The sequence below is a fragment of the Sorangium sp. So ce1153 genome (assembly GCF_051521595.1).
Taxonomy (GTDB): Bacteria; Myxococcota_A; Polyangia; order Polyangiales; family Polyangiaceae; genus Sorangium.
In genome coordinates this window covers 1,326,447-1,557,132 of sequence record NZ_CP150361.1, presented here as the reverse complement: position 1 = coordinate 1,557,132, position 230,686 = coordinate 1,326,447, and the positions used below count along the sequence as shown (strand labels likewise).

Here is a 230,686-nt window from a genome sequence, read left to right as displayed (position 1 = left end):
CCCGCGGCGAGGACGCCCCTGTCCGAGGAGCCGGCAGCGAGACGCACTGTATTTATGCGATGATCCGTGACCTGTTACGATTGGTAACGAGCTCATCCCTTCGCGAGAGCTCTTCGTCCTTGACGCAACGGACAGTCGCAGCATCAGGACCTTGTGGGCGAGCACCTCGGCGTCGGCCCCCCGCGCGCGAGGACGCGCTCTTTCAGCACCGCGATCGGAGCGTTCACGAAGTGCAGCTCGGCAGATGCGCCCGCTCCCGCGGCGATCTCCCGTTATCCTCGCGGCGCCTCGAACGGGCGACGCCGGCTCACAGCCCGCCCGCCCCCGCCTTCGAGGTGACCTCGGCCTTCACCTCGGCCGCGGGCTGCTTCGTGTATTCATAGCTGCTCCCGGGCGTCCACAGGGCATCGGTCGCGGTGAGCTCCGGCTTGTTCGCCGCCAGGGCGGCCGCTTGCGCCGCGGCGAAGAGGTCCACCGCTTCGCCGTTCAGCGTGCTCTCGGCGTCGAAGAAGTACGTCTTTTCACCGGCGAAGTCGCCGCTGCCGGCCTTGTGGTAGACCGAGATGACGTTGGTCGCCGTGGCCGGCGGGCCGACCGGATCGGCTGCGATCTCGAAGACGTTCGCCTCGGAGTAGAGCTTCGCGAGCTGGCCGATGCCCAGCGCGTAGAGGAACGGGTAGTCCGGCGCGGGCTTCGCTCCGTCCGAGGGCGCGAGCGTCCCCTTGTAGTAGTTGTTGTAGACGTGGACCTTGCCGAAGCGCACGCGCGGCAGGCGTTGCGTCGCGTCCTCGTAGAGGTTGTGGTGGAGCGTCACGCTCAGGAGCCCCCAGCCGTTCTGCGGGGTCACGGTGTCCGTGCCGCCCAGGAGGTTCGTCTTGTCGTGGTCGTGGAACTTGTTGTACGAGATGGTCACGAGGTCGGACTGCAGCGTGACGTCCACGGCGCCGTCGTGGTGCTGCACCGAGTAGTCGTGGCCTGTTCGCGGCGCCTCGAACACGGAGGGGAACAGCTTGTCCGGCCGGTCGCCGTCGCTGAACGTGTTGTGATCGATCCACACGTGGGTGGCGCCGATGACCTGGATCAGATCGTACTCCGAGTTCCAGCGGCCGCCTGGGCAGGTGAGCGGGGTCTCGGCCGTGCACCCGGGCACGCTGGTGTCGAGCCGGAACGAGTCGCCCGGATCCCAGGCCGGGAAGAAATCGAACGCGTCCTCGAAGGCGACGTTGCGTATCACCACGTTGTCGATGCCGGCGCCGAGGTACAGCGTGCCGTGGATGATCTTCGCGTCCGCGCCGAGCCCGAGGATCGACGTGTTGGAGCCGACCTGGATCAACGTCGTCGCCTTCTGCCTGTCCGCGGAGCGCGCCCTCGCCTCCTCCAGGGGGCCGGTGAGCGGCGGCGGCTTGCCGTTGACCAGCGTGGTGTTCCAGACGCTCGGCTTGTACGCGTCGACGTAGGCCTGGAAGTCGAACGCCGGGTCGGCGTAATCTTTCTCCGTCAGGGGTCTGTTGTCGTCGTCCGTGCTGAGGTCGATCGTCCCCTTGATGTAGATGATCTTCGGCGTGCTGCTCGGCGCGGCCGGCGTGCCGTCAGGGCCCGTGGTTCCGTTCGGGAACAGCGCGGCGACGAGCTCTCTGCGGGTCGTGACGGTGAAGATGTTGTCCTCGGTCGCGCCGTCTCCGCCGGTGGTGCCGCTGGTCGTCGCCGCCGCCGCTGCCGTTGCTAACGCCGGAGCCGCCAGAGCCGCCGCTGCCGCCGCTGCCGCCAGAACCGCCGCTGCCGCCAGAGCCGCCAGAGCCGCCAGAGCCGCCGCTGCCAGCTTCGGGCGTTGGGTCATCCAGTCTGGAGGAGTCTCCGCCGCAAGCAGAAAGCGCAGTGAGTATCGCCCATCCGAGCGTGATGGGTAGAACGGAACATTTCATGGACCGGGGGTAGTGCAAGCGGCGAGCCATCAGCGGTTGGCCCGAAGAGTCGCGGCGAGCCACGGGGGCATGCGGCGCATGTGTTAACCGGTTGCGTCAACCGGCGGTTGACAGCGGAGGGCTCCCGGGCGTCCGCGTCGCGCGGGTCATATCGAAGAATTATCCATGCATTGAAGGGGCGCCCGTCGCGACGATATTTGTCTGTTCTCAGGCTGAGTATCCGAAGGAGGCGCGGGGCCACCGCCAGCAAGATCGCATTGACGTGCCGTATCGGGAGATGTAGCCGAGGACATGGCTGACCACCGCGTGAGATCCCCTGTCGCCGCGTGTCGCTCCCTCGCGTGCTGCCTGCCGTTGCTCGCGCTCATCGCCTGCGGCGGAGACGATGACGGCACGCCGCCTCCGCCGGCGACAGGCGGCAGCGGCGGCGCGGCGACAGGTGCGACCGGCGGGAGCGTCACCACGACGGGCAGCGGCGGCGGTGGGGCATCGACCAGCGGCGGAGGAGCATCCGCCGAAGTGGCCAGCGGCAGCGCGACCAGCGGGACAGGGGGAGGCGGCGACGCCACGGGCTGCACACGCGATCTTCTGAAGAGCACGATCGACGCCTATTTCGAAGCGCTCGCGGCGCACGATCCGTCGACGTTGCCCCTCGCCGACGACGTGAAATTCACCGAGAACAGCGAAGCCCTCGAGCTCGGTCAGGGAGGGCTCTGGAAGACCGCCGGCGCGCTCAAGTATGCTCACAGCGCGCTCGACACGGAGACCTGCAGCTCCGCGAGCCAGGCGGTGGTGCCGGACGGCGGCATGGATATCCCGCTCGCCCTTCGCCTCAAGCTCGAGAGCCAGAAGATCAACGAGATCGAGACCATCGCCGTGCGGCCAGGGGACTACAAGGTGTCCGGGCAAGACTTCGCCTCGAACACCGCCGCCCTCATCGCGAGCGGGGACACCGTCACGTGGGAGGAGCCCGTCGCGGCGGGAGACCGCAGCTCGCGGGACGAGCTCATGGGCTGGATGGAGAAGTACTTCTGGCTGTTCCCGCGCGGCGTCTGCGACACGGTCAGCGGCTGCAAGCGCATCGAGAACGGCGGCGGCTCGTTCAATTGCAGCGCCGGCGCGAGCTGCGATCCTGGCCAGCCGGGCTCAGGGACACCGGCGTTGACCCCTCGTCTCATCTTCGCCGACGTCGAGACGGGCATCGGGGTCGGGTTCACCATGTTCATGGGGAACACCGACATGCACATGTTCAAGATGTACGGCGGCCAGGTCTACGGCGTGAGCGCGATCCTGGGCGCCGCCAGCAGCTCTGGCTGGGAGTGAACCAGCGTCGTTTGTCCACCTTCACGCGGTCCTAGGCAGAAGGCTCGCGAGAGAACGAAGGTCGCGCCGTCATTCAGCGAGTCCTGCGAGCCCTGCCGGCTGCTCGACCCATCGCCGGGCCTTCGACGACGGGCCAGCGCTTGGCGTGGTAGGGGTGAGCGGTCCCGTCGATACCTCGGGCATGATCGACCATGACGAGCTCGACGCCATCGCTGAAGCCGCTTTTGTTGCGTCGTTGCCCGTTGCGCCCGGCCTCTGGAGCTGGCCTACGACGACTGGGGACGGTCTTCCGCGACCTGACAGCTCGGGTCGAGGTGGCGAGGGGCCGAGATCGGAGAGGCGTGATGCCTTGCCTCGCGGCAGGCCTGTATCGCGTGCCTGCGGCAGGCTGAATCCCGGCTACGTACAACCACAACGGAACGACCCACGAGCCGCTCGCCGAGAACACGGCCGGCCGGGCGCGCTCCCCTGCGGGAGCAGCTCCCCTGCGGGAGCACCGGAGGCAGGCTCGTCTTGACACGGGACGGCATCTCCGCTGGTCTCGCAGATTGGGATGGCGATGGGGGTAGCTGGAACGGCGACGAGGATCAGAGAGGTACCTCCGAGCGCCTACGCAGCGCGTCGGTCAACTCGCTCCGGTGCGTTCAGTACCGCGACCAACTATGGTGGAACCGACGAAGCCTTCTATGTCCACATGGGTCCGTATGCCGGTTCAGGCTCTGCACCGCGACCATCGCGTCAGCTAGGACCTTCACCGGTTGCTATATCACGATGCGCACTCTGGCTGAGTGGTTAGTCTCGCTCTCCGCACCGTGGCAAGCAAGCCGGTGCGCGCGCGAGTGCGCGCTTCGTCGCGGGCGGGTTCAATCCCGGAGGACTTGGGGCATATCAATAACGAAACAACTCAGGTATCAACGAATGATATAAGACATAGTATTACCCATGCGATTATTCATAAGCTATTCACATAGGGACGATCACCTTCGAGAGCAACTTGAAACTCATCTGGCGATGCTCCAGCGCCAGGGATTCATACACGTATGGCACAATCGACGCATCTCACCGGGAGCAGATTGGCATGACGAAACATCTAAAGAGATTAATAGGGCAGATATAATTCTGCTTCTTATTAGCTCTGACTTTCTAGCGTCTGACTATTGCTACGGCACCGAGGTGGAAAAAGCGCTCGATAAGCACATCAGTGGTGAGGCTAGAGTAATTCCCATTATTCTGCGCGCATGTGACTGGCGCACCGCCCCGTTTGGACGACTTCAGGCGCTCCCGCGAGAGGCTCGACCTGTAACATCTTGGGCCAACCTCGACGAAGCATGGCACGATGTGGCACTTGGTGCTCGGCGCGTTATTGAAGAGATCGTCGCTCAGCGTCGACCGACTCCGACCGAGTCCACCTCGCCGCAAGAACCACTAAAAATACAGCGGGTCTACGACGTATTCAAAACGTCGGGAGTTCCTACCGTCACATTTGTTGAAACGGAGAGCTTCAATAGGCTTCGGCTATCAATTGCACAGCCGGGTCGCGGCGTGGTCGTCGAGGGTCCCTCTGGCATAGGGAAGACGTCTTCCATCCGGCAGGCAATCAACTCGTTGACCAGCAGTGAGGAGGGACAGCTTGGAGGCCCGCCAACTATGCTAAGCGCACGCAATCCGAAGGAGGCAGATCAAATATTGGCTCTGCCGACGTGGCATAGGGGGACCGTCGTGATAGACGACGTGCATCGACTTAGCGATGAGGCGTTCTCCGTAGCCATTAACCAGCTAAAATATCTCGCGGACGTCGACGATCAACGCAGAAAGCTCATACTCGTTGGAATACCCCTCACAGGTCAAAGCTTGGTCAACACGTCATTTGACCTTGCGACAAGAATCGATATATTTAAGCTAGGTCGGGTCACAGACGATCTCGTAATAGAAATGATAACAAAGGGTGAGCTGGCGCTAAACATCCTCTTCGACCGCAAGACGGACGTGGCACGCGCAGTCGCGGGGAGCTTAAACGTGGCGCAGGCACTATGCTTTAGAATCTGCGTCAGGAACAATCTTCTTCAGACACAAACAAGCCCCGCCCAACTGCGCTGCGACATTGAGAAGGCCATCGCCGAGGTCATGGAGATGCTTGCCCTGAAATTCGACCCGGCACTCAAGTCATTTGCGCGCCTAGGCGAACCCAACGATCGAACATGTATACACATAATTGAGCATCTCTCAAGATCTAGAGAAGGCTATCTGTCGATTAACGATCCGCAGGCTCTGCCCACCGAGCTACGACGCAAGGTGAAGGATCTGTTGACGCCAGAATCCATTACTAGAATAGCAGAAGACTGCCCTGAATGGCACAGGCATTTTTACTTTGATCATCGATCCAGAGCCCTCGTAATCGACGATCCCCAGCTGGGGTTCTATATTCAGCAGATATCCGTGCCACGTCTGATGCGACAAGCAGGAAAGATGGGGGTACCTGCTCGTCGTGTAATATTCATCAGCTATGCACACCTTGACGAAGCCCACCTGGAAAGGCTCCGCGTCCATCTCGATCCGCTAAGTCATCGAATTGGTGTGGAACTCTGGGATGACACAAGAATTGAACCGGGCCGCCGATGGCGAGACGAGTTGGATGAAGCAGTCGACTCCGCAGTGGCAGCGATTTTGTTGGTAAGCGCGGACTTTCTTGCGTCCGAATTCATACAGCAAGAAGAGCTTCCTCGTCTTCTCGCCGCATCAACTTATGGCACATTGAGAATCATACCTGTTCTAATTGAACCTTGTGTGCTGACTGGCACTCCGCTTGACAATCTGCAATTCGCAAACTCCACATCGAAGCCAATCGGCACACTGAGTAGATCGAAGCAAGATCTCGTGTGGACTGATATCACAAAAACAATTGCGGCGCTTCTTGCGTGAGTCTCGTCTTGAGTCGCCGGGTCATCTGGTCAGGAAGGTGGGATCTGCCGCAAGGGACGCCACCGCTTGCGCATGGCAGCGAGGCGCCTCCGTGCCTGGCGGTTTGGTGAGAATGCCGTACCGATGCACCCCGAAGTTCCGGTCGACCTCGCTGACCTGCTCGCCCGCGCGGACGAGGATCAGCACCTTCCGCTCCCGAGGCTCGACCAGTCAGAGCAGTTCCAGGATGGCGTGCGCCTCGACCTCGCCCTGTGGGACGGCACTCGTTCCCGGCCAGCGACGTGGCCCAGCGGATCGGCGAGGGTGCGATCCGGGTTCACATCTCGCAGAAAAATCGGTACATGCGACAGATCGCGACGGTCCGCCACCGCCGAATCGTCACGCCAGTGTAGGCTTCGGACAATCTGGCATCTACGGTGCGCCCGGCTGGAGTATCAACGAGACTGGGCGGCAATAATGGGGAACACCGACATGCACATGTTCAAGATGTACGGCGGCCAGGTCTACGGCGTTGTTGACGCTCACGGTAGATGATGGATGGAGGCCACCTTTCGCTCAGGCAGGATGATGGCGCGCTCACGCGCGCGATGGCCATCGCCCATCCGGTGCCCGGAGCCCCCGACGGAGGCTCCGTCCGCCCATCGCCCGCGCGACGCGGCCGCCGGGGCGCGGAAGGGCGCGTCAAGGGCGGCGCAGCCGCCGAGCCCTGCGAGGGAACCCTTGACGCGTCCGAGCACCCCGGCACGCTCAGGACGCGATGGGCCGACCATCACGCCCCTGACCGACGCTCGCTCACCAGCGCGATGGCCATCAGCCAGCCCGAGCGGGAGAGCATCAACCAGCCTGACTCTCAACAGGCGTGAGCGCGATCCTGGGCGCCGCCAGCAGCTCCGGCTGGGAGTGAACCAGCGTCGTCTGGCCACCTTTCACGCGGCCCTGGCCAGCGAGCTCGCGGGAGGGGCGCCCGATCTCCGGCTGGACCTCGCCCGGTCGCCCCCTGCATGTGAGGGAGCGTGTCACGGGCAAAACACGATGTCGTAGTCCTCGCCAGCGCAGGCGGCCATCGACTCCTGGTCGTCCCCTGACCAGGAATACGCGTCCTTGCATTGCTCCTCGAAGTACACGGCCACGGGATTGGCGGGGTCGTCGCGGTCGGGGCTCACACAGGAGACCGTCGCGCCGCTCGCGTCCTTGTAGCGACCCACGTCCGGGCACCGCGCGAGCAGGCTCTCGGGACACGAGAGCGTCCGGCAGTCCGGCACGCCGACGGGCACGATCGCCAGGGGGAGGTTGTGCGCGTCCACGTGGCTGATGTTGTACCAGTCGAAGTCGTTGAAATCGGTGTTGAGGGTCATCTCGGCGAGCGTGTGTCGGCCGCCGCCAGGGTCCGACCCGGCGTACGCCCAGTAGCGCAGCGACGACAGCGGCGCCTCGCTGGTGCCCACGTCGCGGCACGCGAACTGGCCCGGGCCGAGCTCACCGCCGTCGATGAGGCTGCCCAGGAACTGGAGCGGCTCGTCGCACTTGTTGACGAAGGCCAGGGTGGACTTCCCGTCGCCGGCGGTGCGGCAGTCGACCTCGACCGGACCGCCGGGCGGCTGCCCTGTCGACGAGCTGCTGGCCTCACCCGACGTGGCTCCGCCGGTCGAGCTGGACGCGGAGCTCACCGAGGTGGATGCGCCGCTCGCCGCGCCGGAGGAGGCGTCCTGCTCGGGGTCGGCGCAGGCGGCGTCGAGCAGCGAAAAGGCGAGCAGCGCGGCTGCGATCGTCCAGTGTTGCGACATGGCGTTCTTCCTTGCTGCCTCGATGGCGGGAGGAGGATCGAGGGTACCGAATGCCTCGTCCGCCGAGAAGCGATGAATCGTGGTCTGCGTGTAGGTGTGGCGCGAGCGATGGCCGACAGAGGCCCTGATAGAAGCAAACTGTGGGGTTATAAATTTGACGCCCCACTGCGCCGGGACCATGCTCCGGCGCTGGTATGAATTATTATAATCGATACTCCAGATGGCTGCTGCTCGCAGCCCTGATCATCCCTGTTCCCGCCTGTGGGGACGACTCCACAGATCCCCCAGGTGACCCGACAGGGTCGGGCGGGTCGGGCGGCTCCGGCGCGGGCACCACCACCGGCACCGGCGGCTCCGGCGGCTCCGGCGGCGAAGGCGGCTCCGGCGCGGCCACCACCACCGGCACCGGCGGCTCCGGCGGCGAGGGCGGCGACGGCGGCTCCGGCGCGGGCACCACCACCGGCACCGGCGGCTCCGGCGGCTCCGGCGGCGAAGGCGGCTCCGGCGCGGCCACCACCGGCACCGGCGGCTCCGGCGGCGAAGGCGGCTCCGGCGCGGCCACCACCGGCACCGGCGGCTCCGGCGGCGAAGGCGGCTCCGGCGCGGCCACCACCGGCACCGGCGGCTCCGGCGGCGAAGGCGGCTCTGGCGCGGCCACCACCGGCACCGGCGGCGACGGCGGCGAAGGCGGCTCCGGCGCGGCCACCACCACCGGCACCGGCGGCGACGGCGGCTCCGGCGGCGACGGCGGCTCCGGCGCGGGCACCACCACCGGCACCGCCGGTGGCGGCGGCGCGGGCGGCGAGGCCGGGTCGGTCGAATGGCCAACGGTGACGAGCGAGATCCCGCTCGACGCGGAGATCGAGGACGCCATCGCCGAGCTGCTCGCGCGGATGAGCGTGGCGCAGAAGGTCGGCCAGATGGTCCAGCCCGAGATCCTGGCGATCACGCCGGACCAGGTCCGGGAGTACCACATCGGTTCGGTGCTGAACGGCGGCGGCTCGTGGCCGGGGCGCTCCAAGCACGCGACTGTGGCCGACTGGGTCGCCCTCGCGGACGCCTATTACACGGCCTCCACCGACACGAGCGGCGCGCCCGGCGAGCACCTCGGCATCCCCGTCATCTGGGGCGTGGACGCGGTGCACGGCCACAACAACGTGATCGGCGCGACGCTGTTCCCGCAGAACATCGGGCTCGGCGCCATGAACGAGCCCGCTCTCATCGAGGAGATCGGCGCCATCACCGCCGCCGAGGTCGCCGTCACCGGGCTCGACTGGGCCTTCGCCCCCACGCTCGCCGTGGTGCGGGACGACCGGTGGGGCCGCTCCTACGAGGGCTACTCCGAGGATCCGGAGATCGTGAGGAGCTACGCGGGCCGGATGATCCGGGGCCTGCAGGGCCGGCCGGCGGACGGCGAGGACCTGTTCAACGGCGCGCACGTCGTCGCGACCGCCAAGCACTTCATGGGCGACGGCGGGACCGAGCAGGGCAAGGACCAGGGCAACACCGTTTGCTCCGAGGAGGCTCTGCGCGACATCCACGCCCAGGGCTACTTCTCCGCGCTCGCGGCGGGCGCGCAGACCGTGATGGCGTCGTTCAGCAGCTGGAACGGCGACAAGATGCACGGCAATCAGTACCTGCTCACCGACATCCTCAAGGGCCAGCTCGGCTTCACCGGCTTCGTCGTCGGCGACTGGAACGGGCACGGCCAGCTCCCGGGCTGCAACAACTCGCGGTGCGCCGCGGCGATCAACGCCGGGGTGGACATGATCATGGTGCCCAACGACTGGATGGCGTTCATCGAGAACACCATCGCAGAGGTGGAGAGCGGCGAGATCCCGATCGCCCGCATCGACGACGCGGTGACCCGGATCCTGCGCGTGAAGATGCGGGCCGGCCTCCTCGGCCCCAGGGCGAACAAGGGCGCCCCCTCGACCCGGCCGGTCGCCGGCGACGCCGCGCTCCTCGCCGCGCCGGGGCACCGGGCCGTGGCGCGCGAGGCCGTGCGCAAGTCGCTCGTCCTGCTCAAGAACAAGGGCGACGTCCTGCCGCTCAGCAAGTCGATGAACGTCCTCGTGGCCGGCAAGACCGCGGACAACATCCAGAACCAGTCCGGCGGCTGGACGCTAACCTGGCAGGGCACCGGGAACACCAACGCCGATTTCCCGAACGCGCAGTCCATCTACGCCGGCATCAACGAGACGATCACGGCCGCCGGGATGAGCGGCACCGCGACCCTGAGCCCCGACGGCACCGCCGCGGCCGACACCTTCGACGCCGCGATCGTGGTCATCGGCGAGACGCCCTACGCTGAGGGCCAGGGCGACATAGGCAAGTTCGAGACGCTCGAGCACGCGAACCTCTACCCCGAGGACCTCGCCGTCATCGAGACCATCCGCGCCCAGGCGCCGAGCGTGCCCATCGTCACGGTGTTCGTGTCGGGCCGCCCGCTCCACACCAACAAGGAGCTCAACCGCTCGGACGCGTTCGTGGCGGCCTGGCTGCCGGGCAGCGAGGGCGGCGGTGTCGCCGACGTGCTCTTCGGCGATCACGAGTTCCAGGGCAAGCTGTCGTTCTCGTGGCCCTCGGCCGACTGCCAGACTTCCATCAACAGGGGAGACGGCGAGGAGCCGCTCTTCTCGTATGGCTATGGCCTCATGACCACCGACGCCGACGCGCTCGGCGACGATCTGCCCGAGGTCTCCACGGGCCACGGCTGCGCGGCCCCGGACCCGGGGGCGGCCGGCACCACGAGCGAGCCGCTCGAGATCTTCGTGGATGGCGAGGACAAGGGCGACTACGTGCTGCGCATCGGCGGCCCCTCGAACTGGGGCGGAATCGACGTGGGCATGGGGGCCACCCTGCCCGGCGGCGAGGTCAGCGTGAGCACGATCGACGGCGAGATCCAGGGCAGCGCCAAGCAGGTGACCTGGAGCGCGACGGGCCAGATCTACGCGCAGGTCTCGGCGGGCGCGCCCGGGGTCGACCTGTCGCCCTACTACAACTCGGAGACCTCGATCGTCTTCCGGGCGCGCGTCGACGCTCCGCCCGAGGGCACGCTGGTCACGCTGTCGGCCCACTGCGTGTATCCCTGCCTCGGCGACATCAACATCGCCAATAAGCTGACCTCCATCGCGGACGGGGAGTGGCACGAGGTCTCCGTCCCGCTGAAGTGCCTGACGGACAGAGGGCTCGACATCACCAACGTCAACACGCCCTTCCTCCTCTACTCGGAGTCGCCGATGGACGTGGCGATCGAGGACGTCCGCTGGGAGCCCTTCACCGCCGGCCCCACCCCGACCTGCACGTTCTGAGCCTCACAGCATCGAGCTGAAGCCCATCGCACGCAGGCATGGCGCGCCGGGGCGCGAGCCCCGGCGCGTCAGAGCGTCTCGAGGTACGCGACGAGATCGTCGATCTGGGCCGGCGTGAGCGCCGATGTGACGCCGTGCCGGTCCCCTCCCCCGCACGGCCCGAAGCGGTCGTGGAGCGTCGCGGCGCAGCCGTCGTGCATGTACGGGGCGCGCGCCGCGAGGCCGCGCAGCGACGGCACCTGGTAGGGCTTGCCCGTGCCCACGTCCATGGTCTCACCGTTCGTCAGTTTCTCGCCCGAATGGCACGTGCCGCACGCCAGGGTCGGGTCGTTGAAGAGCACCTCGCCGCGCGCAGCAGCGGCCTCGTCCTCCGGCTTCGACCGGGGCAAGTCCTTGATCGTGTCGATCCACGCCGCGATCGCCGCGACGTCCTCGGGGCGCTGATACGAGCCGCCCATCCGGCGCTGGAACACTTCCTCGATGAGGGCGCCGACGTCCGCCAGCTCCCCCTCCCAGTGCAGCGGCGCCGTCGCGAGCACGCCGCCCGCGACCGACTGCGTGCGGCGCGGTCCGATAGACTCGAAGTACCATGTCCGGCCATCCTCGTGCCCCTCCGGGTGGCAGGAAGCGCACGCAATGGTCATGGTCAGGGACGTCTCGCCCCGATGAAAGAAGATGTGGGCGTCGTCGAGCCTGCTCTCGCCAGGAATCTCGATCAGGTCGATCCGCTTGCCGCTCAGGGCCGCGAAGCGCGCGATGCCCGGCGGCTCGCGCAGCTGCACGAGCAGGTTTCCCTCTGCGTCGTAGCCGACGGCGATGGGATCGCCGCTCATGCCCACGTCGAGCTCACGCTGGTCAGCGGAGGCTGAGCAGGTCTCGAGCGCGTCGCGCTGCTCGAGCGTCACGAGCGGCGTCTCGAGCACGCTCTTGCTGCCCGCGTGCAGGATCGCGGCGCTGAGCCCATCCGGCGATACAGCGATGTCGACCGGGAGCACGCCCGTCCCGATGCCCCCCACGTAGGGCACGGCCGGAGCGAACGGCGATCCGGCCTCGCCGGGACGCGGGCGCATCACGGTCACCGCCGAGTGGAGGATGCTCTGTTGACAATTCTTCCCGTAATAGCTGCCCGGCTGCGTATCGTCGATGGGATCCATGACGCCGCGCTGGTGCACCATGGCCACGCCGCCCCCGGGCAGCGAGAGCGTCCTCCACGCCACCCCCGGCATGAACCCGAGCTCGACGCCGCTGTCCCCCCTGGGGACGCTCGCAAAGTAGACCGGCGGCTTGATGCGCTCGGCCACCGTCCCGTCCTTCGCCACCACAAGCAGCTCGGCGGACCGGAAACGGCTCACGAGGAGCGAGTCCCCCTGGACGATGACGTCGCGCAGGTCGCGGTCGAGGCGAAGCTCGCGGACCGGCGGGGCGGCGACGTCGGAGGAGAGCGTCACGAGCTCGCCGCCCGCGCAGGCCACGTGGAGCAGGCCTGTCGAGGCGTCGTGGGCGAGCCCGCGCGGCGCGGGGCAGACGGGCCTGCGTCGCATTTGCCTGGTCGCCAGATCGATCGTGACCACCGCGCCCCCCCGGCGGAGCGCCACATGAGCGACGCCAGCGGTCCCCTCGGTCACGCGCCCTGGCTCGTCGCCCTCCTCCAGAGGGAGGATGGTGACCTGGGAGCTGAAGAGATTGAGGATGGCTATCCTGTCGCGATCCGGATCCGCAGCGACTGCCAGCTTCTTGTCGGCGGTCACGAGGAGCGTTCCGCCGCTCACCGGGGGCGGCGGCACCGCGGAGACACGGGGGGGCGGACCTGACCACGAGGGGCCGTCGTCCCGCGGCAACGGTGAGTCCCACGATAGGTCTTCTTTTTCGTACAGCGCGCACCCAGCGACGGTCGCAGCGATGGCGGAGAGCGCGGCGAGCCGCGCCCTGGTTCGAGCTTTCATTGTGTACCTCCTCCAGCCGGCGCGGCCTTGCAAAGACGCTGCCCGGGCCGTGCTCCGCGCCCCGGGCGGCGGCTCTCGTGGACAGGAGCGCGGGACTTCTGCGCTCGCCGGCCCCTCCGGCGGCGCGTCCGCAGGAATTCGACGTCTCCGTCCGAGGTGTCTTATCCAGGTGTCGGCTCGCGCCGGAAGACGCAAATTCTATACGCCCGGAGAACCAGTGTTGCTGCCGCTTCACACTCGGCGTCGACCACGCGGCGGGAGACGCGCAGCCCCGATCGGCGGCGCGAGCGGCGTGGTGGAGCAGGACGCGGGGCCGGAAGGCACGTTCGAGCTTGAGCGCGCTCGAGGTCAACGGCGCCACCGGCCTCGTTCTGCTTCGTCGGCCAGCCCTTGACTTCGAGCGCGCTCGAAGGCTCATGCCTACGGAACACGCAAGGGAGAGTGGACCATGCGATACGAGCTCCTCGGGAAGACAGGCCTCTACGTGTCCGAGCTCTGCCTCGGCGCCATGACGTTCGGCGGGAAGGGCTTCTACGAAGTGATCGGCGCGCTCGGCACGAGCGAGGTCGAGGCCATCGTCGGCACGTCGCTCGACAGCGGCGTCAATTTCATCGACACGGCGGACGTCTACTCCGAAGGCGAGTCGGAGAAGCTCGTCGGCGCGGCGCTCAAGGCGCTCGGCCGCCCGCGCGAGCAGGTCGTCGTGGCCACCAAGGTGCGCGGGCGCGTGGGCCCGGGCGTGAACCAGGTGGGCCTCTCGCGGGCGCACATCCTCGCGAGCATCGACGCGAGCCTCCAGCGGCTCGGGCTCGATCACGTCGACCTCTATCAGATCCACGGCTTCGATCCCGTGACACCCATCGAGGAGACCGTGCGCGCCCTCGACCACGTGGTGCGCTCGGGCAAAGCCCGCTACGTCGGCTTCAGCAACCTGCCCGCGTGGCTGGCCATGAAGGCGATCGGCTTCGCGCAGGCGAACGGGCTCGCGCGGTTCGAGAGCGCACAGGTCTACTACTCGCTCGCGGGGCGCGACATCGAGCGCGAGATCGTGCCCATGGCGCAGTCGGAGGGCATCGCGATCCTCCCCTGGAGCCCGCTGGCGGGCGGCATGCTGTCGGGCAAGTACGATCCGGAGAAGCCGGGCGGCCCCGAGGGCGCGCGGCGCTCGAGCTTCGACTTCCCGCCCGTCGACCGCGCCCGCCTGCCGCGCGTGCTCGCCGCGCTGCGGGACGTCGCGGGCGCCACGGGCCTCTCGGTCGCGCGCGTCGCGCTCGCGTGGCACTTGACTCGCCCCTTCGTCACCAGCGTCATCATCGGCGCGAAGACGCGGGAGCAGCTCGCCGACAACCTCGCCGCCGCGGAGGTCACGCTCTCGCCCGAGCACATCCAGCAGCTCGACGAGGCGAGCGCGCTCTCGCCCGAATACCCTGGCTGGATACTGGAGTGGCAAAACCGCGACGTGCGGGGCGTCGTCGGCGGCAGATGGTCATGGACCGCGCCCGCCAGCACCTGACGAGGAAGTAGCGGCCCACGGGCATCGGTCCGCCAGCGCAGCCATGCAGTTGCGGAACTGGAACGAGGACGATTCCCTGGCCGCCTGCCTCCCGGCCGCCGAGTTCTGGGCCAACCTCTCGACCACGGGCAGACAGCTCGGGAAGCCCTCGTCCTTGCCCCGGCTGCGCTGGTCTCAGGCGGCTGTCCCGCGTGGCCGAGGAGCATTCCGGCCGCGCTCACGAGGAGCGGGCGTGCGTCACACGCTCCCGTGGGTCGTCCCGAAGGAGACGCGATCCGGATCCGCCGGGTCGATGAGGACGAGCCTCACGAGGGCTCGATTGTCTTCCTCATGCACAGGCTGGTGGTCTGGTAGCCGAGGGTCTCATAGAGCCTGCGCGCCCGCGTGTTGTGCGCGAAGACGTGAAGCTCCAGGTCCCGGGCGCCCAGGCCGCGAGCGACGTCCTCGGCGAGATCCATGACCCGGCGCCCGACGCCCCGGCCGCGGGCGTCCTCTCGTAGCTGGATGTCGTAGACGACGACGCTGCGGAAGCCGTCGACGTCCGTCACCGCGAGCCACAGGTGTCCGACCGCGGCGTCCCCCTCCACGACGGTATAGAGGTGGTGGTCGGGTGTGGCGAGCCCCTGTGGCAGGAGCGCTTCCACCTGGTTGCGCGCATTGCGCTGTGTGTCCTCCGCTCGTGCGTTCACGGCCGCCGCGCGATCGTCCGCGTATCCCGCGATCGTGAGGCGGATGAACGCTTCGAGCTCGGTCGCTTCCAGCGGGCGTAGGGAGATGGGCTGACGAGACATGGTGCGAGCCTACCACCGCGCCACGCAGCCCGCAGCGGATGCTGGGGGCGGACTCCGCTCGTGGCGCCCTCACCCCGAATCGCTCGCGAGCGCCGCCGCCCCAGGGCGGCACGCGGCTCTGCGAACGCCTCCCTCTCCAAAGCTCCGGTGTCAGCCGTCCGGCGGCGCCCTGGAGGACTGGATGGCGAGGACGTCGACGTCCGCGGTTAGTAGAACGACGTGCTCGCCGCGCCGGATTTCAACGCAAGGGCGCAAGGCGCAGAGGCGAAGAAAGCAAGGCGCTTGGGGCGCAGCTCCGCGCGCTCATTGCGGCGGCGACGCTGAACGGTTCCGGCCTCGCGTCCGCGAACTCAACATGGCTGCCTGACCTCACGCATGGTTCGGCGACACCAATGATCTAAACTTGACCTATGTGTCGCAATATGACAGAAAGGTTCCATGTCCCATTCCCCCTCAAGCCCTGCTATCGATCCGAAGCAACTCCCCGATGCACCCCCCATGCTTCGAGAATACTGGTACACCGCCTGCGCTACCTCGCAGCTTGCAAAAGAGCCTCGTGGGGTGCGCGTGCTCGACCAGGATCTTGTCGTCTTCCGCGATGGTGCGGGTCAAGCCCGCGCGTTGCTCGACCGCTGTTGTCATCGCGGTGTGCGGCTCTCGCTCGGCTCCGTCACCAAGGGAAACATCGCCTGTCGCTATCACGGATGGTGCTTCGACGGCGAGGGCCGGTGCGTTCACATTCCGTCGCTCACCAAGGACCGCCGGATCCCCGAGAAGGTCGGAGTACCATCCTTTCCTTGCGAGGAACGCGACGGCTATGTTTGGGTTTTCCTTGGCGAAGGCGCGCCTCCACCGCTTGAGGGCATCCCGCGCTTCGCATCACGCCGGTGGATGCAGGGCGCGATGGATATGCGCTGCGACTACCTGAAGATGATCGAGAACAACGTCGACGTGTGCCACCCCTACTTCGCCCATCCCTGGACGCATCTCCAGTTCTTCACGATCCTGTTCCGGGGTTTCCAGGAGTACGAGTACGAGATGCGCGTCACCGAGCGGGGGATTGTGGTCTTCACGCCGGCGACCTCGGATCCCGAGGCTCCGATCCCACCGGACGCCATGATGACGACCTACGAGCTTCCCAACCGGGTGACAGTGGAGACCAGCAAATTCCATGCGCCCATCATAATCTTGCACTTCGTTCCCACCGGGGAGAACAGTTGCCGGCTGGAATGGATGGTCACGAACCCGATGCCGTTCGGCCGCAAGGTCGGGTGGTCGAAGCAGGAACCGAAAATCTTCGCTCAGGATCGTATCCTTCTTGAGAGCGCGCAACCCTGGTATGACCGCGGCGGCGGGACCTTTGAGAGGAGCGTGGAGGCTGACGCTTCGTCCCTGCTTGTGCGGCGGATCGTCGAGCTGGCCGCGCGTGGCGCCTGGGAGAGCACGCGGGCTTCGCTGCCAAAGCGCCGGCTGGTCGGCGTCCGCGGCTAGCCCATAGGTTGCCGTCTTTGCAGGCCCGCCCGCCGGCGCCGATGCCCTCTCGCGGGCAAAAATCACCCTTGTGCGGCTTGTCGTACGCGAGCGCGCTCGGAGAGGACGGCGACAGCCCGCGGAGCCATCGCGGGGCGACGACGTGTGGCGCGGCTCTCGTCCCGAGACGGCGGAGGCACAGAGCGCTGCCTCGGGTTCGTCGTCCTCCTCGACGTCGTGCTCGATCTCGAGATGCCCGTGCCGCCGGAGGCAACGGAGCATCCGCCCGACGGCGTGCTCTGGGACCCGACCGACCGCGCGAGTTGGAAGATGACCGAGCTCGTTCCACACGAGCTCGGTGCCGTCTTCGTGATCAGCCTCGTCGAGGAAGACCACGTGCAGATGCGGATTGAGCCGCATGTCGCCGGACGTGCGTTGCACGACGGTCACCGCGCCGCTCTTGACCGCGCCGCACGCGCCTCGGCGCGCGGCGCGCTCTTCGTAGAACCGCTCCACGCTCTCGACGAAGATGCGGGTCAGCACGCCGAACAACGCCCCGTCCTGGGCGAGCCTGCGCCGCCACGGAAACGGAAACGTCAACACCCACGGACGGTGCGCCACCTCGGGCAGGACGTCCTCGATCAGGTTCGCCGCCGTGGCACACATGCGTCGGCCCAGACACGACGGCTCTCCAGGACCAGTCGCCCTGTCGCTTCCGCTGGTATAATGTTCCTGCCATGCGGGACCGATCGGCGAACCAGCTCGCGCGAGGACTCTTCAACAACAGCCACGGCGCTCGCGCGCTCTTGCTCGCCGTGGCGGCCGCGGCGGCGGCGTGTGCGCCCGATCTCCGCGTGGGGGACGAGGTCGTGTCCCTCGAGCCGTGCACGCCGCGGCAGACGCGGGCGTGTTACTCCGGCCCCGAGGGGACCGAGGGCGAGGGGGCGTGCGCCGCAGGGGTGCAGGCGTGCAACGACGCAGGGACGGGCTGGGGTGCGTGTGAAGGCGAGGTGCTGCCCGCGGAGGAGGCCTGCAACCTCGCGGACGACGACTGCGACGGGGCGGTCGACGACGGGAACCCGGAGGGCGGCGCGCCCTGCGAGACCGGCGAGCCCGGGGTCTGCAGCGCCGGGACGGCCACCTGCACCGCCGGCGAAATCACGTGTCCGCCGGCGACCCCGGCGTCCGTCGAGCAGTGCGGGACGGCGGCGGACGAGAGCTGCGACGGGCGGGCGTCCTGCGAAGGCGCACACGTCTGGAGCCGCGCATTCGGGGATCTGGACCTCGACCGGAGCCACGGGGTCGCCGTGGACGGCGCGGGCAACGTGCTGATCGCCGGCTCGTTCGTGGGGACGATCGGCGGCGACGGGCAGTCGATCACGAGCGGCGGCCTGCGCGACGCCTTCGTCGCCAAGCTCGATCCGATCGGGGCCCTCCTCTGGATCAAGCGGTTCGGCGGCCGCGACGAGGACGCCGCGACAGCGATCGCCGTGGACGGCGCGGGCGACGTGCTCGTCCTCTTCCAGACGACGGGCGCCATCACCCTGGGTGGTGAGCCGATCGCGGGCCCCTACATCGCGGCGAAGCTCGCCGCGGACGGGAAACACCGCTGGATCAAGCCGTTCGCCGGAGGGAGCCTCGCGGTCGACGCCGGCGGCAACATCCTGGTCGCGGGCAGCTTCTCGGGTACCGTCGATTACGGCAAGGGACCGCTCGTGAGCACGGACGGGCTCGACGCCTTCGTCGCGAAGTACGACCCGGAGGGGAACATCCTCTGGAACCGCGCGTTCGGGGGCCGCAACGAGCAGCAAGCGCGGGACGTCGCCGCCGACAGCCGCGGCAACGTGCTGGTCGCGGGGGACTTCAACGTCGAGATCGATTTCGGTGACGGCCTGAACGAGACGGTCTTCCTCACGAATTTCGTCGTGAAGCTAGACCCCGAGGGGGGCAATCTGTGGGAGCATGAGTGTCCGTGTCCAGGAGGAGACGGCGCGAGCTGGAAGAGCGTCGCCGTGGACGCGAACGACCACATCGCCCTGACGGGCTACAGCGACAACGCGAACAACAACGACGTGCTCGTGGCCAAGCTCGACGCCGAGGGCAACGAGCTGTGGAGCCGCTACATCGACGGCATCGTCGACGAGCCCGGCGATTCGGCGGGTCCGCAGGAGGGGGAGCAGATCGCCGTCGATCCAGTGGGCAACCTGCTGCTCACGGGCTGGTCGTCCTCGAAGATCAACCTCGGCGATGAGCCCGTTCCGCGCGGCACGTTCGTGGGCAAGCTCGATCCGGACGGCAACGCGATCTGGACCAAGAACCTCGGCTCGGTGACGAACATCGCGGTCGCCGTCGCGAGCGACAGGCTGGGCAACGTCCTGCTCTCGGGGCATTTCGGCGAGAGCGTCGACCTCGGGGGCAACAGGCTGACGAGCGCTGGTTCCCTCGACGCCTTCGTCGCGAAGCTCACGCCCTAGCGGCGGCGCCCCCCTGCCCGGCGCGGGCGCCGGCGGCGCGCTCGCGGGTGCTCAGGGCGCGAGCTTCACGAGGAAGATGTCCGTCTCGCCGCGGCTCGCGACGGGGCCGTTGCCGAGGTCGAACGGCTCGCCGAAGGCGCCCGAGAGGACGATGTTGCCGGTGCTGTCGACCGCGAGGTGCGGCACCGCGGTGAGCGCCCGGCTCCAGATGTGCTCGCCCGCGAAGTTCAGCTTGCCGACGAACGCGCCGCCCGTCGTGAGCGGCGCGCCTCCGAGCTCGATCGATCCGCTGAAGCTGCCGGAGAGCACCACCTGGCTCGCCCCGTCCGTGACCACGTGCTCGACCACCCCCGACGCCGACGCACGCGTGAACTCGCGATCCCAGAGCGGCCCCCCTGCTGGCGTGAACGCACGCAGCTTCGACTTGTAGAACAAATCGTCGGAGCTCTCCGACTCCAGTGCGCCACCGGCGATGATGTTGTGATCGCGGTCCACTGCGATCGTCTCGCCGCGAGCAGGGTTGAAGCCGGACGGATTGATGACCCTCCGGCCCCATGCAACGTCGCCGCCCGGATCGAGCTTCACCGCGAACACCGTATCCGCGCGCTCGTTGCCGAGAGGTCCGTCGCCGAAGTCGAGACCCATGTAGACCTCTCCAATGGCGACGAGGCTTCCATCGCTGTCGACCGCGACCTGGGCGATAGACGCGCTGCCCGGCACGCAGCGCTCCCAGACCTCATGACCAGAAGGATCCAGCTTCGAAAAGACGACGCCATCGCTGGTCGTTTCGCCGCAGAGCGCGGGGTCGTTGCGCCCCTCTCCGGTATAGATGCCGCCGGCGGCGTCCACGGCGAACTTCGCGAGCGCGCCGAGCGGCTGGCTCCACAGCAGCTGGCCGTCGCGATCCAGCTTCATGAGGAAGCCCCCCTCGAGGGGGATGGCGCCCTGTCCGAAGTCGACCGATCCGCTGCCCGTCCCGGCGACGACGATGTTCCCCGCGGCGTCGATCCCGACCGCGGTGGCCTCTTCCTCGCCTGCCGCGCTCCCGAACCGCTTGCTCCAGAGGTGGTCGCCGTCGCGATCCAGCTTCGCGACGAAGATGTCGCCCAGGCCGGCGGTCACGAGCTCGACGCCGCCGAGGTCGAGCGTCGCGTTGAACCCGCCGACGAGCACGATGTTGTCGTCCGGATCGACCGCGGCCACGGCCCGCTCGCGGGCGGAGCTGCCGAACCGCTTGCTCCAGAGCACCGCGCCCTGGCAGAGCGTGAGCCCGTCGCAGCTCTCGTCCTCGGGCGTGCCGCACACCTCGACGGCGGGCGTCTGGACCGGGCTGCACACCTCGCGGGCGCCCACGCACGCGGTGACGCCGGCGGCGCACGCGCCCAGCAGGCCCGAGCTGCACGGCTCGCCGGATCCGGGGGTGTCCTCGTCGAGCTCACCGTCGCAGTCGTCGTCCTCGTCGTTGCACGTCTCGACGACGGGGCCGATCTCCCCCTCGCACGCGCCCCACGCCCGGGTCGACGCGTCGCAGCGCTGGACACCGGCGCGGCACCGGCCGACGCCCTCGGTCTCCGGAGGCCCCGAGTAACACCGCCTCGTCGGCGCGGTGCAGGCATCGCCCGGGACGTCGCCGCCGCCAGCGCCGCCGCCGCCCCCGCCGCCTCCGCCGGCGCCATCGAGCACGCCGGCGCGGAGATCGGGAGCGCACCCGGACCCGCTCGCCCACGCCGCGCAGAGCAGCGCCGCGCGCCACCGCAGGCCGGCGATCCATGCTGTCCGCCTCATGACATGTGCTCTCCGTCCGCGGCCGGCGTTCAGAAGGTCCCCTGCACCGCCCCGCCCAGCGTGCCCCCGATCCACGGGACGACGGCGATGTTCCGGTGAGCGCCGGACGCGGCGCTCGCCTTCTCCTCCGGCGTGAACGCGAACCCGACCACCGCGATGGACGCGGCGGCGGCGCCCACGGCGCCGAGCCCGATCATCAACCCGGCGTCCCGGTTCCAGCGCGCCTCGAGGTCGTCGGCGCCCTCCTCGTCGTAACGCCGCGGATTGCACACGTTTCCGGGGCAATCGCGCGACGCGGTGCGGCGCACGTTCGCGTAGTCGACGGCGAAGGCGACCGCCGCGCCGAGCGACACGACGCCGACGCCGCCCGCGGTCCAGACCCAGGTGGGGACCGGGCGCCCGGCGTCGTCCTTCGTGGCCCCCGGTCCTTGGCCGGCGCCTGCGGCGGCGTGGGCGTCCGCGCCTTGCCCTGCTCCTGCCGCGCTGGATCCGCCGGGCAGCGCCGCGGGTTTCATCTGGATCTCGACCGCGAGGTTCTCCTTCTCCTCGAGCTCGACGGTGCGCTGCTCGGTCGTGTACCCGGGCGCGTCGACCTCGATCCTGTGCGGCCCGGGGTTGGTCTTCCGGGGGAACCCGAGCGCCTGCGGCGGGATCGCGACCCCGTCGACCGTCACCTTCGGCGGCGTGCCCGCCGGGAGGCCGGTCACGCGGAGGAAGAGCGACGGGATGCGCGCGGCCAGCTCCTCGGCGAGCTTCTCGGCCTCGTCGCGCGCGTACACGAACGCCTCGGGCTCGTTCGGCGCGGCCGCCCTGGAAGCGACGCCGAGCGCCGTCGCACGAGCGCCCACGAGGTCGCCGAGCGCCGCCTGCGCCCGCGCGAGATCGAGGCCGGTCGTGGGGACGTCCATGATCGCGTGCGCCGCCTGAAATGACTCGAAGGCGCCCTTCGCGTCCCCGGCGCTCAGCTTCTTCCTGCCGTCGATCAGGAGCGTCCGCGCCGTTTCCCGGTCGGCGGCGGTGGGCTCCGCGGCGAGCGCCGTGCGCTCTGCCTGCACGCTCGCCAGGACGACGAGCAACGCGACCGCGCGCCTCAGCTGCTTACTCATCGTGCATCTCCTCAAAACCCGATCGTGTCTTTCGGCTTCTTGACCGGCGCTGGCGCGCTCGACGCCGCCGGCGCCGCGGTGGCAGGCGGCGAGATCCCGTGAGGTCCCGCGCTCTTGCCGTTCCCCGCGGCGCGCGGAGCGCCCGCGGCGGCCGGCCTCATGGTCGCCGCGGCGCCCGACCCCGGCGCCCCCGGCGCGGCTGCGGGTGGCGCGGCGGGCGCGGGGTTCGCGGTGGCCGGCGCCTCGGCCGGCGCCGCCGCCTCGGCCGTCGCCGCCGCTTCGGCCGGCGGCGGCGCGGCGGTCGCCTCGGCCGGCGGCGGCGCGGCGGTCGCTCCCTCCCGCGGCTCGTCGCCGCGCGCCGCGCCGCTTTCGGCGGGGTTCGCCGCGTGCGCCTCGGCCGCAGCGCCGGCGTCGGCCGCCGCGCCTTCCTGCGTGCGGGCGCGCAGCGCGGCGGCGGCGCCCACGCCCATCCCGAGCAGCACCATCAGCGTCGCGCCGAGCAGCAACGCGCCGCGCCTCGGCTTCCCGCGGCCGTGCGGGGCGGCGTGCCCGTCGAGCGTCGACGCGCTCGCGCCGCTGCCGCCGAGGCCCGCCCCGCTGCTCCGGCTGTCGCGCGCCGGCGGCGCGCTGCCCTCCGCCTCGGCGCTGCGCGGCGGCGGCTCCGGGCTCGCCGGCCTCCACGCGGGGCTCGACGCCGCCGGCGCGCGGCCCACGCCGGCGGCGGCCTCCAGCGCCTCGGCCATCTCCTTCGCCGAGCGGAACCGCGCGCTCGGGTCTCGCTGGAGCGCCCTGGCCATCCATGCGTCCACGGCGGGCGGGAGGTCCGGTCGGAGCGCGCTGGGCGGCTGGAAGACGCCCGCGTACACGGCGACGGAGAGGGCCCCCAGCGTGTCGCCGACGAACGGGAGCGCCCCCGTGAGCGCCCGGTACGCCACCACGGCGAGGGCCCAGAGGTCCGCCTGGCGGTCCACGTGCTTCGCGCTGAGGAGCTGCTCCGGGCTCATGTAGAGCGGCGTCCCGAGCATGCTGCCCGTGGCGGTCGCGCTCATCGCCTGGCTCTGATCGAGCTTGGCGACGCCGAAGTCGAGGATCTTGATGAACGGATCGCCGTCGAGATCGAGCACGAACAGGTTGTCCGGCTTGATGTCGCGGTGAACGATGCCGAGCTGGTGCGCGCGGCCGAGCGCCTTCGCCGTCTGCGCGACGATGCGCGCGACCTCCGCGAGCGGGAGCGGGCCGAGCCGCTGGAGCCTGCTCTTCAGGGTCTCGCCGTCGAGGAGCTCCATCGCGATGTAGAGCGCGCCGTCGCTCGAGACGCCGTAATCGAGGACCTGCGCGACGTGGGGGTGCTTGATCTGCGCTGCCGCCACGGCCTCGCGCCGGAAGCGCTCGGCGAACCCGGGTTCCTGCGCGACGGCGGGCGCCATGAACTTCACCGCGACCTGGATACCGAGCGCCAGGTGGTCCGCGACCCACACGCTTCCCATCGCGCCCTGCCCGAGCGGCCGTACCAACCTGAGGGTCGCGGTGAGCTGTTGACCTGCGAACATGGCGAGCTCCGGGCCTCGCCGGCCCCTCGTCCGGGCGCTGCAGCACGGCCTACCCCGTGGGGATGCGAGACGCTCGAAGCTACCACGAGTCCGCCGAAGTTCTCCGGGGCAAGGTTCCTGGTCGGAGCCGCGCTGCAGGGCGGACGTTGCGGCGTAACGGGTCGTGCCGCCGTGTGTTCCGGGGGGCGTTTTCGGGTTGGCCGCGCGGATCGTCACAAATTAAGCTGGAATGGAATTCCAGCGTCCACGCGGCGGCCGCCGTACTGGAAGAGCACCGTTCTGCGCCGCAAGGCGCCCGGTGACGCCGCATAGCGTCTCGCGACGCGCCTCCCGGGCCAGACCAACGCCTGGACGGACACGAGTGCCCACGGCACGCCGATGCGCCCCGTAGCGGACGCGCTGGGACGAGCTCGGCAAGGCGCTCCTCGGGCGGCGGTAGTGCTGTCATTTGAACATGAAGGCGGTAAGGCGGGAAGAAAATCTCAATGATCTTCCCGCCTTACCGCCTTCATGTGAACCCTCTCTGGGCAAATGACAGCACCACCCGGGCGGCTGCAGGCGCGGTTCGGCGAGGGTCCTCAGCGCCTCGGGATGGTCGCCAACCTGGGCGGCGGAACGCGCTAGCTCCACCCACCAGGAGTCCGGCCAGGGATCCGGAGAGCGAGAGAGTTCAACGCAAAGGCGCAAAGGCGCGCTCCCCGACACGAGCTCATTGTGGCCGCGCGACCACGGCGAGAAGGGTGTCGAGATCGAGCGGCTTCTTGAGCAGCGCGCACGCGTCCAGGGTGGCCGCTTTGGCTTCCAGAGAGTCGACGCCCGACAGAATCGCCACCGGGATGTTCGCCAGCGCGGGCTCCTGTCGCTTGAGCGCGAGAAACTCCCAGCCATTGATCTCCGGCATCATGAGGTCGAGCAGGATGATGCTCGGGCGGAGGCCGCGGCGGAGGAGATCCAGCGCCACCGAGCCATTCTCCGCGCAGACGACCTCGTAGCCGAATGCCTGCAAGAGCTCCTCCACGACAGAGCGAAACCCACTGTCATCATCGACGATCAAGACACCGTCGCGCTGATCATCCAGCGGGCTCATCGGGACCTCCGGCCGGCGGGGACACCTCGGTCGGCAGAGCGTGGGGGCGCCGGCGCAGGGGGAGGTCCACGATGAAGGCCGCCCCCGCGCCGAGCTCGCTCTCGACACGAATCGAGCCACCATGGGCGATCACGATTCGGTGGCTGATATACAGCCCCAGGCCGAGACCGCCGTAGTGCTGCGCCGAGACGCCTCGCTCGAAGCGTTCGAAGATATACGGCACCCTGCTCGCATCGATCCCGATGCCGCGATCGGCGACGACCAGCTTGGCCATCTCGCCCTCGGCCGCGACGCTGATCTCGATCGGCGTGCCCCTCCCATACTTGATGGCGTTCAGCACCAGGTTCGTCACCACCTGCTCCAGACGGGTCCTGTCCCACATGCCCACCACGGGAGCGTCGGCCCGCCATATCACTGTACTTCCGGCCTGCCTCAGCTCCACGTCGAAGTCCTCCACGACCTCTTGCGAAAGCGCCCGGAGATCGACGTCTCCCAACTTCAGCTCGATTTTGCCTGCCTGGATCCGAGCCACGTCGAGCAGATCTTCAATGAGCCTGACGAGCCGCCGGCACTGCCGCTCGGCCATCCCGGCCAGCCTCTCCGCGCCGGCGGGGAGCGCCGTCGCCTCGCGCATCAGGCCTTGCACGGCGAGCTTCAGGCCCGCGATCGGGGTATAGAGCTCATGAGAGGCGATCGACACGAAGTCGTCGCGCATCCGCACCGCTGCTTCGGCGGCGGCCCGGGCCCTCTGCTCGTCCTCCAGGAGCAGGGCGCGCTCCGCCTCGATCTTCTTCCGCTCCGTGATGTCCGTGGAGATGCCGCCCACCGCGTACGGGACGCCGGCAGCGTCTCGCAGAGGGAACTTGATGGCGAGATAGGTGTGCACGCCGTCGTCCTGAGGCATCACCTCCTCGTCTTCCAGCGCCGTCCCGGCGAGGAGCGCCCGCTGGTCGAAGGCGCGAAGCGCCTCCGCGTGCTCCCGGGAGAACACGTCATGGTCGCTCTTGCCCACGATGGCCTCGCGACTGACGCCGAACAGCTCCTCGAAGCGGCGGTTGACGAGGATGTAGCGCCCCTCGATGTCCTTGACGGAGACGATGGCCGTGGAGCTGTCGATGATGGCGCGCAGGAGCTCCTGGCTCGTGCGCAACGCCTCCTCCGCGCGCCTGCGCTCCTCCGCGACCTTCCGCAGCGCCGCCTCCGTCTGCTCGTGCTCCGCGATCTTGCGCCTGAGCTGGGCGTTGGCACGGCTGAGCTCGGCGGTGCGCTCGGCGACCTGCTGTTCCAGCCGCTCTTTTGCCCGGGCTTCTTCTGTCAGGCGAGCATCGAAGACGAAGATGGATTTCAAGTCCACCTCGATCACATCGCGACACTGCGCCACGAGCGCCTGGTAGGTCTTGCTGTATTGGTTCGCGCGGTCATCCAGCACGCAGATGGTTCCGAAGATGTCCCCCGTGGGCCACGCGATCGGGAAGCCGAGATAGGATATCATCCCGAGCTTGACATCCGGATTCGACTTCCACTGCTCGTCTTTCAGGGCGTCAGGGACCAGCAGCGGCATTCGGGTCTTCATCACGGTCTCGCAGTAGAGCCCGGTGTCGAGACGCGCGCGTTCGTCGGGCTCATACGGGTTCGCCTTCGACTCGCTGGAGATGCAGACGACGATCTCGGGCGGCTCGACTCTCATGATCAGAGCGGCCGGGACGCGCAGGATCTCCGCAAGGAGATCGGTCATCTCCTGCCACTTGCGAGCAATGTCCGTCGGAATGTCGATCGCGACCGCGCTCGATCGGCTCCTTCGGCCGCTCCCGGGCGAAGAGGTCTTCGTCCCGAGGTCGTCCGTACGCCGCTCCGGCGGGCAGCCGGAGGCGGCCCCGTGCGGCCCGAGGCCCGCGCTCTCAGCGCGCTCCGAGGGCGCAGGCTCGCCCAGCCCCGGGCGGCGGGCATGGTCGACAACGAGCGCGCCTGGCTCTGGGTGTTCGTCGGTCCCGGTACGCATGAGCCCCCACGATGACGAATCGTGCGAAGGGCCATCAGGTTGTCAAGGTGGGCGCGACCGCGCCGCTCCTGAGGACACAGCGCGACGAGCCGGCCGGCGGTCGAGCCCTACCCTGGTTCGCCGCCCAGGGCGCGCGGCCCGGGCGCCGAGCGCCGCGAGCCGCTCGAGGCACACCGCCATGTCGCCCGCCTGACAGGGTCGAGGAATGTTGTTTCGAGACACGCTATCGACGTACCTTCGGCGCGCGGCCTGACACCCGCACCGGTCGCCCGGACGCAGACGAGCTGGCCCCGGGCGACCGAACGCGGCCATCCCCATGGCCGCCGAGACTCGCGGGCCGGCGACGCATGGAGCTTCGGATGAGGATCATCGACGCATGGCGGGCGGCGGGCACCAGCGTGCACGTCGCGGGACGCGCCGCCTGACCCGCGCCACGACCCGCGGGCTCAGCCGGCGCCTCTGCCCCCTCCCTTTCGGCTCGGCGCGCCTAGTTACTGCCAATCCGAGATCAGCTGGATCGGCATCGGTCCCGACGAGGAGCTCGCCGATGCCGACGCGATGATGGCCAACGTGTCCGCGGGGGCGTCGTACCAAGTGACGACGCCGCAATGACCGCTATTTACGTCATAGCTGCCAAGCTTCGGTATCGCACTAGCGAGATACCAGCAGCCGGATGCGCCCTTCTTCCAGATCTTCAGCTGGCCGGTCGCGGTCGTGCATTCCGAGGGAGACATGGCTTTTATGCTCCTGAGGACGACTCTGAAGGTGTGGTGGCAGTTCACAGGCTCGCTGCTGGGGCTGGGAACGAGCTTCACTGTGTAGCTGGTAGCGCCGGCCGGCGCTGACAGCCAATCACTGAGGTCACAATATGGACCGGACTCGGTGATGACGGTGGTATCCGGGGTGGGTACCCCCATCGCGATACAAACGGGAAAACCGCCGCCGTCCGCCGATACTCCTCCGGCGGCTTGCTCCAGCAGCACAGGCTCGGGATCTGTATCGCTCCCCTCGGTACCCGCTTGCTCGATGGGCTCGATCGCACAGGCAGCTGAAGAAAGAGCACAGCTCATGAGGCACAACAGCAAACAATGACCTCGGTACATGGTAATCCTCACCGGGTGGCGGGTTCTGGGTGCCAGCATGCCGCGTTCGCCGCCCCGTCCAGACAGGACAGCGAGGGCTCTGCGGCTCGCTGCGGGTCTGTCCTGAGGTAAGCAAACGGCGTGCCCGAGAGCGCACGTCGTTGCGCAAGGATGCTTTCGGCTGCGCGGCGTTCGGAGCGCTCGCCGTGGAGGGCCGCTGGTGAACGTGGAGGCTGCAGCCACCAGCGAATGGCGTCCGCAGCCTCCAGACAGCGCCCGAAAACGGCGGAAGAGGGCGCCGCGTTGGGCCACACCGGAGCCGCCCTCGGCGGCGACGCAGGCGGAAGCTACGAAAGTCGCTGCTGTTTCCAGCGACCACTCGCTATCGACCGGTTTCTCTGGCGGGACTCTTCCGCGGGGGCGAACCGGTGCGATCCGTCGCATCCCCGAGGATTTGGGGAGGGTGTGACGACGGATCGCACCCCCTCAGGAGGCATGGGCCCAACCCGGGCCCAAGGGCCAAGCCCCGGGCTTGGGGAGCTCGCCGTGACCGGACCGTCGCCTCGGGCGGCCGTGGTCGCCTCGCTCGCCGGCACCCTGAGCCGCGCCGTCGCCCTCGGGGACGAGGCGGCGGCCCGGGTCGTTCACGAGGCGATCGGTCGGTTGCTCGGGCAGCCGGTGGCACCGAAGGAGTGAGTAAGCTCGCGCCGACGGCAGCAGATAGCATTGACGAAGCAGCCGGATAGGACAGATGCGGAGCGCCGCAGATGCCGGGCCACGCCGGCGCGATCCGCTGACGACTTGGCCTTCCGCCGCGAGGATGCGCGCGTCGTGCACGTCCCCGTCGGTCTGCAAGGCCAGGTTGGGCAGCGCGTCCGAAGGAAGCGTGCCACCGAGCGCGGAGGTTCTTCGTCAATCATAACCAGTGACTTCACCGTTTTCGTACCCGACGAAGCACGGATCCATGCAGACTCGAATCGGGCGGCGCAGATTCCCCACGAATCGCTCTATATGCAGCCATCGCCTCTGGCCGAAATTTAGATGCGCGAGCTGGCAACGGAACTTTGGCGAACCTGGGCTTTACTCGAAGCCAGTCAAGTGCCAGCAACATTTTGGGCCTCTCCGACCACGTACGAACAAATTCTCGGGTTCCAGATTGGTCAATGAGTCGCTCCGCACGCACCATCGAGGACAGCGGAAATCGCTTTGAGTTCTGCGACAGCTTCTCGAGCCCCTCGCGAGTCCGAGGGTCGCCGTCGAAGTAGAGATTACGCTCTGCGAGTACCAATTGAATAAAGTTCAGCGCCTTGATCTGCGCCTCATCCCGAATCCGGATCGTCCCATTTGACGATCCGCTTACATGGTAAACGTCCGGATCGAATTTCATTAGTAAATGCCGCGGGGATAGCGGAAGAAGGAGTATCTGGCCACTGCACGCTAGACCGTCCGTTCCCATGCCTGTTACGCCGGCAGCCCATTGGTTGTGGGTGAACACACCCAGATCACTGGTGGCGAACCCGAAGCGGGTTTCGTTGATGAGCAGCAGATCGTCGAGGTCCCATAGTACCGGCGCCAACGCGGCCGTCATCCGAAGATGTGCCGCCGGGGGGTGACTTCGAGCTACGGAACGAGCGATCTCGCTGATTGTATCGCTATCGCCGGCGTTGCGCGCAAACTTGCGAGCTTCTTCGATCATCGCAAACAATCGCTGATTTGACACATTGACAGCGCTCGGCGTTCGACCATGCTGCACGACCACAAATGTAATGAGATCTGACCACTCCCTTGTCCCGACCGCGGGCATCGATTCTGACCTGAGAATCGATTCGATGATTAGACCGGCTGCCCCCTCCAGGTGTCCAAGGGACCTCTCAACTATGCCGTCCTCCCCATAGAAGAATGGTCGCGCGCATTGTCCGGCGATGGACACGATGGGAATCGTCTTGTTGGCTTCAAGGTCGAGCGTGGCCACCGCACGCTGACGAGTGTTCGGAACTGCGAATCGCCTCAGCAACATCTGCGGAACGAAGTGCTGGTTCTTGGTGGGCTTGGCTTCTGCCATGAGCGTGAGGCGGGGCTAACGATCAGTGGATCGTAGCAAGCGTTCCGGCAGCGCACAAGCACGTCATTGCACCGCTCGTGGCCCGACAGCCATTCGCCGGACGTCGACGCTCCTCAGAAACCGCGTGAATTTGGACGGGCCGACCCCTGACCCCCTGGGGTCGAGGTAGCGCGTGCCGGTGAGACATGGCCGGTCACGGGGGCGTAGGTCAGCGCCGCGACCGGCGAGAAGTGGCCAGCCGCCGTCGTCGCCGACGATCTGCCGGCCGGTGGTCCAAAGAGCAAAGGCCCGGAGAACCACCTCCGAGCCTTCAAGGTCGTTCACCGTGACGTGAGCCGACACGCGGGTGTCGCACGTCGGCAGGGTAGAGGTCCACTTTTCGGCGCCCGCCAGCGCCGGGACAGGGGCGCCGTTCGCTTCGCCATCTGCGCGGGGGTGCGGTGCCGCCAGCTCTTTTTGCTCTGCTCGCAGTGCGACCACTGCGACCGGTATTGCAGCCCGGCGTGCCGCGCCGGTCGTGGAACGGCAGCGCGGTACGCCAGCAGCTTCCAGGGCCGCCGTGTGCCCGCACGGCGGCAAGCCCGCTTCCGAGAGCATCGCCGAAAAAAGTAACGCATGCAGGCGGCGGAGAAGTTCGCACTTGGCTGACGCTCTGCTCAGCGCCCGCGTCGAACTTCACGACGGCGCCAATGCCGGGGGGCGAGGAAACTCGAGATGGACTCGATCTGGATGGCAATCGCCCGGGGCTCGCGGGCAACACCGGTGCACATGGAGTGACCGAGGTCGCGCCGGTCACGACGGAGCCGATCGAGAGTGCGCTGCCCAACGAGCGGGTGGTTCGCGTCCGGCCGGGCCGTCCCGGGAGGCCAGTTCGTGTCGAATTCCTGCGGATCTGCGTGGCCGCTTACAGGCGCCAACATCCCCGTGCAGCCGCGCCCGCCGATCTGGCTCCGGGCTGCGCCGGCATGTAGGGCTCGGCAGCGCAAAGACCCCCCGCGGCTCGGGGTCGTCATGGATCTCGGACTACACGGTCAACTGTGACGGGGCGCCCGCTGCACTCGCGTAGACGGTGGGGACTGCGGGCTAAGCGGGCTTGCGGCGGCCGCGCCAGCACGTAGAGTTCGGCTCCGTGTTGGTGGGTCCTGTCATCCCCGTTCTGGAGTCCATCGCCTAAACGTCCCGATGCTCGGGGGCGAAGTCCTCCATGCCTTCCCGAAGTCTGATGATGTCGCGCAGCGCGCCGATGGCCTTGATCCGTTGCTTGTAAACCACGGAGAGAGGAAGCCCCGCGTCGTTGGCGATCTGGGCCATTGGGACTCCTTTCAGATCGTGTGCAACGAGAACAAATCGCAGCTTCGGTTCGAGCGCGTTCACCGCGTCGATAGTGTTCGTCCTGATGCTGTCGGCTTCCATCGTAGCAGCGGCATCCGGCGCTGGGTCGGCCACGTCGATCAAATCGACGAGCTCCTCCCTGCGGTGCTGCATACGCTGGTGATAGTGGGAGGCAACGTGTACGGTGATCGCGTTCAACCAGCGTTCCGGCCTGCCGCGCTTCGGATCGAATTTGGGCCAGCTCACCCAGGCATTGAGCCAGACTTGGCCTGCGACGTCGGTACGATGGTACCGTGGGACCCCCAACCTCCTCAGCCAGCCCAGCACGGCACGAACCAGCGCCGGGCAAAACAAGCGCGCGTGCGCGGCGGAGCGCTCTTCTTCATTCGACAGACGACCCATGATTTTACCCTCCACCGCGGGCAATCGCTCGTAAGCGGATGCCGCGTGTCCGCTCATGCCGCACCGGTTCGCAGTCTTTGCTGTCCGCTACCGAAGGAAGACGTCAGCCGTAGCTGCTCAGTTCCCGTAGCGCCGGCATGCCCGCAAGCAGGCGCCTGATGGCGTGTCGCTGCGAGGGAAGGCGGCGCTCACCCATGGCTTCCTACTCCCGGAAGGGTCGTGTCCAGCGGCGAGCGCTCTGCTTCCTCCCAATCGGGCTCGTTGGCAGAGCTCGCCCCCCCTTCGTCACGCTGTAGCGGGAAGCTCGTCAGTGTGGCAGCGCGACGGGTGAGCTCTTCCCCCGCGACGGCACGGACAGGGCGCGGCGACCGAAGCCGCGGCAGTGGAGGCGGCGGGAGCTTCGCCCGCGGGCTCCTGGCCACAAGCTCGGGAGCCGGCACCACCGGCGGAGGAACGTCGAGCGCGCGGGGAGGTACCGTCGGCGGAGTCGGCGGCGCCGAACTCGGGGGCGGCGACGACGCCGGACGCGCCGAGCTCTCGCGTCTGGTGACGGGCTCGCCCGCATGGATCACCACGGTCTCCTCCGCGTCCGCTCGGTGGTCGTCGTGTAGCCGCCAGAGGCGGTCCCAGTACCGCGCCGGCGTACCGGTGAAGGCCTCCAGCTGCCGCGCGAGGCCGGGCGTCATGGGGAGATCGCTCCTCAGCAACCGCTCCACCTCCCTTGGCTCCAACCCCGTGCTCTCGCCCAGCTTTCTCCTCCACGAGGGCGTCGTCGCACAGAACGACTCCAGGACCCTCCCCGGCCGGGGAGCGGGGCGCGCTCGGGCGTCTGTCAGCTCTGCAAGCGCCGCGTCGACGTGACAGTCCAGAAGGCGCCGATATCGGTCGCGCTCCCCCGCGGCCTGCTCCTTCGCATCGGTGAGGGCGGCCTCCTCGTCATCATGCGCCTGCTCGCGCGCCTCGCGAAGCCCGCGCTCTCGTCCCAGCGCTTCGCGCGCGGTGACCGCGAAGCCGATCGCGACGCACGCGATCATCGCGAGCCCGAGCGGCGACACCAGCCACATCGCCCCCAACATGTCTTCCATGAACTATCGCCTCCTGGACCTGAGCGTTGTTGTCCGACGCAAGGCGGATCTCGGCGTTGCGCTGCGCGAAAGCAGCACCGCTATCCCCGCCTGCCTAGCTGTTGATAGGTAGCCGACGATTCAGCGAAGCTGCCTGAGCAGCGCTTCGCGCTCCGCGGCGAGCCGCCCTCGCGGGAACTGCCGCGCGTGGGCCTCGAGCAGCCGGCGAGCCTCGACGTCGGCCATGACGTCGTTGGCCTCGATGGCCCTCCGCGCCTGGTTGACCAGGCTCCTCTCGACCTCGCCGGCGGTCGGTCGAACGGCGCTCGCCGGAGGCGCGGCCCGGTGACTTCTCGTCTGCGCGTTCGAGGGAGCGGGCGTGCCGGTCGCCATCGCTTCGCCGCGCGCGCTTCCGTGCTCCGTCCGCGACGAGATCTCGTGCGCGGTCGCCGCGGCGGGCACCGCTGCGTCGGGGGCCCCATCTCCGCTGGCGGGCCCCGCGGCGCTCTGGGCGCCATCTTGCGCGGGGGGCGCCACGGCGTCTTGCTCCGCGGGCGCGGTGGCAGGGGCGCGGAGCGCCGCCGCCCTGATCCACGGTTCCACGTCGGGCAAGGGCGGCACGGCGGAGACGAGCGCGCCGGTCAGCAGGACGAGCGCGGCCTGAACGACGATCCTCAGGCCCAGCCGGCGCAGCGAGGCCACCCACCACGCACGACGGCCGAACCCCAGTGCAAGCGGCACGCAGATGCTCCCGTCCCTTCCCTGAGAGCGCTCCTGCGCCTGCCACCGTCCCGCCTGCACCTCGAGCTCCTTGTGGGCCCGCCGGTATCGCGTCTTCACCGTGTCCAGCGGGAGCCCCTGCTCGGCGGCGATCTCGGCGAGCGGGATCTCCTCGAGGTCGTGCTTGATCACGAGATCCCGGTACTTGGGCTCGAGTTGGTCGATCAGCTGCCGGGTGAGCTTTTCCCGCTGCCGTCTGCGGAGCAGCTCTTCTGGCGTGGGGAGCTCATCTCGGATCTCGCGCTCATCGAACGACGTGAGCACCTCGCCGCGGCAGCGCGCGTCCCGGACGTGATTGCGCGCCTGGTTGACGGCGATCGTGACGCGGTAGGGCCCCGGGTCGCCGCCCGGCTCGAGCCGTTGGTCGGCGTCGAGCCCCCGCAGCAGCGCTTCCTGGGCGATATCCTCGGCGTTTCGCGCCGGTACACCGTGGCGCCTGGCCAGGCGCCGGAAGAGCTCGAAGCCGGGGGAGGCGGTCGCTGGCTTGGCCACGGTAAGCAGCACACGCGAGGCGGCCCCAAAGGTTCAGAGAAATGAGTCGAGGAGCAACTTCGGTCGGACAATGTGCCGCCATGTAGTTGTTTCGACTGCGCTTGGTCATGTCTGACAGATGGCTGAACGCATTCCCGCATCCGACCGCAAATTCCCACCGAAGACGCCGAGACGTGGCGGTTTCTGCCGGTTGACGCCTAGCAGCCGGCGTCGGTACCGTCGCGGCATGCGTTGCATTGCGCATTCGCTCTCGATTTTTCTTGCGCTCGGGGCCGCAACAGGCTTCCCGAACTCGGCCAGCGCGGACAATATCCATCCAAAGGCGGGACCGATCGACCGATCGACGGTGAAGGAGCATGTTCGCCGTGGTCAGAAAGCGCGCAAGGCCGGGCTGTGGACCGAGGCAACCGCTGAATACAAGGCAGCTTTGGAGGCCGCGGACGCGGCGACCAGCACTGAGGTGGAGCGCGCGGAGCTCGCCGGCGAGCTCGGCCTTTGCGAGCTCACGCTGCACAAGTACCGCGACGCGGCCGAGCACCTGGCCAGGAGCCTAGAACAGCGCGAAGCGTTGCCAGAAGCGCTCCAGCAGCGATTCGAGGCAGGGCAGCGGAACGCAGCGCCGCACGTCGCTCGGCTCGTGCTCGGCGTCGATCCGCCCGACGCCGAGGTGCTCATCGACGGCAAGCGCATCGGCCGGACCGCGCGGACCTACACGCTGTTCTTCGAGCCAGGCCAACACATGGTGCGGGGCCGTGCACCGGGCTGTAAGGACGCTCTTCATTCCTTGCGCGCCGTGGCAGGCGCGGAGCACGAGTTCACGATGCCGTTGCTGTGTGCGGCGGCGAGCGGCACCAAGGAGGCGAGCAGCGCCAAGGGGACCACGACCGCGACGCCGACTCCGGTGCGCGCTTTGCCCCCTCCGCGCGCGCAGGCCCCCAGCCCGTGGGCCTCGTGGCCGGGCACGCTGCGCGTCGTGGGAATCTCGCTCGCGACGGGCACCGTATCGGCAGGCGCCATCCTCATGATCAACGCCAGCAAGCTCGATCAGGACATGAGCGCGCGGCGTGACCAGCTCGAGAGCGACCCGAGATCGAGTTCGTCCATGTGCTGGCAAGCGCCGGAGCGCTCGCCGTGCGGCGAGCTGCGGCGCCTGCGCGACGCGCGCAACCTGTCCGACCGGGTGGGCACGGCCCTCGTCATCACGGGCGGTGTGATCGGCGCGGCCACCGCCGCGTCCTTCTTCACGGACTTCTCCTTCCTGGGACGCACGCCAGCGCAGGCTCGGGTCCAGATATCGCCCGTCGTGACCGGGCACGAGACGGGCGTGAGCATCGAGGGGGTGTGGTGACCATGCCGGGTACCGAGGGGATGCGGCCACGGGAAGACCAAAGAGCGTTGGCCGCCGCCGTTGCTGTCGTGGTCTGTGCGTGGGGAGCGAGCAGCACGCTGCTAGCTTGCACTTCGTACCGTGACGATTGCTGGGAAGTGATGGAGTGCGCCCCTGCACCTGAGCCGACTTTGTGTGACGGCGATCCAGCGACGACAATGGCGCTCGATGAGTGCGGGGTGTTCGTCAGCGAGCAGGGCGACGACAACGGCCCCGGAACGAAGGACGCTCCGGTGAAGACCCTGCAACACGCGATTGGGCTCGCCGCGCATGGGCGAAGCCACGACGAGGAGCCGACCCGGCGCGTGTACGCCTGCGGCGGGGAGTTCACGGAGACGATCTCGCTGCCCTCGGGCGTCGACCTCTGGGGAGGGCGTCGGTGTGACGGCGGGGATTGGTCGTACGAGGGCTCATTCGAAGGGCCGGATCACCCGACGATCATCGCGCCGCCGGGGGGGATCCCGCTGCGGATCCTCGGGGAGGAGGGTGCGGCGCTCGCGGGGAACGACGCGACGTCGGTGATCGCCGGCGTGCGCGTCGTGGCGGCGGACGCCTCGGCGCGCGATGGCAAGTCGTCGATCGGGATGATTCTGAGCACGGGGGCCAGGGCGAGCGTGCGGGAGAGCGTCATTCTCGCGGGCGACGGCAAAGATGGAGAGCCGGGCAAGGACGCGCCGAGCTATCGAGCGACGGATGGCGTGGAGGGGAACGATGGCGCGTCTGCCTGCACGGACGACGCCGCCGTGGGCGCCCTTCCGGTGGCCAACATGTGCGACGACGGCATCGAGTCGACGGGCGGATACGGCGGCGACGGCGGGCTTAACGGCGGTGGCGATGGCACGCGAGGACAGCCCGAGCCCGCGGAAAATCCCGAGGGCAAAGGCCTTGGAGGAACCGGGGCCAACAGCATGAGGTGCGAAGACGGGAGAGACGGCGCGGAGGGCGCCGACCGTGGTCGCGGCGGCGGCGCGACGGGTGAAGGGTACCTCAACATCGATGGATGGATTGGCGTCCGGGGTGAAGACGGAAAGAAGGGCGGCGCCGGCCAAGGAGGGGGCGGCGGAGGTGGCAGCAAGTCGCGCGGGCCCATGTATGCGTGTCCTACAACCCGCCCTCAACGTGGTGCGGCCGGCGGCTCGGGGGGAAGCGGGGGCTGCGGCGGCGACGGCGGCAGGGGTGGCGGCTATGGCGGCGCGAGCATCGGGATCGTCGCACTGGAGGACACCAAGCTGGAACTCGCGGCGACGCTGGTTGTCGCGGGCAACGGCGGTAGGGGCGGGGTGGGCGGAACGGGCCAACTAGGCGGTATGGGTCAACCGGGAGGCCAAGGGGGCTTGGGTTATGGTACTACTGGCATGTGGAAAGCGTGCGACGGAGGCGACGGAGGCACCGGCGGCCGCGGTGGTGATGCCGGTGGTGGGCTCGGCGGCGCTTCCGTCGGCATCGCGTACGTGGTCCCCAATCTGGCCCTCCTGCCCGGCACGACCATCGAGATCGGGAACGCCGGAGAAGGTGGTCCCGCAGGAAACGCCAGCCTAGACGACGAGGTGGGCAAAGGCCGGTTCGGCCCGTTGGGTCCAATCTATCGTTTCGGCGCGGCAAACGAGCTGCCCCGTTGAGTCGCTCACGGTGGCGCTGTCGTCGAGGAGTGCCGATGATGTCAAGTTCCACGATCTTCCTGCTCCTTGTTTTTCCGCTCGTCGCTGCCGGTTGCGGCACCGCGCCAGCGGTGAACACGCCCAGCGAGCCGGTCCCAGAGCCGGTATGTATCGAGCAGCTTGCCGCGGGTCAGGTGATCGATGGCTGCGGTGTGTTCGTCAATGGGCCATTTTTCGGCGGTGACGACGCGAACCCCGGCACGAAGGACAGGCCCGTTCGTTCGGTGCAGCGCGGGATCGAGCTCGCACGCACCGGACGTGGTCGCGTATTCGTAACCAACGACGGCTTTGACGAGTCCGTTACGCTGCCCTCCGGCGTGGATATCTATGGAGGCTTCCAAACCCTCGGATGGGCACGCCTGCCGGACGATACGACCAAGATCGTTCCCCGCTCCGGCAGGCGCATCGTGATGATCGTCGAGCCAGCGGGCGCGGGCGACAACGGGACCGCGGATGGGGTCTCGACGATCGACCACGTGACCCTCCTCAGCGGAACCCATGTCGGGGTGCTCGTTCGGTCAGGCGCGGTGGTGGAGTTCGTCCGGAGCGAGCTTCGCGCTTCCTCTGGGTGGCGGGGCAGCGATGGGGAAGAGTGGGAGTACCCGAACCGAGCAGCGACTGGCCCCGACGGCCTATACGGTGGGGACGCGTGCTCTGCCGCCACCGTCGCCGGGGGTGTGGCGGTGACGAGCCCTTGTGAGGACGGAGCTCCAAGCATTGGCGGCAAAGGCGGCGACGGGCTCCCGAACGGCGCCGAGGACGGCGGCGCTGGCGCGCCGGTCCCGACGCCGAACCCCACCAACTCAGGGCGCGGTGGCCACGCGGGCAGCGACGAGTCCGGCTGCCAAACCGGAGCCCCTGGGAGTTCTGGAGCCCTGGGAATGGCGGGTGCGGCCGGCGAGGGCATCGGGCAAATCAGTGAGACAGGATGGGAGGGCGACAAGGGAGGTGACGGCAGCAGGGGCATGCCGGGCCAAGGGGGAGGTGGCGGCGGCGGCCGTCGAGGCGGCCTCTCCGCCTGCGGCGTTGCCACGAAGGGTGGGGCGGGCGGCGGCTCCGGAGGCGCGGGAGGCTGCGGCGGCCGAGGGGGGCGAGGGGGCGGGAACGGCTACCCCTCGATCGGCATCATTGCGCTCCATGCGAAGGTCACCGTGCGAGACAGCGCGATCGTGACCCAAGATGCCGGATCTGGCGGCGACGGAGGGCCACCCGAGCGAGGCGGCAAAGGCGGCCGAGGTGCGCCGGGCGGCGCCCTGGACGACGGCGCATGGTCCTGTCAAGGGGGCAACGGCGGCCTAGGGGGCGACGGAGGTTACGGCGGCCCCGGACGTGGCGGCGACTCGATCGGCATCGCCTACCTCGACGAGGACCAGCTTACGCTGGAGGGCGTGACCTACGAGCTGGGACCGCCGGGGAAGGGCGGCGTGAGCTGGGATTGGTCCGGCGACGAGATCACGGGGGAGGACGGCATCCAGGTCGAGACGCTACGTTTCCCTGAATAGGATCACGACACTTCAGGCGAACCCTGTAGTGACAGGGCGCCGACGGTGGCACGCTCGGAGCTCCACGAGGGCGCCCGCGGACCTGCTGGTGGCGACGTGGACAGCCGCGCAGCGCCCCAGGAGCACGACGCCGAGTCCTCGCTCGCGGAGCTCGCCGGCGAGGGTCACGAGCTCAGCGGCGTCCGCCTCGACCCCGCGGCCGCTCCGCAGGCCGTGGCGCCACGCACCCCCAAGCACACCTCTGCGGTTCCGCGACTGTCCGCGCATTGAAGACGGACAACCTGGCGCTCGGGGCGCGATCCACGGCCGAGCAATGTCCTAGCGCTTTGGTGGGGACGCTTGCTTCTGGAAAACGTGCGGGCGAGCGTGCGTGAGCGAGAAAAATCGCGGGGTGGAGGGAATGATCATGGGCGAAAGATCCAGACCGATGCGATCGAGGACGATCCTTGCGGTCGCTGTGGCCGCCCTGGCGCTCGGCGCGGCAGGGGCCGGGTGCTTGTGGAAGTTCGGGGACGACACGTTCGGGAGCTTCTGCGCGGCCTCGGTGGGCGGCGAGGAGCACTGCGTGGGCGAGAATCAGGGTCCGGGCGCCGCGTGGGCCCAGGCCGAGAAAGACGGCGCTCTGCCCATCGAGGTGTGGGCCACCTGGCCGAACAACAAGACGCCAGAGGAGATCGTCGCGAGCGATTACTCGCTCGGTGTCTGGTTCGGCCACATCGACGAGGCGATCGCGTACGTGCGCGACGACGCGAGGAACGCCGAGTCCTTGCGGGCGACGCTCGCGGGCAAGCTCGCGCGGCTGCTCGACGAGGCGAGAGACCGCCAGAGGGTGCTGCTCGCGGAGGCGCCTGTCGACGCGGCCGGCAACTTCACGGCGGCGATGATCGACAAGGCCAGCGCGGAGAGAGAGCCGCTCGCCGCCACGCTCGCGGCCGACAGGCAGGCGATGGCGGCCGTGCAGGTGATCTTCGACCAGGCCCGGGACGAGGCCGCCCCGCTGCGATCGAAATACGCGGGCGTCGCGGCGCGCTTCGCCGCGTACCGCGCGACCGAGGCGGCGGAGACGGCGGCGTACGCGGCGCTCTCGACGCAGGCGTCGCGGTCGGACATCGACGGCCTCGACGGCTTGGAGCAGGCCGTGCTCGCGACGGCGCGTGAGGCGAGCCGCTCGCCCGGCGAGCTCACCGCGGAGATCCTGAGGTCGTCGGCGACGCTCCAGGTCTTCGCGGCCTCCTTCGATGAGGCGATGGCGCCGCACAGGGAGCTGCTCGCGACGCACGGCGCGGTGCTGCCGGACATGACGTCGGGCGCGCTGCGCTCGCTGAACGCGATGCTGGGTTACGTGAAGGGTCGCGTCGCCCGGAGCGACGCGAGCGCGGCGGCGCTGCTCGGCGGCATCGCGCTGCGCCGGCAGGCGCTCCGCGTGCTGCAGATGGACGAGGGGGCGCGCGAGGCCGTCGCAGGGGCGCGGACGCGCAAGGCGTCGGACGCCTTCGAGCAGCGTGCGCGCGCGCAGGTCGCGGCGCTGTCGGCGGCACCGCCGGTGAGCGAGAAGCTCGGGCTGCCGCTCTTGGCCGAGCGGTGCGGGGAGCTCCTGGCGCTGGCGCAGCTGCGACCGCTCTGCGAGGCGGCGGGGTCGTCCTGGCGCGAGGCCGGGTGCGCGGAGCTTCGAGGAAGGTTCGACGCCGCGGAGGCCGAGCTCAGGACGGGGGTGCCGCAGAAGATCGCGGCGGGTCTCGCGGCGCTGCGGGAGAAGGGCATGGCCGCGGCGGAGCTCGACGCGGCTCAGGCGAGGCTCGACGCGGGGGACGTGAAGGGCGCCGCGATCGCGTATGACGCCGCCGTGCGCGGCGCGGAGGGGACATGAGAGGCTCGAAGGACGTTGCGCTGCGCGGCCCGAGCGCCGCGGTGTTCCAGAGGCTCGTCGCGCTGGTCACGGCGCTGGCGGTGCTGGCGCCGTCGTTCGCGTGGGCCGGTACGCCGTACAGGCTGGACTGGGAGCGCACGGAGCTCAGCTCCTCGTGCGAAGGGGCGTTCCTCGTCGGACACAACTTCTTCAGCGTCAACGACACGCCGCTGACCACGTACGAGGTCCCCGGCGCGCTGCTCGAGCTCCCCGACGGAACGCAGACGAACAGGGCGGAGACGGAGTTCGACTCGGTGCTGCTCCAGATGGGAGCGAACGACTTCCACTTCCATGTCACGAACTCCGCCGACGAGGACTGGTGTACCGAGTCGCACGAGGTGGTGCACCTCGTCTCGGAGCCGCTCGGGCTGAACAAGCCGCTCTTCGACGTCCAGCGTCGCGGGGAGAAGTTCTCCGGCGACACGACGCTCGACCTGAGCCTCGCGGAGATCAACCCTGCGCTGGCGCGCGACATCGAGATCCTGCTGGCCGAGATCGCCAAGGAGCGCGCGGCGCTCGTGGCGAACGCGCGGGCGGTGGGCCTGCTCGCGGAGAAGATGGACCTGCTCCAGCAGCTCGACACCGAGCTCAAGGACCTCGTCGGCCGGCCGCTGGACGAGATCTCGCGGACCGACCTCGAGGCGATCCTGGACCGGTATGAGGACGCGGTCGCGCCGGAGACGCGCGCGGCGATGGAGCAGCTCGTCGACGACCTGAAGAAGAGCGTCAGCGATCTCGAGGACGAGGTCGCGCGGCTGATGGACGAGTTCGGCGCGCAGGCCGACGAGGTGGCGGACCTGGCGACAGAAGACGCGCGCGCCGAGGGGTGGGACCCGGACGACCCGCAAGCGTACGCGCTCGGGGACAGCGTGGTGCCGTGGGTCGAGGTGCCGGACGTCGCAGAGGTGGACGGCGCGTTCGAGGAGGGGAGGGATCCCTACGCGGCGTACGCGGACGCGGTGCTCGCGGCGCTAGAAGCGGACGTGAGCGGCCGGGTGGTGATCTTTCGCGCGGACTTCGTGGCGAACGTGCGGGCGTGGCGGGCGAACAGCGCGGCGCTCGAGATCGCACTGCGCGACCGGATGGGGGTGTCGCTGGCGGAGACCAACGCGTTCCTGAACGCGCAGAACCGGATCACCGGGTTCGTGCGGCAATTCATGGATGCGTCGGACTGGTTCATCGAGACGCCGATCCCGCCGGATCTGCGGGTGCAGGTGGACACGGTGCTGAAGCCGCGGTTCGATGCGCTCGCGAACCAGATGAAGGACAACCTCAACCTGTGGGCGGGGGGCGGGCTCGACCTGGAGCAGACGCAGCTCTACCAGACGATCAGCGCGTTCGCGGGGGCGATGTCGACGGTCGCCGAGGGGTTCGAGGCGTACGCGGAGGTGATGCAGACGCTGGTGCACGCCACGACGCGCATCGGGGTGGGGTTCGTGCCCGTGGTCGGGCCGACGCTCGACCTGTGCGAGGCGGTAACGGGCAAGGAGTGGTGTGTGCCGTCGGGGCGAGAGCTCAGCGATGAGGAGCGGATCTTCTCGGGGCTAGGCTTCGGGCTCGGGGCGGTCGGGCACATCTGGCACGGCGTTGCTGCCGCCGGCGCGCTACCGCCGCGTGGGATCCGGATCGCTGGGGAGATCGCGAAGGTCGATAAGGTCGTCGTCAAGGGGTTCGAGGTATGGAGGCTCCGCGGGTTCAAGACGTTGAAAGGGCACGTCACGGAAGCCGGGTTCAACACCTTCGAGAAAACGGCGATCAGCTTCATGACCCGCGACGAGCGGGCGCTCCTCGGCGTCGGCGACGGCGGCGTGCGTAAGATGCTCGACCTTCCAGACGAGTCGCTCCCCGGCATGTCCGGTGGGAAGGCTCCTGACTTCGTGACGGTGTCCCGCGGGCAGAAGCTGATCGTGAGCGAAGTGAAAGGGGGCAACCCGGTTGAGCTAGACGATGTGTTCAAGCAGTTGTCGAACGGGATGGAGGGGCTACGGAACAAGGGGATCGCGGGGGATGTCGAGCAGGTCGAGCTCATCATGACGCGCGGTGCGAAATTCAAGCCGAAAGATACCTATGCCGTCAAGGATGGATACCTCTTCAACACGAAGACGCGCAAGCAGGTGACCCTGAAAGGATTCAATCACCCCATCAAGGTGACCCAGCTATGAGCGAATCAGGACCGTCGTTCTTCGCCTGGTGTGACGCGGCAGAGACGCTCGACGCGTTCCTGGCGGCGCTGCCGGCGCTCATGCATCCAGGGACTCGTATCAGCATGATGACGGACGATGGTCTATTCTACACGACCTCCATGGACGAGGCGGTTGCGATGATCCGCGCCGAGTTTGCTGCAGGTCCTTCCGCTGGCGCAGGCCTCGACGTCATGCTGACCGGCTCCAAACGTATCTTCGGCTGCAGCTGCCACTGTTACACCGAAGAGGCCGGCCGTGACATTTCGGCCGGCCACATCCACATGACCACGTGCGACCAGCGTAGGTTTCTCTGCTCTTACCTCGAGCTCGCCTGGGGCAGGGGCCCGCGCTCGATCGAGGCCGAGGCCGCGGTCGCGTGGCAGCTGCTCCGGGACGACCTCGAGGACCTCCTGCTCCGCCTCTGCGCGCCGGACGCGAGCGGCCGCGTCCGTACCGGCGCGTGCACGAACGGGGGAGACTGGATCGCACCCGTCCGCATGTGCGCGACGTACAACGCGGACGCGCGGGACATCGCGCGCGATCTCGCTCTGTCGTGGCTACAGCGCCACGACAAAGAGATGGTATCGCGCAACGCGGGTCTGTCGCTGGAAGCGCTCCACGCGCGCGTCGACGCCGCGCCGGCTGGAGCGCGCGTCCCGCTCAAGGGCGGCAGCGAGCGCGCGCACGCGCTTTCCCGCGAGACCGTCCTCAAGGCGCTGGCAACGCCGCCCGCCAGCCTGCTGGAGGCGCTCGAGGCCGCGGCGGCGCCCGACGACGCGTGGCGCGCCGCCGAGCCGCGCGCGAGAGAGATCCTGGCGCTGACGAGCCAGATCGCGGAGACGGGCGAAGGCCCGCCCACGTGGGCGGTGCACACGGACACGCGTGCCCACGTCCGCTTCCTCCGAAAGCACGCGCCTTTTCACGTGCGCCGCCTCGCGGGCGGCGGCGTGATCCTGGCGACCCACCCGTTCCGCTCGCTCTGGCCGCTCTGGGTCGACGCGCTCTTCTCGCTCGGCCTGATCCCTGACCCAGCAACCTCATGAGGGTGATCCAAGGATGAAACCAGGGCCGTATTTCTTCGCCTGGTGTGACGAGGCAGAGCGGGGCGATGCGTTCGCGGCGGCGTTGCCGGCTCTCGTTGCACGAGGGAGTTATATCAGCGTGAGGATGGGCTCCGACGTGGATCGCTCGGTGAACTTCGTGGACGAGGCGGTCGCGATGATCCGCGCCCACTTCGGACGCACCGACGCCGAGACCTACTTCGCCGTGGAGCTCGACGACCGACGCACGTTCTATGGCCACTATCGCTGCTTCACGGGCAAGAGCGAACGTCTCAAGTCACGGGGCCCCATCCACATGGTCCCTGCCAGCGCGGCGGACATTCTCCCGCTGGAATTGTACCCCGCCCTGGGCAGCGGCCCGCGCTCCGTGGAGGCGGAAGCCGAGCTCGCGTGGCACATCGTGCTGGATGACCTCGAGGACCTGCTGCTCCGCGTCTGCGCGTCGGACGCGACCGGGCGCGTCTCGACCGGCGGCTGCACGAGCGCGTGGACCTGGCTCGCGCCGGTCTCGATGTGCGCGACGTACCACGCGAACGCCGGCGACATCGCGCGCGATCTCGCCCTGTCGTGGGTCAGCCTCCACGACGGCGAAAGCGTCTCGCGGATCGCGGGCCTACCGGCGGAGGCGCTCCGCGCGCGGGTGGAAGCCGCGCCGGCCGGGGCGCGCGTGGTTCCGACGGACAAGAGCGGGCGCTCGATCCCGCTCTCCCGCGAGACCGTCCTCAAGGCGCTGGCCATGCCGGGCTCCGCCCTGATCGAGGCGCTCATCGCCGCGGCGGACGTGCCCGACGAGGCGTGGCGCGCCGCGGAGCCGCGCGCCGAGGAGATCCACAACCTGACGGTGCAGGCCAGGGCGCGCGGTGAGGGGTTCACCCGCGGCTGCGGGTCCCTCGCCTGGGTGGAATTGACGGGCGAGCACGTCTACTTCCTGGTGGATCACGCCCGGTTCCACGTCCGGCGCCTCCCGAACGGTGGCATCTTGCTGGCGACCCACCCCTACCGCACGCTCTGGCCGCTCTGGTCGGACGCCCTCTTCGCGCTCGGCCTGATGCCCTAACGATCCCGCTCAGCCGCCGCGGCGTGCCCGCCTCGCTCGTGCGCATCCGATATGCTCCCTCGGGCGTGGCCGCGGCGACGGACGGCAGCATTTACGTCGCCGATACGTTCCACCACCGGGCGCGCCGCGTGGGCACAGAAGGCGTGATTGAGGCCCGTGGCCGGCACAGGCAATGAGGGCGATCGCGGCGACGGCGGGCCTGCGGTCGCCGCCAAGCTCGACGCGCCGCGCGGGCTCGCGCTCGGGCCTGATGGCCGCCTGCGCATTGCCGAGCAGGGCGGCCCTCGCGTGCGGCGGGGTACACCCGACGGGACGATCGCGACCGTGGCCGGTACCGGCGCGGTCGGCTACAGCGGGGACGGTGGCCCCGCCACGCTGGCCACATTGACGAGCCCGTTCAGCATCGCGGTGGGGTTCGACGGCAGCGTCTACATCGCCGATAGGGGCAATCACAGCGTCCGTCGTGTGGCGCCCGACGGCATCATTGACACGGTGGCCGGCACGGGGGGCGTGGGGCTTCGGAGGCGACGGCGGACCGGCCGAACCCGCTGCCCGGTGCGCGTGAGTCGCGTTCTGCGCGGTGAGCCTAACTTGGGCCCCCCTCGGTGTCACCTCCGCGCGCGTCGCTGAGGGGGCGCGCAGAACTACCAAATCGAGCCCTTCATTTTCCCCGTTTTTCGGCCCCTCAGCGACGCTTCCCAGAACACCTAACCCCGCGATACAGCTCGATGTTCTTTCCGGGCGCGTACACCGGTAGTTCGCGTCGAACTACCGGGAGCGCAGAACTACCGTTTCGGGCACCTTCCGGCGGCGTCGGTCACGGTTGCGAACGAACCCAACACGGATGGAGGTACATCATGACACGAGCGGCTCTCGCCCGTGTATCGGCACCGCTTGCGCTTCGTCAGGTGGAACACGGCACACGCGGGGTCGAGAGGACATTCCCGGACGTGCCTGCCCGAGGATCGTGCCCCCCGAGGGGGCTTGCCCATCCCGTCACAGCAACGGCGACGCTCGCGATCCCGCTGGAGGGGCTCACACTCACAGCGCCGCAGCCGGAGATGCTCTCGCAGAAGAATGTCGAGTCGGTCACCGGGATCCCGGCACGCGTCTTCCTCGACACGATCCGCGGGCCGGGCTTCCCGCTGCCGGTCACGAGGCTTGGCAAGCTGCGCCTCGTCCAGCGCGAAGCGTTCGTCGCCTACCTCCAGGCGCTGGCTGGTGACCCAGCATCGCGCCGTGACGCAGAGGTGGATGAGCGCACGCGGGTTGCTGCCTTGCTGGCCTCTGCCGGCCTCGAATCTGTCCTATGTCCGCGCACCGACCGGGCGAGCGCTCCTCCCGCAGGAACAAGCCGTGCTAGGCTGCCGCCGAAGTAGAGCGGGCCCGCTCGGCGGTGGAACGCCGGACAGGCCCTTGATCGACCCCCGCGTTCACCGGAGACCGATCCATGACCGACGTACCCCAGCGACGGGCGCGCGCCAAGCGCTCGGCTTCGTTCCCCACCGCATCCCATCCTGCACCGGCGTCGACTGACCGGCGTCCGCGTTCGGGCCGCTCTGGCGGGCGCCCCTCTCCGGCCGCGGAGGCAACTGGGCCCGTCGCAGACTCGCCGGGCTCGGCGAGCACGACGGATCGCCCGAAGCGGACCGCCCGCGCCCCGTGCAGTCCAGCAGGAGGCAAGCGCGCCAACGGCTCCGGGTCCGTCCGGCTGCGCGGGAAAACGTGGACCGCGCGCCTCAGCCTCGGCGAGGCCGGTCGATCCACGTTCAGCTTGCCGACGTGCCGGACCGAGCAGGAAGCCAACGCGCGCTTGGAGGTGCTGGCCGACCTCGCCGGGCGCCTGCTCGCAGCCGGCCAGATCGTTCTCGGCTTGCCGCTGCTGGAGCGGGCTGCTGCGCGCGAGGGCAGCGCGCTCCGCGACGTCCGGCTTGCCATCGAGCAGCTCTGCAGGGGCGAAGCGCGTGCTCGCGCGTCCGGGGAAACAACCTTCGCTGAGTTCGCCGAGTTGGTTGTTTCTGGAAGGCTCGCCGAGCAATACCCACTGCATGTGAAAGCGCTTCGCCATCCGGAGCAATACCGGCATAAACTCAATCATGTTCTAGGGGTACTCGGCCCCGTCCCTCTCCCTCGTTTGACGCTCGATCATGCGGATCGTGCGATCTCCGTGCTGCCAGGACATCTTGAGGACTCCTCGCGTCAAGGAGTTGCAAAGGTCATTCATCGGATCCTCGCGCTCGCCACTTATCCGGCGCGCATCATCGCCAGCAATCCGCTGCCGCGTGGATGGATCCCCAAGGCGGAGGACAACAAGGCCAAAGGCTCCCTCTATCCCGACGAGGATAGACGCCTCATGGCGGCGGTGAATATTCCGCTGTCCTATCGGATCTATTATGGCTTCCTGATTCGCGAGGGGATGCGGGCAGACGAGGCCGGAAGGCTGGAGCCGTCCGACCTCGATCTCGAGCGCGGCGCCGTGATGCTCGACGAGAACAAGACGGATGACCCACGCGCCTGGGCACTCTCACCCGACGTTGTGCGCGCGCTTCGGACCTATTTTGCTATATGTCCCCCGAAGGAGCGTGTCTTCGTTGGGCCGAGCGGGCACCTGCCGGGGCGCAGTGGGGCGCACAACTTTCGAAATCACCTGCGCCGTGCTGGCATCGATCGGCCCGAGTTGTTCGAGACCACGCAGTCACGGCTGAATATACGCTTGCACGACACCCGCGCGACCTTCATCACGATCAAGCTCGCGAACGGCCGCACGGAGACGTGGATCTCCGATCGGACCGGGCATAAGTCGAGCCGTCAGATTCACCACTACAAGCGCGCGGCGCGCAAGGTCGCTGAGCTCGGCTTGGGTGATTTCGCGCCTCTCGACGAGGCGATCCCCGAGCTGAACGGCAGGGGCGGCCGTTTGGGTGGGAGTGATCCCATGTCCGCGGGACCGGAGGCGAGCCCGTCGTCGCCGAGCGACGACGCATCCCTTGTCCGCGCACTGCACCACCGAGCGCCGGGCACGATCGTTGACCACGCCGGGCAGCCCGCAGCGGGCGCCCCGGTGGCTGGAGGCGGCCCTTAGGGCCCGCGTTGGGCCGCGCCGGCGAGCGACCCGGCCGCTAATCGGACAGAACAGATTGAAATTATTGATATTTCGTCCGGGTCCGCCGCGTCGTCTCAGGAATCCTGGCGGGATTCCTTCAGCGCGAGGCTAGGGCGTCGGCCGGCCCGCCGCCGCGCGTGCCGGGCGCCTCCCGCGGCCGCCGTCGCTGCCGCGCGCCGCCGCCGATCGGGTGGAGTGCCGGGCGATGCGCGCGTACTGGCCCGGGGTGAGCCCGACGATGCGCTTGAAGTGCCGGTTGAGCTGGCTCTGATCGCAGAGCCCGACGCGCGCTGCGACCTCGGACGGCGGCACCCCCTGGGCGAGCAGGCCCTGCGCGCGCGCGACGCGGAGGTGGGTTACGTAGGCGTGCGGCGGCAGGCCGACATGGTCGCTGAACGCGCGGCACAGGTGGAACTTGTCGAGGCGCGCGTGCGCGGCGAGGTCGTCGAGGGACAGAGGGTCGGTGAAGCGGGCCCGGACGAGCTCCAGCGCGCGGCGCACGGGCGCCCCCCAGGCCCGCCGGCTGTCCGGCTCGGCGGGGCCGCCGGTGAGCTCGACCAGCGCGCGCAGCGCCTCGGCGAGGGCGGTCTGGAGGGCGAGCGGGTCGGCGCCCGGCTCCCGCAGGAGCGCGTGCAGGCGCGCGAGCGGCGCGCCGGCCGGCTCGCGCTCGTCCAGCGCGAGCCGCGGCGGCGGCGCGAAAGGGCGGCGACCGAGCGCGAGGCGCGCCTCGTCGAGCAGCGCGTCGTCGAAGAGCACGATCTGGAAGTGCGAAGGGCCGTCGCGCCGTACGTCGCGGTGGACCTCGCCCTGGAGCTTGATCTGCAAGGTGCCCGGCCGGCTCGTCCACGTCTTGCCGCGCGCCCACCACTCGCAGCTCCCTGTCTGGATGGAGACGGTGGCGAGGCGATCCTTCACCGACCGGTGGAGCCGCGCGGCGCTGCGGAAGCGGGCCACGCAGAGGCCGGGGAGCGCCTCGGGGGAGGAGATCTCGACACGGAAGGGGTCGTCGGGCTCGATGGCAGGCAGCACGCCTCAAGGATAGCGGGTCCGCGCGCGGCGCGGCTTGGGCATTCTTGGCGCGGCGCATTCCGCCAAGCTCGCCCAAGCCGGGCGGGAGGCGGGGGCGCATCGTCGGGGTGGAGCTTCGCGGAAGGGCTCCGCCGGAGGATCGCATGCACGACAGGAAGGTGGCGCTCGTCACGGGCGCGAACAAAGGGATCGGATTCGAGGTGGCGCGGCAGCTCGGCCAGCGCGGGATGACGGCGCTCCTCGGGGCGCGCGACGCGGAGCGCGGGAAGGCGGCCGCGCTGCGGCTGCGCGAGGAGGGGGTCGACGCGCGGTTCGTGCGGCTCGACGTGACGGACGGGGCGACCATCGACGCGGCGGCCAGGTGGATCGAGGCCGAGCTGGGGCGGCTCGACGTGCTGGTGAACAACGCCGGCATCGCGCTCGACATGAACAAGCCGAGCGAGTGCAACCTGGACGAGGTGCGGCAGATCTACGAGGTGAACGTGCTCGGCGTCGTCGCGGTCACGAAGGCCATGCTGCCGCTGCTCCGCCGCGCGGCGCCGCACGCGCGGATCGTGAACGTGACGAGCGGCCTCGGGTCGCTCGCGCTCAACACGGATCCGTCGTGGGAGCACGGGGGGGTCAACGTGATCGGCTACACCTCGTCGAAGGCGGCGCTCAACATGGTGACTGTGCAGCTCGCGAAGGAGCTGCGCGCCTCCGGGATCAAGGTGAACGCCGCGGATCCGGGGTACACGGCCACCGATCTCAACAACAACACCGGGCCGCAGACGGTGGCGGAGGGCGCGGAGTCGACGGTCACCCTCGCGACGCTCGGCGACGACGGGCCAACGGGCGGGTATTTCGATCGGCGGGGGCGGGTGCCGTGGTGAGCGCCCGCGCGCCCCTGCCGCGGGCCCTTCAGGGGGCTCGCCGCGGGCGCGCCTTGATGCGCTTCACGTCGCTGGCCTCGCTCGCGCCGCGCGGCGCGGCGCTCGCCGGGGCGGCTCCGGGCCCGGCCGGGCCCTGCATGCGGGCGATCTCCTCGGCCATCAGCGCGATCGCCTGCTCGAAGAAGCCGCAGATGAGCTGCAGCTCGGCGAGCGAGTAGCGCGCGCAGAGCACCGCCCACCGCTCGCGGAACGGCGCGAAGAGCGCGCCGATCTCGGCGTAGCGCTCGACCACCGGCTCGACCACCAGCTGCCGCCGATCGCTCGGGTGCTTCACGCGCCGCACGAACCCCGCCGTCTCCAGCCGGTCGAGCACCCCCGTCACGCCCCCGGAGGTCAGCCCCGTCAGCTGCACCAGGTCGCCCGGCGTGACCGGCCCCGCCTCCGCCGCCCGCCGGATGACGTCGAGGTACTTGTGGTCGGTGCCCTTCAGCCCCAGCCGCTCGGCGATCGCCTGGTGAAAGAGCACCGACTGGGTGCTCAGCTCGCGGCCCAGCCGGTCGCCCAGGCTGTCGACCAGCTCGCTCACCGCCTTCGCGCTCGTCCGTCTCGCGGCCATCGATCGCCTGTCGCCTCGATCCGCCCGCACTCTACCCGATCCGCCGCTCGCTTGACAAGCCTTGGTAATTATCTTACTTACTAACAGACTTACCTGGCAGGAGGTTTTCGATGGATCGTTCGAGCGACGAGGCGGCCATCCGGCGCATGTTCGAGGCCCTGAGCGAGGCGTGGGCGCGCGAGGGCGCGAGCGCCGTCGAGAGGTTCTACACGCCCGACTCCGACTACGTGACGTTCGACGGCTCGTGGCTGCGCGGCCGCGAGGCGAACCGCCGGGTGCACGAGGAGCTCTTCGCCGGCGTGCTCGCCGGCACCCGGCTGGTCGGCGAGATCGAGGGCGTGCGCTTCCTCGGCCCCGACACGGCGGTGGTCGTCAGCACCGGCGCGGTGCTGTGGCCGTGGCAGAGGGTGGCGCCGGCGAGCCGGCGGTCGCGCCAGACGCTGGTCGTGGTGCGCGGCGACGACGGGCGCTGGCGGGTGGCGTCGTTCCAGAACACCCGCGTTCAGCGGCTGCCCCCGTCCGACAGCCTGTTCATGCGCTTCTTCGTGGCCGTGTTGCGCTTTCGCCTCGCCCTGTGGCGGCGGCGCCACCCCGAGGCCCTCGCGTCCTGAGCGCCCGCGCGGCCGATGCCCGTCTCCTCGACGAGCGCGCCCGCGACCATCACGCCTCGCCCGTGAAGCCGGGAGCCTTCATGGCCCAAGGACGGCCTCCGGCGCGCTTGTCGGCAACGGGCACCGATGGTAGGCCGGTTTCCAGGGATGCAAAGCGCCGGCTCTCCGCTCTGGGACGATCTCCGCGTGCTCCTCGCGCTGCACCGCCATCGCAGCTTCCTCGCCGCGGGCAAGGCGCTCGGGGTCTCGACCTCCACGGCGGCGCGGCGCATCGACGCGCTGGAGGCGTCGCTCGGGAGGCCGCTCGTGCACCGGAGCAACGGGGGGACGTCCGTCGAGCCCGACGCGCTCGACCTCGTGGCGCTCGCCGAGCAGATCGAGAGCGGGCTCCACGCGATCCGCCGTGATGAGGGCGAAGAAGCGCTCTCCGGGACGGTGCGCGTGTCGCTGGCCGACACCATCGTTCAGCCCGTGACGCAGCTCCTCTGCGAGCTCCGGCGGCTGCACCCGGGGCTCCTGCTCGAGATCCTCTCGGAGACGCGGCTCGTCGATCTCGCGCGGCGCGAGGCGGACATCGCGATGCGCTCGATCAAGTCGTCGTCGCCCGCGGTCGTCCATCGCGCGGTCGGGCGCGCCTCGTTCGGGCTCTACGCCGCGCCGAGCTACGTCGAGCGGCGGCTCCGGGGCGGGCGCCTGAAGACCGCCGATTTCGGGCGCCACGATTTCGTCGGCTACGAGGGGACGCTGGCGCAAGGGCCGAAGATGACGTGGCTCATGACCCACGGGGCGAAGCGCTTCGTCCTGCGGTCGAACTCGCACTTCGCGCTCCTCGAGGCGGCGCTGCAGGGTCAGGGCATCGTGCTCATGTCCGACCCCTCGGCGCGCGCGACAGCGGGGCTCGTGCGGCTCGAGGTCGACGCGGAGCTGCCGTCGGCGCCCATCTTCCTCGCGTACCATCGGGAGCTGCGGAACGTGCCGCGCGTGCGTCTGGTGCTCGACGCGCTCGACGCGGCGGTGCGCACCGCCCTTCGTTAGCCGCAGCGCAGGGCGCGCCAGACCGGCTGACGCCGCGCGCTGCGGCTAACGAAGGGCGGTGGCCGCTGTCCTCGTCAAGGTGCCAGTCGAGTTCCTGCGGCGCCTGACAGCGTCGTTGGACGCGCCGTGGGAACGCGCGGTGGGAACGCGCGCGCGGACGGCCACGACGGTCTTGACTTCCCAGAAGTCGTTTGTTCTTCCTGGTAAGTTCCCCTGATCGATGCGTCGCGAGTTCCGACCCGCCGGCTGACACCTCGGACGACCGTGCTGAAGCCCATCGACGTCTTCATCTCCTACGTGCGCAGGGACGAGCCCGCCCTCCGGGAGCTCGTGGCCCACCTCGCGGTCCTGCAGCACCAGGGGATCCTCCGCGCGTGGCACGACCGGGAGATCGAGGCGGGCGCCCGCTGGGAGGCGGAGGTGCGCGAGCACCTCGAGGCGGCGCAGCTCATTCTGCTCCTCGTCAGCGCCGATTTCATCGCCTCGTCTTCCTGCTGGGACGCCGAGATGGAGCGGGCGATGGCGCGCCACGCGGCCGGCTCGACGCGCGTGATCCCGATCCTGGTCAGGGCGTGCGACTGGAAGGGCGCGCCCTTCGGGCACCTCTCGGCCCTGCCGGACAACGACCGCCCCATCCAGGCTCGGCCCGATCGTGACGAGGCCTGGACGGACGTGGTGCTCGGCATCCGCGCGGCCCTGGACTGGAAGGCTCCGCGCCCGCACAGCTACAGGCCGAGCTACCCGGACATGGAGACCCGCCGGCTCGCCCAGGAGCTGGAGCGGGCGCGCGGGCGGCTCAGGGCGCTGCAGCTGGCCGGCGCCGACACGGCGGATGCGCAGCGCGACGTCCTGGACCTCCGGCGGCAGCTGCGCGAAGGGGGACAGCTCCGCGCCGGGGACAGGCTGGGGCCGGGCGGCAGGTACCTGCTCCTCGAACGCATCGGGCGGGGCGGGTTCGCGAACGTGTGGCGCGCGCGCGACGACGAGCAGGGGCAGGTGGTCGCCATCAAGGTGCTGCACTCGAGCCTCGCGGAGGACGCGACCCGGCGCGAGCGCTTCTTCCGGGGCGCCCAGCGCATGGCGGGGATCGAGCACCCCGGCGTGGTGCGGGTGGTCGAGCCGCACGGCGAGGACGGCGGCTTTCACTTCTTCGTCATGGAGTTCGTCGGCGGCGGCGACCTGCACCAGGCGGTCCTCCAGCAGCGCTTCCCGGCGGCCCAGGTGATCCCGCTCGTCCTGCGCGTCGGCGAGGCCCTCCGCGCGGCGCACGCGAAGGGCCTCGTGCACCGCGACGTGAAGCCGGCGAACATCCTGCTCGAAGCGTCGGGCGAGCCGCGGTTGACGGACTTCGACCTCGTCGCGGCCGCGGACACGACGGGCGGGACGCGGACAGGCGCGCTCGGCACGTACGTGTACAGCGCGCCCGAGGCGATGGACCGGCCCCAGGACGCCGACGCGCGGGCCGACGTGTACGGCCTCGGGATGACCGCGCTCTTCTGCCTCCACGGCGCCCAGCTGCCGGCCGAGGCGGTGCACGACCGGCCGGCGTTCCTGCGGGAGCTCTCGTGTGACAGCACGGTCAAGGCCGTCCTGGAGCAGGCGATCACCTGGAAGCGCGAGAAGCGGTACGGCAGCGTCGAGGACTTCTGCGCGGCGCTGCGCATCGCGATCCGGCCGCGCGGCGCGGCGTGGGCGCAGCGCGGCGGGTCCGAGTTCCCTCCGGCGTCGGCCGGGACGGCCACGGCCACGCCGGCGACCGGGATCCCGGCCCTGGGCGCCGCGGCGCTCGGCGCGCTGGCGGGCGGCCTGGCCCATGCGGTGGACGCCGCTCAGCTCGATCTGAGCGCGCTGAAGCTCGAGATGGGCGTGATCGTGAGCGGGCGCTTCTGGATGGGCAGCCGCAACGAGGACACCTCAGCGAAGGCCGACGAGCGACCGCGGCGGCAGGTGATGGTCGCGGCGTTCAGGATGGGCGTCCACCCGGTGACCCAGCGGGCTTACCGCGAGGTGATGGGCGCGAGCCGCGCCTCCCCCCTGGGGGACGAGCTCCCGGTGAACAACGTCAGCTGGTGGGACGCCATCGAGTTCTGCAATCGCCTCTCCGCGCTCCGGGGGTTCGAGCCCGCCTACCAGCTCGACGGGAAGGACGTGACCTGGAACCGCGAGGCGAACGGCTACCGGCTCCCCACCGAGGCAGAGTGGGAGTACGCGGCGCGGGGCACCGATGCACGGATGTACCCCTGGGGTGATGACCCGCCGTCGGACCAGCTCGCCTGGAGCGACACGCGCATCAAGAGCCCGGTGCTCGCGAAGCGGGCCGGCCCGAGCCCCGTGGGGTACTATCCGAGGGGAGCGTCGCCGTTCGGGATCCTCGATATGGCCGGCAACGTCTGGGAGTGGTGCTGGGACTGGTACGGTGATTACCCCGCCACGGATGGCCCGGTGAGCAATCCGATCGGGCCTTCGTCGGGCTCCGGGCGCGTGCTCCGCGGCGGCTCGTGGCGCGTCATCGCGAAGCACCGGCTGCGGGCCGCGTCGCGCCACTTCCTGTTCGCCGGCACCCGGGACGTCGACGTGGGCTTCCGCTGCGTCCGCGGCTCGCTCCAGGCCCACGCCGCGCCATCGCCGCGCCGCCTGGTGCGCTGACGGGGCTGCTGCGCAGCGCGGCGCGGCGCGAGCCGGTCGCCGCGCTCCTCCGCGGCGAGCTCGAGCTCGCGATCGTGAGCTCGCCGGTGCGCGATCGCGCGCTCGTCGTCGAGCCGTGGCTGACGCGCGGCCCTCGCCCCCGGGCGCTCGTCATCCCTTCACGCCGGGGGCCCCCTCTTTCAACAGCGCTGCCGCGCACCGCTCCGCGTAGGCAGCCGGCGTGAAGCCGACCTGAGCCTTGAAGTCGCGGATCAGGTGCGCCTGATCGTGATACCCGAGCTCCTGCGCGAGCGCCGCCCACGCGACGGGCGCGCCCGAGGCCACGCGCTCCGCGGCCTCCTGCACGCGCGACCGCCGGATGATCCACTTGGGCCCGACGCCGATGTACCGCTCGAACGCGCGGTGCAGCGTGCGGACCGAGACCCCCGCGACCCGGGCGAGATCCTCGGCGCGGTGGATGTCGCGGTCGCCCTGCGCGCGGGAGGCGAGCGCCATGGCCTCGTCGAGCCCGGCGTCCTCCGGGCCCTTGCGCGCGCGCAGGGCCTCCTCGACGGCGCGGATCGCGACGGCGTCGTCCGGCTGGTCGAGCACGGCGCGCTCGAGCGGCCCGGCCACGCCGCCGAAGATCTCGACCAGGGGGACGACGCTGTCGACCAGCCGGCGCATGGGGAGCGGCGCGAAGGGGAAGAAGCCGCCCGGCTTGAACTTCGTCGCGACGACGCGCCCCGTCCCCTCGAGCCGGGCGACCTCGCGCCGGGTCCCGATGCCGTGCACCGCCGAGCCCGGCGCCTCGATGGCCAGGTTCACGCAGGGGTGCGGCAGGATCTCCTGCTCGAACGGCGCGGCGAGCGACCAGCGGACGACCCAGTGCCAGTCGATGAGCCTGGCCAGGTCGGGCGCGGGCGCGTGGCGGCGCAGCTCGAAGCGCTGGAGGCCCGCGGCGGGGTTCAGGATGCCGCGGGTAGGGTCCTCCGGGGTGATGCTCAGGCTCATGATCGCGCGTGGCGCTCTTTTACAATACCACGCCTGGCCGTGGCTTTAGCGTCCGTCCCCGGAGGCAGCAACATGGCTGATTCGACCACGACCCCGCGGGGCAACCTCGTCTTGTTCCACTCACCGAACTCGCGCTCGGCTGGCACGCGCATCCTGCTCGAGGAGCTGGGCGCGCCGTACGAGCTGCGCGTCCTCAACATGAAGGCCGGGGAGCAACGGAAGTCCCCTTACCTCGCCGTGAACCCGCTCGGGAAGGTGCCCGCGATTCTGCACGACGGCGCGCTCGTCACCGAGCAGGTCGCGATCGTCATCTACCTCGCCGATCTGTTCCCGGAGGCGGGCCTGGCCCCTGCCCTCGGGGATCCGCGGCGCGGGCCGTATCTCCGGTGGATCGCGTACTACGGGTCGTGCTTCGAGCCGGCCGTCGTCGATCGGGCGATGAAGCGCGAACCGGCGCCAGCCTCGACGTCGCCGTACGGAGACTTCGATACGATGTTCGGGGTCGTGGCGGAGGCGCTCCGGAAGGGGCCGTATCTGCTCGGCGACCGGCTCTCCGCGGCCGACGTCCTCTGGGGCGGGGCGCTCGACTGGATGCTGAAGTTCAAGCTCGTGCCCGAGCTGCCGGAGGTGAAGGGCTACGTCGCGCGGGTGTGCAGCCGGCCGGCGTTCGCGCGGATCGCGGCGAAGGACGCAGAGCTCGCCGCGGCGCACGAGGCAGCGCTCGCGGCGGAGGCACGCGCGAGCTGATCCTGCTCCACCCCGCTGACGCGGTGCTCCGAAGGAGCCTCGTCAGCCCTGTCCTCCCCCGGGTTCGACGACGCCCGCGGGCCGGTCAATTGGAATTGACGCCCGTCGTGTGATCGTTCACATTGCGACCCGGGGGCATCCTTTTGCCTTGCTTCGGACGGGGCGTCCCGCGCCCCGAGACCATCCCCCGAGCGCATCGCGGAGTCGCCACGTGGCGATTACCGAAAGACGAACCTCGCAATCACCAGAGGGTCCAGACCATGCCCAGCTCAGGTGTTCGTTCCTCTTTGCCCGCCATCGCCTTGATGGTTCTCGCTTGCTCGTCCGAGACAGGCTCGTCCGGCACGGGAGGTGGCGGAAGCGGTCAGGTCACGGGCGGCGGCGCCCCCTCCACGGGCGGGGCAGACGCTGCCACGAGCGGCGAGGGTGGCGCGACAGCTGCATCGACCGGAGGCGAAACGTCGACAGGGGGCGGCTCGTCGACCGGGAGCGAAACGTCGACAGGGGGCGGCGGCACGGGAACCGGCGGCGCCGAACCGACCGTGGGCAACCCGAGCCCGGGCTGTGGCAAGTCGGGGCGGCCGGCGAACGGAAAGGTGACGGTCGACAACGATCACATCTACACGTTCCCGGAAAGCTACGACGGCAGCACCCCTCTCCCCCTCCTGGTGGGCTTTCACGCCTGCGGCAACCCGATCGACCAGTTCCTCAACCTCACCCGGGGGTCGGCGTTCGAGACGGAGTACGTGCGCGCCGTGGGAAGGTCGTCGGACGGGGGTGGCTGCTGGAACTACAACAGCGACATCGCCAAGGTCCTTCGAATCTACGACGACCTCATGGACAACTACTGCGTCGACATGGACCGTGTGTTCGCCACCGGCCACAGCTCCGGCGCCCAGATGATCGTGCAGATCCTGGCGCACAAGTCCGATGCCGAGCACCTGAACTTCAGGGCGGTCGCGCCCGTCGCGGCCTCCGATTACGGCGCCCTGCAGGTGTCCGTGCCCGTGATGTACATCCAGGGCAAGAACGACACGGTGCGCGGGGGGGACGGCGCGAGCACGGTCGCGAGGTTCCGCGCCGCCAACATGTGCGAGATGAGCTCGACGCCGTACTCCGAGGTCATGGGCTGCCAGAGCAGCGGCAAGGCGGTGAACCCCGGCTGCATCTCCTACAGCGGCTGTTCGGAGCCGACGATCTGGTGCTCACACGACGATCCCTCGTACAGCAACACGAGCCACGGCGTTCCGTGCTTCGCCATCCAGGCGATGCTCGACTTCTTCGCGGACGTGCCGTAAGGGCGCTCCGGGCGCGCTCTCTCGCCTCCCGGAGGCCAGAGCACAATCAGACTGAAACGCCCGGGAAGGACGTGCCGTAAGGGCGCTCCGGGCGCGCTCTCTCGCCTCCCGGAGGCCAGAGCACAATCAGACTGAAACGCCCGGGAATGAAGAGATTTGAACCACAGAGGCACAGAGGACACAGAGGAACAACCCAAGAAGAACTCTGTGTCCCCCGTGCCTCTGTGGTTCAATTTCTCGCGGTTTGAACCTGTCAGGTGTCCTGGAAGCGATCGAGCCCGCGGTGACTTCGCGTCGCCACGGGCTCGATGCGCGGCTCCTGGCGGAGCTACTCCTGGAGCGTCAGCAGGCCGAGCTTGTAGGGCAAGCGGCCGTATTCCCCCCCGACGCTGGGATCCCGCCCCTGGTAGAGGAACCGCATGTTGCACGCGCTGATGGTCATTTTCTCGTCGTGCCCGGAGCGGACCAGCTCGCCGTGGCTGATGTCGTCGGACCAGTCCCCGCCCTCGTAGGTCACGTTTGCGGGACCGGCGAAGGGATTGTTCTTGGTGTCAGCCAGGGGAGCCCAGGGGCCGTCGAGGCTCTCGGAGGTCCACGACCTGAAGAAGCGAGGGCTGTTGTCGAACGCCTCCACGAGGAGCAGGTACTTGTTCGAGCCATCCACCTTGTAGACGTTGCTCGCCTCGAACAGGAGCCCCGCGCTGGGAGCCGTCATGACGACCTCGTAGCCGTCGAACTTCGGGAAGTCCTCGATGCTGACCTTGGAGCGGTAGAGCTTTCCGTCGTCCCGCGAGAAGAAGAGGTAGCAATAGTCGTCGTCGCAGATGTTCCAGAAGTCCAGCGCGCCGAGCGTGCTCCCCATGGCGCCAGGCTCGCCTCGGAGCAGCGACTGGGGCCGGCTCCAGCCGTTCATGTTGTTGATGTCGTCGTTGGTCGAGTACCTGCCGTTCCACTGGTAGATGAGGTACCACTTGTTGTGCGGCCGGAAATAGAAGACCTGAGGCGCGACGGTGCTGCCGGTGGGCCAGCTCCCCATGTAGTGCTGCTCGGCGGCAGGCGCCTGAGGGAAGTCCGTGAAGTTCAAGTACACCGACTGCCACCCGCCGTTGCCCGACGTGGTGTCGAACACGGTGGCAAAGACGTGGTACTTGTCCTCGAAGAACACGATCGTCGGGTCCTTGACGGAGGCGAAGGTACGGCCGGCAGGCGGCTTGGGGCTGATCACGGGCTGCCCCGACTTCCACTTGAACGTGGTGGGCAGCTCGCAGAACGTCTCCGAGCCGCCTGTGCCGGCACCCCCGGTCCCCGGAGCGCCACCGGTCCCCACGGTCGCCGCGTCGCCGCCCGCGCCCGTCGTGCTCCCCACGCTCGCGGCGGTGGTCGACACGCCTGAGCCCGCCCCCCCTACGCCCGTCGTGCCGCTGGCGCTCGTCGAACCGCTGGCGCTCGTCGTCGGATTCGCCGAGCCGCCCGTCCCACCAGCGGGCTCTTGCTCGTCCGCCGGGTCGCTGCCGCAAGCGGCGAGCGCCGCGAGCACACAACCGAGCGCAGAGAGACGACGAAGGGAACGGCACGGGGTCAGAGCTTGGCGGGGCAAATCGAAGTGAGTGATCATGCTAGTCTCCAGAGGGATGCCCGATCGGGCCAGCGAGCTCCTCAGAGCCCGGCGTCGAGGTTGATGCGCAGGAGGACGGAGGCCCTGGGGCACACGACGTGCCTGTACAGGACAATACGGAAGAATACCTGGGACACAGATTGTGAGCGTTCACATAGCCGGCGTCAATCAAAACCCGCCGCGCGACCCTCCTCGATCCCGACCGTCGCGCAGGGGCGGCCGGCGGCGGTACCCGCGTGAGCTACCCTACGAGGAAGAAGGCATCCTGGGAGCGTGGCGTCCCGGGCTGGAGGATCGCCGCGGGCTGATCGATCGGGGTCGATACCGCATATGTGAACGTTCACAGATTGATTGGACGGTATCTTCTGCTTTGCCCTGCCCCGAGGCGGCGCGAGCTCTCGCGGCGTCGCTCGGGCGCGAGCTCACGAGCCCCCGACTCAGGGCTCCGGCGAGTCGATGCGCATGAACGCCGAGGTGCGGAAGGTGCGCTTGCTGAGCTTCCAGCCGGAGGGCGTCCAGACCGCCTCGTTCTCGTACGTGCCGTGCGCCACCTGGACGCTGCTCAGCGGGTCATAGATGTGCGTCGCGATCAGGTACGAGGTGATCTTCGCCCGGTGGCCGCCAGGGAGGATGTCGACACGAACGTTGCTGATCAGGTGCTGCGTGGCGACATAGCCGGACGCCGCGAACAGCTCGTCGATGAAGTCGGCCCAGGCCTCGGCGCTCGGCACCGAGACGACCGGCGGATCATCCGGCGCGGCCCCGGCTTCCCAGATGAGGACCGGAGCGTTCGGCGTGAAGCACCTCGAATAGATCTGCTTGCCCTTCTCCAGGTCACCGCGGCCGATCGCGTCGGTTCCGGCCGCATAGCAGTACTCGAGCTGCTCGATCTCGTGCAGCGCCTTGAGCTCCATCACGCCGTTCGGAGGCGTGCCCTCCGCCGGCGTCGCGACAAGGACGGTGACGGCGCCCGCCAGCGCGACGGCGGAGGCGACCGGCAGGACACGACGCAGAAAGCTGCTGACACGACCGCTGTTCGTGCTCATGGATCTCACCCCTTTCGCTGGGTGCTCACAAATTGAAAAGGATCAAAGGAACAATATAAATATCCTTTCAAATCGAGTCAAGCGATCTCCGCGGACGGAACCCGGGATCTGCCGCCTGTTCGATGCTCGATTTCCCCTTGGCTTGATGTCGTACTCCCGGCGTTCTAGCTGCACAGGCCGAAGCGCAGGTATGGAGTCATCGCCTTGGCGGCGCTCCCCGACGACGTCGGCGCACTCTGTCTCTTTGGTCACGTCAGAGGTCACGTCAGAGGTCACGTCAGAGGTCACGTCAGAGGCCGCGTCAGGCGGCGCGGCGCGCTCGAGCCGCGCTCCACCGCCGCGGCGCCGGGGCTGGTCCCCGCCTGGCGGCGCCGGCGGGGGAGCTCGCGCAGGGCGGCCCGTCAGCCCCGGGCGCGCCGCCTCGTCTCGCCGCCCATCCTTCGAATGCAGTGCTCGAGCCCCTGCCGCAGCGTCGAGCGCGTCTCGATCGACGCGAGGTCCACGCCGAGCCCGACGAGGGTCTGCGCGATCGCCGGGTGGATCCCCGTGATGATCCCCTCGGCGCCGAGGAGCTTGATGGCTCCGGAGAGCCTCATGAGGTGGTTCGCCGTCTCGGTGTCCATCGCCTCGATGCCGGTCAGATCGAGGATCGCATAGCGCGCCTGCGTCCGGACGACCTCGCGGAGGACCCCATCCATCACGTCGGCGGCCCGCGTGCTGTCGAAGATGCCCACCAGGGGCAGCGTGAGCACGCGGTCCCACACCTGGATGATCGGCGTCGACAGCGAGCGGATCACCTGCTGCTGCCGCTGGATGAGCTCCAGCTTGGCCCGGAGCTCCTGCTCGGTGCGCTTCGCGGCCGTGACGTCGAGGGTGACGCCCGCGACGTGGGTGACCTCGCCACCCTCGTTATGGATGGGCAGGTACCAGGCCTCCCAGTGGACGCCTTCCAGCTCGTTCACGAAGTAAGACATCGTGCCCGCGAGCGCCTTGCGCAGCTCCGCCGTGCCGTCCTCCGGGTAGATGTCGAAGATGTTGAGCCCGAGGAACTGCCCCGGCTTGAGCCCGGCGGCCGCGAGCCCCTTTCCGTCATGATGAACGAAGACCCCCCGCTCGTCGATCGCCCACAGACAGATGGGGAGTTGATCGTTGATCGCCCTGAGGAGCTTGAGCCGTATCTCCTGCTCGATCCGCTCCTCCGCGTCGCGGAGCGACCCATAGACCTCTTCCCGCTCGGGCACCCACCGCGCGGCGCACTCGAAGAACTTGAACGATCCATCCGCGGTCTTCAGCCGCAGATCGAGGACCATGGGCTCCGCCGCGCCGCGGAGGCGCGCCCACGCCTCGTCGAACGAGCGCCGATCGTCAGGGTGAACCAGCGGGGCGAGACCAGCTTGCGAGGCCGCGTGGAGCTCCGGGCTCATCGCCCGCGCGAGCGCGCCGCTCGTGCGGAGGACCGCGCCGCCCTCGGTAGCGATGAAGACCAGATCCATACAGTGCTGCAGATAATCGTCGATCGTGCTGGTCGTGCGATCAGGCTGGGCCATCCGACCCGGCAGAGTACATCGGTCAAGCAGCCAGTGTCGAGGTGTGGAGCGCCTCGCATCCCGAGGATTTTCTACCGGTCTGCCGGCTCACAATGGCCACGAATCGTATCGAGCATTTCCGCCTCGCGCCCGAGTGGGCGTCTGTAGGTGATCACGCAAGACATCGTGGATGAGTGCGCGTCTGTAGGTGGCCGCGCAAGACATCGCTGAACCCGGCTGCCGGTCTGCGCGCGCCCATCGCGGCGGCGCGCTCACTTCCCCTTCACCGGCTCGAACACCACCTTGCGCTGCCAGGCCCTCATGTGGAGGGTCCTCTTCCCGTCCGCCTCGCTGGGCACGAACTCGGGCCAGCCGATCCACGGAGGGCTCGTGAGCACCAGCTTGGCGGTCCCGTCCTCCTCCTTCTTTCGCCCGACGCCGCTCTGCCACTCTCCCGCGTCGAAGACGCCCCGGTTCCCCTCCACCCGGATGCTCACCTCGCCGAACCACGGGTGCTCGTACGTCCCGGCGAGGTGGTCGAGCCAGGCCCGGTCGGGCTCGAGGTCGACCTTGCTCATCTCCTGGCGGAAGTCCGCTTCCTGGGTCTGCGCGGCGTAGGCGAGGTCCTCCCGCGCCTCGTCGCGGCCGTCGAAGAGCACCTCGAAGAGCTTGCGGCGGAAGACGCCGCCGTTGAACGGCAAGAGCGATGTCAGCGGCTTGGTCGTCGACGCGATCCGGAACAGCGTCCTCGGGGTGACCGGGGCCTTCTTCCCGAGCTCCCTCACGCCGAAGCCTCGCTCGAAGACGACCTTGCCGCCCTGGAGGATGGCCACCGCCAGCCCCGGGATGCTCGCCGCCTTGCGACCCTCCTCGATGAAGGACTCGAGCTCGCGCAGGCGCCTCTCGTCGAGCACGTGCGCCGTCTTGCCCTGAAACGACTCCTCCTCGACGCCCTCGGGCTTGAGGCTGAAGAAAGCGATCTTGGCGCCTGCCCAGCGCCTCCCCCACCCCTCCTCCGTCCCGTCGAACAGCGCCACGTACCAGGTGTCGCGCTTGCGACGGGCGCTGGCGAAGACGTCGCGCGCCTCCTCCGTGGTCGTCTCGTACTCCACGTCCGTGAACCTGTCCCAGCCGCGCCGCCCGGGCGGCGTGGTGACGCGCTTGATCTTGCGGGCGAAGTCGCGCTTCACCTGCCGCCAGGCCGCGGCGATCGCGGCGTCCGCCTCGAGCTCCTTGCGCTCGATGAACGTGACGGACACCTCACGATTCACATCCTCCAGGACCATGACGTCGCCGCGGGTCGTCACCTTCCAGCCCTTGGGGGCGGTGAACGCGGCCCCCGAGGGCGTCTTCATCGGCGAATCGGCGTCGACCTGGACGACGCTCTCCGCGGCCGGCGCGGCGACGGCGGACGGCGGGGCCGCGGGCGCGGGCGCGGGCCGACCAGCAGCGGTGATGGAGGCCGCCGGCTGGACGGGCCGCGGCTCGCCGCCTCGGGTGCCGGAGATCGCTTGTGCGAGCCGCCCACCCTCCTGGAGCTATGATGAGCTGTCCTCGTCGAGTCATCGACGCATCGGGAGGCCCGCGCTGGCGACGCGGCTTCATGCCTCGAGCGCGGGCCCGCGGCCGCGTGAGCCCGCAGCTCAGCGGACGAGCGCCGCTTTGCCCGCGTGCTCGACGTCCCGCGCGGCCGACGAACGACGCGCGAAGAAGCGGCGCGCGAGCAGCGCGTCGAGCGAGAGCTGCCCCGGTCCCGCGCCGAGGAGGAGGACCGCGATGGCCGTGAACAGCGAGGCGAGCTCCGAAGAGCCAGAGCCGCCGGGGCTCCGGCCGCCCGCGCGCACGAACCAGGCGGGCAGCCCGCCGAAAGGGACGCCGGGCCCCGCGTCGACGCCCTGCACTGTCAAGCGGATGAACGGGTCGCTCATCGGAATGTGAACGATCACAATACCCACGATCATGGTCGCGGCGATCCCGACAGAGGCTAGCGGCGTGGCAAGGCCCAGGATCCAGGCGATGCCGCCGCCGAACTCGGCGAAGGCAGCGAGCGCCTGGAGCCACCCCGGCACAGGGCCGGGGCCCATCCAGCTCGTGGCGGCCATCATCTTCGGCGCTCCGTGGAGGGCCATGGCGGTGCCGCCCACGAGTCGAACGAAGAGCAGGCCCGCCGCCGTGGAGCGGTCGAGCGCGCGAGGGAGGAGAAAGCTCAGCATCCGGTCCATGTTCATGATCCCTCCGCCGCCGGTGCAGGCCGGAATCGGCGCGCCACCGCGGCTCACGGGACATGGATGCGGCCGACCCGGGCGCGTGATAACCAGCCTGGAGCGTGAAGGACCTTTCCGCGTTCGTGAAAGATGCGGGTGCCGGATGGACCGCTTGACCAGCATGGCGGTGTTCACGAAGGTGGTCGCGACAGGGAGCTTCTCGAAGGCCGGGCGCGAGCTCGGGCTCTCCCCCGCGGGCGTGAGCAACCACATCCGCGCGCTCGAGGAATGGCTGGGCGCGCAGCTCATCCACCGCACGACGCGGCGGCTCAGCCTGACCGAGGCGGGCGAGGCCCTCCACGAGCGCTGCGCGCGCATCCTCGAGGAGGTGGAGGGCGCCGAGGCCGCCACCGGCGCGCTGCAGGAGGCGCCGCGGGGCCGGCTCAAGATCTCCGCGCCCATCACCTTCGGGATGCGCCACCTCGCGCCGGTGATCGCCGACTATCTCCTCGCGTATCCGGGCGTGGCCGTCGATGTGGCGCTGAACGACCGCAAGGTCGACCTGCTCGAGGAGGGGTTCGATGTCGCCGTCCGCATCGGCGAGCTCCCGGACTCGAGCCTGGCCGCGCGTCGCGTCGCGACGAGCCGATCCGTGCTCTGCGCGTCCCCAGCCTACGTCGAGCGTCACGGCGCGCCAGGGGAGCCGGCCGAGCTCGAGCGCCATGAGTGCCTCGAGTACGCGTACCGGGCGACGCCGGGCCAGTGGCGGTTCAGCGGGCCCGACGGCGAGGAGGTGTCCGTGCGCATCCGGGGGCGGCTGACGTCGACGAACGGCGAGCTGCTGCGCGTCGCCGCGCTCCGCGGGCTGGGCATCAGCGTCGCGCCGACGTTCATCGTGGGCGAGGACCTCGTCGCAGGCCGCCTGGTCCCGCTCATGCCGCGCTATGCTCCGGCGGAGCTCGGCGTTCACGCCGTCTACCCGCAAGGGCGACACCTCCCGGCGAAGGTCCGGAGCTTCATCGACTTCCTCGTGAGTCACTTCGGGCAGGAGCCCGCGTGGGACGCCTGGGCGCGCGGCGGGGCGGCCGCGCCGGCGCACGCGGCACGGGCGGGACGGGCGGGACGGGCGGGACGGCAGAAGGAGCGGCGGCGATGACGCCGCGGCTCGGCGGCGCCCTGGGCTCGATATGCTTGCTTGTCGGGGGCGAGCATCGGCGCGACAATACGTCATCACGCCCGGACGCCTCGGATGAGCGCGACGCTCGCGGCCGTCGGCGTGTCCGGCGCTTTCTGATCGCGTCGCGCGAACGGGCGTGAGCCGCTCTGCCAGGCTCACCCCTGCTGCGAGGGGCCGTGTCGCCATCCCGCATGTCGCTCCTGGCTTGACGACGCGCTCGCTCCTCTCGAGAGGCCCGTCGGCGCGCCGACCTGGCCCGTACGTGATGAACCAGCTGCTGAAGAAGCACGGAATCGACGCGGGCAGCACGGCGCCGGCGCCGGCGGAGCGCGCAGCTCAAACGCTCCTCTCCGCGGGGGGATGTGCGCGCACGGAGCGCGCCCGGTGCGACCCTACCGGCCAGCGCTCGCCCGTGTAGCGCCGCGGGCGCGGCGTCGCGCGGCTCTCCGGCCAACGGTCGTCGGACACAGGCTCTCGCCCCTGGCGCACGGCTTGCACAACAACGCTGTGTCCGAGACCAACTCGATATAGCCCGCGGCGCCAGAGCTCCATCAAGCCACATCGGACGGCGCCCGCTGGCAGGCGCGAGCGGGCGCCGTCCATTCCCTGAAACCAAGCCATCCTACCTGGAGACACGTCAATGCGATTCCCCCCCGTGCCGATCCTCGCCGCGCTCCTCGCGCTCGCCGCTGGCGGTTCCTGGCTCGCTCACGAGATCTCGGAGGGACCTCCTCGGTCAGCCTCCGCCGGGACCTGGCCGCGTATCAGAGCGCCGGCGCGTTCACGAGGCGGGCCGCACACCGGCCTTCCTTGCAGAGGCAGCCGCCGCCGCAATCCATCGTCCCTGGGCGGCACTCTTGCGTGCACACCCGCCCCTCCTCGCACGCGGGCGCGCTCGCCTTCGCGACGCAGGCGGCCGGGTGGCACCCGCAGACGGGCACGCAGTCCGCGTCGGTCTGGCACGGGTCGCTGCCCACGACGATGTCATCGCCCGCCGCGGAGGCTGTCGGCGGCGTGGCGGGCCCCTGCCCCGGAGGCGCGCTCGCTCCGGGGGGCTCGCGCGACGAGCTCCCGCACGCGGCGCCGCCGAGCACGGCGGCCAGGAGGATCCCCATCGAGCGCTGGAAGGTGTGTCTCATGCACGTGCTCTCTCATGAGTCACCGCGAGGTTCAAACGGTTCACGAGGTCGACCGTGGAAGGGTCAGCGCGTCTGCCGTGAGACGAGGGCCCCGCGGGCGCGCCTCGGGCGATGCGCGGAACATCGCGCCTCGGGCCCGCTATAGTGCCTCGCGTGCTCTCCCGCTCCAGGCCACCGGACGCCGCGGTCCGCGCCTTCCTCGCCCGCCAGGCGGGGCGGCCGCTCTCGTACGCGGAGGTCGGCTGCACCGGCGCCGGCGGCGGCCCCGCGCGGCCTCCCGCCGGCTTCAACGTCGACCACCACCGCGCCGCGCTCGGCCAGGGCGCCGAGCGCTTCGACCGCGCCGTCGAGGCGATGCGGCGCTGGGCGCAGTTCCGGCTCGGCTGGGTCGAGCTCTGCTACCCCGACGCGCCCCTCGAGCCCGGCGTCACCGTGGGGATCCTCGTCCATGTGCTCGGGATCCACTGGCTCAACGCGTGCCGGGTCGTCTACACCGTCGACGAGACGAGCGGCCCTGTTCGCAGGTTCGGCTTCGCCTACGGCACGTTCGAGGAGCACGGCGAGCGCGGCGAGGAGCGCTTCCTCGTCGAGCACGACGAGCGCTCCGGCGAGGTCGCCTACGAGATCTTCGCCGTCTCCAGGCCGAACCACATCCTCGCCAGGCTGGGCGCTCCCTACGCGCGCACCGTCCAGCGGCGCTTCGCCCGCGACTCGATGAGCGCCATGCGCCGCGCCGTGGCCCCCTCGCCGCACGGCGAGCCGGGCCCCGCGCGCTCCCCGTGACCCGGCCCGCGCCCTGACGCGAGCGCCCGGCCCTGACGCGAGCGCCCGGCCCTCACGCGAGCGCCCGGCCCTCACGCGAGCGCCCGGCCCTCACGCGAGCGCCCGGACAGCGCGCAGCACCGCCTCCACGTCCGCCTCCGAGCTGAGCAGGCTCGGCGCGACGCGGGCGTAGGAGGTCGCGTACGGCGAGGTCGACGCGATGATCTTCCGCTCCCGGAGCCTCGTCACGACGGCCGCGGGCGTCAGCCCCGCGACCTCGAAGCAGACGAGCCCCGCGGAGACCGCCTCGTCGAGCGGCGTGTGCAGCGTGACGTGCCCCATCCCCTTGAGCCCTTCCTTGCACTGCCGGTTCAGCGCATGGATGCGGGCCGCGACCCTGGCCTTGCCGATGCGCCGGTGGAACGCGAACGCCGCGGGCAGCGCCCAGCGGTGCTCGAAGGAGTGGAACCCCCCGGGAGACATCATGTTCGCCGTGGTGGGCGGCGCCGGCCGCCCCGCGAGCCAGGCCCCGTATCCCTCCCGGCCGAAGTGCGGAACGCTCGGGCGCAGCAGCGGCCAGAGCTCGGCCCTGCCCCAGAGCACGCCCGTGCCCCGCGGCCCGAAGATCCATTTGTGACAGCCCGCCGAGAAGAAGTCGCAGCCGAGGTCGGCCATCGTGACGTCGTCGACCCCGAAGCCGTGCACGCCGTCGACGCAGCACAGGACGCGGTCGCCAGGCGCCCGCCCCTGGTTGGCCCGGGCGACAGCCTCCGCGATGGCGCGCACCGGCGTCTTCACCCCCGAGCCCGAGTGGACCCACGTGATCGCCACGACCCGCGTGGCCGGGGTGATCGCCCTCTCGATCGCGCCCGCCATCTCCGCCGCCGTCGCGGCGCTGCTCCGCTCGTACAGCGCGATCTTCCGCACCGTCGCGCCCGTCCGCTCCGCCGCGAGCCGGAGCGACTCGTGCGTGGCGTAATGGTCGTGCGCCGTCGTGAGGACCTCGTCGCCGGCCCTGAGCGGCAAGCCGAGGTACAGCGAGGCGAGCCCCATGGTGGTGCTGTCCGTCAGCGCGATCTCGTCGGCCCTGACGCCCATGTACGCCGCGGCGGCCTCCCGCACCGGCGCCGGGTCGTCGTGGTCGTGCAGCGCGTCCACCGGATTGTCGTCGAGCTCCCTCCGCAGCGCCTCGATCGCCTCGCGCACAGGCCGCGGGTGCGACGCGAGCAGGAAGCTCGCCATGTGGATCCACGCCGGCGACGCATCGAACTCGTCCCGGACGCGCTGCCACTCGTCGGCGGGCGCCCGTGGCCGGTCGCTCGCGGCGATCGCCGGCCCCGGGGCCGCGCAGCCCGCGGCGCCGAGCGCCAGCAGGCCTTCGAGCAGGCTTCGCCTGGGTAGCTTCGTCATCCTCGTCTCCTCCTTCGATGCCCGGCGCAGCCGCTCCGGAGCCGCACGCGCGCGAGCGCTCGCCTGGAGCGACAAACGGGTTGAAACCACGAAAAGAAGCAGAATTTCACAGGGAGGCGGGGAGGCGGGGAGCGAGAGACGGCAAGAGGGAGAAATTCATTTTTTTCTTCCTCCCCGCCTCCCCGCCTCCCTGTGAAAATTCTCCGGGTTTCAACGTGATCGATGTTCCAGGAGCGCCGCGCCTCCGCGAGCAGGGGAGTCTCCCCTCCCCGCTCCGCGCATGCCACGGAGTATGCACGGGCGCCGCGAACAATGTAAGCATTCGAAAAGAATGATGTTTTCGCGACAACAGCAGCCGGCGACGGTCCGCCGTTTCAGCGCTGTCCCTTCACGCGGCGTGAGCTCGAACTTCCCGGCTCACCGCAGATCCCTTGTATGCGGCGTGCATCGCGAGGACACGCCGCCACCGCCGGATCCTGGATGGGCTCTTCCGCTCGCCGCGGCCGCGTCAGATGGGCTCAGCGGATGAGGTACCTGCCGAGGAACGCCTCGACGTCGCCGGCGAGCGTCCCGACCTCGACGGGGATGCCGGCGGCGCGCAGCAGCGCGACCCCGCGGCCGAGGTTCCTGGGATCGCTGTCGATCACCGCGACGAACACGGCGCCGATGCGCCGGTGGATCAGCGCCCTGGCGCACGACGGCGTGCGGCCGAAGAACGAGCAAGGCTCCAGCGTCACGAACGCGGCGCAGTCCGAGACGTCGCCGGGCAGCGCCGAGAGCGCCATCGCCTCGGCGTGGTGGCAGCCGGGCGCCTGCGTGAACCCCTCCGCGACGATGCTCCCGCCGCGCACCACGACGCAGCCCACGGGCGGGTTGGGGCGGCAGCGCGGCAGCGCCCCGCGCGACACCTCCAGCGCCCTCGCCATGAAGCGCCGCTTCTCGGCCTCGCTGTACGAGAAGCGAGCGCCCCGCGGGATCCGCGCCTCGACGGCCAGCGCGCTCACGGCGCCGGGCTCGGGTACCGGGCGTGGATCTGGTCGATCTCGGCGAGCACGTCCTTGTCGAGCACCACGCCCGCGCTCTTCACGTTCTCCTCGAGCTGCTCGAGCGTCGTCGCCCCGACGATGGTGCTCGCCACGAACCAGCGGCTCCGCACGAAGGCGAGCGCGAGCGTCGCCGGGGTCGCGCCGAACTGCGGCACGTACCGATCGGGCCAGTGGATCTGGTAGAGATCGATGTAATCGGTCCTGAGGCGACGCAGGCTGTCCTCGACCGCCCGCCGGACGTTCGCGCGGTTGACCGCGAGCGAGCCCTCGCGGATCCACGAGAAGGGCCGGCCCGGCCCGGCGATCTTCGTCGCGAGGACCACCTTGTCGCGCGGCCTCTGGCTCAGCCACTCGCCCACGTAGCTCTCCGTGCGCCCCTGCGTCTCGGCGCGGGTCGGCACGGGGTACATCTCGGCGGCGTCGACGAAGTTGATCCCGGCGTCGAACGCGTGGTCGAGCTGCGCTTTCGCTTCCTCGAGCGTGTTCTGCTCGCCGAACGTCATCGTCCCAAGGCAGAGCTCCGAGACCCGGAGCTCGCTGTCACCCAGCTGTCGGTAGTTCATCGCTGTTCCGTCCGTTCCCGGCCCCGTACCACGGCCCGGCGCCACTGTCCACCATAACGGACGAAACTTCTCTTATAACGGACACGCGCGCCGCGCCACCGACGCGCCACGGACCGGGCCAGCTCGAACATCGCGGTCGCGCCGCGCTCAGCATGTCCGCGGAGACGCGCTCTTCCCCGCCGCGGGTGCCCGCGGCGCCGGCCATCGTGGAGCGGATCAACATCACTCCAGAGCAGGTCATCCCCTTGCGGCGGAGTTCATTGCAGCCCATGAAGCCGACGATGACGCCCAGTCGCGGGCGGATGGCGCCGTCGCGCACGGACCGACGCCCGACCACGACGTCATTGTCTCCGTTGCAGCGAGATGCGTTTAAGCATTGCGAGCGTGCTCGACAGGGCTTATCATTCTTCCGCTTTCGGTAATCTTTAGAAACTCGCCCAGAGGACCTCCGCACAGAACAGACGCGGACGCCGCTGCCGCCGTTCCCGCAGCGGCGTCGATGGCGAGGTCTGCGATCCACCGTGACCCGACGTCATGGCTGAACGGCTCGGGGTGAAGAGATCTCGGACGGTGCTGGGCGCTCTTCGAGCGCAACGCCGATGATCCCCGGCGCGACGCACGACGCCGGCGCCCCGGGACGTTCACGAGCGTTCGCGCGTTCGTTCGTGACGTTCGACATCCTCCATATTGAGCCAGGAGCTGGACATGAACAGCGCTCTATCCCTGTTGACGTTCATCGCAGTCGCTCTGATCCATGGGCCGGCGGCAGCGACGACATTTTATGTCGACGACACCGGCGACGACGCGAATGACGGATTGACCCCTCGAACGGCGTGGGCGACGCTCCAGCACGCCGTCGACACCATCGGTCCTGGCGACACCGCCCTCGTGCTGGAGGGGCTCTACGAGGGGTGTCGTATCGAGAGCTCAGGCGAGGCCGGCCGGCCCAAGACCCTGCGGGCAGCGCCACCCTGGGGAGCCGTGGTGGTCGAGCCCGGGCCAAATAACCAGCATGGCAGCAACATCGAGGTCGAGTTGTTCGACGGCGTCGTCGAGCACTGGGTGATCGACGGCTTCGAGATCGTCGACGGCCCCCGATCCGGCGTCGACGTGCGCGGCACGCGCGACATCACCGTCCAGAAATGCCATGTCCACGACAGCGGGAGAACCGGGATCTTCACGGCGTTCAGCGACGGCGTGGTCGTCCAGTACAACGAGTCCGAGCTCAACGGCGAGCACGGAGTTTACATCAGCAACAGCGGCGACTTCCCCGTGGTTCGCGGCAATCTCCTCCACGACAACTTCGCGTCCGGCGTTCACATGAACGGCGACAGGACCATAACGCCCGGCGACGGGCTCATCAGCTTCGCCACGGTGGAGGCCAACGTCATCTGGGAGAACGGCGTCGGCGGCGCCTCGGCCATCAACTGCGACGGCGTCAGCGACAGCGTCATCCGGAGCAACCTGCTCTACAGGAACCACGCGAGCGGGCTCTCTCTCTATGCCATCGACGGCAGCGAGGGCTCCAGCCGCAACGAGGTGTACAACAACACCATCGTGATGGCGGAAGACAGCCGCTGGGTGGTCAACATCCCCGAGTCGCCCGAAGGCATCTCCAACCCGAGGTGCAACAAGATCGTGAACAACATCCTCTACACGCCGCGCCTCGACAGGGGATCGATCCTGATCTATCCGGGGGGCGCGGAGGACCCTTGCTTCAAGAGCGATTACAACGTGGTCGTGGACCGCTTCAGCAGGGACAACGGCGCCACGATCATCAGCCTCGCGAGGTGGCGGCGAACCACGGGCCAGGACAGACACTCGCTCCTCGCGCCGTCGGGTATTTCGTTCGTCGATCTGGTGAGCGACGGACAGCGGCTGCGCGCCGGCTCTCCGGCGACAGGCAGCGAGCTCTTCCCCGGGAGCGCCGCGCCGGACGAGCCGTGAGGGATCCCTCGGCCGCTCGGCGAGGTCATCTCGGGACTCCACCGTCGAGCGGTCCGTTCACGAAGTCGACCCTGGGGACCCGGAACCGCATCGCGATCCAGGCGCCGAGGAGCTTCACGTAGAACATGAAGGGCTGGGTCCTGCCGTTGGGCACGTCCTGCGGCAGCTCCGTGCCCTCCGGCAGGTCTTCGGTCATCGTACGCATCTCGAGCGGCGGCAGCGTCCCGAGCGGCCACCTGAGGCCGTAGAGGCTGAGCCAGTGGCCATCCGTGAACTCGAGGAAGAAGGGCGTATTACAGCAAGCGGCGACCACCCGGCGCGTCTTCGACGCAGGCTGAAGGCGATGCTCCTTGAGGTGAGCCGCTCCGGCCGCGCAGCGGACTCGATCCTTGCGGTAGAGCACGAAGCGCGTCGCGCCCGACGCTTCGAGGAGCTTCGGAGCGCCGGGGAGAGACTCGAGCGCTGCGCCGGCGGCTCGGCAGCTGTTGCAGTAGCACTCCACGCTCACGAGGTGCCGCCCCTCGAGCTCGAGGGCGGCCTGGCCGCAGGCGCACGTCAATCGCGTCATCTGTGTCACGGGCTCGTTCCTTGGGGTTCAGGGCGAGAGAACAGCAGCTTGAGGTACGTCGCGAGGTGATCGAGGCTCTCGCGCGCCACGCCGGGATCGCCCGCGGCCTTGGCGACGACAAAGGCCCCCTGAATGACCGCTTGCGTGTGCCGGGCGAGGCTCGCGGCGGAGACTTCCTGTCCACGACCGCAGGCCTCGAGCGCGGCGCGCATGTCGGGCTCGAGCGAGCTCGCGTGGCCGAGGATGCTCGCGGCGCAGGCGTCCCGGATCGCCGGCGAGCTCTCGTAGGTCTCCTGGACCAGCGTGCCCGCGAGGCACGTGAACTCCGGGAACGACCCCGCGATCAGCGCCTTGCGGAGCTCGACGTACGCCAGCACGCGATCGCGCGGATCCTCCACCTCGTGATACGGCGCCCCCGCGAAGAGCGTCGAGACCGACTCGTCCCAGTCCCGGGCGACGGCCACGCCGAGCGCTTCCTTCGTCCGGAAGTGGTGAAAGAAGGCCCCCTTCGTGACGCCTGCGGCGCCGCAGAGGTCGTCGACCGACGTCGCCGCGTAGCCCCTGGCGCGAATGAGGTGGCGCGCGGCGTCGATCAGCCGCTGCCGCGCCTCGCCCAGCTCCGGTCTCGACTTCGTCGGCCTGCCCACGACGCATACATACCGTACGGTTGGTACGTATGTCAAGGCGGCCAGACATCCTCGGCCGGGGCCGTGATGAGCTCCCTTCCGCGGATTTCACGGCGGCGGCCAGCGGACGCCGAGGCCCTGGTGCGGCGAGTCGGCGCTCAGGCGGACGTCGTCCGCGGGAGGCGGCAGCGCGCGCCACACGTCGGGGTGCTGGTCGGGCTGCTTGCCCTGGTTCTCCGCGAGCGCCTCGTAGAGCGCGCCCTGGTGCAGCGCGTACGCGCCCTTCGGGTACACCACGGCGCGCTCGTCCGGGCTGAGCGTCGCGCGGTCGGTCCACCACTCCAGGCGCCGGTAGTCCTCGTCGATCGCGCCCGACATGAAGTCGCGGAAGCGGATCCGGGGCACCTCGACGTTCGGGTTGTCCTCGGCCGTCACGCTGTCGAAGAGCCACTTGATGAACGGATAGGGCCCGTCCACCCGGTTGTCCCGGAGGACGTGCGGATTGGGCGCATTGCTGCCCACGCCGAACACCTGCACGGGCTCGTCCGTGTCGGGGTACACCTCGCCATAGTTGAAGTGGAACCCGAGGAACGTGTTGCGCTCGAAGCGGATGGTGGCGCCGGTGTCCACCGCGTGCGTGTACACGCCGCTGAGCGAGGTGTCGGCGAAGTAGTTGTCCGTGAAAGTTATCGTGTCCGCGGGCGAGCGCGGGTCGCCCTCCACGCGCGTCGGGAACAGCTCGACGAAGAGGTCGCCTGTCCCGATCACGACGTTGTGGTGGAAGCTCGAGCTGCCGTAGCGCTGGCCGAACTGCACGTTGCCGTCCTGGTAATGGTCGAACGCCGACCGCCACCGGACCGCCCCCGGCCCGAGGACGTTGTGGTGGATCTCGCAGTCCGAGCCGAGCTGCCCGACCTGGAGCGCCTCGGTGCCGGTGCGGAGAAAGCGGTTATCGTACACCTCGAGCCGCTCGAAGGCGTGCTGCGGCTGCGCCTGGGTGCTGCCGAAATAGATCCCCTCCGAGCCGACGTCGTGCACGTACAGGTCGTGGATCTTCACGTCGCGCATCGTGGCCTGTCCGTCGTCGTCGGTCTTGGCCACGACCCCGGCGAACTCGGCGCGCGCGACCTCGATCGTATCCAGCTCGAAATCCGACGCGCCGCCGCCGATCGACAGCCCTGATAAGCCCGTCTTGCTGAACCCGTCGTCGATGAATAGGCCGTAGGTCCCCTGGCTGTGGGCGAAGGCGCCCTCGGCGTGCCCCCGGAACCCCGCGTCGCCGGTCCGCGAGACGGGATCGTACCGGCCGGTCAGGATCCAGCCCTTTCCGCCCTTCAGCACGAACAGGTGGTTGGCCGCGTGACCGCCGATCTTGACCTGGCCGCCGAGGTTCGTGATCACGAGCGGCCGGTCCGCGCTGCGCTCCGGCAGGCCGCCGAGCAAGACGCTCCGGTACTCGCCGGCCGGGATGTAGAGCCGGTCGAGCGCGCTCCAGTCGACGTCCGGGAACGACGCGGGCAGATCGGGATAGGCGATCGCGGGGGGCTCGCCCTCGCTCGGGGCCGGCTCCGGCAGCGTGAAGGTGGTCCTGGCTTCGCCGAAGCGGCCGTAACTCGGGACGCCCGGAGCCTCGCCGCCGGTCCCGCCCGCGCCCGGGCCGGCGCCCGAGCCCGCGCCCGGGCCGGCGCTCGCGCCTCCGGCACCGCCGCTGCTCGCGGGCATCGGCTCCGCACCGCCGCCGCACGCCGCCACCGCGACGAGGAGGGCCCCCATCCCCAGGATTTGCCGCATGCGCCGGAGAATACGCCATCAGCTGGACGCGCCTCGCCGAAAGACGCGCGGCGCCGGACCGCCGCGGGGGCGCTGGTGTTCAGATCCCCGTCAGCGCGAGCCCGGCCGCCCCCCCCGGCGGCGGGTAGTGCTCAAATCTGGCCGGAGAGAGTTCACATGAAGGCGGGAAGGCGGGAAGATCATTGATCTTTTCTTCCCGCCTTCCCGCCTTCATGTTCAATTTTGAGCACTATCCGGCGGCGCGCCGCGCGCCTCATCCCCCCGCGCGCCCCTCCGCGAGCGCGCCGTCCTCGCGCCGCCTCGCCTGCCGGTAGCCGATGGGGCTCACGCCGTGGGCGCGCGCGAAGGCGCGCGCGAACGCGGGCTCGCTGTCGTAGCCGACGCGCGCGGCGACGACCTTCACGGGGAGCGTCGTCTCGCCGAGCAGGACCGCGGCGCGCTCGAGGCGCAGCCGGCGCACGTGGTGGCCGAGCGGCTCGCCGAGGAGCGCCGTCGCGCGCGCCGCGAACGCCGAGCGGGAGAGCCCGGCGTGGCGCGCGAGCTCCGCGAGCTCCCACGCGCGCTCGGGCGCCGCGCGCACCCGCGCGAGCGCGGCCGCGATCGGCTCGTCCCGGAGCGCCTCCCGGCGCGGCAGCGACGCCGCGGGGTCGCGCAGCGCGCTCGCGAAGAGCGCGTGCCCCCACGTCTCGCCCACGGAGCGGCGCAGCGCCGGCGACAGGTCCGGCGCCCCGGCGAGCAGCGCCAGCGTCTCGTTGAGCCAGCGCGCCAGCCCCGGCGTCTCGCCCGTGACGTGCACCGCCGGCGGCAGCAGCGCGAGCCACGGGGCGCCCGCCGCGTCGAGGTGCAGGTCGACGATGACGAGGTGCGTCTCCGGCGCGGCCGCCGTCGCCGCGGCGCCCTCGCCGACGGCGTGCATCCCGCGGCAGACGGCCTCCGGGTGATCGAGCGACGTCGACGGCCGGTCGCGAATGGCGTGCTCGTCGGCGCGCGGCAGGAACACGAGCTCCCCCGCGCCGAGCGCGAGCCGCCGCCGCGCCACGTCGACCCACCCGCCGCCGCCGAGCGCCGCGTACACCCGGGCGGACGCGCGCTGCGCCGGTCGCCGCTTGCCCCAGCGCTCGCCGAGCGCGAAGCGCATCACCTCGGTCTCGCGGACCACGACGCTCCGGGCCAGCTCGTCGAACGCGGCGGACATGGCGCCATCGACTCTACTGCGCGGGGCCACCGGCGCCAGCCCCGGACGCGCGGATCGCGGAGCCGGACGCCCTGCAATCGGGGCGTGCCTACGCTTTCCTCGCACGCGAGGCGTGCCCACGCCGCCCTCGCACACGAAAGGCAGGAACCCGATGAGCGACCCCCGACCGCATTCCCCACCGGATTCAGCGCAGCACGCCCCGCCGCGCTCTCCATCGCAGCCCCCGCCGCACGACGCCGCGCGGGCGCTCGACGCGCACCTCGCGCTGATCGGCCGCGACACGGAGGCCTGGCTCGACCTCTTCGCCGACGACGCGATCGTCGAGTTCCCGTACGCGCCCGCGCTCGGCGCGCCGGCGCTCCTCGAGGGCAAAGCGGCGATCCGGCGCTACTTCGAGGGCGCCCTGGAGAGCTTCCGCGACCTGACGTTCCGGGACGTGCGGCGATACCCCACGACCGACCCCGACGTCGCGCTCGCCGAGGCGCACGGCTCGGCGGTCATCCTCCCCGCGGGCAAACGCTACGAGCAGGACTACGTGATGCTCGTCGCGACGAGGAACGGCAAGGTCGTGAGGTACCGCGAGTACTGGAACCTCGGGCCCGTCGTCGCGGCCTTCGGCGGCGATCTCATCGCGCAGCTCAGCGCGCGCGCGGGGGCGTCATGAGCGCGCCCGCCGCGAGCGACGGGCCGCGCGTCCTGATCACCGGCGGCACGGGCAACACGGGGCGCGCCGTCGCCGCGCGGCTCGAGGCCGCCGGGGCGCGCGTGCGCCTCGCGAGCCGAGCGGCGCCCGCCCCTCGCGAGGGCCTGGATCACGCGCGCTTCGACTGGGCCGACCCCGCGACGCACGAGGGCGCGCTCCGCGGCGTCGAGCGCGCGTACCTCGTCGCGCCCTCGGTGGTCGAGGACCCCTCGGCGCTCATGCTGCCCTTCATCGACCGCGCGCTCGCGGGCGGGGTCCGCCGCCTGGTGCTGCTCAGCGCGTCGGTCGTGCCCGAGGGGGGCCCCGGGCTCGGCCTCGTCCACCGCGCGCTCCGCGAGCGCGCGCCCGAGTGGGCGGTCCTCCAGCCCTCGTGGTTCATGCAGAACTTCGTGGTTCCGCACAATTTCCGCCTCGCGGGGATCCTCGGGCCCAGCGAGATCACGACCGCGACGGGCGGCGGCCGCGTCGCCTTCGTCGACGCCGACGACATCGCGGAGGTCGCCGCGCGCGCGCTCCTCGACGGCGCGCCGCACAACGCCGCGCACGTCATCACCGGTCCAGAGGCGCTCAGCTACGATGACGTCGCGGCCATCCTCTCCGAGGTCGCCGGCCGCGCGATACGCCACGTCCGCGCCGACGAGGCCGCCGCGCGCGCGCACCTCGTCCAGGCGGGGGTGCCCGCGCCCTACGCCGCGCTGCTCGTGCGGCTCGATCTCGCGATCCGCGACGGGGCGGAAGACCGCGTGACCGACACGGTCCAGCGCGTCACCGGCCGCGCGCCCCGCGCCTTCCGCGACTTCGCGCGCGCCCACGCGCACGTCTTCCACGAGCCCACGCGCGCGCGCCGCGACGGCGCGGTCGCGTGAACGTCCCGGTCAGCCGGGCCGGACCGCGCGCGCCATGAGAACCAGCCTCGCGGGCTCTGCAGAACAATCGCCCTCACGCCGCGGCTAACACCTCTCGTCCGCACAGCCGTTCTCTTGTAGTCTGGGCCGGTGCTGGCGGACGGCGCCTCTCCGGAGGTCGCCCAGCCTCACGGGGTGAAGAGGAAGCACGGCCAGGGGAGGTGAGCCATGGGTATGCGGAACCGCTTTGAAGACTGGCAGGAGTTCCTGGACAACGCCTCACTGGGCGTCCACCTCGTCGACGCGAACGGCAAGATCCTGTGGGCGAACAAGCTCGAGCTGGAGATGCTCGGCTACCGGCCCGAGGAGTACATCGACCGACACGTCGCGGATTTCCACGTCGACAAGGACGTGGTCGACCAGATCCTCTGCACCCTCTCCGGCAACGGCAAGCTGCTCTCGTACCCGGCCCGCCTCCGCGCGAAGGACGGCAGCGTCAAACACGTGCTCGTCAACTCGAACGTCTACAAGCGGGACGGTCAGTTCATCCACACGCGCTGCTTCACGAGCTGTATCTCGGAGCTCGTCTATGAGCAGCTCAGGGGGGAGCTGGTCCGGGGCCGCCGTGCGGGGTGATCGCGTCCAGGCGATCCTGCGCTACGTCGATCGGCTGAAGCAGGGCGACCTGGACGCCGAGCTCGGCGCTCCGGGCGCCGGCGATGATCTCGGCGCGATCGAGGCGGCGCTGCGCGAGCTGGGCGACGCGCTCCGGGAGCGGGAGGAGCTCGTGCAGGTCGCCCAGGGCGCCGCCGCGGCCAACCTGCGGCGGCTCGACGACCTCGCGCAGGAGCTCTCGCGTACGCGGGAGATCAACCAGGAGCAGCAGGAGACGATCCGCACGCTGTCCACGCCGCTCATCCAGGTGTGGGAGGGGGTGCTGATGATGCCCGTGCTCGGCGCGGTCGACCTCCGCCGGGCCGAGGAGATGATGCAGGCGCTCCTCGACGCGGTGACCCGCTCCCAGTGCCGGGCGGTGATCATCGACCTGACGGGCGTCGAGTCGATCGACGCCGCGCTCGGGGGCCTGCTCCTGTCGCTGGTGCGCGCGGTGGAGCTCCTCGGCGCGCGGGGCATCATCGTGGGCATCCGCCCCGAGGTGGCGCGCGGCCTCCTCGCGGACGGCGTGGACATCTCGCGGGTAGCCACCCTGTCGAGGCTCCGCGACGCCCTCGTCCTCTGCATGGGCCAGGCGCAGGGGCGCCCCGCGCTGCGGAGCAGCCTCAGATAGGCGCTGCGCCGCCCAGGTTCTTCCTGGTGCGGGGAAGCGTGAAGAAGAGAAGAAGAAAACCACAGAGGCACAGAGGACACAGAGGACAAGAGAATAGTTAGTAGATTTTATTTTTCTGTGTCTCTGTGGCTTCTTCTCTCTTCTGCCCTCTGTGCCCTCTGTGCCTCTGTGGTTATTTCTCTCTGAAACCACGACTACCCTTGAGAGCGCGGTTTGACCGCCAGCTCACGGGCACGCTGCTCCGGCCCGGAGCGCTCAGTCGAGCGGCACGGACGAGAAGGCCGAGCCGACCAGGTAATCGCGCGCGTCGACGCCCCGCTCGCGCGCGAGGGCCAGCGGCACGGGGCGGTAGAGCAGCGTGGCCGTGACGTTCGCCTCGTCGCAGCCCGCGGGGATCACGAAGCCGTGCGACGTCAGCGCGAAGCTCCCCGGCGGGATGCGGTTGTCGCTGGCGATGTCGACGGCGCGGTGCTGCAGCGCGTGCCGCGCGCCCGCCGGATCGACGAGCACCTTGGCGAAGGTGTAGCCCGCGGCCCCGGCGAACGCGGCCGCGGGCTGGCCGTCCTCGTGCGCCCCGGGGAGCGGCGCGCCGAGGTAGACGATATCCCCGTCCCGGGCCGGGATCTCGCCGCTCAGGGTGAGCGCGCCGCCGCCCGCGGAGACCACCCGCGCCTCGCCGACCGGCGCGCGGACCTCGAGCCCCTTGTCCGCAGGGTCGAGCGACGGATCCGCGAAGCGGCCGACGCCGCTGTAATCGTCGTACACGCCGGTCGGCCGCACGGCGCGCACCACGTCCCCCACCCTCGCGCGCGCCGCGCCCGCCGGCCAGGCGAGCACGGCGCCCGCCAGGCTCGCGTCGCCGCCCAGGCGCCCCTCCGCGAGCGCGCCGCCCGTGTCGTTCACCGTCATACCGCGCGACGGCGCCATCGGCGCGCCGCACGCCTCCGCGGTGACGAGGAGCACGAGCGCCCGCATCGGCTCCCCGGTCGGGACCGCGTGGCCCGCGAGCCCGCTGACGACGGCGACCTCGACCGCGAGCTCGCCCGACGCCGCCATCGCGGAGGCGACGCGCACCTCGACCGCCTCCTGGAGGAGCCGCGGCGCGCGCGGCGCGCCATCGAGGGGCCCGCGGAAGCCGTGCGAGAGCACCGTCCCCGGCGGGCGGACGAAGCCGAGCTCGATGCTCGCGTTCGTCTCGTCGGTCAGGTCGACGCTGCTCTTCAGCGAGGGCACCTCCGGCATGTGGCACGACTGGCACTGCGACTCCGGGCGGTTCCACGAGCTCCCGGCCCACTCGGAGAACGTCTCGTGGATCGGCAGCCCGTCGGGCCAGCGCGCCGGGTCGAGCGCCGCGCCCGGCAGGAGCGCCGCCTGCTTCTGCTCGTGGCAGCCGCCGCAGAACGCCGAGGTCGAGTACTTCGGCTGGTAGCTCCCGCCCATGAACTTGCTCGGCACGTCCGGCCGCGGCCCGAACATCACCTGCGCGAGCTTCGCGAAGGGGTCGGCCGAGATCCGCTCCCGCGGGCGCTGGATCATCAGGGCGCCCGCGACGCCGGGCGGCTTGCTCAGGTCGACGTCGCGGACCTTGTGGCAGGCGTCGCAGTGATTCCCCTTCTCGAAGGCGATGCCGGTGGCCTCCAGGAGATCGCGCCCGCCCGCGGGGCCGTCCATGCCCGCGGCGTGGCAGTCGGCGCACGCGCCGAACGCCGCCGGTCGCCCCGCCGCGGGCAGCGCGGGGTCGTCGCACGACGGCTGCGCTTCCCCGCCGCAGGAAGCGTTGAGGTCCGGCAGCACGCCGCCGCCGAGATAGCACCGCATCGCGGCCTCCCCCTCGCTGCCCGGGACGCGCCCCGCCCGCCAGCGCCCGCCCGCGGCCGTGCACGCGTCCTCGTCGGCGTGGGCCAGCGAGACCCCCGCATAGACGGCCTGGAGCAGCGGGCTCCGGGCCGACCGCGCGTGCCCCGACCCGAGGAACTGGGCCACCAGCGTCGTGTGGCAGTGGTCGCAGTACCGCGTCGAGTTGTGGGGGTCGCCGTCGCCCGGGTCCCCGTAGCTGTAGCCGAGCGCGTTGTCCGGCGGCGAGACGTGGCGGAGCGCGATCTCCACCGGCCCCTCCGGGACGAGCTCGAACTCGATGCCGTCCGTCCGGTACCCCACCTTCGCGGCGACGAGCGTCGGTTGGCCCGGGATGTCGCGCGTGATCTCGATGGAGAAAGCGCCGTCGGGCCCGGTCACCATGTCCGGCTCCCCGCCGGCCTGCATCACGAGGGCGCCCTCGAGCGGCGACGCGCCGTCGGTGACCACCCCGGTCACGACGAACGTGCGCGGCAGCTCCTCAGGGGCGCCGCCGAAGCCCGTGACGGCGCTCACGCCGGTGGTCGTCACCGGGTGCGCGCCGGCGCCGCCCTGCCCGGCGCCGCCCTGTCCGCCCGGCGGCGGCGCCGCGTCCGAGCAAGCGCCGCCGAGAAGGCACGCGGCGAGCGCCGCGGGGCCCAGCGAGGCGCCGGGCCGACCCAGGGTTCGCGCCGCCATCCGCGCCACGGAGACCTCGTCGGCGACGACCGCTGCCCGCTTCATGCGCGCTCCTGCTCTCTCTTGCTTCTTCGGTGAGGACGCCGTCGGATCGACCGCGGGCCGAGCGCCGCCCCCGGCCGAGGCTCCGCCAGGGTGGTCCCGCGGCGCGCGGTCACGGGACCATAGCAGACCGCGCGGCCCGGTCCGGCGCCGTCGGGGCCCTGGGTCCTCGGGCTCCGAGCGCCCGCCTCCGCCGCGCGAGGCGCTCCTCGAGCCACGACACGCTACTGGACGCGCTACTGATTGACGCCGAGCGCGTCGAGGTGGTCGTTATAGGCGTCGATATCGGTCGCCATGACCACGTCGAGGCCAGTGTTGACGCGGAACTCGTCGACCATCAGCGGAGCGAGGATCGTCTTGGTCGCGTCGAGGCCGATGTGCTTGATGCCGTAGAGGATGTAGGGCACGAGGTAGCCCTCGTAGTACTGCCGCTGAGTGTGTGTGGCCTTGATGGGCGCGGGGCTCTCCACCGTGGAGTAGGTGCCGGGTGCATCGCTCGATCCGCACGCCGCCGTCATCAGCGTGAGCCCGAAGCCGTCATCCAGCGTCGTCCTGTCGTCGTCATGAGGCTCCTCCCCCTCCGTGGTTCGCTCGCCCGCGCGCAGCGCCCCCTGCCTGCGCCAGACTCGCCCGCGCGCAGCGCCCCCTGCCTGCGCCAGCGTCGAGCTCGCATCGAGATCAATTCCAGGACTTGCACGTGACGGCAACGGGGTCCAGATCCACGAAGGCATCACCGCGGACGGTCCACGTTTGCATGAAATGATGCTCGTTTGCCCCGTATTCGTCGAACTCGTATTCTGCGGCCGCTCCCACGTACCGGAGAGGTACCCCCGCGCGAAGCCTGGCCATCGCCGTCTTCAGATCTCGCCACGAGGCGGTCTCGTTGGCGGGGCTGTTGAGGTCGCGGATGATCTGCTGCAGCTCGTGCCCAGACTCGGGAATCACCCCGTGCTTCGCCTCTGCGTACGCGAGGCCCATCGCGATGAGGACGACACCGTCGTAGTAGAAGTGCGCCGCCGGGAACGGCGCCTCACGGTCCCACCGGCGGGAGAAGCGCTCGATGAAGGCGGCGGCGTTCTCGGTCGTGCAGTCGACCGTCTCTCGGACCGCGTCCGTGATATGGCACTCGTTCTGCAGGCTGAGCGAGGGCGTGACCCCGACGTATCCATCGAGAGAGCCTGTAGGGATGTTGGCGAGGAGCACCTCGGTGCGCAGCGCTGGACCGAGAAACCAGGTACCCGGGCGTCCGGAGGCGGTCCATTCGGTCACGATGGTCGAGCCGGTGAGCGGGTAGGCCGCCAGCAACGTGCGCTCGGCGTCGTATGCGAAGCCGGATTTGAGCTCATTCGTGTACGCCTGTTCGCCCGAGTTGAACGTCGTCGAGGGCAGGTCATCGCCCCCGAGCTCCACGAAGGCGGTGATGAACCGGCTGCTGACGGTGGCGTTGTAGTCGTCCCGCGCGGCGAGGCTATTGACGGTGGCGACGCCATCGCGGACGGCGAGCTTCGCCAGCGCGCAGCCGATGGCAAACGGGGAAGGGGCGAGCCGCATCCAGCCTCCCCTCGTATCACTGCGCGCGACGGAAGGCGCGGCATACCCCGGCAGCATGAGAAAGGCGTCGATCGCCCTGATCTCCGGCGCGATCTCGAGGGCGAGAGCGTTCTCTTCGGGCCCTACCACGTAGTCGACATGCTCCGAGTGGAGCAGCTCGAGCAGCGAGCTCACCCCGCGCTCCGTGCTCGAGTGGCTGTCTCGGCTCAAGATGTCGAACGGCCTCCCGTCGAGCCCGCCCGCGGCGTTCAGGTCCTCTATCGCGAGCAACATGGCCTTCTCGAGGTTGCCGCCGATGGCCGACTCTCTCCCGGAGAAGGGCAGGATGGCCCCGATGACGACCGCGTTATCGGGGTGACCGGGCTCCGCCGGCGCGCAGGCTGACGAGACCAGCGACACGAGGCCCGCGAGCAACGAGATCTTCGTACCGTGCAGGCGGCCGCGATCATGGAACCACTGCTGGTATCGATGATACATGCCCTTACCCTCGGGGCACTGCACCACGTGGAGGACAGAGCTGTCAAGGGTGCATCGATGAACCTGAACGGCGGTTTTGGAGTCGAGTGGTTAGCCTACGTCACTGGGCCCCACGAGACCGCACGGGTGCGCTGATGTAGCCCGGTGCGCTCGCTCCGCGGCGCCGCGCGCTGGTACTCTGGCGACGAGAACCTAGTTACCGCACACCGCCCAGCCCTCTTCGTCGATCCGGCAGGGCCCGGTCGGCAGGCAAGGGAACTTCTGGAGGCCGTTCATGCTGTCGCACGTCACCACGGCGGTCTGGCCGTCGACCTCCTCGCACGTCCCCAGCTCGGGGATGCCCGTGCAGTCGGGCGCCGCGACGTCCGGCGCGAACCAGCAGCGGGGGCGCGCGCCCAGGCCCTCGGTGCACGAGTCGGGCGCCGCGGCCGCCTCCACCTCCGCGCTGAACGTCAGCGCTTGCTCGTACGGCGGGATGAGGCCGGGGATGGCGGTGCCGCGGAACTTCGTCTGACAGAGCGCTCCCTGGAAGATGGTGTCCGCCCTGCACTGCGGGGGCGGGTTGTAGTAGTTGGTCACCGCCTCCTCGCTCGTGTCGGGCGTGCTCAGGTCGGGCACAGGGATGCGCTCGGTCCAGCGACCGAAGGCCTCGGCGACCGCGGCGAGCCGATAGCAAAGGTCCTGCGCGCCGACGTCGTCCCACGCCTCGTCGCAGCGGGTCTTCACGTATGCGGTCACCGTCTCGCGGAACCTCGCGTTCACCTCGCGCTCGGCGGACCAGAGCCGCGGCAAACACTCTTTCGCCGCGAAGTAATCGGCCTGGCCTTCGGCGCTGCTCACCGTTCCGAACTGCCCCATCTCCAGGCCCTGGACCTGCTGCACCTGCTGGCCCGTATGCTTGAAGGGGAAGCCCCCGAGCGCGTGACCGATCTCGTGACAGGCGATGAACGCGGCGACGTCGGGCGGCGTCAGGCCCTGCCTGCGGAGCTCGACGCCGAGGTGGATCCGCCAGGTGCGATCGGCGGCGATCTCCAGCCTGGCCGAGGGCGCGGTCCCGTAGCTCACCACGAGGCGAGCCTGGTTGTCGCGCGCGTGGTCCCGGTAGGCGTCCACCGCGTGGATCGCGATGTCGAAGACTTGCTCCGACGTGATCGTCGTCGCGCCGGTGCCTGATTCGACCGCGGCGACCTCACGGACCTTCTTCACGACCACCGTCGGGTGCTCTGCCGACTGCCACCCTGCGCCGCCGACGTCGCCCGAGCCGGCCAGGATGCACAGGGCATACAGGCCCTCCCGCGCGGGCACCGGGAGGCTCGCGAGCCGGTCGTCCTCGGCCCGGATCGGCTTGGAGTAGCCCTCCGCGGAGCGGCAATCCACGCTCTCTATCGGGCCTACCTTGTAGCGGTAGTGTGTGTCCGACGTCGAGACAAGGCGGACGCCCCAGACGCTCGGCTCGGACGGCTCCCCCTGGGCCGGCCTGGCGATGCGTGACGGGATCTGGATCAACGAGGCATGTCCCCCGGGATCCAGCTGGCAGCCGGCGTTCGTCAGATCGAGCCGGCCCTCGGCGTCGAAGCACGGGGCGATCCCGGTGGCATCCGCGACGTAGCTGGCGCCCTTGACGCCGCGCGGGGGCTCGCCGCCGCCGACCTCGCACGGGTAGTTCAGGTAGCAGGGGTCCAGCGGCTCGGCGGTCTTGAAGTGCGTGCTGAAGACCCCGAAGACCCTCCCGTGCTGGTCGAGCGCCGGGCCGCCCACGGCCCCCGGACCCATCCCGCGGCAGTCGTACACGTGCATGTCGCGCCAGTACCAGTAGTGCTCCACCACATCGGGCCTGCGAGCGCCCTGCTTGCAGCGGGCACGGCGCAGATACCTGTCCTGGTACTCGCCGCCGTCGTGCTCCACCGGCACCCCGACGAGCTCGACGGGCTCCCCCGCGGCCGGCGCCGCATCGGCCAGCGGCAGCGGCTCGATGCCGATCGCCTGGAACTCACCGATCGTGCGGTCGAGCTCGATCAGCGCCAGATCGACGCCCTTCAACGTGACGTAGGCGATCCGGACGCCGAGCGATTGCAAGAACCACTCAACGGGGGCGTCGTGGAAATCGTTGAAATAGAAGCCCGGCGGGCCCTGGGGCTCCTGGTCGACCCCCACCTCGAAGTACATCGCGAGCTCGTAAAGGTGCGTGACGCACTGACCGGCGGTGAGCGCGTAAGCGGGCGCGCTGGCGTCTTCGCTGGTCTTGATGAGCGAGGCAGTGCAATCGCCGTTCATCAAAGCGACCGCTCGGAGGTAAGCATTCTCGGGGTCTGCGCCGGAGACCAGCTCCGCCTCCGCCGGGGGCGGCTCGTCCGGCGGGTTCGGCTCCCCCGTCGCGGTGGACGAGATCCCGCTGCTCGTCGTCGCGGGCGGATCCCCGCTCGCCGAGGCCGACGGAGCGACGCCGCCGGGGGGAGGCTGAACAGGGACCTCGGAGCAGGCGAGCAAGGACAACGCGGCGAGGCCGACCAGCGGCGCAGCCGCCGTGCCACGGTGCCCATAGCTGCTGGTTCCAGGTCTCGTGCGCATTGCGGTCGCTCGTGAGGATGACATGGGACGGTCGCCTGAAGGAACCGAGGCGACAGGGAAGCTCGATCTGCGCGGAGGAGGCGCTGCCCTCCGCGTCTCCGGCGCGCGCGTGCGTGGCGTCTCTCGGGTCGTCAGCGGACACGAGGAGGCGCGCCTCGATCCCGAGGGCGAGCGATCGCTCGCCGCCCGGCTCCGGGCAGCTCACGGGGCTTGATGCCACCACGGGGAGCGATCCTTCAGACTATTTCAGGGCTCGGGCCGCAGGGGCAGGCGGAAGAGCAGGGAGAGCCGCTGGGCGTCGAGCACGAGCACACCCCGACCCCGCGGTAGTAGACTCGGACAGGAGACCACCATGTCGCTCAGGCAGCGCGATTACATCCTCCGCATGATCGAGCAGCTCGCCGAGGCGCTCGGCCGGATCGCGGGGCTCCGGCGCGCCGGCCAGCTCGACGAGGCGGAGCTGCTCGTCCGCACCACCGCGGACGGGCTCTTCGGTCCGATGCGGGACATGCTCGACCGGCTCGACGCCGCGGGCGCGGCCACCCTGCTCGGCGATCACGAGAGGATCGGCGCGTACGCGGCGCTCTGCGCGGAGCAGGCCGAGGTCCTCGAGCTCCGGGGCCGGGCCGGGCAGGCGCTCGCGGAGCGCAGGCGAGCGCTCGAGCTCCACCTCGAGGCGCTGGGCCGCGCGCCCGACGGCAACCCCCGCGCGCAGGAGGCCGCGCGCGCGCTCCTCGGACGGGTGGACGCCGCGCGCCTGCCCGGGCGGTACCGCGCCCTCGCCGCGAAGCTCGGGTGACCCTCCGGGGCGGCGGGGCGTCTCGCGCCGCGCCGCCTGCCGGATTGCGATGACGCCGGCGTGAACCCATGAGACGTGGAACCCCCGTGGAACCGACCACCCCGTCCGTCAGCTTCGCCGCGCTCGGCATCGGCCCTGCGCTCCTCGATGTGCTCGCCGAGCTCGGCTACGAAGAGCCCACCCCGATCCAGCGCGAGTCGATCCCGCACCTCCTGACCGGGCGCGACCTGCTCGGGCAGGCCGCCACCGGCACCGGGAAGACGGCGGCGTTCGCGCTGCCGCTCCTCGAGCGGCTCGAGATCGGGAGCGAGCCGCCCGGCCGCCCCTCGGCGCTCGTGCTCGTGCCGACGCGCGAGCTCGCGATGCAGGTGGCCGAGGCGATGCACCGGTACGGCCGGCGCCTCGGCGTGCAGGTCCTGTCGGTCTACGGCGGCCAGCCCTTCGGCCAGCAGCTGCGCGCGCTGCGCCGCGGGGTGCACGTCATCGTGGCCACGCCGGGCCGCGCCCTCGACCACATCGGCCGCGGCACGCTGCTGCTCGACGGCATCCGCACGGTCGTGCTCGACGAGGCCGACGAGATGCTCGACATGGGCTTCGCGGAGGCGCTGGAGGCGATCCTCTCGGCCACGCCGCGCGAGCGCCAGACGGTGCTCTTCTCCGCGACGCTGCCCCCGCGGATCGCGGCGATCGCCGGCCGGCACCTCCGCGAGCCGGTGCGGGTCAAGATCGCGGCCGAGAAGACGGCCCCCGGCGAGCTGCCGCGCATCCGCCAGACGGCGTACATCGTGCCGCGGGCGCACAAGCCCGCCGCGCTGACGCGGGTGCTCGACATGGAGGACCCGTCGTCGGCGATCATCTTCTGCCGCACCCGCAACGAGGTGGACGAGCTGACGGAGGCGCTGCGCGCCCGCGGCTACGAGGCCCAGGCGCTGCACGGCGGGTTCTCGCAGGAGCACCGGGATCGCGTGATGGCCCGCTTCCGCGCCGGCACGGCCGACCTCCTGGTCGCCACCGACGTCGCGGCGCGGGGGCTCGACATCGAGCACGTCTCGCACGTCATCAACTACGACGTCCCCTGCGCCGCCGAGGTGTACGTCCACCGCATCGGCCGCACCGGCCGCGCCGGCCGCGAGGGGGCGGCGATCACGCTGGTGGAGCCGCGCGAGCACTACCTGATCCGCAACGTCGAGCGGCTCACGGGCCAGCGCATCGAGGCCGCCACCATCCCGACCGTGGCCGACCTGCGCGCCCGGCGCCTCGAGCTGACGCGCGCCTCGCTGCGGGAGGCGCTCCTCGAGGGCGGGGCCGAGCAGTTCCGGGTCGTCGTCGAGGCGCTCTCCGACGAGTTCGACGTCATGGACATCGCCGCCGCGGCCGTGAAGCTGGCCCACCACGCGACCGAGGGGGACCGGGAGGAGGACGAGGCGGACATCCCGTCGATCCGGCCACCTCCGCCGGAGCGCGCCCGCGACGACCGCGCGCGGCGCGGCCCTCCGGGGGCGCGCGGGCGCCCGGGGGAGGGGCAGGCCCGGTCGCGGCGCGACGGAGGGGAGGCCGACGGCAACGTCGCGCGGCTCTACATCGGCGCGGGGCGCAACGCCGGCATCCGCCCGGCCGACCTTGTCGGCGCGATCGCGAACGAGGCGTCGCTGAGCTCCCGCGACATCGGCGCGATCCAGATCGCCGACGGCTTCTCCGTGGTGGAGGTGCCGGCCGACGTGGCGGACACCGTCATCGAGGCGCTGCGCGCCACCCGCATCAAGGGCCGCAAGGTCCAGGTCCGCCGCGACCACCACGACGTCCCCGGCGGAGCGCGGGGCGACGCGGGCGAGGCCAGGGGCGGCGGCGGCGCGGACGAGGCCCGCGGCGGTGGCGGCGCGGACGAGGCCCGCGGCGGAGGTGGCGGCGCGGACGACGAGGTCAGGCCGCGGCGCAGCGCGGCCGGGGCGCGACCGCGGACCAGCGCGGCCGACGAGGCCAGGCCACGGACCAGCGCGGCCGGGGCACGCGGCGGCGGGGACGAGCCCCGCGGCGGCGCTCCCAAGACCCGGGCTCGCGTGGTCACGGTCGAGGCCCGGGACAGCGCGGCCGAGGCCCGCGGCAGCGCGGCGGGCATGGCGCCCCCGCGGCGGCGCCCCCGGACCTGAGCGCCACGGCGGTCCGCGCGGGCGCTTGCTCCGCGGCATCAGGATCCCTCGGGGATCCCCCACATTCACGCTCGGCCTCATAGGGGAGCCGCCAGGGACAGGCGAAGGCGCGCCGGGGTGTCCCTGACGCATCACTTCGTGTCCCTGGCGGCGGTGTCCGTGTCCCTGACGGGCCGCTCTCTCGCTAACCAGGGCTTTCCTTTGCTCTTCGAATCGGCAGGATCCGGACCCGTGACGTTGTTCCGTCGAGGGTGACAATCGCACCCCGGTCGAGCTCGTCCACGTGCTCCCGAAGCAAGCGGACGACATGGGCCCCTATCGCGCTGGGAAGAGGATCCAGGGTTCGAACCTGCAGGACACTCGGACCGCTGGCGCCGGTCGTCGCGATGATGATGCTGAAGTCGAGGTCGTGCGTGAAGACGATGTACCCGCCCTGGCGTGCCCAGGCCATCAGCTCTCGATCCTGTGCTCGAGGGTCGCCGATCGCAGATCAGTGAACGGCCTCTACCCCCTCGCCCTTCAGGAACGATGCCCAGGTCGGTGAGAGGTTCATGTCCACCAGGACCTTCATGACGCCTTCAGCGGGAGCTCAACCTCCTCGGCGCGCCATGCCGCATAGGAGAGCGCCGCCATCACGTCCTCCCTCTCGAGGTAAGGATAGAGCTCGAGCACCTCCTCGATCGGGTGCCCCGCAGCAAGCAATCCCACGATGGTGCCCACCGTCACCCTCATCCCTCGAATGCAGGGCCGGCCCCCCATCACGGCGGGGTCGTGCGTGATCCTTGCCAGCAGCTCCGTCGACATGGTGGCAAGGCTACCTCATCGCCGGCTCCTCGGCTCCCCTCAGCCGCTTTCTCGAGGAAAGCGCGACGGCATCGGCGGGCGGCGCGACCGTGCCGAGCCGCCGCGACAGTCGCCAGTGCCGGCGCGACCAGCGGCCGCAGCGGCGCGGCCATCGCCGCGGCAGCGCGGCGGTACGCCCCCCTACGTCGCCCTCGGGCCCGAGCGCCACCACCGCACAGGAAGCTCAGCTCACTCCGCGGTGGTCTTCCGCCGCTGGAACTGCGCGAACAGCGCCGCGCGGACCTCGTCGTGCAGCGGCTCGCCCGGGATCCCCCTCAGCGCGTCGATCGTCAGGTCCATCTGCCGCAGGTAGGTGCGACACCGCTCACACCACGACAGGTGCCGCGCACAGCCCTCCTCTTGCTCGGCGGACAGCGCCCCCTCTCTCCTGTCGGTGATCATCTCCGTCAGCTGACAGCACGTGACGACCATGCGCGCTCACCCCCTCGTCAGGTATCGCTCCAGCGCGGCCCGGAGCTTCGATCTGCCACGGTGCAAGAGCACCCTCTGGTTCGCCTCGCTGATACCCAGGATCTCGCAGACCTCGTCGGAGGGACACCCCTCCACGTCGCGCAAGACGATCACCGCGCGCTGTCCAGGCGCCAGGGCCTCGAGCTCACGCTGCAGCACGACGCCGACCTCCTTGCGCAGCAGGAGGCCTTCCGGGCTCTGCTCCGTCCACGGAACGGGCGGATTCATCCAGTCGCCCGTGCCGTCGAACCGGGCCGGATCGACCGCCGGCTCGCCGCCCTGATCCGCGTCCTCCAGCCAGGAGACAGGGACCGTGCGCTTCTCGCGCGTGCCCCACGTCCTGGCGCGGTTCGTCAGGATCCTGAACACCCACGTCTTCAGCGAGGAGCGCCCCTCGAAGCGCGCGAGCCCGTCGAAGACCGCCGCCCAGGTCTCCTGGACGACCTCCTGCGCGCCGGCAGGACCGGCGATGGTCCGGGCCAGCCGGAGCATGGGCGTGTGGAGCTGGGTCACGAGCCGCTCGAAGGCCTGTTCGTCGCCCGCGAGCAGCCGGCGGACGAGCGCTGCGTCGTCCGCGGACGCGGCGGAGGTGGCCGCGTCGTCCGGCGCGCCCGCGGCGAGCACCGGGCCTGTGTCGGCCGGCGCGCGCGGCGCCGTCGGCGCCAGCGCGGCCGCCGTGCCGTCGGCGCCGGCGCCGGCGCCGGCCGAGAAGTCGTGAGACACGTGCGTCACGGTATCACGCGGCCCGGCGCCACATCAATCGAGGCCGATCCGGGGCGCCTCGTCCGTGGAGGACGACGGCCGCCGCCCGGGTCACAGCGACTTCAGCGCGTCCGCGAGCTCCTGCGGCTTCGTCAGGAAGGGGGCGTGGCCCGCGTCGAGCGAGAGGACCTTCTCGCAGGGCAGCGCCGTGTACTGCGATCGCTGCTCGGCAGGGCTGATGGCGAGATCCTTGAGCGCCTCGATGTAGACCCGCGGGACCCTCCCCCACCGCTCCTCGGTGACATGGATGGGCTCGTCGAACGGCTTCGCGGGCTCCTCGCGCAGGTGGCTCTCGAGCCGCTGGATGTCCTCCGGAGAGCAGTCCTGGCAGAAGGCGTTCTCGGCCCACCCCTCCTTGAAGGACAGCGAGGTGCCGTCGCTCGACGGGGCCGCATAGGCCTTGATCTCCGCCCCCTCGTCGTCGGCCCACTCCTGGTTCAGCGACTGGCCGTCCTTCATCAGGAACGCGGTCAGGTAGACGAGCGTCTTCACCTTGTCGGGCCGCTGCTCGGCGGCCTGGCTCACCACGATGCCGCCCATGCTGTGGCCGACGAGGACCACGGGGCGCGCGGCGCTGTCGATGGCCTCCACCACGGCGTCTGTATAGGCCTGCAGGCTGGCGCTGGCGAGGGGCGTCTGGTCCTCGCCGTGCGCGGGGAGATCGAGGGCGATCACCTCGTCGCCGCCGGCCTCCAGGAGCGGCACCACCTTGTCCCATGCCCAGGCGCCCACGAAGGCGCCGTGGACCAGGACATACGTGTTCTTGCCCGATCCCTGGGAGCCGCCGCCCCCCGTCCCCCCGTCGGCGTCCCCGCCGCCGCAGGCGGGCAGCGCGGACGACATGAGCGCCGCGGCCGAGATCATGGCGCCAGACCGCAGGACCTTGCGAAGCAGACCGTTCATGGATGTCTCCTCATCGTCGCCAGGCTCTCCTCGAGCGCGACGTCCTCTGTGTTTCGGCGTGCGATGAACGCGCGCGCCCCTGCGCCCGGGCGTGTGCCCGGCGCCGCGGCGGCTCATCCCGCTACGAGCACAGTCTCGGAGGGGGGCCGAACGTTACAGCCCGATCGAGGAATCGTACGGAGACGGCCGGAGAGGGCCGGAGACGGCCGCGGCCTCGCGCCGCCGGCGCGGCGGGTCAGCGAGACGTACCCGCCGCCCGCGCCCGCGCGCCCCCCCGCCCCTCGGGCCCCGGCTGGATGTCCCACGCGAGCCCCAGCGCCGCGAGCGCGCGGATGAACAGGAACGCCAGGTCGTGCTGCCCCGGCGCCATCCCGTAGCGGGCGGCGCGCGGGAAGGCGTGGTGGTTGTTGTGCCAGCCCTCGCCGAAGGTCAGCGCCGCCACCCAGCCCACGTTGCGGCTCCCGTCGCGGGTGTCGAACGCGCGGCTGCCGAAGCGGGGCGCGTGGCAGGCCGAGTTCACCAGATAGGTCGTGTGCATCCAGCACACGAGCGGCAGGAAGAAGACGAACGGCACCGCGCCCCAGCCGAGGGCGAGCCCAGCGAGCAGCACCGCCGCAACCTGCGGCGCGAACCGCCAGCGCATCAGCCACCGGTAGTACGGATCGCCCGCGAGATCGCGGCAGTACCGCTCCGGATCGCGCGGGTCGGTCGAGCCCTCGTCGACGATCCACCCGATGTGCGCGTACCAGAGGCCGCGGCGCGGCGAGTGGACGTCGCCCTCGCGGTCGGTGTGGGCGTGGTGCCGCCGGTGCGTCGCCACCCACGCGATCGGGCTGCCCTGGCCGCTGATCATCGCCACCGACACGAGCCCGTACTCGACCCACCTCGGGCAGCGGAACGCGCGGTGCGAGAGCAGCCGGTGCAGGCCGACGACGGTCGAGAGGTGGAGCGCCGCGTACAGCGCGCACGCCACGGCGACGAGGCTCGCCCGGATCGGCAGCAGCAGCCCGGAGACGGCGGCGGCGTGGACCAGGGCGAAGTAGGCGATCGCGGCGCGGCTCGCGCGGTCCTTCATGGCGGCGCTCCCCCTCCCCTCACGCGACGGCGGCCGCGCGGGCCGCCCGCCCGGACCGGATGCGCGCGAGGCCGCGCGGATCCGCCCGGCAGGACGAGGCGTCGATGCGCTGCGGCTCGAGGCCGAGCTCCCGCATCCTCGCGGCGTCCCAGGCCTCGATGGGGTCGCGCCCGGCGATGTAGCTGCGCGCGCGGTTGGCGAGCGGGGCGCGCAGGCTCAGCACCTCGGGCGCCGACATCACGACGCACTTCTTGTAGCGGGGCAGATCGCTCGTCCTCAGCCGGCCCCACAGGTGGCGGCCCACGCTCGGCAGGCTCCCGAGCGTGCGGCTCAGGCGCTGGAAGTGCTCGATCGCCTCCGAGGGGTGCAGCCGCGCCGGCCGGTGACAGAGGGTGTACCCGTCGAGGTCCCGGCTGGTCACGCCGGGCAGGAGCCGGCCCTCGGCCGCCACCTGCGCGAAGAACGGCGTCTCCGGGTACGGGCAGACGATCCCCAGGAACGTAGGGCAGTGATCCCCGAGGTCGTGGAGGTACTCGGGCACCCGCTCGAGGTACTCGTTGGTGTCCCCGTCCGCGCCCACCAGCAGCCCGAAGGAGAGCACGATCCCGCTCGCGAAGGCCCGCTGGATGACCTCGCGCACCTCGCTCAGCTTGTTCTGGCCCTTGTTCATCGAGCTGATCGACTCGGGGTTCAGCGACTCCAGCCCCGTATAGACGTAGCGGCACCCGGCCAGCCCCATGAGGCGGACCAGCTCCGGGTCGCGCAGCACGTTGAACGTGAGCGCGCAGCCCCAGATCTTCTTGAGGGGCATCAGCGCCTCGCAGAGCTCCCGCAGGTAGCGGGGCGAGCCCCCCAGGTTGTTGTCGAGGAAGCCGAACGCGTCGCCGGTCAGCCCCGGGATGCGCTCGTTGAAGACCATCCTGTCGCGGATGTCCCGGATCACGTGGTCGACGGGGCGATAGCGGTACTGCTCGTGCCCTGTCAGCACGCAGAAGTTGCAGGAGAACGGGCAGCCCCGCGACGCCTCGATGCCCGGCAGGCGGACGAGGTTGTTCCGGTAATCGATGAGATCGTAGCGGTAGGTGGGAATCTGGTCCGGGGGCACCGGCGGGAAGGCGTAGACGGGCTGGAGCTCGCGGCGCTTGAAGTCGGCGATCAGGGCCGGCACGTTCGACTCCGGGTCGCCCGCCACCACCGCGTCGAAGTGCTGGAGCGCGTCGGCGCGGAAATGGCTCGCGTGCCGGCCGCCGGCCACGGTGGTCATGCCCCGCCGCCGGAACAGCGTGGAGAGCACCTTGGTGTGCTCGTAATAAGCGTGCAGGTACGAGAAGAACACCAGGTCCCAGTCGCGATCGAGCGGGATGTCCGCCTCTTTCTCGTTGTAGAGCTCGATCTCGGCGTCCGGCGGGCACAGGGCGGCGAGGAGCTCGGGCACCGAGGATTGCATGATCGAGCGCTCCTTGCGGTGCAGTCGGCTCGGGTGCGTGTAGGTCGAGATGATCGCGATGCGCATCGAGGGGTGCTCCTGGTTCAGTTCAGGCCGACAGCGACGCTCGCGAGGCCGAGGGCCGCGTGCGCGAGGGTCACTCCGGCGAGGGTGCGGTGCCGCGCGTAGAGCGCGCCGAAGAGAAGGCCGATGGCGAAGGTGAGGAAGGCGAAAGCGAGCGAGACGTGGAGGTGATAGACGCCGAAGAACGCCGCGGTGAGCGCGAGGTGGACCGCCCGGCCCGACCGGGGCAGGAAGCGCTCCAGAGAGGTCTGGATCACGCCGCGCGCCACGAACTCCTGGAGCAGGCAGTGGGGCGCATAGAGGGCGAAGAAGAGCGCACGCCAGGTCGTATTGTAGTCCGCGATCGATCCCCAGGTGACCAGGGGCTCGCCGCGCGTCCACGCGCCGATCCGCAGCGCGAAGCAGGCGGCCACGAGCAGGAGCGCGACGACCAGCGACTCCAGCGCGCTGCGGCGCAGGTCGGTCGTCGTCACGCCCATCCGCGAGAGCGGCAGCGACTGGCGGCGCACATACAGCGCCACCGGGACGAGGAGGACGAGCAGGAGACCCCACGAGTACGCCATGTGCAGCGCAGGTGTCAGGCCGGGGACCACGGCCCGCTGGACGACGCGCGACATGAGGAGGAGCGCCGCGGACAGGCCGATGAAGGAAGCGATCTCGCCGCGGAGCTGGCGCGCGGCGTCCTCGCCGGCGGGAGCGAGGCTGCTTTCGCGCGCTGCGGGGGCGAGGAGCGCCGGAGCGTTGGTGGCCATGCCGGCACACGGAGCAGCCGACGTGCCACGCGGCGGAACGCGGACGGATCGCGGCCGCACGCGCACGGATCGCGGTGCTCGCGGGCGCGCGGCGCCTTCAGCCGGCGAGCGCCTTGCGCGGTCGCAGCGCTGATTGCGCCGACATGGCACAACGCCGGCGGGCGTCACCCTCCAGGGCGGGGCGCGAGGGCGACCTGCCCGAGGGCCTGAGCGGCGCCTCGCTCAGATATCGCCGCCGGCCTCGCTCCCGAGGCGCTTCGCCGCCTCCTCCCAGGTCGCCTCCCGCTCGCTCCCTTCCCATGAGATCACGTTGCTCGTCCCGCGGCTGAGGGAGGAGCTCTGGCCCATGGCTCTGACATGCGCCGGGCTGCCGACGAACGCGAACATGTCCTGTTCGCTCTCCCATACGGTGAGCGTACGGAGCGCCGCGCACGAGGAAGAGCGCCCGGCCGCCAGCGCCACGAAGCCCTCCATCGTGAACAGCGCCTCGACGACAGGCTCGGCGAGATCTGACGCCGTCTGCGCCATCTCGGGCTTCAGGGCGAGGTAGGTCGCCGAGATGACGTAGCTCCCCGGCTTCAGCGCGCCGGTGCCGGCGTCGACGCCGGGCCCGGCGAGCTCGAGGTCACCCTCTCGGTCCGGCTCGAGCTCCCCCTTGGAGCACCCGTCGAACGGCGCGCCTGCGCCGCCGTTCGGCCCGCCCGCGGCCCCCTCGCTCGCCGAGGACGCGCCGTCGCGGTCGTCAGCGCAGCCGCCCCCCGCCATGGCGACGACCATCCCCAGACCGACCGCGAAGCGCTGCAGCGACCAACCATTCATCATGTGAGCTCTCCTCTCTTCATCGATCATCTCGTCGTGACGTCACAAGGGCTGTACGACAGCGAAATACAGGCCGTCGAACGAGCGCCCGAGCCGCTTCGAGGCGAAGCGCTCGGCGAAGCCCATGGCGATGACCCGCACCTCGCCGGCCCGGGAGCGCGCGCCTCGCGACGACGACAGGGTGACCACCCAGCGACGCTCCCCTTCCGCCCTCTCGACCTCCAGGTACGTGTACGAGCCGGCGTCGAGCCGCTGCACGACGTGCCCTTCGAAGCGCATTCCCTCTCCGGCCGGCAGCGCGAAGGCCGACAGCGGCCCGAGCGGGCCCGCCGCGGCGCCGTCCGGAGCACGGAGCCAGCCCGCGCTGGCGCCAACCCACTGCGCGCTGGCTCCGAGGAGCGCGAGAGAGACCGCTGTAGCTCCTGCGAGGCGCGTCCATCGGCGCCCCTTCTGTCTCGTCGCGACCATCGCTCTCTCCCTTGCTCGCGCGCCATCAGCGCGCCGCGAGCTCACCCTGCCTTCCGCGAGCGGCCGCGGCTCGCGCCCGCCGACGAGGGCACGCGAGCGCGCGACCGGCGGCACCAGCGCGCGAGCGGATGGCGCGGATCGCGGCCGGCGCGCCGCGCCTCGCGCCCTGCGCCGCCGCTCGTCGCGCGGCCTGCCGCTCGTCGCGCGGCGCTACCGCTCGTCGGGCGGCGCTACCACTCGTCGCGCGGCGCTACCGCTCGTCGCGCGGCGCTACCGCTCGTCGCGCGTCGACGACCGTTCGTCGCGTTCGGCGCTCGGCGCGGCGGCCACCTGCTATCCTGTCGGCATCGTGGCCGCCGCCCGCAGTGAGACCAGGCCGTCGCGACCCGTCCTCATCCCGCGCGCGGCGATGTGGTTCGGCGCGGTCGCGCCCCCTTTCATCAGCCTGCTGCTCGACGAGGACGCGATCGACGTGCTCCGATGGGATCAGCCCCGCGGGCGCTGGGCGAGCGCGCTGCGCGGCGTGGCTGCGATCGCGCTGTACACCAACGCGATGTTGCTCGCGCACGCGGCCGCCTACAACGCCGGCCTGGCTCGATTACCTCTCCAGAAGCTCGCCCGTCCCGTCCGGTTCGGCGTCTACGGGCTGACCACTGCCGTCGTCGTCACCGCGGGCACGCTGCTGTTGATTCCGGTGTTGGGCGTGGTCTCACCGGACATGGTGGAGGACCCGCTCGGCCTCATCGTGAAGGGCGTCGTCCTCAGCGCTCTGTGGCTCGGCGTGGTCTACATGTACGTGCAGTTCATGGCCCGCATCCGGACGGAGAGGCTCCTGGCGCACCGCGAGCAGCTCGCCGCGCTCGACGCCCGCGTGCGGCTGCTCCAGGTGCGGACGAACCCTCATTTCCTTTACAACAGCCTGAACAGCGTCATGAGCCTCATCGCCACCGATCCCGAGCTCGCCGAGGAGACCCTGGGGCGGCTCGCCAGGCTCTTTCGCTACTCGCTCGAGGGCTCGGAGCGGCACGTCGTCCCGCTCGGCGACGAGCTCTCGAACGTGACCGAGTATCTGGAGGTCGAGCGGATCCGCTTCCGGGAGCGGCTCCGGTACGCGGTCCTCGTGGACCCGGCGCTCCGCTCCATCGAGGTGCCGCCGATGCTGCTCCAGCCGCTCGTGGAGAACGCCGTCAAGCACGGCGCCAGCCGCCGCGTGGAGGGTGGCTCGGTGACCCTCCGCGCCGAGCTCGCGGGCGACGATCTGCTGCTGTTCGTGCTCGACGATGGCCCCGGACCGGAGGGCTCGAGCCATCGGGGAACCGGCACCAGCCTGCTGGATCTGCGGGAACGGCTGCGGCTCCTCTATGGAGAGGAAGGCCGTCTGTCCGCGGGGGTCGGTCCCGATGGAGGGTTCATGGCCCGGCTGCGCTTGCCGGCGCGGTGGAACCGATGACCGTGCGCGTGCTCGTGGTCGACGACGAAGCGCTCGCGCGGGCGCGGCTCGTGCGCATGCTCGCCCGCGTCGAGGACATCGAGGTGGTCGGGGAGGCGGCGACGGGCGCGCACGCGCTCGAGCGCGCGCGCGAGCTCCACCCCGACCTGCTCCTGCTCGACGTGGACATGCCGGGACTGGACGGGTTCGGCGTGGCGGAGGCGGTCGGCGCGCCGCTCGTGGTCTTTACCACGGCGCACGCGCAGTACGCGGCGCTCGCCTTCGAGGCCGACGCGGTGGACTACCTGCTCAAGCCCGTGGTGCAGGAGCGCCTCGAGCGGGCCCTGGAGAAGGTCAGGCAGCGCCTGCGCGCGCGATCGGCCATGGCCACCTCGGCGCGCCCGCCGGAGCCGTCTCCGATGACCGCGGCTCCGGCGGCTCCGGCGGCTGGAGAGCGCGCCGCCGAGGCGGCCGCCGCGGTGAGCACAGCCGCGCTCCTGACGGTTCACGACGGCGGCAAGGTCCGCTTCTTCGATCCGCTCCGCGTCACGCGCTTTCGCGCCGACGACAAGTACACGGCTTTCCTCCTCGACGGGGAGGAGCATCTCTTGCGAGAGAGCCTGAGCACGCTGGAGGAGCGCCTCGCGCCCTTTGGCTTCGTCCGCGTGCACCGGGCCGAGCTCGTTCGTGCGAACGCGGTGCGGGCGCTGACGCCGGATGCGGGCGGCGCGCTGCTCCACCTCTCCGATGGTCAGACCGTCTCGGTGAGCCGACGCTCCTTGCCAGCGCTGAAGCAAGCGCTTCGGCTGCGCTAGCGCTCCGGCTCAGCGGACAGCATGGCTGCGGTGAGCGCACCTGCGCGCGAGACCATAACCGCCTGTCCACCTTCGCCGCCCGTCGTGCCGCCGTTCAGCGGCGCGAGCCCACCGGGCCTGGTAAGGGGAGCAGTCGGCCGTGGATCCGTCGGTGGGTCGCCGCCGGTCGGCCCCCCGGTCGAGGCGCAGGTGGCGCTGCTCGCCTCCGTGGTGGTGCTGGCCGGGCGGCGGCTGCCAGCTCGGGCCGGCGCCGGCCGGCAGCCGCCACCCGGCCAGCATCGAGCTATCCGCGCTGCGTTCGCTGCTCGCGGCTCGAGAGGTCTTGGCGTCGCCGCCGCACACGGACGGGCCAAGCGCCAGGAGCGCGAGCGGCAATGCGAGGATCCGACATGCGTTGTAGCTCAAGATCATGCTTGAGCACCGCTTGTGCAACGGCTGTGCCGGTCGGCGCCGCTCGGTCCCGGCAGCCCTGCTGTCAGGGCTACTTCCGCGGAGGTGGCCGCGATAGGCCCGCTTGGGACTTGTGTCGCGCCGGCGCTGGCGTGAGCGGGTGGTCATGAGGCACCGGCGGAGCTCCTGCGAAGACAGCTGTCCGGTCACACCCGGTGCCGTCAACCGCGTCAACTCCTGGTTGACGTCGCGGCGCCATCAGCCGCCGACGCGATCTCTCAGCGCCGAGGTGCGGTTCCGCCTGACCGCTGGATCACCATCGCTGGACAGCGACGTGAGCGGAGAGTACACAGCGCCGCGCTGCCCACGAGCAATGCCCCTCAGCGACGAAGTCCCGGAGTGGAAGGCCCTGCGCGACGCCCTGCGCGATCTCGTCGCGCGGGCCGGCGGCCGCGCTGCGGCCGTTGCCGACGCATCGGGCAGCCTCTTTTGCACCTGGCCCGTCGAGGCGTCGGTGCTCCCGCTCGCCGCGCGCTTCCTCGAGCGGGAGCTCACCGAGCCCCGCTGCCTTGCCCTGCGCCGGGGCGGGCGACTCCGCGCAGCGCACCCTGCCGCGCCGGGCGAGGACTCGTACCTGGCGGCGTCGTTCGGCGGTATCTACGTGCTCGTGCTGTGGTTCGACGGGCCCTTCGAGCCCGACTTCCAGCAGGCGCGCCTCCGGCGCGAGCTGCCCCGGATCGAGGCCCTGACCGCGGCGCTGCCGCCTCCCGACGGGCCGCAGGCCGGCGAGGGGGCCGCGAAGCAGCGCGCCTGAGGGCGCCGAGCGTGGCTCCCTGGACCGCTGCGCATGCCACGGCGCGACGGCTGCCGCTTTGGGTGGTGACGCTGGGCGTTCTGGGCTAGACGCGTCGCCATGTCCTGGCGATCGGTCGAGCTCCGAGGAGCTCTCGTCGTCGCGCGCTGGAGCGCGAGCGGCGAGCAGCGCAAAGCGGACCAGACGCCGCCGGGCCGTCACGCACCAGGAGAGCTCCGTGGCTAGTCGAGACGATCTCGTCGCGCGCGACCGCCGCTGCGTCATGCACCCCTACGCCGCGCCCATCTCGAGCGCGCCGCTGTTCGCCGTCGACCGCGCCGAGGGCGTCCGCCTCACGCTGGCCGACGGCCGCGAGCTCGTCGACGGCATGTCGTCCTGGTGGGCCGCCATCCACGGCTACGGGCATCCAGCGCTGACGGCGGCCGTCAGCGCGCAGGTCGGGCGCATGAGCCACGTCATGTTCGGGGGCCTCACGCACGCGCCCGCGGTCGAGCTGTGCGAGACGCTCGTGGCGCTCACGCCCGAGCCGCTGACGCGCGTCTTCCTCGCCGACTCGGGCTCCGTGTCCGTCGAGGTGGCCATCAAGCTCGCCTTGCAGTTCTTCCTGGCGCGGGGGCAGCCGGAGAAGCGGCGCCTGCTCAGCGTGCTCGGCGGCTACCACGGCGACACGTTCGGCGCGATGGCGGTCACCGATCCGGTCAACGGCATGCACCACCTCTTCCGCGGCGCGCTGGCTCCGCACCTGTTCGCGGCCGCGCCGGGCCCGGCGTTCGACGCGCCCTGGTCGCCGGAGGCGCTGGACAGCATGGCCGCGCTGCTCGAGGAGCACGCGCGCGAGGTCGCGGCCGTCATCCTCGAGCCGATCGTGCAGGGCGCCGGCGGGATGCGCTTCTACCACCCGCGCTACCTGCGCGAGCTGCGCGCGCTCTGCGACCGCCACGGCGTGCTGCTCATCCTCGACGAGATCGCGACCGGCTTCGGCCGCAGCGGGGAGCTGTTCGGCTGCCAGCACGCGGGCGTCGCGCCGGACATCATGTGCCTGGGCAAGTCCCTCACCGGCGGCACGATGACGCTGGCCGCCACGCTCTGCACGGAGCGCGTGGCCGAGACGATCGCCGGCCACGAGCCGCGCGTGTTCATGCACGGCCCCACCTTCATGGGCAATCCGCTCGCGTGCAGCGCCGCGCTCGCCAGCGTCCGGCTGCTGCTCGAGTCGCCGTGGCGCGCGCGCGTCTCGGCCATCGAGGCGCAGCTCCGCCGCGAGCTCGCCCCCTGCCGCGCGCTCGAGCCGGTCGCCGACGTGCGCGTGCTCGGCGCGATCGGCGTCGTCGAGCTCAAGCGGCCGGTCGACATGGCGCGCGTGCAGCCGGCGTTCGTGGAGCGCGGCGTCTGGCTACGACCGTTCGGGAAGCTCGTCTACACGATGCCGCCCTACATCATCGAGCCGGCAGACCTGTCGCGCATCACCCAGGCCATCGCGGGCGTGCTGTCCGAGCTCTGAGCCGCGCGCGGCTCTGCACCGCAAGCGGCGGGGGCGGGGCTCCCGGGCGTGTCGCGCGCAGCCGGAAGAGGGAACGGACCGGACCGGCCTGCGATCGCCCGCCGGACGTGGGAATGCGCTAGACTTCTGGCGTGGATTCGCGCCTCGAACGCTTCCGGACGTACTTCGAGCGCCTCGACCCCGACTCGAGGCCGTCGTCGCTGCTCGGCGACGACCGCTACGCCGAGCCGCCCGGCCGAGCGATGGGCGAACAGCTCGCGTCGAGGCTGAAGCTCGCGCCATCGTCGAGCCACCTGGTCACCGGACCCGCCGGTACCGGGAAGACGACCCAGCTGTACCGGGCCGCCGAGGCTCTCGGCTCTGGAGACACGCGCGCCGTCTACGTCGACGTGAGCACCCAGCACGATCTCGATAAGAATCTCGCTGGCGTCCTGGTCGTCCTGGCAGGACTGGAGCTCGCGAAGCTCGTTGGACGCCACTCAGACGATGCGGTGCATGCCGCGCGCGAGAGCTTTCGGCGCTGGGCCTACGGGCATCGGGAGTTCATCCCCGACGATCCCCGAGAGTACGAGTACGACGACTACCCCGAATCCGACGAAGAGCCTGGATACTGGCACCAGCGCCCCGGAGTCATCGCCCCGCCACTCTCTCCGCTTCCGCTCGACAGCGCGGAGAAGATAGAGGCGCTTAAGATGCTGAAACAAGCGCTTCCAGACGGCATCCGTCACGTCGCCATTCTGTTCGATTCCCTCGATCGCCTGGACGACGCGGAGGCGTTTCGAAAGGCGGCCATCGACGATGTCCGCGCGCTGAGGCATGCAGGCATCGGCGTCGCCGTCGTGAGCCCGATGCGCCTGCTCTACGGACCCAACCGCCCGATCGTGGATGTCTTCGACCAGGTCCACATCGTCCCGGCCGTAGACGTCTCCCAGAGCCTGGAGGGGCGCGACTTCCTCCTCCGCGTCCTCGCGAAGCGAACCGACGAGGGCGTCGTCGTTCCCGAGATGCGAGGACGGCTCGTCGATGCGTCCGGCGGCCTCCTGCGCGACCTGCTCCAGCTCACGCGGAGCGCGGTCGAAGAGGCCTTCGTCGCGGGTGCCGACGCGGTCGCGCCGGAGCACGTCGCGCGTGCTGTCGACGAGCACGGCCGCACCATGATGTATGGGCTCCAGAAGCAAGAGCTCGATACACTGGACAACCTGCGCCGGCGTGGCGCCTTCGTGCCGACCAACGACGACCTCATCGCGTTGCTCGTGAGCCGGCGGGTCATCGAGTATCAGGGCACGACGAAGCGTTACGCCGTTCATCCCGCGATTGAGCCGCTGCTCGCGTCGCTCCGGAGGAAGAAATGAGTGTGGGTCTGCCGGAGACTTCGCCGGCGTCGTTCGCGAGACGGGCGATCGTACCGGCGAGGAGGCGCATGGCCGCGCTCGTCGCGCCTCCCGATGAGATCGAGCAGGTCACGGCGGAGGTGCGCAGCGCACTGACCGGCCTCTCCGTTCGCGCCGCGGAGGCAGGGCTCGACCCCGCCCTCCACGCCCGATCGGCGGCAAGCGCACAGGGCAGCCGGCCGGAAGCGGTGCTCGTCGCGACCACATCGGAGGACCAGGGCCTGTGGCGCGCGATCGAACGCCTCCGATCGAGGCTCGAGGACGGCGCGACGACGCTGTTCGTACTCTCGGAGGGCGCGGCGACGACGTTGCAGCGCGCCGCGCCGCACCTCATGAGCGTTATTGGTACGATGTGGGCGGCCGAGCCGCGCGTCGATCGCCGCCTGGCCTCGGCCATCGACGCGGCGCGCGCGGGCCGCTACCCGGAGCTTTACGAAGAGGCCGACGCGAGGACGGCGAGGGACCTCGACGAGGCGACGAGCGATGTGCTCGACGCCCTCGGCGACCCTTGCGTCGATGATCGAGCGTGGCGGCGCCTCGGGTTCATGGGACGCGCGGCGCTCGCCGAGGTAATGCCGACCGTCGCTGCGCACTGGCCCCCCGGTCTCGCGTCGGCGGACGCCGTCTGCGCGGCGCTGGACGCCTGGTTGTCGTCTGCGTCGGCGCCTGCGGCCGTCAAGGGCCTCCCGGCGGCGCCGCTCGCGCCCCAAGCGCTCGCCGAGGCGCTCGGGATCGTTGAGACCGCGGCACACCTCCTGGATCGCGCGCAGGCGCGCGCCGCGCTGTCCGAGATCCTCGATTCAGTCTTCCAAGGGTACGCCGTCTTCCCCGGAAGCGAGGACCGGCGCGCGCTCTTCGACTGGTGGCTCGACGACGTCGTGCCCGCGGCGGCCGCGCTCCGCGCTCCGCCCCGCTTCAATCGCCGCGTGAAATCTGACCCGCCCCGGCGCTGATGCCGGTGGGCCTCGCATCCGCCTTCATCCGCCGCGCCTTGCGCTTCGGTGGGCACCTCTCGGGTCGTGAGCGCGCGTCCTTCGCGCGCCTGCGCACGAGGGCGGACGACGTCCGCACCGCGTACCTCGCCAAGCCGGTCGGCAAGGGAAACGTCGCGGCGCTGGAGTATGTTTCGCTCGTCCACGTCCAGCGAGAGCCGATCCGGGTCGAAGCGACGAGCCGACACAAGAGCCCTTCGCCGTTGCCGCGGCCGCGCTCACAAGGCGGGTATTTCGAGCCTGCGATCGATCCGAGCACGAAGCGGCCGATGAATACCGACGCCGAGTACAAGGCCTTGTCCGAGCTCGCGCGGCGGCTCGATGGGTCGGCCACGTGGCAGAAGATGGGCGTGGTCTATCTCTTCACCGAGCTTCAACCCTGCGCGAGCTGCGCGAGCGTGATCGCCCAATTCGAGGAGCGCTTTCCGCTGGTGACCATCGTCATAGCGTTCGACCATCCCTTCCCGTAGTTGCCGTGGTGCCCGCGGGCACGCTCGACACCTATCCCGGCATCCGCCCTGCACCCACATCTTGGCCGCCTTCAAGGCGAGCTGGTTCCCGATCACGGGCGACCTGCCGCAGTTCACCGAGCTCCCGCCCCAGGCCTGACGAACCCGAGGATTCAGCCCGTCACGTGGCGCCCGCGAGCTTCAACACCGCGGCCCGCTCGACGTCGGTCGGATCTCGCTGGCAGTCCTTGCCGACGCCCTGCAGGGCGTCGAGCTGGCGGACGAGATCCCCGGGGTCCACGCTCAGGCAGCCCTCCTCGAACTCCGAGCACTCGGCGACCGAGAGTGCTGTCCCCGCAACGTAGCGACAATCGGGGTCCTCGGGCGGGTACCTCAGGAAGGTGGAGGCGTGATCCAGGAGGCACGTGGCGTCGGACGGCGTGTTCGCCTTCTTGCAGCGCGCGGCGGCGATGCGCGCCATCCGCTCCAAGTCGGCGGCCGGGTACGTGCGGGCCCGAGGGGGAGCGGGCTGCGCGCTCGCGTCGCCGGCAGTCCGCGGGCCCGCGGCGGGCTGCGCCGCTTCGGAACACGCACACGCGAGGAGGGCGCACGCGACGACGAGGACGAGCAAGGAGGATCCCCCGGGCCCCATGCAGCGACACGTATCACGCCCGCTCCAGCGCCCGCAATCCAGCTCGCCCCCCTCCGGCTCCCGCGAGCCAGCCCCGGTGCGCAGGTTCAGGTGTATCCTGGCGGCCTGATGCGTACGCGCCGCTCCGATACCGCCGATCCGCCCAGCGCCCACCACCGCCACCTGGCTCTCCCCCTGGCGCCCACCACCGCCACCTGGCTCTCCCCCCGGCGCCCACCGCCGCCGTGACCACGCTGACCAGGGCGACCGGCATCGCGCCCACGCCTGTCCCGCCGGCGGCGCGGCGAGGTAGAACGAGCCTCAGTGAGCAAGGAGAGAGACGTGGCTAGCGCGATGTCCACTCGGAACCCTGCGCAGAACGATGCGCGCAACGACGCGCAGAGCGGCGCGCACGGCGCCCTGGAGCTCGCGGTGTTCGCGGGGGGCCGCGTGACCCGGCACCCGCTGCCGGCCGAGGGCCGGGTGTCGCTCGGCCGGTCGAAGGAGAACGACGTCCCGATCGACGACAGCTCCGTCTCGCGCCGGCACGCGATCATCCACCTCGGCCCGCGGATCGCGATCGAGGATCTCGGGAGCGCGAACGGCACCCGCCTGCGCCGCGAGCGCAGCGCCGGGCCGACGACCAAGCTGCTCGAGCTCCAGCTCGAGCAGGGCAAGACCATGGAGCTCTCGGTCGGGGACGCGGTGAACCTCGGCTCGACGCTGATCGTGATCCTGCCGCGCGAGGGCGCGACGAGCGCGGCGCCGGGCCAGGGGCAGGGCGAGCCCATCGTGCTCGACCCGGCGATGCAGCGGCTCTACGCGCTGGCCGAGCGCGTGGCCGACGCGCCGATCACGGTGCTCCTGCTCGGCGAGACGGGCGCCGGCAAGGAGGTGCTGGCCGAGCACATCCACCGGCGCTCGCCGCGCGCGCAGGGGCCGTTCCTGCGGCTCAACTGCGCGGCGCTCTCCGAGTCGCTGCTCGAGAGCGAGCTCTTCGGCCACGAGAAGGGCGCCTTCACGAGCGCCGGCCAGGCGAAGCAAGGCCTGCTCGAGACGGCCGAGAAGGGCACGGTGCTGCTCGACGAGGTGGGCGAGCTGCCGCCGTCCATCCAGGTGAAGCTGCTGCGCGTCCTCGAGGACCGGAAGGTGATGCGCGTCGGGGGGCTGAGCCCGCGGCCCATCGACGTGCGCTTCCTCTCGGCCACGAACCGCGATCTCGCCGCCGAGGTGAAGCGGGGCGCCTTCCGGGAGGACCTCTTCTTCCGGCTCAACGGCATCGCGCTGACGATCCCGCCGCTCCGGGCGCGCGTGTCCGAGATCGCGCCGCTCGCGCGCGCGCTCGCCGCCCGGACCGCGGGCGCGCTCGGGCGCCGGGCGCCGGCGTTCGCCCCCGAGACGCTCACCGCGCTGGAGGCGCACCGCTGGCCCGGCAACATCCGCGAGCTGCGCAACGTGATCGAGCGCGCGGTGGTGCTCTCCGGCGGGGACACGCTGCTCCCGGAGCACCTCCTGCTCGACGACGCCGGGACGCCGCCCGCTGCGGCTCCCCTGGGGCCGACCCTGGACACGAGCCTCGCGCCCGTCGCGGCGCCCGCCGCGTCCGCCACGGCCGCGAAGGTGGCCGAGGAGGACGCGGGCGCCGCGCGGTCGGGCCAGAGCGCGGGCGATCTGCGGAGCGAGCTCGACGCGATCGAGCGGCGCCGGATCGTCGACGCGCTGGAGCAGTGCGCGGGCAACCAGACGCAGGCCGCGGCGCTCCTCGGCATGCCCCGCCGCACCTTCGTGGCCCGGCTGGACGCCTACGGCATCCCGCGGCCGCGCAAGCGCAAGAGCAACAGCTGACCCGGACATCCAGGTGGCCCGGCGAGTGTTCTCGACCAGGTCGCTTCGACATCCGGGGCGGCCGAAGGGAGTGACAAGGGACTGGCCGAGGCGCTGCCGGCCCATGCGCGTGCCGCTCTCGCCCGTCTCCATTCCGTCGCAACCGCCGCCGTCGCCCGGAAACCTCCGGGCGGCAGGGAGATCTGGTGCCTGACCCGATCCGTGCCACATAGCCCTGAGGCGTGGTAGGAGCGGTGTGCTGGCGAGGCGTCAGGATGGATCGGACGACGCGCAGGAAATACTACAACCTCTGCGACCCCGAGGAGGCGCTCGCGCCGTCCGATCCTCGGTGTGTCGACGTGGATGCGCTCGCCGGGGGTGCTCGCGGCGTTCGCTGGGCTGCGACGCTGGCGCAGGGCATCGAGCTCTCGGATCGCCCCGTGTGCGAGCTCTTCACGGGGTTGCCCGGCGCCGGCGTCACCACCGAGCTCCTCCGTCTGGCGGCACGCCTGCGCGACGGCCAGGGCGCGAACCTGCTCGTCGTCCACATCGACGCGCACGAGGTGCTGGATTTTTCGCACCCGATCGAGACGCCCGAGGTGCTCCTCGCGGTCCTTCAGAGGACCGAGGAAGCCGTGGCCGCGGCGACTGAGTCACCCATGAAAGAGCGGCTCCGGCGACTGCAGAGGTGGCTTGCGGCCGCAGAGCCCGAAGGCGGATGGGCCTCCGACGAGCGGCCTGCCGAGAGCCTGCGCGCCAGCCCGGACGCGCGCGCCCGGTTCCGCGCGCGCGTCGCCCCCGAGCTGTCGAGGTTCGTCGATGAGGTCCGAGACGAGCTGGTCCTCCTGAACGAGCGGGCGCGCCGCGGCGGCCGGAGCGGCGTCGTGGTGGTCCTCGACGGCCTGGAGAAGCTGCGGGGGATGAGCTCGAACCGGCGTGAGGTGCTGGACAGCGTCGAGCGCGTGCTCGTCCGCGGCGCTCCCGCGACGACCCTGCCCGTGCACGTCGTCCTCACCACGCCGCCCGCGCTCACGCTCAGGCTCGATGGACCGGTGCGTTTCCTGCCGATGATCGCCGGGGCCGATCGCGATGGGAGGCGAAACGAGCAGGGGTATGCCGCGGCGTTGGAGATCGTCCGCCGGCGCGTGCCGGACGAGATCCTCGACGAGGTCTTCGGGGCGGAAGCGCGGGCGGGGCACATCGAGCAGATGATCCACGCCTCTGCCGGCTGTCCGCGAGATGTCGTGCGGTTGCTCCGTGACTGCATCGCCGCGCAGCCGCTCCGTGAGGCCGAGTTCCGGAGGATCCTGGCGGAGGTGGGCGAGGCGCAGCTCTCCCTGGTTCCGGAGAGCGCGATCCCCTTGCTGTCCCGGATTCAACGGACGAAGGCGCTGGCCCCCACCGGTCCAGAGGACCGCGAGATCCTGGAGCGCCTGCTGTCGGACGGGGCGCTGCTCCGCTATCAGCAGGATGGCGAGGTCTGGTACGACGTGCTCCCCGCCGTCCGTCGCCTCCCGGGCGTCTCCACCGCGCGCTAGGGGCCCCCGGTCGACGTGTGATACGGTCGGCGCGCCATGGCGGACCGCGTTGTCAACGTGAAGCTTCGCAGGAAGTATTACAATCTCTGCAATCCGGACGAGTCGCTGCCTCCCGAGGATTCGCGGTACATCGATATCGATGTGAAGAGCCCGGAGGCGCGCGGCCGGAACTGGAGCGACGCCCTCGCCAGCAGGATCGAGCTCTCTGAAAAGCCCGTCTGCGAGTTCTTCACCGGCCTCCCTGGGTCAGGGAAGTCGACGGAGCTCAAGCACCTCGCCGCGCGCCTGAAGGACAAGGACGGCGCGAAGCTCTTGCCGGTGCTCATCGACGCCGAGCTGGTGCTCGACATCTACAATCCGATCGACATCCCCGACATCCTCGTGGCGATCCTGTACAAGACCGACGAGGTGGTCCTTGCGGCCGAGGGGAAAGATCCCAAGGGCGCATTGACGGATGGCCGGTTCGCGCGCCTGTGGCACTGGCTGACGACCACGGAGGTCGAGCTGTCGAAGCTCGAGGCGAGCGTCAACGCAAAGGCCGGCGAGAAGGACGCCGCGGAGGTGTCCGGGGGCGCGAAAGCGGTGCTCGACCTCAAGACGATTCCCACGCTCCGGCAGACGGTGCGAGCCAAGGTCGCGGCCAACATGACCACGTTCATCGCGCAGGTGAACGAGGTGCTCGTGGCGCTGAACGACAGGGCCAGGAAGCTGAAATACAACGGGATCGTGGTCATCTTCGACTCGCTGGAGAAGCTGCGCGGCATCAGCACCAACTGGACGGAGGTGCTGACGAGCGCGGAGCGCGTCTTCACGGGCGGCGCTCCGTACCTCCAGCTCCCTGTGCACGCCATCTTCACGCTCCCGCCGGCGCTCGTCCTTCGCCTGAGCGAGCCGGTCCACTTCCTCCCCATGCTGAAGCTGTATGATCGGGACGGCAACCGCGCCGCCGGGTTCGATGTGGCGCGCGAGCTCATCCGGCAGCGTGTGCCCGACGAGCACCTGAGGGAGTTCTTCGGTGCGACGAGCGGCGAGGACAGGGTGGAGCGGCTCATCGGCTGGTCGGGCGGTTACCCGCGCGAGATCGTGCGGCTGCTCCAGACCTTCATCGCCGAGTCGTCCCTCGACGAGCCGCTGTTCAAGCGGCTCCTCTCGCTCGCGGCGGACCAGTATCGCCGGACGGTGCCCGAGAACGCGCTGCGGTGGCTCGCGCGCGTTCACCTCGAGAAGCGCTTGATCATCGACGATGACACGCACCGCGCCACGGTGGATCTGATGGTGCAGAACAACGTGGTCCTGCGATACCTGAACGATGCGGAGTGGTTCGATCTCCACCCGGCCGTGCGGGAGATGCCGGCGATACGCGATGAGATCGCGCGCTTCCGGGCGGAGCAGGCCAGGTCGCGTGCGGAACAGGAAAAGTCCTCCCGGTCAGGAGGTTGAGGCGCGTTGGCCGGGCGAGCGGATCCTCTGACGGAGACGCTCCGGAGCGACGAGGGCGTCCTCCGGCTCGCGCACGGGCTCGCGCTGTCCGAGCGGTTCCATTTTTACCTGCTCGTCTGCGACACGCCGCGCGTGGCGAGCGCGGCCCTCGACGTCCTCGCCGTGGAGGTCGCGGCCGCGCGCGAGGAGCCGGTGCGGCTGGTCCGGCTCGATCCGTACCGCGCGCACGCCGAGCTGGGCAGGCCCATTCCGTTCGAGCTCCTGGCCGAACAGGTGCTGGCCAGGCTCGCGTCGCCGGCGCCGGAGGAGCGCGCGGCCGACGTGATCTTCGTCGTGGATGCCTCGCGCGCGCTGCCGCAGGACCACGAGGGGTGGGGCCAGCTCTTCCAGCGGCTGAACGAGCAGCGAAACGGGATCGCGAGGGCGCTCGAGGGGCCGCTCGTGCTGGTCGTGCCGGGGCGGCTGGAGGCGGCCTTCGCGCACGCGGCGCCGGATTTCTGGTCGATCCGTAGCCTCGCGGTCGTGGTGGGCGCCCCGCCGGGCTTCGATCCGGAGCCGGTGAAGCAGCCGGAGGAGCGGCGGGAGCTGCCTGTTGAGGACGCGGCGGAGCGGGCGTGGGACACGGCCGAGATCGAGGCCGAGATCGAGGCAGCGCGCGCGCGCCTCGCAGAAGCTCCCGAGGACGAATCAGCGCTCTCGTCGCTCATCGTGTGGCTCGATCGGCAGACGCAGCATGAGATGGATCGGGGCACGCTCGATAGGGCGTTGCATGCCGCCGAAGAGTGCTTGCTGCTGGAGCGGCGACGAGCCGAGAGGCATCCTGAGCGCGTCGAGCTGCTACGAGGCCTCTCCGGCAGTCTCATCAACATCGGCGACGTGCACCGGGCTCGCGGCAATCTCGAACGAGCGCTGGTGGCTTATGATGAGGGTCTGTCCCTCGTACGACATCTGCTCGCTCTCGATCCCGAGCGGGCAGAATGGTTACGGAAGCTCTCCGTCAGCCTTGACAACGTCGGCCACGTCCATCGGGCTCGCGGCGATCTCGCGCGAGCCCTGACGGTATACGACGAGAGCCTGTCCCTCATGCGACGCCTGCTCGCTCTCGATCCCGAACGGCCGGAATGGCTACGGGACCTCTCCATCAGCCTTGACAACGTCGGCGACGTACATCGGGCTCGGGGTGACATTCAACAAGCCCTGACGGCATATGACGAGAGCCTGTCCCTCATGCGACGCCTGCTCGCTCTCGATCCCGAACGGCCGAAATGGCTACGGGACCTCTCCATCATCCTCAACAACATCGGGCGCGTGCATCAGACTCGGGGCGACCTCGAACGCGCTCTGACGGCCTATGACGAGAGCCTTTCCGTGCGACGACGCCTGCTCGCCCTCGATCCCGAACGGCCGGAACGGCTACGGGATCTCTCCGCCGGCCTCGTGAAGGTCGGCCGGGTGCATCAGGCTCGGGGCGACCTCGAGCGGGCTCTGACAGCCTACGACGAGAGCCTTTCTCTGATGCGACGCGTGCTCGCTCTCGACCCCGCGCGGCCGGAATGGCTGCGACATCTCTCCGTCAGCCTCGAAAAAGTCGGCGACGTGCATCGGGCTCGCAGCGACCTCGAACGAGCGCTGGCAGCCTACGACGAGCGCCTCTCTCTGACGCGACGCGTGCTCGCTCTCCACCCCGGGCGGCCGGAGTGGCTACGAGACCTCTCCGTCAGCCTTAACAGAGTCGGCGATGTGCATCGGGCTCGCGGCGACCTCGAACGAGCCCTCACGGCCTACGACGAGAGCCTTTCTCTGACGCGACGCCTGCTCGCCCTGGACCCCGAACAGCCGGAATGGCTACGAGACCTCTCCGTCAGCCTCAACAAAGTCGGCGACGTGCATCGGGCTCGCAGCGACCTCGAACGAGCCCTCACGGCCTATGACGAGAGCCTGTCTCTGCGACGACGCCTTGTCGCCCTCGACCCAGCGCGGCCGGAATGGCTACGGGACCTCTCCGTCAGCCTTGACAACGTCGGCCACGTGCACTGGGCTCGCGACGACCTCGAACGAGCCCTCACGGCCTATGACGAGAGCCTGTCCCTGCGACGACGCCTTATCGCCCTCGACCCAGCGCGGCCGGAATGGCTACGGGACCTCTCCGTCAGCCTTGACAACGTCGGCCACGTGCATCGGGCTCGCGGCGACCTTGAACGAGCCCTCACAGCCTATGACGAGAGCCTGTCCCTGGTACGACGCCTCGTCGCCCTCGACCCAGCGCGGCCGGAATGGCGGTACGACCTGGCGGTGTCGCTTTTCTACCAGGCCATGAGCGCCGAGGCAGCCGGGCGCCCTGCCGAAGCGCTTTCCTTCTGGCAGGCTGCCCTCGACGAGCTCGATGAACTCACTCGCCGGCCGGCTCCGCTCGCGGCCTGGAACACAGCGGCCGCCACCTGCCGCGAGGCGATCTCACGTCTCGAAGAATCGCTCCAGCTGCCGGAGGGCGGACGCGGAGATCCACCGCCGGCATGAGACCGGACACGTCCGGGCGCTGCTCCCTGCTGACCCGGGCCGTCCCTCATTACCTCCGAGGTAATCGACCGCCGCCCGCGCTGTGGTTCAACTCCACCTCACAACGCACCAGCGCGCAACGAGGAAGGAAAGCCACCATGGATGAACAGAGCATCGACACGGCGTCCGCACCGGTGAAGGCCGACGTCGGTTCCTTAGCGAGCCCGGGGCAGCCGTCCGAGCGAGGGATGCGAACCCGGCCCCATCGTGCCCCCGGCCCCTTCATCGAGGCGCAGGACGGCGCCCTCCTCTTCCTCCGCGACTGGGGCGCGGGCAGGCCGGTGCTGTTCCTCTCCGGCTGGGCGCTGAGCAGCGAGATGTGGGGCTGTCAGATGCTCGACGTCGCCGACCAGGGCCTGCGCTGCGTCGCCTACGACCGGCGCGGCCACGGCCGCTCGAGCGATCCAGGGCGGGGCTACGATTATGACACGCTCGCCGACGACCTCGCCGCGGTGCTGGAGCAGCTCGATCTGCGCGAGGTCACGCTGGTGGGGCACTCGATGAGCGGCGGCGAGATCGCCCGCTACCTCTCGCGCCACGGCGACCGCAGGATCGCCCGCGCCGTGTTCCTGGCGCCGACCACGCCGATGCTCCTCAAGGCGCCCGACAACCCGGACGGCCTCGACCGCCTCCTCGTCGAGCAGGTGCGCGCCGCGATCCGCGCGGACTACCCGGGCTGGCTGGCCGACAACGCGGCGCCTTTCTTCATGCCCGACACCTCGCCCGCGACGATGGACTGGGTGCGACAGCTGATGCTCCAGTGCTCGATGAAGGCCTTGATCGACTGCAACCGCGCCTCCGTCGAGGCCGACTTCCGCGACGAGCTGCGCCGGATCAAGGTGCCGACCCTCGTCATCCACGGCGATCGCGACGCGTCGGCGCCGCTCGCGCTCACCGGCGAGAAGACGGCGGCGCTCGTCCCGGGCAGCCGCCTCATCGTGTACGAGGGCGCGCCGCACGGGCTGTTCGTCACCCACCGCGAGCGCCTCGGCCGCGATCTGCTCGCCTTCGCGCCGCGCTGATCGGCCGCGCCTCGCTCCGCACGCCGCGCCGCGCCGCGCCGCCTCGAAGGTCCACAGGGCGCGCGGGCGCGGCTTGCGCAGGCCCTGCTCAACTCGCGCCGAGGAGACGCTATCTGCGGCGCCGGAGCGCCACGGCTCCCCGGATCTCGCGCGAAGTCACGCGTCCTCGCGGTGGCACGACACCTGCTGAGACGGTCATCGCCGCGCGCAACGCCGCCATTCCGGCAGGAGAGCGCGCAGGCCTACCTCGAAGGAGCCTCTATCATGATGCGTGCACTCATCGCTTCGCTCACCGTCTCGTTGCTCGCCGGCTGCGCCATGGCGCCTGTTGACGAAGCAGCCGAGGAGGATCTCGTCCCGGCCGACGCGACGGCAGAGCAGCCGGCGTCGAGCGCGGCGCTGATCGACACGACGGTGGCGGATGCGGAAGGCGCCGCGGTCGCGTACTCCTCGACGGTGACATTCACCGCGGAGACGCCGTTCTACATCCCGCCGCGCGTCGGCGGCGATAGCGACTTCAGCGGGAACGGGCCGAGCGTCTACCTGATAACGGGGCTCCACCTCGTCAACGGCAATGAGGTCTGGGCCACGGTCCATATGGACGCCATCGAGACCAAGAGCGACTGGACGCACGCCGAGGGGACCGGGTGGTTCCACCTCTACACGGCCCCCCGCGAGATCACCGCGATCTTCGCCCAGCCGTTCCTGGAGCACAAGTACGTCGACACCGACCACGACCGCGACATCTTCGGGTTCCCCGCCGGTTACCTCGTGTCCCGGCTCGAGTACGTCGGCGACACAAAGGGAAACGAGGCAGGGTCCAGGACCGGAGTCAAGGTCGTCTTCCAGCCCATCACGGTGGGCCTGCTGTAACCTGCCGAGAGGAGCGCGCGGGCGGCGCGACAGGTCACCTCGAGCCGACCAGCTTCAGCACCTCTTCCCGCTCGAAGTCGGTCGGCTCCCGATTGCAATCCTTGCCGGCGTTCTGCAGGGCGGCGATCTGGTGGTCGAGATCCTTGGCGTCGACACTCTGGCAACCCTCGTTGAAGTCGGAGCACTCGGCGACGGAGATCGCGGTCCCCGACACGTAACGGCAATCCGGGTCCTCGGGCCGGAACTTGAGGAACGGGGCCGCCTCGTTGAGCAGACACGACGAGTCCGAGGACGCGTTCGCCTTCTTGCAGCGCGCGGAGGCGACGCGGGCGACCCGGCGCAGCTCCTCCTTCGGATAGCTGCGGCCCCGCGGGCGAGCCTGGCTCTCCGCCGCAGGGGCGGCCGGAGCCGGCGCGCCGGACGACATCCCGGCCCCGGCCGTGGAGGGCGCGCCCTCCCCGAGGCCCTCCGGCGTCGAGGGAGAGAGCGGTGTAGAGGAAGCGCACCCGCAGGCGAGGAGCGCGGTGACTGTGATGAGAAGAATTCCCCCAACCTTCATGGGAGCTTCATATCACACATCGTCCTGCACCTGCAATGGCGCCCGCAATGCAGAGCTCACGCGCGGGGGCGGTCCGGCGCCTGGTCAATGCGTGAAGAATTGCAGTGCGAGCGCTCCTGCCGTGCGCCGGGCTGTCGAGGTCCGGGCCGCATCCATGTCGACGCCGCGACGCCGAGGGCGACCGACGCCCGCCGGGCAGAGCCGCCAGGGAACCGGGTAACATCCGAGACGTTTCACCAACAGAACCAGGAGATCATCGAACCCATGAGCACTGGATCAGGCAAAGGCAAGCTGGACCCCACCGAGGGAACCGCCTCGGTGATCGGGACGGAGCAGACGGATCAGACGCAGATCCCCATCGACTCGAAGCTCCGCTTCCTGGACTCGAAGACCGACGGCCCGCTCATCCACGTGGCCGTGACCGGCTCGAATCCCCCCCCCGGCTACGCGCCGAAGATCGAGTACTGGTCGCGGCGCGGCGCCATCAAGGCGGACATCATGACCCTCGAGTCGACCCCGTTCACGAACCGCCCGGGCTCGTCGGGGTACCCGGGGGAGTTCACGGACTGGATCGCCGGGGGCAACGTGCTCGCGACGGCGCAGGAGGCGTCGCAGCAGCAGTGGATCCTGGGCACCTACCAGCTGACGGCGCCGATCAACGCGCTCTACTGGGCCCCCGATCCGGACGCGCCGAGCACGGACCGGATCGGCCTCCTCGTGGAGTGCGGGGCCGCCAGCGAGCTGCTCAACGTGGTCTGGTACAAGATGAAGCAGCCCACGAACGGGCTCATCTTCCAGAAGGTCCCGAGCAAGCTGACCTTCACGAAGCTGCCGTCGACCGATCCGCGCGCCATCAACCCTCAGGCTTCCTGGTACCACTACCACGGCACGATGCGGCTCCTGTGAGCGGCCCGCGCGCCTGAGGCCTGCCCGCGCCGCGCGCGCGGGCGGGCCCCGGGCGCAGAGCGGGGGCCCGCTCAGCGCGGCAGCGAGCGCGCCAGCCGGAGCCCGATCCCCCCGAAGAGATCCGCGGGCTTGCCCGCGAAGCGCCCGGCGAGGCGGCAGAGGTTCGGCGACGTGGACCACGCGCCGCCCCGCGCCGCGCGGAAGTCCGCGTCGTCGTCGTCGGCCGGATCGAGCAGCACGATGCCCTGCTCGGTCCGCGGCCCCTCGCGCTTCCACGCGTTGATGCACCAGTCGCGCACGTTGCCCGCCGCGCCGCGCACGCCGTGAGGGCTCTCGTCCAGCGGGAAGTCGTCCACGGGCCGGCGGCCGGCGACGTCCTCGTGGCTGCCCAGCATGCACCCCCAGGTCGGCTCCAGGAAATCGCCCCACGGCATGCAGCGGCCGTCGACGCCGCGCGCCGCCTTCTCCCATTCGAGCTCGTTCAGGAGGCGCCACGGCGCGCCTGTCTCGGCGGCGTACCATGCCGCGTAGCGCATCGCCGCGCGCCAGTGGACGAACGCGACCGGCATCCGCGGCTCCTCCTGCACATCGGTCGGCATGCACCCGAGCCGGAAGCTGCCGTCGCCGCCCCGCTCGAAGCGGAGCGAGTCCGGGCCAGAGCCCGAGGTGGTGCGGCCGAGCGACAGGCGCGGACAGCACTCGAGCGCCTCGGCCTCGCGCCCGCTCGCCACGAGCGCGTTGAGGAAGGCGAGGTACTCGGCGTTGGTGACCGGGTGCCTCCGGACGACGAAGCCGTCGCACCAGAGCCGGCGCCGCGGCAGGCTGTCCCCCGCGTCGGGATCGCCGCCGGCGAGGAACCAGCCGGCGGGCACGTGGACGTCGTCCTCGCCGAGCTCGCCGAGCCGGAGGAGGCGGACCGGGTGCGGCGCCCCCTCGCCGGGCCGGACGCCGTCCCAGCGCCGCCCGCGCTCGATGAGCACGGGGTAGCGGGCCTCGTGGTACCCGGGCGCGCGCAGCGTGAGGAGGTAGCTGCCGCGCGGGAGCGTCACGCCGAGCAGGGGCGTGGGGCCGAGCTCGCGCGCGGGCTCGGGCACGAGCCTGCGGTCGCGCTCGACGTAGCGGTGGAGGGAGACCTCCGCCCCCGCCGGGGCGGTCGCGAGCGTGAGCTCCCCGTCGCCGGCGAGCAGCACCGCGTGCCGGCCGCGGTCGTGCTGCCGGAGGAGCGCCTCGGCGCGCGCGGCGCCGCGCGGATCCCTCGCCTCCTCGGCCTCGACGAGCTCTGCCGCGTAGTGGTCGGCCAGCGCCTCGTGCGCCTCGCGGAGGTCTGGCGCCTCGTTCAGCGCGGAGCGGAGGGTCTGCATCCACTCGACCTGGCCGAGCGACGCCGCCTGCTCGAGGCGCTCCGCCTCGTCCTCGAGCCGCCACCCGCGCGCTTTCCGCTCGGCGGGGTCGAACGAGCTCAGGCCGTCGAGGATCGCCCGCGCCTCGTCGCGCAGCGCCCGCGCCCGCGCCCGCGTCGCCTCGAGCTCCGGCTGGATCGCGCGCGCCCGGTCGACGATGGCGAGCGCGCGCTCGCGCCGCCGCGCGCCGTCGAGCCAGCTGCGGATGTCGGCGGCGAGCGCGCCCGCGTCGGGGTGGCGCGCCTCCGGGGCGAGGGCCATGGCGCGGGCGCAGATGGCCGCGAGCTCCGCGGGCACCTCGTGGGGGGCGACCTCCTCGACCGGCCTGAGGCTGCCGCCGAGGAGCGCGCTCCACACGGCCGCGAGGTGGCCGTCGTACGGGTGGCGTCCGGCGAGGATCTCGTAAAGCACGACGCCGAGCGCGTAGATGTCGGTCGCGGCGCCGAGGCGGTCGGCCTCGCCGCGCGCCTGCTCGGGGGCCATGTAGAGGAGCGTGCCCAGCACCTCGCCGGGCTGCGTGAGCGGGGCCGCCTCGATGACGTCCGCCGCGTCAGCCGCCGTGGGCGCCGCGGGCGGCGTCGCGGCCGGCCGCGCGAGGCCCCAGTCCATCACGAGGACCTCGCCGAACTCGCCGATCATCACGTTGGCTGGCTTGAGATCGCGGTGCATCACGCCGCGGCTGTGCGCGTAGGCGACGGCCTCGCAGACGCGGAGGAGCGTGTCGATCGCCCGCCGCAGCGCGACGGGCGAGAGGCTCCCGCCGCCGGCGCCGTACATCTCGGCGATCACCTCGCCGAGCGTGCGCCCGCGGACCTCCTTCATGGTGAACCACAGCCGCCCGTCGGCGAGCGCGCCGCACTCGTGCACGGGCACGATCCCCGGGTGCTGGAGCGCCGCGGTGAGGCGTGCCTCGGCGAGGAAGCGGGCGCGATCGGACATGGCGTCGCGCGCCTCGGGCGACTGGACCTTCATCGCGAGCACGCGCCCCATGATGCGGTCGCGCACGCGGCGCACCTCGCCCATGCCTCCGCGCCCGATGCAGCCGAGGTCCTCGTAGCGGTCCTCGGCGGAGAGTCGCTCGGGCGCGGTGACGGAGATGGGGGTCGGCTCGGGCTTCGACGAGCTCGGTGGGGTGACGCGCAGCCTGAAGGTGACGTCCGACGCGGCGCCTGCCGGCGACGTTTCCCCGGGCTCGGCCGTGGCCGGCGCGCACGCGGGCTGCGTCCGCTCCATCTCCTCGCGCTGGCTGCGGTTCATGGGCCGTCGACTCCGCGGACCGCGCTCGGGGGCCTGCCCGAGCCGAGATCCGCGCCGACTCTATCGTCCGATCGCGCCGGCCTCAACCCGACGGGCCTGTCGAGGCGCCCCGCGCCTCGCGCACAGCGCCCCACGCGAGGAGAGAGCGGCGCTCTCGGCATCTCGTCGTCCTTCCGGTGTCCCTGTCCAGCCCGATGGCGCGCTAGGAGTTCAGCAGGAAGCCGAGCCCGCCGGTGAGGCCGAGCTGGAGCGAGCCGCTGTCCTCGAGGCCCCCGCCTTGCGGGCCCTTGATGCTGGCGACCCGCAGGACGAGCTCCGGGGCCACGTGCAGATAGACGTGCTTCGTGGGCCGGTAGACGAGCCCGAGGTCGGCGACGCCGATGAGCGCGCTCATCGACTGGTGCGCCTCGTCCTGCCAGATCGCCTCGGCGCGGGCGCCGCTGTACCCGAGCCCGACTCGCGGCCACAGCGTGATCGGCTCGTTCAGCGCGATGGCGTAGCCGACGCGCGGCACGACGGAGAACGCAAGGGAGTGGCCCTTTGCGATGTAGTCGTCGGGCATGCGGGATTTGCCGCTCATGTACGAGAGGCCGAGGGTGCCTCCGACCGAGAGCTGGTCGGTCACGAACACGTCCATGGAGGGGGAGATCCAGCCCGTGTGTGTCCTCGACGAGCGCGTGTCCGAGAACGTGTAGCCGAGGATCCCCGTGTACCCGGCGGCGCCCCAGGATTGCTGGTTGCGGGCCCCGGCGATCATGTTCGGTCCGAGGTGGCCGCCCTCGGTTGTCACCCCGACGACGTTGTCGAGGGCGACCTGTCCGCGCCCTCCGAAGTGGTCTATCTCGGGCTCGCTCGCGCGCGCGCCGGCATCCTCCGCGCGCGCGAGCGAGCCCGCGGAGAACGTGGCCAGGGCGATCATCAGGAAGGTGATGCGGATACGACGGGTCCGGTGGTTGAGCAGCATGAGTCCCCTCTCGATGTCCGGTCCAGCGGTCGCCGACCGGCTACAGGACGAGCGCAGATCGGCGCGCTCTGCCGGGGACCGCAGGCGCGACGGCATCGCGTTCCCCCCTCGGTCCGCCGCAGTCAACGCCGGACAGCCACGCTGCCTTTCTGCCATGTTGGCAATCGCTCCAACGAGCTGGAATCCGACGAGCGCTCCCGGACACCCCCTGTTCACCCAGGCAGCGCCTCTGCATTCGCCCCGCTCGGCGCCTTATCCGACCTCATGAAGCGGATGTCTGACCTGTGCAGAAGTGGGCTTGCTTCCTTGCCACCGTAGGCCCCCGGGGAGGGGGCGCGTCGCGCGGGGCAGCGGCGGGCTGATGTCTGAGCGCCCCTAACGTCGTGTGTCCGTCGTGCGCAGCACGACGGGCACACGACGTCCCACGCGAGTTCAGCCCGCCGCTGCCCCGCGCGACGTGCCCCCTCCCCGGGGGCCGGCCGCCCTGGATCCAGCCAGCCTAGCTGGGCGTCAGCAGGTTACGCGCCTCGGTCCGCAGCACGACCGCCTGCCCGAGGCTCTGGATGGCCTCGACCGGCACATCGAGCACCCCCGCGCGGAACAGCCCGCGCTGCACCCCGAGCACGTCCGCCGCCTCGGTGCGGAGCTTCACCCGCACCCCCGCCAGCTTGAACGACTCGCTGTCGAGGTAGAGCTGCTCCACCTCCCCGATCACGTTGCCCTCGGCGTCGACCACCGAGTGCCCCCGCACATCCTGCTCGTACGTCAGTCGCATGGCGCTCGCTCCGCGCAGGGCGAAAGCACGACGCAGGCCACCCGGCCGCCGCCGCGCCGTATCCCCCGCGCGCACCGCCGCGAGCGCGCCCTGATCAGCCCGGACGCTGGTGAGGGCGCGCGTCGAGCGGCAGCTCCAGGGTGAAGGTGGTCCCGCGCTCGGCGTCGCTCACGAGCGTCACCCGCCCTCCGTGCGCCTCGGCGCACCCGCGCACGAACGTGAGGCCGAGCCCCCACCCTCGCTGCCCGCCCGCCATGGCCGACCGGGTCCGGACGAACGGCGCGAACAGGCTAGCCTGGTCCTCGACCGGGATCGGCCGGCCCTCGTTGTACACGGCCACGACGGCGTGCTCCGGCGTCTCCTCGATGGTGATGACGACCGGCGCGCCGGTCCCTCCGTACTTGAGCGCGTTGCTCGCCAGGTTCCAGATCGCGCGGCGCAGCTCCCCCTGGCTCCAGATACCCTCGACCCGCGCCTCTCCCCGGAGCACCGCGCGCTGGTCATGGAACGACGCGAGATCGTCGATCACCTCGCGCGCGATCGCGACGAGCTCGCACGCGCCGAGCCGCAGCGGGAGCCCGTGGCCGGCGCGGATCCGCTGCACGTCGAGGAGGGTGCGGATCATCTCGTCCATGTGGCTCAGGCTGCGGACGATCCTCCCGGCGAGCGCCTGCGGGTCGTACCCCGCGAGGTTCATCCCGATGACCTCCGCGGCGTACATCGCCGCGGTCATCGTGCTCCGCAGGTCGTGGGTGACGAGCGACATGCACTGCTCGCGGACGTGCTCCAGCTCGCGCACCTGCGTCACATCCCGGTAGAGCGCCATCGCGAGCGCCACCTGGCCCCGCGCGTCGCGCACGGCCCCACCGCTCAGGACGAGGTGCCGCACGGCGCCGTCCGGAAGGTGCAGGAGCACCTCATCCTCCTCGACGAACGACCCGTCCCGCACGATCCGGGACAGCACCTCTCGCTCGAAATCGAGGCGCGTGTCGTCGAGGTGCCTGAAGTCGCAGCGGCGGTAGTCGTCCAGCGTGGGGCGCTCGCCGGAGAGACCGAGCATCTCACGGCCGGCGGGGTTCACGAGGACGACCTCGCGGCTGGCGCCGAACACCGTGACGCCCTCGGACATCGTGTCGAGGAGCGCCCTGAGCTCGGCCGCGCTCTGGCTCGCCCGCTCCGCGAGCTCCTGCTCCCGGATCCCCTCGACGATGAGCCTCTCGTTGGTGTCCTGGAGGTCCCGGGCGGCCTGGACCTCGCGGGCGCGCGCCATGACCCTCCTCGTTGTGTCGATGATCTGCACGACGAGCCCCCGGTGGCGGGCCCGCTCGTCGAGGAGCGGAGCCACGATGGCGGTGCCGTGGAAGGCCCTCCCCTCCGGGCACGCGAACGCGACATCCGTCTGCACGTCGGTGACGCCATCCCGGAACACGCGATCGAGCAGCGCCTCCAGCGCCTCCGCGCCGTGAACAAGGCGGGTGAAGCGAGCCCCGGCAGGCGCGCCTGGCGGCACGACAGGCAGCCCGCAGAACGCGGGGTTCGCATAAAGGACGAGGTGCGCTTCCGTCACGGTCAGGACGGTCGGAAGCGGAGAGCGCTCGATCGCAGGCAGGTAGCGCTGGATGAGATCCACGTCTACGTCAGGTAGTAGCGCGCTCTCTCCCCTGCACAGCGTGTACGTCATTCAGGTATTTCCTTGCCCACCGTCGAGTCGATCGGACGATGGGCTCGTATATCACGCTCCCGTCCTCTTCGAGGTCGACAAGGTAACTCCGCTCGGCCGGGGCGCCGAGCGGCTCCTGTCGCTGGACGCTCTTTCTCTAGCCGCGCAGCGCGGCGGTCGCCTGGGGTCGCAGCGCCGGGCGCGGCCGCTTTGCCACCTCGGCCTTCCTGGGCACGGGCGGCCTGGCGTCGGCTCTCCAGGGCTGGAATCGCGCGTCCTTCCACATCACGAGGCCGCCCGACAGGGGCGCCTCGGGGGCCGCGCCTTCCTCGGAGCGCAGCCACACGAGCGGGCGCGCCTCGAAGACGGGCTTCGTGCACGCGATGTCCTCGAACGCCGCGGACCACGACCCGGTGTTCCCGAAGAACACCCCCTCTTCCCAGCTGCCCTCCGGATTGTGGGTGTGCCCGAAGACCACCGCCTTGGCGCCGTGCGCCCTGGCCACGCGCCGCGCCGCCCGGTTCACGCCCTGCCAGACCGCATCGAGCGTGGGCTTCGGGACCGCGCACTCGTAGGCGACGAGGAGCGTCGGCGCGAGCAGCGCGGCCGGCGCGAGCCCCTCGGGCATCCAGCACAGGCACGCGAGCGCGGCGAGCAGCCCGACCAGCGCGAGCCCGAGGCGGTCGAGCCAGAGCTCGCGCGCCACCCGGCCGAGGCAGTCCTCGGCGGGCCGCGCGAACAGCCGCGCGTGCTTCGCCACCGCGGGCAGCGGCGCCCCCGTCTCCCGGGCGGCCGCGACGAGGCCCGCGCGGCGGAGCCCGCGGCGGCACGGGTCGCGCCTGCGCACGAGCTCGACCATCGTGCGGAGCGCGCCGACGGCGAACGCGAGGATGAGGGAGCGGCCCGTGAACAGGTAGTACCGCGCCCAGTGAGCGAGGTAGCCGAAGCCGGAGAGCATGAACGACGAGTCGACGTGCGGGTTGAAGTACCCCATGCGCGACACGAGCAGCCGGCTCACGAGCGAGCCCATCGTCGGCTGGATCTCCCCGGGCTTCCGGCCGAAGGGCGCCATCGGGTACCGATAAGAGCAGTACGAGTCGTACTGATTGCCGTGCTCGACGATGACCCCGTCCCGCGTGCGGTGGAACCAGGCGCGGAAGACGATCCGCGCCGCGAGCGCCGCGCGGAGCTCTTCGGCCAGGCGCGCCGGGCGCGCCGGAGGGGCGCCGTCCCGGGCGGCGAGCTCGCGGGCGGCCGCGTCGACGATGCGCCGCTCTACCGCGTCGCGCACCTCGGGCAGCGTGAGCTGGATGTCGTGGTTGCCGGCGACGAAGACGACCGTGTGCCCGTCCGCGACCACCCGGCCGAGCGCGTCGACGAAGATCGGGTGATCGCGCAGGATGGCCTCCATCGCCGGGACGGCGTGCTCGGCGGTGCGCGGCAGGTCGTGGACCACGCTCTCGTTGTCGATCACCCGGGGCGCATCCAGGTCGAAGATGTCGCCGTTCAGGACCAACGTGAGCTCGTCAGGCTCCGTCGCGAGCGCCCCGGAGCCGCCCTTCCCCTTCCGCACTTCTCCTCGGAGCGCGTCGAGCATCGCCGCGATCTCCCCGTCCGGGGAGTACGGCGCCTGTCGATAGCGCATCCAGAGGCCGGCGGTCGGCTCGAGCTCACATAGATGGATGTCTGAGATAGCCACCGTGTGGTGCATCGGCGGGGAAACTGACATGTCCACGTTTCCACGCCAGCCACGGGACCGTCAAGACTTGGTGTCATGGCCCGTCGTGGGCGCCCTGCCGCCGTGCGCCCGGAGCGTGATCCAGGCTCGAACACGCGCTTCACACCGGTTCGCCACCGTGCATTCCTGTGAATGTCGCGCGTTCGCCACGAGCGCTCTCGGGGCGCCTGAGCAGAGGACGCATTGAGTTGTGCTCTCAGGGATTCTCGTCGAGCGAGCAGCCGAGTTGGCGGCCCCCATCCGTTGGGGGTCCATCGAACCAGCCTACGTTCTGTTGGGGTCACCCCCGGACGCGCGCGCGTTCGTCCCGGCGGGGCGGGTGGTGGCCCAATTTGCCCCGGAGTGATTCACATGAAGGCGGGAAGGCAGGAAGATCATTGATCTTTTCTTCCCGCCTTCCCGCCTTCATGTTCAAATCCGGCCACCACCGCGGGGCGCGCGGGACCTGCGCGGCGCGCGGGACCTGCGGGGCGGCCGGGCCGGCGGGGCGTGCGGGACGTGCGCCGCGTGCGGGGCGCCTGACAAGCGGCCCCATCCGCCTGGGCAGGCCGCGAGCGAGCGCTGCGCTGCGCTGCCCCGGGAGGCGCGGCCCCGCGCTCGCTGCGCCGGCCTCTGGTACGGTGCACACTGAGGCGAGGCTCCGCGGTCCCTCGTGGCTGGACGGACCGCTGAGCCCGTGGGGTGTTCCGCGAGGGAGAGTGATCATGTCGACCCATTTCATCGGCGGCGCCTGGGTGGCTGGCGCGGGGGAGCCGTTCGCGAGCCGGAACCCGGTGACGCAGGCGATCGTCTTCGAGGGCCGCGCCGCGGCGGAGGAGCAGGTGGACGCGGCGGTGAAGGCGGCGCGCGGCGCGTTCAGGGCGTGGCGCGATCGCGGCTTCGAGGAGCGGACGGCGCTGGTGAAGCGGTTCGCCGGGCTGCTCGGCGAGCACAAGGCGCGGCTCGCCGACGTGATCGGGCTCGAGACGGGAAAGCCGCGCTGGGAGGCGCTCACCGAGGTCCAGACGATGATCGGCAAGGTCGACGTGTCGCTCATGGCCTACAGGGAGCGGACGGGCGAGCGGCAGGCCGAGGCGGGTGACGCCACGGCGGTGGTGCGGCACCGTCCGCACGGGGTGGTCGCGGTGTTCGGCCCTTACAACTTCCCGGGCCACCTCCCGAACGGCCACATCGTTCCGGCCCTGATCGCGGGCAACTGCGTTGTCTACAAGCCCTCGGAGCTCGCGCCGAAGGCCGCCGAGGAGACCGTGCGGCTCTGGCAAGAGGCGGGCGTCCCGGCGGGGGTGCTCAACCTGGTTCAGGGCGGGAAGAGCACCGGCGTCGCGCTGGCCGGTCACCCGGACATCGACGGCCTCTTCTTCACGGGGAGCTCGGCGACGGGCAACGCGCTGCACCGGCAGCTTGCGGGCCGCCCGGACAAGATCCTCGCCCTGGAGATGGGCGGGAACAACCCGCTGATCGTTCAGGACGTGGCGAACACGGAGGCGGCGATTCACCACATCCTCCAGTCGTCGTTCATCTCGGCGGGGCAGCGGTGTACGTGCGCCCGGCGGCTGCTCGTGCCGGCGACGCCGGAGGGCGACGCGCTGCTGGAGCGCCTGGCCGAGGCGGCGGGCCGGCTCAAGGTGGGGAGGTACGACGACGCGGAGCAGCCTTTCATGGGCGCGGTGATCTCGCTCGCCGCCGCGGATCAGCTGCTGAGGGCGCAGGCGCGGCTCATCTCGCTGGGCGGCAAGGTGGTGCTGGAGATGCGCCGGCTCGAGGAGGGGACGGCGCTGCTCTCGCCGGGGATCCTCGATGTATCGGCGATCGAGGAGCTCCCGGACGAGGAGTATTTCGGGCCGCTCCTCCAGGTGCAGCGCTACGCGAGCTTCGATGAGGCGCTGTCGCTGGCCAACCGCACGCGCTACGGGCTCGCGGCCGGGCTGTTCTCGGACCGCAAGGACCTCTACGAGCAGTTCTGGCGGGAGTCGCGGGCGGGGATCGTCAACTGGAACAAGCCGCTGACGGGGGCGTCGAGCGCGGCGCCTTTCGGCGGGATCGGCAGCAGCGGGAACCACCGGCCGAGCGCGTATTACGCGGCCGACTACTGCGCCTATCCGGTGGCGGGGCTGGAGGCCGACGGCGTGGGGCTCCCGGGGCAGCTGGCGCCGGGGATGAGGCTCACGACGGGCTAGTCTCCCGTTCTGGAAACCCCGCCAGAACAACGCGGCGCTCCGAAGGCGACCCGCCAGCCTCGTCCTTCCTCGGGATCGAGCACAGCGGCAGGCCGGTCGATTGGAATTGACATCCAGAATGTGAACGTTCACATTGCTCTGGAGGGGCCTCCTTCTGCTTCAGCGATCTCAGGTCCCACTCGGCTCGATCAGCGACCCGAATCGCGGAGAGATGCGATGGGGACACCTGTCGTCGTTCGCTCGAGGCAAACTGGCGTCGCCACGGGCGCCACTGGCCCGTGGCACAGTGGCCAAGTCAGGTGGCCCACCTGGCTTTGCGAGCTCCACTCACTCGCCGATAGCGACCGATCAGGAGAAGAGATGAAAAAGACGCTACTGCTCACATTCGTACTGGCCGCACAAGGCTTGAGCTGCACCGCTGACGACCCCGGAGCCGAGAAGCCCACAGAGACCGGAGACGCTGGCGGGGCAACTGGAGGAGGCGGTGGCGGCAGCGCAGCAAGCGGCGGAGCGGGGGGCGGCGGCGGCGCAGCAAGCGGCGGAGCGGGGGGCGGCGGCGGCGCAGTAAGCGGCGGAGCGGGGAGCGGCGGCGGCGCAGCAAGCGGCGGAGCGGGGGGCACTGGCGGTTCCGGTGACGCGAACGCATCGACCGGGCCGTGCGATCTTTACGCGAGCGGCGGCACGCCGTGTGTTGCCGCCCATAGCACAGTGCGCGCCCTGTTCGGAGCCTACGCCGGAAAGCTCTACCAAGTCCGGCGTGCCTCGGACAACACGACCAGGGACATCTCCGTGTTGAAAGCCGGGGGCCCCGCCGATTCCGCGCCACAGGACGCGTTCTGCGCCGGGACCTCGTGCGTGATCACGGTGCTCTACGACCAATCCGGGCACGGGAATGACCTCTGGTACCAGGGGTCGGACGTGGTGCCCGGCTCACCGAGGAGCAGCCCAGCGAAGGCCACCACGGAGTCGCTGCAGGTCAGCGGGAGCAAGGTCTACTCGCTTTACATCAACCCCGGCAACAGCTACTGGCGCGACGGCCATACCACGGGCGTTCCGACGGGCAGCGCGCCGGAAGGCCTGTATATGGTGACGAGCGGCATCCACGTCAACGGCGGGTGCTGCTTTGACTATGGCAACAGCGAGACCACCCGCAAGGCCGACAGAGCTGGCGCCATGGACGCCATCAACTTCAGCAAGCAGTGTTGGTTTGGAGGCTGCTCCGGCACCGGTCCGTGGGTGCAGGCCGACCTGGAGTGGGGTCTGTTTCCGGGCGGCAGCAGCAACTGGAACCCGGATCAAAAGGCGTTTCCGCACAAGTACGTCACTGCGATCCTGAAGAACGACGGGACCACGCGCTTCGCGCTGAAGGGCGGCAACGCCCAGTCGGGCGGTCTGACCAAGCTGTACGAGGGCTCGCTGCCGCCCAACTATAGCCCGATGAAGAAGCAAGGCGCCATCGTGCTCGGCAGTGGTGGCGATTGCTGCAAGCCCGACGGCGGCGCGAACGACAGCGCGGGCACGTTTTACGAGGGCGCGATCGCCGCCGGCTACCCGAGCGACGCTACCGAGGACGCGCTCCAAAACAACATCATTGCGGCTGGCTATGAGTGAGGGGGCACCGATGGAGTGTCCAGCGCCACTGCGGGAGGTCCACGGGCTCGCGAAGGCGGTCGCGAGTGAGTGAGCGCCTCCCGCGCAGTGCGGCGCGGCGCGGTCGATCAAGCGCGCCGCGCGCACCTCACCGGTAGATCGACCCCGAGGGGAAGTCGACGTCCACCAGCGTGTCCATGCCGTCGATCACCTCGACGGACGGGACGCGCACGACGTCGCTCCTCGGGTCTCCGTCGAAGTCCTCGAGCCAGACATCGACGTCATGGTGCCCCGCGCCGACGTCGTCGAAGGCGACGCCGAATTCCTCGCAGTTCACGCGCGCCTTGTAGACGAAACCCTCCCCGCTTTCGACGCGGACCGCGAGCAGATCCACGTCGTGGTCGGAGCACTGCCGCGCGTCGCTGATGCCGTTGATCGCCGTCGTTACGGAGAGCGAGCCGCTCCCGAGGTCATCGACGTGATCATGGTCGTCGTCGCCATCGACGACGATGCATCCCGCGAGCGAAGCGGCGGCGAGCGTGAGGCCAGCGAGACCGGAGAGCACCTTCGAGCGTTTCATGGGGATCGTCTTTCCTTATCAAGCGAGGTATGGCGCTGTCGCGCCGATGCCCATGTATTCAGCAAGCGCTATACCATCAGCCGCGCGGCGCCGGGCGCCGGCGGCGCGCGCCGGCGCCGCCGGATGGCACCGCTGTTGCTGCGATGAACCTCGTAGAGATGACCATGCCTGTCCTCGACCCTTCGTCGCCCGGAAACTCCGCGCATCCGCTGCGGCGCGGCAAGCTCGCCGCGCTGGCCACGCTCGCGCTCGCGCTCGCGCTCCTCGGCGGGACCGGGGCGTGGCCGAGGTCCACACCAGGACCGTCACGCCTGCGCCGGCGACCGTCACGTACCAGGAGTTCGCGGTGGTCGAGGAGCCGGTCGTTCACATCGTAGACCATGGCGTGGACGGGCCCGTCGCTCGTGGACGACGGTGCGCGAGCGTGAAGCCCGACGGGGGAGTCACGTCCGGAGGATCGGCGACGACCTCGAGCGCGGCGAGGAACAGATCCTCCTCGAGCTGCGCGCCGCTACTGCTCTGCGCCGACCTCGTCGAGGAAGTCGTTGTAGGCGTCGACCTTGTCCCACGGGACCACGTCGACGCCGAGGTCGAACTGGCTGCCTTCGACGAGCTGCGGCGCGAGGATCCTCTTGACCGCGTCGAGGCCGATGCTCTTGATGCCGTAGACGAGGTAGGGCCCGAGGTACCCCTCGTAGTACTGCCGCTGGACGTGCGTGGCCTTGATGCGACCCTGGCGCATGTAACCGGCGGTCTCCGGCGCGAAGTCGAAGGTGACGATGGGGAGGTCCGGCGCGTCCGCGGCGTCCGCGGCCAGCACGCATCGATACGAGTCGATGAACATTCCGATCAGGCCCACGACGGGCGGGTCCGCGTCCTCGATCTCGCCTCTCATCAACTCGACGTCCCTGGCCTGGTCATGATAGATGGACTGATGCACCAGAACGTGGTAACCGGCTGCCTCGAACACCTCCCTGGCGCCCTGAGTTCGATTGACACCGTCGACCCAGATCGGGTCGGCCCAGCCGTGAATGAGCACCGTGCCCGGCGCCGCGGGCAGCATCTTGAGCAGGGTCTTCCCTGCCAGGGCCCCGGCATACCCGTTGAGTACCCCGACGTAGATCTGGCGCTTCGAGCTCACCAGGTCGGCGTCGAGCGTCACCACGGGGATCCCCTTCGCGATGGCCTCGTCGAGCGGGGCCACGTTGCCTTCGCCAACGGGCGTGATGACTATCCCCTCGGCGCCTTCCGCCACCGACTTTTCGATGTGTTGAGTCTGGAATTTCATCAATTCCTCTAGCTCTGTCTCATCACTTTGAGGCCCGAGCACGTTCCCCGTGACCCTCCCGGAGACCCCGAGCTCACCCATGGCTCGGTTCGCGCCCGTGGCGATCGGCGCAAAGAAGCCGTCGAGGGACTTCAGCAACACCGCGAGCTGCATCGGTTCGGTCGAGCCCTTGTTGATCTCGGCGACGAGCTCGTCGATGGTCGCCTCGATCTCGAGCGGGATAAACTCGCTCCGAGGAAGCGGCGTTCGCTGGATGGGCGCGGCTGTCTGCGCCGCGTCCGGCTCGCTCGATCCGCACGCCGCCGTCGTCAGCATGAGCCCGATGGCCACTGCCCAGTTTCGCCCGATCATCGTCATGAGACCCCCCTGCTACGTTGTCGCTCGTTCGTACGTGGTTCGTGCGGTCGCGCGCGGCACCCTTGCGCGCAGATCAGACCTGATGCGCGCCCGGCGTCCGGAGACGGCAGACTCGATCACGACGATCGAGTCGGCAGCGGGACAAGCGGCCAGCGTATTGCGTGCCTGTTCCCCCCGGAGAGATGCGACGCGACAGGTCACATCGAGTCCTTGCGCGACCTGAAGGACATCGCATCACAGCAAGGAGACGCATGTCAAGCGGCGTCCAGGGTGAAAGTTTCCAATCTGGATGGCGGATCACACCAAGCTGCTGTGGAAACCTCTGGGACCAGTATCCATCCTCGGAGATCGCGTTCGTTGTACGTGGTTGGCGGCTCCTCAGCCGAGAGGTGAGCACGAGGACGCCGAGGCGGATCCGCGCCGACCTCGTTGCTGTCTCTTGCGCCCACGCTGCGATCGACGCGAGTTCGCGCGGAACCCCATTGGACCTCTTGTTCTCCCAGCGGGCAGCGGCGTTGCCGTTACCGGCGGACTGGGGGCCGCAGTCCATCCATGAGGAGGTCCAACAGGCGACTGGCAAGAGCGTCTCGCCGGGGCTTGGGGGCCACCGTGAAGATGCCGACGAGACTCGCGGCGATGTCTTCGGCGGTGACGTCTCGGCGGAGGTCATCCACCGCGCGGCCGGCGTCGAGGATCGTGGTGATGGCCGCGAGCAGCTCGATTCGGGTCTGGTCGTGCGCGATCTCGCCTGTCTCGATCATCGCCAGCAGTGTGTCGAGCATGCCGTTCTTGGTGGGGCGCGTCTCGGTCAACGAGGCCCATCACACCCCCGACGGCGTCGACGACCGCACCGCCGCCACCCTCGCGATCGCCGGACGCACGGCATCCGCCGCCCTGGCCATGGTCGAACCTGGGCCGGACGACACCGTGTTGATCGGCGGCGCGGCGGGCGGAGTCGGGGTGTTCGTCGTCCAGATGGCCCGGATCGCAGGGGCGCGCGTGATCGGGACGGGATCGGCGGCACCGGCCGATTTCCTGCGCTCTCTCGGAGCCGAGCCGGTCGCCTACGGCGACGGCCTGGCGGACCGGGTCCGTGCCCTCGCTCCCCGCGGTATCACCGCTGCGATCGACCTTTATGGAACGGAGACAGCGCACGCCGCAAGGGCGCTCGGCGTCCCTGACACGCGCATCACGACCATCGCCGCCCAGGTCGACGGGATCCTGCGTTGCCGAGGATGAGGAGGTCCAGGACCCGCTTCGCAACGGCCGCTGCCCGAGCTGCACAGGCCCACGAGCGCGGCCCTGCCTCCCGAGCGGGAGGGTGCGGCGGTCCATCGCTCGCGGGATATGCTGGATATCGAATCCATTCTGTGCGCGCGTGACGACATCGACCAAACGGAGCTTACGACCGTGAGGTGGCCCGATCCGAGGAGCCGGATGCCAGCTTCACGAAGGCGCGTACAGCGCCGGCGGTCTCGTCAGCGCGGCTGATCAGGAGCAGCTCGGCGACGACGTTCTTCGGTGCGACGAACGGACGATAGACGATGCGGGGAACCTTCACCTGAATCAGCGGTTTTGGGGCCAGCGCCACGCCCAGGCCTGCGCCGGCCAACGACAGCATGCTCAAGGTGGTGTCGGCGCGGTGGACCCGGCGCGGCTCGCGTCCTATCACGAGAATCACTCTCTTCAACACGTCGCCACCGGCCTCTTCCGATGGGAACATGATGAGCGGCTCTCCGGCGAGCATCTTCGGCGTCACGCGCCTGTGCGCCGCGAGCGTGTGCTCCTCTGCCATCGCGACCACCAGCGGCCAAGCGCCGATCGGTTGGACGCTCAACCGCGGATCTACCTTGAGAGCGAACGCCGGGCGGTAGCCGACGTCAACCTCGCCGGTCAACACGGCTTCCGCCTGCCTCGAAGGTGGCATCTCGCGCAGCTCGATCTCCGCGGCAGGATGGGCTTTGCGGAACGCTCGCAGGTGGTCCGTCATCTTGCCAGTGAGAATCGCGTTGCCCGCGTAACCGATGCGAACTTTGCCGATGTCGCCGCGCAGCGATTGCTGGACGATCGCCTTGGCCCGCTCCGCCTGCGCGACCGCCCGCTGCGCCTCGACGACCAGCAATGCGCCGGCTTCGGTCAGCTCCACGCGCCGACTCGTCCGCACGAACAGCGCGCCGCCGATCTCGCTTTCGAGCGCCCGAATCTGCATGCTCAGCGCCGGCTGAACGATGTGCAGTCGCTGCGCGGCGCGGCCAAAATGGCGTTCTTCAGCGACGGCCAGGAAATAGCGAAGGTGTCGTAGGTCCACGACATTCGACCGTATCATGGATCAATCAGCAGATCAAATCGATCGGTCAGATCAATATATTGTTATCTTTGTAAATGGGCGGCTATGATCTTTGCGATTCACCGCGTAGAGCCCATGAAGAATCATGTGCGGAAGGAAAAGCTCGGGCTCACGGCCATGTCGGTCGCATCGTTCGCGGGGACGCCAGGTGGCCGCGTTGATGAGGGAAGCGGGCTATTTTCAACCAACGAGAGTCAGGAGCCTGTCACCATGAACCGAAGTACCCTGGGAAGAGTCGTTCTCACGTTCGTTCTGGCGAGCAGCGCCATCGTCGCTGTCGGCGTGGACTGGAATAAAACCCACCTGTTCAACCCTGCATGGCATGAGCATGCGCGCTTTCATGACGCCCTCATGCTGCTCATCCTGTGTGGCGTGACGATCGTCGGATTGTGGATGATGTGGCGGCGGTCCATGGAACCGCAGGTCGGGTTCAACGTGGCGGCCTGGATCGTCGTCATCATCTGGACGCCCTTCTTCTACATCACGTGGCTCATCCCCGGGACCAGCCTGCTCGCGGGACCCGACGTGCCGCTCCCGGTCGTCGCGGGCGTCCCGCTCTACCCGAACGTGCTCATCGCAGGTACCGAGCTCTTGCTCGCGGCGCTCGCCTACAGGCTCTTCCACAGCGATCCTGCATCGACGGCAGCGCGCGTGGCGAACGCCTGACGAGGAGAGGCGCTTCATGAAATCCACGATCCAGAAGACGATGGGATGGGCTTCACGTCCCGGCGCGCGCGCCCTGCTCGTCGCCACGCTCGTCTCGTGGCCCTCCGTGAGCTGGGCGCACCCGGGCGGCGCCGATGCGGGATTTCTGAAGGGCCTCTTCCATCCGGTGTTCGGCGCGGACCACCTGCTCGCGATGGTGAGCGTCGGTGTCGTCAGCTCGCAGCTCGGCGGAAAGCACCTCCTCCGGATCCCCGCCACGTTCGTCGCCGCGATGCTGGTCGGCGGCCTCCTGGGAATGGCGCAATGGCCCATGCCCCTGGGCGAGCTTTGCATCGCGGCGTCGGTCGCGGCGCTCGGTCTCGGCATCGTCACCACGACCCGTGGCTCCTCGCCGTTCCTGCTCTCCGGATGCGTGGCGATGTTCGGTGTCTTTCACGGACATGCCCACGGCCTGGAGATGCCTCATGCGGTCAGCCCGGCGCTGTATGCCATGGGCTTTCTGCTGAGCACGACCGTGCTTCATCTCTGCGGTCTCGTCCTCGGCGAGCTCGCCGCCGGTCGAGAGTCCCTGTCGCGGGGGCTGCGCTATGCCGGCGCCGCCGTGATGGGGACGGGGATGGTCCTTCTGGTGCGCGGGGCCGGCATCTGACTGGAAGCGGCTCGCCGCGACGGATGCGGAAGGCGAAGAGGGCGCGCGCCCACGCGGTCAGCGACTGGATGGAAATGGTGCGCGAGCGCCGGCACCTGGGACACGCCATGCGGCCGCGCGCGCCATCCGGTCGCGCACGTCGTGGCCGACCCATGCGGCGTACGACGCGCGGGCACACGTGTCCGTCCGGGCGTTGGTCTGGCCCGGGAGGCGCGTCGCGAGACGCTATACGGCGTCACCGAGCTGGCTTCGCAGGGCGCGGTCCGATGCGCTTGCGCGCCGACGTGGGCGACTCGCCGACGCGAGCACGCCCGCCGTCTTCGTGATAAGCCCCGTCGAGGAAGACCGCAGCGCTCGCACCGGAGCCGCGCGAACCCGCGGCAGAGCAGCCCGCAGTCGAGGTAGGCTTCGAGCTCCTTCTTCGCGTGCTCGGGTATCCGGACGGCGACGGCGACGTCGTCGATGGCCCCGTACGCTAATTCTGCCACACCGTCAAGTTGGAGCTGCCGCTGCTCGAGGGGTTGAACACCTCTGTCGCCATCACCTGGTAATTGTGAGTGCCAAGGTTCCACCCCTTTGACGCCCAAGCATTTACGTGATTGGAGAACGTGATGGTGCTGTTGGACCCGGTGGCCCTCTTCGACCTTCGGACGCTCCAGTACTGATAGAACGTCGTATTGCCTATGATGGAGGGCGCGTTGACTCGCTGCATCCTGTACAGGTCGTAGGTGCCCCCGTCCGTGGTGACTGAGCCCGCCGGCGTTCCGCCCGGCGGTCTCCAGCTGCCCCAGCTGTCCACGACGTAGTATTCCACGAGTGGGTTTGTCGTCCACCCATAGAGCGTCAGATATGCATTGCTGCTGCCCGTCGACCAGACGCCGGCATTGTAGCCAACGGTCCTGCTCGACGACCCAGTGCTCCAGCCCTTGCCGCCAACGAAATTATAGTTGCCGTTTGCCCAGTTGACAGCGTAGTTACCGCCGCCGTTCAAATTCATGCTGACCGAACCGCCATCTTTCCAGAACGTGTACCACTGGCCGTCCGTGCCGGTCTGGTTCCCGCTTATGGTGAGAGCGCTTTGATCCGCGGTCAGATCGGTCTCGTTCATGTCCATTTCTGCGCCATCCACGACGCAGTTGGTCAGTAGGAGCCCAAGGGCGGAGCACATGCCGAGCCGGATGATGTTGTTCATGGCGATCGCCTTTCTTGGCCTATCTATTGTTCGTGACTGGCAGTTACGTCAAGCCGATTGTGCATCGCAACCGAGCCTGGTCGTCAAGAAGGTGCGACATTATCAGATGCAGAGTGACGATGGTGGCTTGACGCCGGCGGGGCGGCCGAGGCCTCGACGGCCGCGAGCGCCCGGCGCGCCAGGCGCGCGAATCTCGTCGAAGATCGCCTGCGACCAGCGGGCAACGCCGGCCGCGCTCGGCAGGCGAGCGCGCTCGAAGAGCTGGAGCGAGATGGACCAGGCGCCGCGCGCCAGCAGGGCTGCACAAGGCCTCTCCCGGCGTAAAGCGACTCGATCTGCTCGAAGCTGAGCGGCCACGCGAGAAATGCACAGCATGCCTGTCGTGGAGGCCTGTGCGCGGCGCCCGCGAACGCGCCGTCGCATTGTGTCCGCGACGGCCGAACCATGGGAGCCGGTGAAGGGATCGATCCCGATCCCGATGACGGAGGTCCCGGTGCTCATGACGGCCCACTCAGGGGAAAGCGTAAGGATGAGGTCTCACTGTGAACGTTCACGTCGCGGATGTCAACGCCGATCCGCCGCCCGCGGCGATCCGCCAGCTCGACCACACCCGCGCTCCGTGGCGCGGGCGCTCGTCACCGGGCGTCGCCAGACGCTCGGTGTGACCGGGGTGGCGGGTCGGGCGAGTCGGCGTTCGACGACCTCCGCGCTGGCGTCTCTGCTGGCTCGGCGCAGGGTGGGCGCGTTGCGAGACCGACCGGATGGCTCCCATCGTTCCCGACAAGAGCAGGATCAAGAGCTTCCCTGACGAGGCCGCGTTCGAAGCGTGGCTGTCCGCAAACCCAGTGCGGTGGTCCCCGGTTGGGAGCGCTCTACTTCGGATGGAACTCGAGGCCCACGTCGAGCGTGTAAGCGGTGCGCTCGTTGTAGAACGTCAAGCTCCGTGCCGCTTTCACAGGCGAAGCGCCGGAGAGCACGACGCTGAACTCCTCGACGCCGACGAGATCATCATCGCTGATGTGCGACGCCCCGCGTGGCTCTGGCGATGGGTAGAGAGCCTTGAACTCGGCGTACCGCTTGTTCAGCACCGAATCGATCTCGACCCGGTCGAGGATCGCCTCCAGGAGGATGGACTCGACGAGCTCGATGGCCTTCCTCTTGACGCGGCTCTGCGCAGAGCCGCCCGAGTAATCGCGCTCCCACGCGATGACGATGAAGCCGACACGAGAACCCGGCTCGACATCATCGTCGGCCAGGGCGGACACACCGAGCGCGAGAGGCGCGTCGTAGACATAGCGATTGCCCGTCTGGAAACCAAACCATCCATTTTTCAGGTCGGTCGCAAATATTCCACTCGCACGCGCGACGACAGCGCCCGAGTCATTGGGGCGGATCGCGAATGGAATCACCCAGAATCGCGGATCATCACCGTTCCACTCGTAGTTCAGCACCTTCGTGAATGCCGTCAACGCAATTCCTATTCGGTGAACGGGTCGCGGCGGTTGCTGTTGCTGCTGCTGGCGAATCCACTGGAACTCGGGAACAGCCGCAGTAAAAAAGAGATCGGGCCAGGCCGCTCGGAGATCGATCTCGGGTTCGATGTCGAGGGCCAATGCGAGGTAGGCCGACGATAACAACGCACCTTCGAGGTACTCCATTGTGACGTACGGGGGCACCGGATCGGCCGCGGGATCCCATCCGTCGACCTTCTTGTTCATCTCGCCGGCATCAGCTTCGAGCGCGCCGGCTGTGTGCATCGCGTCCTCGACACAGCCGAACCACACACGACACGCCTCGGTCATCGAGCGCCACCCTAATCGATCATACGAGAGTGTTCGCTTCCCACGGACCTGCCAGATCTGCGCCATATCGCTGGTCCAGCTGTGAAGCGAGTATCGATCGAAGATCTGAACGTCGAAGCCGCCGACACCCACCGGTGGCGACAGGAATGTTCCGACCAACCCGCCTTCTCCCTGTTCGAGCGAGAACACCTTCGCGAATGACATCCAGATGTCTCGACTGGTCAACGACTTGAGAGTCGCATCGGCTCCAATCAGCGCAATCACGGCAGCAGGGAGAAATGAAACGCCTGGAACCGCCAGAGGAACGCCGAACGTTGCCGCGAGAACGGCTCCGGTGAGGAACAGGCCGGTATCTGCGATGAACTTCCAGAGCATCACGTTCTTGAGGTACTCCGCCCGCAGATAACCGGCTGGCTGGGACGGATCACTGGCTGGAAAATCTGGGATCTTCCAGGCCTTCAATACCGATTCGTCGATGAAAGCGAGGGTTTCGCGACTGACGGTGAATGGGTAGAAGTCTTTGACGCCATCTCGCTGAAACCAGCCCACGGCATACGAACCGATGACACCGTGACATCCACGCATCACGAGCTGGCGAGCGCCTTGCTCGTATGGAAGCGCGAGCAGGCCGTCACTGCTCCTGAAATAATCGAGGATGCCGCTGTGAAGTTGTCGCGCAAGGTCTCGCACCTCGCAGCGATATCCGATCGGAACGCGAACCTGGTCGTAGACGCTGATCACCAGTCTCAAGGCGTGCAGCAATCCGCCGTACTCGTCCCACGAGGGCTCTGCCCAGCAGTCCTCCGGAGTTCCACGATACGTCGATGAAGTCAGTCTCCAGCGAACGATGTAGCCCTTCAGGCCCTTGCCGAAATTCTTCTCCAGCGCCCGCAGCCGCTTCAGAATGCTCAGGATCGCGCCCGAGATCACCTTCGCCTTGTCTTCTTCGTTGTGGATGCTCTCTCCTGCCTGGTGTTTGAGAAGCGCCGTCTGATACGTGAAGTGATACGACGCGGCCAGGATGGCAAGCAACGCTCCTGTGAGAATATGTGGGTTGTCGACATTCTCGAATACCGTGGCAGTGCGGAGATGCACGGTGGTCTCACCCGTAACATCCGTGAGCGCCTTCAGCAGGTTCGTTTGACCCAGCTTCGAGAGCGCGAGCTGCGCTCGCTGCTTCAGCACGGCGCTGTCCTTGATGACCGCTCGCAGGGTCTTGAAGGTTTCGGGCATTTCGTCGTGGCGCAGCTCGATGACACCAGGCTCGAGGGTGGTGCGCGAGAACGTTTCCTCCTTCAACACCAGCAGACCGCGCTGCGCCTTCAACGTGACGTTGCTGGCGTCCTTCGTGCGGAACGTGTTCAGGCCAATCGCGGTCCTTCCCGAATCGAACTTGTATTGCATTCGTTCTCCCCAGTCATACCCCTTCGAAGGGCATGCTCGTCAAGTTGGTGTTTCTTACACAAACTCGGGTTTTCGGACATCTCGCCGCGAGGGCCGCGGCTCGACCTCTCGCAGCCGTGGCGCCCATTCTCGCCGACGGAGGGGCGTCTTGTAAAGCCGGGCCCCCCCGGCAGAGCGCCGATCGGTTCGAAACCACGCGGGCAACGTCGAGTCAGGCTCAGATGGCTGCGTGAGCGCGCGAGAGCCATCGGACGAGGCGGACGCGCCGGCGACTGCCCAGCCGCCGGCGCGGGATCAACCAACCTTCACGGCTGGCCCCCGCCCGGCCGCTCCGGGCATCGAGGTGCTGCGCAGCTTCGAGCTCGAAGTGCCGGTAGGGCCCGACACGGGCGCCGGGTGGCGCTCGAGCGGGCGTACCTGCGCGGTCGCCACCGCCGGCGGATGCGACTTCGTGCTGAGCGACCCCACGGTGAGTCGCTGGCACTGCGAGCTCCGCACCGAGGCCGAGCGCATCCGGGCCGGGACACCGGCAGCCGCAACGGCACCTTGCTCGATGGCGTTCGCGTCGTCGAGGCGTTCCTCCGGGGCGGCAGCGTGCTGCGCCTCGGGCGCACGGCGATCAAATTCGGCCACGGCACGGCCTCCGACGAGCTGCGCGTCTCGGCGCGGAGCCGGTTCGGGTGCTGCGCGGCGAGTCCGTGGCCATGCGCCAGAGCGCGTACGCGAAGGGGGGGCAGGTACCCGGCGCTGCGCCGACGATCACGCTGGCGTTGGTCGGGCGCTTGCGCTACGGACGGTCATGTCTCCAACGATCCGCCAGCATCGAGACCGTCGGAGCTCCTGCCTTCCCGCTGCCGCTGTCCCAAGATAGGCTCGCGTATCCGTTCGCGACAGGAGGCGTCGGATGGCGGCGGGGAACACTGGGGAGACGTCGATTTGGGCCTTGCGCTATATGAAGGTGATATATGCGTTTTCGGCGACATGGAACAGATGTTACGGCTGTGACTATTCACATATCGAGCACCGAAGGGAACTCTTCGGCCGGCATCGAGATCGCCGATGTTCCACGCGCGACTGGGTTTCCCAAAATAACGAGCAGTGATCCTGATGTGGTTGCCGTCGATGGGTTACCTCGCTCACGCGCCGTTGGCAATTTTTCGTTTTACCTCAGCGCCCTTGCTACGACATCAGGTAGTGGCGCTGTGACGGTGACTGCGGCGGCACGGTCCGGAATCGAGGCGACGCTGAGGGTTGTGGTTGACGCTGCGATAGAGTTGCCGGATCCTGCTACTGAAGCTGGAGCTGTCGCCAGACTGCTGATGTCGGAGGCCCGCGGCCCTTCCCACGCAGACTACGTGGCAGCAGACACATTGGATAGTATGGGGTGGATGCAACGGGTTCTGGAGAATCGACTGGCGAACGACCCTTCTCAGTTCGGGGCACGCGGGGCGAGAAATTTGATCGACATCATTCGCGCCACCGATCAGTTTGACGGGTTCTCCGATTATCCGAACTACGATCAGGGGGTTCGTCGTCGGCTGCAGCAGATGGTCAACATCGCAAACAACGACAACGACCGAATGCAGTCGGATTTTCGAAATTTTATACAGAATGCTATTGATGTGGCTCGGTCGCGGGTCACCATCCGGGACCCAAGCTCAACAGGCTTGTTCGGGTGGAGAGCCGCAGGGACTGGAAGTCCAGGGCCCAGATTCGCGAGATTTCGCACGTTGGCCGGAAACACGTTCTTCACGTTACTGCCATGATTGAAATCTTGACATGATCTGAGATTTTCGCCTGCATGCATGGGCGCACTCCGGCTGTGGTCAGTGGCGAGCCGCGCCAGGAAGCAGGGGTATGGTGCAGTTGCATGCAGCGCTGTCGAGGCATCGATGTGCCGTCTCGCCTCGGATGGTGGGGCAGCGGCGGCAGTGCGGGCAACGGCGGCGCCGGCAACGAGGGCGGCGGCGACCGTGGCAGCGGCGGCGGCAACGATGTCATCGTCCGCCTTCGTGGGCTCTTCTGACTTCGCACGGCGCGGTCCGATGCGCTTGCGCGCCAACGTGGGCGACTTGCCGAGGCGAGCACGCCAGCGTCCTTGACGGTGTGAAAGCGCGGCGGCGGAACGCTGGCCGCGAGGCGGCACAGGGTAACCGCCCGTTCATCGCCATGGGCATGGCCCCTTGCGGCTCTCGCCGCGGTCGACGATGCTGGGCGCGGGGGACCCGTCACCGGGCGCGCGGCTGGTGCTTGACACGCCCGAGAGCTTTTCCGTCTCCTCTCCTGCGTGAGCCCCGTCATCACCCACCGCCGCCCGAAGCTCTGCGAGACCCCTGACCCGCGGATCACGCCGCGCTCGGAGGGACCGGTGGGGGTCACGGCGCACGCGTGACAGCGGTGCGCTGGACAGGCTGGTTCACGCCGGGGCGGCGCGCCGCCGCGGCTCTGGTCGCGCTGGGCGCCGCCTTGCGGGCCGCCCTGTTCGCGACGCAGCCGGAGCCGAGGGTCTGGTTCGACACCGGGACCTATCTCTTCTGCTCCCTGCCGGGCGCGGCTCCGGCGTTGGACCGGCAGCAGGGTTACTCGTGGTTCCTGCGCGGGCTCCGGGCGATCTCCGCGGATCTCCGGCTCATCCAGGCGACGCAGCTGACCCTCGGCCTGATCACGGCGCTGCTGTTCTACGGGATCGCCCGGCGGCTCGCGCCGTGCCCGGGCTGGGCGCCGCTCGCGGCGCTCGGGCTGTGCCTGTTCTGGCCCACTAACCTCCTGCTCGAGACCCATGTGCTCTCCGAGGCGCTGTTCCTGTTCCTCGTCGCCCTCGCGGGCTATGCCGCTGCCGAAGGAGCCCACCGCGGCTCCCCGTGGCTGCTCGGCGCGGCGGGCCTCGCGGCCGGCGCGAGCGCCTCGGTCAGGGTGGTGGGTCTCCTGGTCTGTGGGCTGCTCGCCGCCCTCACGATCGCCAGCGCCCTTCGCGTCCCGACCGCCAGCGCCGGCGAACGCGCCCGCCGCCTGCTCGCCCCCTGCGCCTTCGTCGTGGCGGCCGGCCTGATCGTGCTGACCTACATGAGCCATTACCGGAGTCATCGCAACGCCTGGGCGATGGAGAGCTGGGCCGGAATCAACCGCTATTGCATGCTCGCTCGCCTCATCCAGCCCGAGCACGCCGCCCCGGATGAGCGCTCCGTCGCGCTCCTCCGGGAGCACGGGGACGGCAACCTGCGCGGCTTCGATTTCGTGATGTGGGATGGTGAATCCCCCCTGGCTATCGCCGCCCGCGAGCTCCACCTCCCGCCGCCGGCGCTCGATCGCTGGGCGAGCAGCGTCGCGCTCAGCGCGGCGCTCGACAGACCCGCCGACGCTGGGAGTATCCTGCTTGACCACCTCCGGGAAGCGACGCTGTCGGTGGGCATACTGGACCGGCACGTCAAGCTGACCCCGGCGTCCGCTGCGCACCAGGCAGTGAAGCAGATCTACGGCATCGACGTGTCGACCTGGCACGAGACGCGCTCCTTCACCCTCCCCTACCGCCGGCCGCTCACCGTGCTCAAGCCAATCCTCGCGGCGGCCGCGCTCGGGGCGCTCGTGCTCCAGCTGTCGAGACGGCATCGCCGCGGTTATCAGCTCGCGCTCGCGGGGAGCGCGCTGCTGTTCACGGCGGCGGTGTCGATATCCATCCTGCCAGAGCAGCGGCACGTACAGCTGGCGGAGAACCTGATGCTGCTCAACATCGCTCTCCTCGCGGGGCAGGTGCTGGTGCGGCAGCGGGCGCAGGAGGGCACAGCGCGATGAAGAACACCCCGACCGCGGAAACTTCGCGCCGGGGCGCCCGCGGCTGGATCCGCTCGGCGCGCCCGTGGTAGCACCGTCGCTGATGACCCAGCCCCCGAGCCCCCTCGCCACCCCGGTGGCGTGGAACAGGGTCGCCGACGACTACGCGGCCGATATCGTCCCTCACTTCGAGAAGTATGCCGCAGACGCGCTCCGGCTCGCCGGCGTCGCCCCGGGCGCCCGCGTGCTCGACGAGGCGGCACAGGTGCGGGAGCGGATCCATGTCCACCGCGACAGTCCCGTCAGCGAAGGCGCGCCTCCGCGACAGCCGCACCAGGCCGTCCTGCTGCGGCGCGACGCGCTCCTTTGCGATCGGGGGTCGCAGCACGTAACGCAGCAGCGCCTCCCTCGCCGCGGCAGGGTGCGCACCGGCGCGCGTCGCTGCGTGTGAGGTGAAGCCGTCGAGCGCAGCGCACAGCGGCCTGTCGTACGCGAGCGCGCTCGGAGAAGACGGCGAGAGCCCGCCGACCCATTGCGGGGCGACGACGTGTGGCGCGGCTCTCGCCCCTCCTCCTCGCCTCGACTCCCCTCGCCTCCTCCTCGGGTCAGGTGCGCGTGATGGAGAGGCCGCCGTCGACCAGCGCGGCCGTCCCGGTGACGAAGGAGGAATCGTCCGAGGCGAAGTAGAGCACAGAGCGGGCCACCTCCTCCGGGGTCGCGACGCGCTTGAGGGCGTGGAGGCTCGTGATGAACGCCTGCGACTCCTTCGTGCTGTTCGCCTCGTGGTACATCGCGGTGTCGACGGCGCCCGGCAGGACGGCGTTGACCCGCACGCCTTGCGGCCCGAACTCGGCGGCGAGGGCCTGCGTCAAGCCGATCAGGCCGGACTTGCTCGCGGCGTACGCGGCGGTGCCCGGGAACGCGACGGTGTAGCCGACGAAGGTCGAGGTGAAGATGATCGACCCTCCGCCGTGCTTCAGCATCGCGGGGATCTGGTGCTTGGCGCCGAGGAACGCGCTGGTGAGGTTCACGGCGAGGGTGTCGCGAAAGCCGGCCTCGGAGACCCCGGTGCTGGGGCCCCCCTCGCCCAGGGTACCCGCGTTGTTGAAGGCGATATCGAGCTTGCCGAACTTCTCTGTCGCCAGCGCCACGAGGGCCTTGGCGTAGTCTTCCGAGCGCACGTCGCCGGCCAGCGCGGCGGCGCGCCCGCCGCTCTTCTCGATCTCGTTCACCAGGCGCGCGAGCTCGCTCTCGCGCCGCGCCCCGAGGATGACCTTCGCCCCCTCGGCGGCGAAGAGCCTGGCGGTGGCCTCGCCGATGCCAGCGCTCGCGCCCGTGATGAGTGCCACCTTGTCTTGCAAACGTCCCATGATCCTTCTCTCCTGTCCGGCGCGCGGCGTCCCAGGGGCCGAGCGACAGACGGTCAGCCTTGCTGCGCGAAAGAGGGGAGAGGGCGCCGCCATCAGCCAGCGCGTCAGCCCCTCTGACAGGCGAGAGTGTAGAGCACGGCGCGCGTTCGGAGTAGGCTCCCGTCGGTGGAACTGGATTTCGGAAACGCCGAACGATGAAGCTCGAGGGCATCGCGACGTTCGTGGCCGTCGCCGAGGCGGGCTCGCTCAGCGAGGCGGCGCGGCGCCTGCGCCTGTCGAAGTCCGTCGTCAGCGAGCGCCTGGCCGAGCTCGAGAAGAGCGTGGGCGCGCGCCTCATCCACCGCACGACGCGCCAGCTGTCGCTCACGGAAGATGGGGCGGCGTTCCTGGAGCGGGCGGTCCGGATCGTCCGCGAGGTCGACGACGCGACCGCCGACCTCGCCGCGCGGCGCGGCACCCTGGCGGGCCCCCTCCGGCTGTCGGCGCCGGTGACCTTCGGGCGCATGCACCTCGGCCCGGCGCTCTACCCCTTCCTTTTGCAGCACCCGGGGATCGAGCTGACGCTCGATCTGGATGACCGCCGCGTGGACGCTGCCGCCGCCGGCCACGACGCGGTGGTGCGGCACGGGCCCATCGTCGACTCGCGCCTCGTGGTCTGGCGCCTTGCGCCGAGCCAGCGTCTCCTCGTCGCTTCGCCGGATTACCTGGCGCGCCACGGCGCGCCGGCGTCCATCGCGGAGCTGGAGGAGCATCGGGGCATCTTCTACACGAACCGCGGCATCGCCGACTGGCGCTTCCCGGGGCCGGACGGCGCCGTGCTCGTGCGGGCGCGCGTCGGCCTCCGCGTCAACAACGGCGACATGATGCGGGACGCCGCCGTCGCCGGCCTCGGCGTCGCTCTTCTGCCGACGTTCATCGTGGGCGCGGCGCTCAGGGCAGGTGAATTGCGCGTCATCGACGTCGGCGCCCAGCCCGAGCCCGAGTTCATCTTCATCGCGCACACGGAGGGGCGGCGCCCCTCGGCCAAGCTCCGCGCGCTCGCCGACCATCTCGTCACCGCCTTCGGGAAGCCGCCGTACTGGGATGAAGGCGTGGGAGGGAAGAAGCGCTCCTCCGCGAAGCCGAAATGAACCCGGAAGGCGTTATCCTGGGCGACCGATGCGTGTGTGTCGTTCACTGCCGCTCGTTCTGGTCCTCGCCGCGTCCGGGTGCCGCGACTGCGCGCCGGATCCCTCGGCCGCGCTCCAGCCGGCGCCCGAGGCGCTCGCCTCGGGCGGCGCCGCGGGGCTCGCCCCCGCGCCCGGCGGCTCGGCCGCCGCGCTGCCCGGGTCACCTCGCGTCGAGGCGGCGCCGGTGGATCGCGAGGCGTACCTCGGCGCCCTCGGCCAGGGCCGCGCCGCCGCGCGAAAGGGCCGGTACGCCGAGGCGATCGCCGCCTTCGACCGCGCGCTCGCCGCGATGCCGCACGAGCCGCGCGCCCTCGCCGAGCGCGGCCACGCCCGGATGCGCCTCGGCGCGGACCTCGACGCGGCCGCCGCCGACCTGCAGCGCGCCGAGCAGCTCGGGCCCGACGACAAGCTCGCCGCCCAGATCTGGTACAACCTCGGCCTGCTCGACGAGCTGCGCGGCGAGGCCGAGCTGGCCCGCGCCGCCTTTGCCCGGTCGTTCCTCCTGTCGCCCACGGCCGCGGCCAGGGCCAAGGCGGGCCCCGGCATGCCGTGCGGCGTGCTCGTCGAGCGCCGCGAGGCCCCGTCCAGGGACGACTTCCTCGCGCCGAGGCTCGTCGTCGCGCGGGGCTGGCTCGACGCCTACGAGCAGCTCTACCGGGACAACGACCCGAAGGTGGAGCAGAAGGAGCCCGCGACGGAGGCCGAGGCGCAGCGCTCGCTCTGCGAGCGCCACGGCACGGATCGCTGCACGGACCCTTCGCCGTGGCTGCTGACGCGGTACCTGAACAGCATCCAGGGCGAGCTCGAGGATCACGTCCTGTCGCGGCCGGACGGCTCGCTGCTCGTCTTCCATGCGGGCATGGTGTTGCGGACGACGGACCTCACGACGATGAACCGGATCGTGTGTATCCCCGAGGAGCGGCTCGAGGTGCGGTTCGAGCCCGACGTGGTGCACGTGACGGTCGAGGCGGAGCGCCGCGCCTGGAAGAGCGAGGACGAAGCGGCGGCCGCCGCGTGTGACCCCGGGCGGATCGAGACCGAGGATCTCTTCTACGACGCGAAGACGGGCCGGGAGCTCGTGCGGCTGAGCCGCGCGGGGGGCCGGGACGCGGCCAGGGTGAAGCTCGCCGGGCGCACGGTGGAGGTCGCGGCGGGGACCTGCACGACGACCGTGCCGCTCGACGTGCGCGCCGCCGGCGCGGGGAGGCCGGCGGAGCCGAGATGAGGGGGTGGAAGGGAATGGGGACGCGGCCGGACGGCAGCGACCTGCAGGTCGGCCGGGGGGTCCCGATGACGCCGGTCCGAAACGCAAGCGTGGCGGCACGCGCAGCGATTCCACGATTTCGTGCTCGCCCAAGGGATCCTACCGCCGAAGCTCCTGCGCCAGACGGTTCTGGAGCGCTTCCTCCCCAGGCAGCCCGCGCCCTGAGCGGCAAAGGCCCGCGGCGCGCCGGACAGGGCCGGAGAGGAGCGCCGCCCGCGGCCGGCGAACGAGCGCGCCGCGCTCCAGCGCGGATTCGCCCCTTGCGGCACGCATCGCCGGCCCCAGCTCACGCTGAGAGAGACCGGAGAGATGGGGGATTTCACATGGAGACGACCAAGACGGTGGCGACGCGAGAACACCCGGAGTCGCTCGACGCCCTGGCGGCCAGCGGCGATGGGCGCCGGGCGACCAGGGCCGTTGAAGCGGGCGAGCAGGAGCGCGAGCGGCGGACTCCGGAAACACCGGCCGATCGCGGCGGCACGATCCCGCATGATGACGCGCCGGCCTCGACAGAAGAGGCCGTGGACGAGGCCTCGAGACAGTCCTTCCCCGCGAGCGACCCACCGGCCTGGATCTACATCCAGGCCGCCTGACAGCCCACCTCGCCCGCGTCGCGCCGCGACCGGGGCGAGGGCGGCTACGGCGGCCCGGGGCGCGGTGGCGACTCGATCGGAATCGCCTACCTCGACGAGGACCGGCTCACGGCCCTGGGCGTCACCTTCGCGCTGGGGCCGCCCGGCAAGGGCGACACGAGCTGGGGGAGCGCACCCGCCAGGGACCGGCGGCAAAGAAACGAGGGCTGTCATGAGTAGCCGTGCACAGGTGCTGTTTCATGTGGGCGCGTGGGCGTGGGTCGTCACCGGGCTCGGGCACCTCGCGATCACCGCGCTGCTGCTCGGTCGCCCCGCGACGCCCGCCGCGGAGACCGCGGTCCTCGGCGCGATGCGGGCGCACCGGATGACCATGATGGGCCTGTCGCGCGACCTGCTCGGCCTCTTCAGGGGGTTCAGCATGGCCATGGGCCTGGTGCTCGCGCTGCACGGCGCCGTCTGCGTGCTCGCCGCGCCCGCCCTCGCCGCGCTCCCTGCTGTCGTGGCGCTGAACGCGGCGGTGTCGCGGGCGATGTAGGTGTGGCGTCCGGACGGAAGAGGGTAGAAGGAAATGCAAACGACGCAAAGCTCTCCCAGATACTCCGGTCGAGTCTGAGGGACCCGCCGGTACGGCCGATCACTTGCCGATCGGAGAGCGCAGCCACGGGACAGGATCGGTATACTTAGGTATCTGCGCCCCCACTCCGATGGTATTGTGGAATGGGTGCACGTTGCTCGGGGGTTCCTCCTCGTGAGCAAAATAGAGCCCGTGAATCAAGACCGTTCCGGAAAATGCCTCCTGACCTTTCTCAGCAGCGCTCTTCGCATGGACCTCCACCGAGTACCAGGTCACGAGGTGCTCACCCTTGCTGATGTACCTGGGCTCGGTCGCCCTGCCCGCAGGGCTCAAGAACAAGTTCCCGTATACGCGCTCACTAGGACATTCATCTGCGTTCCACAGGTCCGGGGTGTTGGCGTCCGGCGCATTTTCGTAATCGGGATCGGTCGCCTTCGTGATGGCGAATCGGATGGTCTGTGTAGGAATCTGGGGGTCGAGCAGCGGCCCTCCGATCCCCTCTGCGACCTGAATCCCTTTGAGGTGCCCCGCTCCTATCGCTCCTGTTGTCAATCGAAGATCGCCTGTCTGATAAACGCGCCCGCCAATGACTTTTAGAAAGTCAAAGAACGTGGGACTCGCAACAAAGTCGCCCCACCGCCAGTGCATATGCACCGCGTGAAAGGCACCCGGGGTAGAGGGCAGCTTCTTCAGGTCCTGGGCGTCCCTCGGCGGACTCGACCAGAAATGAAAATTGTCCCATGTCGTCGGGATCAGGGGAGAACCCGGTCTCGGCAAGCTCGGGATTCCCGGCTTTCCGTTCACCAATCCGCGTCCGAACAGCTCGTAGAGCACCGGCTTCTCCAGTGCCTCGAACAGATCCTCCAGCTCGGCGCCCGACGGAGCGCGTTCAGTGTCTCGAAAGACGCCCGCGAGCATGGAAGGTGAAGAGCCGGGCGTCCGGCCCTCGAGCCTGAGTAGAAATCGATCCAAGCCAAACTCCATCCGATAATCGATCCGGATGGTCTTTACCTTATTTCCCTTGTAAATGAATTTGATCAAAGGAAAGAGCCGGGCCGCGGGCAACAACGCCCCCGGCTCGTGGGGAGGGTCGATCCCGTAGCTCGCCAGAACGTACGATTGCTCGATGACGAGATGGTCGTCCTCCTCGTCATCATCGAACCCGAATACCTTGTGCTTGCTCTTGTAGCGGGCCATAAGCCCCGCACTGGCTTTCCGATCACGTTTTGCATGCGTATAAATGTCGAACGGAGGCGGTGCGTCGAGCTTCATCCGTCGTTCGTAGGTCCCGTCGGCCTCGGGGGGCTCTACATCGAAGTCCTCCGTTCCCAGATAAAAGTCCCTTCGCAGTCGCGACACGTACGCAGCCGATATGCCGACCTTTGCACCGGTCGTGAGAGACATGCGGGTAGGACTCTGGATAGAGGCAATCGTGTAGAATGTCTTCGCGGCGTCGTTGGAAATCTGCTGTCCCGGCCGCAAGACATTGAACTGAGTCCCCACCCCCTTGACGTCCTTTTTGCCCTTCGTCGTCGTGAGCGTGCCAGTTTGCTCGGTCGTGCTCCACGGCTCGTCGGGATTGACCCAGATCCGGACCACGCGGAAGTCGCGAGCGAAGTTGTACTGCTCGTGCCGGACGTTCCCCAGCACCAGCCCTCCGCGGGCGAGCATATCGTAATCGAACGTCCATCCCCTCGAGGCGAACTTCTGCGAGAGCTTCGGCATGCCAATCAACCTTATACGATGGGGGCCAGAGCCGTCGGGACCTCGGCGGCGGCTTTGACGTAGGCCATGCGCTCGCACAGCACGACGGCCCCCGTCTGGTTGTCCTCGACGTGCAACATGACATTGTAGACGCCCGGCGGCAGCTCGATGAACTCGGCGCGTCCCATGGAGACCAGCCCCTCGTCAAAGGCGGAATCCGGGCGCCAATAGGCCCAGCTCGTCGTGTAGTCGTCGCTGCTACCGACGATGGCCGGCAGCACGTAGGCCCCGCCCTCTTCCTTCTGTGCGAACCGCATGGAAACAGTGAACGAGTGGCTGCTCGCCGGCAGGATCTCTCCGTCGTGTCCAGTCACTGAGTAGTAGTAGGGCGCCAGAAACTTTTGCGGCGAGTTTTCCCCAGCGACAACGTAGACGAGCGATGGCGGCGGCGCGTCGGACGGGGCTTGCGGGAGAACCTTCGCCGCCACGGCGCGATCCAGCCATACCGGCCGCCAATGGCTCACAAACCCCACGACCTTGCTCTTGTGTCCAACCCGGATATCGATGGTTGCGCCCATCACCGTCAGGTCGTCGTGGCCATCGTTGTGGCCATCCTTCTGCGACGGCGACTTGATCCGCACCACAAAGCGGCACAGCCAATGATCGGGCCACGGCAGATCGGGGTGGTTCACTACGACGGTGGACACCGCTGCGATCGTGGCCAGTGCCTCTACAGGCAGGAGCGGGGGTATGCCCAGCGCCCGATATTCGGGCTCTCGGCACTTCGCCGCGAGCCGTGCGATGAACTCCTGCGCAGCCGCGGTGGCTGAGCGCTCGTCCTCGGGCAACGCGCTCTTGGGGTTAGCATTCCACAGATCGGTCCGAAGCGCGTACCGGATCCATCCACAAACCGGATCGATCGTAAAGTCATATTCCGGCGTCACGAACGACGGCAGCTCGGGATTGATCGCTGCGAGGACCGCTTGCTGGATCCTCCCCTTCTGCGCGTACAGATCCCTCGGTGGCGCAATGGGGAAGACGGAGATCTTCTGCGGCTGGCCGGCGGCTTTCATGGCTGTATCAGATCAACCAGGGGGCGATATCCGGATCCACCGAATTGTCCGGCAGGCCGGGCGGCGCGGTCGGTGGCGTTGTAGGATTCGGCATCACATAGACCAGGTTCGTCGGCACCTTCTGCACGTACGCGCCCACGACCTTGGGACCGTGGCCGACGGTGCCGTCGCTGTCCACGCTCATTCCCGCGGCCGCGGCCAGCTCCTGCGTGACCGACATATAGACCGGATCGGCGATGCCCACATTGAAGTCGTTCGATACGCCGAGCTCACCGAAGGCGCTGGGCGTGAAGTTCCACGCGCAGCCGTGCTCCGAGAGGAAGTTGGCCAGGAGGTTGAACACCAAGAGGAAGTTCTCGAAGTTCGGCCGCGCCGGCACCATCACGCGGGCCTGGCCCGCCTGCAGGAAGGTGGTGAAGAGCGGGTCGCTCACGTCTTCCATGTTCTTGAGGGTCAGCCAGTTGGTCTTCCGACCATAGAAATATGGGTAGAAGATGTAGGTCATGTTCTCCCACTCGAACGCCTGCTCGAAAAACTTGGCGAGATTCCCCTCGCGCACCGCCTCAGCGAAGAGGATCTCGGGGTAGCCCGACGCATTCTGGATGCCGTTGACCGCTGCGTCGAAGCTCTCCCAGCGCTGGCCCGTGAACAGCTCGAGGCAGCGCTTTTTCAGCTCCTCGCGCTCGATGGCGCGGTTGATTTCAGGGTTTGCGCCGCCGCCGGAGAAGCCGAAGGAGCTGTCGGCATATTGCGCGCTCAGCCATTCGTCGTAGGCCCTCTTCTTCTGATTGTAAGCATCGAGGATCTTCCCGTAGGTCGAGACCTTCCATGCTTCGTAATGCTCGGTGGAACGCCTGGCCTTTACATTCGCGTTGAGCACATAACTGACGCCCCTGGCTGTCAGCGAGAGGGCGACGGATTTTTGAATTTGGGGGAGCGCCATGTTGCCTGTGTAACTACCTGCGACAGTCACTGCAAAATCCGTCGTGCCGATGACGCCCGTGGCCGCGGTGGCGAAGCCTGCAACGTTCCCCTTGATGTTTGCCTGCCCCAAGATGGCCTCATACCCATCGTCGAGCGGAATTTCCGCGGCTATCGCGTGATAGAGATCTGGGCCGCCGGAGGCGCCGGTCTCGGTCTTGATCGCGCGCGAAAACGTGATGTATTCCTGCGGTGGCGCTTCGACGTTGCCAGCCTCGTATTGCGCCATCCAGAAGGTGTAGTTCGTGTCGGTCAGCACCGCGGGGCTCGTGAGCTTGCCGCCGGGGCCGTCCAGCTCCGAAGGCGGGATGGGCTTCTCGACCACCGCGCCGACCGACGGCTTCACCAGCTTGCGGAAGAGGTAGAAACTCGCCGGCTCGGGCACAGCGAACTCGAACATGAGACGCTTTCCGTAGTTGACGATCTTGTTGAGGTAGAACTTGTCGAGCCAGCGGTATACGCCGTTTTGCGCATCGTTCGTCGTGTTGCTGAGCTTGTTGAGGCTGGTCTCCTCGGTTTCGTTGATCACCGTGACGGTCTGCGTCTGACGCACGAGCTCCTTGACCCGGATGAGCGCGCGAGTGGTCACATCGCGCGAAAACTTGACGGCGTTCTGAGCAGATTGCGTCGACGACATGCCGAAACTGGCGTCCATGTTGGACGTCACGGTCGTCACGCCATAGCTGCCACTCACGTTCATGCCCGTGCTGATCTTGAAGTCTTGCGCGATGGTCTTCGACGACTCCTTCTCCATGCTGAAGCGTTCTGTGGTCTGCGTCTCGCGCTCCGTCTCGTTGACCGATTCGCGCTCGGTGGTGGTGGTCGACTCGGTGCGGCTCAGGCGGCGGTGCGTGCGCTCCTTCGTGAGCCCCATCATGAGAGCCTCCACGTGGGCTATCTCGCCGGGAGTGTATTTGATGAGCTGCTGCCGCGTGACCAAGCAATCGCCGATGAGCATGCTGTTCACAAAGCTGCCGCGAGACGCGAAGGTCACGCGAGGCAACAGGGCGCACGGATCCTTGTCGATCATCTCGACGCACAGATCCGTGCGGGTGATGATCGAATTGCCCACGCGCACGCTGTGCTCGCGCTGTTCGCTCCCGAGCCGGGTCGTCGTCTCCGCCGACTGCGTCAGCAGCGCCTCGATCACGCGCTCCAGGTCGAGGGTGCTCTGTTTGCCGAGGGCCCATTCGGGGAAGAGTTCGCCGAGGAGCGCACTGGAGGAGGGGGACAGGCTCGCAGGTTCGTCCCGAGTCAGCCGGAAGGCGTCGACGGAGAGCTCTTGCGATCGAGGCGGCTCTCTGCCGTTGCCCTTCTCGGTCACGATGAGCAGGGCGTCCAATCGACGCTGAATGAGCGCGCGGACTTCCTGCACCGCACGTTCGATATCTTGATAGCGCGCCTGGGCATCGCGGACGCCGCCGCCGGGCCGCGGCTGGTCGCCTACGCCGGCATCGGCCTTTTCGTTCCGCGCCGCGAGCAGCCGGTAGACCCACTTGGGCAGCAGCGCCTTGGCGCGATAGATCTGCCACAGCTGCGGTTCCAGCTCGGTGGCGCGCGGATTGGCCGCCACCACCTCGGCGAGGTGAAGCCCGCCGAGGTGCTTGCAGGCAAGCGTCACCAGGAACGGATCGCTGGGCGAAAGGAGCCCGGCGAGCAGGTTGTCCCACAGCACACAGAGCAACACCTTGAAATCGAGCGATGCCACGAACTTGCCGATCTCGTCGCCGAACACATCGCGGAACTTCGTCGCCACGTCCTTCATCGTCGTAGCCGTGGCGTTCACGTCGAGCCACGCGAGGAACTTCGCAAGCGCTGGGAAGCGAGTCGCGTAGTCATCGGGATAGGTGATATAATCGGCTGTGCTCTTGTATCTGTCGACCTCAGCCAGTTGCGCCTCCGGCCTGTCGGCAGCGACGAGCCTTGGATGGAGCGTGCCTACCTTCTTCTGCACAGACACGAGATCGGGGGCCGACAGCCTGTCGTAGGCATTGGTGACGAAATCAATCTGCGCTCTCTCTAGACGGTACGCCTGCGGCGGTCGTACGTTCATGAACCGGAACAGATCGTTCGGGTAAATCTCGTTGAGCATGGCCATGATTTCCCTCGCAAGATTTCGCAGAAAGAAGAGATCGAGCCCCCAAGGGCGCTATCTCAGACTTCCCCCAGTCGACGAAGTTCGACGCTCAATTCACTTTCTGAATCAACGCAAGTGTATTCTCTCGCGTTATAGCTGCATGTATTTTCGCTCGACTCGTGGTGGCGAACATCCACGACGCTGAAAGTCTGAACGCCGCAAGATAGCCTGCGTATTCCGGCCTCACCCGGGAACCGATTCCGACACGACCCCGGGCAGCCGTTCCGGCGCCCGGGAAGCCGTTCCGACGCCCGGGAAGCCGTTCCGGTGACCTGGGCAACCATTGCAGCCCTCCGTGGGCGGTGCGGATTTCACGCCATCGTGATCACCGAGATCACCGCCGTCGTCGAGCCGGGGGTGGCGCCAGCCGAGCCCGACTGCGCCTGGATTCGCCGCGAGCGACACCGGCCGCACGTGACGCTGGAGCTGCTGCACCTGGAGTACCTGCGGCAGCATCCCAACGGTCTGCGGTACACCGCCTTCTGCAACCGGTACCGGGCGTGGCTCGCGCGGCGCGGCCTGGTGATGCGCCAGGTGCACGTCGCGGGCGAGAAGATGTTCGTGGACTACGCGGGGAGGAAGCCGACCCTCGTGGACCCTGCCACAGGCGCCGTCACCGAGGTCGAGCTGTTCGTCGCCGTGCTGGGCGCCTCCAGCTACACGTACGCCGAGGCGAAGCGCAGCCAGCGAGGACCGGAGGACGAACGTGCGCGCCGATCGGGCATGCGCGGGCATGCCCGCGCATGCCCGCGCATGCCCGCGCATGCCCGCGCGTGACATTGTCCGCTTCTTCCAATTCCCACCCCGCGCGCGTCGCTAGCATCGCGGTCATGAAGATCCTCGTCACCGGAGCGACCGGAAAGGTCGGAAGCCGTCTCGCAAAGCGCCTCGCCCGCCGGGGCGATCATGTCCGCGCCCTCGTGCGCGATCCGAACCGCGCCGCCGAGCTGCGCGAGCACCGGATCGAGACCGTGAAGGGCGATCTCCTCGACGAAGCCTCGCTCGCGCCCGCGGTGCGCGGCATCGACGCGGTCGTCCATTGCGCCGCCTTCTTCCGCGGCGCCACCCCGGAACAAGCGCACACCGTCAACGACCTCGGCACGCAACGACTCGCGGCCGCCGCCCGCGCCGCGAACGTGAACCGCTTCGTCTTCACCAGCACCGGGTTGGTCTACGGACCGAGCGGCGGCCGCCTCGCCCACGAGGGCGACGACTGCGCGCCGCCACCGGGCTACCCCGCGAGCAAGCTCGCCGCCGAACGCGCGCTCCTCGCCCTCGAGGGCCTCGATGTGCGCGTCCTCCGCCTCCCCTTCGTCTACGGCGACGGTGATCCGCACATCGAGGAAGCGATCCCGATGATGCGCGGCTGGCCGCCGTCGCAGCGCATGGCCTTGATTCATCACGCCGACGTCGCGCAGGCTGTCGCGCGCGTGCTCGACGCCGCATCGCCTTCGCACCGCATCTACAACGTGGTCGACGACGAAGCCCCCGACCTCGCCACCGTCTTCGCGTCGGTCGGCGCCCCACCGCCCGACGGCTCGGCCGGCGAAGCGGCCCGAGCCTTCGACGTCCTCCTGGACGGCCGCCGCATCCGCGAAGATCTCGGCTTCAAGCCCGAGTTCCCGCGCCTCCAGGATGCGATCGCGGCGGGCGCGTGATGTTCTCCAGTCGGTGAGCCAGGCGATGATCCCGCTCTGGTGCTGCTCACCGCGCGCGCTCTTCATGTCGAGGCCGTCGACGACGAGCAACCGGTCCTGCACCGGCGCGACGCGGTGCCTGAGCTCCGGCGTCCAGGAAGAGCACCGGGGCATCATCCCCAGCAGCCTGCTCGCGGTTCAAGACGAGGGGCGCAGCGTGGGATCGTCGCCTGAGAGCTGGGGCAGCATCGCGACGAACGCCCAGTCCTGCCCGCCCGAGTCATCGAACGTCAGGTGAACGCGGTCGCCGTCGCGCTCGAACGTGATGGTGAACAGCGCACGATCGAGCAAGGCGTCGTCCGTCGTCGTGAACGGCTCCTCGTAGTCCTCCTCGACGAGGAACTCGGCCGACGCCGCCGCGCGAGCCTCGGGATCGTCCACGCGCACCACCAGCCGCGGCGCGTCGGTGGAATGCACCGCGCCGAGCCCGCGCAGCAGCACCTCACGCAGCCACGCGCCGCCGAGATCGAAGCCGCCGCCCCAGAAGAACACCAGGCGATCGACGCTGAGCACGTTCGCCTCGTCGTTGAAGAGGCCCTTGAGCAGGAACCGCGACGTTGCGTCGCCTGGCCACGGCACGCCGTGCCGCCGCCCGAGCTCGACCAGCGGCGCGGGCACGGCGCCCTCGCTCCACGGCGCGTCGGCGGTCTTCTCGTAGATGGCATAGTCGGCGACGAGCCGCCGCAGCTCCGCCGCGGCCTGCTCCGCCGCAGCGACCGTCGAGAACTCCGCTGCCTGCATCACGACCTGACTCATGCATGCAGCGTATACGATTCCGCGGGGCGACTGCGAGGAACCCGCCTGTCCACGGGACGCCGCGCTCCAGGCGGCGGGAGGAGCGGTGAGCGGAGACGAGCGGTCAGTTGATGTCGAAGAATTGCTGGCAGCAGCCCAGCGTGAGGTGACACACCTCCCTGGGCGCCCCTTCACACGTCCCGACCTCGACTCCCTCGACGAGGCACGAGCACATCGTCGTGCCGTCCTCGGTCGGCCCGCACTTGACCTCGTGCTTCTTGCTCATGCACGAGGCCGAACACGCGCACTCGTTACCCTCCAGGCCGTGCGGGTACTCGCAGTCCAGGTCACGGCACCCGTGAGTGTCGAGGCACGCCAGGTACGCGTCCTCCTCGTCCTGGCAGTCGGCGGGCAACCCGTCCTTGCAGGTGGCAGCTTCAGGCAGCCAGCAAGAATAGTACGCGGCGACCTCGTCCTCGCACGCGGGGCGGGCCAGCGGGATGACCACCACGCCACAGCTCTGGGCGCAGTCCAGATCCGGCGGATCGCAGCCGTACAGCTTGTGCGACTCACAGATAGCCAAGCACGCCTGCATAGCGTTCGGGTCTCCCGCTTCGCTGCCGCCGCTGCCGCCGCTGCCGCCGCTGCCGCCGTCGCCGACCATGGTGGTGCCGGTGCTGCCGCCGCTGCCGCCGTGCCCGCCGCTCCCTCCGTTCCCGCCGTCGCCGACCATGGTGGTGCAGGTGCTGCCGCCGCTGCCGCCGCTGCCGCCGCTGCCGCCGCTGCCGCCAGCGTTGCTGCTCGGCCCGCCGCCGCTGTCACTGCACGCCACTACCAGCGTGGACAGGGCCATCATCGACACGAACCAACCGGTGCGAACGTCACGTTTCATTGCAATCTCCTTGGCTTGTCATTCAGTGAGCGAGTCACGCGATCCAGGCGTGCTCAGGAGCTGCCCTCTTCGGGGCCGCGCTGGGCCCTGGCTGCCGCCGTCACGTTGGGTCCTTCGGATATTCGTCCGGAGGATCGGAACGCAGCGACGGAGCACGGTGCTCTTCCAGTACGGCGGCCGCCGCGTCGGCGCTGGGTGAGCGAGCTGGAACGTCGGTCGGCTCGCCGAGCGCGGTGAGGAAGCGGGCGATGCTGCTCGGCTCGGTGATCATGGTGACGAGCTTCATCCTGCCTGATCGAGGTCGCGCTGCTGCAATCGTTGTCATCGGTGCATTCGCCGCCATCGGCCACCTTGCCCACGAAGACCGTGGAGCACTCGGGGTGCGAGTCGAACAGAGCGTCGATATCGAGGAAGTCCGCACAAGTGTTCTTCAGTACGGCAATGCAGCGCGCGGCTTTCTCGTACTCCTGGACGGAGGGGGCCGAGTGGCCGGGCAGCTTTCCCGGTCCCATGGCGCGTGCCGCCCCCCGCCGCCTGCGACGCAGTTCCGGCGACGCTTGCGCGACGCGGAGCAGGTCGGATGTGGATGCGAGGCGAGCGGCCGATCCGTGATGGGAGCGGCGCCCTCACCTCGCTCGGCGTACACCCATCGACATCGCGACATCGCAACGAGCGTGCCACGGGAATCTGGCCTGTGACGCTCCGGCGCGAAGAGGGGGCGCCCGTCACGGCGGAGCGCGGGAGCGGTCGCCTCGTCGCATCCGGGGCGCGGGCATCGGCGCGTGATGGCAGTCCTTGCCGCTTTTGCCTCCCGGGGGGCTGGCAAGCCTTGCCATGAAGGCAACACTTGCCATGCGCACGCCGGTCCAGGGCGAGTCCCACGGCGTGCTCGATCCCGGGGCGGCCGCGTCGGCCGTCCTGCGCAAGCCCCGGCGCCCTCCTGCGCGGCCCCGGCGCCCTCCTGCGCGGCCCCCGGCGCCCTCCTGCGCGGCCCCCGGCGCCCTCCTGCGCGGCCCCCGGCGCCCTCCTGCGCGGCCCCCGGCGCCCTCCTGTGCGGCCCCCGGCGCCCTCCTGCGCAGCCCCCGGCGCCCTCCTGCGCGGCCTCGGCGCCCTCCTGTGCACCGCCGTTGGTGTCCTACGCAACACTCGCAGTCGTCCTACGCGGCCCCGTGCCCCTCCTGGGCGCCTCTATTGGTGTCCCTTGTTACAAACGTCCGGCTCCTGCGCAGCCCCGGTGGTCTCCTGCGCAGCGCCGTCGCCGTCTCGGGTGCCCTTTGTGGTTGCTGCGCAACCCTTTCTCCCTTCCGGCTCGCCGTCTTCCGTTCCGTCGTCCTGCTACCCGAGCATCGGCCTCGTCGCGCTGCACGCCGGGGTGACCGTGCGCGACGTCCGAGCGATCGATCAGCGCCGAGACGCACGCTGCGCCCGGAAAGACCGTGCTCCACTGCTTGAACGGCAGATTCGTCGTCAGCACGAGCGATCGGCTCTCGTGCCTGCGGCTGATGATGTTGTAGAGCAGATCGGCGGACTGACGGCTGCACGGCAGATAGCCGATCTCGTCCAGAATGAGCAGCGACGGGGCCGTGTATTTCCGCAGCCGTCGCTCGAGGGCCGGCAGCGACTCCTGCTTGAGCAGATCCGCGAGGGCGGCCGACAGCGTCGTGAAGCGCACGGTGTAGCCGCGCTGGAGCGCGAGCATGCCGAGGTTCTGGGCGAGCATCGTCTTGCCGACGCCGCTCGGACCCCGGAGCAGGACGTTGTGCCCCTTGGCGACGAAGTCGAGCGTCATGAGCTCCTCGACGAGCTCACGCTGGATCGTACGCGGGTGGTTCCAGTCGAAGCGATCGAGGGGCTTGAATGTGCCGATGGTTGCCGCCTTGGCGCGCGCGGCGAGATTGCGCTCGGCGCGCTCGCGGTGGGCGATGGCGGCGAGTTCCTCGAACGTCTGCACCGGCGACAGGCGCGCCGTGGTGGCATGCGCGATGAGCGCGAGCAGCGCCTCGCGCGATACGCGTACGCCGAGGGAACGAACAAGCTCAGCGACATCATCGTTGGGCATCGTAGGACTCCAGGTCGTGGGGGATCACGTCGCGATCGCAAGTTGTCGGAACCCCTATCCATCACGCGCCGGCTCCGTCGGGCGCGGTAGGCCCGCTGGCGATCACGGTGATCCAGGCGCCCCTCGTGGGAGCGCTGGTGCCGCAACCCGTGCCGAAGCCTTCGCAGCTACGCGTCGGGCGGCGGGAGCCGCTCGGGCGGCGTCGACGGTTAGTGGCCGTACCCCGCCGGGAATCTCAAGAAATGTCCTCCGCGTGTTATTCATGAACACCGAACATCGATCGGCGATTCGTGAAGGAGGACAGGCACATGATGAGTCAGGCAAATTCCGCGGCCATTTCGGCACGATCTCCCGGAGCGGGACAGCGAACGCCGGCCGGGGCGCGAGGGCCGGTGCTGCGCCGCAAGATCGCGGGCCACGTCGCCGCGAGCCTCGTCGGCATCGTCGTCGGAACGAGCGGCTGCAGCTCGGGAGGCGAGGGCTCGAACGACGCCACGACGGGAACCGGCGGCGGCGCAGGAAGCGGTGGTTCGACCAGCGCCGGGCCGGGCACCGGCGGCGGCGGCTCGGGCACCGGCGGCGGCGGCTCGGACACCGGCGGCGGCGGCTCGGACACCGGCGGCGGCGGCTCGGACACCGGCGGCGGCTCGGGAACCGGCGGCGACGCGGACCCCTGCGCCGGAGGGACCGTCGGCGCCGCGAGCGACAGCGCAGCGTCGGACACCCACGTGAACGGCTTTGGTTTCGTCGAGCTCGACGTCTCCACGCAGAACCAGATCATCGCCCTGGAGACGACGCTGACCGTGCCGCCGTCGCCTCCCGCATCCGGAACGCTGTTCTTGTGGCCCGGGCTCCAGCCGAGCCCCGGAGGGCACAACTACGATGTGCTCGACAATGGTGTCCTGCAGCCGGTCCTCACGTGGGGGCCGACGTGCGCGCCGACCTCGCCCGTGGACCCGTACGCCTCGTGGTGGGTCTCTGCCCAGTACGTCAACACCTTCATCATCCCGGCGTCGCCGTTCTATGACACATACAGCGGATGCCGGGGTGGTCAGGGCATGGACGTCGCCGTTGCAACCCAATTGAAGATCAGCATGTCGCTGAGCGGGACTACCTGGAACCAGATCGTGACGGACGCGCAGACCGGCGCGTCGGTGTCGTTCAGCCTCGACATGCTCGAACAGGCGCAGCACCGGGCCTTGTTCGTCATAGAGGACTATGCGCGGCCGCCGGTCTCCGATGTGGTGTTCACGTCGACGATACTGAAGTTCGCCTCTCCCGAAGCGGACGCGTGCCAGGCTCAATGGCGCGGGGAGAGCGACTATTTCGCTGCACCCGTGGCTTCGCGCGATGGACTGCACTGCTGCATTTCGCGGATCATCCTGCGGGCGGAGGGCGTCTCCCCGACGTCCCCCAACGGCCCCTGACGGTCCTTGAGCGCGTCGATGAATGCCGCTTACTTCCCATCGATCTCCGTCAGAACGTCCTCGTATAGCCGCGGATTTTCTGCGGACCGCCGTCGTCCAGGCGGACGTGCGCAGAGCCCCCGCCGGTCGTCTTGGAGTTCACGCCAACGACGGTGAGCATGGCGGGATCGGACGCGAGGTAGACGGGGCCGCCTCTTTCCGTGCCCCCGGAAAAAAATCCGCTCATGGCGACAGCGAGATGTAGGCAGCTGAGGCATGCCCCCTCGAAGCCCAGCATCCCACCGGCCCGGTGGATCTTCTATACTTGGCATTAAGGCGGCCATAGATCGTAGCCGCGCCCCTCGTCAACGCCGCGGAGCCCACGACAACGCCCTACTTCCCGCTCCGCGAGTAGGAGCCGGCGGCACAGGAGCCCAAGCCACCAAGACGGGGCGGGATGGATGGTGCGTACCGTGTGCGGAGGCACGCACGTTCGTGATGCCTGGCCGTGGCAGACATCTGGGGCCGGGCTCTACGATAGACAGCCCCGGAGACGTCCCGCGTCCAGGCCTCGTCCAAACAGGGCGGATCTACAAGATTCTTCCTTCTGGGCCCCAGAAGCACAGGCCCGCCCGCCGAACGCCCTGCCAATCTGCTGCGGTCCGGGCAGCCGCGCGAAGCGCACTGCCCGGACCGTCGGCAGCATTGGCTTGTTGGGCAGCTCCGCGTGTATCGCGCGGCTCACATGGAAGTTCGTCAAGCCTGGTTCATGCAGACTTGTACTTCTTGAGCTTCACGCCCATCCTCAGGCTTCTCCGGCGGCCGCGAGAACGTGCTGCTTCAGCGCGGCGCCGATGTGAAAACCTTGACGACTGAGCGCCTCGATCCACGCTCGGACCTCGCCAAGGTGCCCCTGACGTTTCCCCTCGAGCAAGACGCCGAGGGTCCCCGTCATCCGTAGCCCGTGTCGCCGGCCCACCTTTCTGCCGTCAACCTCGTCGATGAGCAACAGCGACGCGCTCTTCTCGACCGCCAGCGCGATGGCCGCAGCCTCTCCGGGGTCGAGCTGCACGAGGAGCTGCCGAAGAAAAGGACCATCGAGTGGCGCGGCCACGACCAATGCATTGGCACCTGGCGCCTCACGCCAAGCGCCGAGGGCGTGCTGGCCTCGATCGAGTTCGTCGACCACCTGGGCGGGAACGAGCACGCGCCCGAACAGAAGCCCGAGCAACGGAAGCTGTCCGATCCGGAGGAGGTGCGACACGGGCGTGTTGTTCGTCACCACCAGCGGCGTCGTCATGGGAGCCCGCCACTGCCCGCGGCTCGCCGGAACGCAGCGAGGCCGGCGAGATCCTCATCGAAGTCCTCGACCGTGAGCCGTGACGGGATCCCGCGCTGCCCGAGGAGGTCGTCGAAGGCAACCCGATCCATCCCCGACAGCCGGCGAGCGGCCGCCTTGGGCAAGAGCTCGCGAGCGTACAGCTGCACGGCCAGCTCCCGCTTGAGCACGGCCTCCCGCTCGACTGGCGGAATGCGTGCCTCGTCGAGGATGTCGTCCGAGATTTCGAGGTTGAACGATCCCATGCTGCCTCACGTCCTGCCGGTGCACCCCGAGGATCCCACCCGACGCCGCGGCCTGCAAGGCCGAGATGCTCCCCGCCCTCCACTGCCCGCGGTCGACGGCCGGGCGAACGCTCACGTGACCCCGGGGTCCACTCCAAGCGAATCTCACGTCGACGCAGCGTCCCTTCAGCGCGGCGCCTCCGGCGGCCCGTCCGCCGCGCCCCTCGAGGTGCCGCCTGCACGCTGGGACCGCCGGGCAAGGGCGACAGCAGCTGGGACGACGAGGGCATGAGGATCTCGGGCGAGGGTTACCTCTTTCTCCAGTAGCCCGGCCTCTGCTTTGCGTGCGCGATGGCCACGACGAGAATGCGCGTTGGCTCGTCTCGGTACACGACGAGATAGGGAAACCGTGTCAACCGCACCCGACGCGTCCCGTATCGGTAAGAGGGCCAGCGGTCCGGCGCCTCCGCAATTCGAGTCAATGCCGCCTCGATCTCGTCGGCGAACCGTGCCGCCACGCGTGGATCGCGTTCCGCGTACCACCCCGCAGCCTCCTCGGCTTCCGCAAGTGCGGCTGGCAGGACCTCAACGAGCTTCACGACGGCCGTTTGCAGCCGCCAGGATGCGGCGCCGGGCTTCCGGCCAGGGGACCGGCGAGACGACCCCGGCGTCGACGTCGGCGAGACGTTGCTGGATCTCCTCGGCCCACGCAGCCTCGACCTCCTCGGTCGTCTGCTCGGGCTCGTCGAGGCTCTGGATCAGCGCGGCCGCCACGGCCGCTCGGTCCTCCGCCGACAGACGCAGCGCTACGGCCAGGACATCCTCGACGTCGCTCATGATGCAGGGAGCTTACCGCAAGTTCGGCCGGGTCACGAGCGGGACCCGCCTCGATGCGGGGCCTGGGCCGCGAGTCCTGGGCGAGGATCCGTGGCTCGCGGCGGCCCCGGTCCTTGGGCCGCTGCCTCTCGCCGGGCGCGGGGGGCGCGGCGGTGGCCGCTGGCGGGCGGGTACGACGAGGCGGCGGCTCAGCGCTTCGGAGGTTGAAGGCCGGCCATGGTGACGGACACGAGCCGGCGGACCGCCGCCAGGGAAGGCATGCTGCTGGCCGCCGAGAGCGCGTGCAGGCAGAAGCTCGCGAGCTCGGCGGGGGGGACGTCATCGCGGAGCCTTCCGCGCTTCGCGCCCTCCGCGATCAGGTCGCGGATGAACTCGCTGAGCTGTTGATAGCCCCTGGTGACGTGCTCACCGTGGCGCAGCAGGGCGACGAGCTCGGTCCCGTGCTCCTCGTGGGTGATGCGGGCGTAGGTGCCCAGGGCGATCCCGAGCCGGCGTTCTGGATCGCCCGCCTGGTCGCGCGCGGCGAGGAGCTCTGCGAGGTGGCGGCCGACTTGCCGCTCGTGCCACGCGACGAGGATCGCCTGCACGTCGGGGAAGTACTTGTAGAGCGTCGCGCGTCCGATGCCCGTGCGCTCCGCGACCTCCGACATCGTGACCGCAGGCACCCCGCGCTCGGTCGCGATGGCTGCGGCCGCATCGAGGATGGCGTCGCGGACCTCCCGGCGGTGTGACTCGAGGGTGTCGTTCCAGAGCTTCGGCATCGCCCGCATCCTACACCGAGACGGACGGATCGAGGCGAACTGGATTGACTGGATACACTTTGTATCGTAAAGCCATCCGGTCGCTCCCGGAGCCGCGCGGCCGGAGGCCTGAGCTGGCCACGTCTTCACCTGGCCCGGGTGCCGATGAGCTCGGCCGGAGAGCCCTCTTCGCCGGGGCTCGATCCGGCGAAGAGGAGGAAAGACATGGTGAAGCTATTCGCCTTTCTCACCAGGAGGAAAGGCATGGATTTGCGCGACTTCGTCGACTACTACGAGAACAAGCACGTGCCGTTCATATGCAGCCTGGCGCCCGTTCCCGCGGTGTACAAACGCAGCTACCTGAAGCGAGGCGACGCGCTGAACATGGAGGATGCTGCGATCGGCTTCGACGTCGTGACGGAGACCGTGTTTCCGGACAGGGCCGCCTTGCAGGCGTGGCTCGGGAAGATCTTCGAGCCAGGCACCCGCGAGCGGGTCGTCGCGGACGAGGAGAAGTTCCTCGATCGGTCGCGATACTGGGCCTACGTCGTCGAGGAGCGCGTCACATCCGAGAGCGGTAGATGTTCTGGACAACCCGAGGGAATTCGGTGAAGTTCACCGGTGAAATCCGCGTCCGACGCCGGTGAAGACCCGCTGAACGCCGGCGATCACGTGGCCGCGGTCTTCACCGATCCTACGCGGGACGGGAAGATCACCGCCAGCGAGGCGCCGTGTCGCGCTGTTCAGAGGTGGGCCGAGCTCGGTCGGGTCGACGACGACGCCGCGCCGACGCCGACCCCGACGCCGAACCCTGGCAACCACGGGCGGCGAGGTCGCGGGGACGTGGTGCACGGACGGGAGCTACGGGAGCTACGGCGTGCGAGGCACCGCCGGCGCCTCCGGCCAGGGCATCGGGCGCATCAGCGAGGCCGGCTGGGAAGCGGACCGAGCCGGCGACGGCGGCTGGGGCACGCTGGGTGTCCTTCGCCCAAGTCCTTGGTTTTTTCCACATCCATGAAGGCATCATCGACGCGATGGGATGCATGCGTCAAGCGTCACGCGCGGCATGTGAACGCCTGCGCTTGGTGAAGCCGATGAGGCTCCGCTCGCCGACGATAAGCGCGTCCAGGCTCACGATGCCGGCCCAACGCCCTGCCAATCTGCTGCGGTCCGGGCAGCCGCGCGAAGCGCACTGCCCGGACCGTCGGCAGCATTGGCTTGTTGGGCAGCTCCGCGTGTATCGCGCGGCTCACATGGAAGTTCGTCAAGCCTAGTTCATGCAGACTTGTACTTCTTGAGCTTCACGCCCATCCTCAGGCTTCTCTGGCGGCCGCGAGAACGTGCTGCTTCAGCGCGGCGCCGATGTGAAAACCTTGACGACTGAGCGCGTCGATCCACGCTCGGACCTCGCCAAGGTGCCCCTGACGTTTCCCCTCGAGCAAGACGCCGAGGGTCCCCGTCATCCGTAGCCCGTGTCGCCGGCCCACCTTTCTGCCGTCAACCTCGTCGATGAGCAACAGCGACGCGCTCCTCTCGACCGCCAGCGCGATGGCCGCAGCCTCTCCGGGGTCGAGCTGCACGAGGAGCTGCCGCAAAAAGGACTATCGAGTGGCGCGGCCACGACCAATGCATTGGCACCTGGCGCCTCACGCCAAGCGCCGAGGGCGTGCTGGCCTCGATCGAGTTCGTCGACCACCTGGGCGGGAACGAGCACGCGCCCGAACAGAAGCCCGAGCAACGGAAGCTGTCCGATCCGGAGGAGGTGCGACACGGGCGTGTTGTTCGTCACCACCAGCGGCGTCGTCATGGGAGCCCGCCACTGCCCGCGGCTCGCCGGAACGCAGCGAGGTCGGCGAGATCCTCATCGAAGTCCTCGACCGTGAGCCGTGACGGGATCCCGCGCTGCCCGAGGAGGTCGTCGAAGGTGTTACCGAGCCGCCCCGTTGATGGCGCCGTGCCCCGCCTGGCCGATGGCCATCTCGCGGCTGCTCGGCAGTGTCTCTTTCCGCCGATGGCCATCGTGGACGTTGCCCCCGGCGCCAGGCGGCGCGATGGGCATCCTGCCGGCCACCGTCGGCGCGGCGAGGCGATGGCCATCGTGGGCCTGGCGCGACACGGCCCGCGAGGCCGACGAGCCTCGCGGGCCGCGCGCTGCCGTTCAGCCGAGCGCCGAGGAGAGCGTGAGTGCCTCCGCGACGCGGGCTACCGCGTCACGGTCGACCAGCTTCCGCTTCCGGCGCGCCGATTCCCGCATCGCCGCCGAGGCGATGCGGTCGATCTCCCGCAGCGAGCCCGACGCGACCTCGTGCAGAGCGGCGAGCGACTCCCGCGAGAAGAGCTCGTGCTCGGCGCCGGCGCCCTTCAGCCGGAAGGCGACATACTCCGCCGTGTCCTCCACCGTCGCCGGCTCGATCATGAAGCGGTGATGGATGCGCGTAAGCAGCGAGCGGTGCGACCGCAGGGCCATGCGGCCCTCGAGCTCCGGAAGGCCGACAAGGATGATCGACAGGAGGGCGCGGCTGTCCCACTCGTGATTCAAGAGGATATGCAAATGCGCCATCATGTCCGGGTGCAACAGATGGGCCTCATCGAGGAGAAACACCGGATGCACCTGATCTCTTCGCAGCTCGTGGACATGCCGCTCGACCGCGAGGAACAGGTTGGCGGCGCTAGATGTCGGCTGCAGGCCGAGCGCATGGCATAGATACCGGTAGAAGTCGCGGCGGCCGAGCGTCGCATTGTGGCAGTAAGTCAGACGGAATCCTGCCTGGGGTAGCCGATGCCGTAAGGCCCTCAACACACACGTCTTCCCGACGCCGGGCTCCCCGACGAGGAGCACACTGGCACGCTCGAGGAGCGCGGCTTCGAGATCGTCGACGAGCACCTGCTTCGACGTCGGCAACCACAGCTCGGCATCCTCGAGCTCTTTGGAGAAGGGCGCGGTGCGAAGGCCGAAGAAGCTAAGCTCAGAAGATCGCATCGAGGTCCTCCTCTCCATCGGGGTCCTTCGCGTCGGCCGCCCGGGCCGCCTCGCGCACCGCCTTGTCGCGCAGCACGCCGCCTGGGTCGAAGGCGACCTGCTGCTCGGTGGGCAACGCGCCGCTCGTCGTGGAACGACGTGGCGGCCGTTTGACGTGCGCGTTGTGCACCGGGTCGACGGGGCGAAGGGGGATTCGCTGCCCCTCGATCTCGACGACCGGGGCGACTGGCTCGTCGAGCAAGCAATAGGCGACGGTCACGATGCGGCCGGCGAGGTAGCCGTGGTCGAGCTCGAAGAGCTGCCCGCGGACCGAGACGGTCGTGTCGCGGTGCACGCGCCGACGCTGCCGGATCGTGAGCGCGTCGCGCAGGCGAGTCTCGGAGAGCGCGTCGATCTCGCGCTGCCCGGGCGCGTAAACAAGCCCCGGCGCGCGCCCCATCAGGCCGGCGTGCGGGGACGCGTGGTAGTGGACATCGATGAAGGCCTGGATACGAGAGGAGATATCGTCCAGCGACGTGATCGCGCCCAGGTGGTCGAGCACCCCCTCCCGAAGCGTGCGCCAGAATCTCTCCATCTTGCCGCGCGCCTGCGGGTCGTAGGGGCGCGCGTGCAGTAGCGTGATCCCGAGGCGCGAGCAGAAGAGGCGCAAGGCGTCACCGCGATAGGTTGCGCCGTTGTCCAGGTACAGCGCGTCGGGCACGCCGTAGAGCCGGACGGCACGGACGAGCAGCCGCAACATGGTATCTTCCTTCTCGTCGCTCTCGACCGAGATGGCGACGAGGAAGCGCGATGCGTCGTCGAGCAGGGCGTGGATCCGCACGGGGATCCTTCGCCTGTCGAGATGAAGCGTCGGGCCGTGACAGACGTCGCCGTGCCAGAGCGCGTCAGGGCGCTCGGCCTGCCACTTGAGCCGGGTCGTCGGCCCCTTGCCATCGCGCTGCGGGATCTTGTCGAGTCCCTCTTGACGGTAGAGGCGACGCACGGTCGAGGCGCTGACCGTGGCGCTCAGGCGTCCGTCTTCGCGCAGCGTGCGCAGGATGAGCGGCACCGAGGCCCCGGGGTGCTCCCGCCGGATGTCGCACAGCAGCTGTCTCAACACGGGGTCGAGCTCGCGGCCGCGACCGCGATCCCGACGGACGCGAGGGCAGAGGCCTTCGAGCCCCCGCTGGCGGTAGGCATAGAGCCAGCGCTCGAGGGTCGGCACCGCGAAGGAGCGCGTGCACGCGCTACCGGGCGGGCGCACGCGCTCCTTGGCGAGGGCGCGCAACGCTTCGACCAGATCGCCATGCTCGAGGTCGCGAGCGCAGAGCTGGCCAATGATGCCGTGGCGAAAGAGGGCGATTTCCTCCGCGTGATCTCTGGGTTTGAGGAGGTCCACGAACGGTCCTTTCCACGGGTGCGTTTCGGCGCCCCGTGGAAACCCAGTGCCCCGGATCCGTGCCGTCGTGCCCGATCCTACGGGGTGGCGTCGCCGGACCTCGCGTTTGCCTGCGAATGGCCATCACGCTGCGAGCGCGGCGCCGTGGAACGCCAGGTGAGGGGCAGGCGTGCCGGCGCTGCCCCGAGCCGACAGCGCCACGAGCTGCATCGCCGTGCGCTCGGCGACCTGCGCGCGCGTGCTGTCGGCGCCGTGACGTCCGAGCCGGGGGAAGAGCTGGCCACGGCGACTGGCGTCGATCCATCGCGACGGCGCCAGCCACCGCTCGGCCGCCGCGACGCCCAGGACCACGGCGCTGCAGACCTCGGCGCGGACGACCGGTGTGGTGGCGCCCTCGAGTCCGACGCGGGCCAGCACCCAGCCGATCGCCGCCGCGGAGTAGCGCCGCCGCGGCAGCAGCCCGCGGGGCACGACCACCACGACCGCGCCGCAGGCGGTGCAGCGGTAGCGCCGAGCCTGCACCGTAACCTGCTGGGGCGCGTCGCCCGCATCGTGTGGGCCGTACACCTGGCGCGCGCGCAGGCCGTGACCGCGCATCCCCAGCGGGCCGTTGACGGGACGGCTGGCCGCGTCGCAGCAGGGGCAGCGGGCCGGCCGCACGTGCTGAACCGTCGGGAGCACCGTCATCCAACGCTTGATGTCGACATCGGCTTGAACGATCCTGCACGGGCTCCGCTCCTCCAAGGTGATCGGAGCACGACGAGGGGAGGACGGGTCGCCACAACACGCATCCCCTCGTCGCCTATTTTGTGGCCGGCTCCGCGCCGATGCTCCGCTCCGTCGATGCCGGCCTTAGGTCAGCGGCGGCGCGGACGTGGTGCGAAGTGCAGTGGTAATTTCGGGCGTGAAGCAGGAAAGCTCAGCCACTGAGGCGTGGAGGTCGGGGATGCGAGGTTTTGTGAGAATCACGGATGCGTGACCGGAAAGTGTTGCCGATGATCGCTGGCGGGCGGCGGACCGCTGCGCCCACCCCGGCTCCTGCTCTCGGGTCCGAACCGATTCCATGATGGAGGGGCACGGGGCGATCGGCGGATATCCATCACGAACGGGGATCGAGATCGGCGGGAAGTCCACTATTGGAAGGGCGCGGTAACACGAAGGCAACCCGATCCATCCCCGACAGCCGGCGAGCGGCCGCCTTGGGCAAGAGCTCGCGAGCGTACAGCTGCACGGCCAGCTCCCGCTTGAGCACGGCCTCCCGCTCGACTGGCGGAATGCGTGCCTCGTCGAGGATGTCGTCCGAGATTTCGAGGTTGAACGATCCCATGCTGCCTCACGTCCTGCCGGTGCACCCCGAGGATCCCACCCGACGCCGCGGCCTGCAAGGCCGAGATGCTCCCCGCCCTCCACTGCCCGCGGTCGACGGCCGGGCGAACGCTCACGTGACCCCGGGGTCCACTCCAAGCGAATCTCACGTCGACGCAGCGTCCTCGGCGCGATGCGGGCGCACCGGATGACCATGATGGGGCTGTCGCGCGACCTGCTCGGCCTCTTCAGGGGGTTCAGCGTGGCCATGGGCCTGGTGCTCGCGCTGCACGGCGCCGTCTGCGTGCTCGCCGCGCCCGCCCTCGCCGCGCTCCCTGCTGTCGTGGCGCTGAACGCGGCGGTGTCGCTGGCGCTGCTGGCCATCGCCGTCCGCGCGTTTCCGCCGCCGCCGATCGTGACCATGCTCGTCGCGACGGCGTGCTTCGGCGCGGCCCTCGTGGGGCGCTGAGCGTGCGGAGTTTCGAGCACAAATCAATCATGCTTCAGAAATCAAACCGGAGGCGATCGACTCGATCGTCTATGAGCGAGTAAAAATCCGCTCCGGCCTCAACAGCCTTTAGGTCAGCTTGGGAGACAACGATCAAGAAAACCCCGTTGGTGTCGACCGCTGCCCTAATTTCTCGCAAAGCGTCGGCACCGTTATGCGCACCGGTGACACCATTGCGGGACATGACGAATCCGAGGTGCGCCCTTGCGCGATCCAACTTCGCCTTGAAATCTCTAATGTGCTTAGCAGCCATTGGCTCTGACCAGTTCTTGCACTCGACGAGCGAGTACCGGCCAAAATCGTGAAACAACGGGCCAATATCGGCGCGACTGTGCTCCAACACGAGGTCGACTTCGTAACTTGAGCCTAGAAGGTTTCGATATTTTACCTTCACCCCCTTGAGGCCTGAAAATAGAACCGCGGCAACCTCCTCGAAGGTCGCCCCCTTCTCCTTGGCAGTGCTTGCGACCTCAGCCGCGCTAATCTTTTCCGCGATCGTAGGTGAATCAATCCGAAAATGCTCGAAGTTGGGAGCAGGATTCGCAATAGCCGGCCTCTGCGAGGTCCGGCCCAGCGTTGGCCATACGGAGGGGCGACGCAATCGCTCGAAGATCTGGTGTGCCTGGTCGAGCGTTATTTCGTCGAGATCGTATCGGGCAACCGTGTCGCCGTGGTAGATCCACAGCTGCTTGGGCGACAGCAGCATCGCATATTCTGGCGCAGCCACGGCACGATAGATGTCCATTTGATCGGCCGCTTCGCTGAGCATCTTGCTGAGCGGAAATTCGGTCCTTTAGCTTCGATCAGTAGCCACGGACTCATTGAAATAGGCTGCAGAACCACTGCGTCCGCCCTGTAGCGGGGAGGGAAGCCCAACGAGTATTGAAACATAAGCAGAGAGTCGTCGTAGCCGAGTGCGCGCACAAGCCTGGGGACAATGTCGGCGGTAAACGAAATCTCGTTTGCATAGGTGTTTGAGGCTCCGTCCTGGAGTACACGATGTAGTTGATCGACGCTCATCGGTTTCATCAGCCTCTGTCGCTTGTCCCCCGCTTCTTTTTCTTCGACGCTAGCTGCTTCCTAGTCTTCCGCGTCTCGTGTAGCCCCTCCGCCACCTCCTCGGCGTAGCATTGGTGATTGAGTCGCAGAAGCCGTGCAATTACTTCGGATCGGGCCGTTTCACTGATTGTGAAGCGCTGCCCCTGTTGTGTAGCGTGGAATCCATGGTCGAGGCGCAGATCATCCCAACCGTAAGCTAATGCGACACATTCGTCCATCTGCACGTGAAGGCTGCGGAGCATTTGCACATCAGCAGCGATGTTGTCTTGCATGTGGAAGCGGTTGTACGTTTTGGTCAAACCCTCCCGCCGATCATGCATGATCCTTTTTCGATGCTCGTGGTAACTCTCTCCGATGGAACCGAGGGCAGAGTTCGAGGAGGGGAAGGTAAAGGTCTCAAAACAGTCCAGCGGCACATAACGGACCGCTGAACGAAACCCAAGCATGGGCGCGTTGTGGGCGGACCATTCGTTATGCGCAAATGATTGAAGCACCGCAAACGAGGACCAGTCCTCAAGAGCGAACACGACGACTTGCTCAGAGAATACAGGGTGATATTCTACAAATGCAACACAATTGTACTTGGAGAGGCGCGCCCTCACAAGCACGCGCCGCAGACCGGAGATGGCGTCGTATAGTCGAGTCCGTCGACGCCAAAATTGCCACCAAGGGGCACTCGCCACTGGTCCAGGCTTGGAGAGCCGTTCCTGCTTGGCATGCATTTCCAGCCACCTCAGAACATCCGGAAAATCGGCTGCTACGTGGCCTTGGTAGCCGCTCGGAGCTTCGGCGCGATCCAGTGGCCAATCTCGGAAGTCGATAACAAACCGAGCGGCCGACTGATCTGGACGATTATTCAAGTCATCGCCATTGAGATATGGCGAGATAACTTCTTGATTTGACAGACTGATCTTGATGAGTTGCTCCGCTTCCTCAGGGCTCAACAAGAAGCCCATCCCGAGCACCATAGATCCTTCGGCGCATTTTCCGGTATTCGCAACAAGGCGCAGCGGCGGTGTACCACCACGCCCCAGGAATGCTGTGCCGGTCAGCCGAATAGAACCATCGTCATTGCGTCTTGGTTCCCCGGTAAGCGCCAAGCTGAGTCCCGCTGAGTCGAGGAATCGGTATTCGACCTGCTCAACGATGTGGTTCCCTCCTTCGGCGGGCGTCGCTGTGATCGTGACCACGCCCGGCCGGTCCCCATCCGCCGCTTCCAACAGCTTCTCTTGTTCCAGTGGGTCGATGAGAACCGTAATATCATCTGTCCCGTAAGGGACCGAATAACTCGTCCGTAGGGTACCGAGAACTGGCAGAAGGCATCGCTTTCGATATTCTTCGGTCATTCGCGAGAGATTCGACCGCTTGGCGAATTCAACGAAGAATTGCTGCAACGATTTTGGATCATCGTATTCTTTATTCTTGTCGCCGATAACCGATACCGAGTACGGTGTAACCCAGAGGCTGAGGATGACGTTCCTCTCGTTCCTTCGTGTCTTAGGAGTAAGGACGATGGAACGGAGCGACGATGTCGAGTCCTGCTCAAGCTCTGCATGCAGCCATCGGCTGCCGCTCAGAGTCGCAACAAATTCCTTAATTGTCTCGAGAAGCAGATTTTGCCCCCCCGGGCCGGCAGGCTCCTCGACAATCTGTTTAATCTGTGCTTTCCAGTTATTCCTAGATGCCATCGGTCGCTCTAATGCCGGTCGAGCACCAGCGTTACGGGCAGGTGGTCACTATAGCCAGTTTCAATTGGCTTTTTCTGGTCGCCTTCGATCAAATTGGTCTTGCCCAGCTTGCTTAAGACTCGGAAGTCTTGGACATGCTCCACGAGTTCCGGACTGAGCAGAATCTGATCGTAGCAGTGCCAGCTGATGCCGCAGTCGTCGTCAAGATAGTAGTGTGTGCCCCGTGGATGCTTGCGTCGTTCAGGAAGCCATTTCCACATCGGATTGTAGAGAGGGGAACGATCCGCGAGAGTTACGAGGGCACGCAGGTCGGTTGCCGCTGGGTGCACTTTTCCGCTGTGGACGACGTCTAGGCCAGGGGCACTTGGTAGGCGCTGAACTCTGCGATGAGAGAGTTCGCTGCGATCGCGGACAGCCCAGAAATAGCCGCGAGCCGCGATTTCTCGGTGATATGGATCCGCGTTGAAGTCGCCGGCGAGGACTACAGGGCCTCCTTTCCAGGCAGCGTGAAACGCACTGGCGAGTACTGCGAGCGGCCCGTCTCTCTTCCCGTCCGGCAGATCGCGTCGTCCGGGGAGGTGCAGCGCAAAAAAGCGCAACCCCTCAAATAACGTATTTGTAATTGTCACTTCGAGCATGCGTTGATCGATCGTCGGGAAGGCGCCCGGGGTATAGACGTGCTCGTTGGCCGTCGCCACATCGGCACTCGTAGCGATCGCGAGCCCACGGTCTACTCCAATCACCCGGCGTAGTAAACCACGACTATAGCGCATGAAGTCGTCAGAACTGGCACCTTCCGGTAGTTCCTGAAAGGAGGCGATGCATGGTGTTCTTCGCGTGAGATACCTACATGCACGTCTGAGGGCGGCGCGACTGCGGTGTAGGTTCCATGTGAACACTAAAAGAGGGATGCTCACCAGCACCTCATGTAAGGACTTGCATGATGTTTGAAGCTGTGCTGCTTCGTTTTTGCCATGGTCAAGGCTCGAAACTCCATGGCGACGCTCTGCGAGCCCCAATACCAGGAGCAGCCACCAGCCTCGCCTGGCAGTACCTCTTCCCCACCTCTCGCCGTTGCACCGATCCAGCGCATGGTTGGCCTCGGAGAGAGCGGCAATAAGGAGCCACGCCCACGGCGATCGTCGGGCGGTGAAGGCGCGTCAGACACACGAGGGGCCTCTCATTCGGCGCGCCGGGGCGTGCGATGCGAACAGCCGCTGCAATGGCTCGCCTTGAACGCGGCAATAACTGCGGACCAGTCCTTCGAAGGAACTGCAGACTGACGCGAGAGGAGCGCGCAGCGCGCAACGCGCTCTGGATACCATGCGTATAGTGTCGCAGGGCTCGCCTCGTGCGAAGCGTCTTCCCTAATCTCTATATAACGGCACCAGCTAAGCTTCTCCCGCGCGATCGTCCGTTGGCACTCGGCGCCATCCCGCAGAACCGGCAGGCGCTCAGGCGGTACGCGCATCAAGGCGCAGGAGTTTCGCGCAAGGTCGTCGAGATCTTCATCGGTCATTTGCGCAAGCACTACCTCAATTCCTTCTTCATGAAGCTTTCGTATCTCCTCCAGCCGTTCGGCGTGATGACTGTGCGCAATTATTCTTGTAGCGGAACGCTCAATGTCCATATGACGTAGAGCCTCGGCGTTCTCACGCACGGCGGTGGCTAGCTCAACCGCCCTCGCGCGGTCACGAGCAAGATCGGCAACGTCGGCCTCTAGCAAACGTGACCGCAGCTCGAGTTCCGGCTGATCGAACCGCACTGCAGCAGATTGGGTAGCGTGGATCTGTTCAAAAAGTCGCTCTGGAACGGTTGGAGCTATGGTCTCCGTCATGGCAGCCGCCATGATCAACTGGCCAATAACGAAGGCCTCGCCCGCGTCGCGCGTATGCAACGCCTGGCAGAAGAGCGAGGCGTTCCCGGTAGTGCGGATCGTATCTATTAATTCGCGAACCCTGAGGCGCCATCGCTCGAGGTTGTGAAGTTCCTCGTCAATAACTTGACGCGGCTCCTTGTCGTATGCATGACGCCATATTCCAGGATCTCGTGAGTTGATGAGCGCCTGGGTTAGGGCCATGACACGGTCCTGAATTTCGTGAAACTCGATGAGGAGCCGAGCGTGCTGCCGAATCGCCTCTGGGGCATTTGTCAGCGCGTCGATGCGGCGGAGCACGGCCATCAGCTGTTCATGGTATTGCTCCTGTAACTGCGTAGTGGCGGCCTCACTTCGGAGTGTCCACAGTCGAAGGACGTCATACTGGAGTTGGAGAACCTCAGGGGCATCCACACGCCAAGCTTCCGAACGACCTCGGAAGACTTCCGCGGAGATCTCTCCAAACACAAGAGCGACAACGTTCGTCAAATACAACAGAAAATGTCGATCTTCGGATTCAAGTTGTAGCCGGCGGGCACGAGCAGCGCGCAGACTTGCGTCTGCGGCCAGGTAGTTTCCGTTTGAGAAGTGGGCATAGCCGAGCACTAGGGAGAGCTTCGGAGCATCTCTGAATCGCTGCGGCTGTAGAAGTGCTGCGATCTCCACCACTCGGGAGGCGAAGCCCCAGGAAACTAGGTTCATACCATCACGAAGAAGTAGTTCCTCCGCCGCTTCGGGTCCTGTAACGCGCCCCGGTCCCTCGCTTGCGTCGAACTCGATGCGGGCACGACCATTCGGCAAGACGAATGCAATTTCGTCACGCAATCGTCTGTGCCGTTTAGCTTCATTTATTATACGCTCGCGAATGACGGCGATCGTCGCTTGGTCAATCTTTGTGCGAAATCTGATAGTTGCAGAAGCCTTCGCGCTCCAAGATTCGTCGAGGCTCGAGATCCGCACCTGCTCGTCCATGGCGAACGCAAAGAACAGGTCGCTCGTCTCGGGTCGGAACAGAACGTATAGCGGACATGGTCCATTCAGCAGGTAGTTGAGGTTGGTCGTCTCGACCGATACCGAGAATGAGCCATCCCTATTCATCTCCAGGCCTGAGCGGGCTTTAAGTTGAACTTGCGAACGGCAGTTCGTCGCCCGTGAATTCGAGATGACCTCTAGTGTTACATCAACGCCAAAGTCGTCGACGCGCTCGTCGCGCAAAATGAATTCATCGGAGCTTAGCGCTGCAGCGAGTGCTTGCAAGCTCCGGCGCTGGAGAGCAGAGTTTGAATCTGCTTTAGGAAGAGGGCCTAGGCCGTCGTCGTTCATTAGATCGATACACCTCCGTCTGCCGCGACGCTACGCTAGACTGTACCAATCAAGCTTGCCCAGACTTTGCACCTCATAGCCCATCAAGGCATGTCAACCGCGACTCTGTGCGACTTGATCAACGACATGTCGGTCATCCGCGGCATACAGCGTATCTGACGGCGACCCCTCCTTGTCAAGCAGACTAGCGCACGGGCGTGCGGGGTCCAGGCCGGGCTAAGGCGCTAGCAGGCCGTAGATACCCTAACCGCTCCGAGTCAAAGATGTGGCGCTGCAACAGCCCGGCCGAGCAGCGGACGGGCTGTTCAACTTGCTGCGGCTTGCCGAGTCCTCCACGACGCGGGACAGCCTCCGCAGTCCTAGCAAAGCACGCGCCAACTCTCCGCAAAGAGCGCGCGGAAGGCTGCGGGCCGGTGAGCTGCAGATACCGGAGATGGCGTCAGGTCCCGGCGGGACGCTTGCGCGGCCGACCTCGCTTGATCTCCGGCATCGCGGCACTGCGAAGAAGAACCCCGGGCGACACATCGAGCGCGTTCGCCAGCCTGACTAGCGTGCCGAGGCTCATGCTCTGCCGCCCAACCTCGATCGCCTGCATCGTCCGCAGCTCGATCCCGGCGGCTTCCGCGAGCTGCTCCTGCGTGATGCCGCGCTGCTGGCGTAGACGCCGCAGGTTCGCTGCGATGTAGAGCAGAAGGGTATCGAGCGTGAGCGTTCGCACTCCGTTCGCGTACCCCCGCGCCGGGTTCAGAATAATGATCCAGCAGATCGGATTTCCTTGACCTGCCGGTTGTCAGTTCGTAACGTGGCGAGACTACAAAAGTGCCGCCCGCGGGTGCTGGTAACACCCCGGGCGGCGTGGCCGAACCCCGCGCAAACGAGGTCCGACATGGAAACCGTACGTCTACGCCCTGACCAGGGCCAAGAGATCGATCCGCCCTCCCGTCGCCGCCCCCGCCCCGCTGCTCTCAACCGGCTCGCCCGCCCGCCCAAACCCCTCCGTCAGCAGCCACCGCACCCCGCCGTCCGCCTCGCCCCCGCCGCGCTCCTCGAACAGCGCCCGCTCATCCGCCGCACCCTCCGCGCCCGCGGCGTTCTCCCCGCCGATCTCGACGACCTCACCCAGGACACCCTCCTCGGCGCCTGGCGCAGCCTGCGCGCCGGCCGCTTCCGCCCCTCCCCCGCTCTCCCTCCCGCCGACGCCCTCCGCCGCTGGCTCGCCGGCATCGCCTCGCGGCAGGCCTCGCACTACCGCGACAAGGCCCACCGCCGCCACGAGCTCCCCGCGGTCGACCCTGACCGCCTCTCCGCCTTCGCCGCCCCCTCTCCCGAGGCCCGCCTCGTCGCCCGCGGCCTCCTCCGCGCCTTCCACCGTCTCCGCCCCGAGCTGCGCGAGATCCTGTCGCTCGCCGCCACCGGCCTTTCCTCGCTCGAGATCGCCGCCTCCCTCTCGCTCCCGCGCCCCACGGTCGCCACCCGCCTCCGCCTCGCGCGCCGCCTCTTCGCCCGCGCCCTCACCCGCTCTCGGAGGTGGCCCCGATGCGCCCGATGAGCCGCGCCCCCGTCGACGCCCCCGCCGAGACGGCGGCCGAGCTGCCGACCGCGACCGAGGCCGCCCTCCTCGAGATGGTGCTCGGCCTGCCCGGCGTCGGCCCGCGCCTCCTCGGCACGGCCGCTCTCCCCTCGCTCGGCCGCCTCTCGCCCGCGGCGCTGGCCGAGCGCACCCAGATCGCCCTCTTCGACGCCACCCGCCTCGCCGCCGCCTTCGAGCTCGGCCGCCGCACCCACGCCGCCCGCGCCCGCCGGGGTGCGCTCCTCACCGACGCCGCCCGCGTGGCGCGCTACTTCGGCCCGAGGCTCGCCTCCCTGGTCCACGAGGAGCTCTGGATCGCCGCGCTCGACGCCCACGGCCGCCTCCGCGAGACGCGCCTGCTCGCCCGCGGTTCCGACGACGCCCTCTACGTCGGCCGCTCCACCGTCCTGCGCACGGCGCTGGACATGGCCGCGCACAGCTTCGTGCTGGCCCATAACCACCCCAGCGGCGACCCGACCCCGACCCACGAGGACGAAGCGATGACCCTGGAGCTGCGCCACCTCGGCTCGGAGCTGCACGTCCCGCTCACCGCCCACGTCATCGTCACCCCCAGCGGCCGCTACGCCGCCGTCCACGAGTAGCCCCTCGCGGGCGCAGCGCCGCCGGCGCGCTGCGCCCCTGCGCATCCGGCCGCCACCTCTCGCGCACCGCCCGGCCGGGAGCTCTGCAAGCCCCGGCAGCGGCAGAGGCGCTGGACCGCGTGAAGCAACCGACCGTAGCTTGGCTAGTCTAGCCCACACTCGTTCCGGCCGCTCCGTGCCTGCGCCACGCCAGCCAACGTCGGCCATCGCCGTCGTCGCGGCATCTTCCTCACCGACGGGGCAGCGCGCCTGGGCAGCCTCCGAGCCTCGCGGTACAATCCCTGCGTGAACCTTCCCGAGCTGGAAGCCGAAGCCCTGAAGCTGCCCGTCGCGGAGCGCGCACGTCTCGCAGAAAAGCTTCTGGAAAGCCTGGATGAGCTCTCCGAGGAGGAGCACAGGCGCCTCTGGACCGAGGAAGCGACGCGCCGGGACGCAGAGCTCGACGCAGATCCGTCCCGAGGGCGGCCGGCCGAGGACGTCTTTCGTGACGCCCGCGCGCGGCTCCGGTGACGCTCCCGGTCATCTTTCACGAGCAGGCTGAGGTCGAGCTGAACGAGGCCGCCGCCTACTACGCTCGGGCACGTCCTGGCCTTGGTGACGCCTTCCTCGCCGAGGTTCAAGGCGCCGTCGATGCCCTGGCCGCATCACCGCTCGCGGGGAGGGCTGTCGAGAACGAGGTTCGCTGGTGGCTCGTGCGGCGATTTCCCTACAGCGTGCTGTACCGGGTACGCGACGATCGCATTCGTATTCTCGCGATTGCACATCAGAATCGGCGGCCGTTCTACTGGCGCGGACGCCAATAGTCCGGCTCGGCGCCTGCTCGCCCGCGGCTCCGACGACGCCCTCTACGTCGGCCGCTCCACCGTCCTGCGCACCGCGCTGGACATGGCCGCCCACAGCTTCGTCCTGGCCCACAACCACCCCAGCGGCGACCCGACGCCGACCCACGAGGACGAAGCGATGACCCAGGAGCTGCGCCACCTCTCGGCGGAGCTGCACGTCCCGCTCACCGCCCACGTCATCGTCACCCCCAGCGGCCGTTACGCCGCCGTCCACGAGTAGGCCCTCGCCACGCGCAGCGCCCCGCCCCGCCGCCGGCGCGCTGCGCCCCTGCGCATCCAGCCGAAAGCCTCGGGCGCACCGCCCCATCCGGCAGCCCCGCCGTGCGTTCGCTCTCGTCATCGCGGCTGGCCGGGGAGGAGCCGGGGTGCTCGTCGTGTAGGCTCGACGGCGAAGCGGGCTCGCCTCCCGCGTCCACCCCAGCGCGATGTCGACCGCCACCGTCACCCTCGCTCTCCCTGAAGCGCTCTACCAGCGGCTGAGGGGGACTGCGCTCGCGACCCGACAGCCGCTCGAAGCCGTGATGCTACGCGCGCTGAGCCTCGGCAGCCCTCCCGCCTGGGACGACGCGCCCCCGGAGTTCCAGGTCGACCTCGCCTGCCTCGACAAGATGGACGACCAGGCGCTCTGGCACATCGCGAAGAGCCACAGGTCCGGAGCAGAGCTCGCGCGCTACGACGAGCTGCTCGACCGGAACACCCAGGGGCTCCTCACGCCGGCGGAGCGCATCGAACTCGAGCGTCTTCGGCACGAGAGCGACCTGTTCACGCTCCGTAAGGCGCACGCTGCGGCGCTCCTGCGATGGCGCGGGCACGCCGTCGCTTCTCCGTAGCGCGCGCCCTCCACGAGCTGGAAGACTGCGACCTCAACGTGGATGGCGCGCGAGAAAGGCGCTCCCGAGGTCGGGCGGTGGGAGCCACCCGGCCGCGACGACGTCCAAGGCGGGAGGAGTGCGACGAGCGTACGCGCTCAGGGCGACGACAGCCGGCCGGCCACTGGCGCAATGCTCGCTCGCTATCGTCGGGGATCACCGCCGTGGTACAGTGGGTCAGGAGCCCGACGCCGATGCATGATCGTCAAGCCGAACGACCAGGGTCTGAACCCTCCGACGCAGAGAAGAGCTGGGATCAGCGGATACTCGAAAGAGTCCCCTCTGGCGTCGATGCATCGCTCATCGCCGAGAACCTGCGCTTGACTCCCACCGAAAGAGTCGAGCGGATGCGGAAGGCACTGGAGTTCATCGAGGAAGCGAAGGCAGTCCATGGTCACCGACGTTCGGCGCGTCGTTGAAGCGCTCGTCGGTGAGCATGTCGATTTCGTGATCATCGGCGGGCTCGCGCTGGTAATTCAAGGCTCGAGCCGCACGACGAACGACATCGACATGTGCTACTCGCGCGACCGCGAGAACTTGCGGCGCCTCGCGCGCGCCCTGGCGCCGTTCCATCCTACGCTTCGCGGGTTCCCTCCCGAGTTGCCCTTCTTCTGGGATGAGCAGACGTTATGGAGCGGGCTCAACTTCACGCTGAGCACGGATGTTGGCGCCATAGACCTGCTGGGCGATGTGCCCGGAGTGGGTAGCTTCGACGACGTTGCGAAGGGGTCGGAGGAAATCCAGCTCTACGGCTCTGCGTTCGAATCCTGGGGCTGGACGCCCTGGAACGCGCCAAGCGCGCGGCCGGTCGTGCCAAAGATCTGCTCGATCTCGGTGAGATCGCTGCGATCCGTGCGCGTCGATCCCCCTGATACTGACCGACGTCGACCTGCGAGAACGAAGCGATGCCGGCTACCGCAAGCCGGCCACCGCGACGGGTCGGGTCCCCCTGCCGCTACCACCCCGCACCGCCGGGGCGCGCTCCTCACCGACGCCGCCCGCGTGGCGCGAAGGCGAGCTTCACGACTCTCCCTGGAGCCGGTCCGCTCGTGCATCGCGATCGGGGCGATGGTCGAACACTTCGGCCGGCATGGTGGCGTCAGCGTCGACAAACAGGAGGCCATGCCGCTCGGTCAAGGTGACGCCCTCACGTCGCGCTGGATGATCTGCAGCAGGGACGTCGCTGGCGGCCTCGTGCGCGACCAGCTCGATCACGCGAAGCCGGTCGGTTACAGGGAGGGCGCGGTGGCGGCGACGGTCGGCCCCGACGGTCATGCCCGGCAGGATGCCATCCCCGCAGCCAGGAAGGAAGGCGAGGATCGGTTGCTGATGCATTGAACAGGCGGAACGAGCGCGGCCGCATCCTCGGCGAGCAGCGCCGGCACGTCGTCCAGGATCTCCGCATCAACGGGCAACTCCTTGCGCAGCTGCGCCATCTGCTCGGGCTTGAGCGGCGAGTTCGTCACGCCCAGCATGTCGGCCACCTCGCGGGGGATCGGCGGCCTGGCCGGCCTGGTGCTGCTCGACCTCGTAGGGGACTCGAGCGCTTCTTCGTCGTCGTTCGGGGGGCCGTGGACTCCCCCTGGCGGGTTCAAGATCGATGATGGCTTCGTCAGCATGGAATGATGGGTCGGCCATCATCCCATGCTGAAACGGCCATCGTCGAAGCCTGCGGGGTCAACCCTGGAGCATCGCTCGGCCAGCTCTCAGCATGGGTTCAGCGACATCGCGAACGCCCTGACGGTGTGCTGCGGGCGCGAAGCGCCAGCAGGCACCCCGCTGCCTCCCGGATGTCCAGCTCGGCAGACGGGAGAACGAGGAGCCGGCTCATCGACGCGTTGCGAGGTGCGTACGGAGGTCGGCCTCGACCTGTTCCCAGGAGCGGCCGGCATCCGGTGCGGCCTCGTACTCGGCGAGCCGGCGATCGAGCTCGGCCTTGTGCCACTCGGGTACCGGCACTTCGTCCTCCCTCGCCGCGATCCGCTCCCAGAGCGCCTGGACGTACTCGATCTGCTCGTGCACGGTGAGGTCGTCGAAGCCGGGCGGCGGGCCCTGGATGGCTCGTTGCATGAGCCGCAAGATACCACGAGGCACCGCGACGACACAGCACACGGCCCTCGCGATCGAGAACGAGCGACGCGCCGTCCATCCAGCCGAGCCGGGGCCGCGGTGAGTCTGCTCCTCGACGATCCAGCCCTCGCTCGGTCGCCTCTTGCCCGCGGCGCTGGCCGAGCGCACCCAGATCGCCCTCTTCGACGCGACCCGGCTCGCCGCCGCCTTCGAGCTCGGCCGCCGCCGCCACGCCGCCCGCGCGCGCCGGGGCGCGCTTCTGACCGATGCCGCCCGCGTGGCGCGCGCCGCCGCGTCCGGGCTGAGCCCCCGCGGTGACACCGGCGTCCTTGGCGACGGACGGCGAGCCATGCGAGGGTTGCCGCCGATGTCCGCCTCGCACGAGATCGACTCCGACACGGGCCCCCGAAGCTCCGCAGCGCAGCCCGTGGTCGTCGTCGGAGCTGGTTCCGTTGGGCTCACGCTGGGAGCCCGGCTCGCGGCGCGCCGGCGGGATGTGGTCTTCGTCGTGCGTCGCGCCGAACAAGCGGGCGCGCTGAACGAACGCGGGGTGTCCCTGGAGCAACTGGACGGCGAGCCCCTTCGCGGCCGCGTGAGGGCCTTCGTCGGCTGCGCCGCGGCTCGTCACCTCGAGCCGGGCTGGGTGGTGGTGTGTGTGCAGGCCGGTCACACCGAGATCCTCGCGCCCGAGATCGCCGACGCCTGGCCAGCGGCGACGGTCGTCAGTGCTCAGAATCACGTCACCAACGAAGCCGTGCTGGCGCGGCACAGCCGGTCGGTGCTCGGACTCGTGTGGCGGCAGACCGTCACGCGGTTGAGTGACATCGAGGTGCGCTCGGGAGGAGCCGCGCGGGTGACCGTGGGCAGCTACCCTGACGGCCTATCGCCAGCGGCGCTCGAGCTGGCCGCGGTGCTCCGCGACGCGGGCTTCGATGCCGGGCTGTCGCCGACCATCGCCCGGGACAAGTGGCTCAAGCTCTGCGTGAACCTCATGAGCATCCCCAACGCGCTCATCCACCCGCGCGATCACACCAGCGCGGCGTTCGCCGAGGGCAAGGCGCGTCTGCTCGAGGAGGCGCGCGCGGTGCTGGCGGCTGCGGGGATCGAGGCCGCGTCGGGGGACGGGCGCACTCGCAGCCTCGAGCAGGAGATCGAGTGGCAGCGCCTCTCCGCCGCGCGCGGCCTGAGCGCTCGGCGCGCGCCCCTCTACAACCAGGTCTGGCGCGCGTTCGAGCAACGCGCTCGAGGGCTGGGCCCGGACGAGGCGCTCGAAGCCGACACGTATCACGAGCTCATCACCAGACTCGGAGCCGCGCACGGTGTCGCGACGCCGCTCAACGAGCGGGTGCTCGCTCACACGCGACGCGCGTGGCACGAGCGGGCAGCGGCCGAGAACTGCGGCGTCGCAGAGATGTTCGGGATCGCCTCGAGCGAGTAGCTCGATGGGGACCTCGGAGAACACCGCGAGCGGCAGCGCGAGGCGGGCCCTGATCGCGAGGACTGACCTGGCTCCGCTGCGGGCTCGTCCTATCCTGCGGGGCATGAACGAGAACGACCTCCTCGAACGGTACCTGTCGCGGCTGCAGCTCGCCGCGCCGCCGCCACCGACCGAGCGCGGGCTGCGCGATTTGCACCTCGCCCACCTCGTGCATGTGCCGTTCGAGAACCTCGACATCCACCTCGGGCGACCCATCGACCTCGCTCCCCAGGCGGTGCTCGACAAGCTCGTGACGCAGGGGCGCGGGGGGTTCTGCTACGAGCTCAACAGCGCGTTCGCCTGGCTGCTCGAGCGGTGCGGCATGCACGTCGAGCTGCTCCAGGCCCGCGTGTACAAAGCCGACGGGTCGATGGGACCGCCGTTCGACCACCTGGCGCTGCGGGTGACGCTGGGCGGCGAGCGGTTCCTGGCCGACGTGGGCTTCGGCGCCAGCGCGTGGTACCCCCTGCGCCTCGACGTGGCGGGCCCGCAAAACGACCCGAGCGGCGCCTTCGCGCTGCGCCCCGCCGAACGCGACGAAGGCCGCGCCGCCGGCGCCGACGTCGGCGAGACCTGGGATCTGCACCACGACGGGCACGCCGTCTACCGGCTGGATGGCCGCGCCCGGCACCTCGACGAGTTCGAGCCCATGTGCCTGTACCATCAGACCTCGCCCGAATCGCACTTCACCCGCAAGCCGCTGTGCACCCGGCTGCTCGCCGATGGAGGCCGCGTCACCCTCACCGGCTCGGCCCTGGTCATGACGGCGCCGGACGGCACGCGCGCCGAGCAGCAGCTCGACCGCCCGGCGCTCGAAGCGGCTTACGCCGAGCACTTCGGGTTCGCTCCCTCGCTCGTCCCGGCGCGCTGAGGATTGCCCGGAAGGCGTCGCCCGCTGCAGGTTGACCAATGACCAACGACCACGCGCGCGGCCGGCCCAGCACCCCATCGAGGGTCGCGGTCCTTCACGGGTGGGCGGTATCGTCGGGAAGGAACCCGCCTACCTGGCGATTCCACAGCTCGGCGTACACTCCGCCCCTCGCGAGCAGCTCGGCGTGCGTGCCGTCTTCGACGATGCGGCCGTGATCGAGCACGATCAGTCGATCGAGGCGAGCCAGCGTCTCTGGTCGGGTCCGGGGCGAAGCCCCAGCGAGGCGCTCACCCCGCGGGCCCTGCATCCGGGACCGGCACACGGCCGATCGCGTAAGGCAGGATGCGTGCGATGTTGCGCGCATCGTCGATCCCGCGGTGGTGTGTCCCGTGGAGCGGGAGTCCGAGCCGCTCGAGCGCGCTCGCCATGCCATAGCGCTGGGTCACCCCGAGCGTCGCGGAGAAGCGCTTCTTGATGTTCATGTGCCCCTGTAGCGGCAGGGGCACGCCCCAGCGGGCCGCGTCGATCTCGAACTGCTTGCGGTCGTAATCGCCCCACGAGCAGAAAAGCGCCTCCCGCCGGCCGACGAAGCGCCCGAGCGCCGCGATGGCTTCGGGGAACGTGGGCGCGGCGTCGACGTCTGCTTGCGTGATCGTGGTGAGCTTCGTGCAGAACGCCGTGAGCTTCGGCCGGATGACCGGGCGCACGAAGGTGGCGAGCTCGCTCACGGGCTCGAGCGTCGCGCCGTCCACGAGGACCGCGCCGATCTCGATGATCTCCATGATGCGCTCGGGGATGCGGCCCTCCTCGTCGCACGTCGCCTCCAGATCGATCACCAGGAAAAATGCAGGTTCCTTTCCCATGTCCGTCCTCCTTTCTGCTGAACCTTGATACGATCCGCGCGAAGGACATGCCCGGACACGAAACCGGACAGGCCGCTCCCGCAGGCTTTTCCTGGGAGGATTACGTCGCCTGGCTCGTCGCGCAGCACGGCTCCTTGACCGCGGTCGCCGAGCGGCTCTCCTCCCGGCGTGGCTACGAGGACGACGTCACCTCGATCGAGCGCGCCCTGCGCCGGCTGCGGACGCGCGGCCAGCGGGACGGCGGGACCTGGGGGGCGCGCGCGCTCGCGGCCTTCGGCTTGCCGGACGCGCTCACCGAGCGCGCCCGCTGGATGGGCGCCTATCACTCGCGGTTCACCGACCTGCCCCTGCCCCTCGCCCAGGACCTCTTGCGCCTCTGGGATCGACCGCCGGTGAGCGAGGATCCGACCTCCCACGTCTTCCTCGCCCTCGCCCACGCCACCTGCGCGCTGCGCGGCGACGACCGCGAGGCCGGAAGGACGCACCTCGCCCGCATCCGGCCGCTGCTCGGAAAGGCCCCGCCCGAGGCGCGGGTCGAGGCGCTGCTCACGGAGGCCTTCCTGGCGAGCCGTGATGACGTCGCGCGCGTGGCCGGCCTGCTCGACGAGATCGAGCCGCTCTTCGAGCTGCCGATGCCCGCCCACGACCGAGCCTGCCTGTTCGCCCGGTGGATCGATCAACGCGCCTTCGAGCGGAACCGCTCCTGGGGCGGCAAGCAGCCGGATCCGGCGGCTGCGGAGGCGCTTTACCGGCGCATCCCGGAGGACGGTCCGGCCTTCGCGCGGGCGCGGCGGGCGAACGGGCTGGCGTATGCGCGGTGGAAGCAGGGCTTCCCCGAGGAAGGCGCGGCGCTCGCGCGGGAGGCGCGCCGGCACGCGGGGGACGGCGGGCACATGCGGATGCGCGCGATGGCGCTGAACATGCTGGCGCGAATCGTGGGCGGCGAGGAGGGCGCGGAGGCGAGGCGGCGGGCGATGGCGATCGCGAACGAGCTCGACGACGAGGTGCTCAGGCTGCGGTTCGAGCGGCGAGCGGGAAACAAGGGCTGAGGTGGGCAGGGGCCAAGGGGCACGAGGGAGGGTGGTGCTGTCATTTGAACATGAAGGCGGTAAGGCGGGAAGAAAATCTCAATGATCTTCCCGCCTTACCGCCTTCATGTGAACCCTCTCTGGGCAAATGACAGCACCACCCGAGGGAGACAGCGCACGCGCGTCTACTGGAGCCTGTGCAGCAACTCCGTGTCCTGGTCGCCCAGCAGGTAGGTGGCGATGAAGGTCGCGGGGGCCGAGCTGGAATCATTGTCGAAGCGCTCGATGGGCGTGCTCGCGGGCTCGAAGATCATCTGCCCTGCCGTGTAGTACCTGGCCGGTTGGCCTTTCACCTGGAACAGGATACGCCCTTCGGTCACATAGCAGACGACCGGACCGGGGTGCGTGTGCGGCCCGGCCGTGAACCCAGGGGGTAACGTCAGCCGCTGCACCTCGACGCGGGTAACGGCCTTCCCGCCCGCGACCGCGTGAGTCCCGAGCGAGGCCCGCTCCAGGACCGAGTCCCGCGCGCATCCCGCGCCGGCACAGAGCAGGGCTGTCGCCATCGCGAGCGCAGCCCGGGAGAGGCGGCGCCCGCTCCCGGGCTGCGCTCTCCCCGGACGCCGCGTGCGACGAGGGCTGTCGGCGAGGTCGCGAGGGAAGTCCCCTTCGCGCAGCGGCGGCTCGCCATTCCGCCGTGAGACGTGAGCGAAATGCATGGAGTGTGGGTCCTTGTGCTCTGTCAGGCGGCTCCGGCTCGCCTTGACGCCACCAGCATGACGGAGCACCATCGTGCTGAAAATCAGGAAGTTTGGCACGGACAGTTCAGCAAAACGGGACGGTTGGCATGCAACGCGTCACCTTCGATCTCGACGTGCTGCGCAGCTTCGTCACGGGGGTGGAGCTGGGCAGCTTTGCCAGGGCGGCGAGCCGGGTGGGCCGGTCGGCCTCGGCGGTGAGCGCTCAGCTCAAGAAGCTGGAGGAGCAGGCGGGCACGCCGCTCTTTCGCAAGGCCGGGCGCGGTCTCGCGCTGACGGAGGCGGGCGAGACGATGCTGGCGTACGCCCGCCGCCTGCTCGAGCTGAACGACGAGGCGGCGGCCGCGGTCCGCGGCGTCGATCTCGAGGGCTGGGTCCGGCTCGGCCTGCAACAGGACTTCGGTGACGTGCTGCTCTCCGGGGTGCTCGGGCGGTTCTCGCGCGCCCACCCGAGGGTGCGGATCGAGGTGCGGGTCGCGCGCAACGCGGAGCTGCTCGAGCGGGTCGCGTCGGGCCGGCTCGATCTCGCGCTCGCGTGGGGCGACGGGATGGGCGCGCCACATGGCGAGCGTCTGGCCGAGCTGCCGATGCGCTGGATCGGGTCGGCCGCGGGGCGCCCTGCGTGGACCGGGGCGGAGGGCGAGCCGCTGCCGCTCCTGGCCATCGAGGCGCCGTGCCGGTTCCGGGATGCCGCCGCGGCGGCGCTCGATCGCGCTGGCATCCCGTGGCGGCTCGCGTTCACCAGCCCGGACCTGGGCGGGCTCTGGGCCGCGGCGGCGGCAGGGCTCGGGTTCACGGTGCGCACGTCGATCGGCCTGCCCGCCGGCGTGCGGGCGCTCGGCCCCGGGGAGGCCGGGCTGCCGGCGCTGCCCGCGCTCCCCCTGGCCCTGCACCAGGCAGAGGCGGAGCCGGGGCTCCCGACCGCCCGCCTCGCGGCCCTCGTGGTGCAGGCGCTGCAACGTCCCGTCGAGAGCGCGCGTGGAGTCCAGCGTGAAGCCCTCGTGGAGGGCGGCGGGCGCGCCGGGCGCTCTCGTCAGCGCGCCGCGGGCTCCGAGGCGCGCGTCAGGCCGGTCAGCACCCTGTAGCGGGCGGCGATCGTCTCCAGCTCGCCGGGGGCGAAGACGTCCTCGATCCGGTCGAAGCCGTCGGGCGCGCGCTCATAAGCGATCTGCAGGCACTGCTCCGGACCGTCGCGGCGATTGGCCGCCACGATGGCGGCGGTGGCGGGCAGGCGCTCGGCCTCGTAGGCGGCCAGCGCTTCCACCGGATCGGCGTGGGCGGCGAGCGCGCGGACCAGGGCGCGGGCGTCGAGGATGGCCTGGCTCGCCCCGTTGGAGCCGTTCGGATACATGGGGTGGGCGGCGTCGCCCAGCAGCGTCATGCGCCCATGGCTCCAGCGCGGCAGCGGATCGCGATCGACCAGCGGGAACTCGTAGATCGCCTCGGCGCCACGGATCAGAGCGGGCACATCCAGCCAGCCGAAGTGCCAGTCCTCGAACCTGGGCAGGAACTCGGCCGGGTCGCCCGGCCGATTCCAGTCCTCCCGTCGCAGGCTCCTGGCGAAGGCGAGATCGGCGGCCCAGTTGATCCTCTGGCGGCCGTCCGGCCCCGGTGGCGAGATCGGATAGACGACGAACTTCTGATCCTTGTGCCCGGCGATGATCATGGTGGCGCCGGTGAGGAAGGGCGCCGCCAGGCTGGTCCCCCGCCACAGGATGTGGCCGCCGTACATCGGCGGCCCCTCGTCCGGGTAGAGGGCGGCGCGCGCCGCCGAGTGGATGCCGTCCGCGCAGATCAGGAGGTCGGCGGGGACCTTCCACGCCGCGCCCGCGCGGTCGAGGAAGCGCGCCTCGATGCGGCCTTCGCCCTCTTCGAAGTCCGAGAGGCGCCGATCGCAGATCACCCGGTCGGGGCCCAGCCGCTCGACGGCGGCGTCGAACAGCACGCCTTGCAGGGCGCCGCGGCCGAGGGAGATCTGCGGCGCGGCGTGACCCGCGAAGCGGCCGCGTGGCTCGCCCCAGATGCGCTGGCCGAGGCGGTTGAAATAGATCAGCTCGCGGATCGCCACCCCCTGCGCCAGAAGGGCCTCGAGCAGGCCCAGCTCGCCCAGCACCTCCGCGGCGTGGGGCAGGAGGTTGATGCCGACCCCGAGCGGCAGGATGGTGTGCGCCGCCTCGAACACCGTCACCTGATGACCCGCGGCGTGCAGCGCCAGAGCCGCGGCCAGGCCGCCGATCCCGGCGCCCGCGACGATCACTTGCATAAGTCCTCCCGTAGACATGCGGCGCGACGCCGCCCCTTCTTGAAGCCGGATGCTAGAGCGTGGCGCTGGATTGCCGCAGGTGAGGGGGAACAGCGAAGCTCCAGGCTTCGGCGAGCTGTTGAGCGGGTCGATCCGTGATCGGATCGGCATGGGCCACGAGGATTCGCTGGAGCGGCAGCGCGCGCATCTGCGCGATCGACTCAGCCGCCGCCGTGCTCGCACGGGTGTGCACCCGGACGTCGGGGGGCGTCCTGACTCTCCCGTAGCGTCCCCAGATGCGCGCCGCGATTCGCCAGGTCCAGTGGTCGCGCGCGCAGGCGGAGAGGAGTAGATCTGCAGCGATCAGGGAACCGCTGGCCGGGTGGAAGAAGACCGTCTCGTCGAGAAAAGGAACGCTCCTCAGCTGAATAGGGATCAGCTCAGGCGTGGAGCGGACATACGCGGGGTCGTCCGCGCCCATGGTCACGCTGACGTGCGGGTTGCGCGACTCGGCAGACCTCGGTCCGACGACGAGCGCGCTCGGGTATCGAGCGGCAGTGGCAGGAGCTTGCAGGTGATGGAACCGATTCGGCACCACGATCCAACGCACCTCGCCCAGCGCGTCGAGCGCTGCGCACACATCGTCGGTGGGCGTGCAGGGGCTATGAACCCAGAGGGCATCACCCGAGAGTCGAACGACGGTAGTCCTCGATCGCAGGCGAACACCGCTGAACCATACCGGCCGTTCGGTGACCCAGATGGAGCCTGGCACGACGGCTTCGAAGACGCTGGGGACTGCCACTGGCATAGCTTGCCCCACCTCGGGTCTCACTGCCAGAAATCGGCTCGCAGGGCGGCGCGCGAGGCCGGGCGTGAGGAGCCGGTCAGGCACGTTGTCTGCCCTGGAGCTCGCGCCGCCGTCCGCGGCGTGACAGGCTCCCGAGCGGGCCGGTGGATCCGGCCCTCGATCGGAGGACGACATGATCACGCTCTATGGCTTCGGACGTATCTTTCCCGAGGGGGTCGGCGAGACGAAAGACCTCCGGGCGCAGTGGGCGCTCGAGGAGACCGGGCTGCCGTACCGAGTCCACGCGCTCGACCACACCGCCGGCGATCTCGACAGCGACGCTTACGGCCGCATCAGCCCCTTCCGCCAGGCGCCGGTCATCGACGACGACGGCTTCGTGGTGGCCGAATCTGCCGCGGTGGTGCTCTACCTGGCGGAGAAGGCCGGCAAGCTGATCCCGGGCGACGTCCAGGGCCGCACCCGCGTCATCCAGTGGTGCTTCGCCGCGGTCAGCACCGTCGAGCCGACCCTGGTGTGCATCGACATGATCGGGATATTCGACAGCGGCAAGGCCGCACAGACGCTCCACGCGGAGGTGCCCAAGCTCGCCCGCCGCTGGCTCGGCGACGTCGAGCGCCGCCTCGAGGGCCGCGAGTGGATCGCCTGCGATGATTTCACGGCGGCCGACATCATGATGGCCGGCGTCCTGCGCAGCACCCGCAAGACCGACCTGATGGATCCGTTCCCGAGGCTCAAGGCCTACTACGAGCGCTGTCAGGCCCGCCCGGCGTGGCAGCGCACCCTTGGCCTCTACGCCGAGCGGCTCGGCGTGAGCGTCGACGACATCCGCTAGAGCGTAAGTCCTCGTCACGACGGGGTAGAGTTTTGTGACCTCCCCCACGGAGAGTCTCACGGATCACCCGCTGCGCCGCGAGGCCCCCACGGTTGCGCTGTTGTTGCTCAACCCGCGCAGGTGCGGCTCGCTGCGCGCGGCCAAGGAGCGCTGGAGCTTGACGGGGGCGCGCCGCCGGCTTGCTCGCCGGGGGTGAGCGGGCTCAACGCCGCTTGTAAATCCCTGGCGGACGCCGCGCGCTGCCACCCTGGCATGAGCGCTGCAAACACGGGTGAACGTCGACCGACGCGCCCTTCGCAGCGTTCACGGCGACGCGCAGCGACGCGCAACGACGCGTAACGACGCGCAACGACCGCCGAGCCACTTCGGCGGCCTCCCGTGGCCCGACCTTCTGCTCGCACGCCCAGCACACCTCTCTCTCCGAGGACGACATGAAGAACGATGGTTCCAATCTCCAATCCAGGATCTGGCCGCTCGCTGTAGCAGCAGTCGGCGTGCTGTCTCTCGTCGCCTGTGGTGGGACGGAGGAGAGCACGGCCGATCCAGCGCTCGACGACGTGGGCGTGGCCTACGAGGGGCTGAGCTCCCATTGGGGCTGGGCCCACACGGACCACGCGAACCCCTATACGAACCGCTGCGTGAACGACGCCGCCAGCAGCATCAACGGGCTCTACGACCCGAGCTATGTCATGGCCTACCGCAGCGGCAGCGACGCGTGCAGCGCGTATGCGCCCACGACGGGCGCCGGGCTCATTCACCACCAGGGCATCCAGCGGCTCGCGCGTGACTACAACTATCTCCTGGTGACGACCTCCGTTCAGGGGGGCGCGCGCCCGGGCTTCGAGGTCGTGCGCCTCGGATCGCTGAGCAACAACCCGTGGCTGCTGGGGCGGAATGCCTATCCCTCCCGGCTCCCGTCCTGCAGCGACGCCATCGTGCACTACAAGTCCGATGACTCGGGGATGCCGTACGATCACTCGGGCGGCCTTCAGGTGAACGGCGAGTACGTCATTGTGCCCTTCGAGAACAACGACGATCAGGCGACGGCGGGCTTTCGCATCGCCCGGTTGTCGAACCCCTTGAACCCCCAGTGGAGCCCGCTGGTCTTGCGAACGCGAGGTCAGACGGTCAACGCGGGAGCGGTGAGCCTCACGCTGCTCTCCTCTGGCCGCTACCTCGCGCTCGTCTTTGGCCACAACTCGGACGACGTCGAGGTGTTCGTGTCCTCGGAGGCGGCGATGCCCTATTTCGGCAGCTCGAGCTCCACCTGGGTATCCCAGGCGAGCGTCTCGACGCCCTTCGGCGGCGCGGAGTACCAGGGCCTGCAGCTCGTGACCCAGTGCGACGGGCAGCTCTTCGTCGCTGGGACGCACAGGAACAAGTGGTTTGACGAGGACTGGGTCGACCTCTGGCGCGTGGACCTCGGCGCCACCTTCGTGCCCAGCTTCACCGAGGTGGCCAGCCGACACATGTCCTGCAGCAGCGCGGCCACGGGCAACAAGCGCTACTGCGCCTTCGACGCAGGGGCCGGGATCTATGTGGATCCCGACGGCGAGATCCTGCTCTATGGTGTGGAGCACTACAACGACGCCTACCCGGGCACGACACGCGCGGTCAAGGTGCGCGAGTTTCCGTGACCCTGCGCGCTGCCGCTACGACGGCATCGTCACGGCTTGGTCGCCTCGAAGGAAGCGACCTTCACCGAGCCGCCCAGCGACTGCGTGGCGTAGTTGAAGATGCCGAAGCGGTAACCAAGGAAGTACTGCCAGTCCTTGGTCATGTTGAGCGTGTTGCCCAGGTCCGTGAACCGGGTGCCGTCCGTGCTGTAGGAGAAGCGCGCTTGCGCGCCGCCGCCGTCCGTGCGGACGTTGGCTGTGACGCGCAGCCAGATCTTGCCGCCTGACACGTCGGCGCCAGCCACCTCGTTCCCCCTGCTCGTCGTGGTCCAGGAGGTGTTCATGTTCACCCCATTGGTCATCACCACGCGCGTCGCCCCGTTGGCCTTCTTGACCCCGATCCACGCCGACACGTCGCGCAGGGCAGCGAGGCCGGCGACGTCGCCGTTCTGCATTCCACTGTAGTCAAGCTCGATCGTCCCGATCTGGATGGGCCCCTCGATGCGACGCGTCAGCGTGTTTCGAGCGGCATAGAGATCGTTGGTCATCGTCGCCGTTTGCAGGGTCAGCCCACCCCCGGAGGACCACTTGGTGTTGTCGGGGTTGTGGTTCCACTCCCATTCAGGGCGCAGGGTGTCTCCCTCGAAGGTGTCCTTGCTGGGAGGCGGCGTCACGCGATTCGAGCCGCAAGGCAGGTTCGGGAAGGGGTACGTACCGCCCCATTTGCCGTCCACCAGGGTGACCGAGGGCCAGCCGTCGCTCCAGGTCATCGGGGCCATGACCGGCATGCGGCCAGCCGGGAACGCGTCATTGAACGCCATGTAGTACCAGTCGCCGTTCTGCGTCTCGACGACGCCGCCTTGGTGCGGAGCCCCGCCGGAGCCAGGGGCGCCAGCGTAGGGCAGCTTGACCGCGAAGGGCTTCAGCTCGTAGGGGCCGAACGGCCCGTTCGTCGATCGCAGCACATACTCACCGTTCGCGTATTGCGTGGTGAAGATGTAGTAGTTCCCGTCCTTCTTGATGAAGCGGGAGCCCTCCAGCGGTCCGGAGAGGTTCCCCGGCGTCTGGAACACGACCTGGCTCTTGACCTGGCTGAAGCCGTCTGCGCTCAGCTGCGCCACGTTGATCGTGTTGTTCCCGGAAGCTACGTACATGGTGTCGTCGTCGTCGATCAACAACCCCATATCGTAATAACAACCGCCTCTGTGCTTCTCCCACGGACCTGTGGGGGACTTGGAGGTGAAGACATAGCCGCCCCCCACGTTGTGCATGCAGCCCATCCAGTAGAAGGTCTCGTTGCTCTTCCGGTACTGGAGCGTGGACGCCCAGATCCCGTTCACATAGGAGGTATCCCCTCTCATGTCGTACGACGCGTCGAAGTCCAGCGCGGGAACGGAGTGTGAGAGGTATTCCCAGTGGACCAGATCGTACGAGCGGAGCACGGGCGCTCCTGGCGAATGGTGGAACGAGGACGCTGTATAGTAATAGGTGTCGTCGACGCGAATGACCTCCGCGTCGGGGAGGTCCGCCCAGACGATGGGATTGGAGTAGGTCTCGGGGCAGACAGCAGGGGGGCCGCCACCCGAGCCACCGTCACCGCCGCCGGTACCAGGGTCACCGCCCCCGGACGCCGCCGATCCTCCGCTGGTGCTCGTCGAGCCGCCGCTCGCCGGTTGCGCGCCGCTCCCGCTCGAGCCGCTGGTGCTCGGGCCGCCCGTTCCAGGGCCAGTCGTCGTGCCCGTGGCCCCCGTGGTGTCGCCGCCGCCGCCGCCGTCGCCCCCCTGCGACTCCCCGGCACAACTCGCGAGGAGAAGGAGAAGAACGGATGCGGACGCCGCACCGCCTGTACGTCGGATGCGAGCGCGGATGCTGGAGGATTGGGAAGAAAAGTACATGGAGATCTCCTGATGAGAGGCGCCAGCGAGAGCGCTCGGCACGCGGCTGGGGCATCGGCTGTGGCCGAGCTGCCCCCGGCGCCTCCCGCCCTGCCCGAGGTGCCTGATTCACCTCCTCGTCCGTCGCCCGGCGTCTCTTGTTCGAGGGTTCCAGAGCATATTGTGAACGTTCACATAACCACGTCAACCAAAATGGACCGGCGCGCGGCTCTCCTCGGCCCCGTCGGGCGCGCAACGGCGGCCGACCGCAACGAAAAGTTAGCTACCGCACCAAACAAACTCGTGCGGTCTCATCGGTTCCGACGAGATTGACATCTGAAATGTGAGCGCTCACAATACACCTCGGGGTTCATCCTTCGTGCTGAGCCCTGCACCGGTCGTCACGCGCACTGTAACTTTCTTCGACGAGCTCAACGAGCAGATGCGCGCGCGCGGCGGCGCCATCCAACTGCTCCGGACCCTTATCCATCAGGTGAACATGCATTCTTCAAGAAGGTTGGCGTTAACGACCTGGTGCGGGGGCGCGCTCGTCTTGGCCGGGCTCTTCGCGAGCCCTTCCGCGCTCGCCGATTACCCCGTCGCCTCGCACCGCTACCTCGCCGACCCGGCCTCGCTGGTGCACGACGGGCGCGTCTATCTCTACGGCTCGAACGACGACGACAACGTCAAGGCGGACGGCTCGGACGACGGCTACAAGATGGCCTCGTTCGTGGCGATCTCGAGCAGCGACCTGAAGAACTGGACCGACCACGGGGAAGTGATCCGCGTGCCCCGCGACGCCTCCTGGGCGGCCAACACGTGGGCCCCCTCGCTCATCGAGCGCGACGGCACCATCTACATGTACTTCGCCAACAACGGGTCAGGTATCGGCGTCGCCAAGAGCGACAGCCCGACCGGACCGTTCAGGGACGCGAAGGGCAGCGCCCTGATCACCTCGAGCACCCCCGGTGCCTCGGGCCAGAACATCTGGCTCTTCGATCCGGGGGTCTTCATCGACGACGACGGCCAGGCGTACCTCTACTTCGGCGGCAACGGCGAGCAGAACGCGCGCGTCATCAAGCTGAACAACGACATGGTGAGCGTCTCGGGCTCGGCCTCCTCGATCACGGTCCCGTACTTCTTCGAGGCCTCCTGGATGCACAAGCGGAACGGCGTTTACTACCTGTCGTACTCGACGAACCCCGCGAACGGCATGCGGATCGACTACCTCACGAGCTCGAGCCCCACCTCCGGCTTCACCCACCGCGGCACGGTGGGGCCCCAGCCGCCGAAGAACAACAACAACAACAACCACGCGGCAATCTTCGAGTTCGGCGGCTCCTGGTACCACGCCTACCACAATCGCTCCGTCGCCAACGACGCCGGCGAGCCCCCGGGCTATCGCCGGAACCTCGGGATCGAGTCGTTCACCTACAAGGAGGACGGGTCGATCGTGCCAGTGACCTACACGACGGACGGGCTCAAGCAGGTCAAGAACTTCGACCCCTACGTGCGCGTCGAAGCCGAGACCTTCAACGCGCAGCGCGGCATCGAGACCGAGCCCTGCGAGGAGGGGGGGATGAACCTCTCCAACATCGAGGACGGAGACTGGGTGCGTCTCCGCGGGGTCGACTTCGGCGAAGGGGCGGAGAGCTTCAGCGCGCGCGTCGCGAGCGCCGGGCAGGGAGGCAGCATCGAGCTCCACCTGGAGTCGCCCGACGGCACGCTCGTGGGGACCTGCGCGGTCGCGGCGACCGGGGACTGGCAGACGTGGGGCGACACGTCGTGCGCGGTCGACGGCGCCACCGGCGTTCACGACCTGTACCTGGTCTTCACCGGCGGCGATTCGTACCTTTTCAACATGAACTCCTGGCAGTTCTCGCCCGTCGGGGGCGAGGGAGCCGGCGGGGGCGCCACGGTGGGAAGCACGAGCGGCGGTGGCGGCATCGGCGCCGGTACTGGCTCGGTCTCAAGCTCCGGCTCCGGCGCCGGCGGAGGGTCCACGGTCGGCACGGGCGGGGCTTCCCCGGGCTCGACGTCGTCCGCCCAGGCGTCGTCGGGGGGGACCTCCGACGGAGAATCGGGCGACCCAGCCGGTTGCAGCTGCCGCGCGGCGAGCCGGGCTCCGTCCGGAAATACCCTCGTGCTGACAGCGCTGCTCGCGGCGTCCCTGGGGCTCCGGCGGCGCGGCCGAAGGGAGCATGGCCCGGGCGTCACGAGCTCGAAGTTGGGGTAAACCCCACGTCGCGCCGCATCCCCTGCGGCGAGCGACGCGCACCTGTCCTCCAGGCACCGCGGGTACCCGCGGTGCGGTCAGGGAGAGGCTTTCTCCTGGCCCAGCTCCACCGGGATGGCGGCGAGGCCGCGCACGCCGGGGTTCATCCGCCACGTCAGCGGGGCGGAGGAGAGCTCCGCGTGCGGGAAACGGCGGACGAACGTGGCGATCGCCGCCTGGGCCTCCACCCGGGCCAGCGCGGCGCCGGCGCAGTAATGGACGCCCAACCCGAACGAGATGTGACGGATGTCCGTGCGGTGGAAATCGAGCCGGTCGGGGTCGGGGAACTGCGCGGGATCGCGGTTCGCCGCGCCGAGGACCAGGAAGGCGCGATCGCCCTTCGGGATCCGCGCGCCGTCGAGCTCGATGTCCTCCAGCGCCACCCGGCTCATCCACTGCACCGGGGAGTCGTAGCGGAGCAGCTCCTCCACCGCCGGGCCGACCAGCATCGGCGACCCGCGGAGCTCGTCGCGCGCGGCGGGGTGGCGCAGCAGCGCGAGCAGGCCATTGCCGATGAGGTTCTTCGTCGTCTCGTGGCCGCCGAAGAGCAGCATGCAGCACGTCGAGAGCAGCTCCTGCTCGCCGAGGATCATGCCCTGCTCCTCCGCGACGAGGAGCTGACTCAGCAGGTCGCTCCCGGGGCTCTGCCGCCGGGCCGCGATCACGCCGCGGAAGTAGTCCTCCAGCTCGGCCACGGCGGTCAGCGCGCCGCCGGCGATCTCCAGCGTCGGCCGGCCCGCGCCGAGGAAGCCGCCGAGCGCGTTGGACCAGCCCTTCAGCTTATGGCGATCCTCGGCGGGCACGCCGAGCACCTCGCCGATGACGAGCAGCGGCAGGAGGTCGCCGAGGTCGCGCAGGATGTCCATCTGCCCCGCCGGCGCGACAGCGTCGAGCAGCTCGTTGACGAGCGCCTCCACGCGCGGGCGCAGCCCCTCGACGAGCCGCGGCACGAACGCCTTGTTGATCAGCGAGCGGATGCGCGTGTGCTCCGGCGGGTCGAGCAGCAAGGCCCACGACGCCAGGTTGCGGCGCAGGGGCTCGAGCCGCTGCCGCACCTCGTCCGGCAGCTTCGTCACGAAGGCGCTCGAGCGCTTCGCCGAGAGGCGCGGGTCGCGGAAGCCCGCGGCGACGTGGTCGTAACGGGTGACGAGCCAGCCGTTATAGCCCGCGCTGAAGTACACCGGCGCTTCCTCGCGCAGCCTGGCGTAGACGGGGTACGGGTTCGCGAGGGTCTCCGGCGATTGAAGGCGGAAGCGGTCGAGATCGGCGTCCGCCGCCGGAGTGGCCGCGGGCGTTGCGTCGGGCTTCGGTGCGTCGGGCGAGTTCATCGAGCCAGGGTACGACGGTCGCGGCCGCTTTGGAACCGGCGCGGCCCGCGCCCGGGAACGCCCGCCCACGGGCCAGGGCCGCGCGCGGGGCGAAGGGGGGGCGCGGGGGCGCGGAGGGCCGCGCCTCCCCACCTCACGACGCGGGCGCGGCTAGAGCGACAAACGGGTTGAAACCACGAGAAAAAGCAGGAATTTCACAGGGAGGCGGGGAGGCGGGGAGCGAGAGACGGCAGGAGAATGAACCTCATTTTTTTCTCCCTCCCCGCCTCCCCGCCTCCCTGTGAAAATTCTCCGGGTTTCAACGTGATCGGTCTAGGCCCAGAGCTTGATTCCGCCGAGCAGGCCGGCGACGTTGTCCACCACGACGACGTTCTCGGGCAGCCGCGATACGTCGAGCAGGCGCGCATTGCCGCCGCCGAGGTAGAGCTTGCGGTAGTTGAAGATCGGCTCGATCTGCGCGATCATCTGGCGCACGCGCTTGTTCCACCGCTTCGGGCCGATGCGCTTGCACTCGGCGTCGAACACGCGGTCCTCGTACTTCAGGTCGCGCTTGCCGTACGGGTGGTGCCCGAGCTCGAGGTTCGGCACGTAGTGGCCGTCGATGTACAGGGCGCAGCCGAGCCCCGTGCCGAAGGTGAGCACCATCTCGAGCCCCTTGCCCTCGATGACGGCGAGCCCCTGGATGCCCGCGTCGTTGGCGACGCGGACAGGCCTCCCGAGGCGGCGCTCGACGGCCTCGGCGAGCGGGTAGCCCTTCCACTTCTCGTTGTCGAGGTGGGGCGCCGTCTTGGTCACGTTCTCCATCACGACGCCGGGGAAGCCGATCGAGACCCGATCGAACTCCCCCTGCACGCGCGCGAGCTCGGCGATGACGTCGAGGATGGGCTCCGGCGAGGCCGGCTGGGGCGTCGGCACGCGCGCGGGATCCGTCAATGGAGTCCCCTGCTCGTCGAGGATGGTGGCCTTGATCCCCGTTCCGCCGATATCGATACAAAACGTGCGCATGGATCCCTCTGTGTTCCCCCGGAGCACCTCCTCCGGGGTCGTCGCGGGGGCGTCTGCGCGCCCGCGATCGCGGCGGACATAATCTAGAGCTCTGGCGGAGTGTCAACTGGCGCCGCAGCGTCGCGGTCGCGCGCGCCCGGAACGGCGCCCTGCGCCCGGGATCCGGCCGCCGCCGCGCCCTCGCCTCCCCCGCCGCCCGGCCTCCGCGCCCGCCCGTGGCGGCGAAGCGCGCCGGGGACGCAGGCTAGGGGGAACCGCACTCGTCGCAGGCGACGCTCGGCGGGGCCTCGCCGTTCACGAGGCTGTCGAGCCACCGCACGAGCCGCGTCCCGCCCGACTCGACCGTGTAGAACTCCGGCCGCCAGAGGATGCAGTGCGCGCTGCCGGGGGCGAGGAACGAGCTGAAGTTCTCCGTCGAGGCCTCGATATCGGCGACCGACGCCCTCATGGCATCCGACCAGGCCTGGACGTCGCCGCCGCCCATCGCCTTGAAGAAGAAGCTCTGGTCATCGTCGTAGACCGTGTTGTACTGCGACAGGCGCATGTCGGGGTAGTAGCCGCCGATGGCCTCGTAGAGCACGGAGAGCCGCGCGAGCTCGGTCGGGTCGAGCCCGGTGATCCACGTGGGATAGGCGCCCTGCGGCTTCCACGCGGGGAAGCTGTCCTCGAAGAACGAGTCGGTGATGATCCCCGCGCCGCTGTCGGCGAACTGGACCACGGAAGCGTCCTGGTAGTGCTCCCGCAGGTGCGCGGACCACATGATCGATCCGTACGCGCCCGCGCTGCATCCCGTCACGAAGATCTTCTCGGGAGCGGGGACGTTCTCGTAAATCCAGCCGAGCGCCGCGCGCACGTTGACGGCGCCCTTGTGCTGGATGGTGACGGCCTGGTCCCCCTCTCCATAGGTGGCCGTGTTGTCGCCCCAGTGAATGTCCCCGGTGCAGTAAGGGATGTAGACATGGTGCCACTCCCTGAAGGGGTTGTCCGGGTTCTCATGATCGTAGATCCCGGTCGCCCCCTGCTGGTTCACCACGGCCGCATCCTCGGTGACCGTCTCCTGAAAGAGCGAGCCTGCGATAGAACAGGTGGCCTGGCTCCAGCACGCGCCGCCGCCGCGGAACTCGACGACGAGGCGATTGACGGTGCCCGGGCGGACGAAGTACTTGAACGGATCGCCGCGCGAGCACGTCGTCTCGCCGCCCGGCTCGATGGTGTTCCACCCGGGCGGCAGGCTCTCGATCCCGGCGTGTGGCGCGTTGCTCGGGCTTTCGTCCCTGGCGGACGGACCGCCACAGCCGAGGAAGGCGAACAGGCACAACGGCAGTTGAGCTTGAAGAAACGAGAGGGCCTTGATTCGCATGATTCCGGAGAATAGCACTCCGCGACTCGCGGGCTTCTCCGCCGGAGACGGCCGCCGGGGATGATGCTCTGCGCTATGGCGGCGGGGCGTGCTCTGCCCAGAGCTGGGCTGCGGCCTCGCTGACGGCGCGCCGGATCGACCCCTCGTCGAGGCGGGCCCGATCGCGCGGCGCGAGCACCGCGCAGACGGCGAGCGCGGCGAGGTAGAGGGCGCCGATGAGCCCGATCCAGCGCAGACCGGACGCCCCCAGCCGCGAGATGATCTCGATGGGCACGATCTGCGCGCGGATCTGGACCGATCCGATCACGAGCACGGCGCGGTCTCCCTCCTGCAGATCGATGTCGGCGGGGCCGGTCAGCAGACGTCCGAGCCCGTCGGCGCCGTGGACGCGCGCCCGGGTCCGGCGCGGCACGTGCAGCACGTAGCGGGCGCCGGTCACCTCCGCGATGACCGGGGCTGCCCTGTCGAGCTCTGCCGACGGCACGCGCGCGATGGACGAGGGCGTGTCGCCGATGTACGCCCGCCCCTCGGCGAGCATGTGGCGGACGCCGATCACGTCCTTGCCTCGGACGGCCACGAGCTCGAGCGCGCGCCGCGCGGTGGAGCTCGTCGCGGGCGGCCGCGATCTCCGGTCGCTCACAGGTTCGGCCCTGGATGCCTCGTTAGGCCCTTTCGCCATACTCTACAGCCCCCTTCATCGGCCACTCACAGGGCTCGACTCAGCACGTCACCCGCAGACCTGCCCTCGGCGGCGCCGCCCCGCGCGCTTCCGCATCACTCCCCTTCCCTGGCTTCCCTGGCACGGAGCGTTCCGCGGCCAAGCGCGCAAAGACGTGGCGCTCCGGCGGTCTCTTCCCTCCCGCGCGCGGTCCGGCGGAGGCGACGTCTGCCCGGCGGGCGGAGGCTTGACGAGGGCGTGACGTCCCGAGGGAGGCCAGCCCAGCCGCGCTACGCGTCTCCCCCGTTCTTGTCGAACCAGGCGGCCAGCATGTCGAGGAACACGCGCGTCTTCGGGACGAGCGCGCCGCCGGGCGGGAACACCGCGTGGACGTCGAAGCCTCGAGGCGTCCACTCCTCCAGGACGGGGACGAGCCGCCCCTTGGCCAGGAACGGCCGGACGAAATACCGGGGCGAGCGGACGACGCCCGCGCCGGCCGCCGCGGCCTGCACGGCGAGCTCGAAGCTGCTCAGGGAGAGGCGCGGCCGCACGACGAGCGACAGCTTCTTGGCGCCGCGGGCGAAGGGCCATGCCTTGGGCCCGCCGCCCTCGCGCGCGACCATGACCATCACCGTGTCGTGGATGCCGAGCAGCTCCTCGGGCCGCTCCGGGGCGCCGCGGCGCTCGAGGTAGCGCGGGCTCGCGTAGTAGCCGCCGGTCGCCACGCCGAGCCGCCGGGCGACCAGCGACGAGTCGTCGAGCGGGCCGACGCGGAGCGCGAGATCGAAGCCCTCGCGCACGAGGTCGACCCGACGCACCGACGTGTCCAGCTCGACGGACACGTCGGGATACCGGGCCAGGTACGGCGTGATCACCCCCTCCATCAGGACGCCCGCGAGCGCGGCCGACGTGGTGACCCGCAGGAGCCCGCTCGGCTTCGACTTCGCCATCGCCACCACGGCCTCGGCGTCGCGCGCGGCGGCGAGCGACCGGCGCGCGTGCTCGAAGTACGCGCGCCCCTCGTCGGTCACGCGGAGCGAGCGCGTCGTGCGCACGAGCAGCGAGACGCCGAGCCGCTCCTCGAGGTCCTGCACCCGCTGGCTGAGCGTCGCCTTCCGCGCCCGCAGCGCGCGCGCGGCGGCGGTGAACCCGTTCGCCTCGACCACGGCGACGAACGCGGCGAGCTCCTCGAGCGACCGGCCCGATTGGTACTCCATCCGTTCCAGTCTGTCGTCCCCACGGCTCATTGTCAAAGTCGATGTCTGGCCGCATCGTACGGTCGTGGCGCCGGAGCGCTGGTCCTCGGGGCACCGATCGTCCTGGCGTCCTGGACCGGCGCGCGGCGCGTCGACGTCGCGCTGCACAGCGCGGTTCAAGCAAGGTTCGAGCAAGGAGATACTCATGATCCTCGTGACGGGCGCTGGAGGGACGGTCGGTTCTGCCCTCCTCGAAGAGCTGAAGTCCTCTGGCCACAGGCCCCGCGTCGCCCACCGCTCCAGGGACAAGGCCGAGCGGGCGCGGGCCGCGGGGGACGACGCCGTGATCCTCGATTTCGCGCGGCCGGAGACGCTCGGGCCGGCGCTCGAGGGCGTCGACGCCGTCTTCCTGCTCGGCGCCGGCGGCCTCGGTCAGGTCGAGGGGGAGATCGCCGTCGTGGACGCGGCGAGGGCCGCCGGGGCGAAGAAGATCGTGAAGCTCTCGGCCTGGAACGCCGCGGGAGAGGCGTACTCGTTCGCGAAGCTCCACAGGTCCATCGAGCGCGCGGTGGAGTCCTCGGGCCTCGCCTTCACGCTGCTCCGCCCGAACGGCTTCATGCAGAATTTCGTGAACTTCATGGCCGGATCGATCAAGGCCCAGGGCGCGTTCTACCAGCCGGCGGGCGACGCCCGGATAAGCCACATCGACGTGCGCGACATCGCGCGGGTCGCGGCGCGGGCGCTCACGACCTCCGGGCACGACGGCAAGGCCTACGAGCTCTCCGGCCCGCGGGCGATCTCGTACGGCGAGGCGGCGGAGATCCTCTCCGGCGTCCTCGGCAAGAGGGTGAGCTATGTGGCCGTGTCCGACGACGCGGCGCGGGCCGGCATGGTGGCGGGCGGGATGCCGGAGTTCTACGCCGACCACGTGATCGACCTGAACCGGCATTACCGGACCGGCGCGGGCAGCGCGGTGTCGACGGCGGTGAAGGACGTCACCGGGCGAGCGCCGGTGTCGTTCGAGGAGTTCGCCCGCGATCATGCGGGCGCGCTCGCGGGCGCGCTCGGCTGATGCCCGCCCATTGATTCCTCCCGCGCGAGGTGCGACCGTCGCCGCATGCGCGTGCTGATCGCCGGAGGCGGCATCGGGGGTCTGGCCGCGACGCTCAGCTTGCACGCGGCCGGGATCGAGGCGCAGGTCGTCGAGGCGGCCCGCGAGCTCCTGCCGCTGGGCGTCGGCATCAACCTCCTCCCCCACGCCGTCCGGGAGCTCACGGAGCTGGGCCTCGCCGACGAGCTCTCGGCGACGGGGATCCCCACGGCCGAGCTCGTGTATCACGACCGGTTCGGCAGCCGGATCTGGGCGGAGCCGCGGGGCGTCGCGGCCGGCTACCGCTGGCCTCAGTACTCCATCCATCGCGGCGAGCTCCAGCTGCGGCTGCTCGCGGCGGTGAAGCGGCGCCTCGGCGCCGCCGCCGTGCGCACCGGGCTCGCCGTGGAGCGGTTCGAGCAGACCGGCGCCGAGGTGCGCGTCGCGCTGCGGGACCGCGCGACCGGCGCGCTCGACGAGGCCTCCGCCGACGTCCTCGTCGGCGCCGACGGCATCCATTCGGCGGTGCGCGCGGCGCTGCACCCGGGGGAGGGGCCGCCGCGCTGGAGCGGAGTTCACATGTGGCGCGGCGTGACCGACGGCGAGCCGTTCCTCACCGGGCGCAGCATGATCATGGCGGGGAGCAACCTGACCGCCAAGTTCGTCGCCTATCCGATCTCCCGCGCCGCGGAGCTCCGCGGCCGGGCGGCGATCAACTGGGTGGCCGAGGTGCGCCTCCACGAGGGGGCGACCGTCGCGCCCGAGAGCTGGAGCCGGCGAGGCCGGCTGGAGGACGTCTCGCCCCACTTCGCCGCGTGGCGCTTCCCCTGGCTCGACGTGCCCGCGCTCATCGCCGGTGCCGGTGCGATCTTCGAGTATCCGATGGTCGATCGCGATCCGCTGCCGTGGTGGAGCGCTGGCCGGGTGACGCTGCTCGGCGACGCCGCCCATCCCATGTACCCCATCGGCTCGAACGGCGCCTCCCAGGCGATCCTCGACGCGCGCGTGCTCGCCTGGCATCTCGCGCACCTCGCCAACACGGGCTCCCCCGAGGCGGCGCTGGCCGGCTACGAAGCTGCCCGCCGGCCGCCCACGAGCGCCCTCGTCCTCGCGAACCGCGCGATGGGTCCCGAGCGCGTGATGGCGCTCGTGGAGCAGCGCGCGCCGCGCGGCTTCGCGCGGATCGAGGACGCGCTGAGCAGGGACGAGCTCGAGGAGATCGCCCGCAGCTACAAGGCGGCGGCCGGGTTCCAGATCGAGGAGCTCAACGCCCGTCCGTCGTGGAGCGTCGAGCCTCGCGAGCCGGCCGGGGCGCACGTCCAGGCGGCGGCGCCGGAGCGCTAGTATCGCGCGTCAGGAATCCTTGGCGGGATCGCTGACACGCGATACTGGACTCGACCTGGACGCAGCTGCCTGCCATCGCGCAGCAGTGCCCGAGTCGAGGTTAGCTTCTCACGGGGTCACGTAGCAGACATCGAGGCGCGGCCGCTCGGCGGCGGCGGGCTCCTCGCTCGACCGGAGGGTCCGCTTGCCCGGACCGACCTCGCGCAGCAGCACGCCGTGGTTGTCGAGCGCGCCCGAGACCCAGTCCTGGACCAGCGCCGTCACGTCGCAGGACACCGTGGCTGTCCGGTTGGCCGGCACCGCGAGCGACGCCTCGACGGCGGCGTCGAAGGCGCCGTTCAGCGTGTTGTACGTGACGGTGGCCTCGGTCCACGGCGCGGTGATCGCGTGGACCTCCAGCGTCGCGGCCGTCGGGGCGTAGAGCGCCCGCACCGAGAGCGTCGCGCCCTCGACGGTCGCGTCCTCCGGGATCGCGCCGAGGTTGAAGGCGACGAGGCCCATCTTCACGCCGCCGCCGGAGGTGCCCGTGAAGAGGCCGGGATACGAGCCCGAGCTCGTGTTCGGCTCGGAGGACGAGATGAAGGAGTCGGCCGCTCCGCCCGCGCCGCCGCGGTAGATCGCGACGCAGACCGGATCGCAGGCGTTGCCGTCGCCGTCGCCGTCGTCGTCGCCCTGCCCCGGGTTCGCGTCGTCAGGGCAGTTGTCGAGGCTGTCGCTCACCCCGTCGCCGTCGCTGTCTACCCACACGGGGATGTCGACGTCGAACGAGGCGCTCGCCGCGTTGCCCGCCGCGTCGGTCGCGCTGCAGGTGACGGTGGTGAGGCCGACCGGCAGGACGGTGCCCGGCGCCGGCGAGCAGCTCACGGCGACCGGGCCGTCGACCGCGTCGAGCGCGACGGCGGTGAAGGCGAGCGCTGCGCCCCACGGCCCCTCCGGCTGCACGGTCATCGACCCGGGGATGGAGAGGACCGGCGCCCGCGTGTCCTCGACGATGACGGCGAAGGTGCCGTAATCGAGGTTCCCGGTGGCGTCGAGCGCGTAGCAGTGGACGATGGTCACGCCGATCGGCAGCGTGCTCCCCGCGGGCGTCGTGCAGATCACGGGGACGGCGCCGTCGACGTCATCGATCGCGGAGACCGTGAAGGCGGCCGCCGCGCCGGTCGCGCCGGTCGCCTCGATCACGAGGTCGCCGGGCACGGAGAGCGTCGGCTCCGTCGTGTCGCCGACCGCGCCGGTGCCGCAATCGAGCCGCAGATCCAGGTCGAAGACCGGCGGAGGGATGAGCATGACGGCGCTCTCGACATGAGGCTGCTCGGCGCTGTCGGGCGCGTGGCAGCCGGGCTTCTCGGCGCGGACCTTGTAATAGCCGGTGAGGACATCCCAGCCGAAGTGCCCCTCCGCGTCGGAGATGCTCGGGTTGGCGCGGTTCATGGGCGACATGATCGCGCTCCCGTCCGGCACGACGGTGAACGAGCCCGGAGCGCCGGTGTCGGAGCGGAGCAGCGTGACCGTGGCCCCGTCGATCGGCGCGCCGCCCACGGTCCGGATCCACCCGCTCGGGTCGATGTAGATCGGGAAGCTGAAGCTCGAGGTCGTCGGGCCGCACTGCGTCCGGAGGAGGACGGTGGCCGCCCCGTGGTTGGGATAGAAGGGCGGGATCACGGCGCGGAACAGGCCGTCCCCGTCGAGCTGCATCGGACCCGCGGCGAACGTGAGGTTACCGAACTTCACGTCGTAGCTCGCCGTCCCGCCAGCGCAGCCGGGCGCGGTCAGGGTGGTGGGATCGTGCCAGTAGACGACGGGGACGTCGCCGCCGCCCGTGGAGGAGGGCTGGAGATCGACGCCCGCGGGCGGCGCGGCCGGCTTGCCCAGCTGGAGGTCCTGATTCAAGTCACCGGGGGACGGACCCACGTCGGCCTCGCTCTGGATCAGGTTCGACCCCGCCGGCGGGAACGCCGTGATCCGGTACGCCGTACGCGTCGGTATGCGGTTCGCCGTGAACTCGCCGAGCCCGTTGGTCGTCCCGTACCACGGGCAGCGGCCCTGCCCCGCGCGCTCGCAGATCTGCACGGGCGCGCCGGCCACCCCCACCACCTGTCCCGCGTCGTCCAGGGCCGTCACGCGCCCCTGGATGACCCCGTCCCCGTCGTTCAGGTTGCCGTTCCTGACCCGGTAGAGGTAGCGCCCTTGCTGGAGGGACAGCTCGCTATGGCTGACGAGCGCATAGGACAGGTCCGTGTCGATGAAGATGTCGCTGACATCGGGATCCGAGGGGAGCTGGACCTTGTTCTTCGCCAGCTCGTAGGCCCCGCGCGGGTGTGTGCCGTCCGGGAGCACGCCGGGCGCAAAGCCCACGCGGGCGGTCTCGCCGCCGAGCCCGCCGACGCCGCCGCTCGCCGAGCCGGCGTTCCACTGGATCTGGTCATAATTGAAGAAGACGTCGAAGTCCCCCTTGGCGCGATAGACGGTATTCAGCGGCGGCTCGCAGTCCGGGTCGGCGGGGTCGCAGACCGGGGGCGGAGTGCACTCCGGCGATGTGGGATTGCAGTTCGGCGGCGGACATGCCGGGTCGGCGGGATCGCAGATCAGCTCGGTGCACGTCGGCTCGCCGGCGTCGCAGGTGTGGGCGTCCACGAGCAGGAGCTGGAAGAGGTTCAGTCGGTCGGTGCTGGCCGAGTAATAGCCGACGCCCGCGGCGCTCCCCGAGGTCGGGTCGAAGCTCGCCCAGACAGCGCAGAAGGCGCGGCGGCCGTCGCCGGGGAGCTTCTCCACCGCGCCCCAGTGGGCGAGCCCGGAGCCCGGGCCCGTCGTGTCGACGTCGGCGAAGAAGGGCGCGATGATGGCGCGGTTCGTGCTCTCGAGCGGGAATGGCGTGAAGACGTTGAGCGGACCGTCGAAGGTGATGTTGCCGTTGTTGTTGACGTAAACGCTGTTGTAACGGATTTCAGAGAAATTGACCTCGAACGGAAGCCCCTGCACGCCGCTCGAGCCGTCGTCGTTTGGCGGCAGCGTGTTCTCGAAGCAACCCTCGTCATAGATCACTGCGTTCGGCCCGACGGCGAGCGCCTCGCTGGGTAGACACCAACAAAGCACCACGGCGCCGGCGGTCCCCCACCGACCAACATTGCGCGTCATCCTATCCTCGCTTCGCCTCACACACAAAGAGGCGCCATGATAATGCATGCTCCCGCGCGACGATGGAATCGTTTTTTGTCTGCCGGGCATGATTCATCGCGACATCGCTGCATCGCTGCATCGTTTCGTCGCTCGTCGCTCGTCGCTCGTCGCTCGTCGCTCGTCGCTCGTCGCTCGTCGCTCGTGCCGCGGTCGCGTCGAGCGGCTCTCGTTTGAAGGACAATGGAATTCGCTGTCCCTGAAGGAGCGAGTCCGCCTCGTCATCGCCATCGTCATCGCCCCCGCCTCGGCGTACTCCGCTCACGATGTAATTGCGCGGGAGGCACCTGCACCTTGACGCCGTTTCCAGCGCCTGGCTCTCATGGCGGCATGAGGCGCATGCCCATTTCACCGTGCGAGACCGCATCAGCCCGCACTGGCCCGCTGCCGGGATTGCTGCTCGCGGCGCTCGCCGCGGCATGCTCGCCTCCGGAGCCGCCGGCGGCCGAGGTGCTCTCGGAGCGGTTCCCCGCCGTGGCAGCGCGCGTTGTCGATCGAGGTGGCGAGATGGTGGAGCGGGACGCCGTCTTCACCCTTGCGGAGGGTCGCGCCGCGGAGCGCCTCACCGTGGAGGTGCCCCACGACGCGGCAGAGCCGGTCCGCTTTCGCCTCCCCGGCGCCGGAGGGTGCGCCGGCCCAGCGGCGGTGTGCCCGGACGCGCTGGAGATCCAGGTGCGCGAGGCGGGCGCGCGAGGAAGGGTGACGCGCGCAGGCCGCGCGCTCGCCCACCGGCGGCCCGGGGCGACGTCGTTCTGGACCGTCGAGCCCGGCGCAGCCGAGGAGTGGCTGCTGCTCGAGGCGGACGCGGTCCGGCGCGACGCCCCCGTGGCGTCATGGCATGTGGAGGGGGCGACGCTGCGCCAGGCGGGCGACGTGGTGCTCGCGGTGGACGGGGCCGGCGTCCCGCGGCTGCGCGTGACGGCGCCGGAGGCCTACGCCAGGGGGGGCGAGCGTCCCGTCGGCGCGCGCCTGTCGGTGGAGGGCGCGACGCTCGCGCTGCACGTCGACGCCGACGGGGAGGCGGTGCTCGTCGACCCCCTCTGGGAGCAGGTCCCCGCGACGATGAGCGCGGGGCGCCGGGAGCACACCGCGACCCTGATCACGGAAGGCACGAGGGCCGGCCAGGTCCTCATCGTCGGCGGGTACAACGGGGCAGCCGCGCTGAACACCGCGGAGCTGTATGACCCGCTGACGAACAGGTGGTCGACCACGGCGACGATGGGCGCCACGGGACGTTACCAGCACACCGCGACCCTGCTGCGCGACGGGCGCCGGGTGCTCGTCGCGGGCGGGCGCACCGGGGCGAGCGTCTCGGGGACGGCGCAGATCTACGATCCCGACGCCAACACCTGGACGAGCGCCGGGGAGGTGGGCAATCGCGCGTCCCACACGGCGACGCGCCTCGACGACGGCGACGTGCTCGTCGCGGGCGGGATCGACGGCACCAGCGTGATCGGCGACGCGCGGCGCTACGACGCCGAGACGGGCGCCTGGTCGGCCGCGGGGAGGATGAGCGCGCGCTACACGCACACCGCCGTCAGGCTGAATGACGGGACGGTGCTCGTCGCGGGCGGGTACGCCACCGGCTACCTGGACACCGCGGAGATCTACGACCCGGCCACCAACGCGTGGTCGCCGACCGACAACCTGACCACGGGGCGGAGTTCGCACAGCGCGACGCTCCTGCCGAACGGCGACGTCCTCGTCGCCGGCGGCGACAACGGGACGTACCTGAGGAGCGCGGAGCGGTACGATCTCCGGACGCGGACCTGGCTGGCCGCCGGCGAGATGCCCGCCGCGCGCAGCAACCACGCCGCGGCGCTGCTCATCTCGAACAGCGCGGTCCTGGTCACCGGCGGCTTCAACGGCAGCTATCTCGCCTCGACAGCGCGGTACGACCTGGCGACCGGGGCGTGGTCGGGGGCCGACGACATGCGGACCGCCCGCGGCTACCACACGCTGGTGGCGCTCGGCGACGGTCGGCTCCTGGCGGCGGGAGGACGGAACACGACGGCTGCCCTCACGAGCGCCGAGCTCTATCTCCCCGAGTCCCCCGACGGCGCGCAGTGCCGCGGCGACGGCGAGTGTCGGAGCGGCGCCTGCGTCGACGGGGTCTGCTGCGACACCGCGTGCGGCGGGGACGACCCCGGCGACTGTCAGGCCTGCAGCGTCGCCGCCGGCGCGGCCGTGGACGGCGTGTGTCGGCCGCGCGCCTCGGGGCAGGTCTGCCGCGCCGCGGCCGGGAGCTGCGATGTCGAGGAGCGCTGCAACGGCAGCGCCGCCGACTGCCCTGCCGATACGTTCGCGCCGGCCACCGCCGTTTGCCGGCCGGCGGCGGGCCCCTGCGACGCGGCCGAGCGCTGCACCGGCAGCTCCATCACGTGCCCGGCGGATCTCCTCGCGCCAGCGACCGACGTTTGCCGGCCGGCGGCGGGCCCCTGCGACGCGGCCGAGCGCTGCACCGGCAGCTCCACCGCGTGCCCCGCGGACGCCTTCGCGTCGGCCGCCACCGTGTGCAGGCGGGCGGCGGGCCCCTGCGACGCGACCGAGAGCTGCACCGGCAGCGGCGTCGACTGCCCCGCCGACGCCTTCGCGCCAGCGACCGACGTCTGCCGGGCGGCGGCGGGCCCCTGCGACGCGGCCGAGCGCTGCACCGGCAGCGACGGCGCGTGCCCCGCCGACGCCTTCGCGTCGGCCGCCACCGTGTGCAGGCGGGCGGCGGGCCCCTGCGACGCGACCGAGAGCTGCACCGGCAGCGACGCCGACTGCCCTCCGGACGCCCTCGCGCCGGCCACCGCCGTCTGCCGGCCGGCGGCGGGGCCCTGCGACGTGGCCGAGCGCTGCACCGGCAGCGACAAGGCGTGCCCCGCCGACGCCCTCGCGGCGGCCGAGACCGAGTGCGCGCCCGGCGCCTGCACCGACGACGCCACATCGAGCTTTCCGCCGAGCGTCTGCACCGCGGACGGCGCCTGCGTCGAGCGCGCCGCCGTGGACTGCGGCCTCTACGCCTGCGCCGGCGGCGCGTGCCTGACCGGGTGCTCGAACCACGAGCAGTGCGACGCGGGCGCCTACTGCGACGCCTCGGTCTGCAGGGCGAAGAAGCCGCTCGACGCGCCTTGCGCGGCGGCCGTCGAGTGCGCCGAGGGCGCCTGCATCGGCGGCGTCTGCTCGCTCGACGGCGACAGCGACGGCGTCATCGACGCCGCCGACAACTGCGTCGACACGCCGAACACGACGCAGACCAACAGCGACGACGACCCCCACGGCAACGCGTGCGACGACGACGACGACGACGACGGCAAGCTGGACCCGGAGGACGCCTGCCCCACGGTCGCGGACGCGGGCAGCACCTCGGACCAGGCCTGTGGCTGCGACCCGCCGAGGCAGGACGGCGACGCCTGCGATGACGGCAATCCCTGCACCCAGGTCGACGCCTGCCGCGGGGGGCGCTGCGTCGGCGGCGACCCCTTCGCGTGCGCCCAGCCCGACCCGAGCACGTGCAGGTTCGCGGCCTGCGAGCGGCAGAACGGCGCGTGCGTCGAGCGCAACAAGCTCGAGCGGGCGCCGTGCCCGGGCGGGATCTGCATCGCCGGCGGCTGCTTGCCCGACGACCCTCCCGGCAGCGGAGGCGCCGGCGAAGGCGGTGGCCCGGGCAGCGGCGGCGGCGGCGGGCTGGGCGGGGCCGAGCCAGGGGCGGGCGGAGCCGCTGGCGGCGGAGGCGGAGGGGGCGCCGGGCCGGGCACCGGGGGGCCGGACGGGGCGGCGACAGGCGGCGCCGGGGGCAGCGCGGCCGTCGCCGGGGCGGCCTCCGGCGAGGGCGGGAAAGGGCAGCTCCGGCTCCACGGCGGCGGCTGCGCCAGCAGCGCCGCCGCAGCCGCCGGCGCGAGCGGCGCCGGGTACGGGGCGCTGTGGCTCGCTGCGGGGCTGCTCCTCGCGCGCCTGCGCCGCCGCGCCTCCAGCGAGGCGCCGCGCCGCACGGCGCTCTCGTGAGCCGGACGACCTCGGCCCCCGATCGATCTCGAGACCGCCGGGCCCGGTCCACGGGGTCGCCGGGGCTGGCCGTCGGGCTCGCCGGCCCCTGAGCCCCTCGGTCGCGCTCCACCCGCTGCCCCGCGCCGCGCGCGTCCTCCCCGGGGACGCCGCGCCCTATTTCGTGGCGCCCCTCCCGCGCTGGTGTAGATCGCGGCCCGTGAGGAAACGCCCCCTCGGCAAGACGACCCTCCAGGTCTCGGAGCTCGCCCTCGGCACCTGGGGCCTGTCCAGCGACGGCTACGGCCCGGTCTCCGAGGCCGAGGTCGATCGCGTCATCGACCGCGCGCTCGCCGTCGGCATCGACCTCTTCGACACGGCCGACGTCTACGGCCGCGGCGAGATGGAGCGCCGCCTCGGCAAGCGGCTGAAGGGCGCCGGCCCGACGTTCGTCGTCACCAAGATCGGCACCGATCTCGAAGGGGTCCCGACGAAGCGCTTCGACCCGGCCTACCTCCGCACCGCGTTCGAGCGATCCCAGGAACGGCTCGCCCGCGACGTGGTCGACGTCGTCCTGCTCCACAACCCCACCGTGGCCGCGATGAGCTCGAAGGAGCCCCTCGCCTTCCTGAAGGAGCTCAAGGAGGCCGGGAAGATCCGCGCCTTCGGCGTGAGCGCCGGCTCGGCGGACGTCGCCCGCTCCGCGCTGCGCGACGAGGTCGATCTCATCGAGCTCGCCTACAACGCCTTCCTCCCCGGCGACCTCCACGAGGTCGCCGGCGACGTCTCCGAGAGCGGCGCCGGCGTCCTCGCCCGCTCGGTGCTCGCGCACGGGCTGCTCGCCGGCCAGTGGAGCTCCGACCGCGAGTTCTACTCCGACGACCACCGCGCCGACCGGTGGAACCGCGACGAGTTCAGGACCCGCATCCGCCAGCTCGACGCGCTCCGGCCGATGGTCGCCGGCGCGATCGTCTCGCTCCGCTCGCTCGCGCTGCGCTTCGTCCTCGCGAACAACCTCGTCTCGTCCGCCGTGCTCGGCCCCCGCTCGGTCGCGCAGCTCGACCAGCTCGTCCGCGAGGCCGGCATGCCCCCCTACATCCACGAGACGACGCTCATGGAGCTCTCCGGGCGCCTCAAGCAGGCCGGCATCGAGGTGTGAGCAGGATGAACCAGAACGACAGGGAGCTCGACGAGATCGTCCGCATCGCCCGCGCGGCGGCGGCGGTCGTGATGGACGTGTACGCGACGCCGTTCACCGTCGAGATGAAGGGCCCGGGCGACCCGGTGACCCGCGCCGATCGCGAGGCCAACGCGCTCATCTGCAGCGCGCTCGAGGCCGCGTTCCCGGGCGAGGCGGTCCTCGCCGAGGAGAGCGTCCCGGCGGCCGACGAGCTCGCCGCGCGCTTCGGGCAGGAGCGGGTGTTCTTCGTCGATCCGCTCGACGGCACGCGCGAGTTCGCGGATCGGAACGGCGAGTTCGCCGTGATGATCGGGCTCTCCGTCCGCGGCCGCGCCGCGCTCGGCGTCGTGGTGATGCCCACGACCGGCGAGGCGCTGGCCGGCCGCGCCGGCCACGCCGACGAGCGCGGCGGCGACGGGGGCTTCGCCTTCCTCGAGGCGAAGGACGGCAGCCGCCGCCCGCTCCGGGTCTCGTCCGTGGGCGCGCCGGCCGACGCGGCGCTCATCGTCTCGCGGTCGCACCGGCCGAAGGAGCTCGAGCCGCTCATCGCGCGGCTCGGCATCACCAGGGTCGTCCCGTGCGGCTCGGTCGGCGTGAAGATCGCGCGGATCGCGACCGCCGAGGTCGACCTCTACATCCACGGCGGCGGCGGCGCCAAGCTCTGGGACAGCTGCGCGCCCGAGGCCGTGCTCCGCGGCGCGGGCGGTCGCTTCACCGATCTCGCCGGCGCGCCCATCGACTACGCCGGCCCCGGGCTCAAGCTCGCCCGCGGCATCATCGCCTCGAACGGCGCCCTCCAGGACGCCGTCGTCGCCGCGGCGAGGTCGGAGCTCGGCTGAGGCGCGATGCGGGCCGAGGCGGAGATCGTCATCATCGGCGCGGGGATCATGGGCCTCGCGATCGCCTACAACCTCGCGCGGCACCACGGCGTCACGGACGTCGTCGTCGTCGACCGGGGCTACCTCTGCGGGGGCGCCAGCGGCCGCAACGGCGGCGGGGTGCGGGCGCAGTTCTCGAGCGAGGGGAACATCCGGCTGATGCAGGAGAGCATCCGCATCTGCCGGGATTTCGCCCGCGAGATGAAGATCAACGTCTGGTTCCGGCAGGGCGGCTACCTGTTCCTCGTGCGCAGCGAGGCCGGCCGCCGGACGCTCGAGAAGAGCGTCGCCGTGCAGAACGCGTGCGGCCTCGGCACGCGGATGCTCACCGCCAACGAGGCCCGCGCGGTCGTGCCCGAGCTCTCGACCGAGGGCGTCGTCGCGGCGAGCTACAACCCCGACGACGGCGTCGTGTTCCCCTGGCCCTTCGTCTGGGGCTACGCCGAGCGCGCGCAGAAGCTCGGCGTCGACATCGCCACCTTCACGAACGTCCTCGGCTTCCGCGCGCAGGGCGCGCGGATCGACGCCGTGGTCACCGATCGCGGCGAGATCCGGACGCACAAGGTGGTCAACGCCGCCGGCGCCTGGAGCCCGGAGGTCGCGCGCCTCCTCGGCGTGGAGCTGCCCAACCGCCCGCACCGCCACGAGATCTGCTCGACCGAGCCGCTCAAGCCCTGGCTCGGCCCGCTCGTCGCGGACCTGTCGAACGGCCTCTATTTCTCGCAGTCGATGCGCGGCGAGATCGTGGGCGGCATCTCCAACGAGGACGTCCCCGAGGGCCTCGACATGGGGTCGAGCCACAAGTTCCTCGCGCTGTACTCACGGGCGCTCGTCACCGCGTGCCCGGTCCTCGGCAGCGTCAAGGTGCTGCGGCAGTGGGCTGGCTGCTACGACCTCACCCCGGATCAGAACCCGATCGTCGGCGCGGTCGACGAGGTGGAGCACTTCTACCAGGCGTCCGGGTTCATGGGGCACGGCTTCATGATCGCGCCGGTGATGGGCAAGCTCATCGCGCAGCACATCGCCGAGGGCACGGCCCTCCCCCTGTTCGACCGCTGGAACCTGCGCCGCTTCAAGGAGGGCCGCCTCCTCAGCGAGGCGATGATCATCGGCTGAGCCTCGGCGCCCGGCCCCTACCGGTACCCGCACACTCTTTCTGTACTCGTCCAGCCATACGCTACACGGACACGTCCGCGTCGCCCGGACAGGGGTGCGCGTCGCCCGGACAGTGCACCGCTTCCCTCGGACGTCGAAAGACTTCGCGTTCAGTCCGGATGGCGCTGGCTCGTATCCGGACGAAGCATGCGGGTGCCCACGGTGTCGGTTAGCGTCACGCCTCGCCGCGCGGCTGGATGGCCGTCGGAGGCGAAGACGAGGTCGACAGCGGGTGCGACTTGACCCAGTCCGACCACCAGAGCGGGGCGCGGGCGGTGACACCGCTCGCCTTCACCGTGTCCTCGGCAGCCTGGGCGGCGACCGAGACGTCCAGCACGCCGAGATCGACGAGCTCGGCAAGGAACTGAAAGAACCCCATGGCACGGCCGCGCAGTTCCTCGAGGCCCTGGAGCGCCGCTTGACCATCGCGGGTCACGAAGCTCGCCTCGGGCCGGCTCCCGGCCCAAGCGATCGAGGCAGCTTCGCCGAGATCCGAGGCCGAGGTCTTGCCGGCCCGCAACGCCTGGAGCCTGGCAGCCGCAGGATCGGCGATCGCGATCGCCTCTACCCTGATCTGGCTTCCCTCCAGGGTGATCCGTGCCTGCTCAGCAGCTCTCGCATGCCTGGGTCCGGCGTCGACGATCAGCTCGTCGCGCACTTCCTCCAGCACCACGAGGGGCACCCGCTCGCTGACATCCACGAGAATTGAGAGGTGTCCCGCTCGCTGGAGAGCGATGAGCACCCCCGTGTCCAGCACGTACGCCCGCAATGCCGCGCCCGTGGTCATTGTGTGGTGCTCCAGGGGAGCTCGTCCCACGCAGAGATGTCGAGCAGCTCGCGAGCCCGCATGGCGGATATGAGACCGGCAGACAACGCCTCTCGAACTCGCCGAGAAAGCAGAGTCTCACGCGCTGACGGCGCTGCATGCGAGAGCGACGGAACCGTCTTCTGTATCTCCTCGAGAAGGTACTTCTCTATGTAGCCGACGTTGTAAAGGTGGTAGGACGTCAACTCGATCGTCGTCCCATAATGCTCCCGTGCACGCCGGACCATCTCCACGGCGGGCGTCAGCTCTCTTGCGCGGACCAGCGGCCTCCCGAGCAGCTGGTGGAGCCCGAGCTTCGGCAGCAGCAGCTCTGCTGCGAAAGCGCGGGCGCGCTTCTCGACGGCATCGCCTTGCCGTCTTGGCGCGTCATCTTCCTGGTCCTCGATGACATCAATCCAGAGGCCGATGTCCTCCCGTGGCTCGTCGTAGAGGAGGTGGCAGACCTCATGTGCGAGATCCACGCGACTCCGCGGCAGATGAGTGCCCCATTCCGAAGCTGTGTTGAGAAGAATGGCGGCGAGCCCACTCACCCGATCCTTCACCGTGACGGCCAGGACGGACGAGCTATGCAGTGGCTTCTCTACCACGGGCACACCGAAGGCTTCCTCCACCAGCGTCTCCAGCGGATCCGGGAGGGGAGCTGTCGGTGAATCGAGCAAATTCTTCTGATGCAGGATGTCTCGGAGGCGCCAAGCTCGCGCGTAGCCGTCGGCGCTCGCGTTGTGCCCGACCTGCGCCTCCCTGAACCAGTCGGCCCTTTTGAGCGGCGCGGGCCGGCCCAGACGCTCCTCCAGGCCCTCCACGTCGCGCGCGATCATCAGCGCTTCTCGTGCCGCAGCTTCATCCGCGGAAAAGAAGTCGGGTACGCTGGCATGGCGAAAGTGGAGCGACAGGGCGGTCTCTTCCCGCGGCGTATCCGCCCACAGCGCCGTCGGCGTGAGCTTCAGCCTTCGTTCCACGCGGGCCAACGCCGCCGTCGAGACCGGCACGGCCTCGCCTGCTTCCAGACGTGCGAGGACATCTTCGGATACGTGAGCGTCACGGGCGAGCGTGGCGCGTTCTAAATGGCGCGCCTCGCGAGCCGCCCGCAGGCGTCGTCCTACCGCTGCGAAGTCGACCATCGGTTGCCAGCATAGTGAATCCACTCGCTTCGTCTATACTCGCCCCCCTTCGCCATGGGTCACCTCGTCCTCGTCACCGGATCCTCGAGCGGCATCGGCCTCGCGACCGCGGTCGCTTGCGCGGCCGCGGGCCACCGGGTCATCGCCACGATGCGCCGCCCCGAGAAGGCCGGCGCGCTCCTCGCCGCGGCCAGCGCGCGCGGCGCCTCGGTCGAGGTCGAACAGCTCGACGTCGCCTCGCAGGGCGCCCCCGACCGGCTCCGGGAGATCCTCGAGAAGCACGGCCCCGTCCACGCGCTCGTCAACAACGCCGGCATCGCCGTCGGCGGCGCCTTCGAGGAGCAGGCGGACGACGACGTCCGGGCGCAGTTCGAGACCAACGTCTTCGGGCTCATGGCCGTGACCCGCGCGGTGCTCCCGTCGATGCGGATCGCCGGGCGCGGCCGCATCATCAACGTCTCGAGCGTCTCCGGGCTCGTCGGCCTCCCCGGCGTGAGCATCTACGCGGCCACGAAGCACGCCGTCGAGGGGTTCAGCGAGGCGCTGCGCTGGGAGGTCGCCCCGTTCGGCGTCCACGTCTGCCTCGTCGAGCCCGGCACCTTCAAGACTGAAATTTTTTTCGAGAACCAGCGGCGGGGCGCCCACGTCTCGCCCGACGGCCCCTACGCCGCGATGACCCGGGTGCTCGAGCAGCTCGTCCTCGAGGACGCCGCCAAGGCCCCGCCGCCCGCCCCGGTCGCGGCGGCGATCCTCCGCCTCATCGAGGGCGCCTCGCCCCCGTTCCGGACCCTCATCGGCCGGGACGCACGGGCCCTCGTCGCGCTGCGCCGTGTCATCCCCGACCGGCTCTTCGCCACGGGGATCCGCCGGCTGGTCCAGGTGCCCCGCTCGCGTTGACACGCTCTCGGGCGCCGAATAGTTTCGGCTCCGTCGCTTCCATCACGGGGCGGCGCCATGTCGTGGCCGAAGGGGGGTCGCGCCCCCATGCCGCGCGCTGTTTTTGTCCGCTGTCGTCCCCTCAGGCTAACGAAGGCTAGCCGCTGACCGCCTCCCCTGCCGCGCACGCCGCGCGGCGGCGAGGTCAGGCCGGCAGCATCACCGAGGTCCCGGAGGAAACACCATGTCCCGCTCAGCACGCAGCATCCTGCCGCTCGTTCGCTCGCTCCTCCTGGGGGCCGCCACCGCGTCGTCGATGGCGCTCTCCGCAGGCGTCGTCGCCGGGTGCGCCGACGAGAACGACCCCGAGACGCACGTCAAGCGGCTCGACGACCCGGCCACGCTCACCCCCTCGGTCAACCGGCTCGTCCAGTTCTTCGAGGACGCGATGACCCGCGACAGCAAGGACCGGAACGGCCCGAACGTGAAGCCGCTCCTCGACAAGATCATCGAGCCGATGACGCAGAAGTGCGTGGCCGGCGACCTCGACGAGCGCACGAACTCGAAGCTCATCAAGTTCATCTCCGACACGCGGGACCCGCGCGGCGAGGCCTGCCTCATCAAGGCGCTCAAGGACTACAAGCCCGAGTCGACCGAGGAGGACGTCCGCTGGGCCGTCCGCGGCCTCGGGGCGATGAAGTCGAAGGCCGCCGCCGGCCCGCTCATGGACGTCTTCCTCAAGCTCCAGCACGGCAAGCCGAAGGGGTCCACGATCTCGCGCGACGTGCACGACGCGATGGTCGAGATCAACGACCCGTCCTGGGAAGGGCAGCTCATCACCACGATCGGGCGCCCGATCAACGATCCCAAGGACGTCGCCACGATGCGGAACGAGCTGTTCTGGCAGATCACCGCGGCCGAGCTGCTCGGGTGGCAGAAGAGCGAGAAGGCGGTCGTGCCGCTGCTCAAGGTGGTGCTCTCGCCGCTCAAGGCGGACGCCGCGACGACCGCCATCCTCGCCCTCACGAAGATCGGCAAGCCCGCCATCCAGCCGACGATCTCGCTGCTCCAGGGCGACCACAAGGAGCTCATCGAGTACTCGAAGGTCGAGAACCTGAAGGGCGCCGGCGACAAGCCGGGCGCGGAGCAGAAGAAGGCCGCGGAGACCGCCCACGTCGCGGCGGCCGCGCTCGTCCTCGCGACGATCGGCCGGCAGGAGTCGGCGCAGCCGCTGCTCGCGGCGCTCGAGAAGGCCGAGGACCTCCCGCGCGCGATCATCGCGCGCGAGCTCACCAAGGTGCCCAAGACCCCGGAGATCATCACGGCCTTCCAGGCGGCCTACGACAAGACGCCCGCGTCGCTCGAGATCCCGCCGGCGGGCATCAACGCGCGCGTGATGCTGGCCGAGGCGGCGAGCAACTTCTTCGACGCGAGCGTCGTGCCGTGGATCGTGAAGACGGGCCTCGAGGCCAAGGGCGAGGAGGACGACGTCGCGCAGATCCGCGACGTCTCGCTCCAGACCGCGCTCAAGCTGATGAAGCCCGACCAGATCGCCGACGTCGACCGGCTCGCCAACACCCGCACGAGCGGCGGCGGCACGGTCGGCAAGTCGATGGAGAAGGAGATCAAGATCGCGAAGGACCTGCTCGGGGCCTGCGGCGCCAAGGTCGAGTGTTACATCGGGAAGCTCGGCGACCCGGCGTCCCAGGCCAAGGAGACGCAGTTCCAGGGGATCAAGGCCGCCTACATGGTGGGCGTCCTCGGCACCCCCGAGGTCCGGCAGCAGATCATCGACGCCATGCCGAAGATCTCGAACGCGGCCGTGCGCTTCGTGTCGGTCTCGGTGATCGACGCCCTCTCGCCGAAGGGCGACGCCGAGGTCGCGACCAAGCTGCAGAAGATCGTCGACGAGGGCGAGGCCTCGAAGGACGCCGAGAAGATCGCCGGCAACGCGCCGTTCAAGACGGTCATCTACCGCCTGAGCGCCCGCGCCCAGTAAGCGCCGGGCCGCGCGCCCCGTCCGGCGGCCAGCCCGCGGGACGGGGCACCGGCATACGCCCCACAGTTATCCAGAATTTCTGTTATCCGCGTCGTCCTGACGCGCTGTTTTGTCGGAGTGCCCGGCTCCCCGGTTTTTCCTGGCATCTCCTCCCTCTTGACGGTTTACTCCGGGCCCTCCTCACGGGGTCTTCCTGGCTGAACGAACCATGATCGTGCTCGAGGTAACCCAGGGTCTCGCTGCCGGGCGCACCTTCGAGCTCCAGGGCGAGCTGATCACGCTCGGGCGCTCGCCGGACAACCGGGTCGTGCTGGACGACCGTCACATCTCCGGGGCGCACGCGCGCATCGTGAGCACCGCCGACGGGGTGGTCCTCGAGGACCTGCGCTCGACGAACGGGACGAGCGTGACGCGGGGGGGCGAGCGGCTCGAGCTCGGCGCCGGGCGCAGCGCGCTCGCGCTCCAGACCGGGGACGTCATCGAGCTCGGCTCGGGCGAGGCGGTCACGCGGATGGTCGTGACCATCCCGGAGGAGGCCGACGACGCGCGGGTCGTCTCGATCCGGCGCCTCGACGAGATCGAGCCCGCCCAGGCGAAGATCGAGCGCGACCCGAGCGCGCTCTCGGCCATGTACGCGGCGCAGAAGCGGATCGGCGCCGCGAACGATCTCGACCAGGTGCTCGCCGAGATCGCCGACGCGGTGCTCGCGCTGGTGCCGAGCTCGACGCACGTCACGGTGGTGCTCCGCGACGACGACCAGGAGCCGGGCGCAGGGCCGACGGCGTTCGTCCCGGTGCTGACGCGGGTCCGCGCGGAGTCGGGCCGCGGGGCGCCGCCGGCGGGGCCGGTCCCGATCACGCGCAGCGTGTACCGGAAGGTGATCAAGGAGCGGGCGGCGGTGCTCGCCGCCGACGCGCCGATCGAGGTGGGTCAGACCGAGTCGCTGATGGGCGCCTCGATCCGCAGCACCCTCGCCGTGCCGCTCTGGAAGGGCGAGGAGATCATCGGCGTGCTCCAGGCCGACAACCGGAGCGTGCCCGGGATGCTGAACGCCGGCGACCTGGAGACGCTGCTCGTGCTGGCGGCCAACGCGTCGCTGGCGGTGGCGAACGCCCGGCTCATCAAGCGGCTCGTGCTCGCGGAGGAGCGGCTCCAGAAGGAGAACAGCTTCCTGAAGGGGCGCGAGGAGAAGCGCCGGGGCGGGGGCGGGGGCGCGGTCGACATCATCGGCAAGAGCGAGGCGATGCGCCGGGTCATCGGCCAGCTCGACAAGGTGGTCGACACGCGCGTGACGGTGCTGATCGAGGGGGAGACGGGCACGGGCAAGGAGCTCATCGCGGCCGCCGTGCACTACCGGTCGCGCCGCCGCGACAAGCTCTTCGTGGCGCAGAACTGCGCGGCGCTCGCCGAGAGCCTGCTGGAGAGCGAGCTCTTCGGCCACAAGAAGGGGTCGTTCACGGGGGCCACCGAGGAGAAGAAGGGGCTGTTCGAGATCGCCGACGGGGGGACGCTCTTCCTCGACGAGATCACCGAGACGCCGCTGTCGCTCCAGTCGAAGCTGCTCCGGGCGCTCCAGGAGGGCGAGATCCGCCCCGTGGGCGCGACGAGCCCGAAGCACGTCAACGTGCGCATCGTCGCCGCGACGAACCGGAACCTCGAGGACGAGGTGGCGAAGGGGCGGTTCCGCGAGGACCTCTATTACCGGCTCAAGGTGTTCCCGATCCGGCTGCCGCCGCTACGCGAGCGGCGCGACGACATCCCGCTGCTCGCGGGGCATTTCCTGGAGCGGTACGCGGACGAGATCGGCAAGCCGTGCGGCGGGTTCAGCCAGCAGGCGATGGAGCTGATGGTGGCGTACGACTGGCCGGGGAACGTGCGGGAGCTCCAGAACGAGGTGCAGCGGCTCGTCATCCAGCTGGACCCGGGGGCGTTCGCGACGCCGGAGCTGCTCTCGCCGCGGATCCGGCAGGTCGAGGGGCTCGTGGGGCGGGCGGGGACGCCCAAGGGGTCGCTCAAGGAGATGATGGACGCCGTCGAGAAGTACTTCCTCCTCGAGGCGCTGCGGGGGCACAACAACAACAAGACCAACGCGGCGAAGTCGCTCGGGATCACGCGCGAGGGGCTCCACAAGAAGCTCCGGCAATACGGGATCTGAGCTGTTCCGGGACGCGACGGAGCCATCGGGAGGGGGGGTCGCGCGCGGGGGCCGGCGGGGGGCCCTTCCCACGAACTCGCGCCTTGTGGTGGCTATTGCCTCATGAACGGGTGTGGTGGACCACGAGCTGGTCGCTTCGGTGCGGGCCGGCGCTCGGATTCGTGGGGCCCTTCCCCCGCCGGCCCCCGCGCGCGACCCCCCCTCCCGATGGCTCTTCCTGAGCGGACGGAAGAAGAGATGCGCTGTCTGACGGCGCTTTCGTGAAGAGGGGAAATACGGCGCGGCGGGCTCTTGTGGGGATGGGGCGAGTTCGATTGGCCGTCGGGGCGCGGACGGGGCATGAGGCATCGATGTTCCGGAGGTTCAGGCGCGCGAGGTGGATCGGGGGCGCGGCGGCGGGGGCGCTCCTCGGGGTGAGCAGCCCGGCGAACGCCTGGTATTTCCCAGAGCACGTGGTGCTCGCGGAGGAGGGGCTGGCGTGGCTGCCAGAGGGCGCGAAGGCGGCGCTCGGCGAGGCGGTGCGGGAGATGGCCGCGAGCTCGCTCGTGTGCGAGCGGCTCGATGAGCCGTTCTACGTGACCAGCGCGCTGCGACGCGAGGCGTGCGTGCCCTATGCGACGCTCACGGCGCTCGCCGGGGACCACGCGAGCACCGTGAGAGAGCTGTGGGGCCTCGTCCGGAAAGACGAAGCAGGGGAGACAGGACAGCGACTGCAGTTCGGCGCGCGGACGCAATGGCGCGACTTCCTCGGCAAGCTGCGGGAGGAAGACGCCGCGGCTGGGCTGTCGGATCGCACCGACCTCGTCCGAGATCTCGATATCTACCTGCTCGGCGTCGACGGAGATTACGTGGATCGCGCCAAGCAGAACGTCACCCACTTCCAGGCCGCAGGGGAGCCCCTCACCCGGGTCGCCGCGGACCTCGCGCGGAGAGGCCGAGTCGACAACGCGCTCGGCCAGTTCATCGGCCACCACCTGCGCTCGCTGCAGCTCGCGACGGGAGCGCGGGAGGGGCCCGCTGGCGCGCGGGCGAGCCTGCGGCGCGACGCGCTCCTGGAGCACGCCTATGCGCTCCACTTCCTCCAGGACGCGTTCGCCGCGGGTCACGCGGTGATCACCGCCAAGCTCCGGAGAGACCCGGAGGAGCGCATCGGGACGCACGACCACTTCAACCGCATCGGCGTGTCGGTGACCCGCGCGCTCAACGCCGTCCCCTGCCCTCTCCTGCGGGCCGGCGTGAACGACGCCCGCGCCCCCGGCCTGCCCCCGTGCTGGGAGACGACCGGCGACGGCTTCCTCGGCGTCAGGCCGGCCAGCCAGGACCGGCTCCACGCCGCGGAGGCGACGGCGCGGGCGCAGCTCCAGCTCGCGATGGCGCTCGACCCCCGCTGGGTCGAGCAGCTGCTCGAGCCGGCCGCGTGCAGCCAGCCGGCGCCCGCGCCCTCCCGCCGCGCGCGGCCGCGGGACGTCGACCTCACCATGACCCTGCTCGACCCGACGCCGGCATGGTCGCTCGGGCCAGCACAACGCAAGATGCTGAGCCCGACATGCGAGCGCGTGAGGCACGTCCTGCGGAGCGCGCTCGCGGCGCTCGCCCGCCTCCGCGAGCGCCGCGCCATCCCGGGGTTCTCCGGCAACACGAGCGAGGATGTCCCCCGCCTCGTGGAGCCCGGCGCCCTCGGGCAGCCGTTCGCGCTCTGCACCCGGCCGGCGGCGCGCACCGACCCGGGCATCGACTGGTTCGCGAGCGTCCTTTGCGGCGACCCGGAGCGGGTCGTCCTCGGGACGCCGGACACGAGCTTGCTGCGGCCGATCGTCGCCGTCTGGCCCGTGCCCCAGGCGGAGGCCGGCAGCCTGGAAGGCGAGGACCCGATCGCGCGCGGGTTCAGCTACCAGGTGTGGCTCTCCTCGCCCTTCGCGGTCCACGGCGCCCCCGTCGAGCAGCCGACCGAGGTGTCGTGGAACCCCTCGTTCCTCGTGGGCGTCTCGTACCGCTGGCAATACGTGCTCTCCGGCCGCCCCAACGCCGCGCTGTTCGAGGCCAACGTCGGCCTCCAGACGACCGTGCGCAGCGGCGACCGCGCGCATTTCGGGTCCTTCGCCCTCGCGGAGCTCAGGACCCCTGTCCTCTCCATGATGTTCTGGGCCATGGCCAACGGCGTCACGCGGGCGTTCGACGGCGGCCGCGGCCTCGCCGACACCGCCGACGTCATCGAGCTCATGCCCTGCGGGACGCGCTTCTATTTCGATCTGACCAGCGCCGGAAGGCCGTTCTTCGACGGCTTCGACGTCGAGGGCCCCGCGCTCCTCCTGCCGCTCGCGCGGGATCTGCTCGGCACCCAGGGGGTCTCACGCATGCCCCTCGAGGTGCGGTCGCGGTTCGGGTGCGCGCAGCGGTGCGAGGCGTTCTCCGTGTCCCTCGAGCTCGCGACGGGCGTCTCCAGGCTGTTCTAGCGGCGCGCTCGCGGGCCTTCGTCGTCGACTCTCAGGGGATCTCGACGCCGAGGTTCGTCTCGAGGAAGGCGGAGAGCGCGGCCTGATCGGGCTCCGAGAGCGACGAGAACGTCGCGAGGTGGTTGCCGCTCGTGACGTCGAAGCGGACATTGCCGCTCATCGCCGCCGGGGTGACGGCGCCGACCGCCCACGGGTCCTGGTCGGAGTAGACGAAGGCGACGCCGTCACCGAGGCGGGCGAACTCCTCGAGCGCGCTGTTCTCGGCAGCGTCGAACTCCGGCGCGGTCACGCCCTCGGGCACGAGCCCGCGCTCCATGTCGATGAGGTCGGCGGGAATGAGGCCCTCCTCGACGAGCTCGGCGCGCGGCAAGGCGGGCCAGCCGCTGCTCTGCTGCACCTCGTAGAAGTAGGCGCCGAAGAACGACAGGTACGCGTCGGACATCGGATAGCTGCCGAAGATGGATGTGACGCTGAAGAACGCCGACGTCAGCTCCTCCGCCGTCGCCATCGCCGGATCGGGCAGACCGGCGCAGTCGTCGGAGGTGCCGAAGTACTGCCAGAACAGCCACGGGTAGGAGAGCGCGGAGGCCTCGAAGGCGCGCGCGGGCTCGACGCGGGTGAAGGTGTCGCCGAGCTCGTCGGCGGCCAAGGCCAGCACGGCGGGCTCGACGGCCGAGCGCTGGGCGCCGAGGGCGGCGCGCTGGACGGCCTCGAGGCGGTCCTGGCACGTGGCGTCGACCGTGTCGAAGAACGCCAGGAAACGCTCGTCCTCGGGCACCAGGAACGGGGCGCCGAAGGCGACGGTCGCGTCGACGTCGTCGGGGTAGTGCCGGCGGAAGCTCACCATGTCGACACCGCCGTTGCTGAAGCCCGAGCCGAGCCACGCGCTCGTGTACAGGTCGTGCAGGCGCACCACGACGTCGTGGGCGTCGTCGGCGACCTGCTTGCGCGTGAAGTGGGAGAAGTCGTCGCCGTTGCCGTTGTGGAAGCGCTTGTCCAGGACAAGCTGGTTTCCTTCGAGGAGGGTCGTCAGCTCATCCTCGTCGAACCCGAGGAAATTGCTGTATCCCGTGGAGATCAAGTTCATGGGCAGGTCGAAGCCGCGGTGGATGAGCGTGAGGTGCTGCTCGTGGGTGCCCGACTCCGCATCCTGGTGATCGTTGAGCTGCAGGAGCGTGAGGTCGTAGAGCTCGGCGCCGTCGTCGCTGGTGCCGGCGGGGCTGACGATGAAGCCGGCCGCCTCGAGCGCCGCGGTCACGCTGATGCACGACTGCGCTTCGCCGTCGACGTCGACGCAGGCGTCGCAGGCGGGGTTGTCGACGCCGGCGCCCGGGTCGGCCGAGCCGGCGCCGGCGCAGTCCGGATCGGGCGCGCCGCAGCCGCAGTCGCAGCCGTCGGAGCCGTTGAAGCGCGCGGCGTCGCAGGTCCACTCCGGCGGCGGCGGCGGCGACACGGGGGTCACGCCTTCGCTGTCACAGCCGGGGGTGAGGGGAAGGAGGAGCAGCGGTACCAGCAGTGCAATCGATTTCATGTGAGTGTGTCCTTCGGTCGGGGATTCAGGAGACGAGATCTCCACCCCGCGCGCACGCGGCGGGACGAGAGATGCAAGGGTGGGGAGGAGGGTTCAGCGACGACGACCGGCGCGCGGCGGAAGGCAGCCCCGATCTTCAGGAGCCCTCAGAAGACGGAGGCGCGATGACCTCTCCTTGCTTCTTCTGCTGCCTGTCGTTCGGTCGTCATGTGGATGGCGTGTACCGTACCCCAGCCCATATCATAGTACGCGCGGAGCTGGCGCCGCGCTCGAGGGACGTCATCGGCGCCGCGGCGGGATGCGCGCTGCGCTGGCCCTGTGTTCTCGAGGTTTCGTGACGACCCGCGCCCGCCGGGTCTCCGCTTGTTGGCGCGTCAACAATCTGCCCGCCGCGTGGCGTGAAATGTGGGGCCCGGGTCGCACCGCCCCTGTCAAGAGCTTGGACTCGGAGCGGAGGTTGGTGTTACAACCAGATCGTCTCGGGGACGTGATGAGCGCAGAGCCGCGGGGGTGGCGCCGGGCGGCCGGCGCGGGCGGGACGCAGCGCGCGGCCCGCGCACCACCTCTGATCGGCAGGCGAGCACGAGGGGGAGAGGGGGCGACGTGGACGAGCTCGGAGACGAGCGTCTGAGGACGCGAACCGGGGAGTTCTCCTTTGACAAGGAGAACGGGATCATCCGTTTTGAGACCCACGAAGGCGCGGTCCAGACGCTCGCCGACGCGAAGGAGAACGTCGCTGCCCTCAGGCGCTTCAGCAAGGGCAAGCCGTACGCGTTCCTGTGCGATCTCACGAGGTGCAAGGTCACGGACCTGGACGCTCGGAACCACTACGGCGCGGACGAGGGGCGGCAGGCATACCGCGCGATGGCGCTCGTGGGCGGGCGCCCGGTCGGGCGGATGATCGGCAACGTCTTCCTCACCGTCTACGGGAACCGTGACCGGCCCATCCGGCTCTTCGCGGAGGAGCGGGACGCGATCCAGTGGCTGAAGGGGTTCACCGACTGATGTCCCGCGATCCACGGGACGATCCGCGGCTCGCAGAGCTCTGCGAGCTCGCCGTGAGCCTCCTCCCCGCCGAGGAGGGGCGCGGCGCCCCCGCCCTGGCCCCGGAGGCGGACGCGCTCGACCGGGCCCTCTCTGCGCTGAGGTCGCTCGCGGCGGCGCGCTCGGACGCGCGCGCGATGAACGAGCGGCTCGAAGGGCTCCTGGAGGTGATCGTGGCGCTCGTCGGGTTCGACTACGCCAGGAAGGCGCACGTCAGCGACAGGAACGACCTCATCGACGGCATGGCCGCCGGCCTGAACATGCTGGGCGAGGAGCTCGCCACCTCGACGGTCTCCAAGACCTATGTGACGGGCATCATCGAGTCGATGCTCGATCTCCTCGTCGTCGCCGACCGGGAGCGCGGGATCCGGAGCGTCAACCAGGCCGCGTGCGACCTCGCGGGCTATGCCCGGGAAGAGCTCGTCGGCAAGCCGATCGACCTCGTGTTCCCCGGGCTCTCGGCCGGCGCGCTGATCGACGCTGGCGGCGCGCGCGACGAGAGGGTCTGTCTGCGGAAGGACGGGCGCGCCGTCCCCGTGTCGTTCCTCGCCTCGGTCATGCGGGCCGACGGCGGGCAGATCCACGGCGTCGTCTGCGTGGCGCGGGACCTCCGCGAGAGCAAGCAGGCCGAGGAGGAGCGCTGGCGGCTCCGCGAGGCCGTGCATCGCCAGACAGTCCTCGTGGAGGAGCTCTCGACGCCGATCATCCCCATCACCGACGGGATCATGGTGGTCCCGCTCGTCGGCACGCTGGACGAGCAGCGGCTATCGCGGATGACCGAGGCGCTGCTGCAGGCGCTCTCGGCCAGGGCAGCCGGCGTGATCCTCGTCGATATCACCGGCGTGCGCACGGTGGATGAGCAGGCCGTGCACGGGCTCGTCCGCGCGGTCCGCGCGGCGCGGCTCCTCGGGGCGAGGGTGCTGCTCAGCGGCATCCGCCCGGACGTGGCGAGGGTGCTGGTCGAGATCGGGGCAGACCTCGACGGCGTCGCGACGTTCGGGTCGCTGCAAGCCGGGATCGTCCACGCGTTGAGGGGCGTCGCGGAGCGGGGCCAGCTCGGTCCCGGCGTACGCTTCACGTGACCGAGGCTCGAGCGAGGTCTCACCCTCGCCGCGCCGGGGAGTCAGCCGCCTGTCTGCCGCCCGTTTCCGGGAGCGAGAGCGCGCCGTCAGGAGCGCCAGGAGCGCCAGGAGATCATCCTGGTTCCCCTGGCGTCCCCGGCGCCCTGGCGGCCCCTGTGGCGGCCCGATCTACCGCTTCGGGTTGGCGCGCATCTGCTTCGAGATCTGCTTCCAGCGCCGCTTCTCCTCGATCCGCGCGCGCGCGTCCTGCTGCCCGGCGACGTAGCGTCGCTCCGCGCCGAGCTTCAGGTAACCGCCGAGGCGCTCCGCATCGAGCTCGCCGTCCTTGATGGCGCGGAGCACCGCGCACCCGGGCTCGCCGTCGTGCGCGCAGTCGCGGAAGCGGCAGGCTCCGGCGAGGGCCTCGACGTCGTCGAAGCCTGCCGGGCCCGCCCCGTCCGCGGACCAGAGGCCGAGCTCCCGCACGCCCGGCGTGTCGATGAGCAGGCCGCCGCCGGGCAACGGGAAGAGCTCCCGGTGCGCTGTCGTGTGGCGGCCGCGCTCGTCCGACGCCCGGATCGCCCCCTCGCGCTGGAGATCCGCGCCGAGCAGGCGGTTGCTGAGCGCGGACTTCCCCACGCCGGACGAGCCGACCAGGGCGACCGTCTCCCCTGCCCCGATCTCGGCGCGGAGCGCGTCGAGGCCGGCGCCGGAAAGGGCGCTGACCAGCGCGACCGGCGCGGTGGGGGCGACCTCCCGCGCCGCGTCGAGGAACCGCCCCGGATCGGGGCAGACATCCGCCTTGTTGAGCACGAGCACCGGGCGCGCGCCGCTGTCGAGGACCGCGTCGATGTACCGCTCCAGGCGGCGCAGGTTGAAGTCGGCGTTCAGCGACGTGACGATGAACACCTTGTCGACGTTGGCCGCGAGCACCTGGGCCTCCACGGTAGGCCCCGCGGCCTTGCGGCGCAGGCAGGTGCTCCGCGCGAACGAGTGCACGATGTACGAGGGCCCGGCGCCGTCGCCGGGCCGGAGCCCCACCCAGTCGCCCACGGTGGGGAGCGCCGCGCGGTCCGCGGCCTCGTGCGCGAGGCGCCCGCTGACGACCGCGAGGCGCGGGCCCTCCGCGGTCTGCACGCGGTGCATGGAAGCGGAGGCGAGGATGACGCGCGCGGGCTGCACGGCGTCCTCCAGACTGGCGAGCTGCTTTGCGAAGAAGGGAGTCCAGCCGAGCCCGATCAGGCCGGGCTGCGGTGCGTGGTGCGAAGACGGATCAACGAGAGAGTCGGAGTCGAATTGCATGACGACGAGCGCTCCATGGCGTTCGGCTGCGCGCGATCGCGATCTGCGCGCGCGCAGCGGTCGACGGACAAGGGCGCGGCGGCGCGCGAGCGCGCCCGCGCCGGCCATTCACGCGCGGGGCCGCCGCGGCGCTGAGCTCGTCGACCGGTCAGGACGTCACGCCAGAGAGCGCGCGCCCGGCCGGGGCGGATGCCCCGCGGGACGCGCAGCGCGAGGCGAGCGCGCGCCGCTCAGGGCACGCGCTCGCCGGCGACGGCGTGGAGACGAGCTTCAGCGAGCCGCGGCGGAAACGGCAGCGGCGGCGGAGTGATGTGTGCGCTGTGTATTGCCACTCATGACCTGACCTCCGTTCGCCGAGCGTCACGACGACGCGGCAGCGCTTAGAATCCGCCAGACCCCCGCCGCCGTCAAGCGCCGCCGCGCTCGTCCGGTCGCGCCTCGTCGCGCCGCGCCGTGCTGCGCCGCTGCGGCATGGCGCGGCGTGGCGCGGCGGCGCAGCCGCGCAGCGGCGCGGAACGCGGAAGAACCAGGACCACGACGCGACGTCACGCGCCGCCCACGCGCCGCCACGCTCGGCCAAGCGCGCCCTCCGGCCGGGGCGGCGGCGGAGGTTGCGAGGAGCCCCTGGCCGCACTAGGGTCCTCCGCTCCATGCCCACACACTTCGAGCTCGTCTCCGAATTCAAGCCGTGCGGTGACCAGCCTCGCGCGCTCCAGGAGATCTGCTCCGCTTTCGAGCAGGGCGAGACCTACCAGGTCCTCCTCGGCGTCACGGGCAGCGGCAAGACGTTCACCGCCGCCAAGGTGATCGAGAAGCTGCAAAAGCCGACGCTTATCATGGCGCCGAACAAGACGCTGGCGGCCCAGCTCTACGGCGAGATGCGGGACCTCTTCCCCAACAACGCCGTCCACTATTTCGTCAGCTACTACGACTACTACCAGCCCGAGGCCTACGTCCCGACGAGCGACACGTACATCGAGAAGGACGCGATCATCAACGACGCGATCGACCGCATGCGCCACGCGGCGACGCACGCGCTGCTCTCGCGCCCGGACGTGATCATCGTCGCCTCGGTGAGCTGCATCTACGGCATCGGCTCGGCCGAGAGCTACCACGGGCTGCTGATCAAGCTCGAGCGCGGCACCGAGATCCGCCGCGACGAGCTCCTGCGGCGGCTCGTCGACATCCAGTACACGCGGAACGACGTGGACTTTCACCGCGGCACGTTCCGCGTCCGCGGCGACGTCGTCGAGATCTTCCCCGCCTACGAGGAGTCGCTCGCGATCCGGGTCGAGTTCTTCGGCGACGAGATCGAGGCGATCAAGGAGGTCGACCCGGTCCGCGGCAAGGTGGTGGGCCAGCTCGACCGCTACGCCGTCTTCCCCGGCTCCCACTACGTCACCGAGCAGCAGCAGCTCCGGCTCGCGATCCAGGCGATCCGCGAGGAGCTGCGCGAGCGCATCGACTACTACGACAGGGCGGTGCGCTTCCTCGAGAAGCAGCGGATCGAGCAGCGCACGATGTACGACCTGGAGATGCTGGAGCAGATGGGGTTCTGCAACGGCATCGAGAACTACTCGCGCCACCTCTCGGGCCGTAAGCCCGGCGAGCCCCCGCCCACCCTGATCGACTATTTCCCGAAGGATTTCCTCCTGATCATCGACGAGTCGCACCAGACCGTCCCGCAGGTCGGGGCGATGTTCCGGGGCGATCGGGCGCGCAAGGAGACGCTCGTCGAATACGGGTTCCGGCTCCCCAGCGCGCTCGACAACCGGCCGCTGAAGTTCGAGGAGTTCGAGGAGCACTACGCGCAGGTCCTCTTCGTGAGCGCGACGCCCGGCGACTACGAGCTGCAGAAGTCGGCCGGCACCGTCGTCGAGCAGATCATCCGGCCGACCGGGCTCATCGACCCGCAGATCCAGATCAGGCCGGTGGCCGGGCAGGTCGACGACCTGCTCGCGCGCATCCGGGAGCGGGTCGGCCGCGGGGATCGCGTGCTCGTCACGACGCTGACCAAGCGGATGGCCGAGGATCTGACCGAGTACTACACGGAGCTCGGCATCCGCGTCCGCTACCTCCACTCGGACGTCGACACGCTCCAGCGCGTGGAGATCCTCCGCGACCTCCGGCGCGGCGAGTTCGACGTGCTGGTCGGCATCAACCTGCTGCGCGAGGGGCTCGATCTCCCCGAGGTGTCGCTGGTCGCCATCCTCGACGCCGACAAGGAGGGCTTCCTCCGGAGCCCGCGCTCGCTGATCCAGACGATCGGCCGCGCCGCCCGCAACGTGAACGGCCTGGTCATGATGTACGCCGATCGCATCACCGACGCGATGAAGCGCGCGATCGACGAGACGACCCGGCGGCGCGCGATCCAGGAGGCGTACAACAAGGAGCACGGCATCACGCCGGCCACGGTGAAGAAGGCGATCCTCGACCTGTCGCCGACGTCGGGCACGCGCGACTACTACGCCGTGCCGAAGGGCCCGGCGAAGCCGGCGGCCGATGCGGCGCGCGCGGCGATGGACCTGGTCGACCAGATCGACGCGGTCCGGCAGGAGATGTTCGCGGCGGCGGAGAACCTCGAGTTCGAGAAGGCGGCGCGGCTGCGCGATCAGCTGCGGCAGCTCAAGGCGCAGCAGGGCGACGGCGAGGCGGGCGGCG

General features: G+C 69.7%; 189 protein-coding genes and 5 pseudogenes (1 of these 194 running past the window's edge). 96 read left to right on the top strand and 98 right to left on the bottom strand.

Going from position 1 to position 230,686, the window contains the following annotated elements; all coding sequences use genetic code 11:
- Positions 1–307: 307 nt before the first annotated feature.
- The gene (locus WME85_RS05585) at positions 308–1,837 is read right to left on the bottom strand and encodes a pectate lyase family protein (protein ID WP_437835821.1); all 1,530 of its coding nucleotides are present in this window, start codon (positions 1,835–1,837) and stop codon (positions 308–310) included.
- A 376-nt stretch (positions 1,838–2,213) separates the two neighbouring features.
- Here WME85_RS05585 and WME85_RS05580 point away from each other — a divergent pair, with 376 nt between their 5' ends.
- A complete protein-coding gene (locus WME85_RS05580) occupies positions 2,214–3,245 on the top strand; it encodes a hypothetical protein (protein WP_437835819.1) in 1,032 nt (343 codons plus the stop codon).
- Between the two features lie 942 nt (positions 3,246–4,187).
- The gene (locus WME85_RS05575) at positions 4,188–6,164 is read left to right on the top strand and encodes a TIR domain-containing protein (RefSeq protein ID WP_437835817.1); all 1,977 of its coding nucleotides are present in this window, start codon (positions 4,188–4,190) and stop codon (positions 6,162–6,164) included.
- 21 nt (positions 6,165–6,185) lie between these two features.
- Here WME85_RS05575 and WME85_RS05570 read toward each other — a convergent pair whose 3' ends face one another.
- Positions 6,186–6,350, bottom strand: coding sequence for a hypothetical protein (locus WME85_RS05570; protein ID WP_437835815.1), 165 nt, complete (start codon positions 6,348–6,350; stop codon positions 6,186–6,188).
- A gap of 830 nt (positions 6,351–7,180) precedes the next feature.
- Positions 7,181–7,948, bottom strand: coding sequence for a thaumatin family protein (locus WME85_RS05565; RefSeq protein WP_437835813.1), 768 nt, complete (start codon positions 7,946–7,948; stop codon positions 7,181–7,183).
- Between the two features lie 194 nt (positions 7,949–8,142).
- Here WME85_RS05565 and WME85_RS05560 point away from each other — a divergent pair, with 194 nt between their 5' ends.
- Positions 8,143–11,262, top strand: coding sequence for a glycoside hydrolase family 3 protein (locus tag WME85_RS05560; protein WP_437835811.1), 3,120 nt, complete (start codon positions 8,143–8,145; stop codon positions 11,260–11,262).
- 68 nt (positions 11,263–11,330) lie between these two features.
- On the opposite strand, the gene WME85_RS05555 is transcribed toward WME85_RS05560, so the two are convergent.
- Positions 11,331–13,205, bottom strand: a complete 1,875-nt coding sequence (locus WME85_RS05555; RefSeq protein ID WP_437835809.1) for a c-type cytochrome — start codon at positions 13,203–13,205, stop codon at positions 11,331–11,333.
- 448 nt (positions 13,206–13,653) lie between these two features.
- Here WME85_RS05555 and WME85_RS05550 point away from each other — a divergent pair, with 448 nt between their 5' ends.
- Entirely contained in the window at positions 13,654–14,718 is a 1,065-nt protein-coding gene (locus WME85_RS05550) for an aldo/keto reductase (RefSeq protein ID WP_437835808.1), read from the top strand.
- 305 nt (positions 14,719–15,023) lie between these two features.
- Here WME85_RS05550 and WME85_RS05545 read toward each other — a convergent pair whose 3' ends face one another.
- Positions 15,024–15,509 carry an N-acetyltransferase family protein gene (locus WME85_RS05545; protein WP_437835806.1) on the bottom strand — a complete coding sequence of 162 codons (486 nt, stop codon included), beginning with the start codon at positions 15,507–15,509 and terminating at the stop codon, positions 15,024–15,026.
- Between the two features lie 498 nt (positions 15,510–16,007).
- Here WME85_RS05545 and WME85_RS05540 point away from each other — a divergent pair, with 498 nt between their 5' ends.
- Together WME85_RS05540 and WME85_RS05535 are read left to right on the top strand one after the other, a co-directional pair.
- Positions 16,008–17,000, top strand: coding sequence for a Rieske 2Fe-2S domain-containing protein (locus tag WME85_RS05540; RefSeq protein ID WP_437835804.1), 993 nt, complete (start codon positions 16,008–16,010; stop codon positions 16,998–17,000).
- 716 nt (positions 17,001–17,716) lie between these two features.
- Entirely contained in the window at positions 17,717–19,453 is a 1,737-nt protein-coding gene (locus WME85_RS05535) for a hypothetical protein (protein WP_437835802.1), read from the top strand.
- A gap of 51 nt (positions 19,454–19,504) precedes the next feature.
- On the opposite strand, the gene WME85_RS05530 is transcribed toward WME85_RS05535, so the two are convergent.
- The 6 genes from WME85_RS05530 to WME85_RS05505 form a co-directional block, all read right to left on the bottom strand.
- The gene (locus WME85_RS05530) at positions 19,505–21,238 is read right to left on the bottom strand and encodes a hypothetical protein (protein ID WP_437835800.1); all 1,734 of its coding nucleotides are present in this window, start codon (positions 21,236–21,238) and stop codon (positions 19,505–19,507) included.
- 29 nt (positions 21,239–21,267) lie between these two features.
- Entirely contained in the window at positions 21,268–22,344 is a 1,077-nt protein-coding gene (locus WME85_RS05525; RefSeq protein WP_437835798.1) for a hypothetical protein, read from the bottom strand.
- 11 nt (positions 22,345–22,355) lie between these two features.
- Complete coding sequence (locus tag WME85_RS05520) at positions 22,356–23,894, bottom strand: serine/threonine-protein kinase (protein ID WP_437835795.1); 1,539 nt, start codon at positions 23,892–23,894, stop codon at positions 22,356–22,358.
- Positions 23,895–24,603: 709 nt separating this feature from the next.
- On the bottom strand, positions 24,604–24,981 hold the full coding sequence (locus WME85_RS05515) for a response regulator (RefSeq protein WP_437835794.1): 378 nt from the start codon (positions 24,979–24,981) through the stop codon (positions 24,604–24,606).
- On the bottom strand, positions 24,965–26,716 hold the full coding sequence (locus tag WME85_RS05510; protein ID WP_437835792.1) for an ATP-binding protein: 1,752 nt from the start codon (positions 26,714–26,716) through the stop codon (positions 24,965–24,967). The genes WME85_RS05515 and WME85_RS05510 overlap by 17 nt, the downstream gene beginning before the upstream one ends.
- Positions 26,717–27,471: 755 nt before the next feature.
- Positions 27,472–28,050 (bottom strand): hypothetical protein, encoded by a 579-nt coding sequence (locus WME85_RS05505; protein WP_437835790.1) that lies wholly within the window; start codon positions 28,048–28,050, stop codon positions 27,472–27,474.
- Positions 28,051–28,608: 558 nt separating this feature from the next.
- Here WME85_RS05505 and WME85_RS05500 point away from each other — a divergent pair.
- Positions 28,609–28,758, top strand: coding sequence for a hypothetical protein (locus WME85_RS05500; RefSeq protein ID WP_437835789.1), 150 nt, complete (start codon positions 28,609–28,611; stop codon positions 28,756–28,758).
- Positions 28,759–28,993: 235 nt separating this feature from the next.
- Here the strand turns inward: WME85_RS05500 and WME85_RS05495 are convergent, their stop codons facing one another.
- On the bottom strand, positions 28,994–30,124 hold the full coding sequence (locus WME85_RS05495; protein ID WP_437835787.1) for a DUF4238 domain-containing protein: 1,131 nt from the start codon (positions 30,122–30,124) through the stop codon (positions 28,994–28,996).
- A 1,170-nt stretch (positions 30,125–31,294) separates the two neighbouring features.
- Complete coding sequence (locus WME85_RS05490; protein ID WP_437835785.1) at positions 31,295–31,858, bottom strand: sigma-70 family RNA polymerase sigma factor; 564 nt, start codon at positions 31,856–31,858, stop codon at positions 31,295–31,297.
- 999 nt (positions 31,859–32,857) lie between these two features.
- Here WME85_RS05490 and WME85_RS05485 point away from each other — a divergent pair.
- Positions 32,858–33,055: a hypothetical protein gene (locus WME85_RS05485; RefSeq protein WP_437835783.1), complete on the top strand. Its 198-nt coding sequence runs from the start codon at positions 32,858–32,860 to the stop codon at positions 33,053–33,055.
- An 8-nt stretch (positions 33,056–33,063) separates the two neighbouring features.
- On the opposite strand, the gene WME85_RS05480 is transcribed toward WME85_RS05485, so the two are convergent.
- Complete coding sequence (locus WME85_RS05480) at positions 33,064–34,194, bottom strand: RNA polymerase sigma factor (RefSeq protein ID WP_437835781.1); 1,131 nt, start codon at positions 34,192–34,194, stop codon at positions 33,064–33,066.
- A 346-nt stretch (positions 34,195–34,540) separates the two neighbouring features.
- On the opposite strand from WME85_RS05480, the gene WME85_RS05475 reads away from it, so the two are divergent.
- Positions 34,541–35,542, top strand: coding sequence for a hypothetical protein (locus tag WME85_RS05475; RefSeq protein ID WP_437842247.1), 1,002 nt, complete (start codon positions 34,541–34,543; stop codon positions 35,540–35,542).
- A gap of 20 nt (positions 35,543–35,562) precedes the next feature.
- Positions 35,563–37,200 (top strand): hypothetical protein, encoded by a 1,638-nt coding sequence (locus WME85_RS05470; protein WP_437842246.1) that lies wholly within the window; start codon positions 35,563–35,565, stop codon positions 37,198–37,200.
- Between the two features lie 41 nt (positions 37,201–37,241).
- On the opposite strand, the gene WME85_RS05465 is transcribed toward WME85_RS05470, so the two are convergent.
- Positions 37,242–37,715: a hypothetical protein gene (locus WME85_RS05465; RefSeq protein WP_437835778.1), complete on the bottom strand. Its 474-nt coding sequence runs from the start codon at positions 37,713–37,715 to the stop codon at positions 37,242–37,244.
- Positions 37,716–38,408: 693 nt separating this feature from the next.
- Between WME85_RS05465 and WME85_RS05460 the strand changes: the two genes are divergently transcribed.
- The 9 genes from WME85_RS05460 to WME85_RS05420 all read left to right on the top strand — a co-directional run bounded on the left by WME85_RS05460 (position 38,409) and on the right by WME85_RS05420 (position 48,030).
- Positions 38,409–38,741 carry a hypothetical protein gene (locus WME85_RS05460; RefSeq protein WP_437835776.1) on the top strand — a complete coding sequence of 111 codons (333 nt, stop codon included), beginning with the start codon at positions 38,409–38,411 and terminating at the stop codon, positions 38,739–38,741.
- Positions 38,742–39,168: 427 nt separating this feature from the next.
- On the top strand, positions 39,169–40,608 hold the full coding sequence (locus WME85_RS05455) for a hypothetical protein (RefSeq protein WP_437835774.1): 1,440 nt from the start codon (positions 39,169–39,171) through the stop codon (positions 40,606–40,608).
- Positions 40,605–42,809, top strand: a complete 2,205-nt coding sequence (locus WME85_RS05450) for a hypothetical protein (RefSeq protein ID WP_437835773.1) — start codon at positions 40,605–40,607, stop codon at positions 42,807–42,809. Before WME85_RS05455 ends, WME85_RS05450 begins: the two co-directional genes overlap by 4 nt.
- Complete coding sequence (locus WME85_RS05445) at positions 42,806–43,873, top strand: hypothetical protein (protein WP_437835771.1); 1,068 nt, start codon at positions 42,806–42,808, stop codon at positions 43,871–43,873. The genes WME85_RS05450 and WME85_RS05445 overlap by 4 nt, the downstream gene beginning before the upstream one ends.
- A gap of 13 nt (positions 43,874–43,886) precedes the next feature.
- Entirely contained in the window at positions 43,887–44,948 is a 1,062-nt protein-coding gene (locus WME85_RS05440) for a hypothetical protein (RefSeq protein WP_437835769.1), read from the top strand.
- 23 nt (positions 44,949–44,971) lie between these two features.
- On the top strand, positions 44,972–45,124 hold the full coding sequence (locus WME85_RS05435; protein WP_437835767.1) for a hypothetical protein: 153 nt from the start codon (positions 44,972–44,974) through the stop codon (positions 45,122–45,124).
- A complete protein-coding gene (locus tag WME85_RS05430; RefSeq protein WP_437835764.1) occupies positions 45,105–45,578 on the top strand; it encodes a hypothetical protein in 474 nt (157 codons plus the stop codon). Before WME85_RS05435 ends, WME85_RS05430 begins: the two co-directional genes overlap by 20 nt.
- Before the next feature lie 431 nt (positions 45,579–46,009).
- On the top strand, positions 46,010–46,327 hold the full coding sequence (locus WME85_RS05425; protein ID WP_437835761.1) for a hypothetical protein: 318 nt from the start codon (positions 46,010–46,012) through the stop codon (positions 46,325–46,327).
- Positions 46,328–46,767: 440 nt separating this feature from the next.
- Entirely contained in the window at positions 46,768–48,030 is a 1,263-nt protein-coding gene (locus WME85_RS05420; protein WP_437842245.1) for a tyrosine-type recombinase/integrase, read from the top strand.
- Between the two features lie 129 nt (positions 48,031–48,159).
- Here the strand turns inward: WME85_RS05420 and WME85_RS05415 are convergent, their stop codons facing one another.
- On the bottom strand, positions 48,160–49,080 hold the full coding sequence (locus tag WME85_RS05415) for a helix-turn-helix domain-containing protein (protein ID WP_437835759.1): 921 nt from the start codon (positions 49,078–49,080) through the stop codon (positions 48,160–48,162).
- Between the two features lie 143 nt (positions 49,081–49,223).
- On the opposite strand from WME85_RS05415, the gene WME85_RS05410 reads away from it, so the two are divergent.
- Positions 49,224–49,952, top strand: coding sequence for an SDR family oxidoreductase (locus WME85_RS05410; protein ID WP_437835757.1), 729 nt, complete (start codon positions 49,224–49,226; stop codon positions 49,950–49,952).
- A gap of 28 nt (positions 49,953–49,980) precedes the next feature.
- Here the strand turns inward: WME85_RS05410 and WME85_RS05405 are convergent, their stop codons facing one another.
- Entirely contained in the window at positions 49,981–50,568 is a 588-nt protein-coding gene (locus WME85_RS05405; RefSeq protein WP_437835755.1) for a MarR family winged helix-turn-helix transcriptional regulator, read from the bottom strand.
- Positions 50,569–50,678: 110 nt separating this feature from the next.
- On the opposite strand from WME85_RS05405, the gene WME85_RS05400 reads away from it, so the two are divergent.
- The 3 genes from WME85_RS05400 to WME85_RS05390 all read left to right on the top strand — a co-directional run bounded on the left by WME85_RS05400 (position 50,679) and on the right by WME85_RS05390 (position 54,860).
- Positions 50,679–51,179 (top strand): SgcJ/EcaC family oxidoreductase, encoded by a 501-nt coding sequence (locus WME85_RS05400; protein ID WP_437835753.1) that lies wholly within the window; start codon positions 50,679–50,681, stop codon positions 51,177–51,179.
- A gap of 147 nt (positions 51,180–51,326) precedes the next feature.
- Positions 51,327–52,214 (top strand): LysR family transcriptional regulator, encoded by an 888-nt coding sequence (locus WME85_RS05395; protein ID WP_437835751.1) that lies wholly within the window; start codon positions 51,327–51,329, stop codon positions 52,212–52,214.
- A 264-nt stretch (positions 52,215–52,478) separates the two neighbouring features.
- Positions 52,479–54,860 (top strand): SUMF1/EgtB/PvdO family nonheme iron enzyme, encoded by a 2,382-nt coding sequence (locus tag WME85_RS05390; RefSeq protein ID WP_437835749.1) that lies wholly within the window; start codon positions 52,479–52,481, stop codon positions 54,858–54,860.
- Positions 54,861–55,010: 150 nt separating this feature from the next.
- Here the strand turns inward: WME85_RS05390 and WME85_RS05385 are convergent, their stop codons facing one another.
- On the bottom strand, positions 55,011–55,853 hold the full coding sequence (locus tag WME85_RS05385) for a DUF6597 domain-containing transcriptional factor (RefSeq protein ID WP_437835747.1): 843 nt from the start codon (positions 55,851–55,853) through the stop codon (positions 55,011–55,013).
- Between the two features lie 72 nt (positions 55,854–55,925).
- On the opposite strand from WME85_RS05385, the gene WME85_RS05380 reads away from it, so the two are divergent.
- Together WME85_RS05380 and WME85_RS05375 are read left to right on the top strand one after the other, a co-directional pair.
- Positions 55,926–56,600 (top strand): glutathione S-transferase family protein, encoded by a 675-nt coding sequence (locus WME85_RS05380; protein ID WP_437835745.1) that lies wholly within the window; start codon positions 55,926–55,928, stop codon positions 56,598–56,600.
- Positions 56,601–57,142: 542 nt separating this feature from the next.
- On the top strand, positions 57,143–57,898 hold the full coding sequence (locus WME85_RS05375) for an alpha/beta hydrolase family esterase (RefSeq protein ID WP_437835743.1): 756 nt from the start codon (positions 57,143–57,145) through the stop codon (positions 57,896–57,898).
- A gap of 328 nt (positions 57,899–58,226) precedes the next feature.
- Here the strand turns inward: WME85_RS05375 and WME85_RS05370 are convergent, their stop codons facing one another.
- From WME85_RS05370 to WME85_RS05350, 5 genes are all read right to left on the bottom strand, one after another.
- Positions 58,227–59,285, bottom strand: a complete 1,059-nt coding sequence (locus WME85_RS05370; RefSeq protein ID WP_437835741.1) for a non-reducing end alpha-L-arabinofuranosidase family hydrolase — start codon at positions 59,283–59,285, stop codon at positions 58,227–58,229.
- 665 nt (positions 59,286–59,950) lie between these two features.
- Positions 59,951–60,559, bottom strand: coding sequence for a nuclear transport factor 2 family protein (locus tag WME85_RS05365; protein WP_437835738.1), 609 nt, complete (start codon positions 60,557–60,559; stop codon positions 59,951–59,953).
- Between the two features lie 401 nt (positions 60,560–60,960).
- Entirely contained in the window at positions 60,961–62,106 is a 1,146-nt protein-coding gene (locus WME85_RS05360; RefSeq protein ID WP_437835735.1) for a PAS domain S-box protein, read from the bottom strand.
- A 251-nt stretch (positions 62,107–62,357) separates the two neighbouring features.
- Positions 62,358–63,440, bottom strand: a complete 1,083-nt coding sequence (locus WME85_RS05355; RefSeq protein ID WP_437835733.1) for a serine hydrolase — start codon at positions 63,438–63,440, stop codon at positions 62,358–62,360.
- A gap of 288 nt (positions 63,441–63,728) precedes the next feature.
- Positions 63,729–64,313, bottom strand: coding sequence for a DoxX family protein (locus tag WME85_RS05350; RefSeq protein WP_437835732.1), 585 nt, complete (start codon positions 64,311–64,313; stop codon positions 63,729–63,731).
- A 139-nt stretch (positions 64,314–64,452) separates the two neighbouring features.
- Here WME85_RS05350 and WME85_RS05345 point away from each other — a divergent pair, with 139 nt between their 5' ends.
- Positions 64,453–65,445 carry a LysR family transcriptional regulator gene (locus tag WME85_RS05345; RefSeq protein WP_437835730.1) on the top strand — a complete coding sequence of 331 codons (993 nt, stop codon included), beginning with the start codon at positions 64,453–64,455 and terminating at the stop codon, positions 65,443–65,445.
- Positions 65,446–66,230: 785 nt separating this feature from the next.
- Here WME85_RS05345 and WME85_RS05340 read toward each other — a convergent pair.
- Entirely contained in the window at positions 66,231–66,605 is a 375-nt protein-coding gene (locus WME85_RS05340) for a hypothetical protein (RefSeq protein ID WP_437835728.1), read from the bottom strand.
- Positions 66,606–66,758: 153 nt separating this feature from the next.
- Between WME85_RS05340 and WME85_RS05335 the strand changes: the two genes are divergently transcribed.
- Complete coding sequence (locus tag WME85_RS05335; RefSeq protein ID WP_437835727.1) at positions 66,759–67,388, top strand: DUF1990 family protein; 630 nt, start codon at positions 66,759–66,761, stop codon at positions 67,386–67,388.
- Positions 67,389–67,478: 90 nt separating this feature from the next.
- Here WME85_RS05335 and WME85_RS05330 read toward each other — a convergent pair whose 3' ends face one another.
- From WME85_RS05330 to WME85_RS05320, 3 genes are all read right to left on the bottom strand, one after another.
- Positions 67,479–68,777, bottom strand: coding sequence for an aminotransferase class V-fold PLP-dependent enzyme (locus WME85_RS05330; protein WP_437835725.1), 1,299 nt, complete (start codon positions 68,775–68,777; stop codon positions 67,479–67,481).
- Between the two features lie 518 nt (positions 68,778–69,295).
- Complete coding sequence (locus WME85_RS05325; RefSeq protein ID WP_437842243.1) at positions 69,296–69,703, bottom strand: bifunctional diaminohydroxyphosphoribosylaminopyrimidine deaminase/5-amino-6-(5-phosphoribosylamino)uracil reductase RibD; 408 nt, start codon at positions 69,701–69,703, stop codon at positions 69,296–69,298.
- A gap of 74 nt (positions 69,704–69,777) precedes the next feature.
- Complete coding sequence (locus WME85_RS05320) at positions 69,778–70,386, bottom strand: aldo/keto reductase (protein WP_437835723.1); 609 nt, start codon at positions 70,384–70,386, stop codon at positions 69,778–69,780.
- Between the two features lie 705 nt (positions 70,387–71,091).
- Between WME85_RS05320 and WME85_RS05315 the strand changes: the two genes are divergently transcribed.
- Positions 71,092–72,333 carry a right-handed parallel beta-helix repeat-containing protein gene (locus WME85_RS05315; protein ID WP_437835721.1) on the top strand — a complete coding sequence of 414 codons (1,242 nt, stop codon included), beginning with the start codon at positions 71,092–71,094 and terminating at the stop codon, positions 72,331–72,333.
- A 25-nt stretch (positions 72,334–72,358) separates the two neighbouring features.
- Here WME85_RS05315 and WME85_RS05310 read toward each other — a convergent pair whose 3' ends face one another.
- From WME85_RS05310 to WME85_RS05295, 4 genes are all read right to left on the bottom strand, one after another.
- On the bottom strand, positions 72,359–72,901 hold the full coding sequence (locus tag WME85_RS05310) for a GFA family protein (RefSeq protein WP_437842241.1): 543 nt from the start codon (positions 72,899–72,901) through the stop codon (positions 72,359–72,361).
- Positions 72,902–72,906: 5 nt separating this feature from the next.
- On the bottom strand, positions 72,907–73,548 hold the full coding sequence (locus tag WME85_RS05305) for a TetR/AcrR family transcriptional regulator (protein WP_437835718.1): 642 nt from the start codon (positions 73,546–73,548) through the stop codon (positions 72,907–72,909).
- Positions 73,549–73,635: 87 nt separating this feature from the next.
- Positions 73,636–75,318 (bottom strand): right-handed parallel beta-helix repeat-containing protein, encoded by a 1,683-nt coding sequence (locus WME85_RS05300; protein WP_437835717.1) that lies wholly within the window; start codon positions 75,316–75,318, stop codon positions 73,636–73,638.
- Positions 75,319–75,571: 253 nt separating this feature from the next.
- On the bottom strand, positions 75,572–76,513 hold the full coding sequence (locus WME85_RS05295) for a helix-turn-helix domain-containing protein (protein ID WP_437835715.1): 942 nt from the start codon (positions 76,511–76,513) through the stop codon (positions 75,572–75,574).
- Between the two features lie 151 nt (positions 76,514–76,664).
- Between WME85_RS05295 and WME85_RS05290 the strand changes: the two genes are divergently transcribed.
- The 4 genes from WME85_RS05290 (at position 76,665) to WME85_RS05275 (ending at position 79,349) form a co-directional block, all read left to right on the top strand.
- Complete coding sequence (locus WME85_RS05290) at positions 76,665–77,177, top strand: nuclear transport factor 2 family protein (RefSeq protein ID WP_437835713.1); 513 nt, start codon at positions 76,665–76,667, stop codon at positions 77,175–77,177.
- On the top strand, positions 77,174–78,082 hold the full coding sequence (locus WME85_RS05285; RefSeq protein ID WP_437835711.1) for an NAD-dependent epimerase/dehydratase family protein: 909 nt from the start codon (positions 77,174–77,176) through the stop codon (positions 78,080–78,082). Before WME85_RS05290 ends, WME85_RS05285 begins: the two co-directional genes overlap by 4 nt.
- A 207-nt stretch (positions 78,083–78,289) precedes the next feature.
- Positions 78,290–78,697 (top strand): PAS domain-containing protein, encoded by a 408-nt coding sequence (locus WME85_RS05280; RefSeq protein WP_437835708.1) that lies wholly within the window; start codon positions 78,290–78,292, stop codon positions 78,695–78,697.
- Positions 78,651–79,349, top strand: coding sequence for an STAS domain-containing protein (locus WME85_RS05275; RefSeq protein ID WP_437835706.1), 699 nt, complete (start codon positions 78,651–78,653; stop codon positions 79,347–79,349). The genes WME85_RS05280 and WME85_RS05275 overlap by 47 nt, the downstream gene beginning before the upstream one ends.
- 255 nt (positions 79,350–79,604) lie before the next feature.
- Here WME85_RS05275 and WME85_RS05270 read toward each other — a convergent pair whose 3' ends face one another.
- The 4 genes from WME85_RS05270 to WME85_RS05255 form a co-directional block, all read right to left on the bottom strand.
- Entirely contained in the window at positions 79,605–81,926 is a 2,322-nt protein-coding gene (locus WME85_RS05270) for a hypothetical protein (protein ID WP_437835704.1), read from the bottom strand.
- A 233-nt stretch (positions 81,927–82,159) separates the two neighbouring features.
- On the bottom strand, positions 82,160–82,630 hold the full coding sequence (locus tag WME85_RS05265; RefSeq protein ID WP_437835703.1) for a hypothetical protein: 471 nt from the start codon (positions 82,628–82,630) through the stop codon (positions 82,160–82,162).
- On the bottom strand, positions 82,602–83,951 hold the full coding sequence (locus WME85_RS05260) for an ABC transporter substrate-binding protein (RefSeq protein ID WP_437835701.1): 1,350 nt from the start codon (positions 83,949–83,951) through the stop codon (positions 82,602–82,604). Before WME85_RS05260 ends, WME85_RS05265 begins: the two co-directional genes overlap by 29 nt.
- Before the next feature lie 192 nt (positions 83,952–84,143).
- Positions 84,144–86,519 (bottom strand): trypsin-like peptidase domain-containing protein, encoded by a 2,376-nt coding sequence (locus tag WME85_RS05255; RefSeq protein ID WP_437835699.1) that lies wholly within the window; start codon positions 86,517–86,519, stop codon positions 84,144–84,146.
- 352 nt (positions 86,520–86,871) lie between these two features.
- Between WME85_RS05255 and WME85_RS05250 the strand changes: the two genes are divergently transcribed.
- Together WME85_RS05250 and WME85_RS05245 are read left to right on the top strand one after the other, a co-directional pair.
- Positions 86,872–87,318 carry a hypothetical protein gene (locus tag WME85_RS05250; RefSeq protein ID WP_437835696.1) on the top strand — a complete coding sequence of 149 codons (447 nt, stop codon included), beginning with the start codon at positions 86,872–86,874 and terminating at the stop codon, positions 87,316–87,318.
- Between the two features lie 86 nt (positions 87,319–87,404).
- Positions 87,405–89,465, top strand: a complete 2,061-nt coding sequence (locus WME85_RS05245; RefSeq protein WP_437835693.1) for a DEAD/DEAH box helicase — start codon at positions 87,405–87,407, stop codon at positions 89,463–89,465.
- Positions 89,466–89,649: 184 nt separating this feature from the next.
- Here the strand turns inward: WME85_RS05245 and WME85_RS05240 are convergent, their stop codons facing one another.
- From WME85_RS05240 to WME85_RS05195, 10 genes are all read right to left on the bottom strand, one after another.
- Complete coding sequence (locus tag WME85_RS05240; protein ID WP_437842240.1) at positions 89,650–89,949, bottom strand: DUF5615 family PIN-like protein; 300 nt, start codon at positions 89,947–89,949, stop codon at positions 89,650–89,652.
- An 83-nt stretch (positions 89,950–90,032) separates the two neighbouring features.
- Positions 90,033–90,269 carry a DUF433 domain-containing protein gene (locus tag WME85_RS05235; protein ID WP_437835691.1) on the bottom strand — a complete coding sequence of 79 codons (237 nt, stop codon included), beginning with the start codon at positions 90,267–90,269 and terminating at the stop codon, positions 90,033–90,035.
- Between the two features lie 228 nt (positions 90,270–90,497).
- Positions 90,498–90,740 carry an anti-sigma factor family protein gene (locus WME85_RS05230; RefSeq protein ID WP_437835689.1) on the bottom strand — a complete coding sequence of 81 codons (243 nt, stop codon included), beginning with the start codon at positions 90,738–90,740 and terminating at the stop codon, positions 90,498–90,500.
- 6 nt (positions 90,741–90,746) lie between these two features.
- On the bottom strand, positions 90,747–91,511 hold the full coding sequence (locus tag WME85_RS05225) for an RNA polymerase sigma factor (protein WP_437835687.1): 765 nt from the start codon (positions 91,509–91,511) through the stop codon (positions 90,747–90,749).
- An 81-nt stretch (positions 91,512–91,592) separates the two neighbouring features.
- The gene (locus WME85_RS05220; protein WP_437835685.1) at positions 91,593–92,444 is read right to left on the bottom strand and encodes an alpha/beta fold hydrolase; all 852 of its coding nucleotides are present in this window, start codon (positions 92,442–92,444) and stop codon (positions 91,593–91,595) included.
- Between the two features lie 235 nt (positions 92,445–92,679).
- A complete protein-coding gene (locus WME85_RS05215) occupies positions 92,680–93,519 on the bottom strand; it encodes an acyl-CoA desaturase (RefSeq protein WP_437835682.1) in 840 nt (279 codons plus the stop codon).
- 19 nt (positions 93,520–93,538) lie between these two features.
- Positions 93,539–95,032, bottom strand: coding sequence for a B12-binding domain-containing radical SAM protein (locus WME85_RS05210; protein WP_437835679.1), 1,494 nt, complete (start codon positions 95,030–95,032; stop codon positions 93,539–93,541).
- A 17-nt stretch (positions 95,033–95,049) separates the two neighbouring features.
- Complete coding sequence (locus tag WME85_RS05205; protein WP_437835677.1) at positions 95,050–95,781, bottom strand: CPBP family intramembrane glutamic endopeptidase; 732 nt, start codon at positions 95,779–95,781, stop codon at positions 95,050–95,052.
- A 222-nt stretch (positions 95,782–96,003) separates the two neighbouring features.
- Entirely contained in the window at positions 96,004–96,603 is a 600-nt protein-coding gene (locus tag WME85_RS05200) for an antibiotic biosynthesis monooxygenase (RefSeq protein WP_437835675.1), read from the bottom strand.
- A gap of 39 nt (positions 96,604–96,642) precedes the next feature.
- On the bottom strand, positions 96,643–97,068 hold the full coding sequence (locus WME85_RS05195) for a hypothetical protein (RefSeq protein ID WP_437835673.1): 426 nt from the start codon (positions 97,066–97,068) through the stop codon (positions 96,643–96,645).
- A gap of 349 nt (positions 97,069–97,417) precedes the next feature.
- Between WME85_RS05195 and WME85_RS05190 the strand changes: the two genes are divergently transcribed.
- From WME85_RS05190 to WME85_RS05160, 7 genes are all read left to right on the top strand, one after another.
- Positions 97,418–98,518 (top strand): sensor histidine kinase, encoded by a 1,101-nt coding sequence (locus WME85_RS05190; RefSeq protein WP_437835671.1) that lies wholly within the window; start codon positions 97,418–97,420, stop codon positions 98,516–98,518.
- Positions 98,515–99,312: a LytR/AlgR family response regulator transcription factor gene (locus WME85_RS05185; RefSeq protein WP_437835669.1), complete on the top strand. Its 798-nt coding sequence runs from the start codon at positions 98,515–98,517 to the stop codon at positions 99,310–99,312. Before WME85_RS05190 ends, WME85_RS05185 begins: the two co-directional genes overlap by 4 nt.
- A gap of 763 nt (positions 99,313–100,075) precedes the next feature.
- A complete protein-coding gene (locus tag WME85_RS05180; RefSeq protein ID WP_437835668.1) occupies positions 100,076–100,516 on the top strand; it encodes a hypothetical protein in 441 nt (146 codons plus the stop codon).
- A 217-nt stretch (positions 100,517–100,733) separates the two neighbouring features.
- Positions 100,734–102,017 (top strand): adenosylmethionine--8-amino-7-oxononanoate transaminase, encoded by a 1,284-nt coding sequence (bioA, locus tag WME85_RS05175; RefSeq protein ID WP_437835666.1) that lies wholly within the window; start codon positions 100,734–100,736, stop codon positions 102,015–102,017.
- Positions 102,018–102,148: 131 nt separating this feature from the next.
- Complete coding sequence (locus tag WME85_RS05170) at positions 102,149–103,369, top strand: hypothetical protein (RefSeq protein ID WP_437835664.1); 1,221 nt, start codon at positions 102,149–102,151, stop codon at positions 103,367–103,369.
- A 68-nt stretch (positions 103,370–103,437) separates the two neighbouring features.
- Entirely contained in the window at positions 103,438–104,361 is a 924-nt protein-coding gene (locus WME85_RS05165) for a hypothetical protein (RefSeq protein ID WP_437835662.1), read from the top strand.
- A 5-nt stretch (positions 104,362–104,366) separates the two neighbouring features.
- Positions 104,367–104,870 carry a deaminase domain-containing protein gene (locus WME85_RS05160; protein ID WP_437835659.1) on the top strand — a complete coding sequence of 168 codons (504 nt, stop codon included), beginning with the start codon at positions 104,367–104,369 and terminating at the stop codon, positions 104,868–104,870.
- 160 nt (positions 104,871–105,030) lie between these two features.
- Here WME85_RS05160 and WME85_RS05155 read toward each other — a convergent pair whose 3' ends face one another.
- A complete protein-coding gene (locus WME85_RS05155; RefSeq protein WP_437835656.1) occupies positions 105,031–105,330 on the bottom strand; it encodes a hypothetical protein in 300 nt (99 codons plus the stop codon).
- 504 nt (positions 105,331–105,834) lie between these two features.
- On the opposite strand from WME85_RS05155, the gene WME85_RS05150 reads away from it, so the two are divergent.
- The 6 genes from WME85_RS05150 (at position 105,835) to WME85_RS05125 (ending at position 114,733) form a co-directional block, all read left to right on the top strand.
- Positions 105,835–107,325 carry a sigma 54-interacting transcriptional regulator gene (locus tag WME85_RS05150; RefSeq protein ID WP_437835654.1) on the top strand — a complete coding sequence of 497 codons (1,491 nt, stop codon included), beginning with the start codon at positions 105,835–105,837 and terminating at the stop codon, positions 107,323–107,325.
- A 254-nt stretch (positions 107,326–107,579) separates the two neighbouring features.
- Positions 107,580–108,842 carry a hypothetical protein gene (locus WME85_RS05145; protein WP_437835652.1) on the top strand — a complete coding sequence of 421 codons (1,263 nt, stop codon included), beginning with the start codon at positions 107,580–107,582 and terminating at the stop codon, positions 108,840–108,842.
- 36 nt (positions 108,843–108,878) lie between these two features.
- Positions 108,879–110,282 (top strand): hypothetical protein, encoded by a 1,404-nt coding sequence (locus tag WME85_RS05140; protein ID WP_437835650.1) that lies wholly within the window; start codon positions 108,879–108,881, stop codon positions 110,280–110,282.
- A gap of 6 nt (positions 110,283–110,288) precedes the next feature.
- Positions 110,289–112,799 carry a tetratricopeptide repeat protein gene (locus WME85_RS05135; protein WP_437835648.1) on the top strand — a complete coding sequence of 837 codons (2,511 nt, stop codon included), beginning with the start codon at positions 110,289–110,291 and terminating at the stop codon, positions 112,797–112,799.
- A gap of 227 nt (positions 112,800–113,026) precedes the next feature.
- Positions 113,027–113,860, top strand: a complete 834-nt coding sequence (locus WME85_RS05130; RefSeq protein WP_437835646.1) for an alpha/beta fold hydrolase — start codon at positions 113,027–113,029, stop codon at positions 113,858–113,860.
- Between the two features lie 264 nt (positions 113,861–114,124).
- Positions 114,125–114,733: a hypothetical protein gene (locus tag WME85_RS05125; protein WP_437835644.1), complete on the top strand. Its 609-nt coding sequence runs from the start codon at positions 114,125–114,127 to the stop codon at positions 114,731–114,733.
- A 34-nt stretch (positions 114,734–114,767) separates the two neighbouring features.
- Here the strand turns inward: WME85_RS05125 and WME85_RS05120 are convergent, their stop codons facing one another.
- Positions 114,768–115,292: a hypothetical protein gene (locus tag WME85_RS05120; RefSeq protein ID WP_437835642.1), complete on the bottom strand. Its 525-nt coding sequence runs from the start codon at positions 115,290–115,292 to the stop codon at positions 114,768–114,770.
- 264 nt (positions 115,293–115,556) lie between these two features.
- Between WME85_RS05120 and WME85_RS05115 the strand changes: the two genes are divergently transcribed.
- Positions 115,557–116,198, top strand: a complete 642-nt coding sequence (locus WME85_RS05115; RefSeq protein ID WP_437835640.1) for a hypothetical protein — start codon at positions 115,557–115,559, stop codon at positions 116,196–116,198.
- Between the two features lie 71 nt (positions 116,199–116,269).
- Here WME85_RS05115 and WME85_RS05110 read toward each other — a convergent pair whose 3' ends face one another.
- The 5 genes from WME85_RS05110 to WME85_RS05090 all read right to left on the bottom strand — a co-directional run bounded on the left by WME85_RS05110 (position 116,270) and on the right by WME85_RS05090 (position 123,953).
- On the bottom strand, positions 116,270–118,855 hold the full coding sequence (locus tag WME85_RS05110) for a protein kinase domain-containing protein (protein WP_437835638.1): 2,586 nt from the start codon (positions 118,853–118,855) through the stop codon (positions 116,270–116,272).
- Positions 118,856–119,057: 202 nt separating this feature from the next.
- On the bottom strand, positions 119,058–119,819 hold the full coding sequence (locus WME85_RS05105) for a hypothetical protein (protein ID WP_437835635.1): 762 nt from the start codon (positions 119,817–119,819) through the stop codon (positions 119,058–119,060).
- 499 nt (positions 119,820–120,318) lie between these two features.
- Positions 120,319–120,594, bottom strand: coding sequence for a PRC-barrel domain-containing protein (locus WME85_RS05100; protein ID WP_437835633.1), 276 nt, complete (start codon positions 120,592–120,594; stop codon positions 120,319–120,321).
- 94 nt (positions 120,595–120,688) lie between these two features.
- On the bottom strand, positions 120,689–122,275 hold the full coding sequence (locus WME85_RS05095; protein WP_437835631.1) for an ATP-binding protein: 1,587 nt from the start codon (positions 122,273–122,275) through the stop codon (positions 120,689–120,691).
- A 136-nt stretch (positions 122,276–122,411) separates the two neighbouring features.
- Positions 122,412–123,953, bottom strand: coding sequence for a hypothetical protein (locus tag WME85_RS05090; RefSeq protein ID WP_437835629.1), 1,542 nt, complete (start codon positions 123,951–123,953; stop codon positions 122,412–122,414).
- Between the two features lie 743 nt (positions 123,954–124,696).
- Between WME85_RS05090 and astD the strand changes: the two genes are divergently transcribed.
- On the top strand, positions 124,697–126,169 hold the full coding sequence (gene astD, locus WME85_RS05085; RefSeq protein WP_437835627.1) for a succinylglutamate-semialdehyde dehydrogenase: 1,473 nt from the start codon (positions 124,697–124,699) through the stop codon (positions 126,167–126,169).
- A gap of 648 nt (positions 126,170–126,817) precedes the next feature.
- Positions 126,818–127,780, top strand: a pseudogene (locus WME85_RS05080) (arabinofuranosidase catalytic domain-containing protein); the annotation flags it as partial.
- Between the two features lie 127 nt (positions 127,781–127,907).
- On the opposite strand, the gene WME85_RS05075 reads toward WME85_RS05080, so the two are convergent.
- From WME85_RS05075 to WME85_RS05065, 3 genes and pseudogenes are all read right to left on the bottom strand, one after another.
- On the bottom strand, positions 127,908–128,339 hold the full coding sequence (locus WME85_RS05075; RefSeq protein ID WP_437835625.1) for a hypothetical protein: 432 nt from the start codon (positions 128,337–128,339) through the stop codon (positions 127,908–127,910).
- 511 nt (positions 128,340–128,850) lie between these two features.
- On the bottom strand, positions 128,851–129,984 hold the full coding sequence (locus WME85_RS05070; protein ID WP_437835623.1) for a substrate-binding domain-containing protein: 1,134 nt from the start codon (positions 129,982–129,984) through the stop codon (positions 128,851–128,853).
- Positions 129,985–130,505: 521 nt separating this feature from the next.
- Positions 130,506–130,778, bottom strand: a pseudogene (locus WME85_RS05065) (TetR/AcrR family transcriptional regulator); the annotation flags it as partial.
- Between the two features lie 16 nt (positions 130,779–130,794).
- Between WME85_RS05065 and WME85_RS05060 the strand changes: the two are divergent.
- Positions 130,795–131,220: pseudogene (locus WME85_RS05060) on the top strand (zinc-binding dehydrogenase); the annotation flags it as partial.
- 166 nt (positions 131,221–131,386) lie between these two features.
- Here WME85_RS05060 and WME85_RS05055 read toward each other — a convergent pair.
- Entirely contained in the window at positions 131,387–132,292 is a 906-nt protein-coding gene (locus WME85_RS05055) for a LysR substrate-binding domain-containing protein (RefSeq protein WP_437835622.1), read from the bottom strand.
- A gap of 84 nt (positions 132,293–132,376) precedes the next feature.
- Between WME85_RS05055 and WME85_RS05050 the strand changes: the two genes are divergently transcribed.
- Together WME85_RS05050 and WME85_RS05045 are read left to right on the top strand one after the other, a co-directional pair.
- A complete protein-coding gene (locus tag WME85_RS05050) occupies positions 132,377–132,997 on the top strand; it encodes a DUF6640 family protein (RefSeq protein ID WP_437835620.1) in 621 nt (206 codons plus the stop codon).
- A gap of 16 nt (positions 132,998–133,013) precedes the next feature.
- Positions 133,014–133,646 carry a HupE/UreJ family protein gene (locus tag WME85_RS05045; RefSeq protein WP_437835618.1) on the top strand — a complete coding sequence of 211 codons (633 nt, stop codon included), beginning with the start codon at positions 133,014–133,016 and terminating at the stop codon, positions 133,644–133,646.
- Positions 133,647–134,121: 475 nt separating this feature from the next.
- Here the strand turns inward: WME85_RS05045 and WME85_RS05040 are convergent, their stop codons facing one another.
- Both WME85_RS05040 and WME85_RS05035 read right to left on the bottom strand, forming a co-directional pair.
- Complete coding sequence (locus WME85_RS05040; protein ID WP_437842239.1) at positions 134,122–134,760, bottom strand: glycoside hydrolase family 11 protein; 639 nt, start codon at positions 134,758–134,760, stop codon at positions 134,122–134,124.
- 950 nt (positions 134,761–135,710) lie between these two features.
- Positions 135,711–138,044 (bottom strand): hypothetical protein, encoded by a 2,334-nt coding sequence (locus WME85_RS05035; RefSeq protein ID WP_437835616.1) that lies wholly within the window; start codon positions 138,042–138,044, stop codon positions 135,711–135,713.
- 1,001 nt (positions 138,045–139,045) lie between these two features.
- Between WME85_RS05035 and WME85_RS05030 the strand changes: the two genes are divergently transcribed.
- The 4 genes from WME85_RS05030 (at position 139,046) to WME85_RS05015 (ending at position 142,263) form a co-directional block, all read left to right on the top strand.
- The gene (locus tag WME85_RS05030) at positions 139,046–139,810 is read left to right on the top strand and encodes a hypothetical protein (RefSeq protein ID WP_437835614.1); all 765 of its coding nucleotides are present in this window, start codon (positions 139,046–139,048) and stop codon (positions 139,808–139,810) included.
- Between the two features lie 104 nt (positions 139,811–139,914).
- Positions 139,915–140,070 carry a hypothetical protein gene (locus WME85_RS05025; RefSeq protein WP_437835612.1) on the top strand — a complete coding sequence of 52 codons (156 nt, stop codon included), beginning with the start codon at positions 139,915–139,917 and terminating at the stop codon, positions 140,068–140,070.
- 362 nt (positions 140,071–140,432) lie between these two features.
- Positions 140,433–141,833, top strand: a complete 1,401-nt coding sequence (locus WME85_RS05020; protein ID WP_437835610.1) for a hypothetical protein — start codon at positions 140,433–140,435, stop codon at positions 141,831–141,833.
- An 82-nt stretch (positions 141,834–141,915) separates the two neighbouring features.
- Positions 141,916–142,263 carry a hypothetical protein gene (locus WME85_RS05015; protein ID WP_437835608.1) on the top strand — a complete coding sequence of 116 codons (348 nt, stop codon included), beginning with the start codon at positions 141,916–141,918 and terminating at the stop codon, positions 142,261–142,263.
- Between the two features lie 154 nt (positions 142,264–142,417).
- On the opposite strand, the gene WME85_RS05010 is transcribed toward WME85_RS05015, so the two are convergent.
- Positions 142,418–143,182, bottom strand: coding sequence for an SDR family oxidoreductase (locus WME85_RS05010; RefSeq protein WP_437307905.1), 765 nt, complete (start codon positions 143,180–143,182; stop codon positions 142,418–142,420).
- Positions 143,183–143,376: 194 nt separating this feature from the next.
- Here WME85_RS05010 and WME85_RS05005 point away from each other — a divergent pair, with 194 nt between their 5' ends.
- From WME85_RS05005 to WME85_RS04990, 4 genes are all read left to right on the top strand, one after another.
- Positions 143,377–144,312 (top strand): LysR family transcriptional regulator, encoded by a 936-nt coding sequence (locus tag WME85_RS05005; protein ID WP_437835606.1) that lies wholly within the window; start codon positions 143,377–143,379, stop codon positions 144,310–144,312.
- Between the two features lie 34 nt (positions 144,313–144,346).
- Complete coding sequence (locus WME85_RS05000; RefSeq protein ID WP_437835604.1) at positions 144,347–145,576, top strand: tetratricopeptide repeat protein; 1,230 nt, start codon at positions 144,347–144,349, stop codon at positions 145,574–145,576.
- 362 nt (positions 145,577–145,938) lie between these two features.
- Positions 145,939–146,208 carry a hypothetical protein gene (locus WME85_RS04995; protein WP_437835601.1) on the top strand — a complete coding sequence of 90 codons (270 nt, stop codon included), beginning with the start codon at positions 145,939–145,941 and terminating at the stop codon, positions 146,206–146,208.
- Positions 146,209–146,419: 211 nt separating this feature from the next.
- On the top strand, positions 146,420–146,743 hold the full coding sequence (locus WME85_RS04990) for an LIC_13387 family protein (protein WP_437835599.1): 324 nt from the start codon (positions 146,420–146,422) through the stop codon (positions 146,741–146,743).
- Positions 146,744–146,842: 99 nt separating this feature from the next.
- On the opposite strand, the gene WME85_RS04985 is transcribed toward WME85_RS04990, so the two are convergent.
- Genes WME85_RS04985 through WME85_RS04975 form a run of 3 tightly spaced genes read right to left on the bottom strand, consistent with a single transcriptional unit; the run spans position 146,843 to position 152,638 of the window.
- Complete coding sequence (locus WME85_RS04985) at positions 146,843–148,507, bottom strand: hypothetical protein (protein ID WP_437835597.1); 1,665 nt, start codon at positions 148,505–148,507, stop codon at positions 146,843–146,845.
- Positions 148,508–148,518: 11 nt separating this feature from the next.
- A complete protein-coding gene (locus WME85_RS04980; RefSeq protein ID WP_437835596.1) occupies positions 148,519–149,559 on the bottom strand; it encodes a hypothetical protein in 1,041 nt (346 codons plus the stop codon).
- A 7-nt stretch (positions 149,560–149,566) separates the two neighbouring features.
- Positions 149,567–152,638, bottom strand: coding sequence for a hypothetical protein (locus WME85_RS04975; RefSeq protein ID WP_437835594.1), 3,072 nt, complete (start codon positions 152,636–152,638; stop codon positions 149,567–149,569).
- 360 nt (positions 152,639–152,998) lie between these two features.
- On the opposite strand from WME85_RS04975, the gene WME85_RS04970 reads away from it, so the two are divergent.
- A complete protein-coding gene (locus tag WME85_RS04970) occupies positions 152,999–153,454 on the top strand; it encodes a hypothetical protein (RefSeq protein ID WP_437835592.1) in 456 nt (151 codons plus the stop codon).
- A gap of 53 nt (positions 153,455–153,507) precedes the next feature.
- The gene (locus WME85_RS04965) at positions 153,508–154,335 is read left to right on the top strand and encodes an NAD-dependent epimerase/dehydratase family protein (protein WP_437835589.1); all 828 of its coding nucleotides are present in this window, start codon (positions 153,508–153,510) and stop codon (positions 154,333–154,335) included.
- 177 nt (positions 154,336–154,512) lie between these two features.
- On the opposite strand, the gene WME85_RS04960 is transcribed toward WME85_RS04965, so the two are convergent.
- From WME85_RS04960 to WME85_RS04945, 4 genes are all read right to left on the bottom strand, one after another.
- Positions 154,513–155,130 carry a hypothetical protein gene (locus WME85_RS04960; protein ID WP_437307893.1) on the bottom strand — a complete coding sequence of 206 codons (618 nt, stop codon included), beginning with the start codon at positions 155,128–155,130 and terminating at the stop codon, positions 154,513–154,515.
- 103 nt (positions 155,131–155,233) lie between these two features.
- A complete protein-coding gene (locus WME85_RS04955; protein WP_437835587.1) occupies positions 155,234–156,001 on the bottom strand; it encodes a hypothetical protein in 768 nt (255 codons plus the stop codon).
- 100 nt (positions 156,002–156,101) lie between these two features.
- Positions 156,102–156,287 (bottom strand): hypothetical protein, encoded by a 186-nt coding sequence (locus WME85_RS04950; RefSeq protein WP_437835585.1) that lies wholly within the window; start codon positions 156,285–156,287, stop codon positions 156,102–156,104.
- Positions 156,288–157,205: 918 nt separating this feature from the next.
- A complete protein-coding gene (locus WME85_RS04945) occupies positions 157,206–158,060 on the bottom strand; it encodes an ATP-binding protein (RefSeq protein ID WP_437835583.1) in 855 nt (284 codons plus the stop codon).
- A gap of 392 nt (positions 158,061–158,452) precedes the next feature.
- Here WME85_RS04945 and WME85_RS04940 point away from each other — a divergent pair, with 392 nt between their 5' ends.
- The gene (locus tag WME85_RS04940) at positions 158,453–159,487 is read left to right on the top strand and encodes a hypothetical protein (protein ID WP_437835581.1); all 1,035 of its coding nucleotides are present in this window, start codon (positions 158,453–158,455) and stop codon (positions 159,485–159,487) included.
- A 784-nt stretch (positions 159,488–160,271) separates the two neighbouring features.
- Here WME85_RS04940 and WME85_RS04935 read toward each other — a convergent pair.
- The 5 genes from WME85_RS04935 to WME85_RS04915 all read right to left on the bottom strand — a co-directional run bounded on the left by WME85_RS04935 (position 160,272) and on the right by WME85_RS04915 (position 162,627).
- Complete coding sequence (locus WME85_RS04935) at positions 160,272–160,766, bottom strand: DUF3368 domain-containing protein (RefSeq protein WP_437835580.1); 495 nt, start codon at positions 160,764–160,766, stop codon at positions 160,272–160,274.
- Positions 160,763–161,050 (bottom strand): UPF0175 family protein, encoded by a 288-nt coding sequence (locus tag WME85_RS04930; RefSeq protein WP_437835577.1) that lies wholly within the window; start codon positions 161,048–161,050, stop codon positions 160,763–160,765. The genes WME85_RS04935 and WME85_RS04930 overlap by 4 nt, the downstream gene beginning before the upstream one ends.
- A 287-nt stretch (positions 161,051–161,337) precedes the next feature.
- Complete coding sequence (locus tag WME85_RS04925; protein WP_437835574.1) at positions 161,338–161,628, bottom strand: type II toxin-antitoxin system RelE/ParE family toxin; 291 nt, start codon at positions 161,626–161,628, stop codon at positions 161,338–161,340.
- Positions 161,615–161,866, bottom strand: a complete 252-nt coding sequence (locus WME85_RS04920; RefSeq protein WP_437835572.1) for an addiction module protein — start codon at positions 161,864–161,866, stop codon at positions 161,615–161,617. The genes WME85_RS04925 and WME85_RS04920 overlap by 14 nt, the downstream gene beginning before the upstream one ends.
- A 188-nt stretch (positions 161,867–162,054) precedes the next feature.
- Entirely contained in the window at positions 162,055–162,627 is a 573-nt protein-coding gene (locus WME85_RS04915) for a TetR/AcrR family transcriptional regulator (protein WP_437835569.1), read from the bottom strand.
- Between the two features lie 204 nt (positions 162,628–162,831).
- Between WME85_RS04915 and WME85_RS04910 the strand changes: the two genes are divergently transcribed.
- Positions 162,832–163,218 (top strand): EthD domain-containing protein, encoded by a 387-nt coding sequence (locus tag WME85_RS04910; protein ID WP_437835567.1) that lies wholly within the window; start codon positions 162,832–162,834, stop codon positions 163,216–163,218.
- 701 nt (positions 163,219–163,919) lie between these two features.
- Here WME85_RS04910 and WME85_RS04905 read toward each other — a convergent pair.
- The 5 genes from WME85_RS04905 to WME85_RS04885 all read right to left on the bottom strand — a co-directional run bounded on the left by WME85_RS04905 (position 163,920) and on the right by WME85_RS04885 (position 168,291).
- Positions 163,920–164,186 (bottom strand): DUF3368 domain-containing protein, encoded by a 267-nt coding sequence (locus tag WME85_RS04905; RefSeq protein WP_437835565.1) that lies wholly within the window; start codon positions 164,184–164,186, stop codon positions 163,920–163,922.
- A 578-nt stretch (positions 164,187–164,764) separates the two neighbouring features.
- Positions 164,765–165,586, bottom strand: coding sequence for an ExeA family protein (locus tag WME85_RS04900; RefSeq protein ID WP_437828173.1), 822 nt, complete (start codon positions 165,584–165,586; stop codon positions 164,765–164,767).
- Positions 165,573–166,964, bottom strand: coding sequence for a DDE-type integrase/transposase/recombinase (locus WME85_RS04895; RefSeq protein WP_437835563.1), 1,392 nt, complete (start codon positions 166,962–166,964; stop codon positions 165,573–165,575). The genes WME85_RS04900 and WME85_RS04895 overlap by 14 nt, the downstream gene beginning before the upstream one ends.
- 123 nt (positions 166,965–167,087) lie before the next feature.
- Positions 167,088–167,651 carry a DUF6431 domain-containing protein gene (locus WME85_RS04890; protein ID WP_437828168.1) on the bottom strand — a complete coding sequence of 188 codons (564 nt, stop codon included), beginning with the start codon at positions 167,649–167,651 and terminating at the stop codon, positions 167,088–167,090.
- A 412-nt stretch (positions 167,652–168,063) separates the two neighbouring features.
- Positions 168,064–168,291 carry a UPF0175 family protein gene (locus WME85_RS04885; protein ID WP_437835561.1) on the bottom strand — a complete coding sequence of 76 codons (228 nt, stop codon included), beginning with the start codon at positions 168,289–168,291 and terminating at the stop codon, positions 168,064–168,066.
- Here WME85_RS04885 and WME85_RS04880 point away from each other — a divergent pair.
- Positions 168,190–168,738, top strand: coding sequence for an LIC_13387 family protein (locus WME85_RS04880; protein WP_437842237.1), 549 nt, complete (start codon positions 168,190–168,192; stop codon positions 168,736–168,738). The genes WME85_RS04885 and WME85_RS04880 overlap by 102 nt on opposite strands.
- 34 nt (positions 168,739–168,772) lie before the next feature.
- On the opposite strand, the gene WME85_RS04875 is transcribed toward WME85_RS04880, so the two are convergent.
- The 5 genes from WME85_RS04875 to WME85_RS04855 form a co-directional block, all read right to left on the bottom strand.
- Complete coding sequence (locus WME85_RS04875; protein WP_437835559.1) at positions 168,773–169,546, bottom strand: restriction endonuclease; 774 nt, start codon at positions 169,544–169,546, stop codon at positions 168,773–168,775.
- Positions 169,547–169,805: 259 nt separating this feature from the next.
- On the bottom strand, positions 169,806–171,524 hold the full coding sequence (locus tag WME85_RS04870) for a hypothetical protein (protein ID WP_437835557.1): 1,719 nt from the start codon (positions 171,522–171,524) through the stop codon (positions 169,806–169,808).
- An 8-nt stretch (positions 171,525–171,532) separates the two neighbouring features.
- On the bottom strand, positions 171,533–172,222 hold the full coding sequence (locus WME85_RS04865; RefSeq protein WP_437835555.1) for a hypothetical protein: 690 nt from the start codon (positions 172,220–172,222) through the stop codon (positions 171,533–171,535).
- A gap of 482 nt (positions 172,223–172,704) precedes the next feature.
- Entirely contained in the window at positions 172,705–174,723 is a 2,019-nt protein-coding gene (locus WME85_RS04860; RefSeq protein ID WP_437835553.1) for a DUF4365 domain-containing protein, read from the bottom strand.
- 439 nt (positions 174,724–175,162) lie between these two features.
- Complete coding sequence (locus WME85_RS04855) at positions 175,163–175,441, bottom strand: helix-turn-helix domain-containing protein (RefSeq protein ID WP_012233090.1); 279 nt, start codon at positions 175,439–175,441, stop codon at positions 175,163–175,165.
- Between the two features lie 168 nt (positions 175,442–175,609).
- Between WME85_RS04855 and WME85_RS04850 the strand changes: the two genes are divergently transcribed.
- The 7 genes and pseudogenes from WME85_RS04850 to WME85_RS04820 all read left to right on the top strand — a co-directional run bounded on the left by WME85_RS04850 (position 175,610) and on the right by WME85_RS04820 (position 179,944).
- Positions 175,610–176,272, top strand: coding sequence for an RNA polymerase sigma factor (locus tag WME85_RS04850; protein WP_437835550.1), 663 nt, complete (start codon positions 175,610–175,612; stop codon positions 176,270–176,272).
- Positions 176,269–176,895, top strand: coding sequence for a JAB domain-containing protein (locus WME85_RS04845; protein WP_437842235.1), 627 nt, complete (start codon positions 176,269–176,271; stop codon positions 176,893–176,895). Before WME85_RS04850 ends, WME85_RS04845 begins: the two co-directional genes overlap by 4 nt.
- A 285-nt stretch (positions 176,896–177,180) precedes the next feature.
- A complete protein-coding gene (locus WME85_RS04840; protein ID WP_437835548.1) occupies positions 177,181–177,405 on the top strand; it encodes an addiction module protein in 225 nt (74 codons plus the stop codon).
- Positions 177,402–177,698, top strand: coding sequence for a type II toxin-antitoxin system RelE/ParE family toxin (locus WME85_RS04835; protein ID WP_437835546.1), 297 nt, complete (start codon positions 177,402–177,404; stop codon positions 177,696–177,698). Before WME85_RS04840 ends, WME85_RS04835 begins: the two co-directional genes overlap by 4 nt.
- 10 nt (positions 177,699–177,708) lie before the next feature.
- A pseudogene (locus WME85_RS04830) lies at positions 177,709–177,957 on the top strand (JAB domain-containing protein); the annotation flags it as partial.
- A gap of 301 nt (positions 177,958–178,258) precedes the next feature.
- On the top strand, positions 178,259–178,567 hold the full coding sequence (locus WME85_RS04825) for a hypothetical protein (RefSeq protein WP_437835544.1): 309 nt from the start codon (positions 178,259–178,261) through the stop codon (positions 178,565–178,567).
- A gap of 429 nt (positions 178,568–178,996) precedes the next feature.
- Positions 178,997–179,944, top strand: coding sequence for a hypothetical protein (locus tag WME85_RS04820; protein WP_437835542.1), 948 nt, complete (start codon positions 178,997–178,999; stop codon positions 179,942–179,944).
- On the opposite strand, the gene WME85_RS04815 is transcribed toward WME85_RS04820, so the two are convergent.
- Positions 179,878–180,081, bottom strand: a complete 204-nt coding sequence (locus WME85_RS04815) for a hypothetical protein (protein WP_437835540.1) — start codon at positions 180,079–180,081, stop codon at positions 179,878–179,880. The two genes, WME85_RS04820 and WME85_RS04815, sit on opposite strands and share 67 nt — an antisense overlap.
- Here WME85_RS04815 and WME85_RS04810 point away from each other — a divergent pair.
- Positions 180,080–180,232 carry a hypothetical protein gene (locus WME85_RS04810; protein WP_437835538.1) on the top strand — a complete coding sequence of 51 codons (153 nt, stop codon included), beginning with the start codon at positions 180,080–180,082 and terminating at the stop codon, positions 180,230–180,232. The genes WME85_RS04815 and WME85_RS04810 overlap by 2 nt on opposite strands.
- 201 nt (positions 180,233–180,433) lie before the next feature.
- Here the strand turns inward: WME85_RS04810 and WME85_RS04805 are convergent, their stop codons facing one another.
- Positions 180,434–180,676 (bottom strand): addiction module protein, encoded by a 243-nt coding sequence (locus tag WME85_RS04805; protein ID WP_437835536.1) that lies wholly within the window; start codon positions 180,674–180,676, stop codon positions 180,434–180,436.
- Between the two features lie 124 nt (positions 180,677–180,800).
- Here WME85_RS04805 and WME85_RS04800 point away from each other — a divergent pair.
- The 3 genes and pseudogenes from WME85_RS04800 to WME85_RS04790 all read left to right on the top strand — a co-directional run.
- Positions 180,801–180,962, top strand: a pseudogene (locus WME85_RS04800) (JAB domain-containing protein); the annotation flags it as partial.
- 63 nt (positions 180,963–181,025) lie between these two features.
- Positions 181,026–182,114 carry a ketopantoate reductase family protein gene (locus WME85_RS04795; RefSeq protein WP_437842234.1) on the top strand — a complete coding sequence of 363 codons (1,089 nt, stop codon included), beginning with the start codon at positions 181,026–181,028 and terminating at the stop codon, positions 182,112–182,114.
- Between the two features lie 103 nt (positions 182,115–182,217).
- Entirely contained in the window at positions 182,218–183,024 is an 807-nt protein-coding gene (locus WME85_RS04790) for an arylamine N-acetyltransferase family protein (protein WP_437835534.1), read from the top strand.
- Between the two features lie 287 nt (positions 183,025–183,311).
- Here the strand turns inward: WME85_RS04790 and WME85_RS04785 are convergent, their stop codons facing one another.
- Entirely contained in the window at positions 183,312–183,887 is a 576-nt protein-coding gene (locus WME85_RS04785) for an exonuclease domain-containing protein (protein ID WP_437835532.1), read from the bottom strand.
- Positions 183,888–183,934: 47 nt separating this feature from the next.
- Here WME85_RS04785 and WME85_RS04780 point away from each other — a divergent pair, with 47 nt between their 5' ends.
- Positions 183,935–184,936, top strand: a complete 1,002-nt coding sequence (locus tag WME85_RS04780; RefSeq protein ID WP_437835530.1) for a hypothetical protein — start codon at positions 183,935–183,937, stop codon at positions 184,934–184,936.
- Positions 184,937–185,100: 164 nt separating this feature from the next.
- Here the strand turns inward: WME85_RS04780 and WME85_RS04775 are convergent, their stop codons facing one another.
- Positions 185,101–185,481 (bottom strand): cupin domain-containing protein, encoded by a 381-nt coding sequence (locus WME85_RS04775; protein ID WP_437835527.1) that lies wholly within the window; start codon positions 185,479–185,481, stop codon positions 185,101–185,103.
- A gap of 281 nt (positions 185,482–185,762) precedes the next feature.
- Here WME85_RS04775 and WME85_RS04770 point away from each other — a divergent pair, with 281 nt between their 5' ends.
- Entirely contained in the window at positions 185,763–186,758 is a 996-nt protein-coding gene (locus tag WME85_RS04770; protein WP_437835525.1) for a LysR substrate-binding domain-containing protein, read from the top strand.
- Here WME85_RS04770 and WME85_RS04765 read toward each other — a convergent pair.
- Both WME85_RS04765 and WME85_RS04760 read right to left on the bottom strand, forming a co-directional pair.
- Positions 186,707–187,936, bottom strand: a complete 1,230-nt coding sequence (locus WME85_RS04765) for a flavin-dependent oxidoreductase (protein WP_437842233.1) — start codon at positions 187,934–187,936, stop codon at positions 186,707–186,709. The two genes, WME85_RS04770 and WME85_RS04765, sit on opposite strands and share 52 nt — an antisense overlap.
- 52 nt (positions 187,937–187,988) lie before the next feature.
- The gene (locus tag WME85_RS04760) at positions 187,989–188,717 is read right to left on the bottom strand and encodes a DUF4336 domain-containing protein (protein WP_437835522.1); all 729 of its coding nucleotides are present in this window, start codon (positions 188,715–188,717) and stop codon (positions 187,989–187,991) included.
- A 178-nt stretch (positions 188,718–188,895) separates the two neighbouring features.
- On the opposite strand from WME85_RS04760, the gene WME85_RS04755 reads away from it, so the two are divergent.
- Entirely contained in the window at positions 188,896–189,555 is a 660-nt protein-coding gene (locus WME85_RS04755) for a glutathione S-transferase family protein (RefSeq protein ID WP_437835519.1), read from the top strand.
- Positions 189,556–190,049: 494 nt separating this feature from the next.
- The gene (locus WME85_RS04750; RefSeq protein ID WP_437835517.1) at positions 190,050–191,192 is read left to right on the top strand and encodes a hypothetical protein; all 1,143 of its coding nucleotides are present in this window, start codon (positions 190,050–190,052) and stop codon (positions 191,190–191,192) included.
- A gap of 29 nt (positions 191,193–191,221) precedes the next feature.
- On the opposite strand, the gene WME85_RS04745 is transcribed toward WME85_RS04750, so the two are convergent.
- Positions 191,222–193,066: a glycoside hydrolase family 43 protein gene (locus WME85_RS04745; protein WP_437835514.1), complete on the bottom strand. Its 1,845-nt coding sequence runs from the start codon at positions 193,064–193,066 to the stop codon at positions 191,222–191,224.
- Between the two features lie 358 nt (positions 193,067–193,424).
- On the opposite strand from WME85_RS04745, the gene WME85_RS04740 reads away from it, so the two are divergent.
- Positions 193,425–195,281, top strand: a complete 1,857-nt coding sequence (locus WME85_RS04740; RefSeq protein WP_437835511.1) for a glycoside hydrolase family 43 protein — start codon at positions 193,425–193,427, stop codon at positions 195,279–195,281.
- A 77-nt stretch (positions 195,282–195,358) separates the two neighbouring features.
- Here the strand turns inward: WME85_RS04740 and WME85_RS04735 are convergent, their stop codons facing one another.
- The 5 genes from WME85_RS04735 to WME85_RS04715 all read right to left on the bottom strand — a co-directional run bounded on the left by WME85_RS04735 (position 195,359) and on the right by WME85_RS04715 (position 200,888).
- Positions 195,359–196,648 carry a cytochrome P450 gene (locus WME85_RS04735; RefSeq protein WP_437835508.1) on the bottom strand — a complete coding sequence of 430 codons (1,290 nt, stop codon included), beginning with the start codon at positions 196,646–196,648 and terminating at the stop codon, positions 195,359–195,361.
- A 312-nt stretch (positions 196,649–196,960) separates the two neighbouring features.
- Positions 196,961–197,653 (bottom strand): ROK family protein, encoded by a 693-nt coding sequence (locus tag WME85_RS04730; RefSeq protein WP_437835505.1) that lies wholly within the window; start codon positions 197,651–197,653, stop codon positions 196,961–196,963.
- A gap of 244 nt (positions 197,654–197,897) precedes the next feature.
- Positions 197,898–199,013: a pectin acetylesterase-family hydrolase gene (locus WME85_RS04725; RefSeq protein WP_437835503.1), complete on the bottom strand. Its 1,116-nt coding sequence runs from the start codon at positions 199,011–199,013 to the stop codon at positions 197,898–197,900.
- A gap of 73 nt (positions 199,014–199,086) precedes the next feature.
- A complete protein-coding gene (locus WME85_RS04720; RefSeq protein ID WP_437835500.1) occupies positions 199,087–199,653 on the bottom strand; it encodes a hypothetical protein in 567 nt (188 codons plus the stop codon).
- Between the two features lie 308 nt (positions 199,654–199,961).
- The gene (locus WME85_RS04715; protein WP_437835498.1) at positions 199,962–200,888 is read right to left on the bottom strand and encodes a LysR substrate-binding domain-containing protein; all 927 of its coding nucleotides are present in this window, start codon (positions 200,886–200,888) and stop codon (positions 199,962–199,964) included.
- Positions 200,889–201,072: 184 nt separating this feature from the next.
- Between WME85_RS04715 and WME85_RS04710 the strand changes: the two genes are divergently transcribed.
- Together WME85_RS04710 and WME85_RS04705 are read left to right on the top strand one after the other, a co-directional pair.
- A complete protein-coding gene (locus tag WME85_RS04710; protein WP_437835496.1) occupies positions 201,073–201,939 on the top strand; it encodes an SDR family oxidoreductase in 867 nt (288 codons plus the stop codon).
- Positions 201,940–201,984: 45 nt separating this feature from the next.
- Positions 201,985–203,301 (top strand): flavin-dependent oxidoreductase, encoded by a 1,317-nt coding sequence (locus WME85_RS04705; protein WP_437835494.1) that lies wholly within the window; start codon positions 201,985–201,987, stop codon positions 203,299–203,301.
- Positions 203,302–203,409: 108 nt separating this feature from the next.
- On the opposite strand, the gene WME85_RS04700 is transcribed toward WME85_RS04705, so the two are convergent.
- Positions 203,410–206,436 carry a DNRLRE domain-containing protein gene (locus tag WME85_RS04700; RefSeq protein WP_437835492.1) on the bottom strand — a complete coding sequence of 1,009 codons (3,027 nt, stop codon included), beginning with the start codon at positions 206,434–206,436 and terminating at the stop codon, positions 203,410–203,412.
- Between the two features lie 46 nt (positions 206,437–206,482).
- Here WME85_RS04700 and WME85_RS04695 point away from each other — a divergent pair, with 46 nt between their 5' ends.
- The 5 genes from WME85_RS04695 to WME85_RS04675 all read left to right on the top strand — a co-directional run bounded on the left by WME85_RS04695 (position 206,483) and on the right by WME85_RS04675 (position 213,618).
- A complete protein-coding gene (locus WME85_RS04695) occupies positions 206,483–206,773 on the top strand; it encodes a hypothetical protein (RefSeq protein ID WP_437835490.1) in 291 nt (96 codons plus the stop codon).
- Positions 206,774–206,814: 41 nt separating this feature from the next.
- Positions 206,815–210,465, top strand: a complete 3,651-nt coding sequence (locus WME85_RS04690) for a kelch repeat-containing protein (RefSeq protein ID WP_437835488.1) — start codon at positions 206,815–206,817, stop codon at positions 210,463–210,465.
- A 199-nt stretch (positions 210,466–210,664) separates the two neighbouring features.
- Complete coding sequence (locus WME85_RS04685) at positions 210,665–211,603, top strand: aldo/keto reductase (protein WP_437835486.1); 939 nt, start codon at positions 210,665–210,667, stop codon at positions 211,601–211,603.
- Positions 211,604–211,608: 5 nt separating this feature from the next.
- Positions 211,609–212,463: a 3'(2'),5'-bisphosphate nucleotidase CysQ family protein gene (locus WME85_RS04680; protein ID WP_437835484.1), complete on the top strand. Its 855-nt coding sequence runs from the start codon at positions 211,609–211,611 to the stop codon at positions 212,461–212,463.
- Positions 212,464–212,469: 6 nt separating this feature from the next.
- Positions 212,470–213,618, top strand: coding sequence for an NAD(P)/FAD-dependent oxidoreductase (locus tag WME85_RS04675; RefSeq protein ID WP_437307835.1), 1,149 nt, complete (start codon positions 212,470–212,472; stop codon positions 213,616–213,618).
- 214 nt (positions 213,619–213,832) lie between these two features.
- Here WME85_RS04675 and WME85_RS04670 read toward each other — a convergent pair whose 3' ends face one another.
- Together WME85_RS04670 and WME85_RS04665 are read right to left on the bottom strand one after the other, a co-directional pair.
- Complete coding sequence (locus WME85_RS04670) at positions 213,833–214,444, bottom strand: hypothetical protein (protein ID WP_437835482.1); 612 nt, start codon at positions 214,442–214,444, stop codon at positions 213,833–213,835.
- Complete coding sequence (locus WME85_RS04665; protein ID WP_437835480.1) at positions 214,441–215,604, bottom strand: ImmA/IrrE family metallo-endopeptidase; 1,164 nt, start codon at positions 215,602–215,604, stop codon at positions 214,441–214,443. The genes WME85_RS04670 and WME85_RS04665 overlap by 4 nt, the downstream gene beginning before the upstream one ends.
- Positions 215,605–215,658: 54 nt before the next feature.
- On the opposite strand from WME85_RS04665, the gene WME85_RS04660 reads away from it, so the two are divergent.
- The 4 genes from WME85_RS04660 (at position 215,659) to WME85_RS04645 (ending at position 223,087) form a co-directional block, all read left to right on the top strand.
- Complete coding sequence (locus tag WME85_RS04660) at positions 215,659–216,501, top strand: SDR family oxidoreductase (protein WP_437835478.1); 843 nt, start codon at positions 215,659–215,661, stop codon at positions 216,499–216,501.
- Between the two features lie 223 nt (positions 216,502–216,724).
- A complete protein-coding gene (locus WME85_RS04655) occupies positions 216,725–218,479 on the top strand; it encodes a hypothetical protein (protein WP_437835476.1) in 1,755 nt (584 codons plus the stop codon).
- Between the two features lie 208 nt (positions 218,480–218,687).
- Entirely contained in the window at positions 218,688–220,634 is a 1,947-nt protein-coding gene (locus WME85_RS04650) for a sigma 54-interacting transcriptional regulator (protein WP_437307832.1), read from the top strand.
- 350 nt (positions 220,635–220,984) lie between these two features.
- Complete coding sequence (locus WME85_RS04645) at positions 220,985–223,087, top strand: hypothetical protein (protein ID WP_437835474.1); 2,103 nt, start codon at positions 220,985–220,987, stop codon at positions 223,085–223,087.
- A gap of 31 nt (positions 223,088–223,118) precedes the next feature.
- On the opposite strand, the gene WME85_RS04640 is transcribed toward WME85_RS04645, so the two are convergent.
- Positions 223,119–224,618 carry a hypothetical protein gene (locus WME85_RS04640; protein WP_437835472.1) on the bottom strand — a complete coding sequence of 500 codons (1,500 nt, stop codon included), beginning with the start codon at positions 224,616–224,618 and terminating at the stop codon, positions 223,119–223,121.
- A gap of 603 nt (positions 224,619–225,221) precedes the next feature.
- On the opposite strand from WME85_RS04640, the gene WME85_RS04635 reads away from it, so the two are divergent.
- Complete coding sequence (locus WME85_RS04635; protein WP_437835470.1) at positions 225,222–225,623, top strand: DUF7793 family protein; 402 nt, start codon at positions 225,222–225,224, stop codon at positions 225,621–225,623.
- Complete coding sequence (locus WME85_RS04630) at positions 225,623–226,744, top strand: PAS domain S-box protein (protein ID WP_437835468.1); 1,122 nt, start codon at positions 225,623–225,625, stop codon at positions 226,742–226,744. The genes WME85_RS04635 and WME85_RS04630 overlap by 1 nt, the downstream gene beginning before the upstream one ends.
- Positions 226,745–226,912: 168 nt before the next feature.
- Here the strand turns inward: WME85_RS04630 and rsgA are convergent, their stop codons facing one another.
- Positions 226,913–228,025, bottom strand: a complete 1,113-nt coding sequence (gene rsgA / locus WME85_RS04625) for a ribosome small subunit-dependent GTPase A (protein WP_437835466.1) — start codon at positions 228,023–228,025, stop codon at positions 226,913–226,915.
- Between the two features lie 650 nt (positions 228,026–228,675).
- On the opposite strand from rsgA, the gene uvrB reads away from it, so the two are divergent.
- On the top strand, positions 228,676–230,686 hold the 5' portion of the coding sequence (gene uvrB / locus WME85_RS04620) for an excinuclease ABC subunit UvrB (protein ID WP_437835464.1). Its footprint extends 185 nt past the window's final position; only the first 2,011 of its 2,196 coding nucleotides appear in the window; its start codon is at positions 228,676–228,678; its stop codon lies off the right edge, out of view.

Coding starts and splice junctions, on each gene's coding strand:
- WME85_RS05585 (WP_437835821.1), bottom strand. CDS start 1,837: ATGACCCAACGCCCGAAGCTGGCAGCGGCGGCTCTGGCGGCTCTGGCG.
- WME85_RS05580 (WP_437835819.1), top strand. CDS start 2,214: ATGGCTGACCACCGCGTGAGATCCCCTGTCGCCGCGTGTCGCTCCCTC.
- WME85_RS05575 (WP_437835817.1), top strand. CDS start 4,188: ATGCGATTATTCATAAGCTATTCACATAGGGACGATCACCTTCGAGAG.
- WME85_RS05565 (WP_437835813.1), bottom strand. CDS start 7,948: ATGTCGCAACACTGGACGATCGCAGCCGCGCTGCTCGCCTTTTCGCTG.
- WME85_RS05560 (WP_437835811.1), top strand. CDS start 8,143: ATGAATTATTATAATCGATACTCCAGATGGCTGCTGCTCGCAGCCCTG.
- WME85_RS05555 (WP_437835809.1), bottom strand. CDS start 13,205: ATGAAAGCTCGAACCAGGGCGCGGCTCGCCGCGCTCTCCGCCATCGCT.
- WME85_RS05550 (WP_437835808.1), top strand. CDS start 13,654: ATGCGATACGAGCTCCTCGGGAAGACAGGCCTCTACGTGTCCGAGCTC.
- WME85_RS05545 (WP_437835806.1), bottom strand. CDS start 15,509: ATGTCTCGTCAGCCCATCTCCCTACGCCCGCTGGAAGCGACCGAGCTC.
- WME85_RS05540 (WP_437835804.1), top strand. CDS start 16,008: ATGCTTCGAGAATACTGGTACACCGCCTGCGCTACCTCGCAGCTTGCA.
- WME85_RS05535 (WP_437835802.1), top strand. CDS start 17,717: ATGCGGGACCGATCGGCGAACCAGCTCGCGCGAGGACTCTTCAACAAC.
- WME85_RS05530 (WP_437835800.1), bottom strand. CDS start 21,238: ATGAGGCGGACAGCATGGATCGCCGGCCTGCGGTGGCGCGCGGCGCTG.
- WME85_RS05525 (WP_437835798.1), bottom strand. CDS start 22,344: ATGAGTAAGCAGCTGAGGCGCGCGGTCGCGTTGCTCGTCGTCCTGGCG.
- WME85_RS05520 (WP_437835795.1), bottom strand. CDS start 23,894: ATGTTCGCAGGTCAACAGCTCACCGCGACCCTCAGGTTGGTACGGCCG.
- WME85_RS05515 (WP_437835794.1), bottom strand. CDS start 24,981: ATGAGCCCGCTGGATGATCAGCGCGACGGTGTCTTGATCGTCGATGAT.
- WME85_RS05510 (WP_437835792.1), bottom strand. CDS start 26,716: ATGACCGATCTCCTTGCGGAGATCCTGCGCGTCCCGGCCGCTCTGATC.
- WME85_RS05505 (WP_437835790.1), bottom strand. CDS start 28,050: ATGAGCTGTGCTCTTTCTTCAGCTGCCTGTGCGATCGAGCCCATCGAG.
- WME85_RS05495 (WP_437835787.1), bottom strand. CDS start 30,124: ATGGCAGAAGCCAAGCCCACCAAGAACCAGCACTTCGTTCCGCAGATG.
- WME85_RS05490 (WP_437835785.1), bottom strand. CDS start 31,858: ATGGGTCGTCTGTCGAATGAAGAAGAGCGCTCCGCCGCGCACGCGCGC.
- WME85_RS05470 (WP_437842246.1), top strand. CDS start 35,563: ATGCGGCCACGGGAAGACCAAAGAGCGTTGGCCGCCGCCGTTGCTGTC.
- WME85_RS05455 (WP_437835774.1), top strand. CDS start 39,169: ATGCGATCGAGGACGATCCTTGCGGTCGCTGTGGCCGCCCTGGCGCTC.
- WME85_RS05450 (WP_437835773.1), top strand. CDS start 40,605: ATGAGAGGCTCGAAGGACGTTGCGCTGCGCGGCCCGAGCGCCGCGGTG.
- WME85_RS05445 (WP_437835771.1), top strand. CDS start 42,806: ATGAGCGAATCAGGACCGTCGTTCTTCGCCTGGTGTGACGCGGCAGAG.
- WME85_RS05440 (WP_437835769.1), top strand. CDS start 43,887: ATGAAACCAGGGCCGTATTTCTTCGCCTGGTGTGACGAGGCAGAGCGG.
- WME85_RS05425 (WP_437835761.1), top strand. CDS start 46,010: ATGCTCTCGCAGAAGAATGTCGAGTCGGTCACCGGGATCCCGGCACGC.
- WME85_RS05410 (WP_437835757.1), top strand. CDS start 49,224: ATGCACGACAGGAAGGTGGCGCTCGTCACGGGCGCGAACAAAGGGATC.
- WME85_RS05405 (WP_437835755.1), bottom strand. CDS start 50,568: ATGGCCGCGAGACGGACGAGCGCGAAGGCGGTGAGCGAGCTGGTCGAC.
- WME85_RS05400 (WP_437835753.1), top strand. CDS start 50,679: ATGGATCGTTCGAGCGACGAGGCGGCCATCCGGCGCATGTTCGAGGCC.
- WME85_RS05395 (WP_437835751.1), top strand. CDS start 51,327: ATGCAAAGCGCCGGCTCTCCGCTCTGGGACGATCTCCGCGTGCTCCTC.
- WME85_RS05385 (WP_437835747.1), bottom strand. CDS start 55,853: ATGAGCCTGAGCATCACCCCGGAGGACCCTACCCGCGGCATCCTGAAC.
- WME85_RS05380 (WP_437835745.1), top strand. CDS start 55,926: ATGGCTGATTCGACCACGACCCCGCGGGGCAACCTCGTCTTGTTCCAC.
- WME85_RS05365 (WP_437835738.1), bottom strand. CDS start 60,559: ATGAGCACGAACAGCGGTCGTGTCAGCAGCTTTCTGCGTCGTGTCCTG.
- WME85_RS05360 (WP_437835735.1), bottom strand. CDS start 62,106: ATGGCCCAGCCTGATCGCACGACCAGCACGATCGACGATTATCTGCAG.
- WME85_RS05355 (WP_437835733.1), bottom strand. CDS start 63,440: ATGAAGACGCCCTCGGGGGCCGCGTTCACCGCCCCCAAGGGCTGGAAG.
- WME85_RS05350 (WP_437835732.1), bottom strand. CDS start 64,313: ATGAACATGGACCGGATGCTGAGCTTTCTCCTCCCTCGCGCGCTCGAC.
- WME85_RS05345 (WP_437835730.1), top strand. CDS start 64,453: ATGGACCGCTTGACCAGCATGGCGGTGTTCACGAAGGTGGTCGCGACA.
- WME85_RS05340 (WP_437835728.1), bottom strand. CDS start 66,605: ATGAGACACACCTTCCAGCGCTCGATGGGGATCCTCCTGGCCGCCGTG.
- WME85_RS05330 (WP_437835725.1), bottom strand. CDS start 68,777: ATGACGAAGCTACCCAGGCGAAGCCTGCTCGAAGGCCTGCTGGCGCTC.
- WME85_RS05325 (WP_437842243.1), bottom strand. CDS start 69,703: ATGGCGAGGGCGCTGGAGGTGTCGCGCGGGGCGCTGCCGCGCTGCCGC.
- WME85_RS05320 (WP_437835723.1), bottom strand. CDS start 70,386: ATGAACTACCGACAGCTGGGTGACAGCGAGCTCCGGGTCTCGGAGCTC.
- WME85_RS05315 (WP_437835721.1), top strand. CDS start 71,092: ATGAACAGCGCTCTATCCCTGTTGACGTTCATCGCAGTCGCTCTGATC.
- WME85_RS05310 (WP_437842241.1), bottom strand. CDS start 72,901: ATGACGCGATTGACGTGCGCCTGCGGCCAGGCCGCCCTCGAGCTCGAG.
- WME85_RS05300 (WP_437835717.1), bottom strand. CDS start 75,318: ATGCGGCAAATCCTGGGGATGGGGGCCCTCCTCGTCGCGGTGGCGGCG.
- WME85_RS05295 (WP_437835715.1), bottom strand. CDS start 76,513: ATGTCCGCCGCGTTCGACGAGCTGGCCCGGAGCGTCGTGGTCCGCGAG.
- WME85_RS05290 (WP_437835713.1), top strand. CDS start 76,665: ATGAGCGACCCCCGACCGCATTCCCCACCGGATTCAGCGCAGCACGCC.
- WME85_RS05285 (WP_437835711.1), top strand. CDS start 77,174: ATGAGCGCGCCCGCCGCGAGCGACGGGCCGCGCGTCCTGATCACCGGC.
- WME85_RS05280 (WP_437835708.1), top strand. CDS start 78,290: ATGGGTATGCGGAACCGCTTTGAAGACTGGCAGGAGTTCCTGGACAAC.
- WME85_RS05275 (WP_437835706.1), top strand. CDS start 78,651: ATGAGCAGCTCAGGGGGGAGCTGGTCCGGGGCCGCCGTGCGGGGTGAT.
- WME85_RS05270 (WP_437835704.1), bottom strand. CDS start 81,926: ATGAAGCGGGCAGCGGTCGTCGCCGACGAGGTCTCCGTGGCGCGGATG.
- WME85_RS05260 (WP_437835701.1), bottom strand. CDS start 83,951: ATGTATCATCGATACCAGCAGTGGTTCCATGATCGCGGCCGCCTGCAC.
- WME85_RS05255 (WP_437835699.1), bottom strand. CDS start 86,519: ATGCGCACGAGACCTGGAACCAGCAGCTATGGGCACCGTGGCACGGCG.
- WME85_RS05250 (WP_437835696.1), top strand. CDS start 86,872: ATGTCGCTCAGGCAGCGCGATTACATCCTCCGCATGATCGAGCAGCTC.
- WME85_RS05235 (WP_437835691.1), bottom strand. CDS start 90,269: ATGTCGACGGAGCTGCTGGCAAGGATCACGCACGACCCCGCCGTGATG.
- WME85_RS05230 (WP_437835689.1), bottom strand. CDS start 90,740: ATGGTCGTCACGTGCTGTCAGCTGACGGAGATGATCACCGACAGGAGA.
- WME85_RS05220 (WP_437835685.1), bottom strand. CDS start 92,444: ATGAACGGTCTGCTTCGCAAGGTCCTGCGGTCTGGCGCCATGATCTCG.
- WME85_RS05215 (WP_437835682.1), bottom strand. CDS start 93,519: ATGAAGGACCGCGCGAGCCGCGCCGCGATCGCCTACTTCGCCCTGGTC.
- WME85_RS05210 (WP_437835679.1), bottom strand. CDS start 95,032: ATGCGCATCGCGATCATCTCGACCTACACGCACCCGAGCCGACTGCAC.
- WME85_RS05205 (WP_437835677.1), bottom strand. CDS start 95,781: ATGGCCACCAACGCTCCGGCGCTCCTCGCCCCCGCAGCGCGCGAAAGC.
- WME85_RS05200 (WP_437835675.1), bottom strand. CDS start 96,603: ATGATGAATGGTTGGTCGCTGCAGCGCTTCGCGGTCGGTCTGGGGATG.
- WME85_RS05195 (WP_437835673.1), bottom strand. CDS start 97,068: ATGGTCGCGACGAGACAGAAGGGGCGCCGATGGACGCGCCTCGCAGGA.
- WME85_RS05185 (WP_437835669.1), top strand. CDS start 98,515: ATGACCGTGCGCGTGCTCGTGGTCGACGACGAAGCGCTCGCGCGGGCG.
- WME85_RS05180 (WP_437835668.1), top strand. CDS start 100,076: ATGCCCCTCAGCGACGAAGTCCCGGAGTGGAAGGCCCTGCGCGACGCC.
- WME85_RS05165 (WP_437835662.1), top strand. CDS start 103,438: ATGGCCGCGCTCGTCGCGCCTCCCGATGAGATCGAGCAGGTCACGGCG.
- WME85_RS05155 (WP_437835656.1), bottom strand. CDS start 105,330: ATGGCGCGCATCGCCGCCGCGCGCTGCAAGAAGGCGAACACGCCGTCC.
- WME85_RS05150 (WP_437835654.1), top strand. CDS start 105,835: ATGTCCACTCGGAACCCTGCGCAGAACGATGCGCGCAACGACGCGCAG.
- WME85_RS05145 (WP_437835652.1), top strand. CDS start 107,580: ATGGATCGGACGACGCGCAGGAAATACTACAACCTCTGCGACCCCGAG.
- WME85_RS05140 (WP_437835650.1), top strand. CDS start 108,879: ATGGCGGACCGCGTTGTCAACGTGAAGCTTCGCAGGAAGTATTACAAT.
- WME85_RS05130 (WP_437835646.1), top strand. CDS start 113,027: ATGCGAACCCGGCCCCATCGTGCCCCCGGCCCCTTCATCGAGGCGCAG.
- WME85_RS05125 (WP_437835644.1), top strand. CDS start 114,125: ATGATGCGTGCACTCATCGCTTCGCTCACCGTCTCGTTGCTCGCCGGC.
- WME85_RS05120 (WP_437835642.1), bottom strand. CDS start 115,292: ATGAAGGTTGGGGGAATTCTTCTCATCACAGTCACCGCGCTCCTCGCC.
- WME85_RS05115 (WP_437835640.1), top strand. CDS start 115,557: ATGAGCACTGGATCAGGCAAAGGCAAGCTGGACCCCACCGAGGGAACC.
- WME85_RS05110 (WP_437835638.1), bottom strand. CDS start 118,855: ATGAACCGCAGCCAGCGCGAGGAGATGGAGCGGACGCAGCCCGCGTGC.
- WME85_RS05105 (WP_437835635.1), bottom strand. CDS start 119,819: ATGCTGCTCAACCACCGGACCCGTCGTATCCGCATCACCTTCCTGATG.
- WME85_RS05100 (WP_437835633.1), bottom strand. CDS start 120,594: ATGCGACTGACGTACGAGCAGGATGTGCGGGGGCACTCGGTGGTCGAC.
- WME85_RS05095 (WP_437835631.1), bottom strand. CDS start 122,275: ATGACGTACACGCTGTGCAGGGGAGAGAGCGCGCTACTACCTGACGTA.
- astD (WP_437835627.1), top strand. CDS start 124,697: ATGTCGACCCATTTCATCGGCGGCGCCTGGGTGGCTGGCGCGGGGGAG.
- WME85_RS05075 (WP_437835625.1), bottom strand. CDS start 128,339: ATGAAACGCTCGAAGGTGCTCTCCGGTCTCGCTGGCCTCACGCTCGCC.
- WME85_RS05070 (WP_437835623.1), bottom strand. CDS start 129,984: ATGACGATGATCGGGCGAAACTGGGCAGTGGCCATCGGGCTCATGCTG.
- WME85_RS05050 (WP_437835620.1), top strand. CDS start 132,377: ATGATCTTTGCGATTCACCGCGTAGAGCCCATGAAGAATCATGTGCGG.
- WME85_RS05045 (WP_437835618.1), top strand. CDS start 133,014: ATGAAATCCACGATCCAGAAGACGATGGGATGGGCTTCACGTCCCGGC.
- WME85_RS05040 (WP_437842239.1), bottom strand. CDS start 134,760: ATGGACATGAACGAGACCGATCTGACCGCGGATCAAAGCGCTCTCACC.
- WME85_RS05035 (WP_437835616.1), bottom strand. CDS start 138,044: ATGCAATACAAGTTCGATTCGGGAAGGACCGCGATTGGCCTGAACACG.
- WME85_RS05025 (WP_437835612.1), top strand. CDS start 139,915: ATGCAGCGCTGTCGAGGCATCGATGTGCCGTCTCGCCTCGGATGGTGG.
- WME85_RS05015 (WP_437835608.1), top strand. CDS start 141,916: ATGACCCAGCCCCCGAGCCCCCTCGCCACCCCGGTGGCGTGGAACAGG.
- WME85_RS05010 (WP_437307905.1), bottom strand. CDS start 143,182: ATGGGACGTTTGCAAGACAAGGTGGCACTCATCACGGGCGCGAGCGCT.
- WME85_RS05005 (WP_437835606.1), top strand. CDS start 143,377: ATGAAGCTCGAGGGCATCGCGACGTTCGTGGCCGTCGCCGAGGCGGGC.
- WME85_RS04995 (WP_437835601.1), top strand. CDS start 145,939: ATGGAGACGACCAAGACGGTGGCGACGCGAGAACACCCGGAGTCGCTC.
- WME85_RS04990 (WP_437835599.1), top strand. CDS start 146,420: ATGAGTAGCCGTGCACAGGTGCTGTTTCATGTGGGCGCGTGGGCGTGG.
- WME85_RS04985 (WP_437835597.1), bottom strand. CDS start 148,507: ATGCCGAAGCTCTCGCAGAAGTTCGCCTCGAGGGGATGGACGTTCGAT.
- WME85_RS04980 (WP_437835596.1), bottom strand. CDS start 149,559: ATGAAAGCCGCCGGCCAGCCGCAGAAGATCTCCGTCTTCCCCATTGCG.
- WME85_RS04975 (WP_437835594.1), bottom strand. CDS start 152,638: ATGGCCATGCTCAACGAGATTTACCCGAACGATCTGTTCCGGTTCATG.
- WME85_RS04965 (WP_437835589.1), top strand. CDS start 153,508: ATGAAGATCCTCGTCACCGGAGCGACCGGAAAGGTCGGAAGCCGTCTC.
- WME85_RS04960 (WP_437307893.1), bottom strand. CDS start 155,130: ATGAGTCAGGTCGTGATGCAGGCAGCGGAGTTCTCGACGGTCGCTGCG.
- WME85_RS04955 (WP_437835587.1), bottom strand. CDS start 156,001: ATGAAACGTGACGTTCGCACCGGTTGGTTCGTGTCGATGATGGCCCTG.
- WME85_RS04950 (WP_437835585.1), bottom strand. CDS start 156,287: ATGAAGCTCGTCACCATGATCACCGAGCCGAGCAGCATCGCCCGCTTC.
- WME85_RS04945 (WP_437835583.1), bottom strand. CDS start 158,060: ATGCCCAACGATGATGTCGCTGAGCTTGTTCGTTCCCTCGGCGTACGC.
- WME85_RS04935 (WP_437835580.1), bottom strand. CDS start 160,766: ATGACGACGCCGCTGGTGGTGACGAACAACACGCCCGTGTCGCACCTC.
- WME85_RS04930 (WP_437835577.1), bottom strand. CDS start 161,050: ATGGGATCGTTCAACCTCGAAATCTCGGACGACATCCTCGACGAGGCA.
- WME85_RS04920 (WP_437835572.1), bottom strand. CDS start 161,866: ATGAGCGACGTCGAGGATGTCCTGGCCGTAGCGCTGCGTCTGTCGGCG.
- WME85_RS04915 (WP_437835569.1), bottom strand. CDS start 162,627: ATGCCGAAGCTCTGGAACGACACCCTCGAGTCACACCGCCGGGAGGTC.
- WME85_RS04910 (WP_437835567.1), top strand. CDS start 162,832: ATGGTGAAGCTATTCGCCTTTCTCACCAGGAGGAAAGGCATGGATTTG.
- WME85_RS04900 (WP_437828173.1), bottom strand. CDS start 165,586: ATGCGATCTTCTGAGCTTAGCTTCTTCGGCCTTCGCACCGCGCCCTTC.
- WME85_RS04890 (WP_437828168.1), bottom strand. CDS start 167,651: ATGACGGTGCTCCCGACGGTTCAGCACGTGCGGCCGGCCCGCTGCCCC.
- WME85_RS04885 (WP_437835561.1), bottom strand. CDS start 168,291: ATGGGATCGTTCAACCTCGAAATCTCGGACGACATCCTCGACGAGGCA.
- WME85_RS04875 (WP_437835559.1), bottom strand. CDS start 169,546: ATGCTCAGCGAAGCGGCCGATCAAATGGACATCTATCGTGCCGTGGCT.
- WME85_RS04870 (WP_437835557.1), bottom strand. CDS start 171,524: ATGGCATCTAGGAATAACTGGAAAGCACAGATTAAACAGATTGTCGAG.
- WME85_RS04860 (WP_437835553.1), bottom strand. CDS start 174,723: ATGAACGACGACGGCCTAGGCCCTCTTCCTAAAGCAGATTCAAACTCT.
- WME85_RS04850 (WP_437835550.1), top strand. CDS start 175,610: ATGGAAACCGTACGTCTACGCCCTGACCAGGGCCAAGAGATCGATCCG.
- WME85_RS04845 (WP_437842235.1), top strand. CDS start 176,269: ATGAGCCGCGCCCCCGTCGACGCCCCCGCCGAGACGGCGGCCGAGCTG.
- WME85_RS04825 (WP_437835544.1), top strand. CDS start 178,259: ATGCTACGCGCGCTGAGCCTCGGCAGCCCTCCCGCCTGGGACGACGCG.
- WME85_RS04820 (WP_437835542.1), top strand. CDS start 178,997: ATGGTCACCGACGTTCGGCGCGTCGTTGAAGCGCTCGTCGGTGAGCAT.
- WME85_RS04810 (WP_437835538.1), top strand. CDS start 180,080: ATGTCGGCCACCTCGCGGGGGATCGGCGGCCTGGCCGGCCTGGTGCTG.
- WME85_RS04815 (WP_437835540.1), bottom strand. CDS start 180,081: ATGCTGGGCGTGACGAACTCGCCGCTCAAGCCCGAGCAGATGGCGCAG.
- WME85_RS04805 (WP_437835536.1), bottom strand. CDS start 180,676: ATGCAACGAGCCATCCAGGGCCCGCCGCCCGGCTTCGACGACCTCACC.
- WME85_RS04795 (WP_437842234.1), top strand. CDS start 181,026: ATGCGAGGGTTGCCGCCGATGTCCGCCTCGCACGAGATCGACTCCGAC.
- WME85_RS04790 (WP_437835534.1), top strand. CDS start 182,218: ATGAACGAGAACGACCTCCTCGAACGGTACCTGTCGCGGCTGCAGCTC.
- WME85_RS04785 (WP_437835532.1), bottom strand. CDS start 183,887: ATGGGAAAGGAACCTGCATTTTTCCTGGTGATCGATCTGGAGGCGACG.
- WME85_RS04780 (WP_437835530.1), top strand. CDS start 183,935: ATGCCCGGACACGAAACCGGACAGGCCGCTCCCGCAGGCTTTTCCTGG.
- WME85_RS04775 (WP_437835527.1), bottom strand. CDS start 185,481: ATGGCGACAGCCCTGCTCTGTGCCGGCGCGGGATGCGCGCGGGACTCG.
- WME85_RS04770 (WP_437835525.1), top strand. CDS start 185,763: ATGCAACGCGTCACCTTCGATCTCGACGTGCTGCGCAGCTTCGTCACG.
- WME85_RS04765 (WP_437842233.1), bottom strand. CDS start 187,936: ATGCAAGTGATCGTCGCGGGCGCCGGGATCGGCGGCCTGGCCGCGGCT.
- WME85_RS04755 (WP_437835519.1), top strand. CDS start 188,896: ATGATCACGCTCTATGGCTTCGGACGTATCTTTCCCGAGGGGGTCGGC.
- WME85_RS04745 (WP_437835514.1), bottom strand. CDS start 193,066: ATGTACTTTTCTTCCCAATCCTCCAGCATCCGCGCTCGCATCCGACGT.
- WME85_RS04735 (WP_437835508.1), bottom strand. CDS start 196,648: ATGAACTCGCCCGACGCACCGAAGCCCGACGCAACGCCCGCGGCCACT.
- WME85_RS04730 (WP_437835505.1), bottom strand. CDS start 197,653: ATGCGCACGTTTTGTATCGATATCGGCGGAACGGGGATCAAGGCCACC.
- WME85_RS04725 (WP_437835503.1), bottom strand. CDS start 199,013: ATGCGAATCAAGGCCCTCTCGTTTCTTCAAGCTCAACTGCCGTTGTGC.
- WME85_RS04715 (WP_437835498.1), bottom strand. CDS start 200,888: ATGGAGTACCAATCGGGCCGGTCGCTCGAGGAGCTCGCCGCGTTCGTC.
- WME85_RS04710 (WP_437835496.1), top strand. CDS start 201,073: ATGATCCTCGTGACGGGCGCTGGAGGGACGGTCGGTTCTGCCCTCCTC.
- WME85_RS04705 (WP_437835494.1), top strand. CDS start 201,985: ATGCGCGTGCTGATCGCCGGAGGCGGCATCGGGGGTCTGGCCGCGACG.
- WME85_RS04700 (WP_437835492.1), bottom strand. CDS start 206,436: ATGACGCGCAATGTTGGTCGGTGGGGGACCGCCGGCGCCGTGGTGCTT.
- WME85_RS04695 (WP_437835490.1), top strand. CDS start 206,483: ATGCTCCCGCGCGACGATGGAATCGTTTTTTGTCTGCCGGGCATGATT.
- WME85_RS04690 (WP_437835488.1), top strand. CDS start 206,815: ATGCCCATTTCACCGTGCGAGACCGCATCAGCCCGCACTGGCCCGCTG.
- WME85_RS04680 (WP_437835484.1), top strand. CDS start 211,609: ATGAACCAGAACGACAGGGAGCTCGACGAGATCGTCCGCATCGCCCGC.
- WME85_RS04675 (WP_437307835.1), top strand. CDS start 212,470: ATGCGGGCCGAGGCGGAGATCGTCATCATCGGCGCGGGGATCATGGGC.
- WME85_RS04670 (WP_437835482.1), bottom strand. CDS start 214,444: ATGACCACGGGCGCGGCATTGCGGGCGTACGTGCTGGACACGGGGGTG.
- WME85_RS04665 (WP_437835480.1), bottom strand. CDS start 215,604: ATGGTCGACTTCGCAGCGGTAGGACGACGCCTGCGGGCGGCTCGCGAG.
- WME85_RS04660 (WP_437835478.1), top strand. CDS start 215,659: ATGGGTCACCTCGTCCTCGTCACCGGATCCTCGAGCGGCATCGGCCTC.
- WME85_RS04655 (WP_437835476.1), top strand. CDS start 216,725: ATGTCCCGCTCAGCACGCAGCATCCTGCCGCTCGTTCGCTCGCTCCTC.
- WME85_RS04650 (WP_437307832.1), top strand. CDS start 218,688: ATGATCGTGCTCGAGGTAACCCAGGGTCTCGCTGCCGGGCGCACCTTC.
- WME85_RS04645 (WP_437835474.1), top strand. CDS start 220,985: ATGTTCCGGAGGTTCAGGCGCGCGAGGTGGATCGGGGGCGCGGCGGCG.
- WME85_RS04640 (WP_437835472.1), bottom strand. CDS start 224,618: ATGAAATCGATTGCACTGCTGGTACCGCTGCTCCTCCTTCCCCTCACC.
- WME85_RS04630 (WP_437835468.1), top strand. CDS start 225,623: ATGTCCCGCGATCCACGGGACGATCCGCGGCTCGCAGAGCTCTGCGAG.
- rsgA (WP_437835466.1), bottom strand. CDS start 228,025: ATGCAATTCGACTCCGACTCTCTCGTTGATCCGTCTTCGCACCACGCA.